A 230,686-nucleotide genomic window follows, 5' to 3' on the forward strand; every position below is an offset into this window, starting at 1 on the left:
TTCTATCACAATCAGCAAGATAGCTATTTACAGCAAAAAATATGGAAAAGTTTTGTCAATAGTTCTATTTCTGATTATTTTCTATGTAATCGGTAAAATTAATGGTCTTCTCATTAATTTATTTCCATACAATTTAAATATAAATCTATTTTCAGGAATTGCACAAAGAAGCGATAATTTTGCTTTGTCTTTTGCGGTTTTCCCGATAAATGTAGCAAGCTTTGTTTTCCAAACACTTGTATATATAGGTTTATTCACTCTGACATCATATCTTATTGACAAAAAAATAGATCTATAAAAAGGATGTCTATCCAGGTAGTACGCGAAGGTGAAATAAAAAGAAGGCGGGGTGATTCCCGCCATTATTTTTATCTAATTGAACTACTTTAAGTGTTTTGCTTCTTATCATCTTTCGAATTTTTGTCTGAAGAACTATATGGTAATCCGGCTGCTAATCCAGTGAACAGGGCTAAGTAAAATGAAGATCTTTTTGGATAAAAGAAATCTAATATTAAAGCTATGACGACAATTGCTATAAAGCAGAAAAACTTAATTTTAGACTCTTTGTCTTTCGGTATGGAATACTTAAACACCCGTCCAGAAAAGCGTGCCATTTCAAAACCAATTAGAAAAATGATTAAACTTACTACAATACTTATTAGCCAAACATATAAACTCTTCAAAGGCAAACTCCTTCCTTATGTTATTTGAATTATAGAAATGATGCAAAATATTTCGTGGTGCAAATATATTGGGTATGTGCTGCATCGGCATACCATCATTCAGAAAGGGTAATAAATTGTGTTATACCTTTATTATTTTCTAATTTAGTCCATGACAATACGTTACCCATTATGCTAGAAAAATTATTTGTTTTTATAGGGAAGTCTTGCAATTTACCTGTCTTAATGTTATATAATTCCAGTATTCCCATATTATCATACCACGTAATATATGTATCGTTTAACGATGGAAACCATCTTTCTACTGCATCGCCTTTTACAATTTCTACAGTATTTTTAGTTTTGAGATTGTATAAGGATATATGGCTTTTATCAGATACCCATACAATATTCTCACCGTAAATATTTGGTGTGAATCCATTATCGCTTATTTTTGCAATTTTACTATTTGAAATATTGTATAGATAGACCTTGTCAACTTCGCTTTGCTCTTCGATTTTACCTTCATGCCATACTATGTAATTGCCAAATATTTTTGGATGTCCAATATAACTATTTCCCAGTCCATCAATGCTTCTTATCACTTGCTTTTTGTCATTTGCTAAATCGTATAAAATCAAAGAACACAGAATTTTGTTGTTTTGTATTTCATAAGTAGACCATACAAGCTTTGAGCTATCCAAAGACAGGTTTGGCTGTTGATTAAAGGATACTTTTGAAGCAGATTTTTCATTTAATTTTCCGTAGTCTATCTTTTTAATGGTTCCATTTTTTATATTATAGGCATATATTATCCAGTCATTGCCATATGGATTATCAGATGCTTCTACCCAAGCAATATACTTTCCATCCGTAGCAGCATTTATTATATTTTTATCAGTATTAACTGGCTTTATCACTGGTTTAACTACACTTGTATTTAAATCATAGAAACCCAGTTCTGTTTTTTCATTGTTTTTGTTTTCTATTGACACCAATATTCTTTTTTTATATTTGTCAAATCCAAGAGGAATTGTATTTTGCGGAATGATTGAAGCATTATCTATATTAAGGCTTTTATGTATTTGATTATTAGTTTTTACATGACAAGACGTTAACAAAATGGACAATAAAATGATAGACAAAATCATTATATTTTTTTTCATTACATTGCCTCCCGATTGTTATAAAGCATGAAAGAAATATTTGTTAGTAAATAATACATTGAATTCATCTGTTTGACTACATTATAACTCTAACTCCAACATTTGGGAAGTTCCGAAATCCGGCACATTTTTTATGAAGTAGGTGCCGATTTTCGGCATCTCAGTTTCTGCTTTACTAAGTTCGCCTAACATGTGTATATGTAAGACAAGCTTCAAGTTATGTAATAAGAACTTAGAATGCTGATCAAATTGTATAATAATTATTACAATAAATGACTAAAATAAATAGATAAACGTTCGAAAATACCTTTCTGCTTGAATTCTAACGGAGGAAGTCCATATAGAGCTTCATTGCTGCCTATTGTCTTATAATTTCCTTGTTTTGCTTTTTCTTGAATATTACGTACTTTGTTCATAAAAGATTTTTTAATAATATCGCTGTTTACAAGTGTTTTTTCCTTTAGACCAGCATTTTGATCAGAATAATACGGCGAAAAGGCCATCTCTTCTCCATTTTTATTAACAATCACAAATATATCACCGCCAAAATTCAGTAAAAAGCAATCCCCAGGATTAAAATTATTTTCATTTGCTAATTTATAAATATTTTTGGTTAATGCTCCGCCAAAATCTACAACATGCCATTCTTCATTCTTTAATATGATTGAAAAATCAGTTATTACATTGTTTCCAGCTATTACTGGGTATGTGTAAAATGGTTCACGAGTGACTTGATCACTTATTTTTATTGAAGGATCATATTTATTAATATCAATAGTGGCCCATTGAATTGGATTTCCCAACTTTGCCTTTGATACTTCATCTTTTGTTGTAAAATAAAAATCGCGGTATTCTGTATTAATGCTTTTAAGCAATGTTTTAAAGTTGTCTTGTGCGGCAATATTGGCTTGCACTTGAGGAGAGACAGCATAACTAATTGTACCAATAGAAAATATGATGAGCATGCACAATGTCATAATCATAATTAATTTTCGTTTCATTTATTTTTCCTCCCTTGTTTTATTTTTGGAGATATACAAACATTGCACTATATTTTCATTTTCAAATTACGCATTATTTACATTAATTTTAGCATAACATAAAAACTAAAAATTAGTAGATATATGAATAAAATTAGTTGAATTTTCTTTTGTTTATATACAAAATATACCAGGCGATTTTTATTTAGCTATTGCTAAAATTAAACATTGATGCTATTATGAAGGTAATTTAAATTTTGGGGTAAATTACAAAGAATGTAAGATGTATAAGGGGTGGTACTTTTGTATTATTTACCGATTATAATGACTATTATTGCTAATGTGTTTTACCATATTTTCCAAAAAATGATACCAGAAAAGTCAGATCCAATTGCATCGCTAATTTTGACGTATTGTACAGCATTAATAGGTACTTTAATGGTGTTTGTTTGGTATCATAAAAATATTAATGTTATTGATTCATTTAAAGGATTAAATTGGACAAGTTGCGCTTTAGGATTGTCTATAATTTTATTAGAGTTGGGGTTTCTTCTTGCATACAGGGTAGGATGGGATATAAGCTTTGGTGCAATAGTTTCAAACGTATCTGTTACGCTATTGTTAATTCCCATAGGTATAATATTTTTTAAAGAAAATATTTCAATGGCGAATTTGATTGGCATATTGCTTTGCGTTGTTGGATTAGTGTTAATTAATAGCAAATGAAGAATACTTGCTATTTACATGGCTAAATTTAAGATTATGGAAAGAAGTGATGACATGATGAATGATTTTGCAAAAAGAAATAAAATATTTCTATCAAATAGCAATTTTATGCTTTATATTATTGGTTATGTAATATCAGGTATTGGCACAAGACTTACGACGATAGCTATCTCAAGCAAAATATTGTATATTAGGAATAGGTGGTGCTTTAACAGGCATATTTAGCGCAAAGGCGATTTTTATTCTATGTGGAATTGCAGAGATTACTGTATCACTTATTTATAAAACATATAATAGGGTTAAATCAATCAATTGATCTTTCGCAAAATTGTAGACGATCGTGCAATAAAATAATCTTGTTCTTTTTTGTAAGATTATTATTATTTTTCCGTTGATAAAATATGCTAAAATAAAAATGACTATAAAAGCATTTAGGAGTTGATTTTATGATTATAGATTCTCATGCACACCTGGAAGATGAAAAGTATGATGAAGATAGGGATGATGTTATAAAAAGGTGCAAAGATGAGCTTACATTATTGATAAATGTAGGATCCAGCATTGAGACGTCAAAAAAATCGATTGAGCTTGCTAAAAGTAACGATTTTATATATGCCGCCATTGGCATACACCCTGAGTATTCGCAAAAAGAAATAAACGACATTGGTGTTATTGAGGAATTGTTATCACAAGAAAAAGTTGTTGCTATAGGAGAGATAGGACTTGACTATTATTACGGCGATCCGCCAGTTGAATACCAGAAGCAATGCTTCATAGAACAGATAAGGCTTGCCAAGAAGTATGATTTGCCGATAGTAATTCACGACAGGGATGCACATGGCGATGTGCTTGATATTATCAAAAAAGAGTGGACAAGCAGTTTAAGAGGAGTTTTTCACAGCTATTCAGGCAGCAGCGAAATGGCATTTCAGTTGATTGAGATGAACTTTTACATCTCATTGGGAGGACCAGTGACATTTAAAAATGCGAAAAAAGCTGTTGATGTAGCTATGAAAGTGCCGATAGAAAAGTTGTTAATTGAGACAGATAGTCCTTACTTGACGCCTGTGCCCCATAGAGGTAAGAGGAATGAGCCTACTAATGTAAAATACGTGGCACAAAAGATTGCTGAAATAAAGAATATGACATTTGATGAGGTTTGTGATATAACAGCATCTAACGCCTTAGAGTTATTTAAAATAAGTCCAAGTAATTTATAGCAATTTAAAAGGTGGAACATATACTGTATTGAAATGGATATTTCAAAAAAGGAGGAAAATAGAAAGATGGATGGAGAAAATGTAAATGAAAATCCCATGAATGTTCCACCTGTAAATCCAGAACCGTATTTGGGTTCTATGCAACCGCCAATGGGCGGTATGCCTACGATGCCGTGCCCTTCCGAGCCACCAATGGGACCAATGCCTTATCCAATGCCAGGAATGCCGGGCATGATGCCACCAATGCAGTGCCCTCCTGAGCATATGAGAATGTTTATGGATGCTTACAATCATGTTTCAATGGCATACATGATAATGACACAAATGATGCAGATGATGCGCCCGTAAGGGCGTATTTTTTTCAAAAGAAACATAATATTTTCATGTATATAATATAATAATGTAGTAGATAATATAAGTGATAACTTATTATGGAAATGGAGATAAATATTATGAAATGAATTTGACAAAAATAATATGTTATATTAAAATTATAAAAAGTCTTCCCAATAAAAATGAGGAGGTTATGTAATGGATGCAAGCAACCGAAGAATTTGGCCGGGTGCATTTACTGAGCTTATCAAAAAACCGGTTGGAATTCTGATATTGGCTGCATTGGTCATTTTGTTAGTAGGTACAACTGTATACGTTAACTTGAAAAAACAGGTGACAATCACAGATAACGGAAAAACAGTTGCTGTGACCACATTTAAAAGCAGTGTAAAAGACTTATTGGCGGAGAAAAATATAAAGCTTAGAAAAGAAGACGAAGTTACACCATCGATAGATTCGAAGCTGAAAAATGGAATGAAAGTTAGCATTAAAAGAGCATACCCCGTGGTAATTCACGTTGATGGAAAAGATATTACAATATACACAGTAAAACCAACATTAAAAGATGTATTAGCTCAAGGAAAAATCACAGTAAGTCCCATCGATAAAATTAGCACCTCTTTAGATAGCAAAACATATAGCGGAATGAATGTCACAATTACTAGAGTAAATGAAAAAGTAATAACTCAAGATGAAGATATAGCTTTCAACGTTCAAACAATTCAAAATGACAATATGATAAGAGGTCAGACTTTAGTTGTGCAAGAAGGTCAAAACGGAAAGAGAGAAAAGACGATAAAAATTACATATGAAGATGGGAAAGAAGTATCAAGGCAAGTTATAAAAGACGTCGTAGTGCAAGATCCCATAACAAAGATAGTGCAGGTAGGCACATTAGGGCTTTTGACTACGTCAAGGGGAGAAACCTACAGATATAGAGAGATGAAGGTAATGGATGCGACAGGGTATGATGCACCGCCTGGATCCCTAACGTATTCTGGTGCTACAGTCGGGCGTGGTATCATTGCGGTTGACCCGAGAGTAATACCTTTAGGTACAAGACTTTATGTTGAGGGGTATGGTCCTGGGGTTGCAGCAGATATTGGGGAAGCGATAAAAGGCAATATCATCGATTTGTTCTTTACATCGTATAGAGAAGCGTGTAATTGGGGAAGACGAACTGTTAGAGTTTATATACTTAAGTAGACAGGTTTAACCTGTCTTGTTTTTTGGAAAAAAGCGAGGTTGGATGATGATGAAAATAAAAGGATTCAATACAAAGAAAAGACTTGGACAAAATTTTATTTTTGATGAAGACATACTATCAAAAATAGTGGATTTATCAGGCATAACAAAGGATGATAATGTGATAGAGATAGGCGCAGGTTTAGGCACCCTTACAAGGAAAATATTGGAGAAGGCTAATATGGTAGTGTCTTATGAGATAGACCAAGAAGCTTATGACATACTTAAGGCAGATTTTAAAGGACGTGATAATCTAATCGTATTAAATGACGATATAATGAAAGTTGACTTGAAAGAAACCGTTAATGCGTATTTTGGAGGGGAAAAGTGCAAAGTCGTTGCAAACCTGCCTTATTACATAACATCGCCTATAATAATGAAACTTTTAGAGTCCCGCTTGATGAAAGACATAACTATAATGGTGCAGAAAGAAGTGGCGGAGAGGATATGTGCAAATCCAGGTGGCAAAGATTATGGCGTATTGACAGTAGCAGTAAACTATTACTCAAAGCCGGAGATACTGTTAAATCTTCCTCCGGAAGTATTTTCACCTAAGCCAAAAGTAAGTTCATCGCTTATAAAATTACATGTCCTTGATAAGCCATCTGTATTTGTGAAGGACGAAAGACTTTTTTTTAGAATAGTGAAATCATCATTTGGACAGAGAAGAAAAGTAATAACAAATTCTTTAAAATCCCTTAGCATTGATCAATCAATAATTGCAGATGCTTTGACAAAATGTGGCATAGACTTAAAACAAAGAGGAGAGACTCTTTCAATAGAAAAGTTTGCTGAGCTTGCAAACACCATTTATGATATGAAGATGTAATATTAAATCCCCCTGTTTCATAATATATATTGCTAAAATATATTTGAAATAAGGGGGATATAAAATGCCTTTAAGGAAGGATATTTATAAGCGCATGTATATAATGCTGGAACCCGACGAGAGAGGTGCGTCGCTTTTAAAGGACAAGGAAATATCAGGGTACCTTAAAATAGAAACTATGAACGGAAGGGGCCGAATTACAGCGTCGCTTCAAAATCTCGATCCTAATTATTCTTACACAGTAAAATTTTTAAAAATCGGAGAGAGTCCTAAATTAGTTGAGTTTGGAGCAATAAGGGTAGACGACAAAGGCAGAGGCGGTGCAGAATGGTCTTTTAATACAGACGATGTGCTTGATAAGGGTGTGAAGTTTGATGATCTTGCTGTAGCATTAGTAGAAGCAGATAATGGACAACAGAGGCTGATTCCATTGTCTGGCGTCATAGACAAGTCCAGATTTAACTGGAAAGCCACTTATAAGAAGCTTATGAAAAACATAGAGAATATTGAAAAAGATAAAAGCGAGATTCATTTTATTGAGGATTTAGTTGAAAGTCAAAAAGAAAGTGTAGATAGCTATACAACATTGCCACAGTACAATGACGAGGAATACCACGAAGAAGAAGTGGAAATTCAAGTTGAGCCTGAAAAAGATGTGGAAAATGGACAAATTGACAATATAGAGGAGACGGGTGATGTTAATTTAAATGATGAAGGGAATACAAGCGTTCAACCGGAGCATCAAAGCGATGATACAATAACTAAAAGTGATGTTTATGAACAGGAAAACAGCGGTTATGTAAAATATTTAAAAGAGTATGTGAATAATATTGTGAATTACCTTGATGAAGTTCATCCATTTGAAAATAATCTGGAAGGTTACAGATGGTGGAGGATAAATACGGGATATAGGAATGGCTTCTACGATCATTATTTAGTAGGATTTGTAAATGACGAAAATGGTAAGCTTAAATACATCGTCTACGGTATGCCGGGGCTATTTACACTTTCTGACCAACCTTTTGGAGGCATGACAGGATTTGTGTACTGGTGCCCACTGAAAGAAAATATGAGAAATGCTGGTGATATGGGGTACTGGTTGATGCACATTGATGCAATGACGGGACAAATAGCCATACCAAAAGGCTCTACACCGCCGCCAATAATATAAAAGTGAAAGCGTAGATAGTCTACGCTTTTAAATTTATTTTTACTTCATGTATTCTTTTATGTCATCGGAAAAGTTAGCCAATGCTTCTTCATCGTCTGTGTGTGGTATAACCGTAAGCAAGTTTTCAAGATTTAGACTGAAAATCCCCATTATGGACTTTGCATCGATGACGTAGCGACCTGATACGATGTCAATATCAAAAGGGTATTTTGACATCTTCTCCACAAAATTTTTGACCTTATCAATTGAATTTAAAGAAATCTGAAACTCCTTCATACACTTATCCCCCTTACTTGTATTTATTTTAATCATATATTAAGAGCTAATTTTATTCAATCAACCGATTTAACAAAAATTTCATTGTTAATTTGGTAATTGTTTTCACTCCATTAAGGTGGATTTTAAATGTGACATATGATAAAAATTTCGCTTTATAGGTATTCTATTTATTAGGATTGTATATTATAATATAAGTGTTAAAAAATAAAATACCATTAGGGGGTATACAGTTGCTTACAAAAGAACAAATTTTAAATGCACTAAAAGATGTTTTTGATCCTGAGATAGGAAGAAGCATCGTCGACCTTAATATGGTTGATAATATCAATATAGACGGCAGTACAGTCATAGTTGACATAAAATTGACAATCAAAGGCTGTCCACTTCAAAACACCATAAAGGAAGATGTCATAAATAAACTTAAAAGCTTGGATGGCGTTGATGATGTGGTTGTCAACATGGGAGCCATGACAGAAGAAGAAAGGCAAAAGCTTGCAAATAGCATGAATCAAGGGAAAGTGCCTTTGTTTGAAAAGACTCGTGTTATCGCAGTTGGAAGCGGCAAAGGCGGTGTTGGTAAGTCTACGGTTTCTGCAAACCTTGCAGTTGCTTTAGGAAAGTTAGGCTACAAAGTTGGCTTAATTGATGCCGATGTTTTAGGCTTCAGCATACCTCGTTTATTAGGCATAGTAGGCGAAAGACCTTATGCATTAGATGAAAATACGATACTGCCAATAGAAAAGTACGGCATCAAGGTTATCTCCATGGGCAATTTTGCAGATGAAGATACACCGCTTATTTGGAGAGGACCGCTTTTAGGAGGCGTCCTGGAGCAGTTTATGAATGATGTTTATTGGGGAAAACTTGACTACATGATAATTGACTTGCCACCAGGCACTGGGGATGTACCTCTTACAATAATGCAGAAAATACCTGAGCAGAAATTTTTGCTTGTCACGACTCCACAAGCATCTGCTTCACATGTGGCAGGAAGGATTGCATATATGGCTCAGAAGGTAAATATAGAGCTTATAGGAATAGCTGAAAACATGTCGTACTTTGAGTGCCCTGATTGCCATAAAAAGTACAATATATTTGGAGAAGGCGAAACAGACAGACTTGCAAAAGAGCTTAATACAGAAGTTCTTGTAAAGATTCCTATTGACATAAAGATACGCGAAAAAAGCGATATTGGCTTGCCAGTAGCTTTTATAAATGAACCTGAAGCAGAATACTATTTGGAACTGGCGAAAAAAGTGTCAGAAAAAGTAAAGCCTATTGGCTGATAATTTATCTTAAAAAAGGAGGCATCGAAATTACCAATGCCTCCTATAAATTTTTCATTTTTTCTTAAATAATTCTTGTTCTGGTATATCATACGCTGCGCTATTTAAGTAAGTTTCAAGATTTTCTATGACATTTTCAAATGGCAGACTTTCATCAAGTCTTATGAATTTGATGCCGCTATTTTTAGCTTTGCCATACGATATGTCGCAGAATGATTCGGGTATTGTGATGACATGATCGACTTTCTTTTCTATGAGAAAATTAACTGTAGCGATTCGCCTACCATCTTTTAGAGGAAAACCTGGATTTTCGTATTTTTCTGCGTCTTTTCTCTCTACATCATAGATAACTATATAAGGACCGTCTGGCAATTTAGAAATTAATCCGTCATTTGTCACAGTAGCTGCTATCCTCATGATTTTTCACTCCTATTTCTGTAAATTTTAAACATTAAGTTTTGGATATAAGTTGTAATATAATTATATATTATTAAGTTAATTATAGTTTTATGAGTTGAAGAAATCAAATGAGATACTATGGTGTTGTCTGAGTATATATTTTATGATATAATATGATATATCACGTCGCTGGAAAGGGGGTATATTATGTTTTCAAAATTAAAATGGCAGGTAGTCATAGTAACAGTGACGTTGGCGTTGGGTGTGCTTTTAGGAGGATTTAATTTATATCAGAACCGCATATTGCCGCAGAAGATAGCCAATGACATAAAGTCCTTCAATAATGTTCAATCTGCAAATGTAAGTATTGGAAACAGCGGTTATACGGCAAATATCAAGCTTAAAAAGGTAGACAACCTTATGACAGCGTATAAGGACATTGAAAAAATAATTGAGAAATATCCGGTTAAAATTGATATAAAGATAGTTGACAATCCTAACGACAAATTAGACAGTCTATTTTACGAAGATCAGTTTGCCATATATCAGGCCATTCAAAATGGCGATTATATAGATATGAGCAAAATTGTTGACAAAAATGGCATTGAAAAAGGTTCGAAGACGAATGTCTATATTGATGGTAGCAATATATATTTAAGTATATATGATGGTCAAAATTACTTGTACAAGATTATACCGCGCAATACAAAGGGGGATGTAACAGATGGTTAAAGAAATACTAATCGGTATTTCAATTGCATTAGTGATTTTTGCTGCTATATTAGGCATAGATATAACTCCTATTGTGATAGTAGGAATGATGATTTTCGCTTTAAGCTTCTTGCTGGAAAGCAGGGGGCTTATAAGTTCGTCAGGAAAAGTAGTAAATCCTGACACAAGCGTGTCTTTTGATGACATAGGCGGTCAAAACACAGCCATATCAGAGCTGAAAGAAGCATTGGATTTTGTGATAAACAGGGATAAAATCAGGAAAATGGGCATAAGGCCGCTTAAAGGAATACTTTTAAGTGGACCTCCAGGTACAGGCAAAACGCTTCTTGCTAAGGCTGCTGCAAAGTACACTGACTCTAGCTATGTAGCTACATCTGGCAGTGAATTTATAGAGATGTACGCAGGTGTCGGTGCACAGAGAGTCAGGAAACTTTTTGAATCGGCAAAAGCGTTGGCTAAAAAGGAGCAAAAAAACAGCGCGATAATCTTCATAGATGAAATAGACATACTTGGTGCAAAAAGAGGTACAAACGAAAGTCATCATGAGTACGATCAGACACTAAACCAGCTTCTTGTTGAGATGGATGGAATAAAAAGCGATAATGATATAAATATTCTTGTGGTAGCAGCTACAAATAGACCTGATATGTTAGACCCAGCCTTATTAAGGCCGGGGCGGTTTGACAGGCAGGTGACGGTAGATCTTCCTGATAAAAGCGGTAGGCTGCAAATACTGAAGATTCATACGAGAAACAAGCCTTTAGATGAAAATGTGGATTTAGAGGCGATTGCAGAAGATACCTTTGGCTTCTCGGGAGCTCATCTGGAAAGCTTGTGCAACGAAGCGGCTATATTGGCCATGAGGGATGGTTCATCTAAGATAATGCAAAAGCATTTGCAGGAAGCGGTTGACAAAGTCATACTTGGCGAAAAGACAGATAAAAAGCCTACAGAAGATGAGATACTAAGAGTATCGATACATGAAGCAGGACATGCCATAATTGGAGAGATAGTCAATCCTAATTCTGTGGCTACTGTAACGATAGTGCCAAGAGGTAAGGCTTTAGGCTTCGTAAGACAGACTGAGAAAGACGATACATTTATATACACGAAAGAACAGTTGGAGCACGAAATAATGGTGGCTCTTGGTGGAACGGCTGCTGAGCTTCTCATTCTAAACAGCAGAAGTACAGGCTCTGCCAACGATTTTGAACAGGCAGTGGATATTGCAAAGAAAATAGTCTATACAGGGCTTTCAAGCCTTGGCATCATCAGTAAAGACGACATATCAGGAGATAAGGTAAATGAAGAAGTAAACAGAATCATAAAAGAGCAGGAGGAAAAGGTGAAAGAACTTTTGAAGGACAAAATCGATGTGCTAAACGAAATATCAAGTATATTAGTTAAAGAAGAAACGATATCAGGCGAGTATTTGAGAAGGATATTGAATGGAGAAACTGCACAAAAAGCTTGTTGATGGCAGCAGAGGAGATTATTCCTCTGCTATTTTTGTGGAATAAACTGCAAAATTCATTGAAATATTGTTAAATAATAAACAAAATTAATTAATATTAAATACAATTGACTTATTATTCAATTAGATTTATAATCAAAATGGGTATTTAAAAATGTATACAATATATAATATTCATTAAATCGAATAGATAAGGAGTGAAAAAATGACAAGTGATCTGGTTTTAATAAGCATTATTGCTCCGATTGTAATGAGCTTGATAACAATTACAATTGGTAAGGCAGCGGCGAGGAAAGCATTTGTTTCGGCTACATTGCTTATTGTATTTTTAAGTTCATTGGCGATTTTTAAAACTGCCAATTTGCCAACGGTCGTTGGGACATCATTTTATGGAATCATTGATAAATTGATAAAAGTTGGCGATTATGTGCTTTTGCTTTATACCCTTTATGTATCATTTAAGGTAAAAGAACCTAAGATAGCGATTTTTTCAATATTGCAGATATTGCCTCTTGCGTACTTTGAACTGTTTGTACTAAAAGAGCAAGAGGTAAGCGCATTTTACATCGACAATCTTTCAATAATAATGAATTTGGTAGTTTCGATAGTAGGACCTATAATAGCTTTGTATGCTTTTGGCTACATGGACCATCATGAAAAAGAAGAGAAATTGGTTAAATCAAGGCAATCAAGATTTTTTGCAGTCATACTCTTGTTCTTTGGAGCAATGAATGGCATAATATTCTCTAATAATTTAATGTGGTTGTATTTCTTCTGGGAGATAACTTCTCTGTCATCTTTCTTGCTTATTTCCCACGATAAGACAGAAGTGGCAATCAAAAACGCATCAAGAGCCTTGTGGATTAATATGTTTGGTGGATTTTCATTGTTAGTTGGAATCATAATCCTATACAAATATACTGGCATGATAACATTAGATGCTGTTTTGAAGTCTGATACATCGTATATTTTGCTGATACCTGTGGCTTTTATGGTATTAGGTGCATTTACAAAGTCTGCTCAAATGCCATTCCAAAGTTGGCTTTTAGGTGCTATGGTGGCACCGACACCGGTGTCGGCACTTTTGCACTCAAGTACGATGGTGAAAGCTGCTATATACCTTATCTTAAGATTAGCTCCTACATTTAGAGGGACTACGTTAAGTGGATTTATAGCACTGTATGGTGCTTTCACGTTTATCGCTACGTCTATATTGGCTTTAAGTCAAAGCAATGGGAAGAAGATATTGGCGTATTCCACGATTGCCAACTTAGGATTGATGATATCCAGCATAGGAATTAATACTTCCAGCGCTATAACGGCGGCAATTTTGCTTTTAATATTCCATGCAGTGTCAAAGGCTCTCTTGTTCCTGTGCGTTGGTACGATTGAGCAAAATATAGGCAGCCGTGACATCGAGGATATGAAGGGGCTTATCACAAAAATGCCTGTTACGACTATCATAACTTTTATAGGCATTTTGTCATTGATGATTGCACCATTTGGTATGCTTTTAAGCAAGTGGATGGCCATTGAAGCAGCATCGAGAAATCTACTTGTGGCACTGCTTTTGATTTTAGGCAGCGCTATAACAGTCATGTACTACACCAGGTGGATAGGCAATATCTTATCAGAAGGGCATAACAGCAAATTTTTCGTAGAAAAACAGCCGTCAACAATAAAGTTTGCTTTATACAGTTTAGTTACGATAGCAATCGTATTGAGCTTGGCTGTGACGCAGCTTTTTAATGCAATTGTAAAGCCTGAAATAAACATGCTTAAGATGTCCATTTCGATAAAAGCTGCATCAGGATACCTTGAAAGCAATCTTGGCGGTTTTTCCATATATCCAGTGTTTTTTGCCATAGGTTTAGCTGTTATCTTGGCGTTTTTGACAATAAGGAATTCACGTGACATAGTGGAGACAAAGCCGTACGAGGCTGGACTTAATTATGATGATTCAAATAACGGCTATGATGTAAAAAATTATTATCTTCCAAGCATAATAAATGAAGAGAAGATGACGAAGTACATGAACTACATCTCATTTATTTTGATACTGGCGGTTTTCGGAGGGATATTGCTATGACGTGGGTAGATTATTTGGTTTTTGCGGCGGCGGTCATTTTGACCCCGCTTATAGGTGGACTTATAACCGGATTAGACAGAAAAGTAACGGCACTTATTCAAGGGAGGTATGGCCCGCCTGTATTGCAACCTTTTTACGACGTTGTAAAATTGCTTTCTAAAGAAAAGATGATAGTGAACGACTTTCAGATATTCGCAGCGTATATATACTTATTATCAGCTATACTAAGTGTCGGTTTCTTTGCGATAAAAGCTGACCTTCTTATGATAATTTTCATAATGTCAATAGGGCTTGTTTTCTATGTAATAGGGGCATTGGCTACAAGGTCTCCATACAGCCAAGTAGGGGCCCAGAGGGAATTAATGCAGATGTTGGCATATGAACCTCTCCTTATATTTGTGCTTATTGGCATGTACTACGTAGCTGGAAGCTTTAATTTGCACGATATAATGTCACATGGAAGGCTTCTTTTGGATTTGCCGCTTATTTTTGTGGTTTTAAGCCTTGTACTGGACATAAAAATAAAGAAATCTCCATTTGATTTTTCTACATCTGAACATGCTCATCAAGAGCTTGTAAGAGGGATTCTCACAGATTACGCAGGGCCGTATCTGGCTTTAATAGAAATAGCTGATTGGTATGAGTTAGTGCTGCTTTTAGCAATGCTGGCAATTTTCTGGTCGCAAAATCTTGTGATTGGTGCTTTGATATCGCTTTTTGTATTCTTTTTAGATATAATTGTAGATAATATATCTGCAAGGATGACGCTTAAGTGGATGCTTAGCTTTAGCTGGATTGTGGGTATAAGTTTTACAGTCTTAAATATTGCTTACCTGTACTTTAGCAATGTATCGAGGTGATAAATTTATGGGTTTAAAAGAATTTGTGAAAAAGTCCTTCTCAAAATCACCATGGGTAGTCCATTACGATTGTGGAAGTTGCAATGGATGTGATATAGAGGTTTTGGCATGTATGACGCCTATATATGACATGGAAAGATTTGGTATGGTAAATGTGGGAAATCCGAAACATGCTGATATCTTAATAGTAACGGGCACTGTAAATGAAAAAAATAAAGATGTATTGAAAAATGTCTATGACATGATGCCTGATCCAAAAGTAGTTGTGGCAGCGGGAATTTGTGCATGCAGCGGAGGCATATTTAGGGACTGCTACAATGTGTTAGGCGGCATAGACAAGGTGATTCCTGTTGATGTGTACGTTCCAGGATGTCCAGCTAAGCCTGAGGCCATGATAGATGGTCTTTACAAGGCGGCACAAATATTAAAAGAGAAGTATTCCCGCAAGGAAGTAATAGTTTCAGCCAAAAGCTTAGGTTAGGAGTGATTTTATGATCGTAAATAGCAGAGAAGTGGAAATAGGCAATCTAAAAAGTGAAGTGAAGAAATACCACGATGGTGGATATAGATTTGTCACAGAAACGTGCCTTAATTTAGAAGATAAGTTTAAAATCATATACACATTTGCCATAGGTTATGATTTAGAAAACATCCACATCATAACTGATGGGAAAAATGTGCCCAGCGTTTCAGACATTTATTCATGTGCGCTGGCAGTAGAGAATGAGATAAAAGAGCTTTTTGGAGTTGAGTTTGATGGTCTTGCAGTTGATTTCGGAGGGAATTTTATGTTGGGAGAAAGCTCTCCAATAAGTCCACAAGCAGACATAGAGATTATAAGAAGAGAAAAGGGTGGTAAGAATGAGTGATAAAAGTACGATTCCGTTTGGGCCACAGCACCCTGTTTTGCCTGAGCCGATTCACTTAAAACTTGTTGTAGAGGATGAAAAGGTAGTAGAAGCATATCCTGCTTTCGGTTTTGTTCATAGAGGGCTGGAAACTTTGGCTCAGAAAAAGGACTTTAACCAGATGGTTTACGTCGTAGAGAGGGTTTGCGGCATATGCAGTTGTATGCATGGGCAGGATTATTGTGAAGCAATAGAGGAACTGATGGGTGTTCAGGTTCCTGTAAGAGCTGAATATTTAAGGACTATTTGGGCAGAACTCCACAGGATACACAGTCATCTTTTATGGCTTGGACTTTTTGCTGATGCATTTGGCTTTGAAAATCTCTTTATGCAGACGTGGAAGATTCGCGAGAAGATAATGGACATACTGGAAGCCACATCAGGCAACAGAGTGATAATTTCAGTTAATATAGTAGGCGGTGTCAGAAAAGACATAAATAGCGAACAAGCTAAGTGGATCTTAAAAGAGTTAGACGATGTTGAGAGGCAACTTAAAGATATTAATGATGTGGTTATGAACAACTATACTGTAAAGCAAAGAACTGTTGGCATAGGAGTTTTGACGAAAGAAGAAGCGTACGAGCTTGGCGCAACTGGACCTATGGCTAAGGGAAGCGGCGTGGATTTAGATCTTAGGACTACTGGCTATGCTGCTTATAAGTATCTTGACTTTGAGCCGATTGTGGAAAAAGCCGGTGACAGCTATGCCAGGAATTTGGTTAGGATGAAGGAAATATTCCAGTCAATTGACCTTATAAGACAGGCGTTAGGAAAGATGCCTGAAGGGGAAATAAGTGTTCCTGTAAAAGGCAATCCACCTGCTGGTGAAGTCATATCAAGGCTTGAGCAGTCAAGAGGAGAAGTGGTGTACTACATTAAATCAAATGGTACGAAATTTTTGGATAGGCTTCGCATAAGAACACCTACCTTTGCTAATATACCGGCTCTTTTGAAAATATTGCCTGGTTCTCATTTGCAAGATGTCCCTGTACTCATACTGACCATCGATCCTTGCATCAGTTGTACGGAAAGATAATCTGTCAGGGAAGAGGTGTTATTGAGATGTTGGATATGCTAAAAAGCGTGTTTTCTAATCTGTCAAAGAAGCCAGTGACTCGTATGTATCCTTTTGAAGAAAGAAAGCCCTTTGATATAAACAGAGGTCATTTGGAAAACAACATTGATGAATGCATTTTTTGCGGCATGTGCCAGAGAGTGTGTCCATCAAACTGCATAAAGGTGGACAGAAAGACCAGCGTTTGGGAGTACAATCCGTTTGAATGTGTCTTGTGTGGCGTATGCGTGGAAAAGTGCCCTAAGAAATGTTTAAAGCTTGATGTGCATTACAGAAGCTGCACAGACAAAAAGTACAACATTCACTTGGAAAAACACGATGATTCTGAGAAAGCCGGTGCTTAAATGCATGAATTGTCTATAACTGAAAGCATCGTAAGCATGGTTTCTGATGAAGCTAAAAAAAGAAATATCAATAAGGTGACCAAAATAAACATCGTGCTTGGGGAATTAACCGGGTTTGAAGAAGAAAGCATAAGGTTTTATTTTGATGTTTTAAGCGAAGGAACGCCATTATACGGTGCTAAGCTTGATTTTAAAAAAGTGAAAGCAGAGTTTAAATGCCGCAGTTGCGGCATGATTTATAATAGGGGTAATTTCACGTTTAAGTGTCCCTATTGCGGCAGCAGCGGTGTTTTGATTGAGAAAGGCAAAGAACTTTATATAGATAGTATAGATGTTGAATAAGGAGTGTATTATAAATGGAAATAAAGATTATTAAAGATGTGCTTGAAGCCAACAACAACATTGCGGAAGAAAACAAAAGCATAAAAGATGAAAGAAAAATCATGATGGTAAACATAATCGGCTCACCTGGTACAGGCAAAACAAGTTTCATATTGAAGCTTATAGAAAACATGGATATTCCTTGTGGTGTCATAGAAGGCGATGTAGCGTCTGATATAGATGCCCGCAAGATGGCTGAAAGAAATATACCGGTGGTGCAGATAAATACTGGTGGTGCTTGTCATCTGAATGCAAATTCAATAAACAAAGCATTGTCTACGCTTGATTTTAAAGGCGGAATATTGTTCATAGAGAATATAGGAAATCTAATATGTCCTTCAGATTTTGAACTTGGTGAAGACTTCAAATTGGCTATGGCAAATGTTGCTGAGGGCGATGATAAACCATACAAATATCCTCTCTTGTTTTCAAAGGCGAAAGCAGTCGTTATAAACAAGATAGATTTGTTGCCGTATTTTGACTTCAATAAGCAGTATTTTTACGATGGTGTAAAGACGCTTAATGATGAAGCTGAGATTTTTGAAGTATCATCAAGGACAGGGGAAGGCTTTGAGGTGCTGGCGAAATGGCTGAAAGAGAAATACGACGAATACGTGCAAGGCAAATAAATATTAAAGGAATTGTTCAAGGTGTAGGATTTAGACCGTTTGTCTACAATTTGGCATTAAAACACAGCTTGTCAGGCATCGTTTATAACACATCATCTGGTGTTTCTATTAACGTGGAGGGTTATGATGATGAAATAGATGCGTTTTTGATGGAATTAAAAGACAATCCTCCGAAGCTTTCGAAGATAGACGAGATATCTGTAGAAGATTGTGATGTTGTAGGATATAAAGGTTTTAGCATAAAGTCAAGCAAAGCAGATGAGGGATTTGTGCCGATTTCTCCTGATATGGGTGTATGCGACGAATGCGTAAGTGAGATGATGGACGAAAAAAACAGGAGATATAACTACCCGTTCATAAATTGCACAAACTGCGGTCCGAGATTTTCCATCATAGAGGATATACCATACGACAGGCCAAAGACGTCTATGAAAAAATTCCCCATGTGTAAATTATGTAGAGACGAGTATGAAAATCCTTTAGACAGGAGGTTTCATGCACAGCCTGTAGCATGTTACGATTGTGGACCATCCCTTAAATATGTTGGCGAAAGCACGAATATTGATCCCATTATGGCAGTTGCTGAAGATTTAAGAAAAGGGAAAATCGTTGCTATAAAGGGGATAGGCGGCTTTCATCTGGCTGTAAATGCATTATCCCATGAGGCTGTATTAAGGCTTAGAGATAGGAAAAACAGGTATGGAAAGCCTCTGGCGCTTATGATGAAAGATGTAGAAGCTGTAAAAAGGTATTGCCATGTAAGCCATGATGAAATGGAGCTATTAAATAGCCAAAGAAGGCCTATCGTCCTTTTAAAAAAGAAATACGAGTTTGAAGGTGTAAGCGATGGCCTTGACAGCGTAGGTGTGATGCTTCCTTACGCGCCTATACATTATCTTTTGTTTAAATATATAGATTTTCCAGTTGTCATGACCAGTGGCAATATCAGTGAAGAGCCTCTGTGCAAAGACAATGATGAAGCAATAAAGAGGCTTAAAGACATAGCAGACAGTTTCCTTTTAAATGATAGAGACATTGTAAATAGGATTGACGATACGGTTACATCTTGGAAAGCTAAAAGCGAAAGAGTCATAAGGCGATCGAGAGGATATGCTCCAGAGCCTATGGTGCTTAAAATGGACTTTAAACCGATACTTGCCGTTGGAGGGTATTACAAAAACACGTTTTGCTTGACTAAAGGCAATTACGCATTTCTAAGCCATCACATAGGAGATCTCGATAACAGCAAGACGTACATGTATTATGTAGATGAGATAAAGAAGTACATGAAACTTTTTAAAGTGGAGCCGCAATTTGTGGCGTGTGACATGCATCAAGGTTATTTGTCGACGCAGTTTGCAAAGACACTGGGCTTGCCCGTAATATACACGCAGCACCATCATGCACACATAGCAAGCTGTATGGCGGAATACGGCATAGATGACAAAGTAATAGGCTTTTCATATGATGGCACGGGATATGGATTGGATGGAAATATTTGGGGTGCTGAATTTTTGATAGCTGATTTGAAAGACTTCGTAAGGGCTGGCCATATAAAGTACAATCCGCTTCCAGGCGGAGAACTTGCTATAAAAAGGATATACAGAACTGCAATAGGCTTTATAAATGAAGATATGGATAGCTACCATGAATACCTTAAAAGGTTTGATGTAAAGGAATTGGAGATCATAAAAGCGCAGATAGACAAAAAGATAAACGCACCATTGGTGTCCAGCATGGGTAGATTGTTTGATGCAGTTGCATCACTGATTGGTGTTAAAGACACTGTCCTATATGAAGGACAAGCAGCCATGGAGCTTGAAAGCATCATAGAAAGTGATCGATCATATTATGACTTTACGGTATCAAGTGATGACCAGTATGTGGTGGATACATCAGGTATTTTAAAGCAGGTTTATTCTGACTATAAAAAAGGAGTAAGCAAGGGAATAATATCCGCCAGATTTCACAATACAATTGTAGAGTTTACTGCTTATGTGGCATTGAGACTTGGCGAAAAGTACAATATAGATAAAGTGGTTTTAAGCGGTGGAAGCTTTCAGAACAAATATTTATTGGAAAATATCATTGATAGATTATCAAAAGAAGGATTTCTTGTTTATTCCAATAGCAAGATACCTTGCAATGACGGTGGCATTTCCTTAGGCCAAGCAGTCATAGCAAACTATATGATGGAGGTGTAATTATGTGTATTGCTGTCGCACAAAAGGTAGTAAAAATCGATGGAGATGTGGCAGAGACTGAATTAAACGGACTAAAAAGAAGGGTGTCCATATCAATGGTACCTGATGTCAAGATTGGAGATTATGTCATGGTTCACGCAGGTGTAGCCATAAGCATTGTAGATAAAGAGACGGCTGAAGAAGATCTAAGGCTTTGGGAAGAAATGGAGGAAGCTTTGAGAGAAAGCTTCAAACAAAAATAAGAAAGGAAAGGTATTTCTATGCAAGGCATCATAAATACAGCCAAAGAGCTTATAGATAGGTATAATACTGGAGAATCTATTAAAATAATGGAAGTCTGCGGTTCTCACACTATGGCTATATCGAAATACGGCTTAAGGCAGATATTGCCGCCAAATATAAAGCTCATATCGGGGCCAGGATGTCCTGTCTGTGTGACGGCACAAAATGAGATTGATGCATCAATATCTTTGGCAAGTCAAGGAGTGACTATTGCCACATTTGGAGATTTGGTAAGAGTGCCTGGAAATGATTCTTCGCTGCAAGAGGAGAGGGCGAAAGGCAGAGATGTGAGGGTGTTTTATTCACCACTTGATGCACTGGATTATGCTATAGCAAACCCAAGTAAAGAGGTAGTTTTTATTGGGATAGGCTTTGAGACGACAATCCCGTCTGTTGCCATGACTATAAAAGAAGCGTACACAAAAAAAATAAAGAATTACAGCGTGTATTGCCTTCATAAGACAATGCCAAAGGCATTGGAGGTACTTGTTGTAAATGGATCAGACATTCGGGGATTTCTACTTCCAGGCCATGTAAGTGCCATAACAGGAAGCACTATATATAATTTTTTGGTTGATAAATACAATATTGGCGGTGTCGTATCCGGATTTGAAGCAACAGACATATTGATGAGCGTCGTAATGATTTTAAAAAACTTAAAAGATCCTAAGATAGAAATTCAGTATAAAAGGGTCGTAAAAGAGGAAGGAAATACTGAAGCGCAAAGATTGATGGATGAAATATTTGAAGAAAGCGATGCTGAATGGAGAGGCCTTGGCATGATAGAAGGATCAGGGCTTAGGATACGTGATAAGTATAGCGAATACGATGCAGAGAAAAAATTTAAGATTAAAAAGCCCAATAGCAGTACAGAGATAAAAGGCTGTCGCTGTGGTGATGTGCTGAAAGGGATTATAACGCCAAAACAATGCCCACTGTTTGCCAAAGCTTGCACACCTTTAAATCCTGTTGGGCCTTGCATGGTTTCATCAGAAGGATCTTGTGCGGCGTACTACAAGTACGGCGAGTAAAATCGAGGAGGAACGGTATATGGAAAAGGTATTGATGTCACACGGTGGCGGCGGTTCGATGATGCAAAGCTTCATAAGCGAAATATTCATAGAAAAGTTCAATAACGAATATCTAAATCAGATGGAAGATGCAGCATTGCTGCCAGGCAAGACCGTTTTTACTACAGACAGCTTTGTAGTAAAGCCTGTTTTCTTTCCAGGTGGTGACATTGGAAGGTTGGCAATATGCGGTACTGTAAATGACGTCTCCATGCGTGGTGCAAAGCCTCTTTTCTTGAGTGCATCATTTATAATTGAAGAGGGATTTCCGGTTGATGACATTAAAAAGATAGTCGACTCTATGGTAGATGCGGCTAATGAAGCTGGTGTACAAATTGTGACAGGTGATACAAAGGTTGTAGAAAAAAACAGTGCAGATGGAATCTTCATAAATACTGCCGGAATAGGCATTTTACCTGATGGAGCTTACGTGTCTATTAAAAACGGAAAACCTGGAGATGTAGTGATAGTTTCGGGGACAATTGGAGATCATGGGATGGCAGTGATGGGTGCCAGGGAAGGGCTTGATTTTGACCCTCCTCTTCTTTCTGATGTGTCACCTTTAAATAAAATGGTGGAGAAGCTTATGGCTCTTAGAGATGCTGTGAAAATCTTAAGAGATCCTACAAGGGGCGGTGTTGCGGAAGTTCTGTACGAGATAGCTGGCATGAGCAATGTGGGAATCAAAATTCATGAAGATAAGCTGCCTGTGAAAGAAAGCGTAAAATCGGCTTGTAGTATGTTAGGCATCGATTATCTGCACCTTGCTAATGAAGGAAAGCTTGTGTGTGTAGTTGATAAAGACTTTGCTTATAAGGCATTGGAAATAATGAAAGAGGATAAATACGGTAAAGATGCCGCTATTATAGGTGAAATCGATGACTCTGGCCTTGTGACGATAGAAACAGTCTATGGCACAAATAGAATCGTTGATAGACCAATTGGCGAACTTCTTCCCAGAATATGCTGAAAGAAAGCAGGGCATTGCCCTGCTTTCTTATGCTATAAAATTATGTTTTCCTATGGAAACATTCACTTTTTTTGATTTAATCCAATCGTTTGTTGCTGTATACATATTGTAAAAGTACAGAGAACCATCTGTGGGATCTTCTCCTTCCAATGCTTTTAAAGCTGAAATAATACATTCATCGTCTATTTTTTCTATATTGAATATGCGATTATTTGCTACGCTTTCAAATTGTCCAGGCTCAAATATGACTTCAGATATTGTATCAGGGAAATTTGGATTTTGCACTCTGTTTACGACCACAGCTCCTATGGCGACTTTTCCAATCATTGGTTCACTTTCGCTTTCTGCCTGAATTAATTTTGCTAAAAGCAAAACATCATTGTAATCAGCATTTACTATAAATGAGTGTTTTTTTATATCAAACGATTTATTATTCATATAATACATCTCCATGAGAATTTTTGAAAATTATTTTGATTATATATATGCAATTTCAGCATTATATGTTAAAGTATTTATATCGGATTCTTTTAAAGCCAATTTGATTGAAAGGAACGGTCTTTATGATCATTCGAAAAGCTAATATAGATGATATTGAAAGGATAAATGACATATACAATCAAGCTGTATTAAACACGACAGCAACAATTGATACTGAACCAAGGCCATTAGAGTATCATAAAAAGTGGTTTGAGGTCCACAATGACAGATATACCGTTTTTGTGGCAGTAGAAGACGACATTGTTGTAGGTTGGGCGTCATTATCCATTTGGTCTGAAAAATGCGGCTATAGAGCTGTGGCGGAAGACTCGATTTACGTTGATGAGTCGTACAAGGGGCGCGGCATTGGGGATAAATTAATCAAGAAGATTATAGAACACGCAAAGGAAAATGAATTTCACACTATAGTAGCCAGAATATCTGAAGGCAACGATGTAAGCATTCACTTGCACGAAAAGTACGGCTTCAAAATTGTTGGTACATTAAAGGAATTAGGTTACAAATTTAATAGATACCTGGATATTCACATATTGCAGTTGATTTTGTAAAAAATAATACCAGGTGAATAAAAAATATTAAGGAGACAAAAGATTAATGGATTTTAAGGAATTAAATTTAAATGAAAAAATTTTAAAAGCTATCGATGATATGGGATTTGAAGAGCCATCTAAAATACAGTCGGAAGTAATACCCATTTTATTAGAAGGGTCAGATGTAATAGGACAGGCAGAGACAGGAACCGGCAAGACGCTAGCGTACGGTGCACCTATCATAAACAATATTGGTTCAAATGAAGGGAAAGTGTTTTGCCTTATTTTGACTCCTACAAGAGAGTTGGCAATACAAGTAAATGATGAATTGGCCCGCATTGGAAAGTATTCTAAAGTGAGATTGCTTCCTGTCTATGGTGGCGTGCAAATAGATAGGCAGATTAAAGCAATAAAAAGAGGCGTAGATATAATAATTGGCACTCCCGGCAGAGTTCTGGACCTTATTAAGAGGGATATATTGAGATTGAACGATGTGAAGTACCTTGTTTTAGATGAAGCAGATGAAATGCTGGATATGGGGTTTATAGACGATATTAAAGAAATCATAAACCATACAAATAAAGAAAGACAGACCATGATGTTTTCTGCCACGATGCCGGATGAAATAAAGAATCTTGCAAAGAAATACATGAAAAGCGATGCAAAATTTATTTCTATCGTAAAAAAGACTATGACCGTTTCAACAGTCCAGCATTTTTATTACGAGGTGAAAAACCAAGAAAGGTTTGAATCTCTTTGCAGAATATTAGATGTTGAAGAGCCGTCAAGCACGATAATTTTCTGCAAAACGAAAAAGGAAGTTGATGAGCTTACAGAAAATATGCAGTCGAGAGGATACAATGTTGAAGGTATGCACGGTGATATGAGCCAAAATCAAAGGATAAATACGCTTAGGAAATTCAAAGAAGGTATTTTGGATTTCTTAGTGGCGACTGATGTAGCAGCAAGAGGCATAGATATTGAAAATGTGACACACGTCATAAATTACAATCTGCCACAAGATGTAGAATCGTATGTTCACAGAATTGGCAGGACAGGAAGGGCAAATAGAAGCGGCGTCGCTTATACATTAGTGACATCAAGGGAGTATCCAGCATTAAAGAGGATAGAAAAAGCCACAAGATGCAAAATAAAGCGAAAAGAACTGCCAACTGTAGATGACATACTGGAAGTCAAGTACAATAAAATGATAGCTGAAATCAAAAAGACATTGGAAAAAAAAGATTATAAAAGGTTTGTGCCATTGGCAATGGAGCTTGACGAAGAATACAACCTTGTAGATGTTGCGGCAGCTTTGATGGATATGTATTATGGGGAAGATGTGTATAGAAATGACATTGAACGGGATTATTTAAGGCTGTTTATCAATTTAGGGAGAAAAGACAAATTCAATAAGAGGACTGCAATTAAGCTTTTTTCAGATTGCCGCATTCCCAAAAATGATATACAGGATATAGACATATTTGAAAAATTTTCGTTTGTAAATGTGGCCAGAAGCGCTGCAAAAAATATAATTGACCAATTGTCTGGTAAAACAATCGATGGTAAAAGAATAAGCGTAGAGATTTCAAAGCCCAGAAAATAATTTAAAAAGACTGCCAATACGGCAGTCTTTTAAATAGTCACATGTTTAAATAAAGCGCTTTATTATACTCATCCATGATAGTACCAATTAAATCTTTAACGGGTATTATCTTATCCGCTCTATAGGCATTGGCCCCGGCAAATGCAAATCCATTTGCCATAAGTCCTTTTTGAGCGTTTATAAGTGCTTGCGATATACAGTAAGGGCTTTTTTTATAGTCACACGTCTTAATGCAGTGATACAAACACTTATATGGTTTTCTTTCACCTGATTTTACATCATTAAGGAACTTATTAATGATTGCTCTACCTGGCATACCGACAGGACTCTCTATTATAGCTATATCTTCTTTTTTGCAGTTTAGATATGACTTTTTAAATTCATCTGACGCATCGCATTCATCGGTTGTGACAAAACGCGTGGCCATTTGTACACCAGCAGCACCCATTTTTAGATATTTGTATATGTCTTCACCTGTATATATTCCACCAGCAGCAATGACAGGTATTTGCTTTCCTGAGATTTTCTCATATTGTCTTGTTTTTTCTAATACGTCTTTTAGTATTTTATCAAGAGAATAGTCAGGATTTGATATTTGCTCATTTGAATATCCTAAGTGACCACCAGCCATTGGACCTTCAACGACAACAGCATCTGGCAAATAATCGTATTTTTGCAGCCATCTTTTTGCTATAAGATTGAATGCCCTTTCAGATGAAACAATAGGTACTAATTTAGTCTTAGATGTTTTATTCAAAAATTTAGGGAGATTTAATGGAAGTCCTGCGCCGGAAAAGATTATATCAATTCCTTCATCTATTGATGTTTTAACCATATCAGCAAAATTTGAAAGTGCTACCATTATATTAACGCCAATTATACCTGTAGTTTTTTCTCTGGCTTTCTTAATTTCCTTTCTAAGTGCCCTTATATTTGCCTCAATGTAATTTGTAGCAAAATCTTTTTCCAACATGCCAATACCTGCTGCAGATATTACGCCGATGCCACCTTCATTGGCGACGGCAGAAGCGAGATTGTTTAGTGACACTCCTATGCCCATTCCACCTTGGATTATTGGTAATTTTGCCACTAAATCGCCGATTTTTAAACTTTTAATATTGATATCTATTGTAAATTCCTCCTCATATGATTTTATAAAGTTACTCTAACATTATTTTGATGGAGAGTCAAGAAAAAAAATACATAGATGTGATTGACATTGATGTTAATACTGTATATAATATATATATACAGTATTAACTATATACAGTTAAAAGAAGGAGATTTGCATGTAAATGAACATTGTAATTTCGAATTCATCTGATGAGCCAATATATGAACAGATAAAAAGGCAGATTAAAAATTCAATCTTAAGCGGTGAACTTAAAGAAGGAGAATTACTTCCGTCAATTAGAAATCTTGCAAAAGAACTTATGATAAGCGTTATCACGACAAAAAGAGCTTATGAAGACCTTGAGAAGGAAGGTTACATTGTTACAAAACCTGGCAAAGGATCATATGTAGCCGCTCAAAATAAAGAATTTATGAGAGAGATGAGATTAAAAATTGTAGAGGAGAAACTTTCTGAGGCTGTTGAGGCGGGAAAAGCTATTGATTTAAAGTTAGAAGAAATGGAAGAGATGCTGAGACTTTTATATGAATGAAATTTATCTTACAGATTAAGTATCTATCAATAAGTTTTAGGAGGTTGTACGATGGAACCGATATTGGAGGTTAAAAATCTGAGGAAAAATTATAGAGGTTTTAGTTTGAAAGATATAAGTTTCAAACTTGATAGAGGATATATAATGGGATTTATAGGACAAAATGGCGCCGGGAAAAGCACTACTATAAAGCTTATAATGAACTTATTAAAAAGAGATGGCGGTGAAATAAAGGTCTTTGGAAAGGATAATATAAAACATGAGATGGAAGTGAAAAATAAGATAGGTTTTGTGTACGACGAGTGTTATTTTTATGAAGAATTGACTGTTTTAGAAATGAAGGAAATAATTGCATCGTTTTATAAAGAATGGGATGATGATTTATTCAGTAAGTATATTAAAAAATTTGATATACCGCCAAAAAAGAAAATAAAAGATCTCTCGAAGGGAATGAAGATGAAGTTTTCACTGGCGATTGCTCTTTCTCATAATGCCGATTTATTGATGATGGATGAGCCTACGTCAGGGCTTGATCCTGTTGTTCGCAGTGAAATTTTAGACATTCTTTCGAATATTATTCAGGATGAAAACAAAAGCGTGTTTTTTTCTACACATATAACATCAGATTTAGATAAGATAGCTGATTATATAGTTTTGATTGACAATGGTGAGATAATACTATCATCTTCAAAAGATGAGATTTTAGACAATTACGGCTTGATAAAAGGCAACAAAGAATTGTTAGATGATGAGATAAAAAAGAGATTTGTTGGAGTCAAGATAAACAATTTTGGCTTCGAAGGTCTTGTATACGACAAAAAGCAAATGAAAAGAATTTTAGGCGATAAGGTGTTAATCGAAAAGCCGACGTTGGAAGATGTAATGCTCTATTATACCAGGAGGGATTTTAATGTATAGTCTATTGTTGAAAGATATATTAGTGCAGAAAAAGCAATTTTTATACGGCATATTGTTGGCAGCGATTTATTCATTTGCCTTCAGCAGCAATAATTTAGGCGGCGTATTGACTGTTTTTGTATTTCCATACATTTTCGTGCTTACTGCCGCTTCATATGAAGAGAAAAACAGATCCGAAATTGTTTTAGCCAGCCTCCCAATCAAGCGTTCTATTTTAGTAATGGAAAAATACGTATCCGTTTTTCTGTTTGCTGCATTAGGTGCAATAGAATATATAATAGTAGTGGGTATTGGAAATATGCTTCAGTTACCTATAAGGTTTTCCACATTGACGATTGAACCAGTTTTGATTTTTGGATTAGCTGTTTATTATGGTATATACCTGCCTTTTTATTTTAAATTCGGGTACATCAAGACGAGATGGATAAACTTTGTCATGTTTTTTGGATTGTTTTTTGGTGTTACGGGATTAATAAGTGTAATAAACAAGTATGGAACGAACTCTCAAGTATTAAATTCTTTAATCACGCTTTTTAAGAATCAATCAAATACATTTGTGGCAAATGAACTGATTATAATGGCACTTCTCATTTATGCTCTTTCATATATGATTTCAGTAAAGATTTATAATTCACGTGAATTCTAAGGTTTAATTTAAAATTTTAGTTTATTTTTTTGAAAATTATGCTATAATAAAAATAAAGAGGCAGCCGTCCGCAAAATGCGGTTGCCCCAAAAGACGGTTTAAATTTTAACCGCTCTGGGTTCAGCAGGGCGGTTATTTCTTCCTCTTAAAATCGAGGATTGCTATAATTAACATTCCAAACATTATCATCAAAGACAATGCTTGATATGTATTTATCATAGCAACCACCTCCTTATAAGGATAGTGGCAACCGCACCCTGCTTGTTCGACTACCTCAAGTATAATTATAACATATTTAGATATATGTAGTGTCTAAAATTTTTTGCAATAGTAAAGCACATCATTTGGATTAAGGAAAACGACAGTAATTATATGAGGGCTTCACAAGAGATTAAATAATTTATATACTATATGTGTAGCGAATAAAGGTAGAAGGAGTGCTTAAAGTGTTTGAAGCAGTTATTTTTGATATGGATGGTGTATTAATCGACAGTGAGCCACTGCACATACAATTGGAAGAAGAGATTTTCAAGGAAATAGGAGCCAATATATCTTTTGATGAGCATATTTCGTTTGTGGGGACAACGTCTCACTATATGTGGGAATATGTAAAAAATAAGTGCAATGTGCCCCTTACGGTTGAAGAACTTGTTGAGATGGACAGAAAAAGGTATTTTGACTATATATCAGAAAATGACGATGCAGTAAAACCTATAGAAGGCATAGACGAAATTGTAAAAGAATTGTATTCAAGAGAAGTGAAACTTGCAGTTGCTTCATCATCACCTATTGATGTAATTGAACTTGTTGTAAAAAGACTCAAGCTTGAAAGCTATTTTGACAAGCTTGTATCAGGTGATTTTGTACAGAGAAGTAAGCCATATCCTGATATTTTTCTTTATGCGGCAGAAAAACTTAATATTGTACCTGAAAAGTGCATAGTAATAGAGGACTCAAATAAAGGAGTTTTGGCTGCAAAAAGCGCTGGCATGAAAGTAGTGGGATTTATAAATCCTAATTCGGGAGATCAAGACATAAGTATGGCGGACATGGTTATACGTTCATTCTCTGAATTGAACTACGAAAAATTGCAAAATATATAAAATTGTTACATATGCTTGGAGGATTTTTAAGATTTGTGTAGAAATATATATTTGTTGTGTATTGTTGGAAATTTGAAAGGAATTGATACAATGGAGCAGTACGATGTTTTTCTTATAAATCCTCCATCATCAAATATGAAAGATAAATATGAACATTTAGGACTTGCATATATAGCAGCTTTTCTTAGAAAAGAGCACATCAGTGTAAAGATAGTGGATATGCCACTTTATGATTTGTTTCCAGATGATGTTATTTACGATATAAAGCAAGACAAGCCAAAATTGATAGGTGTAAGCATACCTTTTCAGGATGGTGCGATTGAAGCTTTAAGTTTTATAAAAAGAATAAAGGAAACGGGCTATAAGGGGCATTTATCTGTAGGTGGCATATACCCTACTTTTTCATACGATGAGATATTGATGGAGTGCCCTCAGATTGACACAGTTGTTTTAGGTGAAGGAGAGCTCACTTTTACAGAGCTTGCAAAAAAGATACTAAAAGATGAAGAATGGAAGGATATAGAAGGCATAGCTTATAAGGACGGCGATACTTTAAAGGTAAATGACAAAAGACCTCTCATAGATGACCTTGATAACATGCCATATCCTGAAAGAGATACGCTTCCGATAGTAATCTTAAAATCAGGTTTTGCATCAATACTTACATCAAGAGGATGCTATGGAAGATGCAGCTTTTGCAGTGTTGGGCCATTTTTTTCTCAGTTTGGTCAAAAATATAGGCAAAGAAGCGTAGAAAATGTCATTGATGAGATAAAAATACTATATGAAAAATACAATGTAAGAAATTTATTTTTCAACGATGCTGAGTTTGTAGGCGGTAAAGGCAAAAGTTATGAAAGGGCATATAGATTAGCCGAGGAGATCATACGAAGCGGCATGAATATCAATTTTAGCATACAATGCAGAGTAAACGATGTAGACAAGGAGCTTTTTTCCATTCTAAAGAAGGCTGGGCTTAAAAGAGTATTTTTAGGTGTTGAATCAGGATCGCAAACAGTTCTTGACCGTTTTAAAAAAGATGTAAGGGTTGAGGATAATATAAATGCTTTAAAGATTTTAAATGATTTAGAGCTTTATATATCTATGGGATTTATAATGTTTGATCCGCATATAAATTTTAAAGAGCTTAGCGAAAACATTTCTTTTATAAATAATGCAGTGAAATTGATAGGCAAGGAAAGGCTTGACTATTACCCTGTAAGTAGACTCTTGCCATTAGCAGGGACAGAAATTGAAAGAGATATGAAAGAAAAAGGCTTGTATAAAGGGAATTCTTTAAACTACAATTATGAATTCGATGACAAAGCTATTGGATTTATTTACAATTTATCACATGGTGTGTTCAATTTAGTTGGCAATTTAAAATCAAGGTTTAAAGGAAATAGCGATATCAATACTAAATGGATAAAAAGATAAGCCGAAAATGGCTTATCTTAATCGTATATTGTATTTCTTTCGTATCTATAACCTGTGTAATCTATATGATTTGCTACTTTAGCTTTTTTAGACAGTTTGACGTCTTTTAATACTTCTTCTTTAAACTTTTTAAATCCTTCCCTATCGACAATATATCCAACATGCTCTTTATCTAAGGTTCTGTCGATGTATTTATCGATAAAGTCGTACATGTTTTTTATTATTTTTAGCACAGATTCTTCGTCTGCCCACTCGATAAATGTCTGCGCCAGTCTTGGGTTTTTCTTGCCTGTTCTACCCATTATGACGATTCTATAGTATTTTTCGCCTCTTGTCCATGCAGAAGTTGGACACTTCAATATGCATTCACCGCAACCAATGCATCTATTGGGATCCCTTACGACTTTGAAGTTTTCAAAAGTAAGGGCACCAGTCACTCTTCTTTTACAGTTCTTTACACATGCTTGACACCCGATACATCTTGATGGATCGTAAATTGGTTCAACTTGACCTATGATGCCTATGTCTTGCATGTGAGCTTTTATGCAATCATTGGGGCAACCAGTGACTGCGATTTTTACGTGATAGTCATTAGGGTATATTAGATTTTCTATCTTTAATGCAAGTGCTGTTGTATCGTAGTTGGCAAATGGGCATACCCGATTACCGATGCAAGCCGACACGTTTCTTGTGCCTGCGGCAGGGTATCCTCCTTCTTCATCTTCTATTTGGACACCTTCATCTTTAAGTCCTCTTATAATAGGGGATATAAGTTCATTTATCTCGTCAATTTTCTCCATTGATATTCCTGGTATTTCGAAGCCTTGACGCGTGGTAATGTGAACAGTTCCATTGCCGTACTTTTCAGCTACTTCCTTTATTATGTCGAGATACTTTATATTTAGATCTCCACCGGGAACCCTTATTCTTAGAGCTGTTATGCCTCTTTGCTTTGTCACTCTATATGCATTTTTCTTTAAGAGTTTTGTATCGATATCGAGAATCATTATTTCACCCCTTTAATCGAGAAGTTGTTTGGATTTTGTATAGTTGAATACAGGACCTTCAAGGCAAACGTATGTTTCATTTATCTTGCAATGGCCACATTTTCCTATGCCGCATGACATTTTTCTTTCGAAAGATACCCATATATTTACCTCTGGTATACCTCGCTTTAAAAATTCAAGGCATGTAAATTTCATCATCATAGGTGGACCTACGACAATTACGATCGTATCATTAGGGCTTTCGATACTTAAATCTGGTATAAATTTTGTGATTAAACCTGTATTTCCTGTCCACGTTTCATCTCCATTGTCAACAGTCAATAAGACATCAAATTTTTCTTTCCATTTTTTTATTTCATCTTCAAAAAGTATGTCTTTTTGAGACTTAAAACCCACCAAAATATTGAGGTTTTTTATCTCTTTAGGATTTCTGTAATACCTGTTTATTATGCTTTTGACAGGTGCAAGACCTGTACCGCCAGAGGCGATCACTACATTTTTATCTTTAAAATCTTCAATAGGGAATCCGTAGCCATATGGGCCTCTTATAAACAAGAAATCTCCCGGTTTTAATTCATGTATAGCATTTGTTACAGTGCCTACTTTTCTTATGGTAAGTTCGATGTATTCATCAGTGTAATCGCTTATCGATATTGGAGCTTCACCGATTTTGGGTATAGATACTTGTAAAAACTGTCCATGTTTTGGCAGAATATTGGATTTTAGCCTAAAAGTATAATCGATATCCGTTTGAGGAATTATAGACAATATTTCTGCTTTTCTTGGCATATATACATTTGCCATTTTGATTCACCTCTCTACTGCATCAGTGACTTTTGACACGATCTTTATAAATGAAATGTACTCTGGACATACATCGTCACACCTTCCGCATCCTACGCACATTGTTGTTCCAAAGCGTTTTTTGTAGTCGTATATCTTGTGCATCACCTTAAACCTCATTCTCTCACCGTATTTTTGCCTGTAGCTGTGACCTCCTGCCACATCAGTAAATCCATCTACCATGCAGCTAGCCCATACCCGCCTTCTCTCTCCGCATTTAGGGTTATCTTTGTAAAATATATCTTGCATTGAAAAGCAACTGCATGTAGGACATGATACAGTACATCTTCCGCAAGCTATGCATCTTTTCGTGTATTCGTCCCACAATTCATGATTAAATACATATTCTATATTTCGAGATATTTTGTCTACATCAGGCAATTTAATTTCGATTTCATTTTTTTCTATAAATTCTGGAGTGAATTCCACTTCTTTGCCTGAAAAAGCATAGCTAAACTCGTCGTTTTTTACATCGCATGTTATCTTGTCATTGTCAAACCGGAAAAAAACATCATAATCTAAAAACTTGTTAGAACTTGTTGACACACAGAAACAAGTAGAAAAGCCTTTTGTGCACTCTATGACAAAGAACTTGACTTTATCTCTCAGCCTTTTGTAATAATTATCTTCATAAGGACCATTTTTTAGAAAAATATTGTCTAATTTTAGATATGAGTTAGCATCGCAAGGTCTTAAAAAGACGATGATTCCTTTATCGTCAATTTCAGGTTCTTTGTATTCATCTTCTGTAAAGTAAAATAGGGTTTGTGTTATAGGGTAAATCACCTCTTTTGGGGAATACCTTGATTTTTCGCTTAATTCTATATCTCGATAGGAAGAAATTTCTCCGTATGTCACAAGATCAGTATCAGAAAATGAACCTTTTCCCTTCAATCTTACAGGAGCAAATATTTTGTAATCTTTGCTTAATATTTTCAGGGCATCGTCAAAACTTTTTACATCTAATTCAATACCCATCATATCACCTCGTATTGCTGTTTTCATGACTAATGGTTATTTATTTAACAAAATTTTATCATAAAATCGCAAATTTTTATGTGATATATCTCACAAATAATATAAAAACTCCCTCAAAAGAGGGAGCATATTAACTGTATATTTGCTTTGAAGTGCAATTGCTGTAATTATGATAGTGGTCTTTATCGTAAGATGTTCTGCCATCCATTTTGTGGACGTGGCCATCTTTAGTCCTTATGGCAGGTCCTGTGTATCCATTCACATAATGTTTGTGATTTTTGGCTATAGACGTGTACCCAGAGTAATAGTGTATATGGCTTGTGCCATATGGTATGGCATAGCTGGTACATCCTTTGTAATCATGGTTGTGCTCTAACACTGTGCTGGTTGTACCAAAATAATCATGGTAGTGTTTATCTCCATCTGACATAATATATACCTCCAAAATATATTATTGTATTTTACATTATATGTTTGATGTTGATATAGTGATAATATATAAGTAATAAGACCGAATTAAGAGAGGTGCAAATTGATGAATAAAAAATTGGTAACTAAAGAAAGCATTCTTATAAGCTTGGCAGTATTATTGATTGCTGTAATTGCAATCATGTCATTGACAGGCTTACAGGATAAAAATAAAAATGAAGATATAATTAAAATAAAACAATTAATTAGTGATGCAGAAAACATGGAAGCCTCAGTTTGTATTTTGCCAGAAGCGTATACAACTTCACCAGATATAGATGTTCCAAGTGACGTTGCAGATGCCATGTACCAAAGGGTTGTTTCAGAAGCAGAAAAATATTATAGTGCAAAGTCTGGAATTCTGGCTGACAGAATTCAGATTTTACAAATGGGTGTTAAAGCTGAAATAGAAAGTAAAGATTATAGGGACAAGAATAATATAGTTGAAAAAATAAATTTTATCAGTGTTGATGTAAGCGGTGATACAGCGACTGTAATAGCTGATGTGACTGGACATTCAACCGCTGTAGGATTAGTTCCGGAAGGTATTGATATTAGCAAATACAAAACAAGTGATAAAAAAGAAGAAATGAAGCCGGAAATGAAAGCAAAATTACAAGAAGATATAAAGAATGCTCCAAAAAAATTAGTTACATTTACACCGGGAGGAACGATGAGATTTTACTACAATTTAGCTAAAGAAGATGGAGTTTGGAAAATAACTTCAAGAAAAGGTGACTATCTACCCGGACAAGGACCATAAATATAAAAAATTTTTAAAAACTGTAACAAAATCCAGTGTAATCTGTTTTATAGGTATGTTATTTGGAGAGAACAATGATATAAAAATAATAATGACAGCTATAAACATAGGCATCATAGACACACATGGCAATATATTATAGAATGAAGTGTCTATTAAGAATTAATAATGGAACCTCATACTGTCGGGTTCCATTATTAATTCTATGAAAACTATTTTTTCTCTTTTCGTAAATGCAATAAGTGCATAAAAAACTCTCCAAATCTTAACCTTTCACCAATATAATTTGCTGCATTCATCAAAACTTTAATAATTATGATAAATAAAAGTAAAACATATATGAATTGTAAAATATACATAATATTGACCATAATTTTCTTCCACTTCAAAAATATTATTGTATTTTTATATATTATACAATATAGTTTAAAAAATGTATACATTTTTTAGAAGTTATAAAATCGAGATTTGATAAAAATTTCCTTTAAAATCTATGAATTTTTACTTTGATTTAAAAAATTTTTTATAAAAAACTGTAACGAATTTTATTTTAATTTGTTTTATATTTATGAGAGGAAAAAATAGTTAGGTAGATTTTGGGGTTATGTAGAGGTGATTAAAATAAATAAAGATAAACTAATCTCGTTAATAGTATTAATAATTTTGTCTTTATCAATTTTAATTGTTATAAGTGCAAAATATATTATTAGTCATAGATATATATATAATGAAAATATTGATACAAGTGCCATAAAAGCATTAAAAGAAAAGTTAAATGAATCTAACTGTATTACCGAATATAAAATTTATTATTCCAGACCTTATTTATATTTTTCTATAATTATTGATTCAAGGTGTAAAAAAGAAGATGCATTAAATGTTTTACATATAATTAGGGATTTTGCGATTAAAGAAGGTAATATGGAAGAATTAGAAGACAAATTTTATATACTGTCTATAGATGCCAGATTTTATAAAGATAAAAATATGAATAGCAAACCTATTTATTGGTTTTCTGGCAGTAGCAAAGATGGGTATAAAGTATGGTATGATGAAATTGGAAATGTGAAATTATTTGATTAAGTGTGTATTTTTATTCATCAATAATGCATGGCGGAGGGATTTTATGAAAAAAATAATAATATGCATTGCTATTGCTGTTACAGCAATAAGTTTGTATTTTTCTATTTTCATTACTTATAACATTGACAATACTAGAGAATCGGAGCGAAATGCTATAATTAAGAAAGTCTCTTTATTACAAAATAAAATGATTACAATTTCAGATTCTTTAAAAGACATTTTAAAAAATTCAATAAATATAGAAAAAACTATAACAATAGATAATGTTAAATTCACGCTTTTTTCTTGTAGCATACCAAAAGTTAAATTTAAATTTGCTGGATATGCTATTTTGAAAAAAGGAATAAACAACAAATATAAAATCGAATCATTTGGGTATGGAACAAATCTTAATAATGATTGTATTATCAAAATTAATAAAGAGAATCATTTGGTTTTATATGGTATAAATTATAAAGGGAAAATAGCCAAAATTGTTGGCAAATATGATAATCGAAATTATGAGGTCAATATCAATATAGATGATGAATTTTATTTAAAAGATTTTAAGCTAAACGGAATGATTGAGAATACTAATTCGATATGTATGAATTGGACATTATATGATAATAACTTGAATGATATTACAAATCAAATTAATAGAGAATACAATGAGGAGGTATTAAAATACCATGGAAAGTAAGAAAATTACTCATACTTTTATGTTAATAATAATTGTTTTATTGTTGATATTAGTTTTGGGCAATCGAACAAGTAGCGTACAATATGTCCCCAACAATAATGGATATGCAAGTCACAATATTGCCATAGTAAATATTGGCAATAATCGTATATTAATAATGGATCCTGATATAAATTCAGGCTCTTTTGGCAAGGTAATGGTATTAGAATATGATGAAAAAAACTTAAAATTTAAAGTAATTCAGGAAGAAGATTTAAAAAACGAGTTTAGAGGTTTTTTAGGTTTATCAAAAAGATAAAGCAAAAAAGAATTGATTATGTCCAGCTTAATATAAAATTTCTATTTATTAATAAAATTGTTAAATAAAAGTGTAAAATTATTGGATGGTGTTAGTATGAACTTTGTGGCAATATTAGTTATGTTACAAGGGGCCTTGTATATATTAGACTCAATTATGAGGATGCTTGAAAGAGTAAACTTTAAAATTGGCAGTAATGTCATACTAAGCACAAATTTTTATTTTATTGGTATCATATTTGGAGCTGTATTTATTATATCATCAATTGGGTTATTAAAGAAAAGAAAATATGGATATTTTTTAGCATTATCTCTTTATACAATATTGATTATTTATTATTTAATGGCTATAGCATATTTAATTATTAACCAGCAGTATTTTTTGGCATTTTACTGTATTGCTGTAATGGCTGTTTTTTATATGATTATTAATTATATCAGGAAGAATAAATCAGAGTTTACTAAATAGTTATATATTTTTTAATACTCTAAAATTGCATTAATTTTAGCGAAATATGCAACAATGAACAATGACATGTTAAATAGACTAATTTAGGTATTGTGAGGAGTTGTTATAATTGGGATTAGGTATAATGATAGACATTAAAACTATTATGCCGGTGATAGTTTTAATATATGGATGGCTAATTTTTTATATGTGGAGAAAGAAACAACGCAGTATTGGATATATATTATGTTTTTCGATATTTTTCATATATTTGCTTTCTGTAGCTCACTATACTTTGTTTCCGATTCGATTGTTCCAACACAATGACTTGATTAAAGATGAAATTGATTGGAAAAATGGTTTAAACTTTATTCCATTTCGTGAATTGACATATTCTTATCTTAATTCAGTACAAGGATGGGGGAATGTGATAATTACCATTCCTTTTGGTTTTGGACTGCCGTTTATAAGTAAAGTCGATCTGAAATCAGTTATTTGGAAAGGGTTCTTGTTTTCTATTTCGATAGAGCTTTTACAGTTTTTAGAAAACATATTTTATTTATCTGGTTATGGTGCCAGAAGGGTTGATATTAACGATGTAATACTGAATGCCTTAGGAGTATTATTAGGTTACTGTTTATTTTGTATACTTTCTTGGCTTTATATTAAAAGCATACCGCCAAATGAAAAGGTGAAAGGAGTGTGGGATCATATTCACAAAGTTTTAATTAAGAGAGAATTCTAGAAGTATATTACCTGGGCTGGTTTGGATAATATGATTAAAGAGGAGTTGGTGTGAGGATGAAATTTACTTTTCTTAAACGTATTTTGTTTGTTGCTATTTTTGCTGTTGTATGTACAGGATCCATCGCTTACGCTGTACAAGATGATGGAAAATCTGTAACCAAAGAAACTGTCATGCAAGCAGGATATTCTCAAGAAATGGACAATGGCATAATCATTTATAAAGATTCAGGTGGAGGCACTGTAATACATTTTCCTTATGTTCCGAAAATCAAGTTAAACGGGCAAGAGATAAAATTTACTAAGGAGCCATTTACTTTAATAGACGGAATTACAGTAGTACCGGCCCGTGAATTTTTTGAAAAATTAGGTGCAACAGTGAATTGGCATAATGACAGTCAAACAATAACAGTAGAAAAAGGCAGTAAGACTGTAGAGTTGACAATAGGGTCAAAGGTAGCAAAAATAAATGATAAGATCAATGAACTTCCGGTGAAGGCGAGATTAGTCGATAATTGCACATATATTCCCCTAAGGGTTATAAGTGAAGCATTTGGATATAAAGTCGATTATAAAGATGGTATTATAACAGTAGATGCTGCTCAAGGTAATTAAATATAGTGCATATCTATAATAAGCTGTTGACAAATGTAACTTACAAAATAAGGACAGAAAATGCTCTGTCCTTATTTTTTTATCTTGCAATTGAAGAAAAATAAGAGGTAAAAATGCTTTTTTGTTCCTTAAAATGATATTTTCGTTCCTAAATTGACAATATTAAAATGAAATCATATATACTGAAATTGATAAAAAATTTTTATAAAAAACTGTAACGAAATCCAGTGTAAGTTGTTTTATATTTATGAGAGGGAAAAATTAGTGAGGTGATAGTGTGTTTAAAAAATTCTTGTCTATTTTTGTACTGACAATAATAATTATGACATCACTTTCAACCACTGGTTTTGCGGATGATGGTATTTCAAAAAAATTAGTGACAAGTCCAATAACGCCTAATTGGATAGCCATATCCCAGTTTACTAACACATTCGACATATCATCGATGGGAAAATCAACTGTCGACAGCGTATTATATGCTTTCAGCGTCGACAAAATCAGAATTGATGCTTATCTTCAACAGTACAAGAACGGAAACTGGGTGACAATCAAAAACTGGTCAACCACATCGACAGATATTAGCTGTTCCATAAGTGAAATATGGTATGTTGAAGAAGGGTATTATTACAGGCTTGTAACAAAAGGTACAGTCTATAGAAATGGAGTTCAATTAGAGCAAGCCAACTATACAAGCGATGCACACTGGTATTAAAAGAGGATATTGCGATTAACGGAAAGATAAAATGATGGAGTGATATTGATGAACAATGACGCATTTATAAAAAGAGGAAACGGAAAACTGACTGTATCTTATGGGGAATCATTGCTTATAAATATCAATCCCCACAAAAACTCCTTTGATAAAATAATCGATGAAAATATACTGTTAAAAAAGAGAAGAGATAATAACTTTTTAATATTACTGTTGAACAACTTTGTAAATCAATGTTATAGGTATAGAGTACTTATTGAAAAGGGATATTTCTTTATTCTGTGTGATAAAGACGGTTATGTGATTGAAATTATAGCTAATGACCAATTAAATGAAGATTTTAAAAAACTGCAATTTAGAGAAGGCATAAGCCTAAGACTTGAAGACAGTGGAACAAATGCAGTCAACATAGCCATGGAATACAAAAGCCTTGCACAGTTATACGGAAAAGACCATTATTGTGACCTGTTTAAGAACTGGTATTGCACTGCAATGCCTATTACAGATCATTATAGCAAAGAAATAGTTGCATATCTTGATATATCACGCATAAAGATTCCCAGCATAAAAGAGCAGAGCATTACACTAAAAAACATAGCAATTTACATTGAAAAATGTATATCGTATAGAAGTGCAAATATGTCTTTCATAGGAGGAGAGATCGATGATACTGATAAGCTTATCCTATCATCATTGGTCCGAAATGGGGTAAGGAAAGTAGTAATGGACGAAGTAGGCATATCTGATAGAGCATTGAGAAACCATCTAAATAAATTAGGCATATTGTTTGATGCAGACAATGATATAAAAATAATAATGACAGCCATAAACATAGGCATCATAGACACACATGGCAATATATTGTAGAATGATGTTCCGGAATTCGGCACTTACTTCATAAAAAATGTGCCGAATTCCGGAACTTCCCAAATGTTGGACTTGGAGTTATAATGTAGTCAAACAAATGAATGGCCATTCGATGTTTAATAAAAATGTAGTTAGTATGCTGTTTTGGTATCGAAATAGTGTTACTAACTATAAAAGGGAGATGTTTAGTAATGTTAAAAAAGGCTGTTTCATTGGTTCTTGTTGTAGTGCTTCTTTCAGTTTCATCATTCAATTATGTTTTTGCTACTAATGAAAATAGCTCAAAAATGGCTACGAAAAACGATCTTGAAATAATGGTTAACAAAACTGACAATGATAATTTAACGGCGACAATAAGAAATAAATCAAATGGAACTCAAATAAATTATGTATACAAAAAAGATATTGATGGAAGTTCGATGTTACAATATAACATAGATAATAAATATAATGTTAAAGTAATAATTGATAAGAACAATAAAGTAAGAACTGAGATGGATAAAAAAACAATTGATGAGTTTAATAATATGATAAAAAATCAAAGTAATGTAATGTTGCCAAGTGTAATCTCACCAAACTCGGTGATTGGTGGTGGCGGTGGTGAAACGCAATGGAATGATGGTATTTTAGAATTTGTTTCCGGTTGGAATAGTGAAATAGGTAATATAGTCCCTTATGCTCATCCAGATTATTTATATTATAAGATTGGTTCGAAGTATAATGCAAATTTAACTGGATATACCTACAATTTCACACAAATTGGGACCGATACCGTATCAAATATTAATACTGTAACAGGCATTGCTTTAGGAGGATTAATAGGAGGAGCTATAGGTGCTACGGTGGGCGGAACTTATGGTGGTTTAATGGGATCAATTGTTGGTGGGGCATTGGGAGGATATTTTGCAAATAAAGGTTGTCAAGCGCTGGAAGACGAAAGAGGTACAGTATGGTCACAAATTGATAAGGATCCTGAACTTGTCAACAAAGGGACTGTATATTTTCCAAGCTATTATGCACATTTTAAAGTTATATCTGTTGGGCCATATTATGTAGATGATTATTACTTCCCAATGCCACAATAGATAGATTGAATTTTATCAATAATGGCAAAATGGAAATCAAAAATTGGTGATATAATTATTTAGTACATCAGTTGAATCGCATTTATAAAATAAGATGAACGATATATTTAAATTTTTATCGTTCATCTTATTAAAAGATTTTATTAAAGGGTGGAAAATATTATGAAAAAGAGGTATGTAATTATTATTTATATATTGTTTTTTAACATTATAGTATTATACGCATCAACAATTTTGATAAATAATTTTATTAATGCATTTGAGATAGCATATATGAGATTATTCATATACCACACTATTATGTTGCCTCAATATCATGATGTTTTATTAACAAGATCTCTCATAATATATTTAGCTGGTGCATTTCATATAATAATTTTATTTTATTCGTTAGATAAAATTTTTGACAAAAAGTATGTCAATGATAAAATATACAAAAAAGGGCGTGCATATTTTATTAGTAATATTATAATTCTGTCTTTTTTCTTTTTATATCTTAATAATTTTATTGATGCGTTTGGAGAGATATATAAGAGATTTAATATATATCATACTATAACAATACAATATTATCATAATATCATATTTTATAGAATATTTGTAATATATCTAATTGGTATATCACATGTGCTATTGATTTTATATATTTCTAAATATATCAGTGAAGAAAAATCGACGAAATAACTTATAATGATACCAGAAAACTAGACAAACAAAAAACAAAAATTGTATTATATGTATTGAGAGAAACAATGTTTATAATGCTAGGTGGCATGATATGAAAACAAATGTATCTAAAAGAATAATAATTTCTCTTATTTGTGTAGTAACCATTTTATTTGTTGGCTGTTCTAAAAGCGGAATTAGTATGAACTATGTCAAAACTCCAGATAAAATTTATTTAACTGGAGATTTACATAGGCAGGAAATCATTGAATTAAATAAAAAATATGAAGAAACAAAGGATTATAATGAAAAACAAAAAATATTACAAGAAATTGCCCAGCTTGAGGTTAAATCTACAGTAATGATCGATGATAAAGTGTTTATTAATAAGTTTTTAAATTATATCCACAATTCAAAAGGAAAAGATGAAGATATAATTTTGGATAGGTCGAGTAAAGATTATTATTCAATGCAGTTTGCATATAATGGTTTAAAAACAATGGATGAAAATAAGCTGAAAGAAGGATATATGATAACAAATATTAATATTTACAATGGTTATGCGCTATTCCCTAAATATGACAAAACTTCAAACAACAATATAACTTTCATAAGTGTTAAATTAAGTGATAGTATGATGAATTATTTAAAAGATTATTACAAATCAAAAGCGAGATGATGAGTATGCCTTTATAAAATTTTAAAGTTTATTATTGCTTTCCTCATATAATAACACCATCCCGGTTAATATTATCTAATAACTTTTTGTCGGTATTATCATCTATAAAGACTATATCAAGTTTCAATAGAGTATTTATATCATCTAAATCGCAATAAATTGCGCCTTTATGTGAACCATCTTTGCAATATACGGCAATATCTATATCACTGGTCTTTCTATTATCTCCTCTTGATCTTGAACCATATATTACCATTTTATCAATATCATTATATTTTTCACCTATAAATTTAATTGAACATATTATGAAATGCACTACAATCGACATTTCGCTTAAAAATTTTATAAAACCTATTTACAACGTAACAGTGTTATGTTATACTATTCATGTGGAGGTGAATGTTAGTGGATAACAATGATTTAATATCGAAAAAAGAATTGCTTGAGATTACGGGTATTTCCTACGGGCAGCTTTACAGGTGGAAAAGAAAAAATCTTATTCCTGAGGAATGGTTTATAAGAAAGTCTACATTTACAGGACAAGAGACATTTTTCCCTAAAGCAAAAATTCTTGAAAGAGTAAATAAAATTCTAAGCATGAAAGATGACTTGTCATTGGACGACCTTGCAAATATGCTTTCGCCAAATCCGTCAGAGATTGTATTAAGCTTAGATGAGATAAAAAAACGCAACATTGTTTCGTCAATATCTTTGGAATTATATGTAAAGACGTTTGGAGAAGAAAAAGAGTTTTCATTTAACTCCATTCTATATATTTACATTGTTGATGAAATGATAATTGCAGGAGATATAAATCTTGAGGAAGGAAAAATCATTTTAGAAACTTTGAGAGAAAATTACAATAAATTCAATGGGAAGAATTGTGATCTATTATTTGTGAGAAAGTTTGGAGTATCTACATGTTTTTTGGTATCAAGTGGGTCTGAAGTTTATTTCGAGCCGGGCGCGAAAATCATTAAAAGGCTAAGTGTTGCGGGAATTATTGAAGAATTAAAAATAAAATTAGTAAATGGGGGCGAGCTTAATGAGTAGTGAAAACTTAAATGACTTAATCGGCAGTGGCGTAGGAGATTCTGCTGGTGGCAAGTATCGAAATGTCATAATAAGCGGTGTTATGGGAGTGAAAGGCAATGTAGAATGCACAGATTTTAAATGCAGTGGTGTTTCAAAAGTAGATGGCAGCATAAAAGCAGAAAGCATCCTTGTAAGTGGAGTCAATAATGTAAATGGCGATATTAAGTGCAAAGAATTAACCGTGGAGGGGTCATTGAATGTTGCTGGCAGTGTGAATGCCGAGAAAGTTCAGATATATGGTGTGCTCAAGGTAAATGACGACGTAAATTCAGAGATATTTATTTCACGAGGAGGATTTACCATAAATGGACTTTTAAATGCGGAAAATATAGATATAAACCTCTTTGTAAAATGTAAAGTGAAGGAAATCGGCGGTCAAAATATCAATGTTTGTAAAGACAATACAAATGGTATAAAATTCTTTGAAAAAATCCTTGAGACATTTTCAGCATCACAAAGATTGATTGTGGACACTGTTGAAGGCGATGATATTTATATAGAGTACACCAATGCAAAAATCGTAAGAGGTAAAAACGTCAAAATTGGCCCAGGTTCAAATGTTGATATTGTAGAATACGAGGATAAATTTGAAAAAGATTATAATGCGAACGTTAAGGAATTTAAAAAGGTGTAAAGGAGTGCTTATCATGGATTTTGAGAAAAGGCAAGATATAAAGATTATTGGTGATAATACATCTGCAGGCGGCTTATTTAATCATGTTTCGGTAGTAGGAAATGGGATTTTTAATAGCTCTGTTGACTGTGCATACATCAAAACTACCGGGGATTGTACAATAAATGGAGACTTAAAAACTGTCTCTGGGGTAGTTGCAGGAAGTATAGCTATAAAAGGCAGCTTATTTGCCCATATATTTAAGGTTGCAGGCAACATGACAGTAGATGGTGATACGTCTATTAAAAATTTAATAACGCACGGAAATACGACAATTAATGCAAATATTTCGTCTGAGAAAATAGATGCAAATGGCTATTTTACAGTAGAAGGAAATTGCAATTCTGAAATTTTCACATCAAATAGCATTGTCATGAAGTTAAATGGGCTCTTGAATGCTGATGACATAGACATCTATATCTATGGAAGTAATTTTGTTAAAGAAATTGGCGGAGAGAAAATCATGATAAAGCGAGGCTCTGAATCAATATTCACGAGGCTTAAGCTTATCAAATCGATGATTTATGATATGTGTAAAGGTAACCTTACAACAGATGTCATTGAAGGTGATGAAATATACCTGGAGTATACGACGGCGAAAGCTGTGAGAGGTAAGAATGTCACAATTGGGAGAGGGTGTAATATAGAGCTTGTAGAATATGTGGATAATTTCACTCAACACAATGATTCTGTTGTCAGAGAAAGCAAGAAGATAATATTATAGCCAAACACAGGTGTCCTGCGTCTGGCTTTATTTTTTATTGTATATCTATTTTTCTGCCCTTTGGTTTATCTGGATGCAATTTTGGCATTACGATGGTCAATATGCCGTTTTCAAATTTTGCAGTTGTTCTTTCTGAATCTACTTCGGCGGGAAGTCCTATTCTTCTTTCAAATGAGCCATAATACCTTTCGTTTAAATAGTAGCTCTGATTTTTTCTTTCGGATTCTTTTGAAGTCTGCCCCTTTATCTCAAGTATATCATCGTGAACGCTTATTTCTATGTCTTTTTTGTCAACACCAGGCAATTCGGCTGTCGCTGTAATTTCAGTTTCGGATTCTGTAATATCTATTCTGGGTCGAGCGAATATATTTGATAATGCAGGTAAGTTAAAGTCAAAATTAAAATCCGGCCACATGTCGTTGCCGCGCCATTTTATTAAGCTCATAAATGACACCTCCAATAATTTTTACAAAAATATTTTGTGAAAAATAGGTTTTTTTATTCTTACATTTTCAATATATGTATGGTAAAATCTATTGTAGACAAAATGAAAAGGAGTTTTGGTATGAGGCCGTCTGAAAAAGATGCTAATAAAATCTATCTGCTTATACTGATCCTATTTGTTTTTGTAGGTTCATACGTTCAGAGAAAATCATTGTATTTAGGGCTTGTTTTTACAGAGTTTGTTATCGTTTTGCTGCCTGTTGTACTTTTTCTGATTTTTAAAAGGTATGACGTAAAATACGTATTAAGATTAAATAAACTTAACTTAAATCATGTGTTTTTAATAATAGCTATAATGATATGCGGTATGTTTGTATCCAGCTTTTTTAGCATCTTGACAAATTACGTACTAAGTAAATTCGGTAAAATACCTATACCGCCTATAAATGCTGCCACCGACATTGGAGGATTGATAAAACAGATATTGATAATTTCAGGGACTGCAGCTTTATGCGAGGAGATACTTACAAGAGGGCTTATTTTGAGAAGTTATGAGATGAGAGGCTCTATAAAGGCTGTCGTCATATCAGGCACAATGTTTGCCGCATTGCATCTTAATGTGCAGAATTTTTTAAGTGTAGTCTTTTTAGGGTGCTTATTGGGATTTCTTGTTCAAAGGACTGATTCAATTTACGCTTCAATGTTAGGACATTTTACAAACAATACTATGGTACTTATATTGCAATATGCGTCAAATAAAGTTTCAAGTGCGGCAGGGCTTAAGCCTGGAACCATGGTAAAAATGAATATTCCATTTTTATCTGTAGTGGTGTATGGATTTATCGCTATAGCGGCAGGTACGATTCTTTACATGCTTCTTGAAAAACTCGTGAAAACTACAGATCCATACATTATTCACAGCACTACAACTTTAAAAGATGATTTTAAGATATTGCTTCAATGGCCTCTTTTCTTATCTTTATTGATTTTTTTAGCCATGATAGGTTTGGAGCTATTGGGAATATCGGGGTCTCAGTATTACGGAAAAATTGTCAAGTTTATCTATTGAGGCTTGTAAGTTGACAATAAATCTAAATTGGTATAAAATATAAGTAACTGCAATCGGTTTCACTAAGGTGGTGTTAAGATGAATGTAACAATAAAAGACGTTGCGCAAAGAGCACACGTTGCACCTTCGACTGTGTCAAGGGTTATTGCGGATAATCCAAGGATAAGCAAAGAGACGAAGGAAAGAGTTTTTAAGGCAATGGAAGAGTTGGGGTATTACCCTAATGCTATTGCAAGAAGTTTAGCCAGCAAGATGACTTACACTATAGGCCTTATAATGCCTCGTTCTGCAGAAGACGCGTTTTCCAATCCTTTCTTTCCTGAAGTCATGAGGGGCATAAGCGTCGTCGCCCATAACGAAAAGTACGATTTGCTTATATCGACATCAGGCAATGAAGAGGAAGAAAAACAGGCTGTCATAGATATGGTAAAAGGAAGAAGAGTTGATGGCATCGTGCTTCTTTGTTCAAGGACTACAGATGAGCTAATACCTTGGCTTAGAGAGGAGAAGTTTCCTTTTACTGTAATAGGAAAGCCTTTAGATTCTAAGGGCGTATGCTGGGTAGATAACGACAATATTGGAGCATCAAGGCTTGCTACCAATTATCTCATAAAACACGGTCACAGAGAGATAGCATTTATAAGCGGTTCACTGGAATTCGTAGTAAGTTTGGATAGACTTGATGGTTATAAGTTGGCATTAGAGGAGAATAATATTCCATTTGATAAAGAATTGGTTGCTCAAGATGAATTTTCAGAAGATGGCGGTTACAATGCCATGATGAGGATTTTGAAGCAAAAGAAACCTACTGCGGTTGTTGTGACAGACGATATAATGTCTTTTGGTGTCATAAGGGCAGCCATAGATTATGGGCTTAAAGTGCCGCAAGACGTATCCCTTATCGGGTTTAACAATATTCCTCTTTCTGCTTATGCAAATCCGCCCCTTACGACGATAGACATTTCCACTTTTGATTTAGGTGTGAAATCTGCAGAGCTGTTGCTTAAAAACATTAAAAATAAAGACTTTGTTGTAGATCACATAATTGTACCAGTAAAATTAATCGAAAGAAAGTCATGCATAAAAAAATAAATAGGCTAAATGCCTATTTATTTTTATGCGCCTATTGCCGCTTTTTTGTTGAAGTTTAAAAGCATGTTGCCTATCTCGTATACATCGCCTGCACCTATTGTTATTACAAGATCGCCATTTTTTATAGTGCCTTTGAGATAGTCTACTATGTCAGTGAATTCCTTTATGTAGTATACTTCATTTCCTCTATCTTTTATAAGGTTAGCCAGATCTTCTGCTCGTACTATTCCTGTGTCTTTTTCACGCGCAGCGTATATATCTGTTATTATAGTAATATCGGCATCGTCAAAAGAGGCAGCGAAGTCATTCAAAAGCGAATAAGTCCTCGTATATGTGTGAGGCTGAAATACGCATATTATTCTATTGTGAGGGTAATTTAATGCAGAAGACAATGTAGCTTTGATTTCTGTTGGATGGTGGGCATAGTCGTCGATTATTACTGCGCCATCGATTGTGCCTTTGAATTCAAATCTTCTGTGGGTGCCTTTAAACTTTTTTATGATATCTGGAGTCTTTTTTATGTCTACGCCTAAAAGGTGACATACTGACAGTGTTGCCAATGCGTTTAATATGTTGTGCTTCCCTACAATGGACAGCTCAAAGCGTTCTACAAATGTACCATCGTGGTACACATCAAATGAAGGAAATCCTTTTTCGTCAAATTTTATGTTTTTAGCATTCCATGTACAGTTGCTGTCGATTCCGAACGTGATGATATTGCGGTCTACATTTTTAAGCACGCTCATTGTATTAGGATCATCGCCACATGCCACTACAAATCCATCATTTGGGACGAGGTTTGCAAACTGCGTGAATGACTGCTTTATGTTGTCGATGTTTTTAAAGTAATCAAGGTGGTCTGAATCAACATTTAAAATGACCGCAATGTAAGGATAAAACTTTAAAAAACTGTCTGTGTATTCACACGCTTCTGTTATGAAGTATTCTGAATTGCCTACTCTTACATTTCCGCCGATTATGTCGACTTCACCGCCAACTAAGACCGTTGGATCGTAATTCATTTCTTTCAGCAAAACGGATATAAGCGAAGTTGTCGTGGTTTTGCCATGGCTTCCGGCAACTCCGACGCCGTACTTGTATTTTTTCATTATTTCACCTAAAAGCGTTGCCCTATCTATTGTAGGTATGTTAAGCTCTCTCGCTCTTATCATTTCAGGATTGTCTTCTTTTACTGCTGCTGTGTATACGACTAAGTCGGCTCCATCCACATTTGAAGCGCTATGGGGGATATTAATTATTGCACCTTCATTTCTTAATTTTTTTATTATATGAGAATCCTTTATGTCTGACCCTGTTACAATGTGTCCAGAATTTAGCATTATATGTGCAAGGCCGCTCATGCTTATGCCACCAATTCCTATGAAATGAACTCTTTTAAAATTTTCGATGTCTATTATCATTAATATAGCACCTCTTTCAAATTTTGTTATTATTATTGCCAAAAAACGGTCTCTTTATGAAGATAAAATACTATACAAAAAGATTATATCACATATTGCAAATTAATGAACTTTAAAATATAATGTTAATTAAAAGTTTGTCTTTGGAGGTTTTTCGATGAATTCATACAAAAGGTACGAGAGGATCAGTGTTATACTTAAGATATTGACCGAAAACCCCAATAAATTGTATAACTTGAATTATTTTATGGACTTATTTAATGTGGCAAAGTCCACTGCATCAGAAGACATGGATATACTACAAGGTATATTAGAAAAGTTCGGCTTAGGTAAGATAAAGACTGTTGCAGGGGCTGGCGGTGGTATAAAGTACATTCCTATAAATAATATAGATAATTATCGAGAATTTATGATAGATATATGCAATAAGCTTCAAGATCCAAAAAGGATTATTCCTGGAGGTTTTTTGTACACTGCCGACATCATTTATTCTCCACAGTACGCCAATAAGATAGGTGAAATTCTATCATATCCATTTCAAGACAAAGATGTAGATGCAGTTGTCACAGTTGAGACAAAAGGAATACCTATTGCCATCATGTGTGCCAAAGCATTAAATGTTCCATTAGTGATTATAAGGCAGGACAATAGAGTAACTGAAGGTTCATCTGTTTCGATAAACTACGTTTCAGGTTCGCAAAAGCAGATAAAAGCCATGTCCCTTTCAAGGAGATCTTTAGAGAGGAACTCAAAAGTTGTTTTGATAGATGATTTCATGAAAGCGGGCGGTACTATAAAAGGCATGATTGAGCTTATGAATGAGTTTGATGCAGAAGTAATAGGTGCTGGCGTCATGATATCTACAAAAGAGCCTGAGAACAAGGTTGTGAAAAACTATTTTTCTATATTTACGCTTGTAGACATGAATGAGGAGAAAGAAACTGTAAAGATGGAGATAAGCGATTGGTTAAAATAATGTATAATATGCATAATAATGGAAATAATAGTGTGGTGGCATAAAATGAATTTTTTTATCAAAATTTTTCTAAATTTTAATTTTTCATGGAGGAAATTTTGATTTAATGGCGAATAATATTAAGGTAAGAAATTTTATTTAATTTTTCTTATGCTAAAAGTCATAAATTATTGGCTTATATTGCAGGAAGGTGGTGAGCTTATGGAAATTACAGACGTTAGGGTGAGAAAAATAAACGAGGAAGGCAAAATGAGAGCTGTGGTTTCTGTAACCTTCGATAATGAATTTGTTGTTCATGATATAAAGGTTATTGAGGGACAGAATGGTTTGTTTATAGCTATGCCTAGCCGCAAGACACCCGAAGGAGAGTTTAAAGATATTGCACATCCAATAAATTCAGAGACAAGAGCAAAGATTCAATCTGCTATACTTAGCGAATACGAAAAAGCTAAAGAGCAGGACAAGCCGCAAGGACAGGAATAAAAAGGAGGTTTCTCCTTTTTATTTTTTTGTTGAACTTTGTCAAATTTATAGTTAAAATAGTATAGGAGTAAAGAGTTAAAATATTAAGAATGTATTAGAAGGTGTCGCGATGGATAATTTTGTTACGCTAATACTTGCTGCAGGACTTGGAAAGAGGATGAAATCAAAGCATCCAAAAGTGATTCACAAAGTCTGTGGAAGGTCTATGGTTGAGTGGGTTGTAAGGAGTGCCAAAGAAGCTGGTTCACAGGATGTAGTCGTGGTTTTAGGACACGGTGCTAATGAGGTAAAGAATGTATTGGGTGACAGCGTTAAATATGCGTATCAAGAAAAACAGCTTGGTACTGGACATGCTGTCATGGTTTCGAAAGACTTATTGCCTGATACGGGTAACATAATGATCTTGACTGGTGATACACCGCTTATAACGTCTGAGTCATTGAAGAAATTCTATGACTTCCATTTAAGAGAGCAAAATTCTATCACAATATTATCTTCTTTTTTTGACGTTCCAGATGGGTATGGGAGAATTGTACGGGATTCAAATGGCAATGTTTTAAAAATTGTTGAGGACAAAGATGCCAATGATGTAGAAAAAGGTATCCATGAGATAAATTCCGGAATGTACATTTTTAATTCTGACTATTTAAGGAAATCGCTTCAACATATAGGCAACAACAATGCACAAGGGGAATATTATCTGACGGATGCCATAGAGATAGTGATAAAATTAGGTGGAAAAGTTGGAGCATATCAGGCTCCAAATGAGGAGATAATGGGGGTCAATACAAGAGTACAGCTAAAAGACGCAGAAAAGGTCATGAGAAAAAGGATAAATGAAAGGCTTATGTTAGACGGTGTCACCATAATCGATCCTGATAGCACTTACATTGGACCTGATGTTGTTATAGGAATGGACACGATTATATATCCTGGCACTATGATAGAAGGCAAGACTACGATTGGAGAAGACTGCGAAATAGGACCTAATTCATACATCATCGATTCAGAAATAGGAAATGGCTGTAAAATAGTATTTTCTATGATCACCGAATCAAAACTTCACAACAATATAAAATTAGGACCGTTTGCTCAGATAAGGCCTGAAAGCGTAATACACGACAATGCTAAGCTTGGCAATTTCATAGAGATAAAGAAATCAGTCATAGGTGAAGGAACAAAAGTGCCTCATTTGACTTATATAGGTGATGCGGAAGTCGGGAAACGCGTTAACATGGGCTGTGGTTCTATAGTCGTCAATTACGATGGTAAAAACAAGCACAAGACCATCATAGGCGACGATGTTTTTGTTGGATGCAATGTAAACTTGGTATCGCCTCTTAAAGTCAATGACAAAGCTTTTATAGCTGCAGGCTCCACCATAACAGATGAAGTGCCAGAAGGAGCATTGGCAATAGCAAGATGTCGCCAGACCAACAAAGAAGGATGGGTAGAAGAAAGAAGAAAAAAAGGAGGACTATAGGAGTGGTAAGACACGGAGGAGCAATAAAGATTTTTAGTGGCAATTCAAACCCTGAATTGGCGAGGGAGATTGCCGAAAACTTAGGGCTTACATTAGGTGATTCAGAAGTTGGTACATTTAGCGATGGTGAGATAAGCGTAAGGATCAAAGAAAGCATAAGAGGTGCAAATGTATTTGTCGTTCAGTCTACATGTTCACCAGTAAATGATAACCTTATGGAACTTTTAATAATGATAGATGCATTTAAAAGGGCATCTGCAGGAGAGATAACTGCTGTCATACCTTATTACGGTTATGCAAGACAAGACAGGAAGTCTAAACCAAGAGATCCGATAACGGCTAAATTGGTAGCTGACCTTATTACAGTTGCAGGTGCCGACAGAGTTCTCACAATGGATCTCCACGCGGCACAGATTCAAGGATATTTCAATATACCGGTCGATCATCTTCTTGGCGGTCCAATACTGGCGAAATATTTCATGGAAAAGGATTTGGGCGGAGACGTAGTAGTTGTATCGCCAGATCACGGAAGTGTAGTAAGAGCAAGGAATTTTGCGGAAAAACTTAATGCGCCTATAGCCATAATAGATAAGAGAAGGCCAAAGGCTAATGTAGCAGAGATAATGAACCTCATCGGTGATGTAAGAGGGAAAATAGCCATATTGGTAGATGACCTTATTGATACAGCAGGGACGTTACAACAGGGAGCGCAAGCGCTTATTGACAATGGTGCAAAAGAGGTGTATGCGTGTGCTACGCACGGTGTTTTGTCAGGTCCTGCGATAGAAAGGTTGTTGGATTCTCCGATAAAAGAATTAGTCATAACAGATACTATCCCGCTTCCTGAGGAGAAGAAGATAAGCAAGATAAAGGTAAGGACTGTAGCTCCATTGTTGGCGGAAGCCATAATGCGAATATATGAAGGCATGTCTGTAAGCAAATTGTTTGTATAGGCACTAAGGTGCCTTTTTTTGTATGCACAATCCATCATTGCGGTTTTTAAATCAATTATGTATAATAGTCTTAAAAAGAGGGGTGTTTGTATGGGCGAAAACAAAAAAATATATATAGTTGACGATGATAGAAATATATGTGAGATAATTTCACTTTATCTTGAGAAGGAAGGCTTTGCAACATTAAAGATCAGTGACGGGCTTACAGCATTGGACAAAATAAAAGAAGAACTCCCCTTGCTTATTATACTTGATTTGATGCTTCCCGGCATTGATGGAATGACGTTGTGCAAAGAGGTTAGGAAATTTACAAATGTACCTATTATAATGCTTACAGCCAAAGGAGATACATTTGATAAGGTATTAGGGCTGGAGATAGGTGCCGACGATTACATCGTAAAGCCTTTTGATGGAAAAGAGTTAGTTGCTCGTGTCAAAGCTGTGCTGAGAAGGTATGAACATGAGGAAAATGATGGCGACAGTGTCACATACCCTGATCTTTCTATAAGTTTAAGCGAGTACAAGGTGAGATATAAAGGTGAAAATGTTGACCTTACGCCGAAGGAATTGGAGCTTTTTTACTTTTTGTGCACTCATCCCAACAAGGTTTTTACAAGAGATCAACTGTTAGAAAACGTGTGGGGATACGAGTACATGGGTGACAGCCGAACTGTCGATGTACACATAAAGCGTTTGAGAGAGAAAATAGGGGATGGTCCAAACTGGAAATTAACAACTGTATGGGGTGTGGGATATAAATTCGAGGTGAAATGATTTGAGCAGAAACAGGCTCTTTAGAAGGCTGCTTTTCACAAATATTGCAATAATTCTGCTTACGATGTCTATACTTTCTGTGCTTTTTTACATCATGTTTGAAAATTACTATTTTCGCGATAAAGAAAAGATAATGGTAGAAGAAGGAAAGCAGATAAACACCGTTTTGAACGATTACCTCATAGGGGACATAGACATTGACAGGCTTAATCAAGATTTGAATGTCATTGACAGGCTTATAAATGCATCGATATGGGTTGTAAGCACAGACGGACGCATATATATACAGTCGAAGAACTTTGAAAAGAATTGGACAGGTGTCACATTAAGCAAAGATGACATCAAAAGCATTTTAAAAGGTGAGACTATTGTAAGAAGGGGATATTTTGGCGGCAGATTTACGCAGCCTGTTTTGACTGTTGGTTTTCCGCTGGTACTGGCTGGGAAGATTCAAGGTGCCATATTCATGCATGCTCCTATTGTAGAGATGCAGAAAACCTTGATGGACATATTTTTCATAATGCTTTTAGCCATAGCCATATCCATAATAATAGCATTTATACTTATTTCTTATACATCAAAGAGAATCTCTAATCCTTTAAAAGAGATGAGCATTGCAACGGAAAAAATGGCAAAAGGAGATTTTTCAACAAAGATAAACGTTGTAGATGACGACGAAATAGGAGACTTGGCAAAGTCCTTCAACATAATGTCAAGTGAATTGGGAAGGATGGATAATGCCAGAAAAGAGTTTGTGGCTAATGTCTCACACGAGCTTCGCTCGCCTTTGTCAACCATTCAAGGCTATATAGATGGAGTCGTGGATGGGACTATACCTGCAGAGAAATCCAAATTTTATCTTGAGATAGCTCAAAAAGAGACGAGGCGCATGTCCAGATTAATATCTGAACTTTTGGATATAACGAAGATGGAATCAGGGGCTTTCCCTTTAAATATATCAGAATTTGATATAAACGAGCTTATAAGGCTGACCATAATAAAGATGGAAGCAAGGATAAGCGATAAGGATCTCATGGTTAAGGTGGACTTTGAAAGTGACAAAGAAATTGTAGAAGCAGATAAAGACAAGATAGAACAAGTGCTTACTAATTTGATAGATAATGCAATTAAATTTTCAAATCCTGGTGGTTATATACACATATCTACAGAAAAGGTGAAGGAAAAAGTCCATGTAAAAGTCCAAAATAAGGGCAAAACGATACCGCCTGATGAAATTGACCATATATGGGACAGGTTTTACAAAGTTGACAAGGCCAGAAGCGGCAGTCCTGGTGTCGGATTAGGGCTTTATATTGTAAGAAGCATCATAAATCTTCACAATGAGGATATATGGGTTGTAAGCAACGATGCAGACGGCACTACATTTACTTTTACATTGAGGGCGAAAAAAGTTAAGCAGTAAAATAAAATTTTTACAATTTGTTCATACTTTATTCATAAATTAAGGTTATAATAATAATCGAGAGAGAGAAAAGCCTCTCCTTGACCTCCCTTATTATAGCAGCTCGAGCCACCCCTCGGGCTGCATTTATTTTTCTTCTCATATAAAATTATTAAAAATAATTTACAATATGTTCACAGTTTATTAAAAATTCTAATTTATAATGTAATCATGAGAGATGATAAGGAGGATGATGAATATGGATTTTGAAAATGAACAAAACAAAAATATAGGCGAAAATGAAATAGATAATTTTAGAACTGACGATGCCTTAGGTTCTGATGACATAAAAGGCGAAAATATAGATGACACTCAGGAAATTCCAGCAACATATGGTGCTGAAGAAAGTGGAACCTATACGAATCCAAGAGTAGAATTTAGAAGCAACAAAAAAAGCTTAGGCAAGATGGTAAAAAGGTTTAGAAGAAGGATGCTGGTTTCATTTGTGGCTGTTGCATTGATTGCAGCACTTATAGGTGGCGGAACTGTGGCAGGAATCATGAAGTACACTAATTTGGGGCAACAGACACAGGTTATAAATAGGTACTTGCCACTTTCATCATCAGACAACAACAATTACAGCTTGATTGCCAATATAGCTAAAATTGTAAGTCCTTCCGTTGTTGGAATTGATACAAGCGTATCATATTCCAATGGATTTGGCAGCGCACTGGTGCCTGAAGGCAGTGGTTCAGGAATAATCATCGACTCACAAGGCTATATAGTGACAAACAACCATGTTGTGGATGGAGCTTCTAAGATAACCGTAAATTTATCTGATGGTAGGAAGTTCCCTGCACAGCTTATAGGAAAAGATTCAAAGACTGATTTGGCAGTATTGAAGATAAATGCTACAAATTTGATTCCGGCAAAATTAGGTGATTCGTCAAAGCTTGAAGTAGGAGATCTGGCAGTTGCCATAGGAAATCCTCTCGGCGAAAGCTTTGCAGGTACAGTTACAGCAGGCATAATAAGCGGTCTTAACAGAAATCTTCAAAGCGATTACGGACCAGTTAACCTCATTCAGACAGATGCGGCTATAAATCCTGGTAACAGCGGTGGACCTTTGGTCAACAGCAATGGTGAAGTTGTTGGGATAACAAGTGTGAAGTTGACATCAACAGGTGGTTCAGATACTCAAGATCCATTTGGAATGTTCCAAAGCCAAAGCACACCTGTTGAAGGAATGGGATTTGCGATTCCGATAAATGAAGCAAAACCTATAATAGATGACTTGATAAAACATGGATATGTAGAAAGACCAATGATGGGTGTAAGCGTACAGGAAGTAACCCAACAAGATGCAGCGCAGTACAATATACCGGTTGGACTTTATATAGCGCAAGTACAGCAAGGAAGCGGTGCTGATGAAGCTGGACTTCAAGCAGGAGATGTGATAACGGCAGTAGATGGAACAAAAGTACAGACTTTTGATGCACTACAAAGCATAATATCTAAGCATAAAGTTGGCGACACGATAACTGTTACATTCTGGAGAAATGGCAGGACCATGAGTACAAAAGTAAAGCTTATGAGCAGTTCAAATGCACAATAAAATGTAAATAACGCTAAATAGTTCTTTACCAGTCTCCTCCCGCTGGTAAGGAACTTTTTTATTATTGAACTTGAACTTTTTTTCACAGTTTTTTGTGATATAATAAAAAATAGCATGACTGGAGGGGTTATAATGTACATTGTTGTAGGACTTGGGAATCCCGGGAAAGAGTATGAAAAAACGAGACACAATGTAGGTTTCGAAGTGATAGACAGTCTTTCTAAAAAATTAGATATAGCTGTAAAAAAAATTAAGTTCAAATCATTAATCGGTGAAGGACTTTATAAAGGAGAAAAAATAGTGCTGCAAAAGCCTCAGACATTTATGAATTCCAGTGGTGAGGCTGTTTACGATATAGTTGATTTTTACAAATTGCCACTTTCTAATTTGATTGTAGTATATGATGATAAGGACTTGGATGTGGGTAAAATAAGAGTGAGGAAGAAAGGCAGTGCAGGTGGGCATAATGGAATGAAATCGATTATATATATATTAAATAGCGAGGACTTTCCAAGAGTGCGATTAGGCATAGGAAAGCCAAAAGGCGACATGATAGAGCATGTTTTAGGTAGATTTGAGGAAAGTGATATGGATATAGTTGAAAATTCTATCGATAATGCGGCAAAGGCCGTTTTGGATATAATAGAGAATGGAGTTGAACATGCCATGAATTTGTACAATGGCAACAATATATGTTTATCGTAGGTGGTTTTATAAGCGCAATTTTGTCCTACTTTTTGAATAAACTTGTTGTGGATATGTACGGTGACAAAGCTGTAATATACGGCGTGCCGCTTATTGAAGAATCGTCAAAAACTGCTATTGGATACATCTTTGGCAGTGTTATTGGCGTACATTTCGTGTTTGGGGTTGTAGAAGCCTTTAAGGATTTTGTTGAGTCACCAAAAGAAATAAATTTTAAGGCATCAGTTTTAAGCATTGCCACACACCTTGTTTTTGGAGTTGTTGCTTTTTACGTTTTAAGACAGATAAATATATATGCTGCTATTTTTATGACAGCCGTCATTCATGGGTGCTGGAATTGGATTATGTTGAGGTGATTGCATTGTTTATAAAGCCAATAGAAAATTTAAGAGAGGTTGGGGAAATAAATGAGGCTCTTACAGACGAGAGACTCCCGCTTTTAATATACGGTCTAACTGATTCTCAAAAAGCACATATTGCTCATTACATTGTAAAGAAGCTTGGGAAAAAAGTGCTTTTTATAACATACAATGATGTGGAAGCCAAGTTGATGCATGAAGATTTAAGTTCACTGTTAAATGGCGATGCATATTTGATTCCATCAAGAGATGCACTTTTTTACAAAGTGGATGCATCCAGTTTAGACATAACCGGCAAAAAACTTGCTGCTATCAGGAAAATTCTTGATGATAAGCCCTATGCATTTGTCGCTTCAATAGACGGCGTTTTAAACAAAGTTGCTCCTAAAGATGTGTTTTTAAAGTATAAAAGGAAATACAAAATTGGAGATACGGTTGATTTAAATGAGCTTTCATCGTTTTTTGTCACCATGGGATATGAAAGAGTGCCTATGGTGGAGGGCAAAGGGCAGTTTAGCATACGTGGCGGTATAATTGATTTTTTCTCGCCTATGGAAGAAGAAGGTTTTAGAATAGAGCTTTTTGATGATGAAATTGATTCCATAAGAAGCTTTGATACATTAACGCAAAGGTCTTTGGACAATGTAGACGAAGTTGAATTATTTCCTGCAAGAGAGTTTGTTCTGGAAGATGAGAACATTAAAAAAGGGCTTTCTAATTTAAGCAAGAGGGTGAATTCCTACATTTCAAAAATAAAAGAGACACAAAGCGGCAGAGCAGAAAAGATTAAGAAAAAGTTTGACGAAATAATGGAGAATATCTCTGAAACCAGAAATATAACAAATATAGGAGAATTGATAGGCTTTTTTTACGACAATCTTTATTCTATTGTTGATTATTTTGATGATGCTTTTATAATAGTAGATGAGAATTTGAGGGTGAAAGAAAGGGCCTCAAACATCGTTAAGGAGTTTAATGAGAATTTTAAGTCGTTGCTTTTATCCGGAGAAGCCATACCTGATCAGTCGAACCTTTTGTTTGGTTATGACGACATTTTAAAGAAGCTTTCGGATAAATCGCTGATTTTGATGAACACAATTGTAAAGTCTGATGAAAATATACAAGTAAAAAAAATCGTTAATTTTGTATCAAGGACGATGCATTCTTTTCATGGAAAATTGGATCTTTTGGCAGATGATCTTAAGTTCTATAAAAGTTCTGGATATAAAGTTGTCATGCTTTCCAGCAATTTAGAGAGAGGAAAACTATTGAGAAATTCCCTTATAGGATATGGATTAGAAGTTCCTATTATAGAAGACGAAGAGTACGACATACCAGAAGGCGGTGTGTTAATTTATCCAGGCACAATAAGCAAAGGATTTGAGTACGTAGATGCCAAGTTTGCCCTTATAAGCGATGTCGAGATTTTTGGCCAATCGAGGAGGTCGAAAAAATCACTTAAAGTTAAAAACAGTGGAAGGATTAAGAATTTTACAGAACTCACTGTTGGTTCATACGTTGTCCATGTAAATTATGGTATAGGCAAATATGAAGGAATCGAGAAAATAACTGTTGATGGTGTTACGAAAGATTACCTTAAGATAAAATACGCTGGCGATGACAAGTTGTTTGTGCCTGTTGAACAGTTGGATTTGGTGCAAAAATACATAGGTCCAGAAGACAAACCGCCAAAACTAAATAAGTTAGGCAGCAGCGATTGGTCTAAGCTTAAGAAAAGGGCTAAAAAGGCCGTTGAAGATATAGCGAAGGACTTGATTAAGCTGTATGCAAAAAGGCAGACAATGAAGGGATATGCTTTTTCTAAGGATACGCCGTGGCAAAAAGACTTCGAAGAAAGGTTTCCGTACGAGGAGACGGAAGATCAGCTTAGGTGCATAGAAGAAATAAAAAAAGACATGGAAAGCGATAAACCCATGGACAGATTGCTTTGCGGTGATGTAGGATATGGAAAGACAGAAGTAGCACTTAGAGCCGCATTTAAAGCTGTTGCAGATGGCAAGCAGGTGGCCTTTTTGTGCCCGACTACGATATTAGCCGAACAGCACTACAATAATTTTGTGCAAAGGTTTAAAGATTTTCCAGTCAAGATCGAGATGCTTTCGCGTTTTAGAAGCAATAAGGAGCAATCGCAAATAATTAAAATGGTAGCTGATGGTACTGTAGATATTCTGGTGGGGACACATAAGATTTTGCAAAACGATGTGAAGTTTAAAGACCTGGGTCTTTTAATCATAGATGAGGAGCAAAGATTTGGTGTAAAGCATAAGGAGAAGATTAAAAAACTGAAGGAAAACATCGATGTGTTGTCTCTTTCTGCAACGCCTATTCCAAGGACGCTTCACATGTCCCTTGTAGGTATAAGGGATATGAGCGTATTGGAGAATCCTCCTGAAGATAGGTATCCAGTTCAAACGTACGTGGTGGAATTTAATGAAGATCTCATAAGAGATGCGATTTTAAGAGAGCTGGGACGTGGAGGACAAGTTTACTTTGTCTACAACAGAATTGATGGCATAGAAAGAATGGCTTCGATTTTAAAAGAGTTGGTGCCTGAAGCACGTATTGCTGTTGCACATGGTCAGATGGATGAAGGAAGACTGGAAGATATCATGATAGGATTCTTAAACAGGGAATATGACATATTAGTTTGTACTACGATAATTGAAACGGGCTTGGACATACCAAATGTAAATACCATAATAGTGTATGACTCAGATAAGATGGGGCTTTCTCAATTGTACCAATTAAGAGGAAGAGTCGGAAGATCTAATAGATTGGCTTATGCGTATTTTACTTACAGGAAAGATAAGGTTATTACAGAAGTTGCAGAAAAAAGGCTTGAAGCAATAAAGGAGTTTACTGAATTTGGTTCCGGGTTTAAAATCGCCATGAGGGATTTAGAGATAAGAGGTGCTGGTAATCTTTTAGGAGCTGAGCAACACGGTCATATAGATGCTGTAGGGTATGATATGTACTTGAGGCTTCTCGACGAGGCGATCAAAAACTTAAAAGGAATATCTGAAGAAGACAAGCCTAATACAGCAATCGACATTAAAGTTAGCGCTTATATAGATAAAGAGTACATTGAAGATGAAAATCAAAGGCTTGAAATGTATAAAAAGATTTCTTCCATCGAAAATGAAAAAGATGTTGAAGACATAAAGGATGAGCTTATAGACAGGTTTAAAGAGTACCCAAAAGCTGTAGAAGCTCTCATCGATGTGGCTTATTTAAAAGCGCTGGCAAGAGATGCAAATATATTGGAAATTACTGAAAGAGGTAATTCTATAATCTTGAAGTTTAAGGACAACAAGTCCATAAATTCAAGAATAGTTGATGCCTTAGTCAATGAATTTAAAGGTAAAATAATGTTTTCGGGCCAAATTCCACCATACATCACTTATAAGTACGGCAAAAAGGAAGACTTATTGAAGGAATTGATCAATTTGGTCAGCAAGATTAAATGTTTGCAGATAAATTAAAACTGATATATAATGAGTATATAAACAGTAATGAAAGGATGAATGCATTGAAGCTTAAAAGATTAGGAGCAATTTTAGCATTGACGCTTGCGCTTACTACACTGACTTCTTGTGGCGTAAATAAAAACATCGTTGCAAAAGTAGATGGACAAGACATAACGCTAAAAGAATATCAGGATTCGTTTAATCAGGTTAAAGCACAGATAGAAAGCGATCCGCAGTACACCAAAGACATCTGGAATCAAAACTACAATGAGCAAAAGTTTATTGACGTAGTTGAGAATTCTGTCTTAGATAATCTGATCCTTGAGAAGCTTCTTCTAAAAGAAGCTGAAAAAGAGAAGTTTACAGCGACAGACAAAGAAATAACCGATGAATACAATGCGGAAAAAGCTACAAACAGCAAAGTCACCAAAGAGATGGCGAAAGACAACGTCCTTATAAACAAGCTTGTAGATAGCTGGACGAAGAATGTAAAAGTCACTGACAGTGAAGCTTTAAAATATTATAACGACAATAAAAGTCAGTTTGAGGTGGTTAAGGCCAGCCACATATTAGTTTCTGACGAAAAGACTGCCAATGAAATATACGATAAGCTTATGAAGGGTGCTAACTTTGCGGATCTTGCAAAGCAATATTCGATAGATACGTCTACAAAGGACAATGGCGGTGAACTTGGAGAGTTTACAAGAGGCACAATGGTGCAAGAATTTGAAGATGCTGCATTTGCCCTAAAGCCTGGAGAGATATCAAAGCCTGTCAAGACACAGTACGGATACCACATAATTAAATCAGAAGCAAAATACACAAAGTCTTTTGATGAAGCAAAAAGCAGCATAATATCCTACTTGGAAAGCAACAAAAAGCAAGACATATTTAATCAAAAATCAGAAGCTTTAAAGAAAGCAGCTAAAATCGAGAAATTTCCGCAAAACATAAAAGTAACGATATAAAAGACACTTAAAAGAAGTGTCTTTTTTTATGTATAAAATAATGGAAATGCATAAATACTAATCTTGAACTTAAAATTTCAGGAAATGGAGGTACATAATTTGAAAGCGACTGGAATTGTTAGAAGAATAGATGACCTTGGAAGAGTTGTAATTCCAAAGGAAATAAGAAGGACATTGAGGATTAGAGAAGGTGATCCTTTAGAGATTTTTACTGACAGAGAAGGTGAAATAATATTAAAGAAGTACTCTCCTATAAGTGAACTTGGAGATTTTGCACAAGAATACGCAGACAGCATATATCAATCAACAAAACAACCTGTTTGCATAACAGATGGCGACAACGTCATTGCTGTGGCAGGTATGCCTAAGAAGGAATTGATTGACAAACCGATAAGTCCAGAGTTGGAAAAGTACATGGAGGAAAAAAGGACTGTCATACTTGGCGAAGGAAAGGACAAAGGCACTATTGCAATAGCAGAAGGACAGGAATTTATGCCTGTATCACAGGTTATAGTTCCGATTATTTCACGGGGTGATACGATTGGAACTGTAATAATCTTTACGAGAGAAAGTGGCGTCGTCCTTACCGATGTTGAGGCCAAGATAGCTGAGACAGCCGCCACATTCTTAGGAAAACAAATGGAAGAATAATATATAGCAAGTATATAGAACCCTGCATATTATAGTATATGAAAATGACTATAATGTTGTGGGGGGATCTTTATGCCTTTTAAAGTCAATGACATAGTAGTGAGGAAATCACACGGTTTTGATTTGCTGTTTAAAGTCATAGATGTCATAGAAAATAGAGGAACAAGACATTACCTTTTGCACGGACTAAATATGCGAATTGTTGCTGATGCACCTGAAGATGATCTTATGCCGGCTTCATTGACAAGGATTAACGAATACGATGAACCATATCAGAGAAAGGCAAATTATATAATTAAAAAGATTGCTCAATCAAAAGATTTGAGGAAATCGAATGTGATGCGATCAAACCGAAGTGAGCCGTACGGCAAACCCGGTACGGTTCTCCATATAGACGGCGATGAAGGGTATCTGAATATTTGCTTAGATGCATACAAAAAAGCAAATATAGTGGCTTATGGAGAAATAGTAGATGAAAAAGAGCAGCCTGATAAGGTGGTGGCTCTACTAAATAAATACAAACCGGATATACTGGTGCTGACAGGACACGATGGCGTAAAAAACACCAGAAACTATTCAGATCTAAACAATTACAGAAACTCAAAGTATTTTGTAGAAGCTGTAAAAAAAGCCAGAAGCTATGAGCCATCTCTGGACGATTTGGTGATTTTTGCAGGTGCTTGCCAGTCTAATTACGAAGCGTTAATATCATCTGGAGCAAATTACGCAAGCTCCCCTGAAAGAGTGTTGATACATTGCCTTGATCCCGTTTTGGTGTGTGAAAAAGTAGCTTACGCTCATATAAATGAGATAGTAAAAATCGAAGAGCTTATAGAAGACACCATCACAGGTTCAGCAGGGATTGGCGGACTGCAGACGATGGGAAAGTTCAGATATGGCGTTCCAAAGGCTAAATTTTAGCGAGTCAACTGACTCGCTATTAATTTTTCCCGGCTTATGCCGGATATTTCTCTATTTAGCGCATTTATTTGTGCTTTTAAGCATGAATTGATTTGTTGACAAACTACATTTTCACTGGTATAATAATATATTTTATTTGACAAAGGATGAAAAATGTGTTATAATATTTTCAGAATTTTGTAAGGAGTGATAAAATTGGCCGATAGATTAGCCCTACATGAGATTAAAAAGAAGCTGGATGACCATGTTGGCGCCAGAGTCCGGCTAAAAACTAACGGTGGCAGAAAGAAGACAATAATCCGTGAAGGATTTTTAGAAAAAACATATCCCAGCATTTTTATTATTGTCATAGATGGACATGGAACAACCCGCAGGGTCTCATATAGTTATTCTGACATTTTGACAGATACAGTTGAGCTTACACTTATGAAAGGTGAAAAAGAAATACGATGCATGTAGCAAAAACCGATTGTTATCGGTTTTTGTTTTTAGCATATTTTTATACCTCCTTTTATATTATTATATTAGATAAATATAGCTTCTATATTTGATCATATATTTAATACGAGGAGGTAAAAAAATGTTACAAGGTGCATTGACAAATCCCTTAAGTTATGACAGGTTTGTAGGCGGGGAAGATAGTCAGGCTCTTATAGAAAGCGACGTAATAGTGCCGGAAGATATGCCTGATGCCATAAATGTGATTGCGGTTTTGGGAGAATCTGTAATAAACGACGTTGTCGAAAACGACGGCAAGATTCAAGTTGATGGGCAGCTTAAGCTAAACATATTATACGTAGCTGACAAGGACAAAAAGCTCCTTCGAATCAACAAGTCCGTGGATTTTACGCATTTTTTAGAGATTAGCGGTGTTGACTCAAAGTGTAAGTCCATTGTCAACTGCAGAGTAGAACATGTAGATTTTTCTCTTATAAATAGCCGCAAGATGAATGTAAAAGCCATAGTAAGCGTATCTGGCAGAGCATTTGCAAAAGAAAAGAAAGAAGCCATAGTGGGAATACAAAGTGATGAAGGTATAGAGTATCTGAAAAAGACCATCAAATTGGCAAATATAGTAGGTCAAAACAGCGCAGAGACTTTTTTGAAAGAACAAGTCAAGATTTCTGACGGTGAACCTAATGTTTCCAAAATATTAAAAACTGACATGATCATAAAGCCTGATGAGCCTAAAATAACAGATAACCGCGTCATAATACAGGGCAGTGTCCACGTGTATATAGTGTACGAAGGCGATTCGAAGGATGAGTACGGCTATGAAGAATGTGACCTAAACTACGCGAATTTTATAGACGTGCCTGGTGCATTAGGCTATATGAATGCCAATACTTATGAAAGAATAATAGAGAAAAACATAGAAATTTTGCCTGATGAAAGCGGAGACAACAGGATAATCGACATAGAATTGGTTTTAAAGACTGATACTATTGTGACAGAGAAAGATGAAACTGAGATCCCGGTAGACATATACGGCATCAACAGAAACGTTGAGCCTGTAATAGAGAGAATAGAAGCCATAAGTCAGCAAGGGCGCTTTAAATCACAAGCCATATTTAAAGAAAATGTGGAATTTAGAAACAATGTCCGCAGAATAATTGATGTTGTTGCATATCCTGTCCTTTCAGACTACGCTTTAAAGGACGGAAAAGCCATCTTAGAAGGTGTGATCGATTATAACATCATATATATAGGTGATAACGGCAACACCATGTCTTATAAAGACGAAACACAGTTTAAGACGTTTTTGGATGTGCCAATAGATGACGGAGATCTTTTCGTCGATTTAAAAGTAACGCATATTACCTATGACATTATGGCCATGAAAGAGGCAGAACTTAAGTTTGTAGTCGACGCTACTGTAGATGCCTTTAAAATTAGCAAGTACGATGTGCTTGTAGATGCGAAGGAAGTTGAAGATGTAAGAAGTGAAGAAAATAGGCACAGCATCACGATATACATGGTCCAAAAGGACGATGAGCTTTGGGATATAGCTAAAAGGTACAGGACTTCTAAAGAAGAAATAATTAAAGTAAATGAATTAAAAGACGAGAGGATTTTGGCTGGCTCAAAGCTTATAATACCTAATAAAATATGAGGTTTAAGCTAAAGTTGGAATTCATGATTTATTCCAACTTTATTTTATTTCATAGAGAAAATTTATTTATCGATTTACAGAGATTTCGCATCTAATAATTTTTAGAACCATAAATCAACTGATTTATATAGTTTAACGAAGTGTAACTAGAAATATGATATTTTCCGTTTTTTACTGGAAATTGAAAGAAAAAAATTGCAAAATAAAAGCATCCTTTCTATAATATGTTTTGTCACAAACCAAATAGAAAGGATGCTGATAAAATGAACAAAAGTTGTTTTAAACAAATGCTTATCTACTTCTCTAAGATATACCATCTTGGAGAAAAAATCAATACCCTAAAAGATAAAAGAGCAAAATCTTCAGTAAAAATTTCAACAATTACCTTTGTAGTATTATTTGGATTTATGCTTCAAATAAGGAGTTTTAATAGGTTGGAACATTGGCTTAAAAAAGGTAAATTTAAAAAAGTATTACCTAAAAAGACTAAAATTCCTCGTATTGACACTATTAGGCGTGTTTTAAGTAATTTTGATTTAGATGGCTTAAATGAACTTAATAATAGTATAATCAAGACAAGTACAAAAAATAAGGTTTTTAGAAAAGGAACTATAGATGGACTAAAAGTTGTTGCAATAGATGGTGTAGAGTTATTTGAAAGCACTAATAAGTGCTGTGATAATTGTCTTACACGAGTCCAAAAGGACGGGATTACTCATTACTTTCATAGGTCAGTAATATGTGCAACTGTAGGTTCTGATCCACATCTTATCATAGGTCAGGAAATGCTTGAACCTAAAAGAGATGCTTCAGATAAAGACGAAGGAGAAATTACAGCAGGCAAGCGTTTAATTAAGAAATTGCATAAAGAATTTCATCATTTTGCAGACATCATAGTAGCTGATGCATTATATTGTAAATCTACTTGGATTAAAGAAGTTTTATCAATAGGGATGGATGCAGTAGTAAGAGTTAAAGACGAAAGATTAAATATAGTTAAAGATGCTCTTGGTTTATTCAAGTGTCGAAAAGCAGATAAAGAATGGAGTGTTAAGAAAAAAAGTAACAATTATATTAAAATTAAAGCCTGGGACGAAGACAATTTTCAAATGCCTAATTCCGACATAGAAGTAAGGTTTATAAAATTTATAGAAGAGATACATAGCTCAGGCAAAGTAGAAATAAAAGAATCATGGATAATAACTACCTCTAAAGTTACTTCAGTAGAAACTCTATGGAAAATAATACATAAAAGATGGGAAATTGAAAACAATGCTTTTCATCAATTAAAAACAGAATGGCATTTAAATCACTGTTTTCTGCACAGTCCTGAAGGTGTAGAAACCGTGTTAATGTTTATAATAATAGCATTTAATTTAATGCAATTATATTTTTTCAGATGTATAAGAAATTTTAGGGAAAAGCATATGCTTCAGATAGATATTATTGAAGATATAAAAGATGAGATATTTATCATAGAAACTGGATGGAGTAATCCACTGTTTGTGAAGACATAATTTGAAACAAAACTGGAAATTCATTATTAAGATTTGTGGGGTAAGGGGGAGGTGCAACTATTTTTAGCATCCAAATGAATTTGTTATTGCCATATATTCAACTAGATGTAAAAAATAAAAATTATTGTAAAAACAATTTTTTTACTGGAATTTTAATGCAAAATCTCTGATCGATTTAAACATATGTAGAAGGATTTTCGTGTATAATGTATAATATATATTATAGCGTAAATTTTTTGTGGAAGTGAACTGGTTATGGACAAACTAAAAGCGAAATCGTACGCAAAAATAAATTTGGCACTTGATGTCAAAGGGAAAAGAGATGATGGATACCACTTTGTTGAGATGGTTTTGCAATCGATAGATTTATATGATAAATTAGAATTTGAGATGTATGATGACATAGTTCTTGAATGCAATAGGAAAGATGTACCTACAGATAGATCCAATTTGATCATAAAGGCAGCGGATTTATTAAAAAGAGAATTTGGCGGATACGGTGTTCACATTAGACTTAAAAAAAGCATACCAATTGCTGCAGGACTTGCTGGTGGCAGCTCAAATGCTGCGGCAACTTTAGTCGCTCTAAACAAGCTTTGGAACCTTAATGTAAAGTTGTCTGTCTTAAAAGATTTGGCCGTTTCTTTAGGGGCCGACGTGCCTTTTTGCATAGATGGTGGTACTAAAGTGGCTTCTGGTATAGGGGACGTGTTTCAAGACTTACATACGCCCAACTTGAAATTGCTATTAGTAAAACCTCATATATCCGTAGCGACAAAGGACGTGTATACTGAATATGACAATCTTGCTTTCATAGAAAATAATTATACTAAAAATATGGTTGACGCTATAAACTCAGGAAGTATCATGAATATATGTATGAGTCTGGGGAACGACTTGGAGCGGGTAACCATCAAAAAATATCCTATTATAGACGATATAAAAAAGATGATGGTTAAAAAAGGTGCATTAGGCACTCTTATGAGTGGCAGTGGGCCAACGGTATTCGGAATTTTTGATGATAGTGTAAAAATAAATATTGCTTATGATTCTTTTGTGGCTGATGGATTTTATGCATGTATTTCTAATACTATTGATAAGGGGATAGAACTTTATGAATAACTATTTGCCATTAGAAAATTACAAACCGCTTAGGGATATCGTATTTGATTACATGAAAAATGCTATTATAACAGGCGAATTTAAGCCAGGAGAAAGGCTTATGGAGGTGCAGTTGGCGGAGAAACTGGGAGTTAGCAGGACTCCCGTAAGGGAAGCCATAAGAAAGCTGGAGTTAGACGGGCTTGTCGTCATGGTACCGAGAAAAGGTGCATATGTGTCAGATCTTAGTACGAAGGATCTGCTTAATGCGTTTGAAGTCAGGCAGTCTTTAGAAGGACTTGCGGCATCACTTGCTGCTGAAAGGATAACAGACGATGAACTAAAAAAACTAAAAGAAATATTGGACAAATTTTATGAGGGGATACAAGAAAACGACGTAGAAAAGCTGATTAAATACGATCAGGAGTTTCATGACCTGATATTTAATGCTTCAAGAAATGAAAAATTGGTTCAGATAATGAACAACCTTCAAGAGCATGTTCATAGGTTTAGAGTAAGGTATATAAGCGATTTTAAAAAATCAAAGAAGCTGTATCAAGAGCACAAGAAGATATTGGAGTCATTGGAGATGCGTAGTTCTGACAATGCTCAAAAGTGGGCGGAGAAGCACATACAGAATTTTCAAAATGATTTAGTGAAAGATATGAAGCATTTTAGCAATGGAGAGTGAATGAATCATGAATGCTTTAATACTGGCTGGAAGCACTGGCGATGAGAAGCTTCCAGAAAAGGCTCTTATTAAGATAAAGGATAGGTATATGATATCGTATGTCATTGATGCGTTAAGAGGCTCTGGGAAAGTAGATAAGATTGCTGTAGTAGGCGACAGGGAAAAACTGCAATGTATAGATGGCATAGATATATTAATAGATCAAGGAAATTCCATAATAGAAAATGTTGTCAAAGGAGTCGAGCCTTTTAAAAATGACAGGCGCGTATTGATATTGACATGCGATATACCTATGCTTACAAAAGAGGCAGTAATAGACTTTGTAGAGCAGTCTGAAGCCTTGAACGCGGATTTGTGTTATCCGATAGTTAAAAGAGAGGACAACGAGAGGAAATTTCCAGACGCAAAGAGGACTTACGCTAAAATCAAAGAAGGCACTTTCACCGGTGGAAATATATTTTATATAAATCCTCAAATTGTCGATGCCTGCATTGAAGCGGCAAAACAATTTATAGCGTTTAGGAAAAAACCGTGGAAGTTAGGACAGTTGCTGGGCTTTAGGATTTTGATACTGTTCGCTTTTGGGCGCGTAACCATAAGTCAGCTTGAGAGAAAGGTATCAGAGCTTTTCAATATTAACGCAAAAGCTGTAATATCTAAATACCCAGAGATAGGCAATGATGTAGATAAGGATGAAGACGTAGAAATGGCAAATAAGTATATAGCTTAATATATATGCATGAGAATAGGCGGAGGCCTATTTTTTTTGCATATATTTTTTTTATTGTGAAATACTTAAAAAAGGTGATGTGGATATGATGAATGTATTTCTTTTTTTGAAACAAGTTTTTAACGCGTATTTGTTTACCGTACTTTTCATAACAGGTTTTTATGAATCGGTGTTTGAGCCTAAAGATTTGAAGAAAAAAGGGCTTGATAAAGACTCAAAAGTTTGCAGAAATATAGGCATAGCGTATCTTTTAGTTGATGCTGTCATGTACATAATCATTAAATTTTCACCGATTTGATGAGAAAGGGGTGCTTTTTTTGGGATTTTTTAATAAACTTTTTAAAAATAAAAACAATGATAACAGGGAAGGTAAAGATGTAGAAAGTCCAAAGGTGAAAGAAGACATTGAAGAAAATATAAAATACATAAAGGATATGTTAAAAGATTCTGATGATATAATTTACAGAGAATTTTGGGTTGGGGAGGAATTTCAGCACAAATTAGAGTTAGTGTTTGTAGATGGACTTGTGGACAAAGGCATCATAAACGAGCACGTGATGCATTCCCTTATGCTTGATTCAAGGCAGGCAAGACCTTCGATTGATGAGATTAAAAAGAACATATATGAAGTAATCAAAAAAGCGGCCATAACTGGTGGTGACATAAAGGAGATTGACGATTTAGACAAATGTATAACATCTATACTTTCAGGTGATACGGCCCTTTTCTTAGATGGACACTCTAAAGTTGTCATTATATCCAGCAGAGGATGGCAGATGAGATCTGTTGCACCTCCTGAGACAGAAATGGTTGTAAGGGGCGCAAGAGAAGGTTTTACTGAGACTTTGAGGGTAAATACAGCTCTTGTCAGAAGGTGGATAAGGGATCCGAAGTTTAAGATAAAGCAGATGCAGATAGGGAAAAGGTCTAAGACGGATATTGCTTTACTGTACATAGATGACATAGTCAATAAAGATTTGTTGTCATTGATAAAAGAAAGGCTTAATCAGATAGACATAGACGGCGTTTTAGAAAGCGGCTACATTGAGCAGCTTATAGAGGAAGATTGGCATTCGCCATTTCCACAAATGCTTAACACCGAAAGACCTGATAAAGTTGCTGCATCAGTGTTGGAGGGAAGGATTGCCATACTCATAGACAATTCGCCATTTGCACTAATAATACCTACAACGTTGGCTACACTATTCCAATCGCCTGAAGATTATTTTGAGAGATGGATGATTTCTTCACTTCTCAGGATACTAAGGTTTACGGCGGCAATCATTGCTCTTGTAGGTCCATCTATATATATAGCATTTACATCATACCATCCTGGCATGATACCTACAAAATTGGCTCTTTATATAGCTTCAACAAGGCAAGGAGTTCCATTTCCTGCCTTTATGGAAGCATTAATAATGGAAGCGACTTTTGAGCTTTTGAGAGAAGCAGGCATAAGGCTTCCTGTACCAATAGGCCAGACGATAGGCATAGTAGGCGGCTTGATCATCGGTCAGGCTGCTGTAATGGCAGGAATCGTAAGTCCGTTGATGGTGATAGTGGTAGCAGTTACTGCTGTTTCGTCTTTTTCTATACCCAGTTACAGTGCTGCCATTGCCTTTAGGCTTTTAAGATTTGCTTTTATGATTCTAGCGGCTGTATTGGGGTTATACGGCATAATGCTGGGATTTATACTTATGCTGACACATTTGGTCGTACTTAAAAGCTTTGGACTTCCTTATTTATCTCCATTTGTAGAGATAAATTTAAGCGATTTGGCAGATACAATTATAAGAGCGCCGCTGATGGCCTTTAAAAAGAGACCTCCTACACTTGACACACAGGATAAGAAACGGATGAAGGATTTAAGACCGGAGAAGATCGAAAGCGTAGAAGTAGACCGGAGGGATAATAATGATAAAAAACAATGACAAGATCTCAGAAAATCAGCTTTCTATACTGCTTTTTACCACTATGTTAGGAGCTGGTGTATTAAGCTTACCTGCAGATGTGGCCAAGGCAGCAGGACCCAATGGTCTTATTGTGATACTTCTAGGAGGACTTGTGGCTTTAACATTTGCTAGGATTATAAGTTTCGTAGCATCAAAATTTCCAACGGAGACATTTGTAGAGTATTCCGAAAAAATTATGACTAAGCCTGTGTCTATTTTGCTTACAATATTCTTAATCGCGTATTTTTTGATTTTTTGCAGTTTAAATTTAAGGATATTCGGTGAAGTCGCAAAGTCATACCTACTGAATAGCACTCCTATAGAGGTTATAATGATAACCCTGCTTTTCACGTCGGCGTACATTGTGCGATATGGGATAGAACCTATTGCAAGGATGTCGGAGATACTTTTTCCTGTAATGGTTATACCTGCCATGATCATCCTTTTGCCAGCCATTACAGACATAGATTTAAGCAATTTTTTGCCTGTGCTTAGGATTTCACCTTTAAGGCTTGCAAAAGGCATTTTGCAGACTACCTACAGTTTTATCGGATTTGAAATATTGTACGTCATATTTCCATATATCCAATTGGGAAACAAGCTTAAAAAAAGCATAAATGTATCATTTTTTTCCATAATATTTTTTTATCTTTACATAACGTTTTTCACCATAGGTATATTCGGGTACAAGGAAACAAGTGTCCAATTGTGGCCATTGCTTACAGTCATAAAATCTATAAACTTTCCAGGTTTTTTTATTGAAAATCTTGAAAGCCTTATAATGGGCATTTGGACGTTTGCGGTATTTACATCTATATCGGCTTTTCATTATGCCGCCACACTGAGCTTGTCAAAGCTTATAAAGGCAAGAGAACATTCATATCTTGTTATACCGCTTATACCCATCATATACTTTATGGCACTTATACCTGAATCAATTGTAGAGGTATACAGATACGCGTCATACGCCATATATTTAGCTCTGTTTTTTGTGATCATCCTTCCTTTGTTAATGTGGGCTATAGTGAAAATAAGGCATGGAGGTGAAAAGCAATGAAGAAATTTATTTTTATATTGGTGCTCATTATACCATTAATCTTGACAGGATGCTGGGACAAGGTTGAGATTGAGGACAGAGCATTTGTGATGGCCATAGGGATTGACACGTCGAATCAAGCCAAAAATTATGTGGTGACTTTCCAGTTTCCAAATGTAAAACAGGTGTCCAGCGCTGCAGGTGGCGGCGGTGGTGGCGGTGGGCAGCCTAATTTCTCCATATCAGAAATTGGGGATACAGTCTTTTCTGCATCCCGTCATGTGAGCACAAGGCTTGATAAAAGGCTTTTTCTAGGTCATACGAAAGCTGTGATTTTAGGCAAGGATGTAGTCAGCAATAGGGATAAATTTCTTGAAGTATTGGATACTTTAGATAGAAGCTACGAACTAAGCAGGAAGTTAAGGTTGCTGGTGGCAAATGGCAAGGCACAAGATATACTGCTTAAAAATTATAAATTTGATCCAGATATTGGTGCGTATATTGATGATATATTCAAGCAGTACAACAGGACGTCAATATTTCCTAATATAGATTACAATAAAATAACCAAATCGTTGCATGACACAAATGGAAACGCCATAATTCCAGTCATATCAGCGGGAAAAGATGAACTGAAAATTGCTGGTTCTGCCATCATAAAAAATTACAAACTGGCAGGATGGCTGTCAGATGGGGAAAACATGGGGTACATGTGGCTTATGGGCTTTGTCAAAGGTGGAGACATTACGTTTGACATGCCTACAACGGACGGTAAGGAAGTAAAGGTGCCATTTAACATCACAAATACCGTTATGAAAAGACAGGTTATTGAGAAAAACGGAAAGATAATATACAAATTAAAATACGATGTTGAAGGAGAAGTGACGGAATACAGTTTTCAAAAGCATGGTGAGATGTTTGACACAAATGTATTAAGCACAATGGAGAAAAAAGCCGACGGCGTCATTGAAAAAATGATAAATGAATCACTTAAAAAATTTCAGAAGGATTTAAAAGTCGATATGATAGGCGTGGGAGATTACATAGAGAAGTACAATCCTTCACTTTGGAGCAAAGTTGGGCCAACTTGGAATGAGAAATTTCCGGATGTTGTGGTGGAGCCGGTTGTGACTGCCCACATTAGGAGGATAGGCTTATTTAGATAAATTTTGTATAATTCTCATCTTGTTTGGCAATAATTGAAATCGAAGGCAATTTTAATTGTAATTGTCAAATAAAAATAATTGGGGGATTATACATAATGAAGCGTCTTATTGCAATTGTTCTGATAATTTCTACAGTATTTTTCTTTGAGATAAGTAAAAACGATGATACATACGCCATGAAAAAAGATATCTCAAATAAGCTTATAAGATTTCACGTTATAGCTAACAGCGATTCTAAAGAGGACCAAAGCCTAAAGCTAAAAGTGAGAGATGCTGTAATCAAAAGCATGAACGACAGATTCATCGGTGTGACAAATCTAAAGGAGTCAGAAGAAATAATAAAGAAGAACATACCATACATACAAAAGATAGCGCAAGATACTGTTTACGCCAATGGAAAAAATTATGGTGTCAAAGTAATGTACGGCCGCTTTGATTTTCCTACAAAATACTACGGAACGATCACACTGCCTGCAGGAAATTACAATGCACTTAGGATCGTCATAGGCAAAGGCCAGGGGAAAAATTGGTGGTGTGTGATGTTTCCGCCACTATGTTTTATCGATATAACACATGGGCTTACAAGCGATGAGACAAAGAGAGAATTAAGCAGATTCTTGTCAGAAGATGAATTGTCCATGATAGAGACAGAAAAACCACAGGTAAAATTTAAAGTCGTGGAAGTGTTGGAAAGATATTTTAACGAGATAAAAATGGCATTAAAAGATTAGGAGGAAAACTTAGATGACGAAGTACACACAGAATGATGCGCCTTTATTTGAGGCGCTAAAAAATTATGTAGAGGAAAATGTGTATGCCTTTCATGTTCCAGGGCATAAACATGGGAAGGGAAATAGAGAATTTACTCAATACGTTGGAAGTGCAGTGATGGGCATTGATGTCAACAGCATGGAGGATTTGGATAATCTTGCTAATCCAATAGGCGTAATAGAAGAAGCACATAAACTTGCAGCACAGGCTTTTGGTGCAGATTATGCTTACTTTTTGGTCAATGGCACTACGTCTGGAATACAAGCCATGATAATGGCAGTTACAGAGCCGGGTGACAAGATAATCATGCCGAGAAATGCTCACAAATCAGCTTTTTCGGCTCTCATTCTATCAGGTGCAGTACCTGTTTACCTGTATCCTGAAATAGATGAAGATTTGGATATAGCATTAGGAATTAGCGCCGACAAGGTACAAGAGGCAATTTTAGCAAACCCTGACGCTAAAGCAGTTCTCATATTGAATCCTACGTATTACGGCATTACTTCAGAATTAGAAAAGATAATCCATTTGGCACACGAGAATAATATGGCGGTTTTGTGCGATGAAGCGCATGGAAGCCATTTTTATTTTCATCCTGACATGCCTCGTGGTGGTATCACACTGGGCGCTGACATTTGTGCCCTTAGCATACATAAAACGGGTGGCTCAATGACACAAAGCTCTCTTCTTTTGTCTAAGGGCAATAGAGTAGAAGTGTCTTCAATAAAGTCCATTTTAAACCTTTTGCAATCTACGTCTGCTTCGTACGTTTTGATGGCATCACTGGATGTGGCGAGAAAACAGTTGGCTACTAAAGGTGAAAAAATGCTCATGAAAGTCATAGAATTTTCGGAATACGCTCGTGAGGAAATCAACAAGATAGATGGGTTAAAAGCCATTACTCAAAAGGATATAATGAGCCCATATATGTTAGATCCAACTAAACTTGTCATAAATGTATCAAAGACAGGCATGACGGGATACGAGATAATGAGAGAATTGAGGCTTAAATACCACATCCAGTTGGAGATGGCGGATCTTAGCAATATAATGGCAATAATAAGCCTTGGCGATGAAAAGGATGATGTAGAGCATCTAATACACAGTTTAAAGGAATTTGCCAAGATGAATAAAAACAGCGGTGAAATAACAACAGGAAACATAATAAGGCCAGAAGTCATCGTTGCTCCGAGAGATGCGTATTACAGCAAAAGCAGGTCAATTCTTTTGGATGATGCAGAAGGTGAAATATGTGCGGAGATGATCATGGCATATCCGCCGGGAATACCAATGATTTGCCCAGGTGAAAGGATAACAAAAGACATAATTGAAAGGGTAAAGCTGCTTAAAAGGCAGCATTGTCAGCTTCAGGGCACTGAAGATCCAAACATAGATCATATAAAAGTTTTGGGACACGTGTATAAAGTTTGATTCTCTACAAAAAATATCTACAAATACTAATTTGTAGAGGAGGAGACAGATGAAAAACTATTCCATTTCAAGAGTCAAAGTAGTTTTGCTTATATTAATATTATTTACGACTTTTTGCGTCGAGCTAAGTACGTTAAACATGTCCATGAAGACAATGGCAAATTTGTACTGGGGCAATTCTGGCTCAGACGTATCGAGAGTTCAATCAAGGTTAAAAGATTGGGGATATTACGATGGGCCTGTAGATGGATTTTTCGGAGTCAGAACATGGCTGGCTGTGAGAAAATTTCAAGCTAATAATGGACTTAATGTGACTGGAATTGTGGACGATCAGACGAAGGTAGCTTTGGGATTTAATATTAGCAAATACACTTCAATATCAAGTACATACACTCCAGCAACATCAACGACTACAAACGATGACGTATACCTTTTGGCAATGCTTATAAACGGTGAAGCGAGAGGGGAGCCTTTTATAGGCAAAGTGGCTGTTGGAGCGGTTGTGATGAACAGAGTAAGGTCACCGATGTTTCCACATACAATTGCAGGTGTGATTTTCCAACCTGGAGCATTTTCTGCGGTTGATGATGGACAAATGTGGCTTCCTCCAACTCAAGACTGCATAAGAGCAGCTCAGGATGCAATAGCAGGATGGGATCCAACAGGTGGAGCACTGTACTACTACAATGCATCGAGAGTACAAAATTACTGGATTTTTAACAGGCCAATAATAACCCAGATTGGCAACCATATATTTGCAAGGTAGGTGATGTAAATGAAGAGAATATCAACAGTCGTGATGCTTCTTTTGCTTTTAGTAGTAGGTGCATGGGGATACAATCAGTACATGCAGAAAGTAACATACCATAGATATTTACAGGCACAGTACGATAGGTCTTTTTATCAGCTTGTAAACAGCATAGAAAATATAGAGACATCAACAGGCAAGTTGATGGTTTCATCTCAGGAAAATACGACAATACCAATTCTAAGCGATGTATGGAGGCAGGCTTTTGAAGCGCAGGAAAACTTAAGCCAGCTTCCAATAAGCCAGCCTGAATTAGACAACACTTCAAAGTTTTTGTCTCAAATCGGCGATTATTCTTACAGCCTTTCAAAAAACGTCGCTGACGGCAAAAAATTGACGGACAAAGATTTAAAGACAATATCAGAGCTACACAACTACGCAGTTTACCTTGGCAAAAGTTTGCAAGATTTAAGAAGCAAAATACAAGGAGGGTATGATTTAGACAACTTAAATAAAAAAGGCACTCAAAAGATGAGCCAGATAGACAGCAAAATACTGAATGTGAATATGAATACTGTAAATCAACAGATGTCTAACTATCCAACACTAATATACGATGGACCTTTTTCTGAAAGCCAGGCAAAGTTGACACCAAAAGGATTGACTGGCAGCAACGTTTCGTACGATAACGCAGTGTCAATAGCAAAAAGGTTTTTAGGAAAGCCAGTATCGTCTGCGATTAAATACAGTCCTAACAATGGAAAGATAGATGCGTATGGAGTAGAATTAAAGCCACCTCAAAACGCTCCTTCTATATATGTGAATGTAAGCAAGAAGGGCGGGCATGTAATATGGCTTATGGATCAAAGGGCAGTTTCTAAAGTGAACATATCAGAGACACAAGCGTTAAATTATGCTATGAAGTTTTTAAAATCACATGGTTTCAGCAATATGGAAAATACTTATTCTATAAAGGCCAATGGAACGGTCCAATTTAATTTTACTCCTGTTCAGGATAACGTAAGAATCTATCCTGACATTGTCAAAGTAAAAATTGCATTGGACAATGGCGACATAGTAGGATTTGATGCCACATCATACTATATGTCACACGTTGATAGGAAAATAGAAAAGCCGAAGCTTACGGAATCTGAAGCGCAAAGCAAGGTCAGCAAGAATTTGAAAATTGAAAGCAGCCGATTGTGCATAATACCATTGGACGGAGGGAAAGAAGTTTTGGCTTATGAATTTAAAGGAACATACAGCGGCGATACATTTTATGTATACATCAACGCGGAAAATGGCGTTGAAGAAAAGATTTTAAAAGTCATAAAGACAAATCAAGGCAATCTGACGATGTAATTTCTTTTAGAATAAAAAAGAGCTTAACAGGAAAAATATAAATGGGCCCAAAAGGAGGAATTGAAAATGAGTAGACGTCGCAATAGCCTCATGTCAGATAACCTGAAAGAGGAATTGGCAAAAGAGTTAGGCGTTTACGACATTGTAAAGACTGAAGGTTGGGGAAGTGTATCATCTCGTGACTGCGGCAATCTTGTAAAACTTGCTATCAAGAAAGCCGAGGAAAGCATGGTACAGAACAATAACTTCTAAGTCTCCTCATTAAAGCCCAGAAAGGCCGGGGAAGATAAATTTCTTCTCTGGCCTTTTAACGTCTATAATGACTTAAAAAATTTTTAGTGCTCAACTAAAATTGTAGACATTTAATAGCAAACGCGATAAAATTATTGTGTAAAAAATGTTTAAAAATAATCAATAATTTTGTAGAGATTTGAGGTGAGTTATATGACAAAGCTGGATCGCCACAACAAGATATTAAAAATCATCAAAGAGAAAGATATTGAGAATCAAGAGGAATTAGTCAATGAATTGCAAAAAGAAGGATTCATTGTGACTCAAGCCACCATATCGAGAGATATAAAGGAACTGAAGTTAGTAAAGATATTAAGCAGCGATGGGAAAAGATACAAATACTCCACCAGGGATGTAAATGAGAATATAACATTGGATAAATTTTTATCGCTTTTATCTAAAGTAATTGTAGATGTAGATTATTCAGGCAATATAATTGCAATTAAAACGTTGTCTGGTGCAGCATCAAGTGCCGCTGAAGCAATTGATGAATTAAACTGGAGTGAAATCGTAGGCACTATTGCAGGAAATAATACTATTTTTGTGCTTGTCGATAAAGATGATAATGTAAAAGAAGTAATCGATAGATTAAAAAAAATAGTCGATACGCAAATGGGGGAAAATATTAAAAAATTAAGTTGATGTTAAAAACAACATAGGAGGCAATATTAGATGAATGTATTCAGAAAGAAGTCGGCAGATCAATTGCTTGAGACTGCTGAGAAGACGAATTTAAACAAAAAACTCACTGCTATTGATTTGGCTGCATTGGCCATTGGTTCTGTCGTTGGAACAGGAGTGTTTGTGTCAACTGGCGAAGGTGCTTTAAAAGCGGGTCCAGCAGTGATTATCTCGTATATAATTGGTGGCGTGACGGCTGTTTTGGCTGCTTTCATATTTGCTGAGTTGGTTACGATGTTTCCGGTAGCTGGCAGCACATATACTTATTCTTATGTTGCTTTTGGTGAAATAGTTGCTTGGATAATAGGATGGGATTTACTCTTGGAATATCTTATATCTGCAAGCGCTGTGGCATCAGGATGGTCCGGCACGTTTATCGGATTTTTAAAAACCCTTGGCATAACATTGCCTAAAGTCATAACTACACCTCCGATTTCTGGTGGCATCATGGATTTGCCTGCAATTTTGATTACTGCGTTTGTAACATGGATTTTGTACGTTGGCGTAAGGGAAAGTGCCACTGTAAATAATTTGATAGTTCTTTTGAAGATTGCTGTCATAGGATTGTTTGTATTTTTAGGATTTAGCCACATTAAGATGGCCAATTTTACTCCATTTGCACCGTATGGATTTAAAGGGATAATGACTGCAGCAGCTATCATATTTTTTGCATATGTAGGCTTTGATGCTGTTTCTACTGCAGCGGAGGAAACGAAAAATCCCACAAAAGATGTTCCTTTAGGACTTATGGTGGCTGTAGTATTGATTCTTGTTATATACATGGCGGTTGCCATCACATTGGTTGGGATGGTACCTTTCAAACACATAGATCCAAACAATGCGCTTCCTGGTGCACTTTTAAGTGTGGGGATTAACTGGGGTTCTGCACTGGTTGCTACAGGTGCTATTGTAGGCATGGTTTCGACGCTTTTAGTGACTTTGTATGGTCAGATAAGGATTTTTATGGTGATGGCACGTGATGGCCTTTTGCCAGAGGTTTTTTCAAGGGTTCATCCAAAGTACAAAACTCCTCACATAAATACATTGATTACATGTGTTTTGACTGCTATTATTGCGGGATTTCTTCCATTAGATGAAATAATTGAGCTTACAAACATCGGCACATTGAGCGCTTTTATCATTGTATCAATTGGTATATTGGTGCTAAGAGTAAAGATGCCAAATGCTGAAAGGAAGTTTAAAGTGCCTTTCGTGTGGATTGTAGCGCCACTTACGATGATATTTAGCTTGTACCTTATCATCAATCTTCCAATGGTGACACTTGCTAGATTTGTAATATGGATGATAGTAGGCCTAATCATTTATTTCGCGTACAGCAGATATCACAGCACTTTAAATACAAGATAAGATCATTAAAAATCAAATTTTTCTGAATAAGAATAACCGGGCTTAAAACCTGGTTATTTTTTTGTAAAAAATTCGAATTAATATTTTATGCAGTGAATGTATAAAAGTTTGTATAGGTTTGTATATTTTGTAACAAGTAGCGACATTAAAAGACATTTATGAATAAAAATCAATCAGTATGCAAGTAAAAATTCATATTTTTTTATAAAAATCGGATAAATACATAAATTTCAGAGAATATACGCATATTTAAGAGGTAAACCGTTATTTCTCTCAGAGAAAACCATATCATATAAAATTAAAATATTTTAAGATTATTGCTGTTTTATTGGATGAGCGTTTTAGATGTATAATTGCGGTGAACAGATGATGATAAATAAATTTAGAAATGGAGGTAGCAATATGGAATCCTGTGTCAGTATCGATTCTTTGAGCATAAACGTCTATTCAGAAATAGGCGTATTAAAAAAAGTTTTACTACACAGACCTGGAAAAGAAATTGAAAATTTAGTTCCAGACTATTTGGGAAGGCTTTTGTTTGATGATATACCATATCTCAAAGTTGCCCAACAAGAACACGATAAATTTTCAGATGTATTGCGAGAAAATGGAGTAGAGGTAGTGTACGTTGAAAATTTGATAGCAGACGTCTTAAACGACGATGATATCAAAAACGAGTTCATTGAAGAATTTTTGAATGAAAGTGGCATAATTTTACCTGTTTTAAAGGATGCATTGAAAGAATACCTTCTTAGCATGGACACAGAAGAAATGATTGACACGATAATTGCTGGAATACGAAAAGATGACGTAAGGCTTAAAAAGGTCAATTCTCTTACAGGCATAATTAAAGATGATTACCCATTTTATCTTGATCCGATGCCAAATCTATACTTTACCAGAGATATCGGCGCTTCAATTGGAAATGGCCTTTCTATAAGCAGAATGAAAACTGAAGCCAGAAGGAGAGAAACACTTTTTATAAAGTACATTCATAAATATCATGATCTCTTTAAGGATGCGAATATTCCTCTTTGGTATGACAGGACAATGCCTTTTTCCATCGAAGGTGGGGATGAGCTTATATTATCAGATGAAGTGATGGCAATAGGATGTAGCGAAAGGACATCGTCGGAAGCAATTGAGATATTAGCTAAAAATTTATTAAATGGCAAAACAAGCTTCAAAAAAATATTAGTATTTGAAATTCCAAAAGCCCGTTCTTTCATGCATTTGGATACCGTATTTACAATGGTTGATTACGACAAATTTACAATACATTCAGGCATACAGGGAAATCTCAATGTCTATGAAATTTCAAGCGGAAGTGACGGCGCACTTAAATACAGGAATGATACTAATTCACTTGAAAACATTTTAAGCAACGCATTAGGATTGGATTATGTCGAGCTTATAAAATGCGGTGGCGGTGATCCAATAATCTCGGGTAGAGAGCAATGGAATGATGGATCTAATACGCTGGCAATAGCGCCTGGTGTCGTCGTAACATACGAAAGAAATTATGTGTCTAACGAATTGTTGGAGAAAAGAGGTATAAAGGTTCTCAGAATACCAAGTGCAGAGCTTTCAAGGGGTAGAGGCGGCCCAAGATGCATGAGTATGCCTCTTGTTAGAGAAAATTTAAGATAAAAACTAAAAGATTTGAGGAGGAATTATTATGCCAATAAACTTAAAAGGAAGAAGCTTTTTAACACTTAAAGATTTTACAACAGAAGAAATAAGGTATTTGCTGGATCTCTCACACGATCTGAAAGCAAAAAAGAGAAAGGGACTAAAAGATAAACTTCTTGATGGGAAAAATATAGTTCTCTTGTTTGAAAAGACATCTACAAGGACAAGATGTGCATTTGAAGTGGCTGCATTAGATGAAGGAGCACATGTGACATATTTGGATATGAACAGCTCTCAGATGGGTAAGAAAGAATCGCTGGAAGATACTGCAAAGGTTCTTGGCAGATTCTATGATGGAATCGAGTATAGAGGCTTTGCGCAAAAGGTCGTTGAAGATCTTGCGAAATATTCTGGGGTTCCTGTGTTTAATGGGCTTACAGATGTAGATCATCCTACACAAATACTGGCAGATATGCTTACAATTGAAGAGCATGTAGCAAAACCACTTAACAAAGTGAAAATAGTTTTTGTAGGTGATACAAGAAATAACATGTCTTATGCATGGCTTTATGGTTGTGCAAAAATGGGAATGCATTTTGTGGCATACGGACCTAAAGAGCTGTGGCCAGAGAGTTCTGTTCTTGATGAGGTAAATAAAATTGCAGAGGAAACTGGCGCTATACTTGAAGTTACGGATGATATTGAAAAAATTAAAGGTGCTGATGTCGTATATACAGATATATGGGCTTCAATGGGCGAAGAAGATAAACTGGCTGACAGAGTAAAACTTCTTACACCTTTTAGAGTTGATATGGATATGTTAAAAGCTACACAAAATCCAGAAGTCATATTCATGCATTGCTTACCATCTTTCCATGATTTTGAGACGACAATGGCTAAGAATGCAAAAGAGAAAATGAATCTGGATATTAGAGAAGTTACTGATGAAGTTTTCAGAAGCAAACATTCAGTTGTTTTTGATGAAGCCGAGAATAGAATGCACACAATTAAAGCAGTGATGGTTGCTACTCTATGATGCATCTTACAATGGGCTAGGTTACATACCTATCCCATTGTAAAAATAAATGTATAGGAGGGAAATGTATGGAAGGTAGTGTTGGGAAGCAAAAAAAGTTGGGGCTGATGCTTTTAATAGCATTGGGCGTGGGTTCGATGATTGGTGGAGGTATATTCAATAGCCCTACTGATCTTATTGGTGTATCAAATCCGCAGTCAGCACTTATTGCGTGGCTGATTGGCGGCATTGGTGTAGTTTCGTTGGCGCTGGTGTTTCAGATGCTGGCAAATAAAAGACCAAGTTTGACAGGTGGTATTTATTCTTATGCAAGAGCAGGCTTTGGAGAATTTGTAGGATTTAATTCTGCATGGGGTTACTGGTTAAGTGCTTGGCTTGGCAACGTGGCATTTTTGGTTTTGCTTTTTAAAACATTTAATAGCTTGCTTGGAAAAGGGCATGAGTTAAAACCAGTAGTTACTTTCATAGTCGCTTCGATTTTGCTTTGGATAATACATTATATCATTACAAGAGGAATTAAAGATGCTGGTGTTGTAAATGCGATTGTAACAGTTGCAAAGCTGCTTCCGTTGATTTTAGTTATCGTATTTGGATTGATAGTTTTCAAGGTTCCAATTTTTAATGTACACAACTGGACCACGACACTTGCATCCGATGGCAGTGCAAGTAGCTTAATAGGACAGATAAAAGGTGCCATGGGAACCATATTGTGGTGCTTCATAGGCGTCGAAGCTGCAACAGTATTGTCTGAAAGAGCTGAATCTCAAAAAATAGTAGGTAAAGCAACAGTTTTAAGCATCTTGATTACACTTTTGATTTACATGCTTATATCCACAATTGCAATGGGCGTTGTGCCTGCAAAGGTTTTAGCAAAAGCCAGCACTCCATTGGCAAATGTGCTTGAAGCCACTATATTAGGAGGCGCTGGTGGAGTTATCGTAAAGCTTGGCCTTATAGTATCACTTTTAGGCGCGACTTTAAGCTGGATATTGTTAGCTGCAGAAATCCCTTACGTAGCGGCAAAGGATGGGGTTATGCCAAAGTGGTTTTCCAGAGAAAATAAAAATGGAGTGCCAATCAATTCACTTATTTTGACTAATGTGTTAACACAAATATTTTTGGTATCATTGCTATCTGATAAATTACAATCTGCATACTATACATTGTATTATATGGCAACTACATTGATACTTGTACCATATCTTTTTTCAGCACTGTTTTCTTTAAAAGTATGCAATGAAGACAAATCTTTAGTCGTTGATACGGTAATTTCTTTGATAGCCACTGTATATTCTTTGTACGTGATTTATGCTGTAGGCATATCCTACTTAGGTCTCGCATTCATTATGTATGCAATAGGTATAATTCCTTACTATATTGCTAAAAGAGAGAGAGGAGAAAAAGTCAGTAAAGCTGAAGTCATATCTATGGCGATAATGGTTTTAATAGCGATTATCATGATTTATGAAGTTGCGACAGGAAAAATAACACCGTAGAGAGGAGAAAGTAACATGGCAAGAATCGTTGTAGCACTTGGAGGAAATGCACTTCAAGAAAATCCAAAAGATACATCTGCAGAAGCACAGCTTAAGACAGCACATAGCACTGCAAAAGCAATTGTAGATCTTATAGAAGATGGACATGAGGTTATCATTTCTCATGGCAATGGACCGCAGGTAGGACAAATTGTATCAACGTATGAAACTGCTAATTCTGTAAATAAAAATATACCTGTTATGCCTTTTCCTGAATGCGGTGCATTCAGTCAAGGTTACATTGGATACCACCTGCAACAGGCGATTAGAGACGAGATGATAAAAAGAGGCATCAATAAGGACGTTGCGTCTGTGGTTACACAGGTGGTGGTTGATAAAGATGATCCAGGTTTTAAAAATCCGACAAAACCTGTAGGTTCATTCTTCACTGAAGAACAGGCTAAAAAATTAATGGAAGAGAAAGGATATGTAATGAAAGAAGATGCTGGCAGAGGGTATAGGAGAGTTGTCGCATCACCAATGCCGAAAAAGATCGTTGAAGAGCAATTGATAAAAACGATTGTCAATGCAGGACATGTGGTTATTGCGGTAGGCGGTGGCGGCGTGCCAGTAATTGAAAATGAAGATGGAAGCTTGAAAGGCGTTCCAGCAGTTATAGATAAGGATCTGGCCTCTGAAAAATTAGCTGAAATTTTAAATGCGGATATTCTCATGATACTTACGGCTGTAGAACAAGTTGCGATAAACTTTAACAAGCCAGACCAAAAGAATTTATCGCTGTTGACGGTAGAGGAAGCCAAAAGATATATAAAAGAAGGACATTTTGCAGAAGGCTCAATGTTGCCTAAGGTCAAAGCGGCAATAATGTTTGCAGAGTCTAAGGCAGGACGAAAATCGATAATAGCATCGTTAAGCAAAGCGAAATTAGCAGTGATGGGCATAAGTGGAACTTCCATAATCTTAAGTCCTGTCGCTGAAAGAAAACTTGCTAATTTAAAAGCTTAAAAGATTTAAAGTGCTGTGGATACTTATAAAGGTGGTTTTTATAATGATGGCTTATAATCAAAAGGCTTTAAGGCAATCTAAGATAATCGAGATAATAAGAGAAAAGGAAATAATAAACCAAAAACAGCTTATAGAGGAGCTTAAGTTAAATAAAATTATAGCCACACAATCGACGATTTCTCAGGACATTAAAGAGCTAAGGTTGATAAAAGTTCCAAGCACTGATATGAAATCATATAAATATGCTTTTAATGAAGACTGCAGTCTTCCTAAAAACAATTTTTTAAAATCAATAGTCGATATTAAATGTAATAGAAATATCATTGTCATAAAGACATTGTCTGGAGCGGCATCTGCCGTAGCCGAGATGATAGATCTATTAAAATGCGATGATATCGTTGGCTCTGTAGCTGGCGACAATACAATTTTTATATTGGTAAGAAAAGCGGGCAGTACAGTTGTTAAAGAGATTTTCAAAAGCGAAATGACAAATTAAAATATTAAGGCGGATTTATCCGCCTTAATATTTTACTATATTGAAAAACTTAAGCTTGAATCCATATTTCTAAAGGGTTAGAATATAATTAATAAATAATACATAATTAATTATATGTATACTATTTGAAAGGAATGAATTCTTTTATGGATAAGCTTAAAGTAGCTGTATTGTTTGGGGGGCAGTCTGGAGAGCATGAAGTATCAAGGGTTTCAGCCACTTCTATAATTAACAATATAGATAGAGAAAAGTACGAAGTTTACATGGTAGGCATAACGAAAAAAGGTCAATGGTATTTATACAGCGGTGATGTTGACAAAATCGCCACAGGTGAATGGGAAAAAGAAGCTGTGCCTGCTTTGATAGGGCCTTCCACTATGTACAAGGGGATAATTGCATTTAAAGACGGGAGCTATGAATTTTATTCGATTGATGTGGTTTTTCCGGTTTTGCATGGCCCCAATGGAGAAGATGGAACAGTACAGGGTCTTTTAGAACTTCTTGAGATGCCGTATGTTGGGCCTAATGTGCTTTCATCATCATTGTGCATGGATAAAGTCTTTTCAAAGAGGATATTCCTAGAGTCTGGCATACCAACTCCAAAATTTACGGTTGTATACAGAAAAGATCTAAATGACGTAGATAAACATGACAAGATAAGAAGCGAAATAACACAAAAGATTGGATATCCTTGCTTTGTAAAACCTGCAAATATGGGTTCAAGTGTAGGGATAACAAAAGTTCACAATGAAGGTGAGCTAATTGATGCCTTGAAAATTGCAGCAAAGTATGATAGAAAGATTATTGTAGAAGAAGGCATTGATGCAAGGGAGATTGAGTGCTCTGTCTTAGGCAATGACAATCCTGAAGCGTCTGTCGCTGGTGAGATTGTTCCAGCACATGAATTTTACGATTATGATGCAAAGTATTTTGATGAAGCATCGAAACTTTTCATTCCAGCGCCTATACCTGATGCTAAGATGGAGGAGATAAGAGATTTAGCAATAAAAGCGTATATGGCATTGGACGTGAGAGGAATGGCCAGGGTAGATTTTCTGATGGACAAAAATACAGGTAAAGTCTACTTGAATGAGCTAAATACGATCCCGGGATTTACGCAAATCAGCATGTACCCTAAGCTTTGGGAGGCATCAGGAAAACCATACAGCAAACTGATTGATGAGCTTATACAATTGGCTTTATCTGCATACAATGAAAAATGTACAAACTGGTAAAGACAAGCGGTGTAATGTCAAGTAGTATTTTTTGGAACATTGAAAAATAAAGGCCTCAAAAACTCTAAAAAAGGCAACACTTAATAAACCTACCATATATTGGATAATATTGGAAGGGAACTTAGCTGATTTTTAGTTAAATATATTTGCTAAATCTATCCATTACCTCCTGGTTGGTAGATTTGGCCTTTGCTCAGCAAGGCAAAGACCAGTCTCACAAGCTTACGTGCCGTTAAGACGAGGGCTCTCTTATGCTGGTGTTTGGTAACCTCATTGTACTTCTTGTAGTAAAAATCAGCATACTCTTTTGCGTGTATCCTTACGCAATTGGCTGCTTCTACAAGATAGTACCTCAAATATTGGTTGCCGCACTTAGCTAAAGAGGTGTCTTCAGCACTAAAGTTGCCAGATTGATATTTGTTCCACACGAGGCCTGCAAATTTGGCTACAGCGCATTCATTTTTAAACCGCTTAACATCACCAATCTCAGCCACAAGGCCTGCGGCTAATACATCGCCGATGCCTGGAATAGTAGTCAGAGCTTGGCGAAAGGCATTAAGCTGTTTAGAGATTTCTTTATCCAGTTTTTTAAGCTGAGATTCAAGAAATCTGATATTTTCAAGAGTCATGGTCAGAGTCATGCTAACAGTATCGCACATATCAGGATTAAGACGATATGCCCTGTTAGCAGCGGATTTAAGTGTTTTAGCGATTTCTTCAGGATTGCTCAATCTATTGTTACCATGACTCAAGACAAAATCAACAAGATCCTCCATAGGCATAACAGCGATCTCATCAGGAGTAAAAGAATCAAAGACAGAAGTAGATGCTGAGCCAAAGACGTCGCTAAAAGGACAGTCTTCCTTGTATGAAGAGAACTTGAGATAAAGCAGGTTCAAAGCTCTGCTCTTTTCACTGGATATAGTCTGTACCAGGTTGTATCTAAAGCGAGTAAGGCGCTGTAGGGCAGCATATTTAAAGTCAGGCATGGGAGTAGGGTTTACCCTACCAAATCTGACACAATCAGCAATGACTCTGGCATCAAAATCGTCAGTTTTAGGCAAATGAGTGTAAGCCTTTTTAAAACCCTTAACGACACCTGGATTCATGACAAAGAATTTAGGGTTAAAAGGTGCCAGGTCAGGAGAAGAAGCCAGGTGGAGATGGAGGTGCCATGCATAATGAGAGGTGGCTTCCATACCAATTTTGATAGAGGAAGCATCAATAGCTTTAGCATGGGAGATCACCTCAGAGATGATAGAATCAGCACCTGGGGTATCATTAGAAACCGAAAAAGGCTTCTTAATGAGGTTATTGCCATCTTGATCAATAAAGAAAACAGAATTAGATTGACTGCTGACGTCGATACCGACGAATAAAGTACTGGGCACGTAAATTCCTCCTTTCACAAAAAATTTGAGACCAGTACCAGGTTAATCCCTGACAGATTACCGTGAAACAGCCTCGCGGTATCAGAACTATGTCAATACCCATAGGATACACCGTATGGATGCTGAGATATACGGAAGAGTAAGACATGGACAGCAAGCGAGTAAGAACTAAACGAGTAATCCCAGGGGTGCAGTCTTCGGCGAGAAGTACCCTAAAGAAGGGTCTTCAGGGGAGATCCAGAGCGACCCTGAACCAAATCCTAGAGATAGTTTAACAGAGACAACCTGAAGAAGAAAGAGGGAATACGTGTACTACAATACAAAATGCAGCAATCGAGCATACATCGCAGTGAGGATTATATGTTTGGTCGATGTGTAGTCAAGCCTAAAATGAACTCACTGCGTTCGAGCTTGACAACCCATCTTCCCAAACATAGATAGTAGCTATGCGATGTATGCATAAGTATCAAGTGGCACTTGATAGATTTAATCATGGTGAAATTTAATGAAATAATATTTAAATATCAAGGTTCTTTATTAATCTTGTTAAAGGTCGACCTTTTTGGTTGGTTACAAATCATATTATACGAGGGGAGTTTAGCTTGAAAAAAGCTTTGATTACAGTTAAAGGCACACAGAAGAATGCTCAAAATGAGACAGATACGATAGAGCTTATTACAGAGGGTGAATTTTTGAAAAAAGGCGAATACTACTATATAAAGTACGATGAATCGGAACTTTCCGGTTTAGACAAGACGACTACTACATTGAAAGTTGGCCAAGATTCAGTAATATTAATGAGATTTGGAGACAATCAATCAAAGATGGTATTTGAAAAGAACACGAGGCATGAATCAAACTATGTGACACCTTATGGCAATATAATGCTTGGCGTAAAATCTGATGAAATCAAAGTAAATTTGACGGAAAATGGTGGAGAGTTGAAACTCAAATATGCCATTGATTTAGATAAAAGAGTATTAAGCGATAATGAACTACATTTAACGGTGCGGGAGGTTAATTGATTTGGATAATATCGTACAAAAGGTAAAAAATCAGATAACTGAAATGGTGATGAACTCTATAGAGGAAGCTAAAAAGAATGGTCTTTTAAATATTGAAGAAATTCCATCAGTGGAAATAGAGGAGCCTAAAGAAAAACAATTTGGAGATTTAGCTATAAACACAGCCATGATAATGGCGAAATCTGCAAAGATGCCGCCGAGAAAGATCGCTGAGATAATTAAAGATGGACTTAAACTTGAAGGCACCATGATTGAAAAGGTGGAGATAGCCGGTCCAGGGTTTATGAATTTTTACTTGAATGATGATTATAACGTTGAAGCATTGATGCTTATAAAAGAGAAAGGCTCAGATTACGGCAGAGTGAATATTGGAAATGGCAAGAGAGTGCAAGTAGAATTTGTATCAGCAAATCCAACTGGACCTATGCACATGGGCAATGCCAGAGGTGGTGCATTAGGCGATGCGCTTTCATCTATATTGGACTACGCAGGATACGATGTCACGAGAGAGTTTTACATAAACGATGCAGGCAATCAGATAGAAAAATTTGGATTATCATTGGAAGCACGCTATTTGCAATTATTGGGTGTAGAAGCAGAAGTACCTGAGGGCGGTTATCACGGCGACGATATAATTGAAAGAGCAAAAGAATTTTTAGAACTATACGGTGACAAGTATAAGGATGCAGATCCTGAAGAAAGGAGAAAAGCATTAATACAGTATGGACTTAAGAAGAACATAGCTAAACTTAAAGAGGACCTTGAAGCGTACGGGATAGAGTACGACGTATGGTTTTCTGAAAATACACTGCATGAAAGCGGTGAAGTAGAATCAGTCATAGAAGAACTTAAGGAAAAAGGCTATACGTATGAAAAAGATGGTGCTCTTTGGTTTAAAGAGACGCTTTTTGGTGCTGAAAAAGACGATGTATTAGTAAGGGCTAATGGCTTTCCTACATATTTAGCATCTGATATAGCCTACCACAAGAATAAATTTGTAACTCGTGGCTTTGATTGGGTCATCGATATATGGGGCGCCGATCATCATGGACATGTGGCACCGATGAAAGGCGCCATGAAAGCACTGGGTATTGACCCTGATAGGCTTGATGTGCTTTTGATGCAGCTTGTAAGACTTATGAAAGGCAAAGAAGTAGTGAGGATGTCAAAAAGGACAGGCAAGATGGTGACATTGAGAGACTTGATTGATGAAGTCGGTAAAGACGCCGCGAGATTTTTCTTTAACATGCGTTCGGCAGACAGCGCTGTTGACTTTGATATGGACTTAGCCGTTGAGCAGTCAAATGAAAATCCAGTTTTTTACGTTCAATACGCCCATGCCAGAATATGTTCTATATTGAGGCAATTAAAGGAAGATGGGATTGATACAGACAATTTAAAAGAAGTCAACTTAAAATTGTTGAGTGAAGATACAGAGATTAGTTTGATTAAAAAACTGGCATATCTGCCTGAGGAAATTACAATAGCAGCAAATACCATGGCTCCTCACAGAATCACGCGGTATATACTCGACGTAGCATCACTGTTTCACACTTTTTACAATAGCTGCAGGGTGAGAGGTGTTGATGAAGAACTGATGAAAGCAAGGATAGTTTTAATCGATGCTACAAGAATTGTAATAAAGAATGTGCTTGACATGCTGAAGATAACGGCACCAGAGAAAATGTAAAGGCGGATTATCCGCCTAATATTTTTATGGAGGAGTATTTATGAAAGGCGTAGAATTTATTTTAGAACTTTTATATGTCGTTCTTATTGGCGGTGGACTATTATTAGGTTTTCAAGTGAATCATTTATTCTTTATAATGCCTTTTGTAGGCATTGCCATCATGATAATTGTGAATAGAGTCCAGCAAAATAAGATTAGGAAAAAGATAAAAGAAGAAATAGAAAAAAACTGGGGAATTGAAAGAGAAGAAAAACGAAACTTTGAATCAATACGAAGGCTTTGGGATGAAATAAAAAAGGATGAAATTCATAAAATGGATGTAGATGATATCACTTGGAATGATCTTGATATGGATTTTATCTTTGGAAAACTTGATCATACAATGTCAATTGCAGGACAACAATGTTTATATTCGCTTTTGAAATCTCCTTTGCTTGATGATGGAGAATTAAAAAAGCGGGATGCTGTAATTGAAGGATTTATGGAAAATAAAGATTATGCCATGTCTGTACAGTGCCGATTGCATAGGATTGGCAAAAAATACGAAGTGGATATTTTGAACTATCTAATGCAAGGAATAAAAATAAATCAAAATCCGATTTCCACATATTATATTTTACAAATGTTATCTATATTAGTTGTTTTGTCTCCAATCATTATTGCTTTTACACATGCGTTTGGGATACTTTTGATAATTGGACTTGTTATGATAAATGGAATGATTTATACAAATACTAAAAACAAACTGTTGGAAGGTATAATCGTCTTTGAATATATGTCAAAAATTTTAAAATCTGCAAATGAGATAATAAAGATGGGGGATAAAGGACAGATTTATGATTTATCCACATTGAAATCTGCTTTTATTAAGGTAAAGAAGATCTATAATAATATAAAATGGATAGAAAATTTTGAAAGAGCTTCATCAGGTGGTGACCCTACAGGAATTTTTACTTTTATAAATGTTTTGTTTCTTGTGGAAGTAAAAAGTTTTTATAGATCGATCAATTTGATTAACAAATATAAAAATGAATTGTTTACTGTATATGTTGAGCTTGGAAAGTTGGATGCGTATATAGCTTTGGCTTCATATAAAAGTAGTTTGAAGTATTATACAAAACCGGTATTAGATAAGGATTTGCCATATCATTTTAAAGCAGTCGATATATATCATCCATTGTTAAGAGATCCCGTACCTAATTCATTAGAGGTTGCAGGCAGAGGTGTATTGTTGACAGGTTCAAATGCGTCGGGCAAATCGACATTTTTAAAGACAGTAGGTATAAATGCCATATTTGCTCAGACATTTTATACTGTCCTTGCAAAAGATTATTCATCAAGTTTTTTTAATGTAATGACATCTATTGGGACATTGGACAATATAATTGGCGGTGATAGCTATTTTATGATTGAAGCAAAATCTTTAAAAAGGATAATTGATGTTACAGGGGGAGAAGTGCCAGTCTTATGCATACTGGATGAAATCTTTAGAGGAACTAATACGGCAGAAAGAGTAAGTGCAGCTTGCGAAGTCCTCAAATATCTTGCATGCAAAAATTGCTTTGTTGTAGCTGCGACTCATGACATGGAGCTAACAAATCTTGTAAAAGATATGTACGATAATTACCATTTTGAAGAAGAAGTAGATGATAATGATGTGCGATTTAATTATCTTTTACAAAAAGGGCCATCAAAAAGCAGAAACGCTATAAAGATATTGAGGTTATTAGGCTATCCAGATGAGATTTATGATAAAGCTATGAATCGTGCCAATGATGTTAATATAGGATAGGATAATGTGTTATAATATGGCATAGGAGGTGTTAATGTGAAAATAAGGTATTTTGGACATTCCTGCTTTAAAATAGTGTCAGAAAATGGCATAAGCGTAGTGACAGATCCGTTTGATAAGACTGTAGGATACCCGCTGCCTGAAACAGAAGCCGATATTGTGACATCATCCCATTCTCATTTTGACCACAATTACTTTAAAGCCGTAAAAGGAGATTATAAGATCGTAAATACTCCTGGTGAGCACGATGTGAAAGGTGTTCATATAAAAGGAGTAAGCGTGTTTCACGATGACGAGCATGGGGCTAAAAGGGGCAAAAACATTATATTCGTGATCGAAGTTGATGGCATAAAGGTGTGCCATGCAGGAGATCTTGGACATATACTTACAGACGATATGATAAAAGACATAGGAGATATAGATGTATTGATGGTGCCGATTGGCGGGTATTACACGATTGATGACAGGCAAGCGGTAAAAGTAGTTGAACAGCTTAAGCCAAAGTTGACCATTGCGATGCACTATAGGACAAGCAACGTTGATTTTCCAATTGAAACAGAGGATAATTTCTTGAAGATGACAGGCGGACAAAAGATTCAATCCAATGAAATCGAAATTGACAAAAATTATTTAGAAGGCAGAAAAGAAGTAATCGCTTTGAATTATAAAAATTCCTAAATTTACCACATGCTTTTAAGTATATTATGTCGTAATCGGGACAATATAATATCGTAAGGTTCGCAATGGTTGAGCCAAGATCATCTAAGGACGAAAGTTCTTAGATGATCGGCCAAAGATTGATATTGGATCTAATGGCCCAATATCAGTCGGCGGGCAGACTGTAATATGTCTTGTAAGGCTTTATATTAGTCATAGAGATTAATATAAGGTTAAAAGAGATGTATTATAGTCGAGCTAAGATCATTATAAGTTCCGCAGGCCAGATGTATAGCTTGATGTTGTACTTAGGCTGGAGGTCTAATATAGTCGAGAGATTATATTAGGTTTCTAAGGTATTTATAATGGTCGAGCAAAGGTCTATATAGGTTTTGAGATGCTTGTATTAAGTCATAAGGTTTGATTTAATACAGGTGTGCAAAGATTTATATAGGCTGAAGCGAAGATCATTGCGAGCCTTTTTATATATAATCATGGAGACGGTTATCGCCGTCTCTTTTTTTATGACAAAAGTCATATACAAGTAGTGACTTTTTGTACTTAATAAAGATCAATTTTTGTTATATGATTTAAACGTAAGATTTAAATAAAGGAGAATGTTTATGAAAGCTGTGAAATTTGAAAGATTGACCAAAAGATTTGGGGACTTAGTGGCACTTGACAATGTAAATCTTGAAATTGAAGAAGGAGAGATTTACGGTTTTTTAGGCCCAAATGGTGCCGGTAAAAGTACAGCTATAAATATAATATGCGGGCTTTTGAAGATGGACAGCGGAAAAGTCTATGTGATGGAGAGGGACATAAAAAGAGATCCTGATTTCGCTAAAATGAATATTGGCGTTGTGCCACAGGATATTGCTATCTATGGAGAACTGTCCGCATACGAAAATGTAAGCTTTTTTGCAAGTCTTTACGGACTTAAAGGCAGGGAACTTAAAGAAAGTGTTGACATGGCGTTGGAATTCGTAGGTCTACAAGACAAAGCAAATTGGCTGGCAAATAAATTTTCGGGAGGAATGAAAAGGCGACTTAATATAGCATGTGCGATAGCGCATAAGCCGAAGATAATAATATTGGACGAACCTACAGTCGGCATAGATCCTCAATCAAGAAATCATATTTTAGAATCTGTGAAAAAGCTAAATGAGATGGGAAGCACTGTGATATACACAAGCCATTACATGGAGGAAGTTGAAGCCATATGCACTAAAATCTCCATAATCGATCATGGAAAGATAATTGCCGAGGGCACTAAAGAAGAACTTAAATCAATCATTACAGATACGAATACGGTGATGATAACTGTCACTTCAGTGGCGAATATAGATGAAAACAAACTTAAAGCTATTAACGGAGTAAAAAGCATTGATATAGATGAAAATACGGTAAAAATCGTAAGCTATAGGGATGTCAGCAACCTTGACAAGATAATTCACTACTTTACGTCTGATGGCATAGCTATCAAAAACATTGAGACGCAGACGCCTGATTTAGAAACGGTGTTTCTGACGCTTACAGGTAGAAAATTAAGAGATTAAGGTGGATTGATCATGAGAGTATTAAAAATCGCATTGAGAGAAATAAAGGAAAATTTTAGAAGTAAGAAAGCTATGGTATTCATGGTTTTATTTCCTATAGTCCTTATGACCATATTAGGTTTTGCTTTTTCAAATACATTTAATAGCGATCACAAAATAAGCAATATCAGCGTAGAATACACAGATAACGGAAGCAAAGAGCTATCGAAAGGATTTAATAATTTTGTGGATAGCTGTGAGAAGTTGGGGATAAGGTTTCATGAGGTGAAAGAAATAGCCAGTGGCATAAACGATGTTAAAAATGTAAAGTATAATTGTGCAGGTTACATTGTCTTAAGAGGAAATAATATAGTATTTTACAAAAACGACAGAGACTTTGTTGATACAAACATTGTTGAGACGATTCTCAAAACTTTTGTTGACAGATTTAATGTTGTTGCTGTCGTAGCAAAGGAAAATCCACAATCATTATCAAAAATAAATGTAAGTGACAATTACGACTTTACGGAAATAGTGTCGTTAAATAGTGAAAGACAGCCGTCTTCTTACGATTACTATTCAATCACCATGTTGACGTTAATCATACTTTATGGCTCTATAAGCGGCATTTACTCTATAAACAGTGAGAGAGTGAGAAATACAGGCAATAGATTGCTTACAACCCTTGCTAAAAAGCATGAGATATTATTGGGAAAAATTTTAGGTTCATCGCTATCAGTTTTTTTGCAGTCAATTTTAGTTTTTCTGTACAGCAGGTTTATACTTAAAGCTTATTGGGGAAATGATATATACACAATCACGTTGATAATAATAAGTGAGATTATATTTTCTATAAGTCTTGGAATCTGCCTCGGGTTTTTATTTAAAAACAGCGGCGTTGCTTCAGGTATTGTCAATGCAATAATTCCTTTTATAGCATTTTTGGGTGGTTCTTATTTTTCGGTAGATGCTGCGGAAGCCTTATTTAAAAATCTGTCCAACATATCACCAATAAAATGGACGAATTCAGCCATATTAAATGTGGCTTTTGCCAATAGTTACAATGACGTATTAGCAGCGATAGTCATTAATTTGGCATGTGCCTTTGTTTTCGTGTTTTTAGCCGCTTATTTGTTTAGAAAGGAGGCTTTCTAATCGTGAGAAACGTTTTTCTTCTCGTAAAGAATACTTTAAAATTGTTTTTCAGGAGAAAAGGGAATTTGATTTATATACTGTTGTCGGTTTTAATACCTTTTGTAGTTTTGACGTTGAATCTGTCCGGCAGTTCAAAATTAACGATTGGAGTCATAAACAACGACACAGGCATATTATCAAAAGACTTAGTAAACTCGTTTAAAGATTCTCAAAAGTTCAAAGTTGTCAATATTGATAAAAGCAATTTGGATAAATACGTTACAAAAGGAAATATCGATTTTGCGATTATATTTCCGAAAGATTTCAGCAAAAATGTAATTGAAGATAAACCTTTAAAAGTTCAAATCGTGTCTATCAAAGGCAAAGAGGTCGCCTTAGCCGTAAAAAATTATATCGATGAATACATCAGCAATTTAAAATACCTGTCGATTTCTTCTAATGGCGACAGCAGCACTTTTTATAAAATGTACCAAGAATACGAAAAAAATGCATTGATAAAATTAGGAGAATACACAGTTAAAGACAAAAGCGTGATCAACGACATAATGACACGCAGCGTAGGTATGTTTATAATGTTTTTGATGATGGGAACGAGCAGGATAGCAGAGCTTATGCTGCAGGAAAAACGAGATAAAACTTACTCCAGGATATGCGCTGCACCTGTCAAATCTATAGTATATGCATCAAGCAACTTTATAGTGAATATGATAGTGACTTTGTTTCAGATAGGGCTTATCATGCTGCTTTTGGCTGTGTTTCTGAAGCTTCCTTTTGACAAATCTTTTTTAGAAATATTTGTAATTCTTGTTGCGTTTGGGATATCTGCTATAGGGCTTAGTATGCTTATCGTAGCATTTAGCGATTCTACTGCTCAATCTGGAGGATTATCGACATTGATAATAACTCCAAGCTGTATGTTGGGAGGCGCTTTTTGGCCTATTGAAGTCATGCCGAAGATTTTCCAAAAGGTTTCATATTTTATGCCGCAAAGATGGGCTATTGACGCCATAACAAAAATAGAAGGTGCCACGTCCAGTAGTGATGTATTGCTGAATATTTTTATATTGCTGGCATTCGCTTTAACTTTTATACTGATTGCATCGTATAAAATGAAGATGTCTAATAAAATGGCAGATTTTGTGTAATTTAAGGCTTTAAGCCTTATTTTTTTATAGTGCAAATACAATCATTTTGGGATAAAATATAATTAGTCTATCAAGGAGATATTTTTATGGAAATGTGGATTATTGCGACAAAATTAATCATTATTTTATACATTATTGTAAAATACATATACACAGATGTGGCTACATATCCGGCAGAGTTTGTTGCTTTCATTCTTCTATACATTTGTATCAATATGGCGTATTATTTAACAAATGGAAAGATGATAAAAAAGCTTATGTTGTTTCTATCCATTGGCTTATTGATGTTTTCCTATAATTATGTCAGCGGCTTTTTTGTGTTTTTAGTTCCACTTAATATTTATGAGATATTTTCGGGATTGACTACGTATTTGTTTAGCCTTGTCGTTTCGCTCTCAGTTATGATATTTATTAAAAGTGAATTGATGCCAGAATATATTATTACATTGTTGATGTCGTACCTTATATTATTTCTCAGCAAAATGTCATACGACAAGTTAGAAAGCTTAAAAAAGAGAAACGATGAATTAAGGTGGAAAGTACAGGATTTATACATAAGAATAGATAAAAATGAAGAGTATGAAAGGCAGCTTAAATACACTACACAGTTAGAAGAAAGAAATAAGCTGTCACAGAGAATTCACGATGATATTGGGCATACAATATCAGGAAGTTTGATGCAGTTGGAAGCTTCGAAGCTTCTAATGGATAGAAACAAAGATGATGCGAAAAAGATGATCCAAAGCACCATAGACACATTGCGAAATGGACTTGAAAGCATAAGAATTGCATTAAGGGAGATAAAACCACCACCGGAACAGATGGGGCTTAACAGATTGAAGCTTGTTTTGGATGATTTTGCATTAAAGACTCATATTTCTGCAAATTTAAAATACACTGGTATTATTGATAAGATTACATATTCACAGTGGAATATCATAATGGAAAATGTAAAGGAATTGTTGACAAACGCCATGAAATATTCAAAAGCCACTAAAGTTTCTTTAACCATTGACGTGCTTAATAAATTTATTAAAGTGGAAATGAAAGATAATGGCGTTGGCACTGATGTTGTAAGAAAAGGACTTGGACTTAAAGGCATCGAGGAGAGATGTGAAAGCGTTGGAGGAAAAGTTATTATAGATGGTTCAAATGGATTTTCGGTGATATTTTTGCTTCCATTGGAGGGATGTTGAATGCCGATTAAGATAATTATTGCCGACGATGACTCTCTTATTAGAGAAAGTCTTAAGCTCATATTGGAAATGGATAAAGACTTTGAAGTAGTGTCTTGCGTTGACGATGGACTAAAAGCTTTAAACTACTGCTTAAATCACAAAGTAGATGTTGCATTGATAGACGTTAGAATGCCTGTAATGAACGGTGTGCAGGCATCTTACGAAATATGCAGTCGTACAAAGACGAAGGTTTTGATACTTACTACATTTGACGACGATGAATACATAGTAGATGCCATAAGAAGCGGCGCAAAAGGATATCTTTTGAAGAATAATTCTCCCGAAAACATAAAGAGTGCCATAAAAATGGTCTACGAAGGCAATTCGGTCATACAGGATGTAGTTCTTGACAAGATTAAAGAAGGGATTCGCAAGCGTGACTGTTCAAAAATCGACATGTCGATGTTCACGAAAAGAGAGATAGAAATAATGGATCTTATATCGAAAGGACTTTCCAACAAAGAAATTGCTGATAAACTTTTTATTTCAGAAGGAACCGTGAAAAACTATATATCGTCTATACTTGATAAGACATCCCTTCAGCATAGGACGCAGATAGCCATTTATTACTTAAATGGAAAAGAAAAAAATCAGTTTAAATGACATCGAAGTTGTGGTATACTACAATATGCTTTTAAAACTTAATTTTGGAGGTGATATGTGTGGACAATATGTTCATTCCGGAGATAGTGTCTCCTTTGAGGCAGAAGATGGTCAGAGTTCCAGAGGTCATACAAAATGTTTCGGGTATAAAAATACATGGAAAAGTGATAAAGTCCATACTTTTTACTACAGACATAGCTATAATAAGAAACACAAATGCAAATGCCATATTAGCAGTTTATCCTTTTACACCGCAGCCTGTCATCACACATGCTATAATTATGGCGTCAGACATTCCTGTGTTTAGCGGTGTTGGCGGTGGACTTACACAAGGCAAGAGGGTAGTCAATTTAGCACTTGATGCAGAATTCCAAGGTGCTATGGGAGTCGTCGTCAATGCACCTACCGCAAATGATATAATCAAAAAAATAAGAGCTACGATCGACATACCGATAATAGTCACCATCGTCTCAGAAAATGAAGACATAAAAGGCCGCGTAGATGCAGGGGCAACGATTTTAAATATTTCAGGCGCAAAAAAAACGCCGCAGATTGTGAAAAGAGTGAGAGACATTTGCCCCAATATACCGATAATTGCCACAGGAGGGCCTACAGATGAGACAATAATGGAGACGATAGAAGCTGGTGCAAATGCTATTTCGTACACACCCCCAACAAATGCGGAGATATTTTCACACGTAATGGATAAATACAGAGAGGAAAGGCAGTAAAAATAGTAAAATATATAAATAAATTGATATTGATAAATAATTAATAATGATTTATAATAGGTTATTATTAATAAGCGGAGGCGTTATGATGTTTAATAGACTTAAGAGGGCTTTAATAGGTAGACCACTGACAAATAAGGCTATTAAAAACGAGAAATACGGCGTAATATGGGGACTTCCTATATTGTCCAGCGATGCGATTTCTTCTGTGGCTTATGCCGGCGAGGAAATCTTATTAGTTTTGCTGCCTGCAATAGGCTTTATGGCATATAAAAATCTGCTTTATATTTCTGCCGCTATTATCAGTCTACTATTGATACTTACTTTTTCTTACATACAGACAATAGAAAACTACCCAAATGGAGGGGGCGCCTACATAGTTGCGTCTGATAACTTAGGGAAAATAGCAGGAGTAGTAGCTGGTGCTGCACTATCTGTCGACTATATTTTGACAGTGGCAGTTAGTGTGTCATCAGGTGTTGATCAGATAACATCTGCATTTTTATTTTTAAGGCCTTACTCAATACTTATATGTATCGCGATTGTGCTGATTTTAATGATAGGCAATTTGAGAGGTATACGTGAATCATCCAGAATTTTTGGTGTTCCTACGTATGCTTTTGTTTTTGGCATAGTTGCGATGCTTATTGCAGGCATTGTAAAGATAAAAGGAGGATATGTGCCTCCTACGACACCTTTAAAAGCCGTTGAACCAGTCACACTATTCTTACTTTTAAGAGCTTTTTCAAATGGATGTTCTGCTTTGACTGGCGTTGAAGCTGTAAGCAATGCGGTGCCGAATTTTAAAGAGCCGTCTGTTAAACGAGCAATTACCGTCTTGATTTTGCTATCTTCTATTGTCTTGATTTCATTTGGCGGCATATCTGTCCTTATAAGCATGTATCACGTTACTGCAGGAGACAAAGCTGTTATCATACAGTTAGCAAACGAAATATTTGGTAGAGGCTTCATGTTCTACTACATTACAGCAACAACATTTATCATATTGGTAATGGCATCTAATACTGCTTATTCAGGATTTCCGCTCTTACTTGCGATAATGGCAAAAGAAGGACACATGCCGAGACAGCTTAACAAAAGAGGCGACAGGCTAAGCTATTCAAACGGCATAATATTGCTTTCAGTTTTGGCTACTGTTCTTATTGTGGCATTCAGGGCTAATGTCACTTCTTTGATAGGACTTTATGCAATTGGCGTTTTCATATCATTTACTTTGTCGCAGACAGGCATGGCAAAGAGATGGATAACGACGAGAAGCAAAAATTGGGTAATAAAGGCGATTATAAATGGTACAGGCGCTATTGTTACAGCTTTAGTTGTCGTAATTGTAGGAATAACCAAATTTAGAGAAGGCGCTTGGATTGTGATAATAGTCATACCTGTTTTGGTATTTATGATGCTTAAGATAAATAAGCATTACAGGGCTGTGGCTGTACAGCTTAGAGTAAGCCCAGAAGATCTTCAATGTATAAAGATCTCAGAAAATCACTATCGCAACAGAGTAATAGTGCCTATAGAGAGCATAAATAAGGCCAGTATCAGGGCTTTAAGATATGCCAGGACGATCTCAGAGCATGTCATTGCTTTTAACGTATCGATAGATGAAGAAAGCGGTGAAAAAATAAAAAAGAGGTATGCCATGCTTAATACGGACATACCGCTTATTGTCAAATATTCGCCATTTAGGAGAATCGTCGAGCCGCTTCTTAAATTTATAGAATCGGAAGAGTACAACTACAAAAAAGGAGATATGATAACGGTAATACTGCCGCAGTTTGTAGTTAGGAAAAGGTGGCACAACATTCTTCATAATAAGACGAGAGTTTATATAGAAAAAGAACTGTTAAAACACAAACACATCGTCGTTGCGACTATGCCGCTGCAGCTTCACGATGATGATGATATTGAAGATAAATGCAAAAAAGAGCAATAATCTTTATTGCTCTTTTAATATTGTACTTACGGCATTAAGGACTTTATCAATATGGTCTTTTTTGATGTAATAGTGTGTTACAAATCTTACAGTGTAGTCGTTGCTGCCGTTTACCTTAATCCCGTAATCTAAAAGTTTTGAGGATAATTGTGCTCCTGTAAGACCTGTTGCAGATATGTCAGACATGACGATATTTGTTTGAACTGTCGACATGTCAACTTTTATGCCTTTTATGTTATTTAAGCCTTCTGCTAAAAGCCTTGCGTTTTCGTGATCTTCTGCTAATCTCTTTGTCATCTTTTCAAGTGCTACAATTCCTGCAGCAGCTAAAATCCCAGCTTGTCTTAAACCACCACCCAACATTTTGCGGTACTTTCTGGCCTTTTTAATGAAATCTTTACTGCCGGCCACAATGGAACCTACGGGTGCACAAAGTCCTTTTGATAGACAAAACATTACGCTGTCAGCGTATCTTGATATATCCTTTACGTCTACATTTAGGTATGTAGCAGCGTTGAAAATCCTTGCTCCGTCTAAATGGACAGGTATATCGTGTTCTTTTGCTATCTCATAAATTTCTTTCATATTGCTTAGTGGTATAACGGTACCGCCTGCTCTATTGTGGGTATTTTCAAGGCATATAAGACCTGTCTTTGGGAAATGGATGTCATCTGTCCTGATGGAGTTTAAAACATCTTTTGGATCCATAATACCATTTATTCCTCGTATAGTTTTAGCTTGAACCCCTGATAAGTACCCTATACCACCGACTTCATACGTAATTATATGACATTTTTCTTCCAGTATTACTTCATTACCATGATGTGTATGTGTCATTACGGATACTTGATTTCCCTGTGTTCCGCTTGTCACAAACATCGCATCTTCTTTTCCCATAATGTCTGCCGCCATTTCTTCAAGCTTCTTTACAGTGGGATCTTCACCATAAACGTCATCGCCTACTAAAGCTTTGTACATGGCATCTCTCATTTCCTGAGTTGGCAACGTGACTGTGTCGCTTCTTAAATCGATGTATTCCATGTAATATTACCTCCTATCTATTAGCTTAATTTAAGATTAACATTGTTGAAAAGCTAAAGCAATAGATGGGATTACGGGAATTTTGTTATTTAAAGCAATGGTGCTATAATCAAATAAGAAATTTAAATTTTAAGATACGGAGGGGTTGTATGCAGTACAGAGAGTTTGGCAATACAGGTGTTAAGGTTTCAGCATTGGGTTTTGGCGCAATGAGATTGCCTACAATAGGCGGAGACAACAGCAAGATCGATGAAGAAGAAGCTATAAAGATGATAAGATATGCTATAGATAATGGCGTTAACTACGTTGATACTGCATATCCGTACCACAATGGGCAAAGTGAGATTGTGGTAGGCAAAGCTTTGAAAGACGGATACAGGGAAAAGACGTATTTAGCTACAAAACTTCCGTCATGGCTTGTTAATGAAAAAGAAGATATGGATAAATACCTGAATGAACAACTAAAAAAACTGGACGTCGACTACATAGATTTTTACCTTCTACACGCATTGGATAAAGAGAGATGGGAGAAGTACAAAAGACTTGATGTGTTTAGCTGGATGGAAAAGGTCAAGAAAGAAGGCAAAGTCAAATTCATAGGTTTTTCTTTCCATGACGAATACAACGTTTTTAAAGGCATAATCGATGATTACGATAAATGGGATTTTTGTCAGATACAGTACAACTACATGGATATAAACAATCAAGCGGGCTTAAAAGGGCTTAAGTATGCTGCGTCAAAGGGATTAGCCGTTATTGTAATGGAACCAATAAGAGGAGGTAAGCTTGCTGGAGATCCGCCAGAGGCTATCAAAGAGCTTTGGAACAGTGCAAGTGTAAAAAGGACACCTGCAGAATGGGCTCTGCAATGGGTGTGGAATCATCCAGAGGTTTCGCTTGTATTAAGTGGAATGAGCACGATGGAACAAGTGAAACAAAATATAGAAAGTGCCTCAAGATCAAAAGCAAATGGCTTAACCGAGGACGAGGTAAAACTTGTAGATAAAGTCAGAGAAACTTATGAAAAGCTTTCGCCTGTAGGATGCACTGCTTGTAACTACTGCATGCCATGTCCCAATGGCGTAAACATACCTAAGAACTTTGCCATATACAATGAAGCCCACATGTACAACAATTACGATGAAGCACTTAGGAATTATAATAACTTAAATGAAGGAAAAGCAAGCTCTTGCATAGAATGTGGAGAGTGCGAGACGAAATGCCCTCAGCACTTGACGATAATTGAATATTTAAAGGATGTAAGAAGATACTTTAAAGAGGCTGTTTAAAAATAAGCCATATTGATGAAACTTAAGTTTCACCAATATGGCTTTACTTTTGGTAGTCAACATATCCCTTTTTCTTGGCTTCTAAAAATAGTAAGAAGTTTATGAAGTAAAATATAACACCTGATGCCACGATAAATATACTATTTAAATTAAGTACCATTATAAGTATCCCAAAGATTATAAGGTATATGGAATTTAATATGGAAAACTTAAGCTGCAACTTTAAGAATTCATCTGATTTTAAAAGCCTTATTTTTGCCTTTCTCGTATAATAAGTGACTTTATCTTTATTTAATATGGAATACATCAAATAAACGACACCGGCAATTACTAATACAATACCTAGCCAATTCATCTTATTACACCCTTTCTTGATTTCATTTTAAAATTTGTTGAACAAAAAAGCAACGTATAATATTTTTTATAATACTTGCTTTGATAGTTTACTTGTGAAATAATAAATAGTGAATATCTTATTTAGAAGGGAGTGTCAAGGATGGTTCAAAGTGGATTTATGCTATTTTTGCAGTATTTTGTGGCTTTAGCTACACCGATTGTATCAGTCATTTTTTTGGTATTTTACATAGTTTATACATTAAAAAAGATGAAAAAGATTGATTCAATAGAAAAAAGCTTAGCAAAAATAGCAGCTTCAGGCAAGTCAGAATTAAGTGAGTCTTTTTACGAATCTAATGAAGATTTTGAAGTTGAAGATGAAGTCGAAGAAGAAGTTATCGTTAAATAGCAAAATGCATCAGGATGTGATAATGTGGTGTGGGATGACTTAGATACACCGATTGGAACGCTAAGAATATATTCAAGCGAAGATGGCATAACGAGGATAGATTTTCCTAATGAAGAACATTTACAATGTTTAAGAGGTACAAATTCGTTTATTGCAGATTGCAAAGAACAGCTTAGATTGTACTTTAAGGGCCACTTGAAAGAATTTAGCGTAAAGTTAGACTTAGAAGGGACAGACTTTCAAAAATCTGTTTGGCGAGAGCTTATGAAGATACCATATGGCTTTTACGCTACATACGGTGAAATCGCAAGGAGAATAGGAAAGCCAAATGCGTCAAGAGCCGTAGGAAATGCCCTCAATAAAAATCCTATTCCGATTATCATACCGTGTCATAGGGTCATCGGCTCAGATATGACGCTAAAAGGCTTTGCAGGTGGGCTTAGTGTCAAATCATTACTGCTTCAACATGAAGGTATTGCATTTAAAAAGTAATTTTATTATAATTAGATAATAAATTAATCAATAGACTATGTCCGCTGGGGGTGCTTTTAGCTGAGATGGCAGATGCCAAACCCCTAGAACCTGATTAGGTTAATACCTACGAAGGGAATGCGGCAAAAGACCGCATCGGTGTGCGGTTTTTTTGTTTTAAGCGGTACATAGCCTCAAAAGGAGGTTATTTTTATGTCCTACATTGTAAGCATTTTTTCCGACTTTACAAAAATAAAGCCTGCCACACTTTCCATCATAATTGCGATTCTATTCGCTGCGTTTTTGTTTTACATTTTAAGAAACAGCGTGAAATTTAACGCAAAGATGCTTGTGTACGGTGGATTGGCAATAGCTATATCATTTGTCTTATCGTATATAAGGTTTTATCATTGGCCTCAAGGTGGTTCTATAACACCAGCCAGTATGCTTCCGCTGTTTGTCTTTGCATACTATTACGGTGCAGGTCCAGGCATAGCGGTGGGAATGGCTTATGGAATGCTTCAGCTAATACAAGACCCTTATGTTGTGCATTGGATACAGCTTCTCTTAGATTATCCATTGGCGTTTGGCGCCTTAGGGCTTGCAGGATTTTTCAAGAAAAACTTAAGCATTGGTGTTTTGGTTGGCGGTTTTGGCAGATTTTTCTCACACTTTCTATCAGGTGTCTTCTTCTTTGCCAGCTACGCGCCAAAAGGCATGAATCCTGTCGTCTACTCGCTTCTTGTAAATGGTATATTAGTAGGTGTGGAAGTCTTGATTTGTTTTGCAGTTTCTATTATCCCGCAAGTTAGAAATGCAATTGAGATGATAAAGAAAAAAGCTTTAGCGTAAAATTTATTAAAGCCCTCTTTTTAATGGAAGAGGGTTTTTATAAATTTTATACAATAAATTGATTTTGATGGTATAATATTAGATAGCAAATAAAAATAAACTATATTGATGGATAGATTTTAACGCATTTTTAATACAAATTTAATTTAAATTTAATGTTTAAATGCGATAATCAATATAGTGATTGTGAGGGTCTTTTTGATGGATAAAATAAAGATTTTAATACTTTATGAAGATATAGGAACTGGACATAAAAGAACGGCGATGGCTTTAAAAAAAGCCTTCGAAAAAAGAGATGGCATTGAAGCCTTCGTTGAAAATCCACTTGGGGAGAAGTTTCCCAGCTTGTCTTACTTGACGACGAGGATTTATCTAAAGACGTTAAAATTGACGCCTGAATTATGGGGTTATCTCTATGAGATGGAAAGGGACAAGATAGAAAGGCGCATAAATAAGCTGGTAGGCATATCTGTTTATACATTTATAAAAGATTACGTATTAAACTTAAAGCCTAACGCTGTAATATGCACCCATCCGTTTTCTTGTTCTATTCTGTCTCATATAAAGAGAGATCTCAATATTCCAATATTTGCCATATTGACTGATTACGATGTCCATGCGTATTGGATACATCACCAGATAGATGGGTATTTTGTCGGTTCACAAGAGATGAAAAGTCAGATGAACTTAATGGGTGTTTCTGATGACAAGATAAATGTGACAGGCATACCTATTGATGAAGAATTTTACATCAAAAAAGATAAAAACGAGATGAGACGAAATTTAGGTTTTGAGGTAGACAGGCCATTAGTGATGGTGATGGGCGGTGGACTTGGACTCGGAAACATAAAAAAAGCCGTCAATGTTATACAGAGGCATAAAGATTTGCAGATTGCTGTAATATGCGGATTTAATAAGAATTTAAAGGCTAAAATAGAGGAGATATCAGACGATAATGTATTTGTGTATGGTCATGTAGACAACGTGCATGAATTTATGGAGGCTGCTGATGTCTTAGTAACTAAAAGCGGTGGTCTTACTGTCACTGAAGCTATAATTAAGAAATTGCCTATGATAATTTTTGATCCTATACCGGGACAAGAAGAGAGAAATCTCGAATTTTTGCTTAAAAAGAGGATTGCCTTGAGAATTAAAGACATAGAAAAATTAGATAAAAAGATATTGGATCTTTTGTCTGATAAGAAAAAGATAGATGAGATGAAGGAGCGTATGGAGGAAATCGGCATATACAATTCAGCAGACAAGGTGTGCAGCGTAGTAATAAATCATATAAAGAATGATGCTTTGAAGGTGTAAGGAGGTTTCATTTGTGTCGGGAGTGAAGAAATTGATTATTGCGGAGGACAGAAATGTATTTTTCCTTTTAAATGAAAGGATAAAGTGCAAAACTCTTGATAAGATCATGCCTAAAATAACTCATATAGGAGGACCGTATTTTACGATTTTATCTTGTTTGTTATTGATTTTGTTTGGGAAAAACAGCGTTAAGCTTTCTGCCATTCAAGCCCTTACTACTTTGACAAGTAGCCACTTGGTTGTGCAGATTTTAAAGAGAATATGCACGAGGCCAAGGCCTTACATGGTTTTGCCTGAAGCCAATACATTCAAATATTTGCTTAGAGATTATTCCTTCCCGTCAGGTCATGCCACGGCTATATTTTCTTTGGCAGTTTCTTTTTCATTCTTCTTTCCTGATTTGACGATTGTTTTAGTCAGTCTGGCTATTTTAGTGAGTCTTTCGAGGATTTACATGGGGCTGCACTATCCTTCAGATGTCATAATAGGCTCTACAGTTGGCATCTTATTTTCATATATAACACATATGTATGGTTTGATGCTGCCTATTCTTTAAACAAGTATTTATATTGAGCAGTTATAGCTAACAATGTGAAGATGTACGTTATGACTGAAAAGAAATAATTCCATCTGTTGTAAATAAGAAGCCCATTTATGTGAAATACTGCTTCAACGGCAGTCAGAAACAATATCCATGCAGCCATGTATATGATGTAGCGTATTTTTCCTTTTGGCATGTATTGTATAAAAATCATGCCATAAGGTGGTCCTATAAATGTTTCCATCAGGAACGATAGAACACCGTTTGGGATATGTGCATCAGTGTAATAATAGCATTTCAAAGTAAAGTCAAATATCACATCCAAAGAGAAACCTATCACAGATGAAAGCAGATAAGCAGGTATCAGCACTTTTAACTTTTTTCTATCTATCAAAAAAAGCGATATAATTACCGTAAAAATTGAAAAAATTATGTACCACATAACATCACCTTGAATTATTTTGGCTTTTACAAAAACAAATTATTAAAGTTTTTAAAAGCCAATTGACTAGAAAATTTTGTAATGATAAAATGATTAGTAGAAGATAATAATTTTCGGGAGGTGTTGTTATGTTAAACAATATTGAGAAAAAATATTTGACTGATTTAGAAGTTGCAAGGCTTGCTATAGATATAGAAGAAAGAGGATACGAATTTTATACAAAGGCTTCAGAGAAATTTTCCAGCGATGAGAAATTGAGAAAGTTTTTTGATGACATGGCACAAGAGGAGATTATACATAAATCTAAATTTGAAGAGCTTTATAATAAGCTTTTAAATGAGAAAAAAGGCGATGATAGCCTGTACTTTGACATAGAGGCATCTATTTATTTAACTTTGCTTTACAATACATCTGTATTTCCATCAAAAGATGCTGTTGACGAAGTATTAGAGAAAATAAATAAATTTGAAGATGCTGTAGAATTGGCAATAAGAGCAGAAAAAGATTCTATAATATTTTACGATGAAATAGTCAAAGATGCTAAATTTGACTCTACTAAAAAAGTTGCAATAACATTGTTGAATGAAGAGATAAAACACTTCATAGATCTAAGCAATATGGTAAAAGCGATATAGTATTAAGAAAATTAATCTAAAGTTTTACAAAGCCAAGATTGAAATTTTGAAGATCACTCAGCGCATTTTATGAAATATTTAGATTTATCATGGAATTTATTAGCATACAGCTAAAAAGGTTTATTGATAAATATATAATTGATATAAATAAAAGTATATGAGGTGTTGTTATGCTAACTGTTATTGTAGGATGTGTTTTGATTTTAAGTTTTATAATAATCTTTGTAAAATTGACACATGTTGTGGGTTCGGGGATATTTAACTATATACGCAAAATATTCAGATGATATTATTCAATTCAATCAATAAAAAATGCACCCTTGAGTATTAGACTTTTGTCTAAATCTTGGGTGTATTTTATTTTTGTTTTTCAAAGTTTTATAAAAAATTTTGAAATTAAAAGGAATTTCTATATTTTTGCAGAAAATATATTAAGAAATGTTATTGGATAAATAATAAAGTTTTAATGAAGGTGTTGGTATTTATGAGTAATATATTGACCATTAAAAAAGAAATTGCTGAATCACATGGGGAATCATTACTTATAAATGTTAATCCAAATAAGAAAATTTTTAATAAAGCAATTAGTGATGAAAAGCTAATAAACATAAAAAAAGAAAACAGTTTTTTATTGTCATTGTTTAATAGTCTCATAGATAAAAGTCTAAGGTATAAATGTCTTCTTTTGGAAGGATACTTTTTTATTCTATGTGATAAAAACGGCTATATAATCAAACTTATCTGCGATGATAAACTTAATAATTATTTCAACACATTGCATTTTGTAGAAGGTAGTAGCTTAAGGCTTGAGGATTGTGGCACAAATGCGATTAGTATGGCTATGAAATATAAAAATCAGATTGAATTATGTGGTAAAGATCACTATTGTAAATTGTTCAAAGATTGGTATTGCAATGCTATACCAATAATTGATTATTATTGTGGAGAAGTAGTCGCATATCTTGATGTGTCGCGGATTAATGTTCCAAGCATTAAAGACCAAAGTGCTATTCTTAAAAATATAGCTATCTATATTGAAGAATATTTATCATATAGAAATAAAAATCTACCAATAATAAGTTCTAAACTTGATGATATAGATAAGTTAATTTTATCATCTTTAGTACGTAATGGGGTAAGAAAATTAGTAACATCAGATATAGGCATATCAGATCGAACGTTGAGAAAACATTTAAATAAACTTAGCAATTTATTTAAGGTAGATAATGATTTAGAAATAGTTAGAGCTGCTATAAAAATCGGAATTATAGATATTGATGGGAATATATTATAAAATTTTTGTAAATATTAAAATTTTGATGTGCCGAAAACCGGAACCATTTTAATAAAATCTAACAAAAAATATTCCGAATTTAGAAACTTCACAAATCTTAGATTAAGACCTATAATAATGTCAAATATAGGATATGGAATAAAATAAAGTAATAGGAGTTGATATTTATGGTAAAAAAGATTAATTTATTATTTGCTTCTACGTTGATAATAACAACTATATTCGCAATGCCATTAGCTTATGGTAAGACAATTAATAATGTTAACATAAAGGATACTAATAAAACAAATATAACAAAAATTAAAGATGACGTAGTAAAACCTATGCAGTTTGGCATGGCTATTGTTACTGCTTCGTCAGGTTTAAATGTAAGGACAGGACCTGGAACAAATTATCCCATTAAAGGAGCATATCCATATCATACTATACTTAATATCACCGGTTTTGCAGAAGAAGATAGTAACGGAACTTTGTGGTATCCTGTAGAAGATTTGGACAAGACTCTATCTGGTTGGGTGGATGGAGATTATATAGAAATGATAGGCGATTAAATATATATAATTATTAATTATTTCCATATCCTATCTTTTTCAATTTTTTTATAATTCAATTTAATTTAAAATATGCTTTCATAATATCTCTTGCAATATATGCAGTATATGCACCAGAACCACCTTGGTATATAAGTGCTGTTACCAAAATCTGCGGCTTGTCGTATGGGGCAAAGCCAACATACCATGCATAGTTCTGCATAACTTTCGTGCCATGAGATCCTACTTCAGCAGTACCTGTTTTACCTCCAACAGGTATTGGAAAATTAGCAAATGCCGCACTAGCGGTACCATTTTCTTCTGTAACACGTTTCATTCCCAACTTTATAGCATCCAAGTATTTCTGAGGTATATTTATCTTGTCTAATACCTCAGGCTTTTCCTTTTCGATTACCTTCCCATCAGGGGAGACAATTTTGTCGACCAAATGCAATCTGTATCTTGTTCCTCCGTTTAACAATGTTGATAAATAACTTGCAATCTCTATAGGCGTAAATTGATTGCTACCTTGACCTATGGATGCGTTGGTAGTATCTACCAAAGTCCACTTAGTCGCATCCATCAACTGCCATATGGTCATCTGCAATTTAGGATCTGTTATTCCCATCTTCTTAAGCTGTAAAAATGTGGAGTAATCGCTAAAATTGCCTTTGTCAATTAAGCTTACTATCTTATCGTACTGTTCCTGTGTTATCTTGCCATTTGGATTTGAGTCAGATTTAACCATCGATTTTAAAATCGACAAATTGTAATCTCTTTTAAATTTCTTACTGGAAATTATTCCAGTCGTTTCATAGAGTTCTATGCCCGTCTTTTGATCTAAGCCCAGCATGTGAGCATACTCGTCAATTTTGTCTATACCCATTCTACGGCCCATCTCATAAAAATACGTGTCTGTGGAATATTGTATTGCGTCTGATACATTTACTGCACCTTGCGTCCTTCCGTATTCGCCGTACAGCCAGTTTTCTTGGCCTGTAGGAGCATATATACCTGTATCAACATACTTTTCATTTACAGTCGTTACACCAGATTCCAAGGCTGCCAACGCCGTTACCATTTTAAATGTTGAACCAGGAGGTGCTGCACCTTGTGTGGCGTAATTAAATATAGGACTTGGGTCAATAGTGGCATTCCTCGGCTTGAACAGTTCATTTACAATGCTGCTGGGCGGATTGCCTGAAGCAAATATATTTGGATCATAACCTGGCACACTGGCAAGAGCTAAAATCTCACCTGTATTTATATCCGTAACAACTACTGCACCGATATTTGCCGGTAGGTATTCACCATGTGGACCTCTTTTAGTTTGCCTTATGCTTTCCATGGTCCTCTGCAATGATTCTTCGGCAACCTGCTGCAACTTTTCATCTATCGTAAGGTACACAGTATCTCCAGGTTTAGGACTGATCTCATCTAATTTTTTTATCAATCTGCCATAATTGTCTACTTCCACTTGCTGTTTACCGTCAGTTCCCCTTAGGTATTTCTCCAAATAGCTTTCAAGTCCATAATGCCCAACAAGATCTGTTATTTGATAGCCTTCTTGGCTGTATTTTTTCCATTCCTCAGCAGTCATGCGGCCTATATATCCTAATGTCTGCGACAACAGCGTCTTAAATGGGTATAATCTTATTGGCTTAACTTCTATTATAACTCCAGGCAAATCCAAATGATTTTCCTCAATCTCTGCGACCGTCTGTTGGTTGGCATCGGTGGCTATCTCTACAGGCTTGTACTGTGTATACCCTTGTTCTAACATCAGCTCTTGAACAGCCATTATGCCTCGAATATCCTGTGGAGACAGCGATTTTGATATTTTGAATTTATTTATCGACATCTGCCATGCTTCACTGGCTGTAGCATTTGAAGGAATGTTGTTATTTTTCTTCCACTGCAATTCCCTTTGTCTTAAAACCGATTGTGACACATTGCTTTCATCAGGATTTTGAAAATTGAAATAAGGATTGTTATTGCTGTCTAAAAATATAGGCAAATCGTCTTTATACTTTACACCATTTTTATTGAGAATGTTTAGCAATTTTAAAATGACATCATTTAGATTAACTCCTTTAGCATCGCTTCTTAGAAGCTCTACAGAATAGCTGGGCCTATTTGTAGAAAGTTTCACTCCGTTTCTATCTACTATATCTCCTCGAGGCGCTGTGATGATTATGGATCTTATGGCATTACCTAATGACTGCTCTTTGTAGTAGTCACCTTTTATAAGCTGCAGATAAACTAATCTTCCTATAAGGGTAACAAGCATCAAAGCTATTACCCATCCTAATATACGAAATCTTATTTTTATACTATCATCCAAAATATCCGCCTCCAGATAGACTAATAAATTTATATTTAAGCTATTTAATAATCTGTAGATTGTAGACTTGTGTCAATACAGTAGACGCAAAAAATTTAATTTTTTATTCTGTTTAAAGAGTAGTTTTAGAAATCTTTTATTGAGCTTTGCAATTAATAAAATTGATTTTATTACTTCTTTACATGTACTTTATTCTGCAAAAAATAAAAAAATCCTCCTTAAAATAGTAGTTTCTGAGAATTAAAATTGATTACTTTTATAAAAATAGCTTTAAATCACTTATAATGTTGTAAAAGTGGTTCTTAATATTTTTATATTACTTGGCATAAAAGATTGTTGGAACCATTCTTTCACCAAGTGGATTTATTGGATTATTTATTACTTTTCCCTTATAATAGAGTGTTGTTGAAGAACCACCATCAAGGTTTGCGGCATTAACTGCTCCATAATCTAGCATTATATTCTGAACATCTTTTAAAGTTGCACCAGTTAAACCTCTGATAAACGTTCCATCAATTACTAAGAATATTACTGTACCATCTTTTCTTTGCCCTATAGCTGTTCTTGATGTTGAACCCCATCCACCATCGCCTTTTTTAATCATAGGCTCTCCGTTAATAATAAGTGCAGGTCTAAAACTAACTCCTTCTTTTATTCCAGCATTTTTTATTTCATCTAATGTGTATTTACCAACAAGCAATTTACCATCATCGGTAAATCCTATAAGATCTATTTTACCATCTGTACTGTATGCATTATCATATAAAATTTTCCCATTATGAATAATAATGCCGCATGGTATTCCACCACTGCCTGTCCATGCTCCATTTACATATCCGATAAAACCGCCTGCATTAATTGCAACTACAGCATTATTTTCTTTAGCAATCGTACTTACTGTTTCACCTTCTTTAGGCAATTTGCTTGATATACCAACTTGTATCCTTGTTGGATCATGTATTAATATTACTTTGCCTTTAAATCTATTGCTTGATATGTCGTATACTTCAATTGTGTTATCATGAGAATTTGCAAAATTTAATATATTTTTATTGCTACTTCCTGTAGCGATATTATTAGAATTTTTCATGATTTCATCTATTTTACTCTGAGGCAAGAATAATGTAACTATATATTTATGACTAAAAGTTGTCATTGCAGATGTAACTAAAGTATTTCTTATATTTGCGAATGGTCCATAAAATATCAATACAGGAATAACAATAATTGATAATATGAATTCAAAAACCAAATATACAATAATTCTTTTCGTCAAAATCATATTTCTCATAAATAACTCTCATTCCTTTCATTTATAAACAGCATTTATTTTTACTTTAAGTTTTTCGGGTGTTTCATGCCGTACATGGTGGTTATCCATAGTATCCTCTGTAATATATTAACATAAATAATATTCGGGTATCAATAGAATTTAAAAAATTTTCAAAAAATATGTTGACTTTATAGGTAAACCTCATTATATTAAATAACATAGTATTGCTTATTATTTACTAAAAGTATTGTAATGTATTGTAAAAAATCACATTTTAGCTTAATATATATATGTAATTATATATAGTGTCGTTTTAAACATTTATTTGTCTATAATTATTAATAACAAAAGTTATATTGATTGGGATGGTAGTTATGATTCAGTTAACTGATGCGGAGATTAAAAGCAGGTGCGAAAATGATAGCGTCTATAGAAAAGGCCTTGAGTATTACTTGTCAGGTAGGATACACAATTTTATGTATAACAAAGACGGTACTGTATTTCAAGCTTTTGTAATGGGTACATCGTTGTACAGGGTGATGATACAAAAGTATCATGGTGAATTGTACACAAGCTGTACATGCCCTGCAAAGGCAAGATACGGCGGCGATTGCAAACATATTTCGGCAGTTTTAATGTATATAAAAAATAATCAAGCTGAGATAGAGGACAATCTAAGAAATAAAGTTGCCTATGATTTATTTGAAGAATTTCAAAAAAGAGAATACATACCTGACGAATTAAAGCAGCCTGTCAACATAGAGGTTACATTAGAATCTTATCAATTTAATACATCTTTAAGTCTTAGAATGGGCATTGACAAATTGTATGTAGTTAAAAGCATAAAGAAGTTTTTTGACGATATTGATGAAGGAATGATCGTTGAATTTGGTAAAGGATTTTCATTTGATCCAAGCGTAAATACTTTTAAAGAAGAAGATATGAAGCTTATAAGGTTTTTGAGGGAGATATACGAGATTGACAAAATCAATACTGAAAATTCTTATTACAGAGTTGACTCGGTTATTTCTGGAAAGTGTGTAAGGCTTACGCCATCGAATTTAGAAAAATTTATTGAAATTATGAAGGATAGTCACTTTAATTTAGTTTTGGATGGAAAAACTTATTATGATATAGACGTGGTTTTTGATGATCTTCCTATTAGCTTCAAACTTGAGAAAGCAAATAACGACAAAAACATTAGACTTACCGTTGAGGGAATTGAAAAAGTAAAGGCGTTAGACAGCAGAGGTAATTTTTTTGTGTATGATGGGAAAATATACAAGGTTTCTGATAAGCAGCGTTTTGCTTTAGCGCCATTTTACAATATGTACATTACCAATAGCACAAATAGTGTTGTATTTACTGAGAAGGATAAACAGAAGTTTGCAGAAGTAATACTTCCGAATATAGATAAAGCAGGAAGCGTCGTGATTGATGACGATGTAAAATCAGAATTTTATAACGAACCACTTAAGACGAAAATCTACCTTGACAGAGAAGGAGAAAGAATAACTGCTGATATAAATTTTACTTATGGTGAGTATAACATAAATCTGTACGATGATGGAAAGACGAAGATTATGCATGACTGCATTTTAATTAGGGACGAAGCTGCAGAAAAACGCATATTGGATATCTTTGAAAAGTGTGAATTTAAGGTAAAAGATAAATCGGTTTACTTAGATGATGAAGACTCCATATTTAACTTCGTATCAAATTATTTGCCAGTGCTTCAAAAATACGCTGATGTGTACTATTCTGAATCATTTAAAAGGATGAAATTCTACAAAAGATCGTATAGCAGCAGCATTAGGATTCAAGACGATGATTTATTGGAATTTAGCTTTTCTATTGACGATATAGATAGAGATCTTATTCCAAAGATATTTGATTCGATAAAAATGAAGAAGAAATTTTTCAAGCTGCCTGATGGTTCTTTTCTGCCTATTGATGATGAATTGGTGAAAATAGCAAATTTCGTCGATTCATTGGACTTAAGTAGCAAAGATTTAAAGAAAGAAATCGTAAAGATTCCAAAATACAAAGCCCTTTATATTGATGAAAAACTTGAAAGTGATCGATTAAAGATTGATAAGGATGAAAAATTAGATAGTTTAGTCAAAGCCATAAAAAATCCAATGGAGACTGAATTTGAAGTGCCTAAGAAGTTAAATGGTGTCCTGAGAAAATATCAGGAAGTGGGGTTTAAATGGCTTAAAACATTGTCATCGTATGGTTTTGGTGGAATACTGGCAGATGACATGGGATTAGGAAAGACGATACAGACTATAGCATTTTTGCTGGATGAAAAAGAAAAGCATAAAGAACCTGCAATAGTCATCTGTCCGACAACTCTTATCTATAATTGGGAAAGTGAAATACAAAGGTTTGCACCGACTCTTAAGACTTTAGTGGTATCTGGCAGTAAAAGCGAAAGAGGAAGTCTTATTAAAAGCATAGAGGAATCTGACGTCGTCATAACTTCATATCCGTTGATCAGAAGGGATATAGAAAGCTATGAAAATATTGAATTTAGCTATTGCATTTTGGATGAAGCGCAGCATATAAAAAACCCAAAGTCTCAGAATGCAGAATCTGTCAAAAGGATAAAAGCCAAAGGATATTTTGCGCTTACTGGTACGCCCATAGAAAATTCTTTGACTGAATTGTGGTCTATATTTGACTTCTTAATGCCTGGATACCTTTTGTCTCACAGAAAATTTGTGGAGAAGTATGAGAAGCCAATTGTAAGATACAAAAATGAAGAGGCGCTTAATGACTTAAGCAAGCATATAAGGCCATTTATACTGCGAAGGTTAAAAAAGGATGTTTTGAGGGAGTTACCAAATAAGATAGAAACCACATCATTTGCTGAACTTACGAAAGAGCAAAAGGAGCTTTACATGGCGTATCTGGAGAATGCAAAGACTGAAATAGAGGAAGAGATACGAAGTAAAGGCTTTGAAAGGAGCCAGATAAAGATAATAACTGCTTTAACGAGGTTAAGGCAGATATGCTGCCATCCATCAATGTTTGTAGAAAATTACAAAGGCACCAGCGGCAAGATGGAGCTTTTGATGGAACTGATTCAAGAATTGAAAGAAAGCGGACACAGGGCCCTGATTTTTTCCCAATTTACAACAGCGCTTAAGCTTATAGAAGACAACTTAAAAAGAGAAAAAATTTCATACTTGTATTTAGACGGAGATACAAAAACGAAAGAGAGAGGGGAATTAGTCAAAGCCTTCAATGAAGGTGACTCGGATGTCTTTTTGATTTCGTTAAAAGCAGGTGGAACTGGACTAAACTTAGTAGGCGCAGACACTGTCATACACTTTGACCCGTGGTGGAATCCAGCTATAGAAGATCAGGCGACAGATAGAGCCCACAGGATTGGGCAGGTGAATACAGTACAAGTCATAAAACTTATAACGCAGGGTACAATTGAAGAAAAAATTGTAAAGCTGCAAGAGAGAAAAAAAGAGATGATAAATTCTGTCATAAACCCAGGTGAGACCTTTATAACTAAGTTGAGTGAAGAAGAAGTAAAAGAGCTTTTTGCAATGTGATTAAATGATTTGCAATTGTCGATTAAGGCAGTTGCTTTTTTTATGTAAAAAATTTTACTGATTATGTTACAAGTTTGTAATAGAAAATTAAGGAATAATTAATAAAATTTATAATTTTTAATTTTATAATAGAGGTGAGGTATGGGAAGTTAAGAGCATAATCTATATAGATAAAAGTAAAAGTTACTTTGTCTAGGAGGCTATTATGAATAAAGTGAAACTATGTTTATTAATTATCGTAATCTTAATAATTGGTGGCTGTAGTATTAAAAGTACAAATACAGACTTAAGCAATGAGAATATAATTATTGATAAAACAAATGGTAATATACTTGATGAGTTAGAAGCTAAAAAAACCTCATCGATTGAAAATGCACATCCAATAGCTGTGCTTGATGATGGCAGAAAAGTGTTTTTGCAGGTTAATCCTGAAGTAGACAACAGTATTTTTGTCACTTCAATCGATGGCTCAATAGTGCTTAAAATTAATGCTGAAATTTCTAAAAATATTTATGATGCAAAAGTCATGGGAAATTGGATCGTGTATGTTGAATCCAGCAACGATATGACAAAAAGCGATTGGGCTTTGTATGCCAAGAATATAGATGACAATCGTCGCATAGAAATTGATAAGGGAAAAGTTGTAAATGCAAAAGTAAAAACGCCTACTTTGCTAGGAGCGTTGATATCTGCATCTAACGACAAAATTGTATGGACAGCTTTTGAAAAAGATGAGAAATCTGTTAATGCAATTGTCAAATTATACGATATTGAAAACAATACTTATAAAATCGTTGATAAATTAAATGCTGAAGACGGAGAATTTGGGCAGCCAGGGTTGGATGGGGATTGGCTTGTATATGATATTGGAAAAATCGATATGAAAGCACTGGCGAGAAATGGGAAATTGGTCCTTGTAAATCTTAAGAATAATGAGAAAAGAATATTAGATGAAGGATTAAAAGTTAGCGGTGCATCAATTAAATATCCATATGTAGTATGGAATTCAGGCGATTCTATTCTAAAATTATACAATATAAAGACAAAAGAAGAAAAAACTATTGTAAATTGGGGTATGACAGGCGTTTGGAATAGCTCACTTAATGATAAATTTATTTCATGGAATACAAACGGTGATGGTTTATACATTTACTCTATAGAAAAGGGAGAAACATTGAAGTTAAAAGATTCAGGTATTACAAGCGGTGGAAATATTTCAGGTAATATACTGTGGTGGTACGTCAAAGGAGAAAAGTGCAAATCAGAGTGGATTACTTTAGATTGAATGAAATTACTGAATGCTTTTTAATCATATTGGAGTGAGATTTATGATATTAAAAAAATGGATAATGACAATACTACTTATTTTGGCTCTCACAGGATGTTCAAATATAAAAAAACAAGGAGATGCGGTAGGTGGAATATCAGATAAAGAAGCTTTGAAAGTAGCTAAAGAAAAAGTGAAAATTACTAAAGTAAAATCAGAAGAACTTAAAAATTTAGAAGTTGATCTGGATAAATTTTTCGATGATCCAAAACTTATGGAAAAATCCTCCTGCTCCGTTTACTGGATAATAAAGGGTATTGACAAAGAAGGAAAGTCCTTAACTGTATATGTAAATTATAAAAAATCCAGCATTTATTATGTTAAAAATGAATGATAGTCTGATTGCTTAATTTGTCATGGCATTTGCCATGCTTTTTTTATGTTACAAAATTGTAATAGGAAATTAAGGAATAATTAATAAAATTTATAATTTTTAATTTTATAATAGAGGTGAAACATGGGAGGTTAAGAGCATGGGAGAGAGCGATGTAGAATTTGCATTCATTAAGTTTATTGAAAAGTCTATTAATTATGAAACAGTAAAAGCAATAAAAAAATATAATAACATTAAAAAGAAAGAGCTTTTGACATTAGACTTAGCAGATTACAATGGCAATATCGAAAATGATGGGAAAATTATTGACAGTACGATATACGATAATGTGTTAATTGAAGATGAAATAATAGATAGATTAATGATTTCAAAATGTAAGGAACTACTGGAAATAGAAGAATTTAATGTTGTAACGCTAAATATAATACAAGATATACCACAAAAAGAGGTAGCTAAAATGTTAAATAAAACACAATCATCTATAAGCAAGATTAAGAAAAAAGCCCTTAAGAAAATAAAAAAGTTTATGGAGGGTTCTTGAAAGTATGAGCAAAGATAAAAGCCTTTTTGAAATTATTTTAAAGGCTAAAGAAGGGGATAAAGATGCTATACAAGAGATAATATTGCGATTTCAGCCTCTTATAAAGAAAAACATGAGGAATGTTGATATGGACATAAAAGATGATATAAGTCAGGATATTGTTGAGGTAATAATAAAAGCGATCAAGAAATTTGATATAAAATGAAGCATAACATTCGAAAATGATAAAATTAATTTTATGATGTGGAATATTTTTAGAAAAATTTAGCTTTTATATATGTAGAAGGGGAAATACGGGAAATGGAGGTGAGAAAAAATGAAGCTATGACAATCTTTGTTGGGCTACTAGTACTTCTATGATAATTTCATATTTTAAAGGTGACACAACAGATCGTACAATTGAAATTGCAAAAGATAAGTATGGTACGAACTTTAATCAACCAGGATATACAACTGATGCAGAATACTACGTAAAGAAATACACCAGTAAAGCAGGTTCTATACAATATAATTCATTGTTGTATACAGCGGTGCAATATCAAATAAATCACGGAGGACCTATCTATACGAGAATACAGTGGACTTCCGGAGGAGGACACGCTATGGTTATTAAAGGTTATGATACCAGCACAAACTATGTTATTTATAACGATCCTTGGGATGGATATGGGCACGGCGCAACTTACTCATATTATGTAAGTAACAGTAGCTGGTATTGGACAGATTCTCTATTTTGGGAATAGTATGAATGATGAGGTGAATTATTTTGAAAAGGGTTCTTACTTTCGTTGTGATTGTCATGCTGATATTAATATCAACTTTTCCGGCTTTTGCAGCTACTCCAATAAATACTCTGGTTCAACAACAATTAGATTTAGCTAAAGAAAAAGATCAAGTAGAACGTGCAATTAGCGATAGCCAGTCAAATCCTAAAAAATTTTTAGTCGATAACAAACATGAGCTGGGACGTAAAGAGTTAATGGATGTAAGTAATCCTGACGATTTAATATACGGAAAAGCATATAAAGTATATATTACTAATAAAGAAGTTGTTCAAGATCTAATAGAAGGGAAAAATATTTCTAATGCTCTGTTAAATGCACCTTATGAGTGGGAAGTGCCTGTAAAATTTAATAATAAAAGTGTAGCATCAATTACGGTATCTTTTTTGGACAATAGATGGAATGTTGGTGAAATTGGCGGCTATCTTTCGCCTGATTCCATTGATTTTGTAAGTAACCCTGATGGTATAACTTCATATCTTGATGACAATAATTTAAAAGAGGCAAAAACATTTATCCATTTCAGAGTACCTTCGTTGCATTCCGATTTTCTTTATATTGAAGCAAATAGTGGGGAATATTTTATCCCTATTATTCACGGCGAAGGTAAAAGTGAACTTTATGGCCTTAAAAACAAAAAAATATATAAAAAAAATGAGATAATTTCCGCTGTTGGTCCTACTCTTAAAGCCGGTTTGAATGATACAGGAATGACAACAGGCCGTCCGTCGCTTAATGGGAAATATCTTGGCAATCAAGTATACTATTTAATTGCGTTGACAATTTTTATTGCCTTTATAACAATTTTTTACTTTGTTAAATTAAAACGAAAATACAGTTATAAGTAAATAAGCGAATCTAAGGTGAAATATTAAAATTCTATGTTAGACACCAATCAAAAATAGTTGGTGTCTTTTATTTTTTATTTTGCATATGCAATCAGGATGTAGGTGTTTATCTGGCAAGTTTGGTGAATTAGTAAATTTTTTGTAAAAAATTTTTATGCTAACTATGTTACAAGATTGTAATAGAAAATTAAGGAATAATTAATAAAATTTATAATTTTAAATTTTATAATAGAGGTGAGGCATGGGAGGTTAAGAGCATAATATGCAAAAATGGTAAAAATAATTTTATGATGTGGAATATTTTTAGAAAAATTTAGCTTTTATATATATAGAAGGGGTAATACAGAAAATATAGGTGATTGGTAATGGTATTATTTAAAAAAATTGTTTTGTGTTTTTTGATATTTATTGCCTTTATCGTGGTAGGATGTTCATCTAAAAGCAATAATAGTGTCATTAAAGAAAAGGGAAATAATTCAATAGCGCAAAAGTACTTTAATATGCTGACTAAGGAAGATAAAATTAAAATTTCAAAGGCGTCTCCGGAAGAAATAATAAATATCTATTATAATAGCATAAATGATAAGAATTATAATCTCGCCGTTGTTTGTGCTTCTAATTTTTTAAATAATGCAGCAAATAAATCATCTGAAGATATCAGTTATGTGTATAATGAACATATAGAATATTTGAAAAATATAAAGAAAATTGACATCAAATCAATAGAAGTATATCCAGATACGATAAAAAAGAATGACAGCGAAAGTATAGGAAAATCTTCTAAGCTTTACTGCGTTTATTATATGCAAAAATCGAATGATATTAAAAAATTTCCTGAGGAAGGGTACTTCACCAGATTTATTACAGTTTCTAAGTCGCCTTTATATGGTGGCTGGTGTATAAGTTATATTGCTTCATCACCATAAATTTTTTTAAGAAAAGCTATATACGGGAGGGAGAGCTTTTATGAAACATCAAACAAGATTAACAGCAGTACTGCTTATAACAACGTTTTTAATAGGTATAGTGATTACAGGGTTTACTTCAATACCGAAAGCAAGCTCAAAAGAATCGGTTAGTCTGAGCAATACAACAAATTTTGATGACCCTATTGCAGTAATTAAAGGGATGATTCAAGCAATTAACGATCAGGATCCTTATGAGTATATGAACTATTTTACCAATTCTAATCGCACAGCCATGACACAATTTCTTTCAAGTAATAAATCAGAATCATTCTTTAAAGAGAAGGAAGCCAAGTTGATCCAAATTAAAGAGCTTCCAAAGGAAGTAGGTGTAGTAGCTGCAGGTATTTCATCTGGAGAAAACTTAAATTTGGATGATACACGTGTTTTTTATGCCGAAATTAACTTCAATGTGGATAAAGAAGATAAATGGCTATATAATGGTACAAACCATCGTGTTATTGTTGTCACAAAGGAAGATGGAAGCTGGAAAATAGTAAGGCTATCAGTCCCATCTATAGAATACTTAAAAGATACTGGCAATGGATTTAATTCAGATGACGAAAATATTGCTGCTAAAATCGAAAGTACTCTTGATAAAAAAGGGAAAATAATGAACATGAAAGGTGCGGTTATTGATAATATTGCTGCAAGTGAAAAATAGTCTTTTTTACTACTACTTTTTCCGGCCCCTTATGACTAAAGCAAGTCCCAATAAGATTATCATGATTGAGATTATCAAGTTTGGATTAAGCCATACGATGGAAAATTGGTTGTACAAAATTGACGTATAGCTTAATATTACAGCAGCGGTAATTACCATGACTAAGCCTATAAGCACAAAATCTCTGCTTACGATGTAAAGCTGAAAAAGGCCTATTGCTACAGATAGAATGTATAGAGGCCATGTGTATTCAGAGTAAATCCAGTTTGTGAAGATGTCAAAGTAAAAAATGATGCCCATTGATGTAAGTATTCCGCCTGGAACTAAGATTTCAGGATTTTTTCTTTGCTTTAAGTAGCTTACTTCCATCATGATTCCTGGTATCAATATGAAAAGAGGCCATATATTAGACATATCCAATGTTATTCCGTATCTTGATAGTAAGCCCAGGTTGTCATTTAGATAGATAAGTCCTAACAATATAAGTACGATTCCGATTATTTTCTTTCCCATGATTAAACCTCCTGAAAAGTTTTGGCTTTCATTTATATTTTACTATAAATGGATGAAAATTTAACTATATTTTTGCGAAAAAATACTTGAAAAAATTTCAGAAGGTGATATAATAATAAAAACGGTGAATAAATATAAAAATAAACTACTATTTATACATATTTCGCATTATTTTTTTAATGTTTAATGCATAAATATAAGTTAAAATTAATATATATAAAATATTGAAGGTGGGATCTCAATGGTGAGGGTCGGCATATTAGGAGCTACAGGCTATACAGGCGTAGAGCTCATTAGAATCTTATCAAATCACGAAGATGTCCAGATAAAATACTTATCATCTCAAAATTTCAATGGTAAAAAAATTGAAGATGTGTATAACTCTTTAAAAGGATTTTGTAAAGTAGAGCTTCAGGAACTGAATATTGACGATATTGTTGAAAGCTGTGATGTGGTATTTACAGCACTTCCATCTGGATATGCAATGAATATGGCTGAAAAATTATGCAAAAGTGGAGTAAAGCTAATTGACCTTGGTGCGGATTTTAGATTTGATGATTTCAAAACTTACAAGGAGTGGTATGGGGTAAGTAGCGATGTTTACGGCAGCGTAAGCAGAGTTTATGGGCTTCCAGAGATTCATAGGCAGGAGATTAAAAACGCGATGGTTGTAGGAAATCCAGGATGCTATCCTACATCTGCAATTCTCGGCTTGGCGCCAGCTTTAAAAAGCGGAATAATAGAAAATCATATAATAATAGATTCCAAATCCGGCGTATCTGGCGCAGGCCACAGTCCAAAGCAGGGAAATATGTATGCAGAGTGCAATGAAAGCATAAAGCCTTACAACGTGGCAAAGCACAGACACATACCAGAAATGGAGCAAGAGCTTTCAAAGTTAAATCACGAAGATACAAAAGTCGTTTTTACACCACATTTGACGCCTATGACAAGAGGAATATTAAGCACTATGTACTGCCGATTGAAAAAAGATATTTCAATAGGAAGCATTCACAAGATTTACAGTGAGTTCTATAAAGATGAATATTTTGTGAAAGTATTGGATATTGGTGAGTATCCATCTACAAAAAGCGTATATGGTTCAAACTTTTGCCATATCGGATTAGAAATTGATGGACATTCTAATACATTGATAATCATGTCTGTCATTGATAATTTGGTGAAAGGTGCATCTGGGCAGGCTGTCCAAAACATGAATATAATGTTTGGCATCAATGAAGCTAAAGGATTAAAGATGGTGCCAGTTTTTCCATAATGATAAGCTTAAGGAGGATATGATAATGGAGGATTTTGAGGTGATTGAAGGAAATGTCACATCTCCTAAAGGATTTTTAGCCTCAGGTGTGTTTGCAGGAATAAAGAAAGCGAAAAAGGATTTTGCCATGATATACTCTGAGAAAAAGGCCAATGCTGCTGCAGTATTTACTACAAATAAGGTGAAAGCGGCTCCAGTGATTTTAGACATGGAGAAAATAAAAAATGGTGAAGCGCAGGCAATAGTCGTAAATAGTGGCAATGCCAATGCGTGCACAGGACAGAAAGGATATGAAGATGCTTCATCTACGGCTAATATGGCGGCCAAATATCTAAATATAGATAGCAGCGATGTGCTTGTCTGCTCAACAGGTGTTATCGGTGTGACACTTCCTATGGACAAAATTGCCAAAGGAATAGAATTGGCTTCTCAAGGACTGTCGAAGGATGGCGGAAAAGAGGCTGCAGAAGCGATTCTTACCACAGATACATTTACAAAAGAAGTTGCCGTAAAGTTGAACATAAAAGGCTATGAAGTTTATATAGGTGGTATTGCTAAAGGGTCTGGCATGATTTCTCCAAATATGGCTACAATGCTGTCTTTTATTACTACAGATGCAGACATATCGAAAAAGGCTTTAGATAAGGCATTGAAAGAGACTGTAAAGAGGTCCTACAACATGATATCTGTCGATGGAGATATGAGCACAAATGATACTGCCATAATGCTGGCTAACGGTATGGCAGGCAATCCTACGATAGAGGAAGATACACATGAGTATGAGATTTTTTACAACGCCCTTTTATATGTAAATAAGCATTTGGCAAAGCAAATAGCCAAAGATGGCGAAGGTGCTACTAAGTTCATGGAGGTAAGTGTAGTCAATGCACCTACGGAAGATGATGCGATTTTAGCTTCTAAGTCTATTGTCAATTCAAATTTGGTTAAGACGGCTATATTTGGAGAAGACGCCAATTGGGGGAGAATCATTGCAGCTTTGGGTTATTCAGGAGCTAATTTTTCGCAAGACGCCGTTGATATATATTTGAAAAGCAACAAGGGAATTATAAAAGTTTGTGAAAATGGCGGTTATGTTCCTTTTAGCGAAGACAAAGCGAAAGAGATATTAAGTGAAAAAGAGATTTCGATAGTAGTTGATTTAAATGCCGGAAAACATGAAGCTTTAGCGTGGGGCTGTGATTTAAGCTACGATTATGTAAAAATAAACGGGAGTTACAGAACATGATAAAGAGGCAAAAATACGGCGATGAAATCGCAAAAGCTAAAATATTAATAGAGGCCCTACCTTATATTAAAAAGTTTTCCGGTGCTACTGTTGTGATAAAGTACGGTGGCAATGCCATGATAGATTCCGATATAAAGAAAATGGTAATGCAGGATATAGTTTTGCTAAAATACGTTGGGTTAAATCCAGTTGTCGTACATGGAGGCGGCCCAGACATAAACAAGATGCTTGAAAGCCTTAATATTGAGTCAAAATTTATAAACGGTTTGAGAGTTACAGATGAAAAGACAATGGAAGTAGTTGAGATGGTCCTTACAGGCAAGATAAATAAAGAGATAGTTTCAATGCTAAACGAGATAGGCGGTAAAGCTATAGGGATAAGCGGAAAAGATGGGAAGCTTCTTGTAGCCCAGAAAGATACTGCAAATGGAGATATTGGCTATGTTGGAAAGATTGAAGAAGTCAATATTGATGTGATAAAGATGATGCTTGATAAAGGATTTATACCAGTTATCGCTCCATGTGCTGTAGGCAAAGATGGGAAGACTTACAATGTAAATGCTGATACAGCAGCAGGTAGAATAGCAGAAGCTTTAAAAGCCGAGAAATTCATACTTTTAACAGATGTGGAAGGCATACTGTCGGATGTGAATGATAAAAGTAGCGTTATATCGAGAATTGATTTAGATGCGGCTAAAGAGCTTATGACGACAGGAAAGATTACAGGTGGCATGATACCTAAATTAAGATGCTGCATTCAAGCAGTAGAAAATGGTGTTAAGAGGGCACACATAATCGATGGAAGATTGACACATTCGCTTCTCTTAGAAATATTCACTGACGAAGGGATTGGAACTATGATAGGAAAGGAGTGCTTTGACGATGACAATCTCTGATGACAAAAAGTATGTGATGAATACTTACGGACGCTATCCCATTACACTATCAAAAGGCAACGGCACAAAAGTTTGGGATACAGAGGGAAATATGTATCTCGATTTTGTGGCAGGCATCGCTGTAAACGCATTTGGTCACTGTTACCCGCCAATAGTAGATGCCATCAAGAGTCAAGCGGAGACTTTGATACACTGTTCAAATCTTTATTGGAATGAAAATCAGATTGAACTGGCTAAACTGATTGCGGAAAACTCGTTTGGCGATAAAGTGTTTTTTGCCAACAGCGGTGCAGAAGCCAATGAGGGAGCAATTAAGCTTGCAAGAAAATACGCATCGATTAAATATGGTGACAAAAGGTATAAAATCATCAGCGCGAAAAATTCATTTCATGGAAGGACATTTGGTGCTCTTACAGCAACAGGTCAGATGAAATACCATGAAGGTTTTGGACCGCTATTGGAGGGATTTAAGTACGTAAAGTACAACGACATTGACGATATTTACAGTGCTTTAGATGATGATGTATGTGCAATCATGATAGAAATCATACAAGGGGAAGGCGGCATACATGAGGGGAGTCTTGAGTATTTAAAAAAGATCAGAGAAATATGTGATGAAAATGACGTTCTATTGATTGTAGATGAAGTCCAGACAGGCATTGGACGGACAGGAAAGCTTTTTGCATATGAGCACATTGGCATAGAACCAGATATTATGACATTGGCAAAGGCATTAGGTGGCGGTGTGCCAATAGGTGCGATTGTGGCAAAAGAAAATGTGGCAGTATTTAAACCTGGCGATCACGCATCAACGTTTGGGGGAAATCCACTTGCATGTGCTGCTGGAATTGCAGTCATGAAGGAGATTACAAAAGAAGGTTTTCTTGATGATGTAGTGAAAAAAGGAGAGTATTTTAAGGAAAAACTTAATGGATTAAAAGATAGGTACAAAGTCATAAAAGAGGTAAGAGGAAAAGGTCTTATGATAGGATGCGAAGTTGATTTGGATGATGCAGGTGAGATAGTGCTAAAAGCCTTGGAAAAAGGACTTCTCATAAACTGTGTAAACCATAATGTTTTGCGGTTTGTACCGCCACTTATCGTTAATAAAGATGAAATTGATACTGCTACGATAATTCTTGACGATGTATTACATGAAATGGGGTTTTAAGATGAAAGGGTACTTGAAGCTGGAAGATGGCAGCATTTTTGAAGGCAATATTATAAGCAAGAATTTTCAAGGTTTTGGGGAAGTTGTCTTTAATACAGGCATGACAGGATATCAGGAAATCATCACTGATCCATCTTATGCGGGGCAGATCGTCGTCATGACATATCCGCTTATTGGAAATTACGGCATCAATAAGTACGACTTTCAATCAGAAAAGCCATATATTAGAGGGTATGTTGTAAGGGAGTACTGCGATATCCCCAGCAATTTTCTCTCAGACTCTTCATTGATTGATTACCTTGACAGAAATAACATACCGGTTTTGGTAGGTGTTGATACGAGGGAATTGACTAAAAAATTGAGATCAAATGGTACCATGAGAGGCATCATAACTGACGATGCCAATGCTTTAGTGCCTGATATCAAAGTGGATTTGCTTAAAGAAGTATCCACAAAAAAGCCGTATCACATACAAGGGGAAGGGCCAAAATTGGCGTTTATAGATCTTGGTACCAAAAAGAATATTTTAAACATGCTGAGAAATGTAGGATTTGATATATACGTGTTTCCTTACGATGTTTGCGCAGAAGATGTAATGGCGATTGAGCCTGAAGCCATATTTTTTTCAAATGGTCCAGGGGATCCAAAAGATGCAACTTCTGCCATAGAGCTTGCAAAGTTTTTCATAGGCAAGATACCAGTTTTAGGTATATGCTTAGGACATCAAATAATCGCTCTTGCCATGGGTTGCAATACCATAAAGATGAAATTTGGTCACAGAGGCTCAAACCAGCCTGTGAAGGACTTGATGATAGGAAAGTCATTTGTAACATCTCAAAACCATGGATATGCTGTAGAAGAAAGCTCTATAAATAGCGATGAAATAGTGATCACTCATGTAAACTTAAATGATAATACGGTGGAAGGAATAAAACATAAATACCTGCCGGTATTTTCCGTCCAATACCACCCAGAAGCGTGTCCTGGACCACATGATTCGATGTACATTTTTGATAAATTCATGGATATAACTTGTGTTTATAGGAGGAGGTCTTATCTTGCCGAAATATGAAGGAGTGAATAAGGTGCTTGTTATAGGCTCAGGGCCTATCGTAATAGGTCAAGCTGCAGAGTTTGACTATTCCGGAACACAAGCATGCAAATCATTGAAAGAAGAAGGATTAAAAGTTATCTTAGTGAATAACAATCCTGCTACAATAATGACAGATACAGAGATCGCCGATGTTGTGTATATAGAAAACCCAGAAGTCGATGTACTGGAAGCCATCATAGACAAAGAAAGGCCAGATGGGATATTAGGGACAATCGGTGGTCAGACAGGGCTTAATGTAGTTGTAAAACTTAAAGAAAGCGGAATAATCGATAAGTACAATCTAAAGGTATTGGGAACTTCTATTGAATCAATAAAAACGGCTGAAGACAGGGAATTGTTTAAAAAGAAGATGGAAGAAATAGGAGAGCCTATAGCAGAAAGCACCACTGTAAATAATGTAGATGATGCGATTAAATTTGCAGAAAAGTGTGGCTATCCACTTATAGTCAGGCCTGCCTTTACATTAGGTGGAACTGGCGGCGGCATAGCAAACAATGTAGATGAGCTTAAGGTTATAGTTGACTTAGGCTTAAAGAAAAGCATGGCACATGAGGTGTTGATAGAAAAGTCTCTTTATGGCTATAAAGAGATAGAATACGAAGTCATGAGGGACAGCAACGACAATTGCATAACAATATGCAATATGGAAAACTTTGATCCTGTTGGCGTCCACACAGGTGACAGCATCGTCGTAGCACCGTCACAGACATTGACAGATTACGAGTATCAAATGTTGAGGACTGCCAGTTTGAAAATCATAAAGGCATTGAAGATTGAAGGCGGTTGCAATGTTCAGTTTGCTCTGGACCCTAATAGCCATCAGTATTACGTTATAGAGGTAAATCCGAGGGTTAGCCGCTCAAGTGCTTTAGCGTCAAAAGCTACAGGTTATCCTATAGCCAAGATAGCTGCTAAAATAGCTGTTGGCTTTACGCTTGATGAGATAAAAAATCCTGTCACAGGAAAGACTACAGCCTTGTTTGAACCATCGCTTGACTACGTTGTTACAAAGATTCCAAGGTGGCCATTTGACAAATTTTATGAGACAGACAGAAAGATTGGCACACAGATGAAGGCTACAGGAGAGACGATGGCAATAGACAGATGTTTTGAAGCATCACTCTTAAAGGCCGTAAGGTCTTTAGAGATAAAAGCCTATGGACTTACAAATGAGAGCATAAAAAAATTAAGCGATGAGGAGATCATCGATAACATTAAAAAGCCAAATGACATGAGGCTATTTTATATAGCTGAGGCACTTCGCCGCGGTGTCACTGTGAATCATATAAATGAAATATCCAAGATAGATAAGTGGTTTATAAATAAGCTCTTAGATATAGTAAAAATGGAAAAAGAGATATTTATAAACGACTTGGCAAAAGAGGTTTTAGAAAAGGCAAAGCGAATGGGCTTTTCCGATAGAGAAATTGCCAATATCAGAGGAATAGATGAGAAAGATGTCAGGGAATTAAGGAAAAGCTACGGAATAGTGCCAGCATATAAAATGGTGGACACATGTGCGGCAGAGTTTGAATCTGTTACGCAGTATATTTATTCAACGTACGGAGAATACGATGAAGTGCCTATTCATCACGACATAAAGAAAGTCATAGTTTTAGGCTCAGGACCTATTAGAATAGGGCAGGGCGTAGAATTTGATTATTGCTCAGTAAAAGCACTTTGGGCTCTTAAAAGCAAGGGAATCAAATCAATCATAATAAATAACAATCCTGAGACGGTAAGCACAGATTTTGATACAGGCGATAGGCTGTACTTTGAACCACTGACTCTGGAAGATGTATTGAATATCATCGAAAAAGAAAAACCTCTTGGCGTTTTGGTGATGTTTGGAGGCCAAACAGCTATAAACTTGGCACAAGGACTATCTGATAATGGTGTAAATATATTGGGCACTTCATTTGAAAGCATTGATGAAAGTGAAGACAGAGAAAAGTTTTCTAAGCTTCTTAAAAAGCTAAATATAAACCAGCCCAAAGGCGGATATGCGCTATCAGTAGGTGATGCAAAAGATGTAGCGCTGACAATAGGATTCCCTCTTTTAGTAAGACCTTCATACGTAATAGGTGGCCAGTCAATGGAAAAAGTAAACACACTTCAAGAGATAATAGATTATGTTTCAAATGCCATGAAGGTATCTCCAGGGAAGCCTGTCTTGATTGATAAGTACATTGAGGGAAGAGAAGTTGAAGTAGATGCCATATCCGACGGAATTGATGTATTGATTCCTGGGATAATGGAGCATATAGAAAGAGCGGGCGTACATTCTGGTGACAGTTTTTCCATGTACCCTGCGAGAAATTTATCTGATCATGAAATATCTACAATTGTAGAGTACACAAAGAAAATATCGTGTGCCTTAAAAGTAAAAGGGCTTATCAATATTCAATTTGTAGTTAAAGATGGCATCGTCTACGTCTTGGAGGTAAATCCAAGGGCTTCAAGGACAGTACCTGTAATAAGCAAGGCAACAGGAGTCCCTATGATAGACATAGCCGTAAAAATCGCATTAGGCGACACATTAAAGAGCTTAGGCTACGAAGATGTTTTATGGCCTAAGACGACACACACAATCGTAAAGGCACCTGTATTTTCAACAGAGAAACTTACCAATGTTGAAGTGATGTTGGGACCTGAGATGAAATCTACTGGAGAAATAATGGGCATAGATTTAAGCTACGAAGGAGCTCTTTACAAGGCTATGGCAGGAGCCAACTTAGATATACCTGCCAGTGGAAGGGTTTTAATTTCCATAGCCAGTGGAAGCATAAACGATGCAATGAGTACGGTAAAAAAGTATCATGATGCTGGATATGAGCTATTTGGCACATCCGGTACAGCCAGACATTTTAATTCTGCTGGAATCAGTGTGAAACATGTGAATATAAAAGATGCCATAAGGCTATTAAAAGAAGGGTATTTTTCATTAGTCATCAATATACCAAATCATGGCAAGAAAGTAGACAATGATGGATTTATACTGAGGAGAACTGCATGTGAATACAGAGTTCCGCTGTTTACATCCCTTGATACGGCAAAGGCAGCTCTCCAAGCGGTGCAGAAGGTGAAAATAAGCGGACTTAATTATCTGTCGTTAAATGAGTATCATGAGCTGCAGTCTAAAAACTTAAAGAAATCTGCTTTATAAAATTAACTTGGAAAGGAAGATTTATATGTTAAAAGGAGAAAAAGTGGTTTTGGCGTATTCAGGCGGTTTAGATACGTCTGTCATAATACCATGGCTTAAAGAAAATTACGAATGTGAGATAATAGCTGCGTGTATAGATGTAGGACAGGGAAGCGAGCTTAGCAGCATAAAAGAAAAGGCATTATTAAGCGGCGCCAGCAAGATATACGTTGAAGATGTAAAAGATGAATTTGTGAAGGATTATATTTTTCCTACATTAAAAGCAGGAGCTGTGTATGAAGGTAAGTATCTATTAGGTACTTCATTTGCAAGGCCCCTCATTGCTAAAAAGCTTGTGGAGATAGCTCACAAGGAAGGTGCAAAGGCGATAGTGCACGGCGCTACTGGAAAAGGAAATGACCAAGTAAGGTTTGAAGTGTCAATAAAGGCCCTTGATCCATCAATAGAGATAATAGCGCCGTGGAGGATATGGGACTTTAAGTCAAGGGAACAGGAAATAGACTATGCTAAGAAAAAAGGCATTCCTGTGCCTGTAACAAAGGAAAAGATATACAGTGTTGACAACAATTTATGGCACATAAGCCATGAAGGCGGTGATTTGGAAGATCCATGGAATGAGCCTAAAAACAGCTTGTACGATATGGTAGTTCCACCGGAGGATGCGCCAGATGAGCCAGAGTACGTCGTCTTAGAGTTTGAAAAGGGGATACCTGTAAAAGTAAATGGAAAGTCATACGCAAGTCCTTCGAAGATGATAGAAGAGCTTAATTTGATTGCCGGAAGAAATGGTATAGGCATAGCTGATATTGTAGAAAATAGGCTTGTAGGCATTAAGTCTCGCGGTGTATATGAAACACCTGCAGGAACGGTTCTTTACGCAGCCCACAAGGAATTGGAGTATTTGGTTTTGGACAAAGAAACCATGAGGTTTAAAGATTTGGTGGCGCAAAAGTACGCAGATCTTGTCTACAATGGATTGTGGTTTTCACCGCTTAGAGAGTCTTTAGATGCGTTTGTTGATGTGACACAGCAGAATGTGACTGGTACTGTAAGGCTTAAACTTTACAAAGGAAACTTGATAAATGCAGGTTCAAAGTCCCCATATTCATTATACAGTGAAGAATTTGCTACATTTGGCGAAGATGAAGTTTACAATCAAAAGGATGCAGAAGGGTTCATAAACTTATTCGGATTGCCGCTTAAAATAAAAGCGCTTATGGATATAAGCAGAAAGGAAGATTTTAATGAAGCTGTGGGGCGGTAGGTTTAAAGAAGACACAGACAAACTTATGGAGGATTTTAATTCCTCCATTTCTTTCGATATACGACTTTTCAAATACGATGTAGAAGGTTCCATAGCCCATGCAAAGGGTTTAAATAAAGCGGGTGTATTAAAGGACGATGAAACAAAGCTTATTGTAGATGGGCTAAATGAGATTTTAAAGGAAACCGATACGGGTTTTATACCCAATGATGAAGATGTACACACGTACGTTGAAAGGCTTTTGACTGAAAAAATAGGCGATGTTGGTAAAAAGCTTCATACTGGAAGAAGCCGCAATGACCAAGTAGCGACAGATGTGAGGCTTTATTTAAGAGATGTTATAAATGAAATTGAAAGCAGCATTGAAACTCTAATTGATACGCTTAAAAATAAGGCTTTTGAACATAAGAATGCGATCATGCCAGGTTATACCCATTTGCAAAGGGCTCAGCCTGTCACTTTTGGGCACCATATGATGGCGTATGTGGAGATGTTTAAAAGGGATTTATCAAGGCTTAATGATATGGCAAAAAGGGTAAATGTGATGCCATTAGGATCGGGTGCATTAGCAGGTACATCGTACAATATAGATAGAATGTACGTGGCAAAGCTTCTTGGGTTTGACGATATAACTAAAAATAGCCTCGATGCAGTTAGCGATAGGGATTTTGTGATAGAGTTTTTAAGCTTTTCTTCAATTATGATGATGCACTTAAGCCGCTTTTGCGAGGAAATAGTCCTTTGGTCCAGCAAAGAATTTGACTTTATAGAGTTAGATGATAGGTATTCTACAGGAAGCAGCATGATGCCTCAGAAGAAAAATCCAGATGCTGCAGAGCTTATACGGGGTAAGACAGGGCGAGTGTATGGGAATTTAATGACTTTGCTTACAGTCATGAAGGGACTTCCATTGGCATACAACAAAGATATGCAGGAGGACAAAGAAGCGCTTTTTGATGCAATAGACACTTTGAAAATGGCAATTGCGGTTTTTAATGGCATGGTAAAAACAATGAAGGTAAAAAGTGATAACATGGCAAGTGCAGCAAAATATGGCTATATGAATGCTACAGATTTTGCTGATTATCTTGTATCTAAGGGAATTCCATTTAGAAAAGCCCACGAGATAACCGGAAAAGTCGTGTTGTACGCCATAGATAAAAATTGTGCCATAGAAGAGCTATCAATTAAAGATTTAAAATCGTTTTGCGATGTGATAGATGTAGATGTTTATAAAGCAATTGATTTGAGGAACAGCATAAAAAATAAGAAAACTATAGGATCTCCGAAACTGTTTGATGAAGAATAGTACAGTTAGACGCAAAAAAAGAGATAGGATGTTTTTCCTATCTCTTAATCATTAAATAAAAGCTTGACTACATTTATTATGTCGTCGTCTACAACTCGATAGCAGATTTCAAGTCCGTTTCGCTTTCCCTCTATTATGCCGGCAGATTTTAGCTTTGATATGTGCTGCGACACTGTTGATTGAGGTAAGTTTAAGCATTCTTGTATTGTAGTCACGTTGCACTCTCCTGATAGAAGTCCTCTTACGATGCAAAGCCTGTACGGATGCGCTATGGCTTTTAATTTTTCTGCTATCGCTTCATACTTTTTAAAATCTTTTTCGATGTCTATAGCACTGTTTTTCAGCGGAAATCCCTCCAAATTTTATATAAAGAGTGTGGTGTCTGACTGCTCTGCTGCACCTATAAATGATGCCACACCGCCTAACTCAACACCATCTATAAGTTCATCTTTAGTTATACCCATTATATCAGACGACATGTTACATGCCACAATCCTTACGCCATTTTTAAGCGCTTGCTGTATTAAATCTTCCAGCGAAGATACGTTTTTCTTGTTCATGATGTACCTTATCATTTTAGGTCCTATGCCAAACATGTTCATCTTCGAAAGCTTTAGCTTCTTGGAACCCCTTGGCATCATCATGCCAAACATCTTACTGAAGAAGTCTTTCTTGATTGACACTTTTTCTGGCTTTCTCAGTATATTAAGACCCCAGAATGTGAAGAAGAGTGTTACCTTTCTTCCCATTGCAGCAGCGCCATTTGCTATTATGAATGCTGCTATGGCTTTGTCTAAGTCTCCACTGAATACTATGATAGCCTTGTCGTTTTTATCAGAAGATGTTTTTGTTTCAACTGCTTTTGTAGCTGCATTTTTCCTTATCTCTGCTACAATGATTTTTCCTTCGTGATATAAGTTAAGAAGCGCATTTCCAGTTCTTTGGCACCATGTCTTAATGTCATTTTCAAATCCAGGATCTGAAGCCTTTATCTTTAGTATGTCTCCATCTTTTAGATTTTTTATTGCGTTGAATGTCTGCATTATAGGACCAGGACATTGAAGTCCACACGCATCAATCTCTAATGTTGCCGCTGCCACTGTGTCATCTGATTTTTTTTTATCTGTAACGCACATGCCGCACTCTGTCTGTTCATCGTCGTACCTTACTGTTATATCTGTGAAATCCGATGTTGCGGTTTCGTATATTTTATAACCGCCACTTAGATTTTTGACAGATTTAAAGCCATTTTGCATCAATATTCTACAAGCTATATATCCTCTTAAGCCTACTTGACAGTATACGTATATATCTTTGTCTTTTGGAATCTTGTGAAGATTTTCTCTTAGCTCATCTACAGGTATGTTTATAGAACCATTAATGTTTCCAAGCTGATACTCAAGATCCGTTCTTACGTCAAGTATTAAAGACTTAGACAAATCTATATCTTTAACTTCGTCCCAGTGGAATACGCTTATATCACCTTTTAATATATTAGAAGCTGCAAAACCAGCCATGTTTACAGGGTCTTTTGCTGATGAATATGGTGGAGCGTATGCCAATTCAAGTTCTTCTAAGTCGTAAACTGTCATATTGCTGCGTATTGCAGTAGCGATGACATCTATTCTCTTATCAACGCCGTCAAATCCAACTATTTGAGCGCCTAAGATTTTTCCATCATCTTTTTTGAATATGAGTTTAATGGTCATAGGCAGTGCATCAGGATAGTAGCTGGCATGTGAATTTGGATGTATTATGACTTTTTCATAATCTATCCCAGCTCTTTTTAAGATTGTTTCATTGTTTCCTGTTGCTGCCACAGTTAAGTCGAAAATTTTTGCAACAGAAGTACCTTGCGTACCATCGTATTTGCTTTTTCTTCCGCAAATATTGTCTGCAGCGATACGGCCTTGTTTGTTTGCAGGTCCGGCTAATGGTATCAAAGTATTGCTTCCGTTTATATAGTCTTTTACTTCTATAGCATCGCCTACAGCGTATATATCAGGATTTGATGTCTGCATGTATTCATTGACCTTTATGCCGCCTCTTTCGCCGATTGCGAGGCCTGCGTCTTTTGCTAATTTTGTGTCTGGCCTTACGCCTATGCCTAATACGACCATGTCAGTGATTAACGTATTGCCGCTATTCAATACGACAGTCGTTATGCCTTCTTTGTGGTGAAACTCTTTTACACCATCTTTTAATATGAGATTTACACCTTTATCTTTAAGGCGTTGATGTACAATTGCAGCCATTTCGTAATCAAGAGGTGCCATTACATGGTCAGCTAATTCTACGATTGTCACATCAAGTCCTGCTTCTTTTAAATTTTCTGCTACTTCAAGACCAATAAAGCCTCCTCCTACTACAACAGCCTTTTTAGGTTTGTTGTTGTCGACAAAGTCTTTTATCCTATAAGTATCTGGAATAGTTCTAAGCGTAAAAATATTTTTGCCATCTATGCCTGGCATTGGTGGTTTTATAGGTTCTGCGCCAGGTGATAGTATCAATTTATCGTAGCTTTCTGTATAGGTTCTGTCATTTTTTATATCATGAACGACTACGGTTTTTTCATCAGGATTTATCTTTGTGACTTCTGATAGAGTCCTTATGTCGATGCTGAAGCGCTTTGACATAGCTTCTGGTGTTTGAACGACTAATTTTTCACGTTCTTTTATGACTTCACCTATATAATACGGCAGACCACAGTTGGCATAAGATATATATTCTCCCTTTTCAAAGAGTATTATTTCAGCGTCTTCATCAAGTCTTCTCAATCTTGCCGCAGCAGATGCGCCGCCAGCAACGCCCCCGACAATTACAACTTTCATGATTCTTCCTCCTATTAAGATTATTATTATTATATCTTAATATTACAATATATTAATTTTATTGTCAATAATTTAACTAAAAATATTTTTCAATTAAAGAATTATGATAAAGCCTTATCAAATAAAGGTATAAAAAAAGCGAGATTATATCTCGCTTACTTCTTTTTCAAGAAAGTCACCAAAGCAGGTATCAGAGAAATCACGATTATGGCTATTGTGACGAATCCAAAATGTGTTTTGACAATCTCGAGGTTTCCAAAGTAGTAGCCGCCAAACGAGAACAATGCTGCCCAGATTATACCGCCTAATGCGTTGTAGGTGAGGAAGTGGATATAATTCATCTCACCTATGCCTGCCACAAACGGCACAAACGTCCTTATGATAGGTATAAATCTTCCTAATACTATTGTCATATTGCCGTATTTATCATAGAAGTTTCTGGCTTCTAAAAGGTGTTCTTTCTTTATCAATTTTAGGTTTTCAGCTTCGTATATTTTTTCGCCTATAAATTTTCCTATGTGGTAGTTTACAGTGTCACCTAATATTGCAGCCGACGCGACTACTATAAATAAGGTGAATACATTTAGCGAACCTATGGCAGCAAACGCACCTGCAGCAAATATTAGCGAGTCACCAGGCAAAAATGGCGTTATGACGATGCCTGTCTCAAAAAACAATATGAGAAATATAAGTAAATATGTGGCGGTACCATACGTTTGTATTATGGTGCCTAAATACTTGTCGAGATGAAGAACTACATCAATTCCCAATTTCAATAATGACATTAAAATCCCCATTCCTTTTTGCAAAATAGTGTACATTTATAATTATAGCATATTAAAAATTGCAATTATTACAGAATTGTAAATTTTAATCCACTTTTAATCTCTTTTTGATTTCATGTACTGAGTTAATTTTTCTTTAATGTCATTATTTTGTTCTAAAAAGTCCATAAAACGTAAGAAACAATGGAGTGTTTCTGTACTTACAGTGTGTTCTATTTTTTCTGTTTCTTCAAGAAGATTATTTTCTGCTATTCCAAGTGTTTTTAGAAGTTCTAAGATTGTATTATGCCTTTTTATAAGAGCTTCTCCGATTGATTTGCCTTCATTGCTTAAAGTTATGATGCCGTACTTTTCATAGTCTATGAGATTAAGCTCAGAAAGCTTTTGAACCATCTTTGTGGCGGATGGCGGCTGGACATTCAATGCATCTGCCAATTCATGCAGCCTTACATAGCCTGATTTGGCTGATAATCTACATATCATTTCAAGATAGTCTTCCATAGACGCTGTCAATGAGTTATTCTCTTTTTTCATGTATTCGCTAAAAGTGCGAAATTTATCCTGCAATTTATTCACCTTCTTTTTAAATGTAACGAAATACATCCGTTTAACATATTCTATGTTAGAATTTTAAATTTTAGGATTGGCTAATAATGTTGCCAATGTGAAAAAGGGTGTGACATAATATGAAAGATTTAAATAGTGTGGCTGTGGCAGATTTCGCTGAAACAAACAAAAAAGCCTCAGGAAACCTGATTGTAAAGAAGATTGCTGATTTTTTAAAGTACTTAGGTCCAGCATTTGTAGTAAGCGTTGCTTATATAGATCCTGGCAATTTTGCCACAAATATAACTGGAGGTGCTAAGTACAATTACAGCCTTTTGTGGGTCATCTTGTGGAGCAATATGATTGCAATCTTTCTCCAGTATTTATCGGCTAAATTGGGTATAGCTACTGAAAAAAATTTGTCCCAAATGTGTGGAGCTGTATTTTCAAAAAAGACTAATGTATTGCTTTTTGTCGTATCTGAGATTGCAGCTATTGCAACCACGATGGCAGAATTTTTAGGTGGTGCTGTAGGAATATACCTTCTTTTTAAGATTCCATTGGCCTATGCAGGTGTCATAACTGGAATTGTGACACTTTTCATAACGCATCTACAGAGATTTGGGCAGAAAGCGGTGGAGTCAGTCATTGAAATATTAATAGGTGTAATATGCTTAGCATACGGATTCGAAATTTTTTTAGCAAAGCCAGAATGGCTGAAGGTTGGACTTAGCACTTTGACTCCAACGATTGCAAATAGAGATGCTTTGTATATAGCAGTTGGTATGCTGGGAGCTACAGTAATGCCACATGTCATATTTTTGCATTCTCAATTAGTTCAAAGTAGAAACAAGGGTTTAAGCTTAAAAGAGAAAAAGCACCATTTATGGATGGAAAGGCTGGACATTGTGATAGCCATGAATATCGCTTTTATTGTCAATGCGGCTATGGTAATTGTGTCAGCGGCAGTTTTCTTTAAAAATGGTATTAATGTTGATTCTATAGAAGATGCTCATAGATCATTAGAACCTCTTTTGGGTTCTTTTTCAGGTATAGCTTTTGCATTGGCCCTTTTATCATCGGGATTTTCGTCGTCTGCAGTTGGGACTATGGCAGGGGAGACAGTTATGGATGGATTTTTAAATAAAACTTTTCCACCGCTTTTAAAAAGGCTTATTACGATAATACCGTCAATGGCAGTCCTTTTCTTGGGTGTAAATCCAATGAATGCTCTTATTTTAAGCCAAGTCGTTTTAAGCTTTGCCCTTCCATTTGCTATAATACCACTGCTTTTAATAACTTCTAAAAGAGAATACATGGGTGAATTTGTAAACAATTTGGCTGCTACAATTGCAGGATGGGGAATTTCGATTTTTATAATACTTTTAAACGGAATACTTTTGTATACAACCTTTCAAGGAATGTTGTGAACAAAACAAAAAGATGTCCTCATTAGGACATCTTTTATGCATAAACAAATGCAAAAATAGGAGGAGTAAAGTTTAAATCTCTGCAGTCCACAAGCCGTGCAAATTGCAATATGCCCAAGCTTGAATCTTTGCTGCATCTGTCTTGAATGTTGCTTCAGGTTTATCTCCTGGTTTTAACATCTTCCTCATGTAAATTCCGTCGGCTAAAATTGAAATCCACTCTATGTAGTGTTTTTCCTCCATAGGATGTTCTACGCTGCCAACTTTTACTGTTACTGTGTCACCGTCTTTTAATATCACAGGAACGTGTTTTTCTTTGCTGGCATCAACTGTATTTACTATTTGCTCTTCCATCGGCTTTTCACAGCATGTCAATGTTCCATCACCAGCGTTTAAAACTTCTACAACATTTCCGCACTCCTTGCATTTGTAAACTCCAAATAAATTTGCCATAAGAAAACCTCCTTTTAATTTAAAGATAATTTATTTCTTTTGATAAAAATTATCTTTTGTAAATATTATACACCTCATATAAATTAAAATCAAGTAGTATTATGATAATATATTTTTGATAAAAATATGCTAATATATTGTATGAAAGCTTTGATGTTTTTGGAATACATGTTAAGAAGGTGAAAAAGATGAGCTACAGGATAGAACACGATATTTTAGGATATATGGAAGTGCCTAATGATGCTTATTATGGCATTCACAGTTTAAGAGCTCATGAAAATTTCAATTTGTCAGGTCAACCAATTCATAGAGAGCTTATAATAGCACTGGCGCAAGTAAAAAAGGCGGCTGCTATAGCTAATAGAAACATAAAATTGCTTGATAAAAAAATTGCAGATGCTATAATTATTGCATGTGATGAAATAATCGAAGGTAAATTTCACGACCAATTCATTGTTGATGCACTTCAGGGTGGAGCAGGTACATCTGCAAATATGAATATGAATGAAGTCATAGCAAACAGGGCGATAGAGCTGCTTGGCGGCGAAAAAGGAAATTATGATTTAGTAAGTCCTGTTGATCATGTAAACTTAAGCCAATCCACAAACGATGTTTTTCCTACTGCTGTAAGAATAGCAGCTATTAAACTTTTAAAGCCTTTAAGTGAGAGTTTTGCTAATCTACAAGTAGCACTTCAAGAAAAGGAAGACGAGTTTAAAGACGTAATTAAGATGGGTAGGACGGAACTGCAGGATGCTGTGCCTGTGATGCTGGGTCAGGAGTTTGGAGCATATGCACAGGCAATCGCAAGGGATAGGTGGAGGATATACAAGGTGGAGGAAAGGCTAAGGCAGGTGAATATAGGTGGGACTGCTGTCGGCACAGGGTTAAATGCTGACATAAGGTATATCTACAGCGTCATTGAGATTTTAAGAGACATAACAGGAATTGGACTTGCCAGAGCTGAGTACATGATGGATCCTACTCAAAATAACGATGTTTTTGTGGAAGTATCAGGTATGTTGAAAGCTGCAGCTACAAATCTTATCAAGATATCTAATGATATTAGGCTTATGTCATCAGGTCCAAGATGTGGACTTATGGAGATAACCATACCGGAAGTACAAGCTGGTTCGTCTATAATGCCGGGCAAGATAAATCCAGTAATACCTGAGGCAGTAAAACAGGCAGCATATCAAGTATTGTCCTGCGATTATGCTATAACATTAGGAGCGCAATCTGGGGAATTTGAGCTTAATTTCACATTGCCGCTTATTGCCTATAATCTTTTCAATGAGATTGATCTTCTTAAAAATGCAGTAGACATGTTTATATATAAATGCATAAAAGGAATAAAGGCAAATCGACATCACCTTGAAGAGATGGTGGAAAAGAGCCTATCTTATGCGATTGTGTTAAGCCCTCATTTGGGATATGAAAAAGCATCTATGATAGCAAAAGAGGCTAAAGAAGAAGGAAAGACGATAAGAGAGGTTGCCAAAAAATATTTAAAAGAAGAACAGCTTGACGCCATACTTAATGAATACGAAATGACAAAACCTGGCATACCGGGTTTAAAAAGATTGAGAGGGGAAAATAGATGAATACAACGCCAAATGCATCGAGATTGCACATATCAATATTTGGCAGAAGAAACGCAGGAAAATCAAGCATAATAAATGCACTTACTAATCAAAACATCGCTATTGTCTCCGATGTAGCAGGTACTACAACAGACCCTGTGCAGAAGGCGATGGAGATACTGCCGATAGGCCCTGTAGTGATAACAGATACTGCAGGACTTGACGATACAGGAGAACTGGGTGAACTAAGGGTCAAAAAAACGTATGAAGTGCTAAATAGGACGGATCTTGCTTTGCTTGTGATAGATGGCATGGTGGGGCCGTCAGAGTTTGAGGAGGAAATTTTAGAGAAGATCAGAGAAAAAAACATTCCGGTTGTAGGTGTTTTAAACAAGGCGGATTTAGCTCAATTTCATTTCAATCAAAAAGCTGATTGGGAAAAGAAGTTGAAATTAGAGCTTGTTGAGACGTCTGCCAATAACGGTTATGGCATAGAAGAGCTTAAAAGGCAAATAATAAAAAAGGCTCCATACGATGATAAAGAGCTTTCTTTGGTGTCTGATCTGATAAATCCTGGTGATTTCGTGGTGCTGGTAGTGCCGATAGATAAGGCTGCACCTAAGGGAAGGCTTATACTGCCGCAGCAACAGGTGATAAGAGATGTGATTGAAAGTGATGCTATCGCTATTGTCACAAAGGAATACGAGCTGAAAGAGACGTTGGAGAATTTAGGGAAGAAACCGGCATTAGTTATCACTGATTCGCAGGTTTTCTCAAAAGTAAGTGCAGATACACCTCGGGACATACCTTTAACATCTTTTTCAATTCTTTTTGCAAGGTACAAAGGCGACCTTGACGAATTGACAAAAGGGCTTAAAGCATTAGAAAGACTTAAACCCGGTGACAAGGTTCTTATAGCCGAAGGATGTACACACCACAGGCAATCTGATGATATAGGGAAAGTAAAAATACCCAGGTGGATACGCCAAATTGTAGGCGGTGATATTCAATTTGATTTTTCCAGTGGAATGACGTTTCCAGACAATCTGGAGCAGTACAAGCTTATTGTTCATTGCGGTGGGTGTATGCTTAACAAGAGAGAAATGATGTACAGAATATCCTATGCAAAAGGCAAAGAAATTCCGATTGTAAATTATGGGCTTTTAATTGCGTACGTGCAAGGGATTTTGCCGCGGGCAATTGAGATGTTTCCGTCTGCGAAGCTTATATATGACGAGGACCAGCAATATTGAAGCTGGTCCTTTTTTACTCGTCTTCTACAATGTCTAAAGAAAAGCTCTTTTTGTACTTGAATAATACTACATACAGTATATATGCGATGCCTATAATACCACTTATTATAAATGTCATGTGTGCGCCAACTTTTTCGGCAAGACTTCCTGCGTAAAGGGCACCTATAGGCGTGACGCCTCCAAACACTAAAGAGTATACGCTCATGACTCTCCCTCTAAATCTGTTGCTGGAGTTAAGCTGTACGGTGGTGTTTGCCGATGCAGAGAAAGTAATCATAGAAAATCCAGATAAAGCGAGGAGAATCGTTGTAAGCCAATAGTAGCTTTGGAAACCGATTAAGATTTGGAAGACACACAATCCCACTCCACCTAATATGAGATAGAAAGGTTTCGCACCTTTCTTGCTTAATGATGCCAGTATTAGAGCACCTATTAATGCGCCAACGCCCATAGATGACATGAGAAAGCCGTATCCCGTGGAATTTTGATTTAAGATGTTTTTTGCAAACACAGGCACTAAAACATTGAAATTTATGGCGAACGTGCTTAAAACCGCCATCATAAGTATAGTAGCGAATATTATCGGAGTATTTTTGATGTAGAGAAGCCCTTCTTTTATATCTGATATCACATCTTCCCTTTTTAACATTGCTCTTGATTTGCTTACTTTCACATCAATAAGGATTAAACCAGTGATTACTGCAATAAAGCTTAATGCGTTGAGGTAAAAGCACAGTGCATAACCTAAAAGGCCTATAAGTACGCCTGCTATGCCAGGTCCTATGATTCTGGCTGCATTGAATATGGAAGAATTAAGTGATATTGCATTCATCAAGTCTTCTTTGCCAACTAAATCGATTATAAATGATTGCCTTGCAGGATTGTCGATGGTGTTTATGAAACCGACGATGGTTGCTAAAACGAGTATTTCCCAGTAGTTTATTATGTTTAATGCAGTTAGCGTTGCAAGAGCCAAAGCTGTCACCATCAGGCTTGTCTGAGTAAATATAAGGATCTTTCTCTTTGGAAACCTATCTATTACGACACCAGCAAACAGAGATAAAAAAAGCATAGGCAGAAATTGAAGGGCGCTTACAACACCCAACAAGAATGCAGAATTGGTTAATTTAAGGACTAGCCAATCTTGACCAATATTTTGCATCCATGTGCCTATGAGGGATATCATTTGTCCAAACCAAAACAATCTGAAATTTCTATGCCTTAATGCAGGAAAAACACTGTCAGTCAGTTTATCAAGAAAAATATAGAATGAGTTCAATTAAAATGCCTCCTATTTGTAATAGTCACATAAAAGTTCAATGGATTTATTGAAATTTTCACTGGCTAAATCAGGCTTGCCAATTGATATATACAGGTTGCCTAAAGCTTTGTAAGCATCTGAAAGTTCCTTTTTAAGCCCCAGCTTTTTTAATATTTCCAATGATTTATTCAGTTCTGATGCAGATTGTTTAAAATCCTTAAGTTTTAAATGTATAGTGCCCAGCAAAGTGTACAACCTGCCAATCTCTTCTTCCGCATTTAACTCTTTCAATATATTCATAGATGAATTTATGTGTTCAAGAGCTTTATCATAATTTTCTAAGTAAAATTCTATTCTGCCTAATTCAGTCAGATTACATGCCATGCCTGTTTTGTTGCCTAAATCTTTGTACATAGAGTAGCTTTTGAGGAAATATCTTTTTGCTATATTGTATTTCCTAAGATCTGTATAGACAAATCCCAATAAGTTGTATTCGCTGGCAATGTCGCCTTTTATGTTTAATGCCTTACTTATTACTAAAGACTTTCTTATGTAATTTAGTGCATCGTTGTATTCTTTTAATTTGTAATTTATAAGTCCAAGACCATTGTTGCACTTTGCAATGTAGTTAATAGTGTTTGTCATCGTGGCATAGTTTAAACAATTTAAATAGTAATCCCTCGATTTTATGAGTTCTCCTAGCTTGTTGTAAAGATCGCCCATGCTATAAAGCATCTTACATTTAAGTTCATAATTAATTATACTGCTTTTTTCGAATTCGTCGATAGCTTTCAAATAAAAAGTCAGCGCAGCATCAGGATTTTGCAATTTTTCATGACACAAACCTATGTTGTAGTATATTTCAACGAGAATTTCGTGTAAAGAATTTTGAGAAAAGTAAGTCAAACACCTATTGAATGAATCTAAAGCAGACTTGTAATCTTCAATTTTTGTGTACGTCCTGCCTAAATAAAAGCTTATTATATTTAAAGTGTATTCATCTACATTAAGCTCTAAAGCTTTTTGATAATAAGATATGGCATCGGCTAAATTTCCACTGTCAAGCGACTTTCTTCCTTCTATCACTAATTTCAATACTTTTTTGTAAGTATTTATCTCATCTATAAGTTCTGCTTTGTCTTTGTAATCGTCATCAAGAAAGTACACCAGCGGTTTGTTCAATTTCTTTGCAATAAAATCTAAAGCCTTTAGCGAAGGATTTATCTTCCCCTTTTCTATCAAACTTATATAGCCTTTTGAAAATTCATCACCCGAAATATCACCCTGTTTTAAAAGGAGTTTTTTTCTTTCATCTCTGATTTTCTTCCCTAATTTAACTACATCCATCAGAAATTGGCCTCCCTCCCCCTTTTTATTATAAAATATATTATAATTTAACTAGTTGAAATTTTCAATCGCTTTTATTTGTGCTATTAATATATTTTAAGCAAAGTGAAATTTTTGCTGGTTTAATATTGTAGAAATTTGTTTTTTTGTGTGAATTCAATGGTATAATATTAATTAAATAGTCGGAGGTGTAAAAATGGGCAAATTAACCATAGTAGGGCTTGGACCTGGCGGGTTTGAACACATGACAATTGAAACTATTGAAAAGATGAAGAATGCAGACAAGTTGTATTTAAGGACGGAAAAGCACCCTGTTGTAAAATATTTAATGGATATGGGATTGTCTTTTGAAACTTTCGATAAAATTTATGAAACGGGCTCGACATTTGAGGAAGTTTATGATAATATTACTCGGGAAATAGTAGAAATTGCCGAAAAATACGATAATGTAGTCTATGCTGTTCCAGGCAATCCTTTAGTTGCGGAAAAAACTGTTGAGTATCTGTTAAAGTTTTTAAATGACAGTGACGATATAAAAGTAGAAGTTGTTCCTGCTATGAGCTTTGTCGATGTTGTCGTGAATGAATTAAAAATAGATCCTATTTATGGATTGAAAATCATCGATGGACTGTCTCTTGATAGTATAAAACCTGACAAAAGGTGCAATAATTTAGTAACACAGGTTTACAATAAAAGGGTAGCTTCAGAAGTAAAGCTTAAGCTTATGGACATTTACGGCGATGAATTTTTGGTGACGGTTGTAAAAAGTGCTGGTGTAAAAGGTGAACAGCGAATCGAAACCATGCCTTTGTATGAAATTGACATGATAGATTGGATCGATTACCTTACATCTATATTTATACCGCCTGTCGAAGGCACTTTTAAAGCAAGGTACGATGTAGATGACTTGCTGGACATAATGGCAAAGCTCAGAGGTGAGAGTGGATGTCCTTGGGATAAAGAGCAGGATCACAGCACATTAAAAAGATATTTGATTGAAGAATGCTATGAAGTAATCGATGCAATAGAGAACAATTCAGACGAAAGTTTATTGGAAGAGCTTGGAGACGTTTTGCTGCAGGTGGTTTTTCACTCTCAAATAGCTGATGAGAGAAAGGCATTCAACTTTCATGATGTATGTGATGCCGAGTGCAAAAAGATGATTTACAGGCACCCTCATGTGTTTGGAGTGGAGGAAATAGCTACTTCAGCAGATGTTCTAAAAAGGTGGGATGAGATAAAGAAAGATGAAAAAGGCTATAAATCCCACACAAATGAGTTAAAAAGTGTTCCAAGGTCTATGCCAGCATTGATTAGGGGTTATAAAGTGCAAGAAAAAGCGGCAAAAGTAGGCTTTGACTGGGACAATGTAGACGACGCAATGGCAAAAGTCTATGAAGAATTAAATGAATTTAAGGAGGTGTATAAAGGGGAAGACGAAAATGATAAAGTAGAAGAATTAGGTGATTTGATTTTTGCTGTCGTAAATGTTGCTAGATTTTTGAAAATAGACCCCGAAATTGCTGTTCATAAGACCATTGAAAAATTCATCCAGAGGTTCAATTACATAGAAAATGCAGCAGAGAAATCTGGACATAAATTGGAAGACATGACATTATCTGAGATGGATAGCCTCTGGAATGAGGCAAAAATGAATAAATTTAATAAAAAAGCACAAAAATAAGCTTAAACTAGCAGGATTTTTAAGATTTGTGAAGAATAAATAAGTGTAGTATAAATTACTAAGGAGGTATTATGGTGAATAAGGCAGATCTTGTTACTAAGATTGCAGAAAAAAGTGAGTTAACAAAAAAGGATGCAGAAAAGGCATTAAATGCATTTGTTGATGCAGTTCAAGAAGCTTTAAAACAAGGAGACAAAGTTCAATTAGTAGGTTTTGGAACATTCGAAGTAAGGGAAAGAGCAGAAAGAAAGGGCAGAAATCCACAGACAAAAGAGGAAATTACGATTCCTGCTTCAAAAGCACCAGTATTTAAAGCAGGAAAGGCATTAAAAGATTTAGTAAATGCATAAGATCAGGTCGTATGACCTGATTGTTTTTTTGGAGGACGATGGACATGCGGCTTGATAAGTTTTTGAAAGTGTCCAGGCTTATAAAAAGAAGGACAGTGGCAAAAGAAGCTTGTGACAAGGGAATGGTATTTGTAAATGGAAAAGTGGCAAAAGCAGGCGATATTTTAAAAGTAGGAGATATTGTAGAGATTAATTTTGGAAATAGAGTAATAAAAGCAGAAGTTTTAGATATAAAAGATCATGCCCTTAAAGATGACGCTGATAAAATGTACAGGCTACTATAAAAAGAATTAAATACGACAATCCTTCCCATACTAAGATAAGGAGTGAATTTTGAATGGGAGGGATTTTTTATGAATAAGACAAAGTGGATCTTAATTTTTCTTATCTTTATGTTGGTTTCTACGTCATGTGGCACTCCAGCCAAAAAGCCTATGCAGCCAACAAAGGAGAAAACAATGATTCCAAAGATACCTGATAAAATAAGCCGTGGATATAATAAAGAGCCTGTCTTGAAAGTCTACATTACACAGACGGGGAAAATAGAGACAATGCCTTTGGAACAATATGTCATGGGGACAGTCGCAGGTGAGATAAAAAACAATTGGCCTATGGAGGCTTTAAAGGCACAAGCAATATTGGCGAGAAGCTATGTTTTAAATTTTGTCGATAATGAAAAATCAAAATACACAAACGCTGATATATCAACCGATTTCGAAGAAGCACAAGCGTGGAATCCATCAAATATCAATTCGAATATAAAGAAAGCAGTAAATGATACGAGAGGATTAGTAGCCGTATACGATGGAAAATACATCGAAGCATGGTTTCATTCAGATGCCGCAGGTAGAACGGCATTGGCTAAAGAAGGGCTTAATTATAAAAAAAGTGAACCGCCGTATACAGAAAGTGTAAAATCAGATGACATTAAAGTAGCTCCTCCTAATATAAGAAATTGGTCATATACTTTTACAAAACAGGAAGTTTTAAGTGCTTTAAACAAGATGGGCATAGAAATAAGCGATTTTAAAACAGTGAAGATAGGAGCAAAAGGAATATCTGGCAGGACGGTACTTCTGAACTTTGATAAAATACCTGTAAATGCGCCAGATTTCAGGATTGCCATTGGAAGTGAAAAGATGAAGTCTACAATGTTAGACAGCGTCAAATACGATGGAAATAATCTTACAATAAAGGGCAGGGGATTTGGGCACGGTGTCGGCATGTCTCAATGGGGTGCATATCAGATGGCTAAAAATGGAGCTAAAGCCAGTGACATAATAATGCATTATTTCAAAAATATAAATATTGTGAAACTCTGGGATTAAAGAGAGCCAAAAGCTCTCTTTTTTTGTTCTAAAAAATTGATGTGGACATAAAATTATTCTAAAAGAGGAGGTGTTATGATGGATGATAGAAAAGGGACAAACATCAATAAACCGCAAAATATCTCTGTTCAAAATAGGGAAAAGATGCAAATAACAGGCGTAGACAACGTTGTAAGTTTTGATGATGAAACTGTTGTGCTGGAAACATCAATGGGGATTCTCACGATTAAAGGTCAAGAACTTCACATAAATAAGCTGAATTTGGACGATGGAAATGTATCAATAGATGGAGAACTTATAAGTATTGTTTACAGCGATAGAGGCGGATTAATGGGTAAATCTGGCGGTTTTTTAAGCAGGATGTTTAGGTGAATTTGAGAATTGATGTGTCCCTTTAAATCGTGTATTATAATAGTAGATGATTTAAAGGGGATATGCTTTATGGATACTTATGTACTTGTAGACTTTGATGGAACAATAACAAAAGAAGATACGTGCTATGCGATGGTAAAGGCTTTTGCTAAAGATGGCTGGCAAGAGATAGAGAAAGATTGGGAAGAAGGGAAGATAACTACAGAAGAATGTGCATTAGAGACATTTAAGCTTATGGACATGGATGAAGAAAAATTGAAATCATTGCTTTTGACGATGGAAATAGATTTATATTTTAAAGATTTCATGGAGCTTTGCAAAGATAGAGGCTATAAAGTTATAATAGCCAGCGATGGTTATGACTTCAACATAAGGACTGTCTTAGATAAATACAATATTGACATAGAGTATTTTAGCAATAAGCTTGATTTTCGCGACGGCAAAATTGTGGCATCATTTAATACATCTGATGATTGCGATAAATGTGGTTCTTGCAAGCTGGACATCTTAAAAAAATATAAGAATAAAAACACGCGTATTATCTATATTGGTGATGGTTACTCCGATATTTGCATTTCAAAATATGCCGATTTGCTGTTTGCGAAAGGTGTGCTATTAAAATACTGTGAAGACAATGGCATTCCATTCGTTCCATTTGAAGATTTTAAAGATATCATAGAATATTTAGAAAAAAGCGATAAACTATTTTAAGTTTATCGCTTTTGCTATTGGAGGCACAACTTGCTTTTTCCTCGATATGACGTATGGCAGGTAAAAATGATTGTCATCGATATTTATGTTAAATGCCCTTTCTAATAACTCCTTGTGATTGCCTGCGAACAAAAACAAAGAACCTTCGTTGATTATATCTGTCAGCATCAGCAAAAGCATATCAAAGCTTTTGTTTTTTCTTTCCTCCTCCATAAATTTGAGAAGATCATCTTTAAGATTTCCAATGCTTGACAGTGTATTGACTTGTCCTATACCAACTCTTAAGTTGCCGATTAAAAATTCTTTAAAGTCGGTGTAAAATATCTCTTCAACTGTCTTGCCTTTTAAAGATGTGCCAGCTTCAAACATCTTTTTGCCAAAAGACTCTATGTCTATCTCAGCTATTTCAGCCAATTTTTTTGCTGCCCTTATATCTTCTGGTGTGCATGTTGGAGATTTGAATACAAGGGTGTCTGATAATATGGCTGCACACATGAGTCCTGCAATACGCTTGTCTGGCGTTATACCTCTCTCTTCATAGATCTTATTGATTATTGTAGAAGAACATCCTACAGGCTGATTTCTAAACAGTATAGGTTGATTTGTTTCAATGCCGCCAACTCGGTGGTGGTCAATGATTTCAAGGATAGTAGCATCTTCTATCCCGTCAACAGCTTGAGACAATTCGTTGTGATCAACAAGTATTATTTTCTTTCTTTCATAGTCCAATATGTGGCGTCTTGCCAATAGACCCAATATTTTTCCTTCATCATCAACTACAGGGAAATTTCTATATCTGTATTTTAACATCGTCTGTCTTACATCATCTATGTAATCACTGTCTTTAAATGTGACAATGTCATCCTTGATCATTATCAATGACACAGGTAAGCACTGATTTATAAGCTTTATGGTATCAAAAGTGTCGCAAGGGACTACTATCAAAGTCGAGCCAAACTTTTTCGCTTCTTCTATGACTGCGGAAGATGGGTCTTCGCCGCCGGTGATTATTATAGTCTTTGCGCCTTTTTTTATTGATTCTAATTGTATGTTTTCTCTGTTGCCTACGATTAACGTCATACCGGGTTCTATTCTGCTTACTACGCTTTGTGTTTGCATGGCGGCAACAATTATGTCGCCTCTTACAAATTCTTCATTTTTTAATATTAGCTTTCCGTTTAATGTCTTTATGATGTTTTCAACGGGAATAGTGTAATTTGACAGCTCGTGTGATGATGTCAGGTATGCTTTTGCAAGGTCTCCCATAGTAGCGATGCCTTTTAATTTATTTTCATCGTCTACTACCACAATCGTCTTGGAATTGTTGTTTAATAAAATATTCCAAGCTTCATACATTGGTGCTTTTTCACTTATAGTAAGTGGCTTGTCATAAGCGATATCGCCAACCTGAGTATATACATTGTCTATCAATAGTGGTTCATTTACATTAAAATAGTCTAAAACAAATTGCGTTTCTCTGTTAATAGGACCAAGCCTTACTGGTACCGCATTTATTTTGTCGGCTATTCTCTTTAAATTAGCGTATGCAATTGCTGAACAAATGGAATCAGTATCTGGATTTTTATGTCCTGAAACAAATACAATACTCATATTCAATTTCTCCTTTGTTTAGATTTTTAAACTTCGTAAATAGTTTAATACGGAAGATTGTGTAAGATTATCAATGAATATCGGTTGGCGCATTAAATGAATCATATCAATTTCCTACATAAATATAATATAATATGAGGAGGTATAATGTAAATGGTAATGAATGTTGAGAGTCAACTTTATTCTTTTCTTGTCATGTTATATGGTGGCATAATAATCGCTATTTTATACGATGTATATAAATTGTTTAGATTTATACTAAGGCCAAAGAGGATTGGAACTGACATAGGGGATATAATCTATTGGATATTGGCTACAATCGTATTTATATTTTTTTTATATGTAAGCAATTATGCTGAAATAAGGTTTTACTCATTTCTTGGACTTTTAATTGGAATACTTTTGTACAACATATTTCTAAGTCCTATTGTGATGAAATTGTTGCTATTTTTTTATAAGGTCATGAGAAATACTGTCATATGGGTATATAAAATTGGGTCATATCCATTTGTTGCTATTTATAAAATTTTATCGGTACCGGTAAGATATATTTCAAGGATACTGGGTATTCCTGGTAAGTTAATCAATAACACAATATCACATTTTAATATTTTTAAGAGAAAAAAATAAAGGATTTTTCTAATAAATGTCGAATATATTTAAAAGACTAAAAATGTGTGAGAGGTATGTTAACCATGAAACAAAGGAGAAAAATGAAGTTAAAACCTGCTCTTTTGATTCTTTTTGTTGTGTACATATTATTTACTCTTGTAAAGCAACAAATAACATTAAATGTGTTGGATAAAAAATTGAATGCAGCTATTACACAGGTAAATGCTGCTGAAGAGGAGAATAAAAAATTAAACAATCAGATAAAATATATAAAGACAGATGAATTTATCGAAAATGAAGCCAGGCAAAAATTAGGGCTTATCAAAAAAGGAGAGATAATGTTTATAGATACTGCTAAGGATGCACAAAATTCCTCGAATTAAGGCGAATTTTTTTAATATGCTTGATAGAAATGACTTTTTAATATATAATTAAACATATTAGTAATCAAATAAGAAGAGGGAGGATAAACATTTATATGCCATTTCAGGTAGGAGAGGTAGTTGAAGGAACTGTTCTAAATATCACAGATTTTGGAGCGTTTGTTCAATTACCAGAAGGCAAAACAGGGCTAGTCCATATATCAGAAGTTGCTAATACGTATGTAAAAGACATAAACGAGTTTTTGAAAGAAAACGACAAGGTGAAGGTAAAGATTCTTTCTATGGATAAGGGCGGAAGGATAAGCCTATCAATAAAAAAGGCTTTGCCAAAGCCAAAACAAGCAAAAAGCAACAAAGGCTATGACAGTGACAATTATAGCAATCGGAATAATAATATATCTTTTGAAGAAAGGATATCAAAATTTTTAAAGGATTCTGATGAAAGGCAGCAGCAGCTTAAAAAGAATTTTGATTCAAAAAGAAGAGGCGGCGGCTACAAAAGAAACGCTAGTTATTAAAACTTCGGGCAAGCCCGAAGATTTTTTATGGGAGGACTATTATGAGGTGTTCTGTTATCGATATAGGAACAAATTCTGTCCGCCATCTTATGTGCGATGTAGATGGGAAAGAAATTAAACACATAAAGAAGGATGTTAAAGTAACGAGGCTTGGTGATTCTGTATCAAAAAATGGGAGATTGGCCAGCGATGCTATTGAACGAACAGCAAGTGCAATAAAAGCTTTTTTAGATGATGCTGAAAATCTCAAGGTACAAGATATATATGCTTTTGCTACATCTGCAGTGAGAGATGCTAAAAATGCTGACAGCTTTATAAATGAACTTTCAAAACTTGGCATAAACGTTGATATAATAGATGGTGAAACTGAAAGTCTTTATGGATATATTGGTGCCTCATACGGAATAAAAAGAGAAAATGTATTGGTTTTGGATGTTGGTGGAGGGAGTACAGAATTTTCTTATCTTAACGGAAACCTTGTGAAAAAAAGCTTTGATATAGGTGCTTTAAGGCTTACTGAGAAATTTATAAAGAATGATCCTATTACGATCGATGAGTACAACAATATAAGTCTTTATATAACAGATATGCTTACGCCATTTATAAGCGAAAATCAAGAAATACCTACAGATGTAGTTGGCATAGGTGGTACAATAACAACACTTGCTGCCATGTCACAGGGTTTAGAAATCTACTCGAGAGAATTAGTTCATGGATATGTACTTAGTAAAAGCGAAATAAATAGATTGCTGGATTTAATGATGTCGTTGCGCTTGGACGAGAGAAGACTTTTAAATGGCTTGCAGCCTGAAAGAGCTGATATTATCGTTGCTGGCACAATAATAGTCTATACAATTTTAAAACTTTTGAACTGCACTTCAATTACCGTAAGCGAATGGGACAATCTAGAAGGTGCTTTAGTAGAAAAATATATATCAGTACTATAAATGCATGTAGAGCATTTTCATTTTTAAAAGCTTTCTCAGGCCAATACTACTACTGAAGCATTATCTATACCATTTAAGGCTCCTTCGTAGCGATATACCCAGTAATTAGAACCGTTTACTGTAACGAGGCAAACTTCGTCCTTTTCAATATATTGGGCAAAGTCTTTTATCTGAATTCTGATGCGAATTTTCTCATCTATAGATATTTTTTAAATTGTACTACAAAATTGTAAACAAATTGTGAACAAAATAAAAATATACAATATAGGTATAAAAAGTTAAAATGCAAGGAGGAATTTGAAGAATTATGTAGAATTATATTATATAAAGTTGTTAGATTGTGTAGTAAATTGTCGTCTACTTTAGATAATGCAAAAAGTGCAGGACATCGACGACAATGTATGAATTTATGTTTTAAGTTTTTATCAGGAAGAATGAGAGATTACTAAATTGTCAAGCAAGAGAGCTTGACATTGATATGTTTTCTTGCAAAAAGAGAATGGCTTAATAAGAGGAAGTGAACGTGTTTTTAGCCTACCTACGAGGAATTGAAATCGTTTACGTATAATTCTGGAAGTCCTTGCTGGTTTATCGGTTTTTAGCCTACCTACGAGGAATTGAAATTAATTTGGAATAAAATTTATAAAAGTATCCAACCATGCGTTTTTAGCCTACCTACGAGGAATTGAAATTATGCGGAGGTGTTCCTTCTTCCAGATACCTACCATATGTTTTTAGCCTACCTACGAGGAATTGAAATTTGTTTTCTGTGCTTTCTGCCTCTTTCTTTCTGCTGTCGTTTTTAGCCTACCTACGAGGAATTGAAATAAAGCAGTTGACACAAACAATAAAGAAGAACTCGAGTTTTTAGCCTACCTACGAGGAATTGAAATCAGAAAGCGATATTAAAAAAATATGTGAGATCTTTAGTTTTTAGCCTACCTACGAGGAATTGAAATAATGGCATTAGTTGTGGCAATATTAATGTCTTAAAAGTTTTTAGCCTACCTACGAGGAATTGAAATACAGTAACTTCTAATAAAAACATAATCTTTTTATAAGTTTTTAGCCTACCTACGAGGAATTGAAATTCATCATCGCACGTCCAACAGGCGTTGTTGTATCAAAGGTTTTTAGCCTACCTACGAGGAATTGAAATTTTTCTGTTATAAGCAAAAAAATAAAGGACTTTTAAGTTTTTAGCCTACCTACGAGGAATTGAAATCTTAAAGGACCTTGCTCGTCAAAAAACGTGCATTGAGTTTTTAGCCTACCTACGAGGAATTGAAACGTCCATAGCCTTCTGTACGCTCTGGAAGGCGTATTACATGTTTTTAGCCTACCTACGAGGAATTGAAACTATGTGCCATATGCAGTGGCAATGGTGGACGCTTTTCGTTTTTAGCCTACCTATAAGGGATTGAAACATAAAATGATTTCCTCCTCCTAAAATAGATAAGGTAATTAAAAACGAAAAGAAGGTGTTTTTATAATGGGCAAGAAAGAAGTTGAGATTTGTTTTGAGACAATAACTCCTTTATGGTTCGGTGATGCTTGGCAAAAGAATGAGAAGGTTCGACCTTCAGCTTTAATAGGGAATTTGAGATTTTGGTTTTCTGTATATTGGAAATTTATCAAAAGGGGTCAAATTGAAAATTTAGATGATAATGGTATTCCTATAGATAGTTTATTAAGTAAAGATTATAAAACTTTTCCGGATATTTTATTGAAACACATACGGGATGGTAATATAGGTGATGATTTTAACTTTGACAAGGAAGTTGATAATGTATTAAATGAATTAGAATTGCCTGTTCCTTCGCGAATATTTGGATGTACTGGATGGGATAGTAGGGTAAATATAGAAATTTTAGAGTATTGTACTAATAAGTTGAATTTGAAGGAAATAGAATTTAATTTCCCAAATGACGTAGAAAGCAAATTTTGGATAGAAAAGATTCTTTTTCAAAGCATGAATAATATCAATGGTCATGATAGATTGAAGATTAAGCTTAAAACTATGTCATATTGGTGGGATACATATCTTAAGGATTTTATTAGTTTTTTTGGAAATAAAATTATTCTTATTGGAGGTAAACTTTCTTTTGGATTTGGATTTGCAAAAATCAAAATTGAAGAATTACAGGATGTGAAAGAACAGGATGAGAGTATTGGTAGAAATAGCAGTATTAATAACTTCCTGTTAGTAGATAAAATAGAAGGAATGAATTATCACACAGGCAAAAAGGTTTTGGGCTATAATTTTAAATATCATCTAAGAAAAAATGAGGAAAAAAAGTTTAGAGAAAAGAATTTTGGCAGTAAAGGTAATGCCTCTAAAGTTTATGTATCACATTTGCAAAAAGAAGATAATAATTCTGTATATCTTATTGTTTTAAATAATTTATATGACAGTTTATCTATTCCTGATTGGATAGTTGATAAATATAAAAAACAGCTTAATGAATATAAAAAGGAAGTGTAGTAAGATGCCAACATATGATTCTTTTGTAGAATATAAAAATGATAAAAATAAATTTTTAAGTGAATGCGAAGAAAACATAAAGCCTTTTATAATTTTGAAATATGGTTTTGTTAATAGCAAAGAGGATGAATTGGAGAATTTCAAAAAAGACAATAAAATTTATTGTATAGGGGATAAAAACAAAATACAGAATATATCAGGAATTTTAGATAATTGTGAGAATGTTAGCGTATATATTAAAAAACTTTTTCCGTATTCATTTATTATTTGGTCAAAATTTAAATTAAAACAGCCATATTTTTCAAAAGATGATGATGATTTTTATATAATTTCAAATCCTGTATTAAAAGAAAAAGCTTTTAAAGTGCCAATGGTGCGAGGAAGTGGATGGAAAGGTACTTTGGCTAATGCTTTCAAGGACTTAATTAATGAAAATATTGATATAGGTGACAAGGAGAGAAATCGAACTTTAATAGAAAGCTATATTAGAATTTTTGGTACAGGATCAGAATATATGAAAAGTTTAGAATATTATTATAAGAAAAGATTAGAGAATGAGGCTTACACTATTAAATATTTAAAAGATTCATTATTTAGACTATTACTTTTTGAATTTGGCATTAAATTAACAAAAGAAATGTTAGAAAATATAAGAAAAGCCAATACTAGGGAAGAAATTTTTAATATATTAAATGATGAATATTTTGCGAAAATTGAATCTATAAATACTCATAAAGGAAGAGCTATATTCTATCCTACATACTTTGATAGATTATCGCTGGAAGTGTTTAATCCTCATGATAGAAGGAAAAGAGCAGGTACACAGCCTATTTATTATGAAGTGGTTCCTGAAAGTACAGAAGGGATATTACAGATTATATACATTCCGTTTGATGGCATGTTAAATGAAAATGACATATTAAAAAGCGAAGCGGAAAATGATTTGAATAATATTTTATTGGCAATTGAAAAAATATCCCAAAATGGTGTAGGTGCAAAAACAAAACTTGGATGGGGAACTTTTGAATTTAGTGAAAAATATTATTATGTAAATGAAGATTTAGAGATAAAAGAGGAACTTAAAGAAAAAGGGTGGTTGAAATGCCAGAATTGAATTTGGAAAACTTAAAAAATTATAAAGATGAGATTTTAAAAGCGGAAATAGGTGCATTGTTATTTAATTTAGGTAAAACACATGTGGGATTTTCATTTTGGAAACCATATTTTCCAAATTCAAATTGTATATGGTCGACATACAAAGAATATGTTGATAAATATCTGGATAACGAACTTAAACAAATTAATAAACAACTTAAAGATTTTATAGATTCTGTACAAGTAAACTTAAGTTTTCAATCATTAAAGCTGAAAGAAATAATGCAAGGTAGCAAAAGTTCTTCAGAATTTGTTAAAAAAGTTTTCTTTCGTGGATGCGAAAACATAAATTCCGGTATAGATAAAGGCAGTCTTGGAGAACAAATAAAAGGTAATTTATGGATTTCGGATGCTTTTGGTTCTTTTAAGAAAAAAGTAGAGTTGCATGATTTAGATGATCAAAGAATTTGCTTTTACAATAAGCTTAACAACTTCTTATCTAGTAACAATTATTACACAAATCCTGACTGGCAAAAAATAAGAAAATTTATTTTCACGGAGATTAAAAATTGGTATTCGAGACTCTTAAGTGACTCTCGTTTTCCAATAAATGATGTTACCCTTTGGGATCAAGCCTATATGACTGCTACAATGTTTAAGGCCGTATTATCTAATTTAACTATTCTTAAAGACAGCAAGAAAAAGGTGGAGGATTATAAAAAGTATTATAGTAACATCAAATGGCGTATTCTTGGTATACAGTACGATAAACTCAGATTAGCAGAAAAAGGTTACAAACCTCAACAAATACAATGGTATAGAGAAACTGTAGGAAAAATAGATGAGGAAATAAAGAAGCTTTTGGAATATGAATATCCCATTGGAAATGAAATATACAGGGATGAAACAGGAATATATTTATTAGTTGGAGAAGATTTAGTTGAGGATTCACAAAAAGATAACACTCTTGCGGAGTTACATATAGGTGAAATAAAAGATAAAATATTGGCAATTTGTGAAGATAAATCTTTTGGTGAGTTTTATCCCGCAATCTTTCTTACTAAAGCTTCAAGAGGCCTGATGAATTTAAGTTATATTCTTGAGAAAGCAAGAGAAAATTTCTTAAGAGTAGACTGGAGCAAAAAACAAACTGATGTATGCATAGAAAAATCAGAAAGTAGGAGAGCAATTGGTATATGTCAGGTTTGTGGACAAAGATTTGTGTTTGAAAAAGATAAAAGTGGCGAAAATAAAAATATATGTGATATATGTCTAAAAGAAAAAACGCAAGGTAGGATTGATAAATGGCTTGAAGATACGAGTAAAGAAACTATTTGGATGGATGAATTGAAAGATAAGAATGATAAAGTTGCATTGGTGACAATTAAGTTTGAATTGCATGACTGGTTAAATGGAGATATGCTAAATAGTATAACGTTGCAAAAAGGCATTGATTTTATGAAAGAAGTTAATAAGCTGAAAGACGATCTTAAGGATATTTATAGAAATAATCAAGACAAAGAAGTTGCAGATACTGTTTTGAAAAATTATACAGATAAATCTCTTCATAAATGCAAGGTCAAAAATGATGTTATAGAAAGTTTATTACTTGAACGTTCTATAGGTGACAGATGGGAAGAATTTATATGCAAGAAACTATCTGATTGGGATGATAACAACAATAAACCTTTAAAACAAAAAATAGACTTTAATGAAAGAAAAATAATGTGGGCTCAATTAACTGATGATGACATAAAATTTTTATCTATGCTTATTCTTCAATTTCTTCTTCGGAAAAATCCTTCTCCAGCGAGATTGAGAAGAATATGGGAGAGTACTCAGGAGTTTTTTGAAGATATAAAGAAGAATATATGTGCTTATGCGGATATCCCAGATAAGAGGATAAAAAGATATTTTTGGAAAGATATAAAAATTAACGGTAAAGATGAAGATATCCCAGATGGAGAGTATTATGATGGAGAAGCAGTTTTTTGGGCTAATAAAGGCAAAGTTTATTTGATATCTTATATTAAGGATTTGACAAATGATACAAAATTTAATTTAAAACGATGTGAGGATAAGAAAGATATAAGTGTGTCACTTGATTTAAGCGCAGCAAAAACAGAAGATTATCGACCTTATTTATCAATTATAGACCCTACTCCAATTAGTTGGCAGTTTATTATACCTGCTGAGTATGTACTAAATTTGATTGATAATGTTATGAAAAAATATAATGAAAGTTTTAAATTTGTTTATGGAAAACTACCACTTCATATAGGTATAGTAGTACAGAATTATAAAAATCCTCTGTATGTTGGTATAGAAGCTTTAAGGAAAATTAGGAGGGATTTAGAGAACACAAAACAACTAATAACGGAAGTGAAAGCGTCTAAAGTTAAGGATATATTAAAATGCCAAAAGATTGAGGAATCGCTAAACAATACTCATAGATATTACTCTTTATATTATGGTAATCATTCCAAAGGATACAAATTTTATATTAACCCCGAAGATAGAGGTATGCACTGTATACTAGATATTGACGAAATTGGAGAAAGTGAAGAAATCAATATTATCCCCAATACTTTTGATTTTGAATTTTTAGATGCAAATGTTAGAAGAAATGATATCTACTATGCGGAGAATAGTGATATAAGTAGCGAGAGAGGTGGAAAGAGAAGATTATATATTAAAAAACAAAGACCATATAGTATTGAAGAATATTGGAGCAAATTTAAAAAATTTAGGGATTTATTTGGAGGGAAGAATAACAAAAGTATTAGAACTACTAAATTGCATAATTTAATTTCTATAATTTATGATAAGATTAATGATTGTGAAAAATTTAAGGAGCATCTTGCTTCAAGTTTTATAAATATTCTTGATTTAAAGAAAGATGTTGAGTTAAAAAATGGTATTGCTGATATTTTAGGAATAAATACAGATAATAGCGATTTTTATAAGGAATTAAAAGATAAAATGACTGAAGAAAATTTAATGTTAATTTTAGATATGTTTGATTTTTGGCATAAATCATTGAAGGAGGTATAAAACAATGTGTGAAAATACAAATAAATTTGATAAAGAGGTTAAAATTTATGGTATGGCGATGGACCCAATTTATGTTGGAACAGGAGGATATACAATAGGACGAGTTGATAATACAATTGTGAGGGATCCAATAAATAGACTTCCTAAAATTCCTGGTTCAAGTATAGCAGGGACTTGGAGGTATTATGTGGCTCTAAAAATCCATGAATTTTTTGAAGATGACGAGATGCGAATTAAAAAAAATGAAAGAAGAGATAAGAAGTTAGAGGAAATTTTTATTCAAAATTCACCAGAATGGGTTGTGAAATTTGAAGGCAATAGATATGCAGGAATAAAATGTGCAGGACATGATGACTTATCTACTGCTACTTTAGAGGAAAGCAGGGAAAAAGAAACTGGTCATTGTGGACATTGTATAGTTTGCAAAGGTTTTGGTTATTCAAAAAGAGATATGAGTTGGCAAGGTATGATGTATTTTAGTGACTTAAATATTTTGTTCTTTCCTGTATTTACAATGTTAGGTACTAAATGGATTACTACAAAAGAAATATTGGAAAATGCTAATTTATTTAATGGTGAGTTAAAAGTTAATAATGATGAAAATCATGAGTATGTTTATGCATTAAAAGAAATTGAAAAAGATAAAGAAGCTGGTTATATAAATATCGGATGGCTTTACTTGCCATATAAAATAGAAAATATGTCGATAGACTTAAATAAAATTAAAATTGAAAAGTTTATGTTAAATTATGAAGATATTATTATTGTATCAAAAGAGATATTTTCACAAATTGTGAATTCTAACCTTGAGGTTAGGACATCCGTATCTATAGATCCGATAACTGGTGCTGCAAAAGAAGGAGCATTATTTACTTCAGAAGCAATTCCGCGGGGAACGATATTTTACGGCAATTTGAGAATATTTGATAAATCAACTTTTGTAGGATTAGACAAAACAAATGATTTACCTGATTATGATATGCTAAAAGACGCTTTAAATGATTCCAAACACTTTTTTGAAACCTTAGGTATCGGCGGTATGACAACGAGAGGTTTTGGAAGATTAAGAATTAATGAATTAGATTGAAATTGAAAAGTTAAAGTTCAATTATTCTGATTCATAAAATACAGGAGGGAGTAATGGTGGGAAAGAATAGCTTAGAAAGTGTTATCAGTCAAATTGCTTTTGAAATTGTAGATGAGAAAATTTTAGATGCAAATGAAATCAATAAATTTTTAGGTGTACTTTCTAATGATGGAGTTTATGCTATGTGGGTATATGCTTTATATAAAATTGGTTGTGAATTTTCTCCTAACATAAATTTGGAAAGTATGCGTATTTTTAAATTGTTAAAGAAAATTGCAGAGTTAGATAAGTATGTAACGAATTCTTTAAATTATGAGAATTTAATTAAAGAAATTTCTGGCTTGGGAAAAGAAATTTTTGATTTAGAAAAAGAAATTAAGGAAATAGATTCGGATACAACAAATAATAGATCAGAAGAAATGAAAAAATTAAAAGAAAAAAAAGAGAAAGAAAGACGAAAAAAGCTAAATGAATATTTTATTAATTTAGCAAATGAAATAGACACACTTCTCTTCTTCAAAGATTTATTAGAAAAAACATTAATTTATGCTCGTTACCATGCAAAGGCTATGGAGGAATAAGAATGAAGTGGTATGAACTGATTTTTAAGCAAATCCAGCCTATACATATTGGTTCAATTAAATGGGGAGTTATAAACGAAACTGAAATTTTTATACCTGGTTGGACTATGTGGGGGGCTTTAACTAATCAGTATTTAAGAGCAAAAAGATTTAACGAAATTGATAAGGCTAAAAGAATATTTGAGCATATAACTAATTTTTATCCATGTATAAAATACGAAAGGGATGAATGTTTAAATAAAGAACCGCTATTTCCTAAATATAAAGAGGGGAATTTTTACATAGGAGATTATTTTGAGGATGAATTTAAATTTGATTTTGTGGATACTATTGTATCAACTGCAATAGAGCCATTATCAAGGAAAGCAAAAGATGAAAGCATTCATGAATTTGAATTTATATTGCCAGTATCAAAGCAAAATAGGGATAAACCAAAACAGCTTTATTGGATAGGATTAGTTGGACTAGAAGATGATATGATAGATAATATTAAAAGTTTTTTTAAAAGTTCTTTAAAGATATATATTGGCGGAGATGCTAAATATGGCTTTGGAGAGTTGAAATTAATTGAAATCAGTGAACTAAATAACAAAGACGGAGATGTAAATCAAGAACTTAAAAAGTGGGATTTGGATGAAAATGGTTATTTGTTTTTATATAATGAGAAAGATAATCTAACTTTAAAACATTTTTTTAAATTTTCCAATATGATAAATTTTGAAGGAGAAATCAAATTACTTATAGAATCTGACTTTAGTCAAAATACGCCTAGAATTTTAAATGCAAATTATTTTGTAAACATAGGGAGTAAAATAATCAATAGAGAGAACTTAAGAAATTACCAACTTTTTAAAGGTAAATTAATAAAAACTAAATAGTTTTTAAAATTTTATTTACTTATGAGTAAATTTTTATCATCAAAAATAAGCAACCTCTCTAATTTAAGAGAGGTTGTGGCAATTTGAGTGCTTGTTTTAAAATTAAAGGCAGGAGTGATCAGATGCCATTAATAGTAAGAGAGTTACTGCATTTTGTTGTACCTTTAATTAGTGCAGGCATACTTGGTATTTTGTTTATATATATTAGCAATAAAATAATGATAAAATATTATAATTATTCAAAAGAAGCTGCTTACAAAATGTCTTTAGAACAATATATAGAAATAATGTCGGTTTTGACGGTATTAGATTTCTTAAGAGTTTTTCTACATTTTCAGTTTAACATTATACAATGGTCGATTATAGGTGTACTGATTGTAGAATTGATAAAACAAATAATAAAAGATTTAAAAGATTTATAGTGCAAGGAGGAATTTGAAGAATTATGTAGAATTATGTTATATAAAGTTGTTAGATTGTGTAGTAAATTGTCGTCTACCTTAGATAATGCAAAAAGTGCAGGACATCGATGATAATATAGGAATTTACGTTTTAGCTTTTATCAGGAAGAATGAGAGATTATTAAATTATTAAGCAAGAGAGATTGACATTGATATGTTTTCTTGCAAAAAGAGAATGGCTTAATGATTCGATTATTTTAAAGCTACTTAAGCTGGTATTGCCTAATAGACGAAGAAAGAGAGTTTTATCTGGAAAGTTACTGGTTTAGAAGCAGATTATATATTCTATCTTTCTATATTGTAGAATTTATATAATTGTAGTATTATATGGATAGAGTAATCGGATATAGCAGGGTGTGGTTGCAACTTTCCCACGAAGGGAAGTGGTTGCTTATGATGAATACATATGAAACATTATCTCTAATGATAATGTTTGGAATGTTCGTCATAGCAATTCTTAGTTTTAACAAAAAAATAATAACCACCCTGCTGCAACCAGAGTGGTTATAACTTTATAACTTACGCTGGGCGACCGCACTTTGTGGTGCCGATTACTCTCACTTATATTATAACACGATGAGAATAAAGTAAACAACATTTTAAAGTTTCGTTCTTGTATAATGAAGGTGGGATTTATAAATGCTTTTAAGAAAGCGGTTAAAAAATAGTAGATTAGGCTATCAACTTATTTTTGCAGGTGCTTTACTTATTTCTTTTATAGAAATTATCATAAGATACAAAGTTAGAGATTTTTCAAGAGGACTTTTTATAGGTGTATGTATTGGTTTGGAAATATTAGGGATTATTGCTGCCGGGAGATATAATAAGTCAAATAAAATCAAATAAAGCAGTACGGATTTTTCGTTTTCGCTTTGCTCAAAACAAAAAATCCGAATTTATAGTGCACCTCTGCTTATTTTGTAGAAGTGCTTTTATTTTTTTGTATATTTTTATGGTCTTTATATATTAAGAAAGCAGAGAAATGGAAGGAAGATGTATGAGCCGAAAATACGATATAACGATGAAAAATATTTTTCTGATATGTCTGATGACATAATGAGTTATTTTTTAGGACTGCAATATACGAAAATCGATGAACTAAATATAGAATTTGCAAGAGTAGAACGCAGAGACAGTGGCATGATATTCAAATGTACAACAGACAAAGGAAAAGTGGCTGTTCATATAGAATTTCAATCAGAAAATGACGAAAAGATGCCTTACAGGATGCTTAGATATTCCTTGGAGATAATGGAAAAGCATAATCTCTTACCATATTAGATAGTAATTTATATAGGCAAAGATAATGCAAACATGGAAAATAGCTTAAACTACGACTTTGAAGAACAAAACACATTAGACTATAAATACAAAATAATAAATGTCGGCGACATAAAATATACTGATGTTGTAGAAACAGACTATTATGACTTGTATTCGCTTCTTTCAATGATGGATCAAAATAAAAGGAAAGAAGAAGGAGAAAAATATCTGGAAAGATGTGTGAGGCTATAAAAGATATTCCATTAGACATAAACAAAAAGAAAGACATAGCGTTTAAGGCAGAAATATTATCGGGCATAATTTATAAAAGAGAAGTTATTGAGAAAGTTTTTCTGGAGATGATAAGGATGTTTAGGATTGAATAATCTGAAATGTACAAAATGATAATAGAAAAAGGCACAGAAAAAGGAATTAAAAAAGGCGAAAAAGAAAAAACATAAAAATAGCAAAAAAGTTATTAAAAGAAGGTATGGACATAGATAGAATAGCAGAAATTACAGAGTTACCAAAAAAGTAGATAAAAAAATTGAAGAATTAGGATAAATTGGTTTTCGAAGATTCATGGTATCTGTAAAAAAATAGAAAGGAAGAAAGAAACAAGTTTTATTACTCCTGAAATAGTCATGAAAATATTCAATGCAGATAGAGAGGTAATTAATTCTTTAAGCGATCCAAAAAAATAAAGGAAGTGCTGAAAAAATATATAAAAAAATCACCGTTTATCCAACTGAAATAAAATGTGAATTCTATTTCGGGATAGGTGATGATTTCCGTTCTTTGGAAGTAGCGGCGAGTGGAGTCGAACCACCGACACTGCGGGTATGAACCGCATGCTCTAGCCAACTGAGCTACGCCGCCATGTTTGGTTGCGGGGGCAGGACTTGAACCTGCGACCTCCGGGTTATGAGCCCGACGAGCTGCCAACTGCTCCACCCCGCGATGTACTATTCAATTGGTGCCGGAGACCGGAATCGAACCGGTACGGGCTTTAAAGGCCCGCAGGATTTTAAGTCCTGTGCGTCTGCCAGTTCCGCCACTCCGGCAATCACATCAACCAGCGACATCATTAATTATATTACATAAAAGACTATTAGTCAATACCTTTATGCCATATTATTCGGTGTAGATTACAATAAAATTTTGACATATTTGATGATGAAAGTGACTAATAGTAATCAATTGTTTTTTTATTTAATTTACAAAGAAGGAATTAGAAGAATTATGCAGAATATATTTATATAAAGTTAAATTTGTCGTCTACATTGGATAAGGCAAAAAGCACAGGATATCGAGACATTTTAGAAATTACTTTTAAGGTTTATAGGAAGGTGGGATGTTTAAAATTATCAAGAATGATTGATTGATATTGGCCTAATTTACATAAGAAGAAAGTAATTTTACAATTTTACAAAAGATGTGAATAAATGTTTTTAGCTTACCTATGAAGGATCGAAAAATATTAGCTAAATTTGACAAAAGTCGTTAATTCTATATAATTTATTATAGCGCTTTATGAGAAGTTAAAAAATTAACGAATTAAGGAGGACTAAAATTGATAACTGTATCTAAAGATGAAATGCTTGAGTTTTTTAATAAGTTAACAACTTTTTTACCATTACTTTTTGAGGACAGTGTATCTTTTGCCATTGTAGATAGAGAAAAATATTTGGAGATAAAAAATTGTGATGAGCTTCCTATTAATGCAAAAGTAGGTGATGCAATTCCAGAAGGTGGTGCAGCTTTTGAAGCCATTAGAACTGGAAACTACATTATAAAAGATGTACCGAAAGAAGTGTATGGAGTGCCGTTTAAGTCATATGCTATCCCTATAAAAGACTACGATGATACTGTAATTGGGGTTTTACTTATGGGGAAAAGTTTAGAAAAAAGACACAAAGTATTATCACTATCCGAAAATCTTGCATCATCGCTTGAGCAAATATCTTCGGCCATTCAAGAGGTTTCCTCTGGAGTCGAAATTGTGGTTAATTCTAATACTAAGATATTGGAAGAAGTAAATAAAGCTATTGAAAATACAAAGGGCACTGATGATATTTTAAAATTTGTTCAGAATATTTCTAAACAAACTAATTTATTGGGATTGAACGCAGCCATTGAGGCCGCAAGAGCTGGTGAAAAAGGTAAGGGCTTTACTGTAGTTGCTGAAGAGATACGAAAGCTATCTAATAGCAGCAGTGAATCAATAAGTAGAATAGACTCAATATTGGAAAAAATACAGGAATCTATTAAAAGTATTTCTGACAAAATAAATGCATCAAGTTCATTTTTTGAGACACAAGCTACTGCTTTTGAAGAAATTAGTTCATCCATAGAAGAATTAAGCGCTACTTCTCAACTTTTAGAAGAATTAGCAAGGAATTTATAGGATTATAAAAGCAGTGTGGATTTTTTATTTTCGATTTGCTCAAGAAAAAAATCTGAATTTATAGCGCACCTCTGCTTATTTTGCAGGAGTGCTTTTATTTTTATAGAGGCAATAATTTGCTTCTATCAATTGCTGTTATCAAACAAATATCAGAGAAGATAAAAAATATTTTTTAAGCATACTGTTAGACTGAACTCTAAAAGCATGAAAGATGTATTTCATTCTACTTCAAAATTTCTTCTGATAGATCTTCTGGTAAACATAATGATTCGATTATTTTAATAAAAACTTGAAAGAAGTCTCCCATTCTCTTTAGGTGGGAGATGAATTTCTATTGTCTACCATGGAATTATATGTTATAATATTATCAGGAGTAAAAGAGTGAAGTGGTGATATAATGCTGATATTAGATAATAATAATCATTCAGTATTCTTATTGTATTATCATCTTATAATGGTTGTAAAATACAGAAGAAAAGTAATAGACGATAACATATCAAATAGATTAAAGGAGATATTTGAGAATATATCACCTAATTATAATATATCACTGCAAGAATGGAATCACGATAAAGACCATGTACACATACTTTTCAAAGCAGAGCCAAACTCTGAAATATCTAAATTCATTAACGCTTATAAAAGTGCATCGTCTAGACTCATAAAAAAAGAATATCCGCAGATAAAACAAAAACTTTGGAAAGAATATTTTTGGTCAAGAAGTTATTGCCTTCTTACAACTGGTAGTGCACCTATAGAAGTTATAAAACAGTATATAGAAAGCCAAGGTGAGAAAAGATGATGATATGTCAGCATTTTCTCATAGAGCCAACAAAAGAACAAGAAGAAAAGCTTTTTTATACATTGTATTTGTGCCGCAAATTATACAACTATTCACTGGATCAAAGAATAAAACATTACAAACAATATGGCAAAGGACTTACATATAAAGAACAGCAGAACATGCTTCCAAAATATAAAAAAGAACATACAGAATACAAATTAGTACAGTCGCAAATATTACAGGATGTGTTGAGAAGATTAGATAGAGCATATAAAAACTTCTTTGACAAAAGAGCCAAATATCCTAAATTCAAAGATAAATATCACTATACATCCATAACACTTCCGCAATGCGAAGCAAAAAGAAACTTTGGGAATATGTATACATAAAAAATATAGGACATATAAAAATCAAAGCACATAGGAACTTTGATCCAACAAAAGTCAAAACAATAAACATAAAATACCATGCAGGAAAGTGGTATATAAATCTATCAGTTGAAGTAGAAGAAGAAAAAGAAAAAACAGTCATAAGAGAAAAAGCAATAGGAGTAGACAAAGGAATAAACTCAATAGCTGCAACATCAGATGGAGAATTATACTCAAATCCTAAATGGCTACAAAAATCAGAGAAGAAACTAAAAAGACTGCAAAGACAACTTTCAAGAAAAAAGAAAGGAAGCAAAAACAGAGAAAAGCAAAAGAAAAGATTAGCGAAACTTCATGAAAAAGTAGCGAATCAGAGAAGGGACTATCTACATAAGATAAGCTATAACATAGTAAAACATAATGACATCATATGCATTGAAGATTTGCAAGTAAAAAATATGATGAAAAATCATAAACTTGCAAAATCAATAGCAAATGCAGGATGGGGAATGTTAGACAAATATCTCCAGTATAAAGCAGAAAAAGAAGGGAAAAATCTTCGTAAAAGTAAATCCAGCATATACATCACAAAGATGTTCAAGATGCGGGGAAGTAGTAGAAAAAGACTTATCAGTAAGAATACACAAATGCGAGTGCGGATTAGAGATAGACAGAGATGTAAATGCAGCAATGAATGTACTATATGAAGGATTAAAACAATTAGGCATAGCAGCATAAGAGTAATAATTTTGTAGGGAAGGTTCCTCCCGAAGTTACGCCTATGGAGATTGTGTAAGACCTGCTGTGAATAGCAGTAGGCAACGGTCTATGAAGTAGGAAGCTCCACCCTCTATAGGATGGAGTAGGTTCACCAAAAAAATAACCGCCCACTGCAACCAGAGTGTTTATAAATTTAGACACAGTTTTGTTACAAAATTTACATTTTTTTAATATATTTGCAAATGGAATTTTGCTATGGTATAATTTAATTAATTTAATAATATGCTATAACGCTGAATTCGTATGAAACGGGGAAACCAATTTTGGGGTGAATCCATTTGTATGGAGGGGTTATCTTTCGACCCTAACCCGTCAGCTAACCTCGTAAGCGTTGAAAGAGGAGGAAGTAGCATGAATATATTTGGTACAACTACCTTCTATTAGTTGCCGGGTTTCAGCTATAGATTTTCTCTATGGCTTTTTTAATACTCTAAAATAGAAGGAGGTTTTTAAATGAGATTACCTATTTTTTCTGTCATTGGTGCTGGCAATGGTGGGCAGGCGATGGCGGCACATCTTTCGTTGATGGGTTTTACAGTCAATTTGTACAACAGATCTCGTGAGAAATTAGTTCCTATTTTAAATAATGGTGGTATCTATCTTGAAGGTGTCGTAGATGGATTTGCAAAGCTTAATATGGTCACTGACGATATGGAAGACGCTATAAAAGATGCAGACATAATCATGGTGACTGTTCCTGCGTCTGGACACAGTGACATAGCTTATGAAATGTTACCACACTTAAGAAATGATCAGATAATAGTTTTGAATCCGGGAAGAACTTTTGGCGCTATAGAGTTTTATAACATTGTTAAAATTAGAGACGATATAAATGTGGTAGTAGCAGAGACTGATACGTTTATATATGCTTGCAGATCGAATAATGGCATTTCAAAAATTTTCAGGATAAAAGATGTGGTTTCACTGGCATCTATACCGGCTTGGAAGGCTGATTATGTTGTTGATTTATTGAGATTGGCTTATTCGCAGATAGTACCTGCTGAAAATGTTTTAGAGACTAGTTTAAATAATATAGGTTCTATCTTTCATCCAGCGCCTACACTTTTGAATTCTGCAAGAATAGAGACTACAGAAGGTGATTTTCAATATTATCTGGAAGGCATATCACCTTCGGTGGCTAAAATATTGGAAAGAATGGACAGGGAGAGAATAGCAGTTGCCCACGCTTTAGGTGTCAATGCTGTTACAGCGCTTGATTGGCTTAAAGATGCATACGGCGTTATTGCAGACAATCTGTATGATGCGATTCAAAAGACAGATGCTTATAGAGGCTTGCTTGCGCCAAAAAATCTTAATAGTAGGTACATTTTTGAAGATGTGCCAATGAGCTTGGTGCCTATTTCATCGATTGGCAAACAATTAGGCATTCCTACTTATACTATAGATTCCATAATTCATTTGGCATCGTGTATGCATGAGGTGAACTATTGGAAAATCGGGCGCACAGTAGGGAAACTGGGATTGGAAGGGAAAAGCGTAGAAGAAATAAAGGAAATGATAGAGGGGTTAAAGGAGGAGATCACTGTCGCATGAAAAAATATATTATTGCAGCTTCTATAGAAAATGACGTCCATGTTGCGGGAGTATATAGATTTTTAAATATGGCAGAGCAGGAAGGGTATAAAGTGGATTTTTTAGGTCCTGCTACATCTATTGATAAGTTGGTAGATACAGTGACTTTAAAGAAACCTGATATAGTAGGTGTAAGTTATAGACTGACTCCAGAAACACTGAAAATCATATTGAATGAGCTTAAAGATAAAATACGAAAATATGGTTTGAACAATATTAGATGGATATTTGGAGGCACAGAGCCCAATTGCTTAGTTGCAAAAGAGTCAGGAATATTTGAGGAAATTTTTGATGGAACTTTTGGTGATGAGTACACAATTTCATACCTAAGAGGAGAGAAAGCTTCACATAGCGAAATAGAATATGGTAAAGATGTGGTTGAAAGGATTGAGAAAAGCTATCCTTATCCTATAATAAGGCATCACTTTGGGTTGCCTTCGTATGATGATACGCTTAAAGGTGTAAGGAGGATTGCGGAAGAAAAAATTCTCGATGTGATATCTATAGCCCCTGATCAAAATACGCAAGAGCACTTTTTTGATAAAAAGTATAAAGCATCGCTTGATGGGGCAGGTGGTGTGCCTATAAGGACTGAAGAAGAATTCAAAAGACTTTACGATGAGTCAAGGCGTGGAAATTATCCGCTGCTTAGATGTTACAGTGGAACGAATGATGTCTTTAAAATGGCAAAAGTGTTAAAAGACACGATAAACAATGCCTGGGCAGCTATACCCCTTTGCTGGTACAATGTACTAGATGGCAGGGGGCCAAGAGAAGTAGAAGAATCCATTAGAGAGAACCAGATGTTGATGAAGTGGCACGGCGACAGAAACATACCCGTTGAGGTAAATGAAGCACATCACTGGGGGCTTAGAGGTGCACATGATGCCATTTATGTGGCGGCAAGCTATCTTGCAGCGTACAATGCTAAGAGAATGGGTGTAAAGACATATATAGCACAGTTTATGTTTAACGTTCCGCCGGCTACATCTCCTAAAATGGACCTTGCTAAAATGCTGGCATCTATAGAACTTGTTGAAAGCCTTCAGGATGATAACTTTAGAGTGTTGAGACAGGCGAGGGCGGGGCTTGCAAGTATGCCGCAGGATCTTTTTGAGGCGAAAGGGCAGCTTGCTTCCAGCGCATATCTTTCCATGGCGATAAAGCCTCACATATATCATGTTGTAGGTTTTTGTGAAGCACATCATGCTGCTACGCCAGATGATATAATAGAAAGTGTGAAGATTGTAAAAGCTGTAATAAAAAATACCTTATCTGGCATGTTTGATTTTACTCAAGATTTAGATTTTTTAAAGAGGAAAGAGGAACTAATAAATGATGCGATGGTAATAATCAATGCCATAAAGGATCTTAATACACTATGCAGTGATCCGCTGTCAGATCCACATACACTATCATTGGCGATAAAATTGGGAATTTTAGACGCACCGCATCTTAAAGGAAATAAAAGCGCAAGTGGCATGCTGACTACAAAGGTCGTAAATGGTGCGTGCTATGCCTATGACTATGATAGCAATAGGATTATTAAAGAGGAAGAAAGAATATATAACATAATTCAAAATTACCAAAAACTCATAATCGTAGCTTAAAAAATAGTTATTATCGGGTGTATACACAAAATATACATCCGTTTTTTTTTATGTTTTCTATATAAATTTTTTTTGAGAAAAACATATTATAAGGAGAGGCAAATACAATAGGAGGTGATGAATAATTGTTAATAGTTGTAGATCCTGGCCATGGCGGTTCTGACAGTGGTGCTATAGGATATGGCTATTTTGAAAAAGATATAAACTTAAGCGTATCTCTTAAATTGAGGGACGTTTTAGAAGCAAACAATGTAGATGTAATTTTGACAAGGGATAAAGATATAACGTTGGGGCTTAGCGAAAGGTGCGATATTGCCAATAAAAACAATGCAGATTACTTTGTTTCAATTCACTGTAACAGCTTTAAAGATTCTTCTGCGAAGGGGACAGAAACTTATTCATATCCTGGAAGCACTTCCGGAGCAAAATTGGCAAAAAGCGTGCAGCAAGCTATTGTGACAAATTTAAAAACAGCAGATAGAGGTGTAAAAACAGCTAACTTCTATGTATTACATCATACAAATATGCCATCAATATTAGTTGAATTAGGGTTTATAACAAATAAGGATGATTTAGATCTTCTTTTGAATAAACAAAATCTGTATGCTGCATCTATTTCAAATGGAATATTAAATACTGTAGGTTTAAAGCAGACGAATGGTTCCAATGATATAGAAAAACTTCATCAAATGGGCATAATCTCTGATTACTACGATCCAGAAAGTTATGTAAAGTGGAAAGATATTGCAGGTGCATTATTAAAAATTATAGGGGGTTAAAGAAAATGAAAGACCTAATCATGACTATATTGACAGCAGGGCTGCAATTGGTGATACTTGCTACATTAGGCTATGTCATAAATTATTTGTATTCAAAGATAGGCACTGAAAAGACAAAAAGGTATTTCGAGATAGCGAAAATGATTGTAAGAGGAGTAGAGCAGGAATTTGGTGCGGGAAATGGTGCTGATAAAAAAGCAGAAGCGGTAAACCTTATAAAGAAGATAGTGGGAAACAAGCTGACGGATGAAGAAATAGACAAATTAATTGAAGCTGCTGTGTTTGAGATGAACTACGTATTAAATCTAAAGGGGCTTAGCACCACAAGCAAAAAAGTTTAAAAAAATGACTGCTGCAAGCTATATTAGCGTAGTCTTGCAGTAGTCTTTTTTTTACGCTTGTGTAATGACGCTGTCGTTTTTTACTTTCGATTTTTCGCCTTCTGGTTTTGTAAGTTTGATTTTAGGAAGAACTAAATTTAAGATTATACCTGCTAGTGTTGCAGGACCGACGCCTTCAAACACGAAATTTCCTGATCCTATTTTGATGCCGCCGACACCGAGAGTTAAGATTACTGATGCTATTATCAAATTTCTGCTGTCAGAAAAGTCAACCTTATTTTCTACTAATGTTCTTATACCTGCGGCTGCAATCATTCCAAATAGGATTATGGTGACACCGCCCATTACAGCTTGCGGTATGACTTGTATAAGTGCTCCTATCTTCTGGATAAAGCTTAGAAGTATCGCTATGACAGCGGCACCTTCTATGACTCTTGAGCTGTATACTTTTGTCATGGCTAAAACACCGATATTTTCTCCATACGTCGTGCTTGGTGGACCGCCAAACAGTGCAGCTATTGACGTTGCTAAGCCATTTCCCAGCATGACTCTATGAAAACCTGGATCTTTTATCAAATCCTTATCAACTATATTTCCTATTACAAGGACATGACCTAGATCTTCGATTATTGCAACTAATGCTAAAGGTGCAATAAGTGTCACAGCACCCCATGCAAGCACTGGTGAATGACCGATAAGAAATGAAAATTTCGGTACAGCAATCCACGAAGCTTTAGCGACAGGAGAAAAATCCACAAGACCTCTGAATATGGCGAAGATGTATCCGCCGATGGTTCCTAGTAAAATTGGTATAACTTTCATGAATCCTTTTCCAAACATGCTGAATATTATTACAAGTGCGGCTGTAACTAAAGCCGTAGGCAAGTCCTTTTGTGCTTCTTGTATCGCTGTAGGTGCCAAGCTTAAGCCAATGATCATTACAACAGGACCTACTACTACAGAGGGAAGAATCCTTTCAATCCAATCGATGCCGGTTAAGCTTATTATTATGAAAACTGCCACGTACACAAGCCCCGCGGCTATCATGCCGGTGAAAGCGCCTCTTACGCCGTAAGCTTTTGTCGCTGCTATTATAGGAGCGATAAATGCGAATGATGAACCTAAATATGCAGGAACTTTTCCTTTTGTCATTAAGTGAAATATTAATGTACCAAGACCTGATGTAAACAACGTTACGGCAGGGTCTAATCCTGTCAAAAGAGGTACCAGTATTGTTGCGCCAAACATTGCAAAGACATGTTGAAAGGACAGCGGAACAGCTTCATTGATAGGCGGTACATCTTGTATACCGTAAAATTTGTTTTTCATGACGATTCCTCCTTTAATTTTTGGCATAAAAAAACCCTCTCAAGGAGGACAAACATATAGATATGCAGCAATATCGTTCCTCCTTTTTAGCCTCACTGGACTAATTTTAAAGGGTCTTATTAAACTACAAAAATTATAACATACAAAAATAAGATTGTCTATATGATATTTTAAAGTTGCAATTATGCTGTTAAAACAAAAGTGTATTAAACGTCTAAGGATTACAAGAATTTTTTATTGGAATGATTTGAAAAATGTTTTAAAATAAAAATGTAAAGATTTTTGATTGGATGTGGATATTTAATGATAATTAAATTAAAAAATAAAAAGTTACTATATTTATTTATATTGATGAATATATTGATAATAATTTTATCATCAATAATAATTTCTAAATATTTCATCTATAAACATGAATTGGTTTATCTTTACTATTATGCAAATCTAATGGATGAAAATAGAGCAATTTTAGAAAGTGTGAAATTTAAGGATTTTCATGATGAACAATTGATAGAAGATAGTTATAAGAATTTAGAGCATTTTGTTCAATATAATAATTTATATATTTTAAAAGGTAAATTGAATAGTAAAAATGTTGGATATTTTGAATATGGTTTCCTTCATAACATAAAAGAAGCAACAGATAAAGTTATTAGTGATATACATAATAATAAAGTTAATGTACAGGATGAAAGTTATATAAAAGATATGTCAAATAAATATGATATTTTATTTAATGAGTATCTTAAATTTATTAAGGAATCAAACTTTGTAAATTTGAAATATCCAAGACTTGAAAGTACATCAAGAATATACGAAGTTATGAATAATATTTCGTCTAAGTTTATTAATGCCAAATAATTGCAGAAAGAGGCTTAGTCAAGCCTCTTTCTGAATCTTAATACGGCGATTAAGAGCAATGCAAATCCCATAGATGTCATAATTATGATTTGGTTTAATAATATGTTTGCGCTTATTCCTTTTATTATTATTCCCCTCAATATGTCGAGAAAATATGTGAGTGGAATGACATCACTTATTGCTCTTATGACAGAAGGCATTTGTTCTCTTGGAAATATGAACCCTGATAAAATTATTGTGGGCAAAAGCACCATGAAAGCGCCTTGCATTGCCTGCGTTTGAGTCTTTGCTGCTGTTGATATAAGCATACCTATAGCGAGAGCGCATATTATAAAGTCAAAGCCTAAAAGAAGCAGTAAAAATATGCTGCCATTTACAGGAACGCGGAACCAATAAATGCTTAAGGCAAGAACCATTAGAAAATCTGTATATCCGATTAGAATATATGGTATCAATTTTCCTATCATAAGTTCTACTGACTTTATAGGCGTCACGATAAGCTGTTCCATTGTGCCTTTTTCTTTTTCCCTTACTAAGGCAAAAGCCGTCAATATTATCGTTATGTTCTGCATTACTAATCCTAAAAGTCCAGGTATGGTAAATGTCAATGTGTTTAAATCAGGGTTGTATTCGACTTTTGTACTTAAGTCTATGCCTATATTAGGTATGTGCATACCTTTCTTAGACAATTCTTCCTCTGTATTTTTGTTTGAGAAGTACTGGGCCACCATTATACCGCTTGATAGTGCAGTCCGTGCTGTTGTGGGATCGGAACCGTCAATTTTAAGCAATACGTTTGTCATCTTGTTTTTATATTGTGAGAAATCTGGCGGAATGATAAGTCCCGCCTTTACTTTTCCTGTATCAATGAGATTGTTGAGTTCATCAATATTATCCACATAATATTCAGGATTGAAGTACAGTGAATTTCTATATGCATTTATGAAATCTCGACTTTCCTGCGTCTTGCTTTGATCAAATACTGCCATTGGTATATGGTCTACTTCTGTAGATACGGCGTATCCGAAGAGAAAAAGCATAGCAAGAGGCATTACTATTGATATTACTAAACTTGGTTTATCTCTCTTTATCTGTATAAATTCCTTTTTTATTATGGCAAAAAGCCTTGAAATACTCATATCTACTATCCTTTCATTACAATTTGTCCATACCGCCATGCTCATTGACGTATTTTATAAAGACATCTTCAAGGTTGTTTGAATTGTTTTCTCTGACGATTTCTGAAGGTGTGCCAAACGTCAAAAGATGGCCGTTAAACATGAATGCGACAAAATCGCTTTCTTGAGCTTCTTCCATGTAGTGTGTTGTGACTAATACAGATAGCCCTTCTGATGTAAGTTTTTTTATTGTGTTCCAGAAAAGTCTCCTTGAGACAGGGTCTACACCTGATGTTGGTTCATCAAGTATGATGAATTTAGGATTGTGCAAAAGGGCACATCCAAGAGACAACCTTTGCTTCCACCCTCCCGATAGTGTGCTGACTATTTGGTTTTCACGGTCATGTAATTCCATCATGTCGATTATGATTCTTTCTCTTTCGGTTCTTTCTTTTTTGTCAAGCCCATATATACTGGAGTAAAAGTCCATATTTTCCTTAACAGTTAAATCCTCATAAAGGCTAAATTTCTGTGACATGTATCCGATGGACTTTTTTATCTTTTCACTTTCTTTTACAATGTCAAAGCCCAGGACTGTGCCGTGACCAGATGTGGGTTTTATTATTCCACATATCATTCGTATCGTTGTTGACTTTCCAGATCCATTTGGGCCTAATAGGCCGAAGATTTTGCCGGACGGAACTTTAATTGAAAGCTTATCTACGGCAGTGATGTTGCCAAAGCGCTTTGTCAAATCTTTTAATTCTATGACGTAGTCCATTTTATCACCTTCATCATATAGTCACATCTGCCAGCATTCCAGGCTTTAATTCTTTAACATTGTCTTTTATTTGTATTTTTACCTCATATACGATGTCCTCTTTTGAAGACTCTGTAGTAGCATTTTTGGGTGTAAATTCACCATTTGGAGAAATGTACACGACTTTACCGCTTATTTTCTTATTAATGAAGTTTACGCTTATGGCAACATCTTTATTAAGGGATACTTTGTACAAGTATTTTTCTGGGACGTATATTTTAATCCAAAGATTGCTTAGATCAGATATTTCAGCTATATTACCGCCTGGAGTTATGATTTCACCTGCATTAAAATATGTGTCTGTAATAGTACCGCTAATAGGAGATGTTATGACACCTTTTTTAACCATTAGATTAGACAGATCATAGGCTGCTTGAGCTTGCTCTACTTTAAGATTTGCAATGTCGGCCTGTTCCTTGGGTCCATTTTTGATTTGTTCGTAATTTAATTTTGCCATATCGAGAGCTGCTCTTGCTTCTTTTGCCTGTTCTTCATATTGGCTGACATCAAGCAAAGCTATCTTGTCTCCCTTTTTAACTTGTTCACCTGGACTAACGTATAAATCTAAAATGCGTCCAGATATTTCTGATTGAACGCTTACTGTTGTTGCTTCAATTGTTCCAGAGTATTTGTTTTCATTTGAACTTGTATTTGAACATCCTGAGATGATGAATATTGATATGACTAATAATGCTATAAACACCATTAAACGCTTCATAGGCTACTGCTCCTTTCTCGATTTTATGCCATTCATAAAGATCTCCACGATTGTGCTGATTTCTTTGTCCACATCTTTTGATTTTTTGTCATCGGGGAAAAATTGCTGTTCTGCTATAAGCATCATTATAGAGCCAAAAAGCGAGCGGACAACAGTACGTGGAGGCAAATCCCTAAATATGCCTTTTTCAATGCCATTCTGATAAAATTCTTCTCCTATTTCCAGTGTCTTTATTGCAACGTGTTCCACCAGTTTTTCGCGTATTTTTTCTTTTGTCAATGCTTCTGTGCCTATCACTTTGATTATTGAAAAATTTTTTGAGATCATTTCATACCTGTCTTTCAGTAAATCTGCGAGAATTTCTTCTTCTGGTTTTTCAGAGTGAAGAACTTTATTTAGAGGCAATACGATGAACTTTTCAGAAAAAAATTGGATTGCTTTTGTGACGATGGACATAAGTATATCTTTTTTTGTTTTAAAGTACCTAAATATAGTTCCTTCTGCGACGCCTGCATTTTTGGCAATTTCGCTTGTCTTTGTGCTGTCAAATCCTTTTTCGCTAAAAAGTTCAATTGATGCATTTATGATCTTTTCTTCTGTTGAAATATCATCTTTTTTCATTTATACACCTCCAAGTGAGTGCTCACTCATTTTTATTTATTATATTCTACTATGAAAAGATTGTCAATATGACAAAATTTAGATTGTACTATCAAAGTGTATTAAGCTTATAAACAAACTGGCAGTAATATGTATGATAATCATTTTTTATGAAATACTAATTTTAGCAAAATTTAATATTGCTTTATTTGAACAAGGAGGGTTAAATATTTATGACTGTCGAAATGAAATCTATGGATGGAAATACTGCTGCAGCGTATGCATCATACGCTTTTACAGAGGTTGCTGCCATATACCCCATCACTCCGTCGTCGCCAATGGCGGAGAGTGTAGATGAATGGTCTGCACATGGCAAAAAAAATATCTTTGGAGATACGGTTAAAGTGGTAGAGATGCAATCAGAAGCAGGTGCCGCAGGAGCGGTACATGGATCGCTACAAGGAGGTGCACTGACGACTACATACACAGCATCACAAGGTCTTCTCCTTATGATACCCAATATGTACAAAATTGCAGGTGAGCTTTTGCCTGGTGTTTTTCACGTAAGTGCCCGTGCCATAGCAGCACATGCCTTATCTATCTTTGGAGACCATCAGGATGTGATGGCATGTAGGCAAACAGGATTTGCACTTCTTGCGTCAAACAGCGTTCAAGAAGTGATGGATTTAGGGTGTATTGCACACTTTAGCGCAATTAAGTCGAGAGTGCCATTTTTGCACTTCTTTGACGGTTTTAGGACATCCCACGAGATAAAAAAGATTGAAGTTATTGATTACGAGGATTTAAAAAAGCTTGTAGATTATGATGCAATAAATGAATTCAGGAATAGAGCGCTAAATTCTGAACACCCGGTGGTAAGAGGAACTGCCCAGAACCCTGACATATACTTTCAAGGAAGAGAAGCAGCAAATAAATTTTATGAAAAGGTACCAGATGTAGTTTCATTCTATATGGAGAAAATAAAAGAATTGACAGGTAGGGAGTATCATTTGTTTGACTACTACGGGGCAAAAGATGCTGAATACGTAATAGTAGCGATGGGCTCTGTATGTGAGACAATTGAGGAAACGATTGATTATCTTTTGGGGTTAGGCGAGAAAGTTGGACTTGTAAAAGTTAGGCTTTACAGGCCGTTTTCAGAAAAGCACTTTTTAAATGCTGTCCCAAGCACAGTCAAGAGGATAGCTGTATTAGACAGGACAAAAGAGCCTGGGTCTATCGGCGAACCTTTATACCTTGATGTGGTGAAAGCATTTTTTGGCAAACAAGATAAGCCTATAATCGTAGGAGGCAGATACGGTTTAGGTTCAAAAGATACGACTCCTTCGCAAATCATAGCAGTGTATGAAAACCTTAAAAAGTACAATCCGATAGATAGATTTACGATAGGAATAAAAGATGATGTGACGATGACGTCTTTAGATGCAGGCAGATTAATAGAAACTGTGCCGCAAGGAACTGTAAGCTGCAAATTTTATGGCTTGGGCTCAGATGGAACTGTTGGTGCAAATAAATCTGCCATAAAGATAATAGGTGATAATACAAATCTTTATGTGCAAGGTTATTTTCAGTATGATAGCAAAAAATCAGGAGGAACTACCATATCTCATTTGAGATTTGGCCAGAAGCCTATAAAATCCAGTTATCTTGTGTATCATGCCGATTATATAGCATGCCATAACAAGTCTTTTATTTACAACTACGACATTTTGAAGGGACTAAAAAACGGTGGAACCTTTGTCTTAAACTGCCCTTGGAGTGAATCAGAACTTGACGAAAAGCTTCCAGCATCTATGAAAAGGTACATTGCCAAAAACAAGATAAATTTTTATACAATTGACGCCATATCTATTGCAAGAGAAGTAGGCTTAGGCGGTAGGATAAACATGATAATGCAGACGGTATTTTTTAGGCTTATCAATATAATACCATTTGAAGATGCCATTAGGTACTTAAAAGAATCTATACAAAAGACTTACGGCAGCAAAGGGCAAAACATAGTCGACATGAATATTAAAGCTGTTGACAGGACATTGGAGTCTTTGCGAAAAGTTAATGTTCCGGCTTCATGGGAAAATGTCGTCGAAAATGAAGATTTTGTCAAGGATGAACCGGAATTTTTGACCAAAATACAAAAACCTATGGCCAAAAATGAAGGCGATGATTTGCCCGTAAGTGCTTTTTCAGGCATGGAAGATGGTACATTTCCATTGGGAACAACAGCATACGAGAAGCGTGGCATAGCTGTAATGATTCCGCAGTGGCAGATAGAAAAATGCATACAGTGCAACCAATGCTCATTGGTATGTCCTCACGCTGTTATAAGACCGTTTTTGTTAAACGATGAAGAAGTGAGAAATGCACCGCCTACTTTTGAGACCAAAAAAGCGGTAGGTAGAGGGCTTGAAGCGTTTCAGTATCGCATTCAGGTAAGTCCCTTAGACTGTACAGGATGTGGCAACTGTGCGGATGTGTGCCCAGCACCTGGAAAGGCACTTGTGATGATGCCAGCAGAGGGAGAAATAGAAAATCAGGTTGACAATTGGGAGTTTGCTGTAAAGATTAAGCCAAAAGATAATGTGATGGAAAAGACTACATTGAAAGGCAGCCAGTTTTGTAAGCCTCTCTTTGAATTTAATGGAGCGTGCCCTGGCTGTGGAGAGACTCCTTATATAAAGCTATTGACGCAGTTGTTTGGCGATAGGATGATAATAGCAAATGCCACAGGGTGTTCTTCAATATACGGCGGAAGTGCACCATCAATACCATATACAACTAATGATTTAGGCAAAGGACCTGCGTGGGCAAATTCTCTTTTTGAGGACAATGCAGAGTACGGATATGGCATATATCTCGCAAACAAGAAAATAAGGCAGAGGCTTGGGGAATTAATCTCTGAAGCGCTTAAAACTCAGATACCTGATGAATTGAAAAATGCTTTTGTAGAATGGCTAAACAATAAGGATGATGGTGAAGCATCTCAACTTGCATCAAGTAAAATCATAAATATAATTAGCCGTGAAAATTTAAAATCTAATAAAATAGTACAGGAGATATACAGACTGAAAGATTACCTTGTCAAGAAGTCCCATTGGATAATAGGTGGTGATGGGTGGGCGTATGATATAGGTTTTGGAGGGCTGGATCATGTGTTGGCATCTGGAGAAGATGTAAATGTGCTTGTGCTGGATACTGAAGTTTACTCAAATACAGGAGGTCAGTCGTCAAAATCTACACCTACAGCGGCTATTGCAAAATTCGCAGCATCCGGCAAAAAAATAAAGAAGAAGGATTTAGGTTTGATGGCTATGAGCTATGGATACGTCTATGTGGCTCAGATTGCCTTGGGTGCAAATATGAATCATACGGTGAGGGCAATTGCTGAAGCGGAGAAATATAAAGGCCCTTCACTTATAATCGCCTACTCTCCATGTATAAATCACGGTATAAAATCAGGAATGGGTACAAGCATTAAAGAAGAGAAAAAGGCAGTTGATGCGGGATATTGGCACCTTTATAGGTACAATCCGGAGCTTAAAGACGAAGGGAAAAATCCATTTATATTGGATTCGAAAGAACCGACAGCGTCTTACATAGACTTCTTAAAAGGCGAAATAAGGTATTCATCATTAGAAACACTTTTCCCGGATTTGGCGCAAAAGCTGTATGATGAGTCTTCAAAAGACGCAAAAGAAAGATTTGAAATCTACAAGTCTCTTTCACAACTTTAAAAAGTATGGCCTCGGTTGCTGAGGCCATACTTTTACTTTTCGTTTTCATCTACCCATTCTTTTGCGTTTATGACTTCTATCTCATTTGGGATAGGTACTTTTGCCTTGCTGGCATTTTCTTTAATATTCGCCCATGAGGCTGTTTCATGCTTTTCAATAGGTTCTTTATAATATTTTTTGCTTTTTCTTATCATAATATCAACTCCTTAAAATGTAGTATAATCATTGTGTACTATTTTATTATGCAAATTTTAGGGGGTTTTTACATGATTATAAGAGGGCACCATCTTTTGTGTATGTTAGGCTTTAAAGGCTTAGGATATGATGAAGAATTTATCAAAAACATGGATAAAATCGTGAAAAAGCTTAAAAATGACGGTGATGTGTTTATAAAGCTTGTGGATAATGTGGATAACATTTGTGAGCAATGCCCAAATAATTTCTCTGGTGTGTGCAAAAATGAACATCATAAAGACAGCATTAAAGAGATGGATGATGCTGTGCTCGAAAGCATTCACATAAAACCTGGAGAATCAATGAAATATAGCGAGATTATGGCTAATATAAAGTTATTTATGACCGAGGATATTATGAATGATATATGCCGTAATTGTAGTTGGAAAGAATATGAATATTGTGTGGATGGATTGAAAAATTTAAGATGATTAAAAATGTTAGTATTTTTTTAATTGTGATTTAATGTTAAAATAAAATCACAAGGGAAAAAGGAGGAAGTGGAAATAATATGACAGTAAGGAGTTTTTTAAAATTAGTGGAGATACAGACAAAGGCTGCCAGCGTAACACCGTTTATGTTGGGAACCGTATATACATTGTACGCTTTTCATGAATTCAAAGTTGTTAATTTTTTAATTATGTTTATATCACTCATCTCATTTGATATGGTTACTACCGCAATTAATAACTATATGGACTACAAAAAGGCAAATAAAACTCACGGGTATAATTATGAGAAACACAACGCAATTGTAAGAGATAATTTGTCTGAGTCAACCGTTTTAATAACTATAGTTGTACTTCTTCTTATAGCGTCTGTCTCAGGATTTATACTTTATTTGCGTACAAATTTAGTAGTGCTTTTGATTGGCATGATGTCATTTGCAGTTGGTATTTTGTATTCATTTGGGCCCATACCAATATCCAGGATGCCACTAGGTGAGATTTTTTCGGGCTTTTTTATGGGATTTGTGATTGTGTTTTTATCTGTTTTTATCCATGTATACGACAAAAATATAGCTTATGTTACATACAGCGATGGCATTTTCAATGTATGGTTTGATATATCTGTTGTACTAAAAATTTTCTTTATATCGTTGCCAGCGGTAATGGGAATTGCCAATATCATGCTGGCCAACAATATATGCGACATTGAGGACGACTTAGAAAACAGGCGCTATACACTGCCTATCTACATAGGAAAAGAAAAAGCCCTAAAATTGTTTAAGGCTTTATACTATATTTCATACATTGACATTGTGGCCCTTGTGATTTTAAAGGTGCTGCCTTTGTTGGGGCTTATTGTATTGTTGACATTTGTACCTGTAAATAAAAGCATAAGAAGATTTTACAAAGTCCAGACAAAGAAAGATACATTTCCACTGTCTGTCAAAAACTTTTTGATGATGAATATTGCAGAGATAATCGCTATAGGGCTGGGATTACTTCATTGATTCTGCTATTTTTAATAATTGCTCTTCTGAAATGCCTGCTGCTTCCATTTGGTATATAATATCATCTTCTATCCAGACTATTTGGAGATATTTCACGCTTTTTTCTTTGTCTTTATTTAAAGTATTTGCATCTTTTAAATAGTACGACACTATAATACCTTTATTTTTATTAATTGTGGTGTAATCCAGTTTTTCTCTTTTTGCTGATTCTGGTATGTCTAATAAATTTTTTAGATCTATTGTACCTGCGATTTGGCTTTTTAAATAATACGGTAAAAAAGGCAAACTTGATACAGCGTATTTAACTTTGTTTTTATCAACTCCAGCTGGAACGTCTATTTTTGGAATTTTTCTAATTTCAAAGCTAAAATTTATTGAACCCGGAAAATTATATTCATTACTATTATCCATGTGAATATATACTATTTTATAAAAATCTATTCTGAAGTTTTTACCTTTTAAGTTTTCTGGGAATACATTATTGTTTTTATATGATTTTATAAGTTTATTAATAGCATCTATATTTAACTTAAATTCGATTATTTGATTTCCATAAATGCTACTTTCTATCTTATTAAGATTGCTCAGAATGTTATTTTCCTGTGGCAGTTTGAAATTATAATTTACGTCAGATTTGAGCTTGTATAAATCGTTTAGTTCATATTCATATTTTTTTTCTTTATCATCTTTATTTACCTTTAGATACCCTAAGTGTTTGAGATCAATATATTTATTTCCATCTTCAGATAATTGTAACATTATTTTATTAAAATAGTCAGGTGATATGTAATCAGTCTGGTAATCATATGTTCTTAAATTGTTTAAAAAATTCCTAGTATTTGGGAATATGGACAACAATGCTATAACAACAGCAAATCCTATTCCTATTAATGCAGTTCTATGTTTTTTAATCATAAATTAATTTCCTTTCTATGTATTTATGGTATTAAAATAAGGCAGATAAGAAATATCCGTTATTTCTTATCTGCTATTTTTGTAAAATGAAACATAAATTAAACAATTTAATCACTAGTTAGTACGGCATTTGCTATATCAATTCGAGAATTACTGCTATTCATGTTTTTCCAAAGAAATACATATTTTCCTTTTGGTAAATTCATAAAATTTACTTTATGATCACCAGCAGAATATATAATGCTATAACTAATCACATATTTTGTCGGATCTTTTTCTATTTCAGTCCTGTGGTTTACATAGTCATCTATTTTGTATACACCTAAGAATAAATTAACGGGATTTCCACTTGCCTTAAAAGAAATATGGAAATCGTCCTCATAAAATGGAAGATCTGATCCATCAGAATAAAAGCCAATTCCACTTTGCGTCGTCCAAGCCACTTCGCCTTTTACTAGGTAGAAGTTAGGTATTGAATAATTATATGCTGTTTGAGGCTCAATGGAATTAGCATTGTTCGGTCGGACATCTCCTTTCTGCGGATTAACAGTTATTATAGAATCTGCAGTACTTTTATTTAAATTATCCGATGCAAGTGCAACCGATGTTGATATAAGTAACACTAAACATAGCAAAATTGATACTAACTTTTTCATTTAAACCATCCCTTCAACTATTATTGAACTCAGAATGGCCATTCATATGTTCAATTAATATTATATATTCTAATCATGCAGTTGAGAAGTTATTGAATTCGCCGATTTTTTTATCAATATATGTCGAACTATGTCGTAAGTTTAAGCGATTTCGTTCAAAAATGTGATTATTTTTATTACAGTATATTTCCACAAGTATCTAAAATACCGGCATTTATGGCGTTTAAAATTAAAACAATATCATTTTGTGCTTTTAACTTGATTTTTAATTTTTCAATATACCTTCTTAATGTAGCTTCAGATATATTCATTTCCTTAATAATTTCTTTCCTATTCAAGCCATTTGCTAAATATGTTAAAATCAATTTATCTGATAGACTTAGTCTACTGTTGATAGTAGTATAAATCTCATGTCTATACATAATTATTTCTTCAATATAATTTGAGATATTACTTAATATAATATTTCGTAGTTTGTTGTATGATTTGTTTACTACAGTCATGTCAATGTATGCAATTATTTTTTCACTGTAGTAATCTATGATAGGTGCTGCAGTACAGTACCAATTACTGAATAATCTGCAATAATGATCTTTTCCATTTATTTCAACTTGCTTATTCGTTTTTATTGCTAAATTAATTGCATTTGTACCGCAATCTTTAAGTCTCATGCTAATACCTTCCGTAAAGTGCAATGCATCAAAGTAATTTTTTAGCTGTTCATCATATATTAACTTAACCACATAACCATCTGTATCGCATATTATAAAAAAATAACCTTTTTTTACTAAGTTGTCATATATATGATTTTTCCTTATTAAATTTTCTATTATTGAGATTATGTGCTTATTTTTGTCTTTACGTATTGCAAGTTCTTCATTAGACAGTACTTTATCAAAGAACTTTATATTTGGGCTTACATTTATGAGTAATGACTCTCCGTATGAATTAATTAATTCTTCACATCCTTTTTCAACAGACAGTATACTTTTCATAAATTTTACCCTCCAAAATTTAATTTTTTTATTTATTAATGTCCACATTACAAATCCCTTTTTTCAAATTTCCTTGTTCCGTAATACAGCAAAAAACAGATATAGAAGGCGATATACACAAACATGGCAGGACTTGGCTGTGAAGTACAGCCAAAAGGCCCTTGGGCAAGAAAGCTTAAGCCTGTATTTTGAGTGAGAAGCTCTGCATTCATCTTTCTAAATATCACATCTGTAGGTAAAATTAAGCTTGTGATAATACCAACATTTGAAAGACCTTGACTTGTCGCATCTGTGAAAAATGATCCCATTTGTTCGAGAATGCCACCTATCATTGCGATGCCGTATGTCATGACAGCTAAAACACCTGTATTTACAGTTGACATTATTGAACTTGAGGCGACTACTAATGATAAAAGGACTACTGGACCAAGGTCAAAAAAGAATAATGCACGGAAGACGTTTCCTAATCCTAAGTATACTTTCGTGCCAAAAGCGATATTAAGTCCTATTACTGAAAGAAACAACAATGTGCTATATACAGTGATAATTATGCTAAGCCCTATAAATTTGCCAAGCACGTATTCATGCCTCTTTAGAGGTTTATACAGTAAGGCATATATAGCACCACTTTCAACATCGCCTGACACAGCACCTACAGATGTAAGTACTATCAAAAATGCGATTATAAAATTTGAAAAGTAAAGCCCTGCTGAGAGAAGCTGTGATTCAAGTAATATCTTAGCTATGTTTGGCGTATTGTTTATAACTTGATTGTTGTTATGAAAAGCTAAACTTAATCCATAGCCATAAATAAAAAGATATCCTACTGTAAGTATTGCAATTAGGAGGAATGCACGCTTTTTAATCATCTCTTTGATGGTGTATTTCGTTATTGTCAGCATACATCCTCATCCTTTCCAACTATATTTATAAACAGATCTTCCAATGAACTTGTTTTTGAATCCAATTGATACAGTTTTGCACCGGAATCTACCACAATTTTTGCAATCTCAGGAATACTGTCTTTATCTTTTACTTTAAATGTAAGTTTGTCACCTTTTAATACAATGTCATAGGCTAGATTAGATATCTTTTCGATTAATTGGCTGTCATAATCTGATATAACCATCTCTACATAGGTATTTTTACTTAACAAGTTTTCAAGCTTTCCCTCTGCTATTACATGCCCGTGATTTATAATTGCGACTTCATCGCATACCATTTCCACTTCACTTAATAAGTGACTGTTTAAAAACACCGTCTTGCCGTCGTCTTTTAGTCTTTTTATTATCTCTCTAACATCTATTCTGCCAACAGGATCAAGGGCTGATGTGGGTTCATCTAAAAAGATTACTTTTGGATCATTTAAAAGTGCTATTGCAAGTCCTATCCTTTGCTGCATACCTTTGCTGTAATTTTTTACTTTTTTATTTTCATGTCCTTTAAGCTTGACCAGTTCAAAAAGTTCTTCAATTTTTTTATATGGGTTTTTCATTTTGCATAATTCTGCATGAAATTTCATCAATTCTTTTCCTGTCATCCAATCATGATATTTAAAGTTTTCAGGAAGAAATCCGATTTGCCTTTTTGATTCTATAGTGCCGATGGTAAAGCCATTGATCCAAGCAAAACCAGAGGTGGGGTATAAAAGCCCTACCATAGTTTTTACAAATGTGCTTTTTCCAGCACCGTTCGGACCGAGAAATCCAAAAACCATGCCACTATCGATAGAGATGTTTACATCTTTAAATCCGCCTTTGCCATCAAACTGTTTTGTAAGGTTTTGAGTCTCTAGTATCATTTCATCACCTCATTGATTCTGCTATTTTTATAAGCTCATCTGGTGAAATATTGTTTCCGCTGAACAAATATATTACACCATTATCATTTAATGCAAGATTTGAATATACCTCTAAAATATCGGAACCTTGGAATTTTTTTGATATTACAATTCCTTTGCTGCCGTTTATAGTAACATCTTTTATATCATCTGTATCTGACACAGGAAATGGTATTGTGGTTTTCCAGTCTTTTATGCTGGCTATTTGATTTCTAATGTCGTCTGGAATGAATGGCATATTTATGACAGCATCTCTTACTTTTTCAATATCGACACCATCTGGTACGATTATTTCAGGGGTTTTCATTATATCAAGTCCGTAGCTTATATTTTTTGGAGAATCTGATTCATTTTTATCTATAGAAGATATATGCACACTATTGCCTAAAATTATTTTAAATGTCTTTTCATTTAAGTTCTCTGGCAGCAGCTTATTTCCTCCGAATGTCTTTATTAGATTATTTATCTTATCTACATTTAATTTAAATTCAACAGTTTGGCCTTTCTCTACATAAATGCTGTCTCTTAATTTGAAGTTGTCCACATCTTGAGGGATTTTAAAATTGTAGCCAACATATGATTTTATTTTATCCAAGTTGTTTTTACTAATTTCTTTGGATGAACCATAGTCACCAATTACTTTAATATCGCCGTACTGCTTTAGGTCGATTTCTTTATTTCCTGCTTGATAGAATTTATTTTTTATATCTTGTAAATCATCAGGTGTTATTGCTACAGCTTTAAAATTATTAAGTCTAAACAAGCTTAAAATCTCGGCTTCTGCTTTTTGAACAGGTGGCAATGCTATTGATGCTGCAATTACTGCTGCCGCAGCGGATACTGCTATATATTTTTTGTATTTTCTAAACATATTAAATACACCTCTTTCTTTTTTATTGATCTTTTTATTTAGATTTTCCCACGCTTCATTGAGATCGATGGAACTCGTCTTTAAGGCGTTATCTAAAAAGCTATTTAAATTTTTAAGCTCATTAAGCTTGGCTGAACACTTTTCGCATGTATCAAGATGTTTTTTTAGCTGTTCTTTTAGTGATTCATCTATTTCACCGTCTAAGTATGATTGCAATATTCCTTCATCGAAGCACATGTGCTACACCTCCTTTTCATAAAGCTCTTTAAATTTCTTATGGGCTCTTGCTACAGTTGCTCCAACAGACGATTTTTTTATTCCAAGTGATATGGAAATTTCTTCATAACTGTAACCTGAGTGTTTCAGCACGAGACAAAGCATATCTCGCTTATCCATTTTAGACAAAACTTTTCTAACTTTGTCTATCTCTATTTTTTCAATTGCTATGTCCTCAGGTGATATCAAATCGTCATTAAACTGAGATACTTTTATTTCCCTTGACTTAAGGTTCTTTTCTGAGCGGATGAAGTTTAGTGCTTGATTAATAGCCACTTTCGACAACCAGCCTCCTATATTTTCATCGCTGTGGGGAGGGTTTTTAATTAACTTGATAAAAACTTCCTGTGCAATGTCTTGTGCATTGTCATCATCATTTATGATAAGAGCTATTTGTCGATAGATCTTAAAGTAGTATTTTTCAAAGATATCTTTGAATGAATCAAGTATTTTGAACACCTCCCACATGAAACTTACACTATATAAACACACCAGAGAGGAATTTTGTGACACAAAAAATTAGTACTTTTGGACAGTTGACAAATTTATGTAATAGTCTATTATAGTTATTAAGAGAATTACCGGTAAGCTATCGGGCATCAAAAGTAAAGTCAAACAATGCATTAAAGATTTAAGAAAACCTTCAAAATACAATGATTATAATACTTGCAATTTGATTTTCAAAATGTGTTTTTGCACGATAAGTATAGAGCTTTATAGTCTAAATGCGTGTACCATAAAATTTTGGATGTCAATAAAAATTTAGGAGGTTTTTTTATGAAGCACTTTTTTATAAAACTATTAGCGGTTATTTGTACTATAGTGTTTATAATTGGCTCGAATTTATCAGCGTTTGCGAGCGAAAATAAAACACAAAATGTGGAGCAAATACCTACATCAATGTTAAACTTTGATACGGATACTGCTGCTAAATTTAAATTTGAATTATCAGAGGTAAGTGACAATGTTCAGCTTTCAAAAGGTGTAAACATTGAGACTATAAAGAAAGGACTTCAAAGTGCGGTAAACTCTAAAGATGAAATGAATAGTGTTGTGCCTCAAGCTTTAACAGATCCATATGAACCAAACAATAATTCTGACAGTGCTAAATCTATTTCATATAACCAGTATATGCTTGCAAATATTGATGCCGTAGGCGATGAGGACTGGTATAAGATATATTTGACCGCCAGTTCTGATCCTAATGAAATAGTTGCATTTTTACTTAAAGATATTCCTGCTGGCTGTGATTATGATTTATATGTATTCGATCCTAATTTCAATTATGCAGCGTCACAAAATTCTGGTAATAGCGATGAAAGGATATATATACAGGTACAAACAACAGGAACATGGTATGTTGTCGTAGTACCTTATAGTGGATACGATGACAATGCGAATTATAAACTTTTTGTAGGAGATGCATGGCAGAACGGGACAACAGGATGGAGGTCAACAAATATGACATTTAATTTTACATCTAGTAATGTAGGTACAATTTTACCATATCAGATATTTGATTTAAGCAATGACGCAAGTATCCCAGACACAGCTGTTGTACAGTATATACAGATCGACAGTACTGGTGTTGGAAGTTGGTCAGGACAGCATAAGTACATTTATTCACCACAGACACGAGTTCGATATGAAACTTATCCAGGATTGGATTATGTTCTAAATATTCCCGAAAATACTTTATCTGTAAAACAACAATGGGGTATTTCAACTGGAATAGAACATCTTTTTACTCCAACCGCAAAATGGACTCCGAATATTTATTTCGCGTATAAATATATTATTCAATAACGGTGTAGGTATTTACGCTAATGTGCCGATATATAAAATGCGGTGTAAATCGTACTAACAAATATAAAAAATCAAATGAAAGAAAAATATATTTGTGTAAGATGAGGATATGTTGTTTAAATAATATGGTATATTCCTTTAAAAAATATGGAGGTGAGCGTTTTGAGAGTAGAAGCTTATAATACGTATGCATCAATAATTTACCAAGGCAATAAAGTTAACAAAAGAATGCCTAACTTTGCGCCACAAGACAGTTTATATGCAGAGAGTCTAAACGACGAATCTAAACAGCTTAAAAATGTATATTATGACGTGAGTGAATTTAACCCTTTGAATTTTTTAGGTACAACATACACAAATTCAAAAGCTATTGAATCAGCACAAGTTCAAGAAAATTCTATTAACTTAACACCCGGAACCACAGTAAGCCTTGGTGAATATTCTGGGCAGGATGTTGTATTGCATGTTGGTGATAGTTCTATTAGCATGTTTTGGGGTTCAAATCCGATAGGCAGTGATTATAGCAAAAGAATCACGGATTATATAAATCAGATGATAAATTATGCTGTTGATAAATACGGATTTCCTGACATGTCAAAATTAACGAAAGAACAAGTCGCTCAACTTTGGAAAGTTGAAAAGAATCAACAAAATGTTATATATAAATTAGGGGGACCAGAAGAATATGATTATTTAACCAAAATAGGCGGTGCAGTAGACTGCTTAATACGTGTAGCGAATGGCCAAATGCCAATGGCTTCGTTAAGTCATGACGTGTATGAAAAAATCAAAACAGGTTTGGATAAAATGGGGATAGATACTTCAAGACCATTTTATGTTAATGGACAGAAATTTGTATTTTCAGATGACGGAGTTTTGAGATATGCTTAACATATACTTTGTAGGAAAAGCCTGACGGATGCCGTTGGGCTTTTTTTATCACTACAAACACTATCCCCTACCCAAACATATAATGTATTGTACTTCTATTTGTAATATGTTCTTTTTAAATTTGCCTATATTATATCATTAATTGTTTAAGCTGTGAAGCGGTGCAGGGATTCTTCCGCCTCTTTCTATGAAATCTTTTGGCGAAAAACTGTTTACTTTCATAACAGGTGCATGGCCTAAAAGACCGCCGAATTCCACATAGTCACCTTCTTTTTTATCGGGAGCTGGGATAATCCTTACAGCGGTCGTCTTCTTGTTTATCATGCCTATTGCCATCTCGTCGGCTATTATGGCTGATATGGTCTCGTAAGGTGTGTCACCTGGAATCGCGATCATGTCAAGCCCAACTGAGCATACGCACGTCATGGCTTCAAGTTTTTCTATTGATAAAGCACCTGCCTCAACAGCTTCTATCATTCCAGCATCTTCACTTACAGGTATGAATGCACCGCTTAATCCGCCAACGTACGATGATGCCATGACGCCGCCTTTTTTTACAGCGTCATTTAAAAGTGCCAGTGCAGCTGTTGTACCATGTGAACCGCATTTTGAAAGTCCCATTGACTCAAGTATGTTTGCTATACTATCGCCTATTTCTGGCGTTGGAGCCAAAGATAGATCGAGAATTCCAAATGATGTATTTAACCTTTGTGCTGCAAGACGCCCTATGAGTTCACCAGCACGAGTGATCTTAAATGACGTCTTTTTTATTGTCTCAGATATTTGACCGAAATCGGCGGTTTTTGGAAGTTTTGAAAGAGCTGCTAATACAACACCTGGTCCACTTACACCTACGTTTATGACGCATTCACCTTCACCGACGCCGTGAAAAGCGCCTGCCATGAACGGGTTGTCTTCAGGCGCGTTGCAAAATACTACAAGCTTCGCAGCACCTATGCCGTCATTTTCTTTTGTTCGATACGCTGTATCTTTTATGATTTTTCCCATCAAAGCTACTGCATCCATGTTTATGCCTGCTTTAGTCGTCGCTACATTTACAGATGAACAAACTCTTTCTGTCTCACTAAGAACCTGTGGAATTGAATTTATAAGGTTTAGGTCGCCATCTGTAAATCCTTTATGTACTAAAGCGGAATATCCACCTATAAAGTTTACGCCTACATTTTTTGCAGCTTTATCAAGTGACGAAGCTATTTTAATAAACTCATCTTTTTTAATATTGTCTGCAACGATGGCTATAGGCGTCACAGATATGCGCTTGTTGACAATGGGGATGCCAAATTCAGATTCCAATTCTTCGGCTACCTTTACGAGATTTTCGGCTTTTCTTGTTATTTTATCGTAGATCTTTTCAGCGATTTTGTTTGCATTATCTCCTGAACAATCTCTTAAACTTATGCCCATGGTTATGGTCCTTATATCAAGCTTTTCCGATTGAACCATCCTTATAGTTTCTTCTATTTCTTCAAAAGCAAAGCCCATTTCAATCATTCCTTTCAGTTAAAACAATTAGGTTTATAATCTGTGCATTGCTCTAAATATGTCTTCTTTCTGAATGTCGATTTTGACTCCAAGATTTTCGCCTAAATTTTTAAGTTCTTCTTTTAATATGTTAAAGTCATTTGTAGAATTTTTTATATCAACTATCATGATCATTGTAAAGATGTCTTTTAATATTGTTTGGCTGATGTCTAAGATATTGATGTTGTTTTCTGCTAACAATTTTGATACATTGTAGATTATTCCCACTCTGTCGACACCAATTACGGATATTATGGCCTTTTGTTCACTCATAAAAAACACTCCCTCCATATTTGTACATAGTATACTATATGATGAATTTGCATGCAATACGTAAATGATAATAAAATCTCAAAGAAATTAGGTGGGAATAAAGCATATCCCCACCTTAGATTACTTTTGGATTATGTTTGTGGCACCACATTGTTCCATTGTCTCTCTTATTTTAGACAGTTCTTTCTTAGGTGCTTCGACTGTAATGAGTATTCCGGAGTCAACGTCATCTGTATAGAAGTCTGTATAAGGCCTTTTTTCACCTAAGCCTTCTCTTTCAGACTTTATATCTATAGCGTTGTCAACCATAAAATCCATATCCTGCACAGATTTTTTCATGTCTGTTATGATCATGTCCTTTCGATCGAAACCCATCTTTTTTAAACTGTCGACTAACGCGCTTGCCTTATCTTGAGTGGGAAATACAGCCGTTATTTTCATAAAAACACCTCCACATTCTAATATTCCACACAATAGATTTAAATATAAAATTCGTTTTCTTTCTTTTGTTTTGTATTTACTTTGTTAAATTATTGTGGTATACTATCATTTAGTACCACCCCCTATATAGGGGATATGTCTTTGGCAAAAGGTGGTGACGAGATGGAAGCGAAAGAAAACATAATAAATAGATATGAAAAATTAGCTGAAGAAGAGGACAATTTAAGCTGTGGTGGTAAAAATATCGTTTTGGCAGATTTAAAAGAAGGAGAAAATGTCCTTGATTTAGGATGCGGCAGAGGAAATGACGTTTTAAATGCTGCGAAGATAATAGGTGAAAAAGCAATTGCAGTAGGTCTCGATCTTACTGAGAGGATGATCGAAGAAGCAGAAAAAAACAGAAAGAAACTTAATGTAAAAAATGCTGAATTTGTCGTAGGGGATGTAGAAAACATACCACTTCAAAGTGAAAAATTTGACGTTGTCATAAGCGACTGTGTAATAAATCATGCAAAAGACAAAGAGAAAGTCTATAAAGAGATTTACAGGGTTCTTAAGACTGGTGGGAGATTTGTTGTTTCAGACGTTGTATCAAAAGACAGACTTCCAGATGAGATTGTAAATGACCCTGAAGCTTGGGCCGATTGCTTTGGCGGGGCTATTCCGGAAGAAGAATATATAAAAGCTATAAACAATGCTGGATTTAAAGAGATAGAATATCTTAAAAAGCGTGAATACATGAAAAACGGTTATCCTGTTGCAAGTATAACGATCAAAGGTATTAAAAGGTAGATATCTTGCATTAAAAGGAGGTGATTTAGGTGAAAGCTGTAACAAATAAAAATTCAAATTGCTGCACAACACAAAATAGCAGCGTAGCACAATGCTGCTCAAAGTCATCGAAGCTGGTTGTAGGCTGCCATGACTAAAAAAATGCGGTAGATCTTCTACCGCATAAATTAAGGAGTGATTTTATTGTACTTTAGTAAGTATAACATGATTCTGCCTTTTAGTGAAGAGAAAAATAATTTTATTATTTTAAATCTGCTATCAGGCAGTTCAGATATTGCTTCAAAAGATGAGGTAGATAAACTTTATGACATAAAATCGGGAAAGGATGTTTACGACATCGATTTTCTCGATTATGTAATTGATAGAGGCTATATATATGAAGAAAAAGAGCATGAGGATATAAGGATAAAAGAAGCGTACGAAGAATTTAAGGAAATAATGGATGAATCGCCGACACAAATATTGCTTGTGCCAACATACGGATGTAATTTTTCTTGCATCTATTGTTATGAAAGAGGCATACCGACAAAGAAAGATTTAATAACGAAAGAGGCTGTTGATGCCTTTTTTGATGATATAAATGATAGGTTTAAATTGGAGAAGGTAAAGCCGTACATTACGCTCTTTGGAGGAGAGCCTTTTATAGATACAGATGTTCAAAAAGACATCATTAATTACATTGTAGAAAAGAGCAAACTGTACGGCTATGAGATAGCTGCAGTTACTAATGGTTACAATGTATTAGAGTATATAGATATCCTTAAAAAGGGAAATGTGAAAGAAATACAGGTAACTCTTGATGGGCCGAAAGAAATTCACAACAGGCGAAGAAAGCTATTAGGCGGTGGAGATAGTTTTGAAAAGATTCTATTGGGAATTGACAGCCTAATCGAGAATGATATGCCTGTGAATTTAAGGGTTGTGGTGGATAAAGACAATTATTCTTATCTGCCGGAGTTGGCAGAAATTCTTGATAAAAAAGGGTATCTCCATCTGGATGGCAATAAATTCAAGACGCAGATAGGCAGAAATTATGAGCTTTTTGAATGTTCTCTAAACCATCAAAGCCTTATGTCACAAGTAGAACAGTGGGCTACATTTGTAGAGATGTCTAAAAAGTATCCTATACTGAAAAAATTCCATAAACCAGATTTTAAAGGCATGAGGAATATCCTTGTTTCAGGGACTATGTATTCTCCAACTTTTGATACTTGCCCAGCAGGCAAAAAAGAATGGCTTTATGATTTATACGGTGATATATACGGATGCACTGCAAGCTGTGGCAGGAAAGATTATCGCTTAGGTACTTTTTATCCTGAGAGAAGGATTTTTGATGATAAAGTATTACAGTGGAAAGAGAGAAATGTCCTGAATATACCACAGTGCAAAGAATGCCCTGTAAGCTTAGTTTGCGGCGGAGGCTGTGGAGTCGTCGCTAATGAAAGAAATGGCAGTGTATTATCTCCTGATTGTAGAGATATAACAAAACTGTATCAATTAGGTATCGAATATTACAAGGATGAAGTCTTAATTCAAGATTAAAAATTTTAAGGAGGATGTATTTATGGTAAGAGAAATAAATGCTAATGAATTTGAAGAGGTTGTTTTGAATTCTAAGAAACCAGTTGTTGTAGACTTTTATTCTACTGATTGTCCACCATGTGCTCAACTAAAACCGATATTTCACAGATTAGCCGAGGTATACAAAGATCACATGGAATTTGTAGAGATATACAGGCAAGGCAATAAGGACTTTGCGTTAAGCCTTGGCGTAAAAGGAAGCCCTACGCTTTTGTTTTTCAAAGATGGCAAAGAAACTGGTGAGAGATTAAATGGATATATTTCAAAGCCAGATCTTCGCAAGGCAGTAGAAAAGGTGATAGGTTTTTCACTTTTGGACAAAGAACCAGAGAAGGTGGAATGCGATGTTCTCATAATGGGGGGAGGACCTGCAGGTCTTACGGCTGCTTTGTACTCAGCGAGAGCAAACTTAAAGACAGTCGTCATAGATGAAGCAACTACAGGTGGGCAAGCAGCCAACACGTATTATATAGAAAACTATCCTGGAACAGAAGGGCAGATTGAAGGAAAGAAACTGACTGAAAACATGAGGAAACAGGCGGAAAGCTTTGGAGCAATCATTGACGATTTAAAAGAAGTATTCGAGATTAAGCTTACTGATGATGAGAAATTTGTAAGGACAGAGGACAAAATATACTATCCTAAAGCGGTTATAATAGCTATGGGCGCACAGCCAAGAAAACTTCCAGCAGAAGGCGAAGCTGAATTCAGAGGAAAAGGCATTCATTATTGTGCAATATGCGATGGAGCAATGTATGAAGGAAAACACGTAGCTGTAATAGGAGGAGGCAATTCTGCTATTCAGGAAGCATTGTACCTTGCAAACATCGCCGACAAAGTTACGGTTATACACGAATTTGATAATTTACAAGCTTCAAACGTGCTGCAAGAAAAAGCCTTTACCAATCCTAAGATAGACTTTATTTGGGAATCTCACGTTGTAAAGGCAAATGGAGATGGAATGCTTAAGTCGCTGACGTATAAGAACTTAAAGACAGGTGAGCTTAAAGATATAGAAGTCGATGGTGTGTTTGTCTACATCGGCCTTACACCAAAGACAGATATATTTAAAGGAATCCTTGAGCTAAATCAGTACGGATACATCAAAGCGAATGAGGATCTAATGACCAATGTGAAAGGCGTATTTGTCGCTGGTGATATAAGGGATAAGAAGATAAGGCAAGTGGTCACTGCGGCTGGTGATGGTGCTACCGCTGCTATAAGCGCAGAAAGGTATATACAAGAGCTGTGATTTTGCATACTTTTTAAAAGTATGAAAGGAGATAATGATGGAGTGCTGCGAAACAAAGTACATGGAAAATTGCATGATATGCGGGAAGCCGCTCATGTATTTAGAAAAGCCAGTATTGAAAAGATGCGAATACTGTGGTACAGAAGAATTAACTCTTGCCCACTGTACGGATGGGCACTACGTTTGCGACAAATGTCACGCAAAGGACGGCGTTGAGGTCATAAAGGATTATTGCCTGTCTACGGATTCTAAAGATCCTATGGAAATCGTGGAAAATATCATGTCAGACAGTAGGATACCAATGCATGGGCCAGAACATCATGCATTGGTTCCTGCAGCAATAGTCACTGCTTACAAAAATTTGACAGGAAAAGCTTCTGATGAGGATATCTTAGAGGCAATAAATCGTGGGAAAGAGATACCTGGCGGAGCATGCGGCTATTATGGTGCCTGTGGTGCAGGTGTTGGAATCGGTGTTGCTATTTCTGTCATTTACAAAGCGACACCTCTTACACCTCTTAAAAGGACTAAGGCTCATTTAGCTGTTGCAAATGCCCTTAAAAGCATCGGTGAAGCTGGTGGCGCCAGATGTTGCAAGAAATGCACAAGGATATCAATAGAAGAAGCGGTAGAATTTTTTGAGAAAGAATTGAATGTCAAATTTCCTGAAACTTTTGAAAGGATAGATGACTGTAATTACTCAAAGAGAAACAGGGAATGCTATTATATGTGCAAGTACAGAAATGTGGAAAAGTCAGAAAGGAATGTGAAGTATGGATCTTGACATTACTAAAGAAGTGGCTTATTCATTTGCTGAAGCTGTGGAAAAGGCTAAAGAAGCCTTGAAAAGCGTAGGATTTGGAATATTGGTAGAGATTGATATGAAAGATACGATAAAAAAGAAAATAGGCAAGGACATGATGAACTACGTCATACTCGGTGCATGCAACCCTACCTACGCATACGAAGTATTAAACATTGACCCCGAAATAGGTCTTTTGCTGCCTTGCAATGTGATTGTGTACGAAAAGAGTGATGGTGGTGTAGTCGTATCGTCAATTGATCCTTTAAAGGCATTACCTTCTAACGATGAAAAATTGTCTAAAATAGCATCTGAAGTTGCTGACAAGTTGAAAAAAGCTGTAGATATGCTGTAGAATAACATTAGAGGTGATACAATTGTCAATTGATATAGAATCAGATTTAAAACGGGCTTTAGATCTACTGGGTGAAGGCCATGTGTTTGCACTGGATGTAGGCACTGGTAGAGCCCGTATGGCTTATGCATTGGCCAGATACGGCTACAATGTGGTGTCATTAGAGTACAATATTGACACGCTTAAAAAAGCTAAAGAAATCATCAGCAATGAAGATGTGGAAGGCAAAGTCTTGTTTGTACATGGTGATGCGCATAAGATGCCGTTTGTTGATGAATCTTTTGGGGTTGTCACATCTTACAATGCAATGCATCACATGAAAGACTATAAGGTTGCCATTGACGAGATGGTGAGAGTACTGAAAAAAGGCGGCAAGATATTGATAACAGAGCTTAATGATATAGGCAAGGAGAAAGTTGCCGAATCTCACAGGCAAAGAGGAAGCCATCATGAAGCAAAGATAGACATTTACGATGTAGTAAATTATCTTAAAGATAAGCATAATATTGTAGGCGAGATTTCTAATGGAGAATTTATTGACATATTTTACGGGGTAAGATAGATAAGGATAAATTTGATTGTTGACAAATCTACAAAATATGATAAAATATGATATGTCTTAGGCCCCGTGGTCAAGTGGTTAAGACATCGCCCTTTCACGGCGGTAACATGGGTTCGAATCCCGTCGGGGTCACCAAATTTGAATATTACGAGGGAAGCTACAAAATTGTAGCTTTTTTTATTTTATTTATATAAAATGTCGTCAAAAAAATTTGAGGTACCACCATATATTTACAAATTTTACCTTATATTGGATGATATAATCATATCAAAAAAATGGTGGTGGTAAATATGCAGAGTGCTGATATTCTTCCTTACTCAAGGATAGGAAGGAAAGAAAGCAATGAAAAATTGCAAAAAGACAATGTAAGATTTATATTCAATGCCTTAGTTTTTGCATTGATAGGTTTTGTCATTGGCCGCGCGCAAATAATGGACAACCTTATCCCGTTTGGTGTGGCGTATTTTGCTTCCCTCTTAATGCAAAAGAGAAAGTACTTTTTGTCAGGAATTGGAGTCTACCTTGGAGTATTGTCTTTACCTGGTGTCAACAGCATCAAGTATCTAATCGTTTTGGCTCTGATATTGGCTTTTGAGCATCTATTAAAAGTTAAAAGCAAAAACATCTTTAAAGTGGCATTGATAACATTTTTCTCGCTGCTTTTAGTAGATCTCATCTACAGCAAAGCGTACGGATTTTTGCTGTTTGATGTAATGACGTCTATTTACGAATCTGTCATAGCCATGTTGATGGTATTCATATTTAATCAAGCAATTTTGCTTTTAAATAGCGCAAACAGAAAAGTCATATCAAACGAAGAAATCATATCATTGTGCATATTGCTTAGCATTTTCATCTTGGGGCTTGACAATATAAAGGTGTGGAGATTTAACTTAAATAGCTCATTTGGCATACTTACTATACTGATTAGTTCATACATAGGTGGTGTTGGCACAGGTGCCAGCGTAGGAACTACCATTGGTCTTATTGGAAGCCTCGCTCTTACAAATACTCCTACATCTGTAGGCTTATACGGATTTACAGGGCTTTTGTCTGGAAGCATGAAAAAACTTGGTAGATTGGGAATCACTCTGGGATTTTTCACCGCTGCTGCCATTATGACATTTTATGTCAATGGATTTGCAAATATGATCATCAGTCCTTACGATTTTGCCTTAGCTTCTTTAGTGTTTTTATCTGTCCCTAAAAAGAGATTAGATCATCTTGTGTCAATTGTAAAAGGCGATAAAAATTTGCTACAGCGAAGCTACAGCGTAAAGCTAAAAGAAGTGGTGACTGACAAATTAAAAGAATATGCTGAAGTGTTTGATGAGTTAGGGAAAAGCTTTAAAAAAGCCAATGAAAAGATATTAGATCACAAGGACATATCATATCTTTTTGAAGAAATAGCCAATAAGACTTGTACTGATTGTGCTATGTACAAAATGTGCTGGGATAAAGACTTTTATTTTACGTATAAAAGTATGTTTGATTTAGTAGAAAGCCTGGAAGGCACAGGCAATGTAGAAGGCAATAAGCTTTACAAAAAGTGCATAAGATTTCCAGAGCTTCTTAACTGCACAAAGCACAACCTCATGCTTTATAAGATAAACATGCAGTGGAGGGAAAGGCTTAAAGACGCTAAAAACATTGTTTCGAATCAGTTGAAGGGCATTTCGTCTGTTATATCAAACATGGCTGACGATATAAGCATGGACATCACTTTCAAAGACGATCTTGAACAGTATCTGCTTGTAGAATTGGATAAAAGGGGCATACCTGTAGACGATGCCATAGTATATGATGCGGGAGACGGAAATGTGGTGATAAAGATATACAAGAAAGCCTGTTATGCAGCTAAAGAATGCGAGAAAAAAGTTATCCCGGCCGTATCTGAGATTATGGGGGAGAAGTACGAGCGGAAAAATACTTTGTGCTCTATAAACAATAAAGGGCGATGCAGCCTAACTCTTACGAGAGCTGAAAGCTATCAAGTTTCCACAGGCATTAGCAAAATCAGTAAAAGCGCTAACAAAATATCTGGTGACACGTATTCTTTCATGGAGTTAGAAGGCGGAAAGTACATGGCAGCATTAAGCGATGGAATGGGCTTCGGCTATAGAGCAGCTTCTGAAAGCAGTACGACAATATCTTTGCTGGAAAGATTCATTGAGGCGGGATTCGACAAAGGATTGGTTGTACAAACTATAAATTCTATTCTGGCATTAAGGTCAGCAGAGGAGATGTTCTCAACAGTCGATATTTCATTTATAGATTTGTTTACGGGAGATGCGGAGTTTATAAAGATCGGCGCCTCAGCCACGTTTATAAAGAGCGGAAAAGATGTGGATGTGATTGAATCCAGTTCATTGCCCATCGGCATTTTGGAAGACGTCGATGCAGATATCCACGATAGGAAGTTAAAAGACGGTGACTTTGTAATTTTGACGACAGACGGTGTATTAGACTGCTTTGATGGCAATAAAGAAGAAAGCATGGCAAGATTTTTAAGAAACCTTGATATGAAAGATCCTCAGGACATGGCTGAAGCTATAATGAAGAAATGTCTTGAACTTTGTGAAAACAAGCCTAAAGACGACATGACAGTGCTTACGGTAAAAGTTTGGAAAAGGCGATTGTGAATTGAATAATCCTTCCATAAGATGGCAAAAATAATAAAAAATCTTATGGAGGGATTTGATTTTGGAGATTTTGATAAACCAGATAATCGTCGTTACAGACGGCAAATCAAACGTTGGTGGAAATCCGGCTGATGCAGCTTTTTTGGCATTTAGAAAGGGAATTCGAGTAAGCTCCATAGGCATCGTAGACGACGGCAATTTGTCCATAAATGAGATAAAAGATATTGCAAGTTCCGGTGGCGGCGTGTATGACATAATTTACTCAGATGATTTTATAAGGTCTTTATCGGCGGTGACGCAAAAATCAGCCGAAAAAACTTTATACGATGCATTAGATAGCGAATTGATGAAACTAATAGGGAAAAACATAGAAGGACTCCATCCCGTATTGCGGTCTCAAATCGTAGAATACATCGATAAACTTTTGGATATTTCAGACATAAGATGTGCAATTTTGCTGGACTTAAGTGGAAGCATGGCAAGAAAATTGAAAAAAGCGGTGAATGGAATAAGCGATCTTCTAAGCACTATGAAAGCGAGAAAGGGCAAAAGCCAGTTTTGCCTAATAGGATTTCCAGATGGCGATGACGCTTATGCAAAGGTTATATGCCAATTTACATCGAAGATAAATGATATAGAAGTTCATCTTAAAAACTTAAAGGCTGGTGGAAATACCCCTACTTACCATGCGATAAGGCTGGCTGCATCGCTTTTTGACGCAGAAGTTGAATCTATAAGAGGTATCGGTTAATGCTTGAGAATGGCTATGTTTTGACAGGCATACACAATGGGCGGAAATACGTAGTCGAGAAAAAAATTGGCCATGGCGGTGTAGCTTACGTATACCTTGTGCACGACGATGAAAATTCAAAATATGCGCTTAAGATAAGTGAAGACTTAATAAGCATAACGAGAGAGCACAAAGTGTTGACGTCATTGAAAAATTGCAATTTTGCTCCACGTGTATTTGATTTAGATGATGCATTATTGTATAATAAAATGTATCATTATATAGTTTTGGAATACATAGAGGGATATAGCCTTGATAGATTGATTAAATCTGGCATTGATTTGGAGAGTGCTTCATACATATTTGCTGAAATTTTAGATGCTTTGATTGGATTAAAGCGATTAGGCGTTTTTTATACAGATTTAAAACCATCCAATGTCATGGTAGATGAGATAAAAAAGCGTATAGTGCTTATTGACTATGGTTCAACATCTGCTAAAGATGATGCCGTAAAAGAATTTACGCCTGAATTCGACAGAGCCAGTTGGAAAGTTGGATTAAGAAAAGCAGATTCTGGGTATCTGTCGTTTGAAGCAGGGATGCTTTTTGTGTGCCTTGTAATGGGCAGGACATTTAGACACGATTACCACACGATAGGAGAAGTGCTAAAGCAATCAAGAGCAAGGCTTGGAAAGTTTTATATTGCCATAATGAAGGCGCTTAATGGCACGTATGACATAAATAAACTGTATATCAATTTTAAAAACGGCTGCTTTAGTGAAAAGGCGTCAATGTATTTAAATTACATGCTTTTCATAGTTGGCATGATATTTGTTGTACTTATGATTTTGGCGGTGTAGGGGATATATATGATAGATAGCTTTGAAAAGACGATAAAAGAATATAAGATGATAGAAAAAGGCGATAAAATCGTAATAGGAGTATCTGGAGGTCCTGATTCTATTTGCCTTCTTAATTTGCTTTTAGAGATAAAAGAAAAGTATGAGCTTAAGCTTTTTGTGGTTCACGTCAATCACATGCTGAGGGGAGCCGATGCAGATAGTGATGCTCTGTTTGTTGAGGAGTTCTGCAAGGGGATAGATATCCCATTTTTTTTATTTAAGGAAGATGTCAGAAGATACGCTGAAGAAAAGGGGTTGTCTGAGGAGGCTGCCGGAAGGGAAATAAGGTACAGCGCTTTTAATAAAGTGCTTGAAGAAGTTGGCGGAAACAAAATAGCCATTGCCCACAACAAAAACGACGTAGCCGAAACAATTCTCTTAAACATCTTAAGAGGTGCTGGTACAACTGGGCTTGTAGGCATAAAGCCGGTTAATGGATGCATCATAAGACCCCTTATACAGACGAAAAGGCGTGAGATAATTGACTACCTTAATTCGAAGAATTTAGAGTTTGTAGAAGATACAACAAATAAGAAAGATGTGTACAGGAGAAACAAGATAAGGCTTAAATTGATGCCGTACATGGAAGAAAACTTTGGAGTAGATGTGGTCGAAAATTTATATAAGACATCTCAGATCGTACTTGATGATGAAGATTATTTAAATAGGGAGTCTGAAAAAATATTTAATGATATTGCTGGTATTGATGAAGGAAAGCTAAAACTTCCAATTGATGAGATAAAAAAATTGCACAGTTCCATAAAAAGAAGGGTCATAAGGTTGGCCTACAGGAAACTAAAGGGAGATCTTAATCAACTTGCATTTAAGCATGTAGAAGATGTGTTAGATCTTATGGACAAGCAGACATCGTCGAAAATTGATTTACCCTTTGAAATTGAAGTTATAAAAAGTTATAATAATCTTATATTCAGAAAAAAGGCTGTTTATGAAAAACGAGATTCTAAAGAAGTTAAGCTTAACATTCCCGGCATAACAGATGGTGGATGTTTAGGCGTATATAAGGCGGAGATAATAGATAGAGAATCAGTTGAAAGCCTTAATTTAGGCAGATACCATAAGCTTTTTGATGCCGACCTAATTGATGGCGATGTGGTCGTAAGGCATAGGAGAATTGGAGATCGCATCTCGCCTTTAAACATGAAGGGGACGAAGACGCTTAAAGAGTATTTTATCGATGAGAAAATCCCAAGAGAGGAGAGGGATAAGATACCGTTATTAGCTATTGGCAGCACTATTTTGTGGATTGTGGGACATAGAATGTCTGAAAAGTACAAAGTACGCGATGGCACAAAAAAAATATTGTCTATAGAGTATATTAAACAAGATTAAGGAGGAAATTTGATGGAAAATTTATCAAAGGACATCGATGAGATTTTGATCACAGAAGAAGAGCTTAAAGAAAAGATAAAAGAGCTTGGGAGGCAGATTACGAAGGACTACGAAGGGAAAAATTTGATGCTGGTAGGAGTCTTAAAAGGTGCTATAATGTTTATGGCTGATTTATCAAGGTGTATTGACTTACCTTTATCACTTGATTTTATGGCTGTTTCCAGCTATGGAAGCTCAACACATTCATCGGGAATAGTAAAGATAATTAAAGACCTTGATATAAGCATAGAAGGCAAAGATGTCCTGATTGTGGAGGACATAATTGACAGCGGTTTAACTCTGTCTTACTTGAGAGAAACTCTGCTTGGAAGAAAGCCAAAAAGCTTGAAAATATGCACAATATTAGACAAACCGGAGAGAAGAGAAGCATCTGTAAAAGTCGATTATGTGGGGTTTAAGATACCTGATAAGTTTGTAGTAGGTTATGGATTGGACTTTGATGAAAAGTACAGGAACCTTCCTTTTATAGGCGTTTTGAAACCTGAAATGTACAGCTAAAATTTGTTTTTTTATATGGTATATGTTATTATAAATTAAGTGATACGGCTTTGAAGGGAGGGCCATATTTGAATAAAACGATCAGAGGTATCGTTATATGGATACTTATAATTATCGCATTATATGCAATGGTACAATTGTATACTGATAATATTAAACAACCTGCGGCTATTGACGTTACTGAACTGTACAGCCAGATTATCAAAAACAATGTATCAGAGATGACTATTTCTGGCACAAGCATTACAGGTACTTTGAAAGACGGCACACAGTTTAGCAGCAACGTGCCTGATGTGACGTCGTTTATGAATTTCTTGACACCATATATTAAGGACAATAAACTTGTTGTCAAGAGCGAACCGCCTCAAGGTGCTCCTTGGTGGTATTCTCTTTTGCCAACGCTATTTATGGTGGCTGTACTTGTAGTTTTGTGGTATGTGTTTATGCAACAAGCACAAGGCGGTGGTGGCAATAGAGTCATGTCTTTCGGCAAAAGCCGTGCTAAGATGGTAACAGACGATAAGCGGAGAGTCACTTTTAATGACGTAGCTGGTGCCGATGAGGAAAAGGAAGAGCTGCAGGAAATAGTAGAGTTTTTGAAATTTCCGAAGAAATTCTTGGATTTAGGCGCTCGTATACCTAAAGGCGTTCTCTTAGTAGGACCTCCTGGAACTGGTAAAACTTTGCTTGCAAAGGCTGTGGCAGGTGAAGCTGGTGTTCCGTTTTTCAGCATAAGTGGTTCTGACTTTGTGGAGATGTTTGTAGGTGTCGGTGCATCGAGGGTTAGGGATCTTTTTGAACAAGCCAAGAAAAATTCTCCTTGTATAATTTTCATAGACGAAATTGATGCTGTTGGTCGCCATAGAGGCGCAGGATTAGGCGGTGGACATGACGAAAGAGAGCAAACATTAAATCAGTTGCTGGTTGAGATGGATGGCTTTAGTGTAAATGAAGGCATCATAGTCATAGCTGCTACGAATAGACCAGACATCCTTGACCCTGCTCTTTTAAGGCCTGGCAGATTTGACAGGCATGTTACTGTAGGTGTTCCAGACATCAAAGGAAGAGAGGAGATCTTAAAAGTACATTCCAGAAACAAGCCTCTCGCACCTGATGTGTCGCTTAAAGTTTTGGCAAGAAGGACGCCGGGCTTTACAGGAGCCGATATTGAAAATCTCATGAATGAAGCTGCGCTTTTGACTGCCAGAAAAGGCATGAAGCAGATAACTATGGTGGAGCTGGAAGAAGCTATTACGAGAGTAATAGCAGGACCAGAAAAGAGAAGCAGGGTAATATCAGAAAGAGACAAAAAACTCGTATCGTATCATGAAGCAGGTCATGCTGTTGTTGCAAAACTCCTTCCTAATACACCTCCTGTACACGAAGTAACGATCATTCCAAGAGGAAGAGCAGGCGGCTACACAATGCTGCTTCCTGAAGAAGACAAGTACTACATGTCCAAGTCTGAGATGATGGATGAGATTGTCCACCTTTTGGGAGGACGTGTAGCTGAAAGCCTTGTCTTGAATGATATATCTACAGGTGCACAAAATGACATAGAAAGAGCCACAAACATAGCGAGAAAGATGGTTACAGAGTACGGCATGAGCGAGAAATTAGGTCCTATGACTTTTGGCACAGACAATGATGAAATATTTATTGGAAGAGATTTGGGCAGGACGCGCAATTACAGTGAAGAAGTTCAGTACGACATCGACAAAGAGATGAAGAGGATCATCGATGAATGCTACAACAAGGCTGAGACACTGTTGAAAGAGAATATAGATAAGCTTCATAGAATTGCGCAGGCTTTGATGACGAAAGAGAAACTTAATGCAGAGGAATTTGAAAAGTATTTTAATGGCGAAAATGTAGATGAGACGAATCAGAGCGAAGAAGCATAACTTAAAAGACATACAATTTACTTTGTATGTCTTTTTTAGTTTCATGAATTGCTTTCAAACTTTTTAAGACATCAGTTAATATTGCTTTTGCGATTAATCTAATTCTCTGTATTCTTTCGGAGACATATTTGTCATCTTTCTGAAGTTTCTGTGAAATGTCCTCAAATTGTTGTACCCACAATTAAATGCAATTTCACTTACAGAAAGGTTGCTGTTTTTTAACATGTAGCATGATTGTGAAATGCGGTAGTTGTTTAGATACTCTGTAAAAGTCATGCCCATTTGCTGGATAAATAGTTTTGATAAATATGGATAATCGTAATTTAGGTATTTTGCAGCCTTTTTTAATGTACAGTCATTTGAATAGTTCTGCTCAATAAAAAGCAGCATCTTGTATAGAACTTTTGTCTTAGTCGATTGTCTTGAAGGAATGAATGAGGTATGGTTTACTAACTTATCGCACAGTGAATATAAAAAACTTTTTTTACCGTAGATGGAACCAAGCTTATTGAAATCTATGATGTTATCCAAGTGCAGTATGTTATCTTCAGGGATCATGCCTTTATAATTCATGTAAAAATCTCCGATAAGTTCTGGGGAAAACAGGATGATTGTTATATCAGAGCGATCGATTGTCTTAAATTCATGCATCTGGTTTGAAAACACAAAGGCTAAATCATTTTTCTTCAGTATGTATTCTTTTTTGTCTATAGAGATAGATAATTGGCCGTCATTTAAGTATATAAGTTCGTACGCTCTATGAAAATGATATGGAAATTGATAATTCTTAAGTGAAAAAAAGCGGAAGAGATCTTTTTCATTTACACCATGCTTTTGAAAAAAGACCATAAGAGTCCCTCCTAAAAAAACACTAATATTGTCTTAAAGTATACTACTTTTTGCATAGATATATCAATAGGCATTTGCTTAAAATAGAATTAATCGTTTAAAGAGGAGGGGTTTTAGAAATGGAATACCATGTGGCTAAGACTGGTTCAGATGAAGGGAAAGGAACGCTTAAAGATCCGTTTTTGACTATAAATAAGGCTGCGTCTGTTGCAATGGCTGGCGACACAATTATAGTCCATGAAGGAGTATACCGGGAATGGGTTAAACCAAAGTATAAAGGGTTAAGCGAAAAAAGAAGGATTACCTACAAGGCGGCAGAAGGTGAAAGAGTAATAATAAAAGGTTCAGAGAGGATTCAAAGTTGGCAGCATGTAGATGGAAACGTGTGGAAATGTCAGTTGCCCAATTCTTTCTTTGGGGAATTCAATCCATACAAAGAAGAAATTTTTGGAGATTGGCTGCTTACGGTTGATGAGAAAAAACACTTAGGGGATGTATACTTAAATGGCATGTCGTTTTATGAAGTCACGAGATATGAAGATCTTTTTAATCCACAAGTTAGGACAGAAGTCCTTGATCACTGGACCCAAAAGATTGTACCTGTTCACAATGTAGAACAAACGAAGTACGTTTGGTATGCTGAAGTAGACTCGGAAAAGACTACGATTTACGCTAATTTTCAAGGTGCTGATCCCAACGAAGAATTTGTGGAGATAAACGTCAGAAGATCGTGCTTTTATCCTGTCGAAACAGGCATAGATTATATTACAGTTAAAGGCTTCGAGATGGCACATGCTGCAACACCGTGGGCGCCCCCGACAGCAGATCAGCCTGGGCTTATAGGTCCTAACTGGAGCAAAGGGTGGATAATAGAGGACAATATCATACATGATGCTAAATGCAGCGCAATAAGCATCGGCAAAGAGGCTACAACAGGCAACAATTATCGCTCTATACGGAAAGACAAGCCTGGATACCAGTATCAATTGGAAGCAGTATTTAATGCAAAAAGGAATGGTTGGTCTAAAGAAAAGATAGGTTCACATATAATACGAAACAATACGATCTACGATTGTGGACAAAATGCCATCGTCGGACACTTGGGAGGCGTCTTTAGCGAAATTTACAATAACCATATTTACAACATCGCATTGAAAAGGGAATTCTACGGCCATGAGATAGCAGGGATAAAGCTACATGCGGCCATAGATGTGCAGATTCACCATAACCGTATTCACGATTGCTCATTAGGATTATGGCTGGATTGGGAAGCACAGGGGACAAGAGTCAGCAAAAATTTGTTTTACAATAATAACAGAGATATGTTTGTTGAAGTAAGCCATGGGCCGTATGTTGTTGATCACAATATATTAGCTTCTGAGTATGCTATAGACAACATGTCACAAGGTGGAGCGTATATAAACAATTTAATCGCAGGCAAGATGAATCAGAGAAAAGTGCTAAACCGCTCGACTCAATACCATCTTCCACACAGCACTGAAATTGCGGGATTTGCATTTGTATACGGGGGAGATGATCGATTCTACAACAATATCTTCATAGGAAAAGATGGATTAGAAAATGTGGGAACTTCTCATTACAACAACTATACAACGTCTTTAGAGGAGTACATTGAAAAGGTAAATGAAGTACCTGGCGATTTAGAAAGATTTGAGCGAGTGGAACAACCGGTCTACATCAATAAAAATGCATACTTCAATGGTGCAGAGCCATTTGAGAAAGAAAAAGACAATCTTGTTAAAAAGGACTTCGACCCCAAACTTGCCATCATTGATGAAGGAGATGAAGTCTACCTTTCACTGCAATTGCCAGATGAATTCGAAAATATTGTAGGAGATATCCATTCGACAAAGACATTGGAAAGAGTGAGGATTGTGGATGCGGAGTATGAAACTCCAGATGGCAAAGAGCTGGTTTTGGATACTGACTATTTAGATGCGAAAAAGCGGGGAGATGGTCCAATAGGTCCAATTGCGCTTTTGAAAAAAGGTGATAATTACATAAAGGTTTGGTAATATTGAGTGAGGTCTTATGTCCTGTGATAAAGGCATAAGGCTTATTTTTTTATATATAAAAATTTTTATAAAATATCGAAAAAGTTTGTCAAAATAAGAAGGATTTTTGACAATTATGTCAAAATATATAAGTGTCGCCATAAAACTTATACTAAAGAAAAGAGGAATTATCATGGACAAAATGATAAGGTCATCGAAGGAGCCTAACTACAATTGGATATTTGACTTAGTCGATGGACTAAAAGGATTTACTATTTTAAAAAATTTTGACGGTGAAGTGATATATATAAACAAAGTTCTCTTAAGATTATTGGGATTTAATCACGATGATATAGGGGGAAATTACGATTTCTTTTTTAAAAACTTCTTTCTTAATGAAGCTAAGAAAGTGGATGAAAACATATATGATATTACTTTGAATTCCAGATATGGTTTTACATTGAGATTTAAGATGGTGGATAATTTTTTGAATTCCGATGATGGGAGAAAGCTTTGCATCATTTCCACCCTTAATTTTGTAAAAAGTGAGTTAGATACTATGCGAGACGTAAACGCGTATTTGGATCTTCTGTACAATAGGTTTAAGCTTGTAGACATGGTGGATACGGGTATTTTGCTTATGGATAAGAGAAGGCGCATAGAGTATATAAACAAGGCTGCTTGCCAGCTTATGTGTTTAGACTATAAAAAGGCCTATCGCAAAGACGCAGAAAAAGTGCTGAAATCATTAGATGAAAAGATAAACTTTGACGAAATAGTAAGCAATAAGATCGTCGTTTACAATATAAAAGACAGTGGGCGTTTTTTGTCTATGGAGGTAGCAGACACTTACGACGATAACTTTTTATGCATCATCGTGAAAGACGTTACAGATAAGCTGAAATTCGGAGAGATCATCGAAAGAAGTGAAAAATTCAACTTGATGGGAAGCTTGGCTGTGTCGCTGATTCACGAGATAAAAAATTCCATCACATCTATAAAAGGATTTTTGCAGCTTATGCAGCTTAAAGACAAAGCGAATGCTTCTTTTTTTGACACCATCATAAGCGAATCAGATAGAATAATAGATTTGGTGATGAGTTATTTAGGCGTAGTTAGAAATAGCCCCGATGAAGGCATTGACTTAAACGAGCTTATTGAAAAGTACATGATCTTAATTGAAGCAGAAGCAAAACATAGGCAAATCGAAATAATAAAAAAATTGAGAGAAGTTCCGATGGTGAAGATAGAAAACAACCAACTAAAGCAAGTGCTATTAAATGTTTTTCAGAATTCTTTTCAGGCTATCGGCTCTGGAGGGAAGATATGGATAACGACTAGATTTAATTCTTACACAAATAAGGTTATAATAAAGATAGCAGATAACGGCGGTGGAATCGACAGAGAAACACTTAAAAAAGTGATGGTGCCTTTGTTTACTACAAAAAAAGACGGTACAGGTTTGGGACTATCTATTAGCAAAAACATTCTCAATAAGTACGGTGGTGACTTAAAGATATTCAGCAAAAAAGGCACTGGGACGATTGTGAATATATACTTGGAGCTTAAAAAATAATGACTGGGGGGATTAATTTGAAAACAGACATTGAAATCGCGCAAGAAGCCAAAATGATGCATATAGCTGATATAGGTGAGAAGATAGGAATAGATGAAGATTATCTAGAACTTTATGGAAATTACAAGGCAAAAATCTCACAAAAGCTTTGGGAGAAGATAAAAGACAGAAAAGATGGGAAGCTCATTTTGGTTACGTCTATCAACCCTACACCTGCAGGTGAGGGAAAATCTACTGTAACAGTAGGCTTAGGACAAGCCTTAAATAAGCTTAAAAAGAAGGTTGCAATAGCCTTAAGAGAGCCGTCATTAGGCCCTTGTATGGGAATAAAAGGCGGTGCTGCTGGTGGAGGCTATTCGCAGGTGGTACCTATGGAAGATATAAATTTGCATTTTACAGGTGATATGCATGCAATAGGTTCTGCCCACAATCTGTTATCTGCCATGATTGACAACCACATACATCAAGGAAATGAACTAAATATCGACGTAAGGCGCATTACGTGGAAGCGGGCAATTGATATGAATGACAGGGCCTTAAGAGAAATCGTCGTAGGGCTTGGAGGGAAAGCAAATGGATATCCGAGGCAGGATGGCTTCATAATAACTGTGGCATCAGAGATAATGGCCATCTTGTGCCTTGCAACAGATTTTAAAGATTTGAAAGAAAGATTGGGCAAGATCATAATAGGCTACGACAAGGACGACAATCCTGTCACAGCCAAAGATTTAAAAGCCGATGGTGCAATGGCACTTTTGCTTAAAGATGCTATTAAGCCTAATCTGGTGCAGACTTTGGAAAATGTTCCTGCATTCATACATGGAGGCCCCTTTGCAAATATCGCCCATGGATGTAACAGCATAATAGCGACGCGATATGGATTAAAGCTGGCAGATTACCTTGTGACGGAGGCTGGTTTTGGTGCTGACTTAGGGGCAGAAAAGTTTTTTGATATAAAGTGCCGGTATGGAGGATTAAAGCCAAGCGCTGCTGTAGTTGTGGCGACCATAAGGGCTCTTAAGATGCACGGTGGACTTAAAAAGGAAGAGTTATCAAAAGAAAACATTGATGCACTTGAAAAAGGCATAGAGAACCTTGGAAAGCAGATAGAAAATGTGCAAAAGTATGGAATACCAGTAGTCGTCGCTATCAACAAGTTTACGCACGATACGGATAGGGAAATCCAGTTTGTAAAAAGGTATTGCAGCAATTTAGGCGTAGAGGTGGCTTTGGCAGAAGTTTGGGAAAAAGGTGGCGAAGGCGGCATTGAGTTGGCAGAAAAAGTGATTGATGCAAGTGAAAAAGAGTCTGATTTTAAGCCAATATATGAACTGGACACATCTATTGAAGATAAGATTAGAACCATAGCAAGGGAGATTTACGGCGCGGATGACGTGGAGTTCACTAAAGAAGCTGTAAAAGACCTTAAAAACATAGAAAAATTGGGACTTAGCCATCTTCCTGTATGTGTTGCCAAGACTCAGTATTCACTGTCAGATGACCCGAAGCTTTTAGGAAGACCTAAGGGATTTAACATTACTGTAAAAAGATTAAACATATCTGCTGGAGCTGGATTTATAGTTGCAATGACGGGCGATATTATGACGATGCCAGGGCTTCCTAAGTCGCCTGCGGCAGAAAAGATGGATATAGATGAGGAGGGCAACATTAAAGGTCTATTTTGATATGAAAAGTGAGATGCTTAGTATACAAAATTTAAGTCAGGCTAAAGACGAATTGAAAAAGCTTCACATTGAAGACATTTCTGTATCCATGATGGCTCCAAAAGCCGTGTTTTGCGTCGTAAAGCTTTATGACGTCCATCCAGCGGCTGCCAACATCATAAAACAGGAGATGTTAGCTTTAGGCGGAGAAGCGGCAGTGGAGAGAGGCTGCGTAAACATGAGCATCGAAAGCTCTCAGGTGGTCATTATGGGGACTCTAAAACAGTATTTAAGGCTTTTGTCAAAGCTTAAAATGCAAAAAGGATATTTTGGACTTGATGATGTTGTAAAAGAAGTGTCTAAAAGTATTAAAGATTTAATGAAATAGAATTATCTAAAAAGCGGATTTGAGAAAAACTTCTTTCATCCGCTTTTAAATATTTTTAAGAGTAAAAGCTTAAAAGGATATTTATTATTAGGTCATAATATGATATATTAGAAGTTAGTAACATACAAAGGAGGTAAATTGATGTCAATAGATGATAAGATTGAAGACCTTCTTAGAAGAAGAGAGATGGTTTTAGAAGGCGGTGGTTTAGATAAAGTAGAGAAACAACACCAAAAGGGGAAGCTTACTGCAAGAGAGAGGATATACAAGCTTTTAGATGAGGATAGCTTTGTAGAAATAGATGCCTATGTTGAGCACAGGTGTATTGACTTTGGCATGGAAAAGCAAAGGATACCTGGCGAAGGCGTAGTGACAGGGTATGGGACGATAGATGGAAGGCTTGTCTACGTGTATGCACAGGATTTTACGGTTTTAGGAGGATCATTAGGCGAGTATCATGCAAAGAAAATCACAAAGATAATGGATATGGCTTTAAAGATGGGTGCGCCACTCATCGGGTTAAATGATTCTGGAGGCGCCAGAATACAGGAAGGCGTCGATGCTTTATCGGGATATGGCAACATATTTTTCAGAAACACGCTGGCATCAGGCGTAATACCGCAAATATCAGTGATAATGGGGCCCAGCGCTGGAGGTGCAGTTTATTCGCCTGCTCTTACTGACTTTATATTCATGGTAGACAAGACAAGCCAGATGTTTATAACTGGGCCGCAGGTAATAAAAGCTGTGACAGGGGAAGACGTCTCTGCAGAGGAGCTTGGGGGATCGATTACTCACAGCACAAAAAGCGGTGTGGCGCATTTTAGAGCTGAAAACGACGAAGAGTGTTTGGAGATGGTGAGAAAGCTATTAAGTTATCTTCCATCAAACAATTTGGAAGATCCGCCACAGTTGGCGACAGATGATGATATAAACAGATTATCCCATAAGCTTGTGGAGATAATACCAGATAGTCCAAATAAGCCTTATGATATGAAGGAACTCATTTCGGAAATAGTGGATGAAGGCGTGTATTTTGAATCACAGGAAATGTATGCGCAGAACATAATAACAGCATTTGCAAGGCTTAATGGAAGGACAGTAGGGATAATAGCAAATCAGCCTAAAGTTTTGGCTGGATGTCTTGACATCAATGCATCTGACAAGGCATCAAGGTTTATAAGGTTTTGCGATGCTTTTAACATCCCACTTCTCAATATAGTGGATGTCCCTGGATTTTTGCCTGGCACGAATCAAGAGTACGGTGGAATAATACGCCATGGCGCTAAGATGTTGTACGCTTACTCTGAGGCTACAGTGCCAAAAGTGACTCTTATTGTGCGAAAAGCTTATGGCGGTGCTTACCTTGCGATGTGCAGTAAAGACTTAGGGGCTGACTTTGTTTTGGCATGGCCTACTGCCGAGATAGCGGTTATGGGACCTGATGGAGCGGCAAATATTGTTTTTAAGAATGAGATAAAATCATCTGATGATCCAATCGCTGCAAGAAATGAGAAGATAAATGAGTACAGAGAGAATTTTGCAAATCCATACAGAGCTGCAGCGAGAGGATATGTAGATGATGTAGTTCTGCCACAAGAGACGAGACCACGTCTCATCTCAGCGTTTGATATGCTTATGAGCAAAAGGGAATCAAGGCCAAGCAAAAAGCATGGCAATTTTCCTGTATAAAATCGCATTTAAAGGAAGTGGAAGAATGGAAGAGATAAATGAAGAAATAGTCGCTGTCATTGAAGCTGCGATTTATGCGGCGTTTGGTCAGTATGCAAAGAATTTTCGCATAAAATCAATAAAGAGAGCCGATTCAAATATGCCGGAATGGAGAAAAGCTGGCCTTTACAGTCAGATGAGATAGATTAGGAGGATGAAAATGAGAAAATTTATAGTGACTGTCAATGGGAAAAAATACGATGTGGAAGTGGAAGAAGTAAAAGATATTGCAAGCGAGAAAAAATCGCAAGAAGAAACTGCCTCTAAAAGTGAGGTAAAGGTAAATGCAAAAAGTACACCGGTGGAAGTCAAAAATGAAGTCAAAGACGGTTTCCCAATCAATGCACCAATGCCTGGTACTATACTGGATGTCAAAGTAAACCAAGGACAGGCAGTCAAAAAAGGCGATGTGCTTTTAATACTGGAAGCCATGAAGATGGAAAATGAAATCACATCACCCTACGACGGTACAGTAATATCAATAAATGTTTCAAAGGGCGCTTCTGTAAATACAGGCGATGTGCTTTTGTACGTGAAATGATGCAATGCTTGATATACATCCGCTTTTTTGGTAGAATTATCTTGCCGGCATCTTACGAGCTGGACATATTAAAATATTGCAATAGTTCGACCGGTATCCAAAATGGAACTGGATTGGAGGTGTAAATATGGCTTCAAAGCTTAGTGTGAGGCAGATTACAATTGCTGGTATGTTATCAGCCATATCTATCGTAATGGCTACAACCCCTTTAGGTTATATACCATTAGGCATTGCCAATGCCACAACGATGCACATACCAACTATAATAGGTTCTATATTAGAAGGACCTTATGTAGGCACTTTTATAGGGCTTATCTTCGGCGTATCCAGCTTTATAAGGCAGAATACCCCGCTTTTTGCAGACCCTCTTGTGGCGATACTGCCGAGGCTGCTTATCGGAATTGTAACGTATTACACGTATAAGTTAACGAAAAGTTCCGGTATTGCAGCGGTTGCAGGAACTCTTACAAATACAGTTGGCGTGCTGGGATTAGCTGTTTTAAAGAAGTATTTGACAGTGCAAGTCGCACTTATGGTGGTGCTTAAAAATACAATATTTGAAGTTGTCATCGCAGTTATTCTAACAACAATCATTGTAAGATCTGTAAAAAGATATATTAAGCAATAAAGCAGGCTATATGCCTGCTTTATAATATAGCATGAAAGGAATGTATCTAAATGCTGTTGGTCTTTGATGTTGGAAACACAAACATCGTCTTAGGCGTATACGATGGGAAAAAGCTTTTGTATTCATTCAGAATCTCAACAGATAAGTCGAAGACGTCTGATGAATATGGAATATTGATAAAACAACTTATTGAGTACAGAAATATGCATTTAAGCGACATAAATGCCGTCATAATATCTTCTGTTGTGCCTCCTATAATGCACACGCTGGAAGCCATGACTATAAAATACTTCAATGTGTATCCACTGGTGGTAGGTCCAGGGATAAAGACAGGTATAAATATAAAATACGACAATCCAAAAGAAGTAGGTGCAGATAGAATCGTAAATGCTGTGGCAGCTTATGAACTGTACGGGGGACCTGTCATAATAATAGATTTTGGCACAGCCACTACTTTTTGCGCCGTTTCTAAAAACTGTGAGTATTTAGGCGGCGCTATAGCACCAGGACTTATCATATCGGCCGATGCTCTTTTTCAGAGGACTGCAAAGCTTCCTAAGATAGAGCTTGTAAAGCCTGAGAAGGTGATATGCAAAAATACCGTTGAAAGCATGCAGGCAGGATTGATTTATGGCCATGCAGGCATGGTGGATTACATCGTCGCTAAGATGAAAAAGGAATTTGCGGAAAACGCCTATGTGGTAGCGACAGGTGGTCTTGCAAAGCTGATTGCACAGGAATCAAAGGTTATAAATACGGTAAATGACATGTTGACTTTGGAAGGGCTTAGGATAATATACGAGCGGAACATAGAAAAATTGTGATTACTTTTTTTGCTGGACATTTGTTTTTTTGTCCAGCTTTCTTATTTTTGCAACAAAAAATATAAACAGAGGTAATATGACTTCGAAAATGACTGTTTCGTAGAAAAATTTGTCTTTCAGAAAATTGTACAGTTCATCTACATTTGACGATACGAATACGGACATTGGGATCATTATGGCTGCAATTGGAAGCACAGCAAATCTGTAATCTTCGAAGTTTAACACATCTGAAAATCCCTTCACGATTATGTAAGTAAAAACCGTTATTTTCATGAAAATGCCTTCTACCCAGATAGCCATTATTATAGAGTCAAGCCTTGCGAAGTAGTTGCTAAGCCTTATGGTGCGGGTCATTTCCAGTGCAGTGAATTTAAAGTCTGCAGTGGTTTTAGAACCGAATATTCCTATTGCAAGTACACCCAGCATAAGCGCAAAAGAGATAAATAAAAGAGATATTACGCCGCTTTTTAAGACTTTTTTGCTGTCGGATATGTGTGGAAATATAGCTAATATTATTACGCTTTCCAGCATCCACGATATAAGTGGCAAAGCTCCTTTCATGGGTGGCAATAGTCCGTTTGCCAAGATGGGAAGAAAATTTTCAAGTTTCACATAAGGCATTGAGAAAAAAATGACGAATCCTAAAAGTCCCATCCCAAAAGGAAATACCACTTCATTCATTCTGGCAATTGCTACAAACCCTTTTGTGACAGCGTATGATGCCACAATCATCAATGCAAGTGAAAAGACTATCGGTGGTGTTTTAGGCATAAAAGCACCTCTCATGATTTCAAAAAGCTCTCTAAGCATTATTACAGCTAAGTGGATGAAAAATAAAAGGTAAAGAGAAGCGATTATTTTGCCTATGATTTTTCCAAAAATATCTTCCAAAAAAGAAAATAGGGTTTTGTCTTTAAATATGGTGGATATGCCGTAATATAAGCAGAATACAGGGATGCTGAATGTTGTCGCCATTATTACAGACATCCAAGAATCTTGTTCAGCTTTTGATGCAACAATAGATGGCAAAAATATCGTTGCTGTAGACAGTACAACTGATACTATCAAGTATATGAATTGCTTTGGCGAGATCTTTTTTTCTGTTGTTGTTTCATAACTCAATATATTCCTGAACATGTTCTTCTCCTTAAAATGTTTATACATGAAATATTATTTGATTTATGTGCCAATTATATTCTACATGTGTTTTTGGAATAATAAATTTGGAGATGGTTTTTATGGACAGAACTTATTTGGTGGAAAATTATAAAGAAATGGGGTTGTACGATGATATCGATAAAAATATAGATGTGCTAAAGACGCTATTGGACAAAAGTAGTGATGTGATTTTCAGGGAATTTAGTATAGGAGAAAAAAAGGTAAAAGGCTTTTTGGTTTGTGTTGATGGGCTTGTGGACAAGGCGCTTATAAACAACAATATAATGGAGCCTATAACATTGGAAAGCAGAAAGTTAGACAACAATTATTTAAGCAAAAAAAACGTCTACGAGTCCCTTTTAAATTACTTCATAACAACGGCAGACCTAAAGGAAGTAGAAAAGTTTGGGGATGTGGTAGAAAGCATTTTAAGCGGCGATACGCCTGTTTTTGTTGATGGCGTAGACAAATCCATTGTGATAAGTACGCGAGGTTGGGAGCAGAGAAGTGTATCTGAGTCTACCACTGAAGCTGTCGTAAGAGGACCAAAAGAGGCTTTTGTGGAGACACTTAGGGTTAATACTTCTATGCTTAGAAGGAGAATAAAAAACCCTAATTTTGTCATAGAATCTTTAAAAATCGGCAAGTACACCAAGACAGATGTTGCGATAGCTTACATTAAAGATGTGGCGAAAGATGAAGTCGTTGAGGAAGTAAAAAAAAGGCTTAGCAAAATCGACATGGACGGAATCATTGACAGCGGATATCTGGAAGAAATGATAGAGGACAATCCGTTTTCACCATTTCCTCAGATTGAGCATTCAGAGCGGCCAGACAAAATTGCTGCAGAGCTTTTAGAAGGGAGAGTTGCTATCATTTCGGATGGTTCTCCAGAGGTGTTGGTGGTGCCGACGATTTTCGTCCAATTTTTCCAGTCAGCAGAGGACTATTACGAAAGGTACTATATATCGACTCTTTTTAGAGTGTTGAGGCTTGCGGCAATGCTTATGTCGCTTACATTGCCATCTATCTACGTGGCGGCTGTAACGTATCATCAGGAAATGATACCGTCGCCTTTGGCTATATCTATCGCAGCCCAAAGAGAAGGAGTGCCATTTACGACTCTAATGGAGGCATTTTTGATGGAATTCTTCTTTGAGATATTGAGAGAGGCAGGAATAAGGCTTCCAATGCAGGTTGGCCAAGCTGTAAGCATCGTAGGCGCTTTGGTCATTGGTCAGGCGGCAGTGCAGGCAGGCCTTGTGTCTGCTGCGACGGTAATCGTCGTTGCATTGACAGGAATAGCTTCATTCTCAATACCTGCATTTAATATAGCCATAACATTTAGGCTTTTAAGGTTTGCCATGCTATTAGTCGGAGGTACACTAGGATTTTTTGGCATAATAATGGCGCTTATGATGATACTGGCGCATTTGGCATCGTTGGAGTCATTTGGAGTTCCGTATTTGTCGCCAATTACACCTTCCAACACCAGAGAGCTAAATGACGTGTTTATAAGGATACCATGGTGGGCGAAGATATTCAGGCCACATAAGGTAGCTGGAAGAAATGTAAAGAGGCAGAATTACACAAGAGGTTGAATTTTTTCAACATCTGGGGAGGCATTGTTTATGAAAAGAGTTTTGATTTTGTTTGTCATACTATCATTGCTTCTTACAGGCTGCTGGGACAAAAGGGAGATAAATGAGCTGGCATTTGTGCAAGGCATAGGAATGGATATAGACAAAGACAAGATGTGCAACATCACTGTACAAGTTTTGAAGCCGGCAAATTTAGCTACAAGCTCTGGCGGTGGTGGAGGTGGTGCTGCGGCAGGAAAGCCGTATGAGGTGTACAGCTCAAGAGGTGTCGACTTCGCAAAGGCATTTTCGAATTTCAATACAGAACTTTCAAGGACGCTTTTTCTCCAGCACAATGAAATAATATTCATAGGTGAAAACTTGGCAAGATCGGGTATTTACAGCATGCTGGACTTTGTCACCAGGAATCCCGAGTTTAGAAGGACATCTTATCTGGTGGTGGTATCCGGAGGAACTCTCGATGACCTTATGAAATTGTCAAAGAATGTCGAAAAGTACCCGTATCGAGAAATTCTGGGCATGATTCAAAACCAAAAAAACACATCTTCAGCCTATGTATGCGATATAAACCACTTTGTAGAGACTTTAGAGACAGAAAAGGTACAGCCTATAGTAGGTAGATTAGAGATTGTAAAGAAGGATGGTGAGCCGCAGCACGCCAGGTTTGTAGGTGCTGCAGCATTTAAGTACGATAAGATGGTAGGGCTTTTGTCGGAACAAGAGACAAAAGGTATAATGTGGATGGACAACTTGATTAAAAATACATCCCTTGTTGTTGATAAAGGACCAAAGGGAGATAAGACTCACATTTCATTTACTATAATAAAAGCTAATTCTTCTATCACTCCAAAAGTAAATGGCGAAGATGTCTCATTTGATGTAAAGATCAATTTTGACTCAAACATGATAGAACAGAATTCAAGGTACAATCTTACAGACCTTAAGATGATAAAAGGCCTTGAAGATCTGCAGCAAGAGAAGGTAAAAGGCGAAGTCTTGGACGCTTTAAATGCAGTCCAGAAGAAGTACAAGGTTGACTCTGTAGGGTTCGGACAGAAGCTTCAAGAAAAATATCCTAAAGTGTGGGAAAAATTGAAGGACAGATGGGATGAGATTTATCCAAACGTAAAAGTGAATGTAAGCGTGAAGGCCACACTAAAGAGGTCTGGACTTACTTCAAAGCCAATTGAACCAAGGTAAAAGAGGGTTATGTATGTTAAACGCATTGGGAATAACGTTAATATTTTTGATAGTAATATTTATGGAAGTGCCTGGGCTTATAAAGAAGAAAAAGACAAAAGAAGTGGTAGTGTTTTTTATACTTGTTGCAATAGGATATACTCTTAATTTGTTAGTTGCTTTCGATGTAAAAATTACCGCCACAAATAAGCTCATTGAGATGCTTATGAAGCCTATAGAAAAAATATGGGGCAAATGAAGTAATTTTTCATTTGCCTTAAAACCATCTTGAAATATATGCCAGGAAGTAGTAGAATTATAAATAGTATGAGCACAATTTGTGCACATAAAGGATGGTTAATATGGATTTTGTAAAAATAGGCGAGAAGATAATAAACACCAAAAAGCTTCACAACATCATAGACAAAATGATCGAAATGAGAGTTAATGGTTTTTCACAGCAAGAGACGGCGTCAAAGTTTAAAGTCGATAGAAGCTTTATATCAAGGTTGGAAAACATAGGCGAGGTGAGAAAAGGAGGAAACATTGCGGTAATAGGATTTCCAATTAAAAATAAAGAAGAAATTGAAAAATTATTGAAAGATTATGGCATTGATTTTATCTTGCTTTTGTCTGAAAAAGAGCGCCTTGGCATTGCAGATAATATGACGGGTGCAGAGCTTTTTAATATGGTTATGGACATAATCGCAAAGGTACAGTCTTACGACACGATTATATTTCTTGGCTCTGACAAAAGGACAAATTTGATGGAAGCCATATTTGACAAAGAAGTGATTTGCGTCAACATAGGGCATTCTCCAATAACAGAGGATGTCTTTGTAAAGCCTGAACTCATAATTGAGATTTTGGATACTTTAAGGAGATGATCTTGTGAAAAGAGTAGTCAGCGTAAGCATAGGCTCATCAACAAGGAATAACAGAGTAGAGACGGAGATATTAGGAGAAAAGTTTATAATCGAACGAATTGGCACAGATGGCGATATGAAAAAAGCCATAGAGCTTATAAAAGAGCTTGACGGGAAAGTCGATGCATTTGGCATGGGCGGCATAGACTTGTACCTGTATGCCGGAGAGAGAAGGTATGTCATAAAAGATGCGGTTCCACTTAAAAATGCTGCTAAGATATCGCCAATCGTAGATGGTTCTGGCCTTAAGAATACGCTTGAAAGAAGGGTAATAAAATACATACATGACAACAACATAGTGGACATAAAAGGCAAGAAAGTTCTCATAGTGAGTGCGATGGATCGGTTCGGCATGACTCAGACATTTCATGAGTATGGGGCTGATTTGACGCTTGGCGATATGATATTTGCCTTAGGTGTGCCGATACCACTTCATTCACTTAAACTTCTTTATGGATTGGCAGCCATTATAGCCCCTATAATAGTGAAGATGCCATTTGAAATGTTGTACCCTACAGGAGATAAGCAGCTTTCAATAGACGGCAGAAAGTACGAAAAATTCTATAAAGAAGCTGACATAATAGCAGGCGATTATTTGTTTGTCAAAAAGTACATGCCTGACGATCTGAAAGACAAAATTATCGTGACAAATACTGTCACAAAAGATGATGTAAAGATGCTTAAAGATAGAGGTGTCAAGCTTCTTATCACAACGACACCAAATCTAAATGGAAGGTCGTTTGGCACCAATGTAATGGAAGCTGTGCTCGTATCGCTATCAGGCAAAAGTCCATCTGAGATGAAACCGGATGATTACAATATGCTTCTCGATAAGATTGGCTTTGAGCCGAGGGTAGAATATCTAAACGGTGAAAAAGCCTCAATAGAAAAGTAAATATTTTGTTGAAAGGATGATTTAACATGCACAAGTTCGCTTTTATCATACATCCAATTGAATACGAAGATGTCAGCAGAAAGTTTAAGATTATGAATAAATTGCCCCGCAGCGTTGTAGAGGGATTTACAAAAATGCTGCCGCCTCTTAAAGTATCGGAGATAACAGGTGTAAAAAGCAAGTATGCTGAAACGGAAGGCTATTTTGTAGCAGTGCCGCTTATCTCTAATCAGATGATGAGCCTTCCGGAAGATTACGTCATGAAAAAAATTATTAAAGCTGGCAAGATAGCAGAAAATTTGGGAGCTGAAATCGTAGGATTAGGTGCTTTGACGTCTGTAGTTGGAGATGCAGGGATTACAGTGGCAAAAAATCTCAATATTGCTGTAACTACAGGCAACAGCTATACAATCGCTACTGCCATAGAAGGCACAAAAAAAGCTGCTGAGCTTATGGGAAAGGATATAAGGGATTCAGAGGTTGTAGTAATAGGCGCTACAGGTTCCATAGGAAAAGTGTGCGCTGAGATACTTTCCAGAGAAGCCAAGTACATGACATTGGTGGCAAGAAACAAGCAAAAATTAGAGGACTTCAGCAAATACCTATTAGAAAAGACAGGCATGGCTGCAAGAGTCACATCTGACGTAAAAGACGCACTGAAGACTGCAGACATAGTTGTGACTGTCACAAGCGCTGTAGACACCGTTATAAAGCCTGAATACCTAAAGCCGGGTGCTGTCGTATGCGATGTGGCAAGGCCAAGGGACGTATCGAAGGAAGTCGCTGATGCAAGGGATGACGTATTGGTTATAGAAGGCGGTGTCGTGGAAGTGCCTGGGGATGTGGACTTTCACTTCAATTTTGGATTCCCTCCAAAGACGAGTTATGCATGTATGGCAGAGACCATGATACTTGCAATGGAAGGTATGATAGAAAATTTCTCTTTAGGCCGAGACTTGACGGTGGAGCAAGTTGATACGATAGCCAAGTTAGCGAAAAAACACGGCTTTAAGCTTGGAGGATTTAGGAGCTTTGAAAGAGCTGTATCAGAGGAAACTATAGAAAATGTGAGAAAGAACGCAGCAAGGAGATTAAAAGAAAATAGATTTAGTGCTGTATAGTACTTGACTTTATTTGTAAACTGTTTTATAATATTCCACATGAAAATATAGACACAAGCACTGCATAAAGCAGTGCTTGTGTATTAATATTATCATAATTGATATGGCTTAAACATAGAATAAAATACAATATTGTTATAAAGGAGATTGGCAATATGGGTAAGCAAGTGATTTTAACTTACGATGGCTTAAAAAAATTAGAAGAGGAGTTAGACTATCTTAAGTCTGTAAAAAGACCTGAAGTGGCTGAAAAAATCAAACAAGCCCGCGCTTTTGGTGACTTAAGCGAAAACTCTGAATACGATGAGGCAAAAAACGAGCAGGCATTTATTGAGGGAAGGATAGCTACAATAGAAGCCATGCTTAGAAATGCCCAAGTCATCGATGAAGAGGATATCACCATCGACAAAGTAAGTGTAGGCTGTACTGTAAAAGTCTACGATGAGGATTTTAAAGAAGAAGCTGAGTACACGATAGTAGGATCGACTGAAGCAGATCCTATGAACAACAAAATATCTGATGAATCACCTATAGGGAAGGCGCTTTTAGGCAAAAAAGTAGGTGATACAATAAGTGTGGAAGTGCCAGCAGGCATTATAAAACTCAAAGTTTTAGAAATACACAAATAAATCTGGAGGAGTATTATGGCGAATACAAATGAAGTAAATAACAACGAAAACTTAAATGAGCTTCTAAAAATTAGAAGGAGCAAGTTGGACGAGCTTAGAAGCTTAGGCATTGAGCCTTATGGCATTGACAAGTTTGAAAGGACTAATATGACGTCTGACATCAAAAATGATTATGACAAATTTGAAGGCAAGACAGTCACTATCGCTGGCCGCATAATGTCCAAAAGAGGACATGGGAAGGCTTCTTTTGCTGACATACAGGATAGAGATGGAAGAATACAGCTTTACTTCAAGATGGATGTTTTGGGTGAAAAGAATTACGAAATATTTAAGATACTTGACATCGGCGATATCATAGGTGTTACAGGTGAAGTGTTTAAGTCAAAGACAGGTGAAGTGACTATAAGGGTTCAGGATTTCAAGCTTCTTTCCAAGTCATTGCAAATACTCCCAGATAAATGGCATGGGCTTAAAGATCCTGATTTAAGGTACAGGCAAAGGTATGTGGATCTCATAATAAATCCAAGCGTAAAGGAAACTTTTATCAAAAGAACTGCAATCATAAAAGCTATTAGGGAATTTTTGGATAATAGAGGTTTTATCGAAGTAGAGACACCTATACTTCATACAATAGCAGGCGGGGCGGCAGCAAGGCCGTTTATTACACACCACAATGCCCTCGATATCGATATGTACTTGAGGATCGCTTTGGAACTTCACTTAAAGAGGCTTATCGTAGGCGGACTGGAAAAAGTGTACGAGATGGGCAGAGTGTTTAGAAATGAAGGCATGGACATAAGGCACAATCCAGAGTTTACCCTTTTGGAATTGTATGAGGCATATACCGATTATCATGGCATGATGGACATAACTGAGAATCTGTTTGCTTATGTGGCTGAAAAGGTAAATGGCAGCAAAAAGATAATATACCAAGGTACTGAGATAGATCTGACACCTCCTTGGAGAAGGCTTACTATGATAGATGCCATAAAAGAATTTTTGGATATCGACTTTGACAAGGTATCCTCAGATGAAGAAGCGATAGAAATTGCAAAAAGGCATCATCTTGAAGTTA

The 230,686-nt window shown here is 35.3% G+C and carries 231 protein-coding genes, 4 tRNA genes, 5 pseudogenes, 1 CRISPR repeat array and 2 riboswitches (2 of these 243 cut by a window edge); of the genes and pseudogenes, 188 read left to right on the top strand and 52 right to left on the bottom strand.

Annotation, left to right across the window (positions count from 1 at the left end; all coding sequences use genetic code 11):
- Nucleotides 1-298 carry the end of an ABC transporter permease gene (locus ACZ42G_RS00600; protein WP_464850966.1) on the top strand. Its footprint begins 461 nt before the window's first position, so only the last 298 of its 759 coding nucleotides appear in the window; the start codon falls outside the window, past its left edge; its stop codon occupies nt 296-298.
- A gap of 88 nt (nt 299-386) precedes the next feature.
- Here the strand turns inward: ACZ42G_RS00600 and ACZ42G_RS00605 are convergent, their stop codons facing one another.
- From ACZ42G_RS00605 to ACZ42G_RS00615, 3 genes are all read right to left on the bottom strand, one after another.
- A complete protein-coding gene (locus ACZ42G_RS00605; protein ID WP_150201215.1) occupies nt 387-614 on the bottom strand; it encodes a DUF2919 domain-containing protein in 228 nt (75 codons plus the stop codon).
- 164 nt (nt 615-778) lie between these two features.
- Nucleotides 779-1,828 carry a hypothetical protein gene (locus tag ACZ42G_RS00610; RefSeq protein WP_274893732.1) on the bottom strand — a complete coding sequence of 350 codons (1,050 nt, stop codon included), beginning with the start codon at nt 1,826-1,828 and terminating at the stop codon, nt 779-781.
- Between the two features lie 263 nt (nt 1,829-2,091).
- Nucleotides 2,092-2,829, bottom strand: coding sequence for a hypothetical protein (locus ACZ42G_RS00615; RefSeq protein WP_464850969.1), 738 nt, complete (start codon nt 2,827-2,829; stop codon nt 2,092-2,094).
- Nucleotides 2,830-3,174: 345 nt separating this feature from the next.
- On the opposite strand from ACZ42G_RS00615, the gene ACZ42G_RS00620 reads away from it, so the two are divergent.
- The 7 genes from ACZ42G_RS00620 (at nt 3,175) to ACZ42G_RS00650 (ending at nt 8,332) form a co-directional block, all read left to right on the top strand.
- Nucleotides 3,175-3,534: a hypothetical protein gene (locus ACZ42G_RS00620; protein ID WP_464850971.1), complete on the top strand. Its 360-nt coding sequence runs from the start codon at nt 3,175-3,177 to the stop codon at nt 3,532-3,534.
- A gap of 36 nt (nt 3,535-3,570) precedes the next feature.
- Complete coding sequence (locus ACZ42G_RS00625) at nt 3,571-3,759, top strand: hypothetical protein (RefSeq protein ID WP_464850973.1); 189 nt, start codon at nt 3,571-3,573, stop codon at nt 3,757-3,759.
- A 221-nt stretch (nt 3,760-3,980) separates the two neighbouring features.
- Nucleotides 3,981-4,754 (top strand): TatD family hydrolase, encoded by a 774-nt coding sequence (locus ACZ42G_RS00630; protein WP_464850975.1) that lies wholly within the window; start codon nt 3,981-3,983, stop codon nt 4,752-4,754.
- Nucleotides 4,755-4,820: 66 nt separating this feature from the next.
- Nucleotides 4,821-5,102, top strand: coding sequence for a hypothetical protein (locus ACZ42G_RS00635; protein ID WP_274893738.1), 282 nt, complete (start codon nt 4,821-4,823; stop codon nt 5,100-5,102).
- A gap of 183 nt (nt 5,103-5,285) precedes the next feature.
- Nucleotides 5,286-6,293 (top strand): ubiquitin-like domain-containing protein, encoded by a 1,008-nt coding sequence (locus ACZ42G_RS00640; protein ID WP_274893739.1) that lies wholly within the window; start codon nt 5,286-5,288, stop codon nt 6,291-6,293.
- Nucleotides 6,294-6,342: 49 nt separating this feature from the next.
- Complete coding sequence (rsmA, locus tag ACZ42G_RS00645) at nt 6,343-7,161, top strand: 16S rRNA (adenine(1518)-N(6)/adenine(1519)-N(6))-dimethyltransferase RsmA (protein WP_274894092.1); 819 nt, start codon at nt 6,343-6,345, stop codon at nt 7,159-7,161.
- A gap of 64 nt (nt 7,162-7,225) precedes the next feature.
- On the top strand, nt 7,226-8,332 hold the full coding sequence (locus tag ACZ42G_RS00650) for a hypothetical protein (protein WP_085112514.1): 1,107 nt from the start codon (nt 7,226-7,228) through the stop codon (nt 8,330-8,332).
- A 39-nt stretch (nt 8,333-8,371) separates the two neighbouring features.
- On the opposite strand, the gene ACZ42G_RS00655 is transcribed toward ACZ42G_RS00650, so the two are convergent.
- A complete protein-coding gene (locus ACZ42G_RS00655) occupies nt 8,372-8,608 on the bottom strand; it encodes an HPr family phosphocarrier protein (RefSeq protein WP_274893741.1) in 237 nt (78 codons plus the stop codon).
- Nucleotides 8,609-8,841: 233 nt separating this feature from the next.
- Here ACZ42G_RS00655 and ACZ42G_RS00660 point away from each other — a divergent pair, with 233 nt between their 5' ends.
- The gene (locus tag ACZ42G_RS00660) at nt 8,842-9,897 is read left to right on the top strand and encodes an Mrp/NBP35 family ATP-binding protein (protein WP_464850977.1); all 1,056 of its coding nucleotides are present in this window, start codon (nt 8,842-8,844) and stop codon (nt 9,895-9,897) included.
- A 54-nt stretch (nt 9,898-9,951) separates the two neighbouring features.
- On the opposite strand, the gene ACZ42G_RS00665 is transcribed toward ACZ42G_RS00660, so the two are convergent.
- Nucleotides 9,952-10,314: a NifB/NifX family molybdenum-iron cluster-binding protein gene (locus ACZ42G_RS00665; RefSeq protein ID WP_085112511.1), complete on the bottom strand. Its 363-nt coding sequence runs from the start codon at nt 10,312-10,314 to the stop codon at nt 9,952-9,954.
- Between the two features lie 189 nt (nt 10,315-10,503).
- Here ACZ42G_RS00665 and ACZ42G_RS00670 point away from each other — a divergent pair, with 189 nt between their 5' ends.
- The 14 genes from ACZ42G_RS00670 (at nt 10,504) to hypE (ending at nt 23,314) form a co-directional block, all read left to right on the top strand.
- The gene (locus ACZ42G_RS00670; protein WP_464850979.1) at nt 10,504-11,028 is read left to right on the top strand and encodes a hypothetical protein; all 525 of its coding nucleotides are present in this window, start codon (nt 10,504-10,506) and stop codon (nt 11,026-11,028) included.
- Nucleotides 11,021-12,505 (top strand): AAA family ATPase, encoded by a 1,485-nt coding sequence (locus tag ACZ42G_RS00675; RefSeq protein ID WP_085112509.1) that lies wholly within the window; start codon nt 11,021-11,023, stop codon nt 12,503-12,505. The genes ACZ42G_RS00670 and ACZ42G_RS00675 overlap by 8 nt, the downstream gene beginning before the upstream one ends.
- Nucleotides 12,506-12,707: 202 nt before the next feature.
- Nucleotides 12,708-14,591 (top strand): NADH-quinone oxidoreductase subunit 5 family protein, encoded by a 1,884-nt coding sequence (locus ACZ42G_RS00680; protein WP_085112508.1) that lies wholly within the window; start codon nt 12,708-12,710, stop codon nt 14,589-14,591.
- Nucleotides 14,588-15,451: a respiratory chain complex I subunit 1 family protein gene (locus ACZ42G_RS00685; RefSeq protein WP_464850982.1), complete on the top strand. Its 864-nt coding sequence runs from the start codon at nt 14,588-14,590 to the stop codon at nt 15,449-15,451. The genes ACZ42G_RS00680 and ACZ42G_RS00685 overlap by 4 nt, the downstream gene beginning before the upstream one ends.
- A 7-nt stretch (nt 15,452-15,458) precedes the next feature.
- Complete coding sequence (locus ACZ42G_RS00690; protein ID WP_013786933.1) at nt 15,459-15,932, top strand: NADH-quinone oxidoreductase subunit B family protein; 474 nt, start codon at nt 15,459-15,461, stop codon at nt 15,930-15,932.
- Nucleotides 15,933-15,942: 10 nt separating this feature from the next.
- A complete protein-coding gene (locus ACZ42G_RS00695) occupies nt 15,943-16,320 on the top strand; it encodes an NADH-quinone oxidoreductase subunit C (RefSeq protein ID WP_013786934.1) in 378 nt (125 codons plus the stop codon).
- The gene (locus ACZ42G_RS00700) at nt 16,313-17,395 is read left to right on the top strand and encodes a hydrogenase large subunit (RefSeq protein ID WP_274893745.1); all 1,083 of its coding nucleotides are present in this window, start codon (nt 16,313-16,315) and stop codon (nt 17,393-17,395) included. Before ACZ42G_RS00695 ends, ACZ42G_RS00700 begins: the two co-directional genes overlap by 8 nt.
- A gap of 26 nt (nt 17,396-17,421) precedes the next feature.
- Nucleotides 17,422-17,778, top strand: coding sequence for a 4Fe-4S binding protein (locus ACZ42G_RS00705; RefSeq protein WP_085112505.1), 357 nt, complete (start codon nt 17,422-17,424; stop codon nt 17,776-17,778).
- Nucleotides 17,779-18,120, top strand: a complete 342-nt coding sequence (gene hypA, locus ACZ42G_RS00710) for a hydrogenase maturation nickel metallochaperone HypA (RefSeq protein WP_464850983.1) — start codon at nt 17,779-17,781, stop codon at nt 18,118-18,120.
- A gap of 14 nt (nt 18,121-18,134) precedes the next feature.
- Nucleotides 18,135-18,788 carry a hydrogenase nickel incorporation protein HypB gene (gene hypB, locus ACZ42G_RS00715; protein WP_085112503.1) on the top strand — a complete coding sequence of 218 codons (654 nt, stop codon included), beginning with the start codon at nt 18,135-18,137 and terminating at the stop codon, nt 18,786-18,788.
- The gene (gene hypF, locus ACZ42G_RS00720) at nt 18,746-20,992 is read left to right on the top strand and encodes a carbamoyltransferase HypF (RefSeq protein ID WP_464850984.1); all 2,247 of its coding nucleotides are present in this window, start codon (nt 18,746-18,748) and stop codon (nt 20,990-20,992) included. The genes hypB and hypF overlap by 43 nt, the downstream gene beginning before the upstream one ends.
- Nucleotides 20,993-20,994: 2 nt before the next feature.
- The gene (locus tag ACZ42G_RS00725) at nt 20,995-21,234 is read left to right on the top strand and encodes a HypC/HybG/HupF family hydrogenase formation chaperone (protein ID WP_085112501.1); all 240 of its coding nucleotides are present in this window, start codon (nt 20,995-20,997) and stop codon (nt 21,232-21,234) included.
- Between the two features lie 18 nt (nt 21,235-21,252).
- A complete protein-coding gene (hypD, locus tag ACZ42G_RS00730; protein ID WP_464850985.1) occupies nt 21,253-22,305 on the top strand; it encodes a hydrogenase formation protein HypD in 1,053 nt (350 codons plus the stop codon).
- A 19-nt stretch (nt 22,306-22,324) separates the two neighbouring features.
- On the top strand, nt 22,325-23,314 hold the full coding sequence (gene hypE / locus ACZ42G_RS00735; protein WP_464850986.1) for a hydrogenase expression/formation protein HypE: 990 nt from the start codon (nt 22,325-22,327) through the stop codon (nt 23,312-23,314).
- Nucleotides 23,315-23,341: 27 nt separating this feature from the next.
- Here hypE and ACZ42G_RS00740 read toward each other — a convergent pair whose 3' ends face one another.
- Nucleotides 23,342-23,752, bottom strand: a complete 411-nt coding sequence (locus tag ACZ42G_RS00740; protein ID WP_464850988.1) for a cell wall hydrolase — start codon at nt 23,750-23,752, stop codon at nt 23,342-23,344.
- A 125-nt stretch (nt 23,753-23,877) separates the two neighbouring features.
- On the opposite strand from ACZ42G_RS00740, the gene ACZ42G_RS00745 reads away from it, so the two are divergent.
- Together ACZ42G_RS00745 and ACZ42G_RS00750 are read left to right on the top strand one after the other, a co-directional pair.
- A complete protein-coding gene (locus ACZ42G_RS00745) occupies nt 23,878-24,363 on the top strand; it encodes an N-acetyltransferase family protein (protein WP_464850989.1) in 486 nt (161 codons plus the stop codon).
- A gap of 46 nt (nt 24,364-24,409) precedes the next feature.
- The gene (locus ACZ42G_RS00750) at nt 24,410-25,951 is read left to right on the top strand and encodes a DEAD/DEAH box helicase (protein ID WP_464850991.1); all 1,542 of its coding nucleotides are present in this window, start codon (nt 24,410-24,412) and stop codon (nt 25,949-25,951) included.
- 37 nt (nt 25,952-25,988) lie between these two features.
- On the opposite strand, the gene ACZ42G_RS00755 is transcribed toward ACZ42G_RS00750, so the two are convergent.
- Nucleotides 25,989-27,011 (bottom strand): NAD(P)H-dependent flavin oxidoreductase, encoded by a 1,023-nt coding sequence (locus tag ACZ42G_RS00755; RefSeq protein WP_464850993.1) that lies wholly within the window; start codon nt 27,009-27,011, stop codon nt 25,989-25,991.
- A gap of 235 nt (nt 27,012-27,246) precedes the next feature.
- Between ACZ42G_RS00755 and ACZ42G_RS00760 the strand changes: the two genes are divergently transcribed.
- Genes ACZ42G_RS00760 through ACZ42G_RS00770 form a run of 3 tightly spaced genes read left to right on the top strand, consistent with a single transcriptional unit; the run spans nt 27,247 to nt 29,179 of the window.
- Nucleotides 27,247-27,615 carry a GntR family transcriptional regulator gene (locus tag ACZ42G_RS00760; RefSeq protein ID WP_434642899.1) on the top strand — a complete coding sequence of 123 codons (369 nt, stop codon included), beginning with the start codon at nt 27,247-27,249 and terminating at the stop codon, nt 27,613-27,615.
- A 51-nt stretch (nt 27,616-27,666) separates the two neighbouring features.
- Nucleotides 27,667-28,533, top strand: a complete 867-nt coding sequence (gene pmtA, locus ACZ42G_RS00765) for a phenol-soluble modulin export ABC transporter ATP-binding protein PmtA (RefSeq protein WP_464850995.1) — start codon at nt 27,667-27,669, stop codon at nt 28,531-28,533.
- Nucleotides 28,526-29,179: an ABC-2 transporter permease gene (locus ACZ42G_RS00770; protein WP_464850997.1), complete on the top strand. Its 654-nt coding sequence runs from the start codon at nt 28,526-28,528 to the stop codon at nt 29,177-29,179. Before pmtA ends, ACZ42G_RS00770 begins: the two co-directional genes overlap by 8 nt.
- Nucleotides 29,180-29,311: 132 nt before the next feature.
- Here ACZ42G_RS00770 and ACZ42G_RS00775 read toward each other — a convergent pair whose 3' ends face one another.
- A complete protein-coding gene (locus tag ACZ42G_RS00775) occupies nt 29,312-29,398 on the bottom strand; it encodes a putative holin-like toxin (protein ID WP_350494259.1) in 87 nt (28 codons plus the stop codon).
- Nucleotides 29,399-29,625: 227 nt separating this feature from the next.
- Between ACZ42G_RS00775 and ACZ42G_RS00780 the strand changes: the two genes are divergently transcribed.
- Both ACZ42G_RS00780 and ACZ42G_RS00785 read left to right on the top strand, forming a co-directional pair.
- On the top strand, nt 29,626-30,282 hold the full coding sequence (locus tag ACZ42G_RS00780) for an HAD family hydrolase (protein WP_464850999.1): 657 nt from the start codon (nt 29,626-29,628) through the stop codon (nt 30,280-30,282).
- Nucleotides 30,283-30,315: 33 nt separating this feature from the next.
- Nucleotides 30,316-31,719, top strand: a complete 1,404-nt coding sequence (locus ACZ42G_RS00785; protein ID WP_464851000.1) for a B12-binding domain-containing radical SAM protein — start codon at nt 30,316-30,318, stop codon at nt 31,717-31,719.
- Between the two features lie 17 nt (nt 31,720-31,736).
- Here the strand turns inward: ACZ42G_RS00785 and asrC are convergent, their stop codons facing one another.
- The 4 genes from asrC to ACZ42G_RS00805 all read right to left on the bottom strand — a co-directional run bounded on the left by asrC (nt 31,737) and on the right by ACZ42G_RS00805 (nt 34,977).
- Nucleotides 31,737-32,726 (bottom strand): sulfite reductase subunit C, encoded by a 990-nt coding sequence (asrC, locus tag ACZ42G_RS00790; protein ID WP_464851001.1) that lies wholly within the window; start codon nt 32,724-32,726, stop codon nt 31,737-31,739.
- 12 nt (nt 32,727-32,738) lie between these two features.
- Nucleotides 32,739-33,530 (bottom strand): anaerobic sulfite reductase subunit AsrB, encoded by a 792-nt coding sequence (gene asrB / locus ACZ42G_RS00795; RefSeq protein WP_464851003.1) that lies wholly within the window; start codon nt 33,528-33,530, stop codon nt 32,739-32,741.
- A gap of 6 nt (nt 33,531-33,536) precedes the next feature.
- Nucleotides 33,537-34,547: an anaerobic sulfite reductase subunit AsrA gene (gene asrA / locus ACZ42G_RS00800; RefSeq protein WP_464852068.1), complete on the bottom strand. Its 1,011-nt coding sequence runs from the start codon at nt 34,545-34,547 to the stop codon at nt 33,537-33,539.
- Between the two features lie 130 nt (nt 34,548-34,677).
- Complete coding sequence (locus ACZ42G_RS00805) at nt 34,678-34,977, bottom strand: YmaF family protein (RefSeq protein WP_464851005.1); 300 nt, start codon at nt 34,975-34,977, stop codon at nt 34,678-34,680.
- Between the two features lie 105 nt (nt 34,978-35,082).
- On the opposite strand from ACZ42G_RS00805, the gene ACZ42G_RS00810 reads away from it, so the two are divergent.
- The 11 genes from ACZ42G_RS00810 to ACZ42G_RS00860 all read left to right on the top strand — a co-directional run bounded on the left by ACZ42G_RS00810 (nt 35,083) and on the right by ACZ42G_RS00860 (nt 43,656).
- Nucleotides 35,083-35,778, top strand: coding sequence for a hypothetical protein (locus ACZ42G_RS00810; RefSeq protein WP_274893761.1), 696 nt, complete (start codon nt 35,083-35,085; stop codon nt 35,776-35,778).
- A 612-nt stretch (nt 35,779-36,390) separates the two neighbouring features.
- Nucleotides 36,391-36,861 carry a hypothetical protein gene (locus ACZ42G_RS00815; RefSeq protein WP_464851007.1) on the top strand — a complete coding sequence of 157 codons (471 nt, stop codon included), beginning with the start codon at nt 36,391-36,393 and terminating at the stop codon, nt 36,859-36,861.
- Nucleotides 36,862-36,904: 43 nt separating this feature from the next.
- Nucleotides 36,905-37,543 (top strand): hypothetical protein, encoded by a 639-nt coding sequence (locus tag ACZ42G_RS00820; RefSeq protein ID WP_464851009.1) that lies wholly within the window; start codon nt 36,905-36,907, stop codon nt 37,541-37,543.
- A gap of 19 nt (nt 37,544-37,562) precedes the next feature.
- A complete protein-coding gene (locus ACZ42G_RS00825; protein ID WP_464851010.1) occupies nt 37,563-37,841 on the top strand; it encodes a hypothetical protein in 279 nt (92 codons plus the stop codon).
- A gap of 156 nt (nt 37,842-37,997) precedes the next feature.
- Nucleotides 37,998-38,309 carry a hypothetical protein gene (locus ACZ42G_RS00830; protein WP_464851012.1) on the top strand — a complete coding sequence of 104 codons (312 nt, stop codon included), beginning with the start codon at nt 37,998-38,000 and terminating at the stop codon, nt 38,307-38,309.
- A gap of 109 nt (nt 38,310-38,418) precedes the next feature.
- Entirely contained in the window at nt 38,419-39,033 is a 615-nt protein-coding gene (locus ACZ42G_RS00835) for a VanZ family protein (protein ID WP_464851014.1), read from the top strand.
- Between the two features lie 56 nt (nt 39,034-39,089).
- A complete protein-coding gene (locus ACZ42G_RS00840; RefSeq protein ID WP_464852069.1) occupies nt 39,090-39,647 on the top strand; it encodes a copper amine oxidase N-terminal domain-containing protein in 558 nt (185 codons plus the stop codon).
- 277 nt (nt 39,648-39,924) lie between these two features.
- Nucleotides 39,925-40,359, top strand: a complete 435-nt coding sequence (locus ACZ42G_RS00845) for a hypothetical protein (protein WP_464851016.1) — start codon at nt 39,925-39,927, stop codon at nt 40,357-40,359.
- Between the two features lie 48 nt (nt 40,360-40,407).
- On the top strand, nt 40,408-41,226 hold the full coding sequence (locus ACZ42G_RS00850) for an AsnC family protein (protein WP_464851018.1): 819 nt from the start codon (nt 40,408-40,410) through the stop codon (nt 41,224-41,226).
- Between the two features lie 191 nt (nt 41,227-41,417).
- A complete protein-coding gene (locus ACZ42G_RS00855; protein ID WP_274893768.1) occupies nt 41,418-42,311 on the top strand; it encodes a hypothetical protein in 894 nt (297 codons plus the stop codon).
- 778 nt (nt 42,312-43,089) lie between these two features.
- Nucleotides 43,090-43,656 (top strand): hypothetical protein, encoded by a 567-nt coding sequence (locus ACZ42G_RS00860; protein ID WP_085112480.1) that lies wholly within the window; start codon nt 43,090-43,092, stop codon nt 43,654-43,656.
- Between the two features lie 43 nt (nt 43,657-43,699).
- On the opposite strand, the gene ACZ42G_RS00865 is transcribed toward ACZ42G_RS00860, so the two are convergent.
- Complete coding sequence (locus ACZ42G_RS00865; protein WP_085112479.1) at nt 43,700-43,984, bottom strand: nucleotidyltransferase domain-containing protein; 285 nt, start codon at nt 43,982-43,984, stop codon at nt 43,700-43,702.
- 71 nt (nt 43,985-44,055) lie between these two features.
- Between ACZ42G_RS00865 and ACZ42G_RS00870 the strand changes: the two genes are divergently transcribed.
- Genes ACZ42G_RS00870 through ACZ42G_RS00880 form a run of 3 tightly spaced genes read left to right on the top strand, consistent with a single transcriptional unit; the run spans nt 44,056 to nt 46,148 of the window.
- Nucleotides 44,056-44,709, top strand: a complete 654-nt coding sequence (locus ACZ42G_RS00870) for a YhbD family protein (protein WP_464851020.1) — start codon at nt 44,056-44,058, stop codon at nt 44,707-44,709.
- Nucleotides 44,702-45,385 (top strand): polymer-forming cytoskeletal protein, encoded by a 684-nt coding sequence (locus tag ACZ42G_RS00875; RefSeq protein ID WP_464851021.1) that lies wholly within the window; start codon nt 44,702-44,704, stop codon nt 45,383-45,385. The genes ACZ42G_RS00870 and ACZ42G_RS00875 overlap by 8 nt, the downstream gene beginning before the upstream one ends.
- Before the next feature lie 13 nt (nt 45,386-45,398).
- Nucleotides 45,399-46,148 carry a hypothetical protein gene (locus ACZ42G_RS00880; RefSeq protein WP_464851023.1) on the top strand — a complete coding sequence of 250 codons (750 nt, stop codon included), beginning with the start codon at nt 45,399-45,401 and terminating at the stop codon, nt 46,146-46,148.
- Nucleotides 46,149-46,182: 34 nt separating this feature from the next.
- Here the strand turns inward: ACZ42G_RS00880 and ACZ42G_RS00885 are convergent, their stop codons facing one another.
- A complete protein-coding gene (locus ACZ42G_RS00885; RefSeq protein ID WP_085112475.1) occupies nt 46,183-46,593 on the bottom strand; it encodes an Hsp20/alpha crystallin family protein in 411 nt (136 codons plus the stop codon).
- 120 nt (nt 46,594-46,713) lie between these two features.
- On the opposite strand from ACZ42G_RS00885, the gene ACZ42G_RS00890 reads away from it, so the two are divergent.
- A complete protein-coding gene (locus tag ACZ42G_RS00890; protein ID WP_464851024.1) occupies nt 46,714-47,661 on the top strand; it encodes a lysostaphin resistance A-like protein in 948 nt (315 codons plus the stop codon).
- Nucleotides 47,662-47,739: 78 nt separating this feature from the next.
- Nucleotides 47,740-48,753 carry a LacI family DNA-binding transcriptional regulator gene (locus tag ACZ42G_RS00895; RefSeq protein WP_464851025.1) on the top strand — a complete coding sequence of 338 codons (1,014 nt, stop codon included), beginning with the start codon at nt 47,740-47,742 and terminating at the stop codon, nt 48,751-48,753.
- A 23-nt stretch (nt 48,754-48,776) separates the two neighbouring features.
- On the opposite strand, the gene murC is transcribed toward ACZ42G_RS00895, so the two are convergent.
- Nucleotides 48,777-50,174 (bottom strand): UDP-N-acetylmuramate--L-alanine ligase, encoded by a 1,398-nt coding sequence (gene murC / locus ACZ42G_RS00900; RefSeq protein ID WP_464852071.1) that lies wholly within the window; start codon nt 50,172-50,174, stop codon nt 48,777-48,779.
- 157 nt (nt 50,175-50,331) lie between these two features.
- Between murC and purR the strand changes: the two are divergent.
- The 36 genes and pseudogenes from purR (at nt 50,332) to ACZ42G_RS01080 (ending at nt 88,810) form a co-directional block, all read left to right on the top strand.
- Nucleotides 50,332-51,194: pseudogene (purR, locus tag ACZ42G_RS00905) on the top strand (pur operon repressor).
- A gap of 157 nt (nt 51,195-51,351) precedes the next feature.
- A complete protein-coding gene (gene spoVG / locus ACZ42G_RS00910) occupies nt 51,352-51,633 on the top strand; it encodes a septation regulator SpoVG (RefSeq protein ID WP_013786966.1) in 282 nt (93 codons plus the stop codon).
- Between the two features lie 109 nt (nt 51,634-51,742).
- Entirely contained in the window at nt 51,743-53,116 is a 1,374-nt protein-coding gene (gene glmU / locus ACZ42G_RS00915; protein ID WP_085112472.1) for a bifunctional UDP-N-acetylglucosamine diphosphorylase/glucosamine-1-phosphate N-acetyltransferase GlmU, read from the top strand.
- Nucleotides 53,080-54,069, top strand: a complete 990-nt coding sequence (locus ACZ42G_RS00920) for a ribose-phosphate diphosphokinase (RefSeq protein WP_464851026.1) — start codon at nt 53,080-53,082, stop codon at nt 54,067-54,069. Before glmU ends, ACZ42G_RS00920 begins: the two co-directional genes overlap by 37 nt.
- A gap of 90 nt (nt 54,070-54,159) precedes the next feature.
- On the top strand, nt 54,160-54,843 hold the full coding sequence (locus ACZ42G_RS00925; protein ID WP_464851027.1) for a response regulator: 684 nt from the start codon (nt 54,160-54,162) through the stop codon (nt 54,841-54,843).
- Nucleotide 54,844: 1 nt separating this feature from the next.
- Nucleotides 54,845-56,266, top strand: coding sequence for an ATP-binding protein (locus tag ACZ42G_RS00930; protein WP_464851029.1), 1,422 nt, complete (start codon nt 54,845-54,847; stop codon nt 56,264-56,266).
- A 238-nt stretch (nt 56,267-56,504) separates the two neighbouring features.
- Nucleotides 56,505-57,860, top strand: coding sequence for a S1C family serine protease (locus ACZ42G_RS00935; RefSeq protein ID WP_464851031.1), 1,356 nt, complete (start codon nt 56,505-56,507; stop codon nt 57,858-57,860).
- A 132-nt stretch (nt 57,861-57,992) separates the two neighbouring features.
- Nucleotides 57,993-58,565: an aminoacyl-tRNA hydrolase gene (gene pth / locus ACZ42G_RS00940; protein ID WP_464851033.1), complete on the top strand. Its 573-nt coding sequence runs from the start codon at nt 57,993-57,995 to the stop codon at nt 58,563-58,565.
- A gap of 32 nt (nt 58,566-58,597) precedes the next feature.
- Nucleotides 58,598-58,921, top strand: coding sequence for a hypothetical protein (locus ACZ42G_RS00945; protein WP_464851035.1), 324 nt, complete (start codon nt 58,598-58,600; stop codon nt 58,919-58,921).
- A gap of 5 nt (nt 58,922-58,926) precedes the next feature.
- The gene (mfd, locus tag ACZ42G_RS00950; protein ID WP_464852072.1) at nt 58,927-62,427 is read left to right on the top strand and encodes a transcription-repair coupling factor; all 3,501 of its coding nucleotides are present in this window, start codon (nt 58,927-58,929) and stop codon (nt 62,425-62,427) included.
- Between the two features lie 38 nt (nt 62,428-62,465).
- Nucleotides 62,466-63,380, top strand: coding sequence for a peptidylprolyl isomerase (locus tag ACZ42G_RS00955; protein ID WP_038069596.1), 915 nt, complete (start codon nt 62,466-62,468; stop codon nt 63,378-63,380).
- Between the two features lie 99 nt (nt 63,381-63,479).
- Nucleotides 63,480-64,031 carry a stage V sporulation protein T gene (gene spoVT, locus ACZ42G_RS00960; RefSeq protein ID WP_013786976.1) on the top strand — a complete coding sequence of 184 codons (552 nt, stop codon included), beginning with the start codon at nt 63,480-63,482 and terminating at the stop codon, nt 64,029-64,031.
- A gap of 72 nt (nt 64,032-64,103) precedes the next feature.
- Complete coding sequence (gene yabG / locus ACZ42G_RS00965; protein ID WP_014757673.1) at nt 64,104-64,952, top strand: sporulation peptidase YabG; 849 nt, start codon at nt 64,104-64,106, stop codon at nt 64,950-64,952.
- Nucleotides 64,953-65,147: 195 nt separating this feature from the next.
- Nucleotides 65,148-65,411, top strand: coding sequence for a Veg family protein (locus tag ACZ42G_RS00970; protein ID WP_014757674.1), 264 nt, complete (start codon nt 65,148-65,150; stop codon nt 65,409-65,411).
- A 121-nt stretch (nt 65,412-65,532) separates the two neighbouring features.
- A complete protein-coding gene (locus ACZ42G_RS00975; protein WP_464851036.1) occupies nt 65,533-67,065 on the top strand; it encodes a DUF3794 and LysM peptidoglycan-binding domain-containing protein in 1,533 nt (510 codons plus the stop codon).
- Nucleotides 67,066-67,328: 263 nt separating this feature from the next.
- Nucleotides 67,329-68,582 (top strand): transposase, encoded by a 1,254-nt coding sequence (locus tag ACZ42G_RS00980; protein WP_464850405.1) that lies wholly within the window; start codon nt 67,329-67,331, stop codon nt 68,580-68,582.
- A 255-nt stretch (nt 68,583-68,837) separates the two neighbouring features.
- On the top strand, nt 68,838-69,704 hold the full coding sequence (gene ispE, locus ACZ42G_RS00985; RefSeq protein WP_274893784.1) for a 4-(cytidine 5'-diphospho)-2-C-methyl-D-erythritol kinase: 867 nt from the start codon (nt 68,838-68,840) through the stop codon (nt 69,702-69,704).
- The gene (locus tag ACZ42G_RS00990; protein ID WP_013786981.1) at nt 69,697-70,374 is read left to right on the top strand and encodes a GntR family transcriptional regulator; all 678 of its coding nucleotides are present in this window, start codon (nt 69,697-69,699) and stop codon (nt 70,372-70,374) included. Before ispE ends, ACZ42G_RS00990 begins: the two co-directional genes overlap by 8 nt.
- Nucleotides 70,375-70,381: 7 nt before the next feature.
- Nucleotides 70,382-71,104: a nucleotidyltransferase family protein gene (locus ACZ42G_RS00995; protein WP_085112463.1), complete on the top strand. Its 723-nt coding sequence runs from the start codon at nt 70,382-70,384 to the stop codon at nt 71,102-71,104.
- Nucleotides 71,105-71,189: 85 nt separating this feature from the next.
- Complete coding sequence (locus ACZ42G_RS01000; protein ID WP_274893785.1) at nt 71,190-71,402, top strand: CLC_0170 family protein; 213 nt, start codon at nt 71,190-71,192, stop codon at nt 71,400-71,402.
- Nucleotides 71,403-71,421: 19 nt separating this feature from the next.
- Entirely contained in the window at nt 71,422-73,035 is a 1,614-nt protein-coding gene (locus ACZ42G_RS01005; protein WP_284700608.1) for a spore germination protein, read from the top strand.
- Nucleotides 73,019-74,113 carry a GerAB/ArcD/ProY family transporter gene (locus ACZ42G_RS01010; RefSeq protein ID WP_464851038.1) on the top strand — a complete coding sequence of 365 codons (1,095 nt, stop codon included), beginning with the start codon at nt 73,019-73,021 and terminating at the stop codon, nt 74,111-74,113. Before ACZ42G_RS01005 ends, ACZ42G_RS01010 begins: the two co-directional genes overlap by 17 nt.
- A complete protein-coding gene (locus ACZ42G_RS01015) occupies nt 74,110-75,258 on the top strand; it encodes a Ger(x)C family spore germination protein (protein WP_085112459.1) in 1,149 nt (382 codons plus the stop codon). The genes ACZ42G_RS01010 and ACZ42G_RS01015 overlap by 4 nt, the downstream gene beginning before the upstream one ends.
- Nucleotides 75,259-75,353: 95 nt before the next feature.
- Nucleotides 75,354-75,989, top strand: coding sequence for a stage II sporulation protein R (spoIIR, locus tag ACZ42G_RS01020; protein ID WP_464851040.1), 636 nt, complete (start codon nt 75,354-75,356; stop codon nt 75,987-75,989).
- 13 nt (nt 75,990-76,002) lie between these two features.
- Nucleotides 76,003-77,460 (top strand): aminotransferase class I/II-fold pyridoxal phosphate-dependent enzyme, encoded by a 1,458-nt coding sequence (locus tag ACZ42G_RS01025; protein WP_464851042.1) that lies wholly within the window; start codon nt 76,003-76,005, stop codon nt 77,458-77,460.
- 49 nt (nt 77,461-77,509) lie between these two features.
- The gene (gene sleB / locus ACZ42G_RS01030; protein ID WP_085112456.1) at nt 77,510-78,226 is read left to right on the top strand and encodes a spore cortex-lytic enzyme; all 717 of its coding nucleotides are present in this window, start codon (nt 77,510-77,512) and stop codon (nt 78,224-78,226) included.
- A 9-nt stretch (nt 78,227-78,235) separates the two neighbouring features.
- Nucleotides 78,236-79,570: a germination protein YpeB gene (gene ypeB, locus ACZ42G_RS01035; protein ID WP_085112455.1), complete on the top strand. Its 1,335-nt coding sequence runs from the start codon at nt 78,236-78,238 to the stop codon at nt 79,568-79,570.
- Between the two features lie 66 nt (nt 79,571-79,636).
- Nucleotides 79,637-79,822, top strand: a complete 186-nt coding sequence (locus ACZ42G_RS01040) for a small, acid-soluble spore protein, alpha/beta type (protein ID WP_013786991.1) — start codon at nt 79,637-79,639, stop codon at nt 79,820-79,822.
- A 192-nt stretch (nt 79,823-80,014) separates the two neighbouring features.
- The gene (locus ACZ42G_RS01045; protein ID WP_085112454.1) at nt 80,015-80,503 is read left to right on the top strand and encodes an arginine repressor; all 489 of its coding nucleotides are present in this window, start codon (nt 80,015-80,017) and stop codon (nt 80,501-80,503) included.
- Between the two features lie 30 nt (nt 80,504-80,533).
- Nucleotides 80,534-81,910, top strand: coding sequence for an amino acid permease (locus ACZ42G_RS01050; RefSeq protein WP_464851045.1), 1,377 nt, complete (start codon nt 80,534-80,536; stop codon nt 81,908-81,910).
- A gap of 402 nt (nt 81,911-82,312) precedes the next feature.
- Entirely contained in the window at nt 82,313-83,560 is a 1,248-nt protein-coding gene (gene arcA, locus ACZ42G_RS01055; protein ID WP_085112452.1) for an arginine deiminase, read from the top strand.
- A 28-nt stretch (nt 83,561-83,588) separates the two neighbouring features.
- Nucleotides 83,589-84,578, top strand: coding sequence for an ornithine carbamoyltransferase (gene argF, locus ACZ42G_RS01060; protein ID WP_464851046.1), 990 nt, complete (start codon nt 83,589-83,591; stop codon nt 84,576-84,578).
- A gap of 68 nt (nt 84,579-84,646) precedes the next feature.
- Nucleotides 84,647-86,074 (top strand): basic amino acid/polyamine antiporter, encoded by a 1,428-nt coding sequence (locus ACZ42G_RS01065; protein WP_464851048.1) that lies wholly within the window; start codon nt 84,647-84,649, stop codon nt 86,072-86,074.
- A gap of 15 nt (nt 86,075-86,089) precedes the next feature.
- A complete protein-coding gene (gene arcC, locus ACZ42G_RS01070) occupies nt 86,090-87,079 on the top strand; it encodes a carbamate kinase (RefSeq protein ID WP_274893799.1) in 990 nt (329 codons plus the stop codon).
- Nucleotides 87,080-87,122: 43 nt separating this feature from the next.
- The gene (locus ACZ42G_RS01075; RefSeq protein ID WP_274893800.1) at nt 87,123-87,575 is read left to right on the top strand and encodes an arginine repressor; all 453 of its coding nucleotides are present in this window, start codon (nt 87,123-87,125) and stop codon (nt 87,573-87,575) included.
- Nucleotides 87,576-87,721: 146 nt separating this feature from the next.
- The gene (locus tag ACZ42G_RS01080; RefSeq protein ID WP_464851050.1) at nt 87,722-88,810 is read left to right on the top strand and encodes a D-alanine--D-alanine ligase family protein; all 1,089 of its coding nucleotides are present in this window, start codon (nt 87,722-87,724) and stop codon (nt 88,808-88,810) included.
- Between the two features lie 155 nt (nt 88,811-88,965).
- Here the strand turns inward: ACZ42G_RS01080 and ACZ42G_RS01085 are convergent, their stop codons facing one another.
- Complete coding sequence (locus ACZ42G_RS01085; protein WP_464851052.1) at nt 88,966-90,201, bottom strand: IS110 family RNA-guided transposase; 1,236 nt, start codon at nt 90,199-90,201, stop codon at nt 88,966-88,968.
- Between the two features lie 602 nt (nt 90,202-90,803).
- Between ACZ42G_RS01085 and ACZ42G_RS01090 the strand changes: the two genes are divergently transcribed.
- The 11 genes from ACZ42G_RS01090 to ACZ42G_RS01140 all read left to right on the top strand — a co-directional run bounded on the left by ACZ42G_RS01090 (nt 90,804) and on the right by ACZ42G_RS01140 (nt 103,729).
- Nucleotides 90,804-91,226 carry a YwiB family protein gene (locus tag ACZ42G_RS01090; protein ID WP_085112446.1) on the top strand — a complete coding sequence of 141 codons (423 nt, stop codon included), beginning with the start codon at nt 90,804-90,806 and terminating at the stop codon, nt 91,224-91,226.
- A gap of 1 nt (nt 91,227) precedes the next feature.
- Complete coding sequence (gene argS, locus ACZ42G_RS01095) at nt 91,228-92,916, top strand: arginine--tRNA ligase (RefSeq protein ID WP_464851055.1); 1,689 nt, start codon at nt 91,228-91,230, stop codon at nt 92,914-92,916.
- Nucleotides 92,917-92,956: 40 nt separating this feature from the next.
- Nucleotides 92,957-94,708, top strand: a complete 1,752-nt coding sequence (locus ACZ42G_RS01100) for a MutS-related protein (protein WP_464851056.1) — start codon at nt 92,957-92,959, stop codon at nt 94,706-94,708.
- 36 nt (nt 94,709-94,744) lie between these two features.
- Nucleotides 94,745-95,386 (top strand): MBL fold metallo-hydrolase, encoded by a 642-nt coding sequence (locus tag ACZ42G_RS01105; protein ID WP_274893805.1) that lies wholly within the window; start codon nt 94,745-94,747, stop codon nt 95,384-95,386.
- Between the two features lie 602 nt (nt 95,387-95,988).
- A complete protein-coding gene (locus ACZ42G_RS01110) occupies nt 95,989-96,924 on the top strand; it encodes an ABC transporter ATP-binding protein (RefSeq protein ID WP_464851058.1) in 936 nt (311 codons plus the stop codon).
- 12 nt (nt 96,925-96,936) lie between these two features.
- Nucleotides 96,937-98,058 (top strand): ABC transporter permease, encoded by a 1,122-nt coding sequence (locus ACZ42G_RS01115; protein ID WP_464851060.1) that lies wholly within the window; start codon nt 96,937-96,939, stop codon nt 98,056-98,058.
- A gap of 2 nt (nt 98,059-98,060) precedes the next feature.
- Nucleotides 98,061-99,203, top strand: a complete 1,143-nt coding sequence (locus ACZ42G_RS01120) for an ABC transporter permease (protein ID WP_464851062.1) — start codon at nt 98,061-98,063, stop codon at nt 99,201-99,203.
- 86 nt (nt 99,204-99,289) lie between these two features.
- Nucleotides 99,290-100,399, top strand: coding sequence for a sensor histidine kinase (locus ACZ42G_RS01125; RefSeq protein WP_274893809.1), 1,110 nt, complete (start codon nt 99,290-99,292; stop codon nt 100,397-100,399).
- A complete protein-coding gene (locus ACZ42G_RS01130; protein ID WP_464851063.1) occupies nt 100,400-101,044 on the top strand; it encodes a response regulator transcription factor in 645 nt (214 codons plus the stop codon).
- A gap of 68 nt (nt 101,045-101,112) precedes the next feature.
- Nucleotides 101,113-101,775 carry a beta/alpha barrel domain-containing protein gene (locus tag ACZ42G_RS01135; protein ID WP_284700707.1) on the top strand — a complete coding sequence of 221 codons (663 nt, stop codon included), beginning with the start codon at nt 101,113-101,115 and terminating at the stop codon, nt 101,773-101,775.
- 88 nt (nt 101,776-101,863) lie between these two features.
- The gene (locus ACZ42G_RS01140) at nt 101,864-103,729 is read left to right on the top strand and encodes an APC family permease (RefSeq protein WP_464851064.1); all 1,866 of its coding nucleotides are present in this window, start codon (nt 101,864-101,866) and stop codon (nt 103,727-103,729) included.
- A gap of 3 nt (nt 103,730-103,732) precedes the next feature.
- On the opposite strand, the gene ltaE is transcribed toward ACZ42G_RS01140, so the two are convergent.
- On the bottom strand, nt 103,733-104,770 hold the full coding sequence (ltaE, locus tag ACZ42G_RS01145) for a low-specificity L-threonine aldolase (protein ID WP_464851065.1): 1,038 nt from the start codon (nt 104,768-104,770) through the stop codon (nt 103,733-103,735).
- 149 nt (nt 104,771-104,919) lie between these two features.
- Here ltaE and ACZ42G_RS01150 point away from each other — a divergent pair, with 149 nt between their 5' ends.
- The gene (locus ACZ42G_RS01150) at nt 104,920-106,059 is read left to right on the top strand and encodes an aldo/keto reductase (protein ID WP_464851066.1); all 1,140 of its coding nucleotides are present in this window, start codon (nt 104,920-104,922) and stop codon (nt 106,057-106,059) included.
- A 43-nt stretch (nt 106,060-106,102) separates the two neighbouring features.
- Here ACZ42G_RS01150 and ACZ42G_RS01155 read toward each other — a convergent pair whose 3' ends face one another.
- Nucleotides 106,103-106,414 (bottom strand): hypothetical protein, encoded by a 312-nt coding sequence (locus ACZ42G_RS01155; protein ID WP_085112434.1) that lies wholly within the window; start codon nt 106,412-106,414, stop codon nt 106,103-106,105.
- 141 nt (nt 106,415-106,555) lie between these two features.
- Between ACZ42G_RS01155 and ACZ42G_RS01160 the strand changes: the two genes are divergently transcribed.
- From ACZ42G_RS01160 to ACZ42G_RS01180, 5 genes are all read left to right on the top strand, one after another.
- Nucleotides 106,556-106,804, top strand: a complete 249-nt coding sequence (locus ACZ42G_RS01160; RefSeq protein ID WP_464852073.1) for a hypothetical protein — start codon at nt 106,556-106,558, stop codon at nt 106,802-106,804.
- Nucleotides 106,805-106,828: 24 nt separating this feature from the next.
- Nucleotides 106,829-107,296: a methylated-DNA--[protein]-cysteine S-methyltransferase gene (locus tag ACZ42G_RS01165; RefSeq protein ID WP_464851067.1), complete on the top strand. Its 468-nt coding sequence runs from the start codon at nt 106,829-106,831 to the stop codon at nt 107,294-107,296.
- A 36-nt stretch (nt 107,297-107,332) separates the two neighbouring features.
- Nucleotides 107,333-107,431, top strand: a riboswitch (TPP riboswitch).
- A 57-nt stretch (nt 107,432-107,488) separates the two neighbouring features.
- Nucleotides 107,489-108,127: an energy-coupled thiamine transporter ThiT gene (gene thiT, locus ACZ42G_RS01170; protein WP_085112431.1), complete on the top strand. Its 639-nt coding sequence runs from the start codon at nt 107,489-107,491 to the stop codon at nt 108,125-108,127.
- A gap of 201 nt (nt 108,128-108,328) precedes the next feature.
- Nucleotides 108,329-109,444 (top strand): MGDG synthase family glycosyltransferase, encoded by a 1,116-nt coding sequence (locus ACZ42G_RS01175; protein ID WP_464851068.1) that lies wholly within the window; start codon nt 108,329-108,331, stop codon nt 109,442-109,444.
- Between the two features lie 13 nt (nt 109,445-109,457).
- The gene (locus ACZ42G_RS01180; protein WP_085112429.1) at nt 109,458-110,000 is read left to right on the top strand and encodes a phosphatase PAP2 family protein; all 543 of its coding nucleotides are present in this window, start codon (nt 109,458-109,460) and stop codon (nt 109,998-110,000) included.
- On the opposite strand, the gene ACZ42G_RS01185 is transcribed toward ACZ42G_RS01180, so the two are convergent.
- Complete coding sequence (locus tag ACZ42G_RS01185; RefSeq protein ID WP_085112428.1) at nt 109,990-110,427, bottom strand: CBO0543 family protein; 438 nt, start codon at nt 110,425-110,427, stop codon at nt 109,990-109,992. The two genes, ACZ42G_RS01180 and ACZ42G_RS01185, sit on opposite strands and share 11 nt — an antisense overlap.
- Nucleotides 110,428-110,555: 128 nt before the next feature.
- On the opposite strand from ACZ42G_RS01185, the gene ACZ42G_RS01190 reads away from it, so the two are divergent.
- From ACZ42G_RS01190 to ACZ42G_RS01200, 3 genes are all read left to right on the top strand, one after another.
- Nucleotides 110,556-111,062: a ferritin-like domain-containing protein gene (locus ACZ42G_RS01190; protein WP_464851069.1), complete on the top strand. Its 507-nt coding sequence runs from the start codon at nt 110,556-110,558 to the stop codon at nt 111,060-111,062.
- 484 nt (nt 111,063-111,546) lie between these two features.
- Nucleotides 111,547-112,356 carry an AsnC family protein gene (locus tag ACZ42G_RS01195; RefSeq protein ID WP_464851070.1) on the top strand — a complete coding sequence of 270 codons (810 nt, stop codon included), beginning with the start codon at nt 111,547-111,549 and terminating at the stop codon, nt 112,354-112,356.
- Nucleotides 112,357-112,523: 167 nt separating this feature from the next.
- Nucleotides 112,524-112,907 carry an SH3 domain-containing protein gene (locus ACZ42G_RS01200; protein WP_464851071.1) on the top strand — a complete coding sequence of 128 codons (384 nt, stop codon included), beginning with the start codon at nt 112,524-112,526 and terminating at the stop codon, nt 112,905-112,907.
- A 55-nt stretch (nt 112,908-112,962) separates the two neighbouring features.
- Here the strand turns inward: ACZ42G_RS01200 and ACZ42G_RS01205 are convergent, their stop codons facing one another.
- A complete protein-coding gene (locus ACZ42G_RS01205) occupies nt 112,963-115,245 on the bottom strand; it encodes a penicillin-binding protein 2 (protein WP_464852075.1) in 2,283 nt (760 codons plus the stop codon).
- A gap of 301 nt (nt 115,246-115,546) precedes the next feature.
- The gene (locus tag ACZ42G_RS01210; protein WP_464851073.1) at nt 115,547-116,521 is read right to left on the bottom strand and encodes a phosphodiester glycosidase family protein; all 975 of its coding nucleotides are present in this window, start codon (nt 116,519-116,521) and stop codon (nt 115,547-115,549) included.
- A gap of 356 nt (nt 116,522-116,877) precedes the next feature.
- Between ACZ42G_RS01210 and ACZ42G_RS01215 the strand changes: the two genes are divergently transcribed.
- From ACZ42G_RS01215 to ACZ42G_RS01255, 9 genes are all read left to right on the top strand, one after another.
- Nucleotides 116,878-120,075 (top strand): DEAD/DEAH box helicase, encoded by a 3,198-nt coding sequence (locus ACZ42G_RS01215; protein ID WP_464851075.1) that lies wholly within the window; start codon nt 116,878-116,880, stop codon nt 120,073-120,075.
- 205 nt (nt 120,076-120,280) lie between these two features.
- The gene (locus ACZ42G_RS01220) at nt 120,281-121,360 is read left to right on the top strand and encodes a hypothetical protein (protein WP_464851076.1); all 1,080 of its coding nucleotides are present in this window, start codon (nt 120,281-120,283) and stop codon (nt 121,358-121,360) included.
- 43 nt (nt 121,361-121,403) lie between these two features.
- Complete coding sequence (locus ACZ42G_RS01225) at nt 121,404-121,736, top strand: lipoprotein (protein WP_464851078.1); 333 nt, start codon at nt 121,404-121,406, stop codon at nt 121,734-121,736.
- 139 nt (nt 121,737-121,875) lie between these two features.
- Nucleotides 121,876-122,277: a sigma factor-like helix-turn-helix DNA-binding protein gene (locus tag ACZ42G_RS01230; protein WP_464851080.1), complete on the top strand. Its 402-nt coding sequence runs from the start codon at nt 121,876-121,878 to the stop codon at nt 122,275-122,277.
- A gap of 4 nt (nt 122,278-122,281) precedes the next feature.
- A complete protein-coding gene (locus ACZ42G_RS01235; protein ID WP_085112419.1) occupies nt 122,282-122,482 on the top strand; it encodes a helix-turn-helix domain-containing protein in 201 nt (66 codons plus the stop codon).
- 151 nt (nt 122,483-122,633) lie between these two features.
- Nucleotides 122,634-123,020 carry a C39 family peptidase gene (locus ACZ42G_RS01240; protein ID WP_464851082.1) on the top strand — a complete coding sequence of 129 codons (387 nt, stop codon included), beginning with the start codon at nt 122,634-122,636 and terminating at the stop codon, nt 123,018-123,020.
- A gap of 23 nt (nt 123,021-123,043) precedes the next feature.
- Nucleotides 123,044-123,907 carry a hypothetical protein gene (locus ACZ42G_RS01245; RefSeq protein WP_464851084.1) on the top strand — a complete coding sequence of 288 codons (864 nt, stop codon included), beginning with the start codon at nt 123,044-123,046 and terminating at the stop codon, nt 123,905-123,907.
- Nucleotides 123,908-124,272: 365 nt separating this feature from the next.
- Nucleotides 124,273-124,833: a hypothetical protein gene (locus ACZ42G_RS01250; protein WP_085112416.1), complete on the top strand. Its 561-nt coding sequence runs from the start codon at nt 124,273-124,275 to the stop codon at nt 124,831-124,833.
- Between the two features lie 40 nt (nt 124,834-124,873).
- On the top strand, nt 124,874-125,536 hold the full coding sequence (locus ACZ42G_RS01255) for a DUF4829 domain-containing protein (protein WP_464851086.1): 663 nt from the start codon (nt 124,874-124,876) through the stop codon (nt 125,534-125,536).
- 12 nt (nt 125,537-125,548) lie between these two features.
- On the opposite strand, the gene ACZ42G_RS01260 is transcribed toward ACZ42G_RS01255, so the two are convergent.
- Nucleotides 125,549-126,049 (bottom strand): LiaF transmembrane domain-containing protein, encoded by a 501-nt coding sequence (locus ACZ42G_RS01260; protein WP_464851088.1) that lies wholly within the window; start codon nt 126,047-126,049, stop codon nt 125,549-125,551.
- A 241-nt stretch (nt 126,050-126,290) separates the two neighbouring features.
- Here ACZ42G_RS01260 and argC point away from each other — a divergent pair, with 241 nt between their 5' ends.
- Genes argC through argH form a run of 8 tightly spaced genes read left to right on the top strand, consistent with a single transcriptional unit; the run spans nt 126,291 to nt 137,491 of the window.
- A complete protein-coding gene (argC, locus tag ACZ42G_RS01265) occupies nt 126,291-127,325 on the top strand; it encodes an N-acetyl-gamma-glutamyl-phosphate reductase (RefSeq protein WP_464851089.1) in 1,035 nt (344 codons plus the stop codon).
- 25 nt (nt 127,326-127,350) lie between these two features.
- Nucleotides 127,351-128,571 (top strand): bifunctional ornithine acetyltransferase/N-acetylglutamate synthase, encoded by a 1,221-nt coding sequence (gene argJ, locus ACZ42G_RS01270; protein ID WP_085112411.1) that lies wholly within the window; start codon nt 127,351-127,353, stop codon nt 128,569-128,571.
- On the top strand, nt 128,568-129,467 hold the full coding sequence (gene argB, locus ACZ42G_RS01275) for an acetylglutamate kinase (protein WP_085112410.1): 900 nt from the start codon (nt 128,568-128,570) through the stop codon (nt 129,465-129,467). The genes argJ and argB overlap by 4 nt, the downstream gene beginning before the upstream one ends.
- Complete coding sequence (locus ACZ42G_RS01280) at nt 129,454-130,638, top strand: acetylornithine transaminase (RefSeq protein ID WP_464851092.1); 1,185 nt, start codon at nt 129,454-129,456, stop codon at nt 130,636-130,638. Before argB ends, ACZ42G_RS01280 begins: the two co-directional genes overlap by 14 nt.
- Before the next feature lies 1 nt (nt 130,639).
- Nucleotides 130,640-131,710, top strand: a complete 1,071-nt coding sequence (carA, locus tag ACZ42G_RS01285; RefSeq protein ID WP_464851094.1) for a glutamine-hydrolyzing carbamoyl-phosphate synthase small subunit — start codon at nt 130,640-130,642, stop codon at nt 131,708-131,710.
- Nucleotides 131,697-134,918, top strand: a complete 3,222-nt coding sequence (gene carB, locus ACZ42G_RS01290) for a carbamoyl-phosphate synthase large subunit (protein WP_464851096.1) — start codon at nt 131,697-131,699, stop codon at nt 134,916-134,918. Before carA ends, carB begins: the two co-directional genes overlap by 14 nt.
- A gap of 25 nt (nt 134,919-134,943) precedes the next feature.
- Nucleotides 134,944-136,182: an argininosuccinate synthase gene (locus ACZ42G_RS01295; protein WP_464851097.1), complete on the top strand. Its 1,239-nt coding sequence runs from the start codon at nt 134,944-134,946 to the stop codon at nt 136,180-136,182.
- Nucleotides 136,163-137,491: an argininosuccinate lyase gene (gene argH / locus ACZ42G_RS01300; RefSeq protein WP_464851099.1), complete on the top strand. Its 1,329-nt coding sequence runs from the start codon at nt 136,163-136,165 to the stop codon at nt 137,489-137,491. The genes ACZ42G_RS01295 and argH overlap by 20 nt, the downstream gene beginning before the upstream one ends.
- 44 nt (nt 137,492-137,535) lie before the next feature.
- Here argH and ACZ42G_RS01305 read toward each other — a convergent pair whose 3' ends face one another.
- The 4 genes from ACZ42G_RS01305 to ACZ42G_RS01320 form a co-directional block, all read right to left on the bottom strand.
- Nucleotides 137,536-137,850, bottom strand: a complete 315-nt coding sequence (locus tag ACZ42G_RS01305) for an ArsR/SmtB family transcription factor (protein ID WP_085112404.1) — start codon at nt 137,848-137,850, stop codon at nt 137,536-137,538.
- A 3-nt stretch (nt 137,851-137,853) separates the two neighbouring features.
- Nucleotides 137,854-140,322 (bottom strand): CoA-disulfide reductase, encoded by a 2,469-nt coding sequence (locus ACZ42G_RS01310; RefSeq protein WP_464851100.1) that lies wholly within the window; start codon nt 140,320-140,322, stop codon nt 137,854-137,856.
- 155 nt (nt 140,323-140,477) lie between these two features.
- On the bottom strand, nt 140,478-141,107 hold the full coding sequence (locus ACZ42G_RS01315; protein WP_085112402.1) for a VTT domain-containing protein: 630 nt from the start codon (nt 141,105-141,107) through the stop codon (nt 140,478-140,480).
- Between the two features lie 96 nt (nt 141,108-141,203).
- A complete protein-coding gene (locus ACZ42G_RS01320; RefSeq protein WP_206199026.1) occupies nt 141,204-141,674 on the bottom strand; it encodes a metal-dependent transcriptional regulator in 471 nt (156 codons plus the stop codon).
- Between the two features lie 119 nt (nt 141,675-141,793).
- Between ACZ42G_RS01320 and ACZ42G_RS01325 the strand changes: the two genes are divergently transcribed.
- Nucleotides 141,794-143,083, top strand: a complete 1,290-nt coding sequence (locus ACZ42G_RS01325; RefSeq protein WP_464851102.1) for an Nramp family divalent metal transporter — start codon at nt 141,794-141,796, stop codon at nt 143,081-143,083.
- A 72-nt stretch (nt 143,084-143,155) separates the two neighbouring features.
- On the opposite strand, the gene ACZ42G_RS01330 is transcribed toward ACZ42G_RS01325, so the two are convergent.
- Complete coding sequence (locus ACZ42G_RS01330; RefSeq protein ID WP_085112399.1) at nt 143,156-143,536, bottom strand: desulfoferrodoxin; 381 nt, start codon at nt 143,534-143,536, stop codon at nt 143,156-143,158.
- Between the two features lie 188 nt (nt 143,537-143,724).
- On the opposite strand from ACZ42G_RS01330, the gene ACZ42G_RS01335 reads away from it, so the two are divergent.
- Entirely contained in the window at nt 143,725-145,140 is a 1,416-nt protein-coding gene (locus tag ACZ42G_RS01335; RefSeq protein WP_464851103.1) for an aspartate ammonia-lyase, read from the top strand.
- Complete coding sequence (gene hydF, locus ACZ42G_RS01340) at nt 145,137-146,372, top strand: [FeFe] hydrogenase H-cluster maturation GTPase HydF (RefSeq protein ID WP_464851104.1); 1,236 nt, start codon at nt 145,137-145,139, stop codon at nt 146,370-146,372. The genes ACZ42G_RS01335 and hydF overlap by 4 nt, the downstream gene beginning before the upstream one ends.
- Before the next feature lie 13 nt (nt 146,373-146,385).
- On the opposite strand, the gene ACZ42G_RS01345 is transcribed toward hydF, so the two are convergent.
- Complete coding sequence (locus ACZ42G_RS01345; protein WP_274893856.1) at nt 146,386-147,651, bottom strand: MFS transporter; 1,266 nt, start codon at nt 147,649-147,651, stop codon at nt 146,386-146,388.
- A 12-nt stretch (nt 147,652-147,663) separates the two neighbouring features.
- Nucleotides 147,664-148,980 (bottom strand): tetratricopeptide repeat protein, encoded by a 1,317-nt coding sequence (locus ACZ42G_RS01350; protein ID WP_464851105.1) that lies wholly within the window; start codon nt 148,978-148,980, stop codon nt 147,664-147,666.
- Nucleotides 148,981-149,176: 196 nt separating this feature from the next.
- Here ACZ42G_RS01350 and yabN point away from each other — a divergent pair, with 196 nt between their 5' ends.
- The 6 genes from yabN to ACZ42G_RS01380 all read left to right on the top strand — a co-directional run bounded on the left by yabN (nt 149,177) and on the right by ACZ42G_RS01380 (nt 153,425).
- Nucleotides 149,177-150,664, top strand: a complete 1,488-nt coding sequence (gene yabN / locus ACZ42G_RS01355; RefSeq protein WP_085112394.1) for a bifunctional methyltransferase/pyrophosphohydrolase YabN — start codon at nt 149,177-149,179, stop codon at nt 150,662-150,664.
- Nucleotides 150,665-150,738: 74 nt separating this feature from the next.
- Nucleotides 150,739-151,014: an HU family DNA-binding protein gene (locus ACZ42G_RS01360; RefSeq protein ID WP_013296814.1), complete on the top strand. Its 276-nt coding sequence runs from the start codon at nt 150,739-150,741 to the stop codon at nt 151,012-151,014.
- 44 nt (nt 151,015-151,058) lie between these two features.
- On the top strand, nt 151,059-151,298 hold the full coding sequence (locus ACZ42G_RS01365) for an RNA-binding S4 domain-containing protein (protein ID WP_274893858.1): 240 nt from the start codon (nt 151,059-151,061) through the stop codon (nt 151,296-151,298).
- A 69-nt stretch (nt 151,299-151,367) separates the two neighbouring features.
- Nucleotides 151,368-152,342, top strand: a complete 975-nt coding sequence (locus ACZ42G_RS01370) for a SpoIID/LytB domain-containing protein (protein ID WP_464851106.1) — start codon at nt 151,368-151,370, stop codon at nt 152,340-152,342.
- 78 nt (nt 152,343-152,420) lie between these two features.
- Entirely contained in the window at nt 152,421-152,714 is a 294-nt protein-coding gene (gene yabP, locus ACZ42G_RS01375; RefSeq protein ID WP_014757749.1) for a sporulation protein YabP, read from the top strand.
- Between the two features lie 69 nt (nt 152,715-152,783).
- Nucleotides 152,784-153,425: an MtnX-like HAD-IB family phosphatase gene (locus ACZ42G_RS01380; protein WP_464851107.1), complete on the top strand. Its 642-nt coding sequence runs from the start codon at nt 152,784-152,786 to the stop codon at nt 153,423-153,425.
- On the opposite strand, the gene ACZ42G_RS01385 is transcribed toward ACZ42G_RS01380, so the two are convergent.
- Nucleotides 153,417-155,036: a putative manganese-dependent inorganic diphosphatase gene (locus ACZ42G_RS01385; protein WP_085112389.1), complete on the bottom strand. Its 1,620-nt coding sequence runs from the start codon at nt 155,034-155,036 to the stop codon at nt 153,417-153,419. The genes ACZ42G_RS01380 and ACZ42G_RS01385 overlap by 9 nt on opposite strands.
- A gap of 153 nt (nt 155,037-155,189) precedes the next feature.
- On the opposite strand from ACZ42G_RS01385, the gene yabQ reads away from it, so the two are divergent.
- The 4 genes from yabQ to ACZ42G_RS01405 all read left to right on the top strand — a co-directional run bounded on the left by yabQ (nt 155,190) and on the right by ACZ42G_RS01405 (nt 157,496).
- Nucleotides 155,190-155,666 (top strand): spore cortex biosynthesis protein YabQ, encoded by a 477-nt coding sequence (yabQ, locus tag ACZ42G_RS01390; protein WP_085112388.1) that lies wholly within the window; start codon nt 155,190-155,192, stop codon nt 155,664-155,666.
- Between the two features lie 83 nt (nt 155,667-155,749).
- Nucleotides 155,750-156,031, top strand: a complete 282-nt coding sequence (locus ACZ42G_RS01395; protein ID WP_274893862.1) for an FtsB family cell division protein — start codon at nt 155,750-155,752, stop codon at nt 156,029-156,031.
- 95 nt (nt 156,032-156,126) lie between these two features.
- Nucleotides 156,127-156,549: a S1 domain-containing RNA-binding protein gene (locus ACZ42G_RS01400; RefSeq protein ID WP_085112386.1), complete on the top strand. Its 423-nt coding sequence runs from the start codon at nt 156,127-156,129 to the stop codon at nt 156,547-156,549.
- 41 nt (nt 156,550-156,590) lie between these two features.
- The gene (locus ACZ42G_RS01405; RefSeq protein WP_464851108.1) at nt 156,591-157,496 is read left to right on the top strand and encodes a Ppx/GppA phosphatase family protein; all 906 of its coding nucleotides are present in this window, start codon (nt 156,591-156,593) and stop codon (nt 157,494-157,496) included.
- On the opposite strand, the pseudogene ACZ42G_RS01410 reads toward ACZ42G_RS01405, so the two are convergent.
- Nucleotides 157,492-157,678, bottom strand: a pseudogene (locus tag ACZ42G_RS01410) (IS701 family transposase); the annotation flags it as partial. The gene ACZ42G_RS01405 and the pseudogene ACZ42G_RS01410 sit on opposite strands and share 5 nt — an antisense overlap.
- Before the next feature lie 343 nt (nt 157,679-158,021).
- A CRISPR array of direct repeats spans nt 158,022-158,923; the repeat unit is 30 nt; unit sequence GTTTTTAGCCTACCTACGAGGAATTGAAAT.
- Nucleotides 158,924-158,988: 65 nt separating this feature from the next.
- On the opposite strand from ACZ42G_RS01410, the gene cmr1 reads away from it, so the two are divergent.
- The 11 genes and pseudogenes from cmr1 to ACZ42G_RS01465 form a co-directional block, all read left to right on the top strand.
- Nucleotides 158,989-159,981 (top strand): type III-B CRISPR module RAMP protein Cmr1, encoded by a 993-nt coding sequence (gene cmr1, locus ACZ42G_RS01415; protein WP_274893865.1) that lies wholly within the window; start codon nt 158,989-158,991, stop codon nt 159,979-159,981.
- 4 nt (nt 159,982-159,985) lie between these two features.
- On the top strand, nt 159,986-161,095 hold the full coding sequence (locus ACZ42G_RS01420; protein ID WP_274893866.1) for an RAMP superfamily CRISPR-associated protein: 1,110 nt from the start codon (nt 159,986-159,988) through the stop codon (nt 161,093-161,095).
- Nucleotides 161,083-164,130, top strand: a complete 3,048-nt coding sequence (locus ACZ42G_RS01425; protein ID WP_274893867.1) for a CRISPR-associated protein Csx11 — start codon at nt 161,083-161,085, stop codon at nt 164,128-164,130. Before ACZ42G_RS01420 ends, ACZ42G_RS01425 begins: the two co-directional genes overlap by 13 nt.
- 4 nt (nt 164,131-164,134) lie before the next feature.
- Nucleotides 164,135-165,217: an RAMP superfamily CRISPR-associated protein gene (locus tag ACZ42G_RS01430; protein WP_274893868.1), complete on the top strand. Its 1,083-nt coding sequence runs from the start codon at nt 164,135-164,137 to the stop codon at nt 165,215-165,217.
- Between the two features lie 56 nt (nt 165,218-165,273).
- A complete protein-coding gene (locus ACZ42G_RS01435) occupies nt 165,274-165,798 on the top strand; it encodes a hypothetical protein (RefSeq protein ID WP_274893869.1) in 525 nt (174 codons plus the stop codon).
- Nucleotides 165,799-165,800: 2 nt separating this feature from the next.
- A complete protein-coding gene (locus ACZ42G_RS01440) occupies nt 165,801-166,676 on the top strand; it encodes a hypothetical protein (protein ID WP_274893870.1) in 876 nt (291 codons plus the stop codon).
- Between the two features lie 122 nt (nt 166,677-166,798).
- Nucleotides 166,799-167,098, top strand: coding sequence for a hypothetical protein (locus ACZ42G_RS01445; protein ID WP_274893871.1), 300 nt, complete (start codon nt 166,799-166,801; stop codon nt 167,096-167,098).
- 468 nt (nt 167,099-167,566) lie between these two features.
- Nucleotides 167,567-167,647, top strand: a complete 81-nt coding sequence (locus tag ACZ42G_RS01450) for a hypothetical protein (RefSeq protein WP_464852077.1) — start codon at nt 167,567-167,569, stop codon at nt 167,645-167,647.
- Nucleotides 167,648-167,776: 129 nt separating this feature from the next.
- Nucleotides 167,777-167,983 (top strand): hypothetical protein, encoded by a 207-nt coding sequence (locus tag ACZ42G_RS01455; RefSeq protein ID WP_274893872.1) that lies wholly within the window; start codon nt 167,777-167,779, stop codon nt 167,981-167,983.
- 151 nt (nt 167,984-168,134) lie between these two features.
- Nucleotides 168,135-168,938, top strand: a pseudogene (locus ACZ42G_RS01460) (Rpn family recombination-promoting nuclease/putative transposase).
- A 55-nt stretch (nt 168,939-168,993) separates the two neighbouring features.
- Nucleotides 168,994-169,246, top strand: a pseudogene (locus tag ACZ42G_RS01465) (recombinase family protein); the annotation flags it as partial.
- Here ACZ42G_RS01465 and ACZ42G_RS01470 read toward each other — a convergent pair.
- The 3 genes from ACZ42G_RS01470 to ACZ42G_RS01480 all read right to left on the bottom strand — a co-directional run bounded on the left by ACZ42G_RS01470 (nt 169,206) and on the right by ACZ42G_RS01480 (nt 169,464).
- Nucleotides 169,206-169,279: transfer RNA gene (locus ACZ42G_RS01470), tRNA-Met, on the bottom strand. The pseudogene ACZ42G_RS01465 and the gene ACZ42G_RS01470 sit on opposite strands and share 41 nt — an antisense overlap.
- A gap of 5 nt (nt 169,280-169,284) precedes the next feature.
- Nucleotides 169,285-169,360 (bottom strand) — tRNA-Met (locus tag ACZ42G_RS01475).
- 14 nt (nt 169,361-169,374) lie between these two features.
- Nucleotides 169,375-169,464: transfer RNA gene (locus ACZ42G_RS01480), tRNA-Leu, on the bottom strand.
- An 824-nt stretch (nt 169,465-170,288) separates the two neighbouring features.
- Here ACZ42G_RS01480 and ACZ42G_RS01485 point away from each other — a divergent pair.
- The 9 genes and pseudogenes from ACZ42G_RS01485 (at nt 170,289) to ACZ42G_RS01525 (ending at nt 177,062) form a co-directional block, all read left to right on the top strand.
- Nucleotides 170,289-170,807, top strand: a complete 519-nt coding sequence (locus ACZ42G_RS01485) for a methyl-accepting chemotaxis protein (RefSeq protein ID WP_464852078.1) — start codon at nt 170,289-170,291, stop codon at nt 170,805-170,807.
- Nucleotides 170,808-171,207: 400 nt separating this feature from the next.
- The gene (gene tnpA / locus ACZ42G_RS01490; protein WP_464852080.1) at nt 171,208-171,609 is read left to right on the top strand and encodes an IS200/IS605 family transposase; all 402 of its coding nucleotides are present in this window, start codon (nt 171,208-171,210) and stop codon (nt 171,607-171,609) included.
- Complete coding sequence (locus ACZ42G_RS01495; protein WP_231560459.1) at nt 171,606-171,980, top strand: RNA-guided endonuclease InsQ/TnpB family protein; 375 nt, start codon at nt 171,606-171,608, stop codon at nt 171,978-171,980. Before tnpA ends, ACZ42G_RS01495 begins: the two co-directional genes overlap by 4 nt.
- A pseudogene (locus ACZ42G_RS01500) lies at nt 171,941-172,465 on the top strand (RNA-guided endonuclease InsQ/TnpB family protein); the annotation flags it as partial. The gene ACZ42G_RS01495 and the pseudogene ACZ42G_RS01500, both read left to right, overlap by 40 nt.
- 49 nt (nt 172,466-172,514) lie before the next feature.
- Nucleotides 172,515-172,697, top strand: coding sequence for a transposase (locus ACZ42G_RS01505; RefSeq protein WP_231560461.1), 183 nt, complete (start codon nt 172,515-172,517; stop codon nt 172,695-172,697).
- A 263-nt stretch (nt 172,698-172,960) separates the two neighbouring features.
- Nucleotides 172,961-173,084: riboswitch (cyclic di-AMP (ydaO/yuaA leader) on the top strand.
- Between the two features lie 108 nt (nt 173,085-173,192).
- Nucleotides 173,193-174,293, top strand: a complete 1,101-nt coding sequence (locus tag ACZ42G_RS01510) for an NAD/NADP octopine/nopaline dehydrogenase family protein (protein ID WP_464851109.1) — start codon at nt 173,193-173,195, stop codon at nt 174,291-174,293.
- On the top strand, nt 174,290-175,942 hold the full coding sequence (locus tag ACZ42G_RS01515) for a cobalamin B12-binding domain-containing protein (RefSeq protein ID WP_464851110.1): 1,653 nt from the start codon (nt 174,290-174,292) through the stop codon (nt 175,940-175,942). The genes ACZ42G_RS01510 and ACZ42G_RS01515 overlap by 4 nt, the downstream gene beginning before the upstream one ends.
- A gap of 125 nt (nt 175,943-176,067) precedes the next feature.
- Nucleotides 176,068-176,721, top strand: a complete 654-nt coding sequence (locus ACZ42G_RS01520) for an N-acetylmuramoyl-L-alanine amidase family protein (RefSeq protein ID WP_274893877.1) — start codon at nt 176,068-176,070, stop codon at nt 176,719-176,721.
- Between the two features lie 5 nt (nt 176,722-176,726).
- A complete protein-coding gene (locus ACZ42G_RS01525) occupies nt 176,727-177,062 on the top strand; it encodes a phage holin (protein ID WP_045408839.1) in 336 nt (111 codons plus the stop codon).
- 51 nt (nt 177,063-177,113) lie between these two features.
- On the opposite strand, the gene ACZ42G_RS01530 is transcribed toward ACZ42G_RS01525, so the two are convergent.
- On the bottom strand, nt 177,114-178,391 hold the full coding sequence (locus ACZ42G_RS01530; protein WP_464851112.1) for a uracil-xanthine permease family protein: 1,278 nt from the start codon (nt 178,389-178,391) through the stop codon (nt 177,114-177,116).
- Nucleotides 178,392-178,694: 303 nt separating this feature from the next.
- On the opposite strand from ACZ42G_RS01530, the gene ACZ42G_RS01535 reads away from it, so the two are divergent.
- Nucleotides 178,695-179,252, top strand: a complete 558-nt coding sequence (locus tag ACZ42G_RS01535; protein ID WP_464851113.1) for a hypothetical protein — start codon at nt 178,695-178,697, stop codon at nt 179,250-179,252.
- Nucleotides 179,253-179,266: 14 nt separating this feature from the next.
- On the opposite strand, the gene ACZ42G_RS01540 is transcribed toward ACZ42G_RS01535, so the two are convergent.
- Genes ACZ42G_RS01540 through ACZ42G_RS01555 form a run of 4 tightly spaced genes read right to left on the bottom strand, consistent with a single transcriptional unit; the run spans nt 179,267 to nt 182,529 of the window.
- Complete coding sequence (locus tag ACZ42G_RS01540) at nt 179,267-180,391, bottom strand: ABC transporter permease (RefSeq protein ID WP_085112784.1); 1,125 nt, start codon at nt 180,389-180,391, stop codon at nt 179,267-179,269.
- A gap of 16 nt (nt 180,392-180,407) precedes the next feature.
- Nucleotides 180,408-181,151 (bottom strand): ABC transporter ATP-binding protein, encoded by a 744-nt coding sequence (locus ACZ42G_RS01545; RefSeq protein ID WP_464851114.1) that lies wholly within the window; start codon nt 181,149-181,151, stop codon nt 180,408-180,410.
- Nucleotides 181,152-181,164: 13 nt separating this feature from the next.
- On the bottom strand, nt 181,165-181,908 hold the full coding sequence (locus tag ACZ42G_RS01550; RefSeq protein WP_464851115.1) for an HlyD family secretion protein: 744 nt from the start codon (nt 181,906-181,908) through the stop codon (nt 181,165-181,167).
- A gap of 3 nt (nt 181,909-181,911) precedes the next feature.
- The gene (locus ACZ42G_RS01555) at nt 181,912-182,529 is read right to left on the bottom strand and encodes a TetR/AcrR family transcriptional regulator (protein ID WP_045408834.1); all 618 of its coding nucleotides are present in this window, start codon (nt 182,527-182,529) and stop codon (nt 181,912-181,914) included.
- Nucleotides 182,530-182,741: 212 nt separating this feature from the next.
- Between ACZ42G_RS01555 and nifJ the strand changes: the two genes are divergently transcribed.
- Entirely contained in the window at nt 182,742-186,260 is a 3,519-nt protein-coding gene (nifJ, locus tag ACZ42G_RS01560; protein WP_150200797.1) for a pyruvate:ferredoxin (flavodoxin) oxidoreductase, read from the top strand.
- Between the two features lie 32 nt (nt 186,261-186,292).
- On the opposite strand, the gene ACZ42G_RS01565 is transcribed toward nifJ, so the two are convergent.
- Nucleotides 186,293-186,454, bottom strand: a complete 162-nt coding sequence (locus ACZ42G_RS01565) for a CDIF630_02480 family spore surface protein (protein WP_013787058.1) — start codon at nt 186,452-186,454, stop codon at nt 186,293-186,295.
- A gap of 72 nt (nt 186,455-186,526) precedes the next feature.
- Between ACZ42G_RS01565 and ACZ42G_RS01570 the strand changes: the two genes are divergently transcribed.
- Entirely contained in the window at nt 186,527-186,925 is a 399-nt protein-coding gene (locus tag ACZ42G_RS01570; protein ID WP_150200798.1) for a DUF1284 domain-containing protein, read from the top strand.
- Nucleotides 186,926-187,005: 80 nt separating this feature from the next.
- On the top strand, nt 187,006-187,950 hold the full coding sequence (gene menA / locus ACZ42G_RS01575) for a 1,4-dihydroxy-2-naphthoate polyprenyltransferase (RefSeq protein ID WP_150200799.1): 945 nt from the start codon (nt 187,006-187,008) through the stop codon (nt 187,948-187,950).
- On the opposite strand, the gene ACZ42G_RS01580 is transcribed toward menA, so the two are convergent.
- The 7 genes from ACZ42G_RS01580 to ACZ42G_RS01610 all read right to left on the bottom strand — a co-directional run bounded on the left by ACZ42G_RS01580 (nt 187,939) and on the right by ACZ42G_RS01610 (nt 193,962).
- On the bottom strand, nt 187,939-188,865 hold the full coding sequence (locus tag ACZ42G_RS01580) for a hypothetical protein (RefSeq protein ID WP_150200800.1): 927 nt from the start codon (nt 188,863-188,865) through the stop codon (nt 187,939-187,941). The genes menA and ACZ42G_RS01580 overlap by 12 nt on opposite strands.
- Nucleotides 188,866-188,972: 107 nt before the next feature.
- Nucleotides 188,973-189,488, bottom strand: coding sequence for a hypothetical protein (locus ACZ42G_RS01585; protein WP_464851118.1), 516 nt, complete (start codon nt 189,486-189,488; stop codon nt 188,973-188,975).
- Nucleotides 189,489-189,697: 209 nt separating this feature from the next.
- Entirely contained in the window at nt 189,698-190,516 is an 819-nt protein-coding gene (locus ACZ42G_RS01590; RefSeq protein ID WP_096233551.1) for a LuxR C-terminal-related transcriptional regulator, read from the bottom strand.
- 47 nt (nt 190,517-190,563) lie between these two features.
- Nucleotides 190,564-191,418 (bottom strand): ABC transporter permease subunit, encoded by an 855-nt coding sequence (locus ACZ42G_RS01595; protein ID WP_464851119.1) that lies wholly within the window; start codon nt 191,416-191,418, stop codon nt 190,564-190,566.
- Nucleotides 191,412-192,317 carry an ABC transporter ATP-binding protein gene (locus tag ACZ42G_RS01600; protein ID WP_274893886.1) on the bottom strand — a complete coding sequence of 302 codons (906 nt, stop codon included), beginning with the start codon at nt 192,315-192,317 and terminating at the stop codon, nt 191,412-191,414. The genes ACZ42G_RS01595 and ACZ42G_RS01600 overlap by 7 nt, the downstream gene beginning before the upstream one ends.
- Before the next feature lie 4 nt (nt 192,318-192,321).
- The gene (locus ACZ42G_RS01605) at nt 192,322-193,464 is read right to left on the bottom strand and encodes a DUF2275 domain-containing protein (RefSeq protein WP_085112775.1); all 1,143 of its coding nucleotides are present in this window, start codon (nt 193,462-193,464) and stop codon (nt 192,322-192,324) included.
- Nucleotides 193,465-193,467: 3 nt separating this feature from the next.
- Nucleotides 193,468-193,962, bottom strand: coding sequence for an RNA polymerase sigma factor SigX (locus tag ACZ42G_RS01610; RefSeq protein ID WP_150200842.1), 495 nt, complete (start codon nt 193,960-193,962; stop codon nt 193,468-193,470).
- 318 nt (nt 193,963-194,280) lie between these two features.
- Between ACZ42G_RS01610 and ACZ42G_RS01615 the strand changes: the two genes are divergently transcribed.
- Both ACZ42G_RS01615 and ACZ42G_RS01620 read left to right on the top strand, forming a co-directional pair.
- Nucleotides 194,281-195,309, top strand: a complete 1,029-nt coding sequence (locus ACZ42G_RS01615; RefSeq protein ID WP_464851121.1) for a PPC domain-containing protein — start codon at nt 194,281-194,283, stop codon at nt 195,307-195,309.
- A 147-nt stretch (nt 195,310-195,456) separates the two neighbouring features.
- Entirely contained in the window at nt 195,457-196,200 is a 744-nt protein-coding gene (locus tag ACZ42G_RS01620; protein WP_464851122.1) for a hypothetical protein, read from the top strand.
- Nucleotides 196,201-196,338: 138 nt separating this feature from the next.
- On the opposite strand, the gene ACZ42G_RS01625 is transcribed toward ACZ42G_RS01620, so the two are convergent.
- From ACZ42G_RS01625 to ACZ42G_RS01635, 3 genes are all read right to left on the bottom strand, one after another.
- Nucleotides 196,339-197,703, bottom strand: coding sequence for a DUF711 family protein (locus ACZ42G_RS01625; protein WP_464851123.1), 1,365 nt, complete (start codon nt 197,701-197,703; stop codon nt 196,339-196,341).
- A 33-nt stretch (nt 197,704-197,736) separates the two neighbouring features.
- Nucleotides 197,737-198,015: an ACT domain-containing protein gene (locus ACZ42G_RS01630; RefSeq protein ID WP_014757843.1), complete on the bottom strand. Its 279-nt coding sequence runs from the start codon at nt 198,013-198,015 to the stop codon at nt 197,737-197,739.
- 120 nt (nt 198,016-198,135) lie between these two features.
- Nucleotides 198,136-198,456 (bottom strand): hypothetical protein, encoded by a 321-nt coding sequence (locus ACZ42G_RS01635; RefSeq protein WP_464851124.1) that lies wholly within the window; start codon nt 198,454-198,456, stop codon nt 198,136-198,138.
- Nucleotides 198,457-198,597: 141 nt separating this feature from the next.
- On the opposite strand from ACZ42G_RS01635, the gene ACZ42G_RS01640 reads away from it, so the two are divergent.
- The 13 genes from ACZ42G_RS01640 to ftsH all read left to right on the top strand — a co-directional run bounded on the left by ACZ42G_RS01640 (nt 198,598) and on the right by ftsH (nt 211,886).
- Nucleotides 198,598-199,248, top strand: coding sequence for a methyltransferase domain-containing protein (locus ACZ42G_RS01640; RefSeq protein WP_464851125.1), 651 nt, complete (start codon nt 198,598-198,600; stop codon nt 199,246-199,248).
- 204 nt (nt 199,249-199,452) lie between these two features.
- Nucleotides 199,453-200,790, top strand: a complete 1,338-nt coding sequence (locus ACZ42G_RS01645) for a radical SAM/SPASM domain-containing protein (protein ID WP_235062560.1) — start codon at nt 199,453-199,455, stop codon at nt 200,788-200,790.
- A gap of 22 nt (nt 200,791-200,812) precedes the next feature.
- Nucleotides 200,813-202,081, top strand: coding sequence for a thioredoxin-disulfide reductase (gene trxB, locus ACZ42G_RS01650; RefSeq protein ID WP_464851126.1), 1,269 nt, complete (start codon nt 200,813-200,815; stop codon nt 202,079-202,081).
- A gap of 37 nt (nt 202,082-202,118) precedes the next feature.
- Nucleotides 202,119-202,865 (top strand): DUF5714 domain-containing protein, encoded by a 747-nt coding sequence (locus ACZ42G_RS01655; protein ID WP_464851127.1) that lies wholly within the window; start codon nt 202,119-202,121, stop codon nt 202,863-202,865.
- Nucleotides 202,855-203,238 carry a DUF302 domain-containing protein gene (locus tag ACZ42G_RS01660; RefSeq protein WP_464851128.1) on the top strand — a complete coding sequence of 128 codons (384 nt, stop codon included), beginning with the start codon at nt 202,855-202,857 and terminating at the stop codon, nt 203,236-203,238. The genes ACZ42G_RS01655 and ACZ42G_RS01660 overlap by 11 nt, the downstream gene beginning before the upstream one ends.
- Before the next feature lie 13 nt (nt 203,239-203,251).
- Nucleotides 203,252-203,800: a class I SAM-dependent methyltransferase gene (locus tag ACZ42G_RS01665; RefSeq protein WP_233432531.1), complete on the top strand. Its 549-nt coding sequence runs from the start codon at nt 203,252-203,254 to the stop codon at nt 203,798-203,800.
- A gap of 60 nt (nt 203,801-203,860) precedes the next feature.
- Nucleotides 203,861-203,935, top strand: a tRNA-Glu gene (locus tag ACZ42G_RS01670).
- Nucleotides 203,936-204,090: 155 nt separating this feature from the next.
- Nucleotides 204,091-206,442 (top strand): stage II sporulation protein E, encoded by a 2,352-nt coding sequence (spoIIE, locus tag ACZ42G_RS01675; RefSeq protein ID WP_464851129.1) that lies wholly within the window; start codon nt 204,091-204,093, stop codon nt 206,440-206,442.
- Nucleotides 206,443-206,503: 61 nt separating this feature from the next.
- Nucleotides 206,504-207,193: a vWA domain-containing protein gene (locus ACZ42G_RS01680; protein ID WP_464851130.1), complete on the top strand. Its 690-nt coding sequence runs from the start codon at nt 206,504-206,506 to the stop codon at nt 207,191-207,193.
- Nucleotides 207,193-208,032: a protein kinase domain-containing protein gene (locus tag ACZ42G_RS01685; protein WP_464851131.1), complete on the top strand. Its 840-nt coding sequence runs from the start codon at nt 207,193-207,195 to the stop codon at nt 208,030-208,032. The genes ACZ42G_RS01680 and ACZ42G_RS01685 overlap by 1 nt, the downstream gene beginning before the upstream one ends.
- A gap of 9 nt (nt 208,033-208,041) precedes the next feature.
- On the top strand, nt 208,042-209,424 hold the full coding sequence (gene tilS, locus ACZ42G_RS01690; protein WP_464851132.1) for a tRNA lysidine(34) synthetase TilS: 1,383 nt from the start codon (nt 208,042-208,044) through the stop codon (nt 209,422-209,424).
- 12 nt (nt 209,425-209,436) lie between these two features.
- Nucleotides 209,437-209,982 carry a hypoxanthine phosphoribosyltransferase gene (hpt, locus tag ACZ42G_RS01695; RefSeq protein ID WP_274893897.1) on the top strand — a complete coding sequence of 182 codons (546 nt, stop codon included), beginning with the start codon at nt 209,437-209,439 and terminating at the stop codon, nt 209,980-209,982.
- 128 nt (nt 209,983-210,110) lie between these two features.
- Nucleotides 210,111-211,886 (top strand): ATP-dependent zinc metalloprotease FtsH, encoded by a 1,776-nt coding sequence (gene ftsH / locus ACZ42G_RS01700; protein WP_240495846.1) that lies wholly within the window; start codon nt 210,111-210,113, stop codon nt 211,884-211,886.
- A 93-nt stretch (nt 211,887-211,979) separates the two neighbouring features.
- Here ftsH and ACZ42G_RS01705 read toward each other — a convergent pair whose 3' ends face one another.
- Nucleotides 211,980-212,735: an AraC family transcriptional regulator gene (locus tag ACZ42G_RS01705; protein ID WP_274893898.1), complete on the bottom strand. Its 756-nt coding sequence runs from the start codon at nt 212,733-212,735 to the stop codon at nt 211,980-211,982.
- A 119-nt stretch (nt 212,736-212,854) separates the two neighbouring features.
- On the opposite strand from ACZ42G_RS01705, the gene ACZ42G_RS01710 reads away from it, so the two are divergent.
- The 9 genes from ACZ42G_RS01710 to ACZ42G_RS01750 all read left to right on the top strand — a co-directional run bounded on the left by ACZ42G_RS01710 (nt 212,855) and on the right by ACZ42G_RS01750 (nt 222,102).
- Entirely contained in the window at nt 212,855-214,771 is a 1,917-nt protein-coding gene (locus tag ACZ42G_RS01710; protein WP_464851134.1) for a right-handed parallel beta-helix repeat-containing protein, read from the top strand.
- Between the two features lie 172 nt (nt 214,772-214,943).
- Nucleotides 214,944-216,326, top strand: coding sequence for an ATP-binding protein (locus ACZ42G_RS01715; protein WP_274893900.1), 1,383 nt, complete (start codon nt 214,944-214,946; stop codon nt 216,324-216,326).
- Between the two features lie 17 nt (nt 216,327-216,343).
- Nucleotides 216,344-218,011, top strand: a complete 1,668-nt coding sequence (locus ACZ42G_RS01720) for a formate--tetrahydrofolate ligase (RefSeq protein WP_464851136.1) — start codon at nt 216,344-216,346, stop codon at nt 218,009-218,011.
- A 1-nt stretch (nt 218,012) separates the two neighbouring features.
- Nucleotides 218,013-218,378 (top strand): hypothetical protein, encoded by a 366-nt coding sequence (locus ACZ42G_RS01725; RefSeq protein WP_350494262.1) that lies wholly within the window; start codon nt 218,013-218,015, stop codon nt 218,376-218,378.
- A gap of 141 nt (nt 218,379-218,519) precedes the next feature.
- Entirely contained in the window at nt 218,520-220,070 is a 1,551-nt protein-coding gene (locus tag ACZ42G_RS01730; protein ID WP_274893903.1) for an acyl-CoA carboxylase subunit beta, read from the top strand.
- A gap of 25 nt (nt 220,071-220,095) precedes the next feature.
- Complete coding sequence (locus ACZ42G_RS01735) at nt 220,096-220,254, top strand: hypothetical protein (RefSeq protein ID WP_168170193.1); 159 nt, start codon at nt 220,096-220,098, stop codon at nt 220,252-220,254.
- 15 nt (nt 220,255-220,269) lie between these two features.
- On the top strand, nt 220,270-220,650 hold the full coding sequence (locus tag ACZ42G_RS01740; RefSeq protein WP_464851138.1) for a biotin/lipoyl-containing protein: 381 nt from the start codon (nt 220,270-220,272) through the stop codon (nt 220,648-220,650).
- Between the two features lie 127 nt (nt 220,651-220,777).
- Nucleotides 220,778-221,278 carry an ECF transporter S component gene (locus ACZ42G_RS01745; protein ID WP_274893905.1) on the top strand — a complete coding sequence of 167 codons (501 nt, stop codon included), beginning with the start codon at nt 220,778-220,780 and terminating at the stop codon, nt 221,276-221,278.
- A 50-nt stretch (nt 221,279-221,328) separates the two neighbouring features.
- On the top strand, nt 221,329-222,102 hold the full coding sequence (locus ACZ42G_RS01750; RefSeq protein WP_085112755.1) for a type III pantothenate kinase: 774 nt from the start codon (nt 221,329-221,331) through the stop codon (nt 222,100-222,102).
- Here ACZ42G_RS01750 and ACZ42G_RS01755 read toward each other — a convergent pair whose 3' ends face one another.
- Nucleotides 222,103-223,239: a GerAB/ArcD/ProY family transporter gene (locus tag ACZ42G_RS01755; RefSeq protein WP_464851139.1), complete on the bottom strand. Its 1,137-nt coding sequence runs from the start codon at nt 223,237-223,239 to the stop codon at nt 222,103-222,105. It lies immediately after the preceding gene.
- Between the two features lie 101 nt (nt 223,240-223,340).
- Between ACZ42G_RS01755 and ACZ42G_RS01760 the strand changes: the two genes are divergently transcribed.
- The 8 genes from ACZ42G_RS01760 to lysS form a co-directional block, all read left to right on the top strand.
- The gene (locus tag ACZ42G_RS01760; protein ID WP_464851140.1) at nt 223,341-224,861 is read left to right on the top strand and encodes a spore germination protein; all 1,521 of its coding nucleotides are present in this window, start codon (nt 223,341-223,343) and stop codon (nt 224,859-224,861) included.
- Between the two features lie 30 nt (nt 224,862-224,891).
- Entirely contained in the window at nt 224,892-226,061 is a 1,170-nt protein-coding gene (locus ACZ42G_RS01765) for a Ger(x)C family spore germination protein (RefSeq protein ID WP_464851141.1), read from the top strand.
- 13 nt (nt 226,062-226,074) lie between these two features.
- Complete coding sequence (locus ACZ42G_RS01770; RefSeq protein ID WP_085112751.1) at nt 226,075-226,299, top strand: hypothetical protein; 225 nt, start codon at nt 226,075-226,077, stop codon at nt 226,297-226,299.
- Nucleotides 226,300-226,402: 103 nt separating this feature from the next.
- Nucleotides 226,403-226,927, top strand: a complete 525-nt coding sequence (locus tag ACZ42G_RS01775; protein WP_013787090.1) for a hypothetical protein — start codon at nt 226,403-226,405, stop codon at nt 226,925-226,927.
- Nucleotides 226,928-226,931: 4 nt separating this feature from the next.
- Entirely contained in the window at nt 226,932-227,861 is a 930-nt protein-coding gene (locus ACZ42G_RS01780; protein WP_085112750.1) for a quinate 5-dehydrogenase, read from the top strand.
- Nucleotides 227,862-227,887: 26 nt separating this feature from the next.
- The gene (locus ACZ42G_RS01785; protein WP_014757873.1) at nt 227,888-228,982 is read left to right on the top strand and encodes an NAD(P)H-binding protein; all 1,095 of its coding nucleotides are present in this window, start codon (nt 227,888-227,890) and stop codon (nt 228,980-228,982) included.
- Nucleotides 228,983-229,137: 155 nt separating this feature from the next.
- The gene (gene greA / locus ACZ42G_RS01790) at nt 229,138-229,611 is read left to right on the top strand and encodes a transcription elongation factor GreA (protein ID WP_013787093.1); all 474 of its coding nucleotides are present in this window, start codon (nt 229,138-229,140) and stop codon (nt 229,609-229,611) included.
- 15 nt (nt 229,612-229,626) lie between these two features.
- Nucleotides 229,627-230,686, top strand: partial view of a lysine--tRNA ligase gene (gene lysS, locus ACZ42G_RS01795; protein WP_464851144.1) — the 5' portion only. Its footprint extends 461 nt past the window's final position; only the first 1,060 of its 1,521 coding nucleotides appear in the window; the start codon lies at nt 229,627-229,629; its stop codon lies off the right edge, out of view.

This window comes from Thermoanaerobacterium calidifontis (assembly GCF_055381745.1).

Bases quoted from the DNA above. Each gene is read 5' to 3' on its own strand.
- asrB (WP_464851003.1), bottom strand. From the start codon at position 33,530: ATGGCAAATGTATATATGCCAAGAAAAGCAGAAATATTGTCTATAATT.
- ACZ42G_RS00755 (WP_464850993.1), bottom strand. From the start codon at position 27,011: ATGGGCATAGGAGTGTCACTAAACAATCTCGCTTCTGCCGTCGCCAAT.
- ACZ42G_RS01455 (WP_274893872.1), top strand. From the start codon at position 167,777: ATGCTTTTAAGAAAGCGGTTAAAAAATAGTAGATTAGGCTATCAACTT.
- ACZ42G_RS01230 (WP_464851080.1), top strand. From the start codon at position 121,876: ATGGGAGAGAGCGATGTAGAATTTGCATTCATTAAGTTTATTGAAAAG.
- ACZ42G_RS01295 (WP_464851097.1), top strand. From the start codon at position 134,944: ATGTTAAAAGGAGAAAAAGTGGTTTTGGCGTATTCAGGCGGTTTAGAT.
- ACZ42G_RS00855 (WP_274893768.1), top strand. From the start codon at position 41,418: ATGTTAAAAAAGGCTGTTTCATTGGTTCTTGTTGTAGTGCTTCTTTCA.
- pmtA (WP_464850995.1), top strand. From the start codon at position 27,667: ATGGAACCGATATTGGAGGTTAAAAATCTGAGGAAAAATTATAGAGGT.
- ACZ42G_RS01365 (WP_274893858.1), top strand. From the start codon at position 151,059: ATGCGGCTTGATAAGTTTTTGAAAGTGTCCAGGCTTATAAAAAGAAGG.
- hpt (WP_274893897.1), top strand. From the start codon at position 209,437: ATGGAAAATTTATCAAAGGACATCGATGAGATTTTGATCACAGAAGAA.
- ACZ42G_RS00740 (WP_464850988.1), bottom strand. From the start codon at position 23,752: ATGAATAATAAATCGTTTGATATAAAAAAACACTCATTTATAGTAAAT.
- ACZ42G_RS00920 (WP_464851026.1), top strand. From the start codon at position 53,080: ATGGGTAGAAGAAAGAAGAAAAAAAGGAGGACTATAGGAGTGGTAAGA.
- ACZ42G_RS01125 (WP_274893809.1), top strand. From the start codon at position 99,290: ATGGAAATGTGGATTATTGCGACAAAATTAATCATTATTTTATACATT.
- ACZ42G_RS00980 (WP_464850405.1), top strand. From the start codon at position 67,329: ATGAACAAAAGTTGTTTTAAACAAATGCTTATCTACTTCTCTAAGATA.
- ACZ42G_RS00670 (WP_464850979.1), top strand. From the start codon at position 10,504: ATGTTTTCAAAATTAAAATGGCAGGTAGTCATAGTAACAGTGACGTTG.
- ACZ42G_RS01040 (WP_013786991.1), top strand. From the start codon at position 79,637: ATGAGTAGACGTCGCAATAGCCTCATGTCAGATAACCTGAAAGAGGAA.
- ACZ42G_RS01510 (WP_464851109.1), top strand. From the start codon at position 173,193: ATGAGATTACCTATTTTTTCTGTCATTGGTGCTGGCAATGGTGGGCAG.
- yabP (WP_014757749.1), top strand. From the start codon at position 152,421: ATGGATGATAGAAAAGGGACAAACATCAATAAACCGCAAAATATCTCT.
- ACZ42G_RS01595 (WP_464851119.1), bottom strand. From the start codon at position 191,418: ATGCTGACAATAACGAAATACACCATCAAAGAGATGATTAAAAAGCGT.
- ACZ42G_RS00880 (WP_464851023.1), top strand. From the start codon at position 45,399: ATGGATTTTGAGAAAAGGCAAGATATAAAGATTATTGGTGATAATACA.
- ACZ42G_RS00840 (WP_464852069.1), top strand. From the start codon at position 39,090: ATGAAATTTACTTTTCTTAAACGTATTTTGTTTGTTGCTATTTTTGCT.
- arcC (WP_274893799.1), top strand. From the start codon at position 86,090: ATGGCAAGAATCGTTGTAGCACTTGGAGGAAATGCACTTCAAGAAAAT.
- ACZ42G_RS01310 (WP_464851100.1), bottom strand. From the start codon at position 140,322: ATGAAAGTTGTAATTGTCGGGGGCGTTGCTGGCGGCGCATCTGCTGCG.
- ACZ42G_RS01155 (WP_085112434.1), bottom strand. From the start codon at position 106,414: ATGAATTGGCTAGGTATTGTATTAGTAATTGCCGGTGTCGTTTATTTG.
- ACZ42G_RS00605 (WP_150201215.1), bottom strand. From the start codon at position 614: ATGGCACGCTTTTCTGGACGGGTGTTTAAGTATTCCATACCGAAAGAC.
- ACZ42G_RS01335 (WP_464851103.1), top strand. From the start codon at position 143,725: ATGAGCTACAGGATAGAACACGATATTTTAGGATATATGGAAGTGCCT.
- ltaE (WP_464851065.1), bottom strand. From the start codon at position 104,770: ATGGAATACATCGATTTAAGAAGCGACACAGTCACGTTGCCAACTCAG.
- ACZ42G_RS01110 (WP_464851058.1), top strand. From the start codon at position 95,989: ATGAAAGCTGTGAAATTTGAAAGATTGACCAAAAGATTTGGGGACTTA.
- ACZ42G_RS01655 (WP_464851127.1), top strand. From the start codon at position 202,119: ATGGAGTGCTGCGAAACAAAGTACATGGAAAATTGCATGATATGCGGG.
- ACZ42G_RS01705 (WP_274893898.1), bottom strand. From the start codon at position 212,735: ATGGTCTTTTTTCAAAAGCATGGTGTAAATGAAAAAGATCTCTTCCGC.
- pth (WP_464851033.1), top strand. From the start codon at position 57,993: ATGTACATTGTTGTAGGACTTGGGAATCCCGGGAAAGAGTATGAAAAA.
- ACZ42G_RS01210 (WP_464851073.1), bottom strand. From the start codon at position 116,521: ATGAGAAATATGATTTTGACGAAAAGAATTATTGTATATTTGGTTTTT.
- argJ (WP_085112411.1), top strand. From the start codon at position 127,351: ATGGAGGATTTTGAGGTGATTGAAGGAAATGTCACATCTCCTAAAGGA.
- ACZ42G_RS00610 (WP_274893732.1), bottom strand. From the start codon at position 1,828: ATGAAAAAAAATATAATGATTTTGTCTATCATTTTATTGTCCATTTTG.
- ACZ42G_RS01445 (WP_274893871.1), top strand. From the start codon at position 166,799: ATGCCATTAATAGTAAGAGAGTTACTGCATTTTGTTGTACCTTTAATT.
- spoIIR (WP_464851040.1), top strand. From the start codon at position 75,354: ATGAAGCGTCTTATTGCAATTGTTCTGATAATTTCTACAGTATTTTTC.
- menA (WP_150200799.1), top strand. From the start codon at position 187,006: ATGACAGTAAGGAGTTTTTTAAAATTAGTGGAGATACAGACAAAGGCT.
- ACZ42G_RS00955 (WP_038069596.1), top strand. From the start codon at position 62,466: ATGAATGCATTGAAGCTTAAAAGATTAGGAGCAATTTTAGCATTGACG.
- spoVG (WP_013786966.1), top strand. From the start codon at position 51,352: ATGGAAATTACAGACGTTAGGGTGAGAAAAATAAACGAGGAAGGCAAA.
- ACZ42G_RS00665 (WP_085112511.1), bottom strand. From the start codon at position 10,314: ATGAGGATAGCAGCTACTGTGACAAATGACGGATTAATTTCTAAATTG.
- ACZ42G_RS00830 (WP_464851012.1), top strand. From the start codon at position 37,998: ATGAGGATGCTTGAAAGAGTAAACTTTAAAATTGGCAGTAATGTCATA.
- ACZ42G_RS00890 (WP_464851024.1), top strand. From the start codon at position 46,714: ATGAGGCCGTCTGAAAAAGATGCTAATAAAATCTATCTGCTTATACTG.
- ACZ42G_RS00935 (WP_464851031.1), top strand. From the start codon at position 56,505: ATGGATTTTGAAAATGAACAAAACAAAAATATAGGCGAAAATGAAATA.
- ACZ42G_RS00850 (WP_464851018.1), top strand. From the start codon at position 40,408: ATGAACAATGACGCATTTATAAAAAGAGGAAACGGAAAACTGACTGTA.
- cmr1 (WP_274893865.1), top strand. From the start codon at position 158,989: ATGGGCAAGAAAGAAGTTGAGATTTGTTTTGAGACAATAACTCCTTTA.
- hypA (WP_464850983.1), top strand. From the start codon at position 17,779: ATGCATGAATTGTCTATAACTGAAAGCATCGTAAGCATGGTTTCTGAT.
- ACZ42G_RS00705 (WP_085112505.1), top strand. From the start codon at position 17,422: ATGTTGGATATGCTAAAAAGCGTGTTTTCTAATCTGTCAAAGAAGCCA.
- ftsH (WP_240495846.1), top strand. From the start codon at position 210,111: ATGGTACAATTGTATACTGATAATATTAAACAACCTGCGGCTATTGAC.
- ACZ42G_RS01735 (WP_168170193.1), top strand. From the start codon at position 220,096: ATGGAAGAGATAAATGAAGAAATAGTCGCTGTCATTGAAGCTGCGATT.
- ACZ42G_RS00690 (WP_013786933.1), top strand. From the start codon at position 15,459: ATGGGTTTAAAAGAATTTGTGAAAAAGTCCTTCTCAAAATCACCATGG.
- ACZ42G_RS01485 (WP_464852078.1), top strand. From the start codon at position 170,289: ATGGGGAAAAGTTTAGAAAAAAGACACAAAGTATTATCACTATCCGAA.
- ACZ42G_RS00805 (WP_464851005.1), bottom strand. From the start codon at position 34,977: ATGTCAGATGGAGATAAACACTACCATGATTATTTTGGTACAACCAGC.
- ACZ42G_RS01065 (WP_464851048.1), top strand. From the start codon at position 84,647: ATGGAAGGTAGTGTTGGGAAGCAAAAAAAGTTGGGGCTGATGCTTTTA.
- yabG (WP_014757673.1), top strand. From the start codon at position 64,104: ATGCCTTTTAAAGTCAATGACATAGTAGTGAGGAAATCACACGGTTTT.
- ACZ42G_RS00685 (WP_464850982.1), top strand. From the start codon at position 14,588: ATGACGTGGGTAGATTATTTGGTTTTTGCGGCGGCGGTCATTTTGACC.
- hypF (WP_464850984.1), top strand. From the start codon at position 18,746: ATGGCTGAAAGAGAAATACGACGAATACGTGCAAGGCAAATAAATATT.
- ACZ42G_RS00625 (WP_464850973.1), top strand. From the start codon at position 3,571: ATGGAAAGAAGTGATGACATGATGAATGATTTTGCAAAAAGAAATAAA.
- ACZ42G_RS01540 (WP_085112784.1), bottom strand. From the start codon at position 180,391: ATGAGTATTTCAAGGCTTTTTGCCATAATAAAAAAGGAATTTATACAG.
- ACZ42G_RS01400 (WP_085112386.1), top strand. From the start codon at position 156,127: ATGCCATTTCAGGTAGGAGAGGTAGTTGAAGGAACTGTTCTAAATATC.
- ACZ42G_RS01160 (WP_464852073.1), top strand. From the start codon at position 106,556: ATGGTTCAAAGTGGATTTATGCTATTTTTGCAGTATTTTGTGGCTTTA.
- hydF (WP_464851104.1), top strand. From the start codon at position 145,137: ATGAATACAACGCCAAATGCATCGAGATTGCACATATCAATATTTGGC.
- ACZ42G_RS01420 (WP_274893866.1), top strand. From the start codon at position 159,986: ATGCCAACATATGATTCTTTTGTAGAATATAAAAATGATAAAAATAAA.
- yabQ (WP_085112388.1), top strand. From the start codon at position 155,190: ATGGTAATGAATGTTGAGAGTCAACTTTATTCTTTTCTTGTCATGTTA.
- ypeB (WP_085112455.1), top strand. From the start codon at position 78,236: ATGAAGAGAATATCAACAGTCGTGATGCTTCTTTTGCTTTTAGTAGTA.
- ACZ42G_RS00695 (WP_013786934.1), top strand. From the start codon at position 15,943: ATGATCGTAAATAGCAGAGAAGTGGAAATAGGCAATCTAAAAAGTGAA.
- ACZ42G_RS01555 (WP_045408834.1), bottom strand. From the start codon at position 182,529: ATGAAAAAAGATGATATTTCAACAGAAGAAAAGATCATAAATGCATCA.
- ACZ42G_RS01150 (WP_464851066.1), top strand. From the start codon at position 104,920: ATGCAGTACAGAGAGTTTGGCAATACAGGTGTTAAGGTTTCAGCATTG.
- ACZ42G_RS01350 (WP_464851105.1), bottom strand. From the start codon at position 148,980: ATGGATGTAGTTAAATTAGGGAAGAAAATCAGAGATGAAAGAAAAAAA.
- ACZ42G_RS00650 (WP_085112514.1), top strand. From the start codon at position 7,226: ATGCCTTTAAGGAAGGATATTTATAAGCGCATGTATATAATGCTGGAA.
- ACZ42G_RS00620 (WP_464850971.1), top strand. From the start codon at position 3,175: ATGATACCAGAAAAGTCAGATCCAATTGCATCGCTAATTTTGACGTAT.
- ACZ42G_RS01425 (WP_274893867.1), top strand. From the start codon at position 161,083: ATGCCAGAATTGAATTTGGAAAACTTAAAAAATTATAAAGATGAGATT.
- sleB (WP_085112456.1), top strand. From the start codon at position 77,510: ATGAAAAACTATTCCATTTCAAGAGTCAAAGTAGTTTTGCTTATATTA.
- asrA (WP_464852068.1), bottom strand. From the start codon at position 34,547: ATGGGTATTGAATTAGATGTAAAAAGTTTTGACGATGCCCTGAAAATA.
- ACZ42G_RS00770 (WP_464850997.1), top strand. From the start codon at position 28,526: ATGTATAGTCTATTGTTGAAAGATATATTAGTGCAGAAAAAGCAATTT.
- asrC (WP_464851001.1), bottom strand. From the start codon at position 32,726: ATGATTCTCGATATCGATACAAAACTCTTAAAGAAAAATGCATATAGA.
- ACZ42G_RS01430 (WP_274893868.1), top strand. From the start codon at position 164,135: ATGTGTGAAAATACAAATAAATTTGATAAAGAGGTTAAAATTTATGGT.
- ACZ42G_RS01535 (WP_464851113.1), top strand. From the start codon at position 178,695: ATGATAATTAAATTAAAAAATAAAAAGTTACTATATTTATTTATATTG.
- ACZ42G_RS01785 (WP_014757873.1), top strand. From the start codon at position 227,888: ATGCACAAGTTCGCTTTTATCATACATCCAATTGAATACGAAGATGTC.
- nifJ (WP_150200797.1), top strand. From the start codon at position 182,742: ATGACTGTCGAAATGAAATCTATGGATGGAAATACTGCTGCAGCGTAT.
- ACZ42G_RS01370 (WP_464851106.1), top strand. From the start codon at position 151,368: ATGAATAAGACAAAGTGGATCTTAATTTTTCTTATCTTTATGTTGGTT.
- ACZ42G_RS01130 (WP_464851063.1), top strand. From the start codon at position 100,400: ATGCCGATTAAGATAATTATTGCCGACGATGACTCTCTTATTAGAGAA.
- ACZ42G_RS00675 (WP_085112509.1), top strand. From the start codon at position 11,021: ATGGTTAAAGAAATACTAATCGGTATTTCAATTGCATTAGTGATTTTT.
- ACZ42G_RS01280 (WP_464851092.1), top strand. From the start codon at position 129,454: ATGACAATCTCTGATGACAAAAAGTATGTGATGAATACTTACGGACGC.
- ACZ42G_RS01775 (WP_013787090.1), top strand. From the start codon at position 226,403: ATGGATTTTGTAAAAATAGGCGAGAAGATAATAAACACCAAAAAGCTT.
- ACZ42G_RS01715 (WP_274893900.1), top strand. From the start codon at position 214,944: ATGGACAAAATGATAAGGTCATCGAAGGAGCCTAACTACAATTGGATA.
- ACZ42G_RS00990 (WP_013786981.1), top strand. From the start codon at position 69,697: ATGAATAACTATTTGCCATTAGAAAATTACAAACCGCTTAGGGATATC.
- ACZ42G_RS01625 (WP_464851123.1), bottom strand. From the start codon at position 197,703: ATGGGCTTTGCTTTTGAAGAAATAGAAGAAACTATAAGGATGGTTCAA.
- ACZ42G_RS01760 (WP_464851140.1), top strand. From the start codon at position 223,341: ATGGACAGAACTTATTTGGTGGAAAATTATAAAGAAATGGGGTTGTAC.
- hypB (WP_085112503.1), top strand. From the start codon at position 18,135: ATGGAAATAAAGATTATTAAAGATGTGCTTGAAGCCAACAACAACATT.
- ispE (WP_274893784.1), top strand. From the start codon at position 68,838: ATGGACAAACTAAAAGCGAAATCGTACGCAAAAATAAATTTGGCACTT.
- rsmA (WP_274894092.1), top strand. From the start codon at position 6,343: ATGAAAATAAAAGGATTCAATACAAAGAAAAGACTTGGACAAAATTTT.
- ACZ42G_RS00615 (WP_464850969.1), bottom strand. From the start codon at position 2,829: ATGAAACGAAAATTAATTATGATTATGACATTGTGCATGCTCATCATA.
- ACZ42G_RS01755 (WP_464851139.1), bottom strand. From the start codon at position 223,239: ATGTTCAGGAATATATTGAGTTATGAAACAACAACAGAAAAAAAGATC.
- ACZ42G_RS01645 (WP_235062560.1), top strand. From the start codon at position 199,453: ATGATTCTGCCTTTTAGTGAAGAGAAAAATAATTTTATTATTTTAAAT.
- ACZ42G_RS01220 (WP_464851076.1), top strand. From the start codon at position 120,281: ATGAATAAAGTGAAACTATGTTTATTAATTATCGTAATCTTAATAATT.
- ACZ42G_RS00870 (WP_464851020.1), top strand. From the start codon at position 44,056: ATGTTAGTGGATAACAATGATTTAATATCGAAAAAAGAATTGCTTGAG.
- ACZ42G_RS01385 (WP_085112389.1), bottom strand. From the start codon at position 155,036: ATGAGTATTGTATTTGTTTCAGGACATAAAAATCCAGATACTGATTCC.
- ACZ42G_RS01115 (WP_464851060.1), top strand. From the start codon at position 96,937: ATGAGAGTATTAAAAATCGCATTGAGAGAAATAAAGGAAAATTTTAGA.
- ACZ42G_RS00775 (WP_350494259.1), bottom strand. From the start codon at position 29,398: ATGATAAATACATATCAAGCATTGTCTTTGATGATAATGTTTGGAATG.
- ACZ42G_RS01530 (WP_464851112.1), bottom strand. From the start codon at position 178,391: ATGAAAAACAAATTTTACGGTATACAAGATGTACCGCCTATCAATGAA.
- murC (WP_464852071.1), bottom strand. From the start codon at position 50,174: ATGATAATAGACATCGAAAATTTTAAAAGAGTTCATTTCATAGGAATT.
- ACZ42G_RS01600 (WP_274893886.1), bottom strand. From the start codon at position 192,317: ATGATACTAGAGACTCAAAACCTTACAAAACAGTTTGATGGCAAAGGC.
- ACZ42G_RS01315 (WP_085112402.1), bottom strand. From the start codon at position 141,107: ATGTCATTATTGAAATTGGGAATTGATGTAGTTCTTCATCTCGACAAG.
- ACZ42G_RS01010 (WP_464851038.1), top strand. From the start codon at position 73,019: ATGATAAAAAACAATGACAAGATCTCAGAAAATCAGCTTTCTATACTG.
- ACZ42G_RS01580 (WP_150200800.1), bottom strand. From the start codon at position 188,865: ATGATTAAAAAACATAGAACTGCATTAATAGGAATAGGATTTGCTGTT.
- ACZ42G_RS01260 (WP_464851088.1), bottom strand. From the start codon at position 126,049: ATGGGAAAGAAAATAATCGGAATCGTACTTATATTGTTAGGACTTATC.
- ACZ42G_RS00640 (WP_274893739.1), top strand. From the start codon at position 5,286: ATGGATGCAAGCAACCGAAGAATTTGGCCGGGTGCATTTACTGAGCTT.
- ACZ42G_RS01440 (WP_274893870.1), top strand. From the start codon at position 165,801: ATGAAGTGGTATGAACTGATTTTTAAGCAAATCCAGCCTATACATATT.
- thiT (WP_085112431.1), top strand. From the start codon at position 107,489: ATGTCCTACATTGTAAGCATTTTTTCCGACTTTACAAAAATAAAGCCT.
- ACZ42G_RS01175 (WP_464851068.1), top strand. From the start codon at position 108,329: ATGGATAAAATAAAGATTTTAATACTTTATGAAGATATAGGAACTGGA.
- trxB (WP_464851126.1), top strand. From the start codon at position 200,813: ATGGTAAGAGAAATAAATGCTAATGAATTTGAAGAGGTTGTTTTGAAT.
- ACZ42G_RS00750 (WP_464850991.1), top strand. From the start codon at position 24,410: ATGGATTTTAAGGAATTAAATTTAAATGAAAAAATTTTAAAAGCTATC.
- ACZ42G_RS01730 (WP_274893903.1), top strand. From the start codon at position 218,520: ATGTCAATAGATGATAAGATTGAAGACCTTCTTAGAAGAAGAGAGATG.
- ACZ42G_RS01615 (WP_464851121.1), top strand. From the start codon at position 194,281: ATGAAGCACTTTTTTATAAAACTATTAGCGGTTATTTGTACTATAGTG.
- yabN (WP_085112394.1), top strand. From the start codon at position 149,177: ATGGGCAAATTAACCATAGTAGGGCTTGGACCTGGCGGGTTTGAACAC.
- ACZ42G_RS01525 (WP_045408839.1), top strand. From the start codon at position 176,727: ATGAAAGACCTAATCATGACTATATTGACAGCAGGGCTGCAATTGGTG.
- ACZ42G_RS01135 (WP_284700707.1), top strand. From the start codon at position 101,113: ATGTTCATTCCGGAGATAGTGTCTCCTTTGAGGCAGAAGATGGTCAGA.
- ACZ42G_RS01770 (WP_085112751.1), top strand. From the start codon at position 226,075: ATGTTAAACGCATTGGGAATAACGTTAATATTTTTGATAGTAATATTT.
- ACZ42G_RS01565 (WP_013787058.1), bottom strand. From the start codon at position 186,454: ATGATAAGAAAAAGCAAAAAATATTATAAAGAACCTATTGAAAAGCAT.
- ACZ42G_RS01215 (WP_464851075.1), top strand. From the start codon at position 116,878: ATGATTCAGTTAACTGATGCGGAGATTAAAAGCAGGTGCGAAAATGAT.
- ACZ42G_RS01015 (WP_085112459.1), top strand. From the start codon at position 74,110: ATGAAGAAATTTATTTTTATATTGGTGCTCATTATACCATTAATCTTG.
- glmU (WP_085112472.1), top strand. From the start codon at position 51,743: ATGGATAATTTTGTTACGCTAATACTTGCTGCAGGACTTGGAAAGAGG.
- ACZ42G_RS00760 (WP_434642899.1), top strand. From the start codon at position 27,247: ATGAACATTGTAATTTCGAATTCATCTGATGAGCCAATATATGAACAG.
- ACZ42G_RS00875 (WP_464851021.1), top strand. From the start codon at position 44,702: ATGAGTAGTGAAAACTTAAATGACTTAATCGGCAGTGGCGTAGGAGAT.
- ACZ42G_RS01545 (WP_464851114.1), bottom strand. From the start codon at position 181,151: ATGGACTACGTCATAGAATTAAAAGATTTGACAAAGCGCTTTGGCAAC.
- ACZ42G_RS01255 (WP_464851086.1), top strand. From the start codon at position 124,874: ATGAAACATCAAACAAGATTAACAGCAGTACTGCTTATAACAACGTTT.
- ACZ42G_RS00995 (WP_085112463.1), top strand. From the start codon at position 70,382: ATGAATGCTTTAATACTGGCTGGAAGCACTGGCGATGAGAAGCTTCCA.
- ACZ42G_RS00975 (WP_464851036.1), top strand. From the start codon at position 65,533: ATGTTACAAGGTGCATTGACAAATCCCTTAAGTTATGACAGGTTTGTA.
- ACZ42G_RS01195 (WP_464851070.1), top strand. From the start codon at position 111,547: ATGAGTAATATATTGACCATTAAAAAAGAAATTGCTGAATCACATGGG.
- ACZ42G_RS01590 (WP_096233551.1), bottom strand. From the start codon at position 190,516: ATGAAAAGTATACTGTCTGTTGAAAAAGGATGTGAAGAATTAATTAAT.
- ACZ42G_RS01685 (WP_464851131.1), top strand. From the start codon at position 207,193: ATGCTTGAGAATGGCTATGTTTTGACAGGCATACACAATGGGCGGAAA.
- ACZ42G_RS00810 (WP_274893761.1), top strand. From the start codon at position 35,083: ATGAATAAAAAATTGGTAACTAAAGAAAGCATTCTTATAAGCTTGGCA.
- ACZ42G_RS01045 (WP_085112454.1), top strand. From the start codon at position 80,015: ATGACAAAGCTGGATCGCCACAACAAGATATTAAAAATCATCAAAGAG.
- ACZ42G_RS00895 (WP_464851025.1), top strand. From the start codon at position 47,740: ATGAATGTAACAATAAAAGACGTTGCGCAAAGAGCACACGTTGCACCT.
- ACZ42G_RS01380 (WP_464851107.1), top strand. From the start codon at position 152,784: ATGGATACTTATGTACTTGTAGACTTTGATGGAACAATAACAAAAGAA.
- ACZ42G_RS01450 (WP_464852077.1), top strand. From the start codon at position 167,567: ATGTTTGGAATGTTCGTCATAGCAATTCTTAGTTTTAACAAAAAAATA.
- ACZ42G_RS01740 (WP_464851138.1), top strand. From the start codon at position 220,270: ATGAGAAAATTTATAGTGACTGTCAATGGGAAAAAATACGATGTGGAA.
- ACZ42G_RS01620 (WP_464851122.1), top strand. From the start codon at position 195,457: ATGGAGGTGAGCGTTTTGAGAGTAGAAGCTTATAATACGTATGCATCA.
- ACZ42G_RS00825 (WP_464851010.1), top strand. From the start codon at position 37,563: ATGTTAATAATAATTGTTTTATTGTTGATATTAGTTTTGGGCAATCGA.
- ACZ42G_RS01605 (WP_085112775.1), bottom strand. From the start codon at position 193,464: ATGTGCTTCGATGAAGGAATATTGCAATCATACTTAGACGGTGAAATA.
- greA (WP_013787093.1), top strand. From the start codon at position 229,138: ATGGGTAAGCAAGTGATTTTAACTTACGATGGCTTAAAAAAATTAGAA.
- ACZ42G_RS01395 (WP_274893862.1), top strand. From the start codon at position 155,750: ATGAAGTTAAAACCTGCTCTTTTGATTCTTTTTGTTGTGTACATATTA.
- ACZ42G_RS01025 (WP_464851042.1), top strand. From the start codon at position 76,003: ATGACGAAGTACACACAGAATGATGCGCCTTTATTTGAGGCGCTAAAA.
- ACZ42G_RS01765 (WP_464851141.1), top strand. From the start codon at position 224,892: ATGAAAAGAGTTTTGATTTTGTTTGTCATACTATCATTGCTTCTTACA.
- ACZ42G_RS01200 (WP_464851071.1), top strand. From the start codon at position 112,524: ATGGTAAAAAAGATTAATTTATTATTTGCTTCTACGTTGATAATAACA.
- argH (WP_464851099.1), top strand. From the start codon at position 136,163: ATGAAGCTGTGGGGCGGTAGGTTTAAAGAAGACACAGACAAACTTATG.
- argC (WP_464851089.1), top strand. From the start codon at position 126,291: ATGGTGAGGGTCGGCATATTAGGAGCTACAGGCTATACAGGCGTAGAG.
- argF (WP_464851046.1), top strand. From the start codon at position 83,589: ATGCCAATAAACTTAAAAGGAAGAAGCTTTTTAACACTTAAAGATTTT.
- ACZ42G_RS01250 (WP_085112416.1), top strand. From the start codon at position 124,273: ATGGTATTATTTAAAAAAATTGTTTTGTGTTTTTTGATATTTATTGCC.
- ACZ42G_RS00635 (WP_274893738.1), top strand. From the start codon at position 4,821: ATGGATGGAGAAAATGTAAATGAAAATCCCATGAATGTTCCACCTGTA.
- tilS (WP_464851132.1), top strand. From the start codon at position 208,042: ATGATAGATAGCTTTGAAAAGACGATAAAAGAATATAAGATGATAGAA.
- ACZ42G_RS01630 (WP_014757843.1), bottom strand. From the start codon at position 198,015: ATGAGTGAACAAAAGGCCATAATATCCGTAATTGGTGTCGACAGAGTG.
- ACZ42G_RS01635 (WP_464851124.1), bottom strand. From the start codon at position 198,456: ATGAAAATAACGGCTGTATTTCCCACTCAAGATAAGGCAAGCGCGTTA.
- ACZ42G_RS00745 (WP_464850989.1), top strand. From the start codon at position 23,878: ATGATCATTCGAAAAGCTAATATAGATGATATTGAAAGGATAAATGAC.
- ACZ42G_RS01330 (WP_085112399.1), bottom strand. From the start codon at position 143,536: ATGGCAAATTTATTTGGAGTTTACAAATGCAAGGAGTGCGGAAATGTT.
- ACZ42G_RS01235 (WP_085112419.1), top strand. From the start codon at position 122,282: ATGAGCAAAGATAAAAGCCTTTTTGAAATTATTTTAAAGGCTAAAGAA.
- ACZ42G_RS00655 (WP_274893741.1), bottom strand. From the start codon at position 8,608: ATGAAGGAGTTTCAGATTTCTTTAAATTCAATTGATAAGGTCAAAAAT.
- ACZ42G_RS01710 (WP_464851134.1), top strand. From the start codon at position 212,855: ATGGAATACCATGTGGCTAAGACTGGTTCAGATGAAGGGAAAGGAACG.
- ACZ42G_RS01185 (WP_085112428.1), bottom strand. From the start codon at position 110,427: ATGTGGTACATAATTTTTTCAATTTTTACGGTAATTATATCGCTTTTT.
- ACZ42G_RS01050 (WP_464851045.1), top strand. From the start codon at position 80,534: ATGAATGTATTCAGAAAGAAGTCGGCAGATCAATTGCTTGAGACTGCT.
- ACZ42G_RS00820 (WP_464851009.1), top strand. From the start codon at position 36,905: ATGAAAAAAATAATAATATGCATTGCTATTGCTGTTACAGCAATAAGT.
- ACZ42G_RS01550 (WP_464851115.1), bottom strand. From the start codon at position 181,908: ATGAAGCGTTTAATGGTGTTTATAGCATTATTAGTCATATCAATATTC.
- ACZ42G_RS01515 (WP_464851110.1), top strand. From the start codon at position 174,290: ATGAAAAAATATATTATTGCAGCTTCTATAGAAAATGACGTCCATGTT.
- carA (WP_464851094.1), top strand. From the start codon at position 130,640: ATGAAAGGGTACTTGAAGCTGGAAGATGGCAGCATTTTTGAAGGCAAT.
- ACZ42G_RS01140 (WP_464851064.1), top strand. From the start codon at position 101,864: ATGTTTAATAGACTTAAGAGGGCTTTAATAGGTAGACCACTGACAAAT.
- ACZ42G_RS01080 (WP_464851050.1), top strand. From the start codon at position 87,722: ATGGATAAGCTTAAAGTAGCTGTATTGTTTGGGGGGCAGTCTGGAGAG.
- hypE (WP_464850986.1), top strand. From the start codon at position 22,325: ATGGAAAAGGTATTGATGTCACACGGTGGCGGCGGTTCGATGATGCAA.
- spoIIE (WP_464851129.1), top strand. From the start codon at position 204,091: ATGCAGAGTGCTGATATTCTTCCTTACTCAAGGATAGGAAGGAAAGAA.
- ACZ42G_RS00700 (WP_274893745.1), top strand. From the start codon at position 16,313: ATGAGTGATAAAAGTACGATTCCGTTTGGGCCACAGCACCCTGTTTTG.
- ACZ42G_RS01725 (WP_350494262.1), top strand. From the start codon at position 218,013: ATGAAAAGTGAGATGCTTAGTATACAAAATTTAAGTCAGGCTAAAGAC.
- hypD (WP_464850985.1), top strand. From the start codon at position 21,253: ATGCAAGGCATCATAAATACAGCCAAAGAGCTTATAGATAGGTATAAT.
- ACZ42G_RS01750 (WP_085112755.1), top strand. From the start codon at position 221,329: ATGCTGTTGGTCTTTGATGTTGGAAACACAAACATCGTCTTAGGCGTA.
- ACZ42G_RS00865 (WP_085112479.1), bottom strand. From the start codon at position 43,984: ATGTCGATTGTAGTGCATTTCATAATATGTTCAATTAAATTTATAGGT.
- ACZ42G_RS01100 (WP_464851056.1), top strand. From the start codon at position 92,957: ATGAAAGGCGTAGAATTTATTTTAGAACTTTTATATGTCGTTCTTATT.
- ACZ42G_RS01660 (WP_464851128.1), top strand. From the start codon at position 202,855: ATGGATCTTGACATTACTAAAGAAGTGGCTTATTCATTTGCTGAAGCT.
- ACZ42G_RS00885 (WP_085112475.1), bottom strand. From the start codon at position 46,593: ATGAGCTTAATAAAATGGCGCGGCAACGACATGTGGCCGGATTTTAAT.
- ACZ42G_RS01405 (WP_464851108.1), top strand. From the start codon at position 156,591: ATGAGGTGTTCTGTTATCGATATAGGAACAAATTCTGTCCGCCATCTT.
- ACZ42G_RS00680 (WP_085112508.1), top strand. From the start codon at position 12,708: ATGACAAGTGATCTGGTTTTAATAAGCATTATTGCTCCGATTGTAATG.
- ACZ42G_RS01745 (WP_274893905.1), top strand. From the start codon at position 220,778: ATGGCTTCAAAGCTTAGTGTGAGGCAGATTACAATTGCTGGTATGTTA.
- arcA (WP_085112452.1), top strand. From the start codon at position 82,313: ATGGAATCCTGTGTCAGTATCGATTCTTTGAGCATAAACGTCTATTCA.
- ACZ42G_RS01240 (WP_464851082.1), top strand. From the start codon at position 122,634: ATGATAATTTCATATTTTAAAGGTGACACAACAGATCGTACAATTGAA.
- ACZ42G_RS00925 (WP_464851027.1), top strand. From the start codon at position 54,160: ATGGGCGAAAACAAAAAAATATATATAGTTGACGATGATAGAAATATA.
- argB (WP_085112410.1), top strand. From the start codon at position 128,568: ATGATAAAGAGGCAAAAATACGGCGATGAAATCGCAAAAGCTAAAATA.
- ACZ42G_RS01570 (WP_150200798.1), top strand. From the start codon at position 186,527: ATGATTATAAGAGGGCACCATCTTTTGTGTATGTTAGGCTTTAAAGGC.
- ACZ42G_RS01325 (WP_464851102.1), top strand. From the start codon at position 141,794: ATGAAAGATTTAAATAGTGTGGCTGTGGCAGATTTCGCTGAAACAAAC.
- ACZ42G_RS00860 (WP_085112480.1), top strand. From the start codon at position 43,090: ATGAAAACAAATGTATCTAAAAGAATAATAATTTCTCTTATTTGTGTA.
- ACZ42G_RS01000 (WP_274893785.1), top strand. From the start codon at position 71,190: ATGATGAATGTATTTCTTTTTTTGAAACAAGTTTTTAACGCGTATTTG.
- ACZ42G_RS01190 (WP_464851069.1), top strand. From the start codon at position 110,556: ATGTTAAACAATATTGAGAAAAAATATTTGACTGATTTAGAAGTTGCA.
- ACZ42G_RS00725 (WP_085112501.1), top strand. From the start codon at position 20,995: ATGTGTATTGCTGTCGCACAAAAGGTAGTAAAAATCGATGGAGATGTG.
- ACZ42G_RS00630 (WP_464850975.1), top strand. From the start codon at position 3,981: ATGATTATAGATTCTCATGCACACCTGGAAGATGAAAAGTATGATGAA.
- ACZ42G_RS01225 (WP_464851078.1), top strand. From the start codon at position 121,404: ATGATATTAAAAAAATGGATAATGACAATACTACTTATTTTGGCTCTC.
- ACZ42G_RS01075 (WP_274893800.1), top strand. From the start codon at position 87,123: ATGATGGCTTATAATCAAAAGGCTTTAAGGCAATCTAAGATAATCGAG.
- ACZ42G_RS01495 (WP_231560459.1), top strand. From the start codon at position 171,606: ATGATGATATGTCAGCATTTTCTCATAGAGCCAACAAAAGAACAAGAA.